Annotated in this window: 156 protein-coding genes, 1 tRNA gene and 2 pseudogenes (2 of these 159 only partly in view); 76 read left to right on the plus strand and 83 right to left on the minus strand. The window is 33.9% G+C overall.

What is annotated here, in order from left to right; genetic code table 11:
- Positions 1-774, minus strand: partial view of a sulfatase gene (locus ACNH59_RS01210; RefSeq protein ID WP_418263636.1) — the 5' portion only. 714 nt of this gene lie to the left of the window's left edge; the window shows 774 of its 1,488 coding nt (coding positions 1-774); the start codon lies at positions 772-774; its stop codon lies off the left edge, out of view.
- Between the two features lie 184 nt (positions 775-958).
- On the opposite strand from ACNH59_RS01210, the gene ACNH59_RS01215 reads away from it, so the two are divergent.
- Both ACNH59_RS01215 and ACNH59_RS01220 read left to right on the plus strand, forming a co-directional pair.
- Entirely contained in the window at positions 959-2,935 is a 1,977-nt protein-coding gene (locus ACNH59_RS01215) for an arylsulfatase (protein WP_418263637.1), read from the plus strand.
- A 280-nt stretch (positions 2,936-3,215) separates the two neighbouring features.
- The gene (locus ACNH59_RS01220; RefSeq protein WP_418263638.1) at positions 3,216-7,574 is read left to right on the plus strand and encodes a G8 domain-containing protein; all 4,359 of its coding nucleotides are present in this window, start codon (positions 3,216-3,218) and stop codon (positions 7,572-7,574) included.
- Between the two features lie 423 nt (positions 7,575-7,997).
- On the opposite strand, the gene ACNH59_RS01225 is transcribed toward ACNH59_RS01220, so the two are convergent.
- Both ACNH59_RS01225 and ACNH59_RS01230 read right to left on the minus strand, forming a co-directional pair.
- The gene (locus ACNH59_RS01225; protein WP_418263639.1) at positions 7,998-9,236 is read right to left on the minus strand and encodes a hypothetical protein; all 1,239 of its coding nucleotides are present in this window, start codon (positions 9,234-9,236) and stop codon (positions 7,998-8,000) included.
- Between the two features lie 372 nt (positions 9,237-9,608).
- Positions 9,609-11,093, minus strand: coding sequence for a sulfatase-like hydrolase/transferase (locus ACNH59_RS01230; RefSeq protein WP_418263640.1), 1,485 nt, complete (start codon positions 11,091-11,093; stop codon positions 9,609-9,611).
- A 392-nt stretch (positions 11,094-11,485) separates the two neighbouring features.
- Between ACNH59_RS01230 and ACNH59_RS01235 the strand changes: the two genes are divergently transcribed.
- The 4 genes from ACNH59_RS01235 to ACNH59_RS01250 all read left to right on the plus strand — a co-directional run bounded on the left by ACNH59_RS01235 (position 11,486) and on the right by ACNH59_RS01250 (position 20,021).
- Positions 11,486-14,758: a glycosyl hydrolase gene (locus tag ACNH59_RS01235; RefSeq protein WP_418263641.1), complete on the plus strand. Its 3,273-nt coding sequence runs from the start codon at positions 11,486-11,488 to the stop codon at positions 14,756-14,758.
- Positions 14,759-14,823: 65 nt separating this feature from the next.
- Complete coding sequence (locus ACNH59_RS01240; protein ID WP_418263642.1) at positions 14,824-16,578, plus strand: hypothetical protein; 1,755 nt, start codon at positions 14,824-14,826, stop codon at positions 16,576-16,578.
- An 89-nt stretch (positions 16,579-16,667) separates the two neighbouring features.
- Positions 16,668-18,485, plus strand: coding sequence for a hypothetical protein (locus ACNH59_RS01245; protein ID WP_418263643.1), 1,818 nt, complete (start codon positions 16,668-16,670; stop codon positions 18,483-18,485).
- 45 nt (positions 18,486-18,530) lie between these two features.
- Complete coding sequence (locus tag ACNH59_RS01250) at positions 18,531-20,021, plus strand: sulfatase (protein WP_418263644.1); 1,491 nt, start codon at positions 18,531-18,533, stop codon at positions 20,019-20,021.
- Positions 20,022-20,685: 664 nt separating this feature from the next.
- Here ACNH59_RS01250 and ACNH59_RS01255 read toward each other — a convergent pair.
- Together ACNH59_RS01255 and ACNH59_RS01260 are read right to left on the minus strand one after the other, a co-directional pair.
- Positions 20,686-22,254, minus strand: coding sequence for a recombinase family protein (locus ACNH59_RS01255; RefSeq protein ID WP_418263645.1), 1,569 nt, complete (start codon positions 22,252-22,254; stop codon positions 20,686-20,688).
- A 65-nt stretch (positions 22,255-22,319) separates the two neighbouring features.
- A complete protein-coding gene (locus ACNH59_RS01260; RefSeq protein ID WP_418263646.1) occupies positions 22,320-22,478 on the minus strand; it encodes a hypothetical protein in 159 nt (52 codons plus the stop codon).
- A 732-nt stretch (positions 22,479-23,210) separates the two neighbouring features.
- On the opposite strand from ACNH59_RS01260, the gene ACNH59_RS01265 reads away from it, so the two are divergent.
- Together ACNH59_RS01265 and ACNH59_RS01270 are read left to right on the plus strand one after the other, a co-directional pair.
- Positions 23,211-23,603: a single-stranded DNA-binding protein gene (locus tag ACNH59_RS01265; protein WP_418263647.1), complete on the plus strand. Its 393-nt coding sequence runs from the start codon at positions 23,211-23,213 to the stop codon at positions 23,601-23,603.
- Positions 23,604-23,647: 44 nt separating this feature from the next.
- Entirely contained in the window at positions 23,648-24,721 is a 1,074-nt protein-coding gene (locus ACNH59_RS01270) for a DUF932 domain-containing protein (RefSeq protein ID WP_418263648.1), read from the plus strand.
- Positions 24,722-25,709: 988 nt separating this feature from the next.
- Here the strand turns inward: ACNH59_RS01270 and ACNH59_RS01275 are convergent.
- The 10 genes from ACNH59_RS01275 to ACNH59_RS01320 form a co-directional block, all read right to left on the minus strand.
- Positions 25,710-25,985: a molybdenum ABC transporter permease gene (locus tag ACNH59_RS01275; RefSeq protein ID WP_418263649.1), complete on the minus strand. Its 276-nt coding sequence runs from the start codon at positions 25,983-25,985 to the stop codon at positions 25,710-25,712.
- A gap of 144 nt (positions 25,986-26,129) precedes the next feature.
- Positions 26,130-27,035, minus strand: a complete 906-nt coding sequence (traN, locus tag ACNH59_RS01280; RefSeq protein ID WP_418263650.1) for a conjugative transposon protein TraN — start codon at positions 27,033-27,035, stop codon at positions 26,130-26,132.
- 25 nt (positions 27,036-27,060) lie between these two features.
- Positions 27,061-28,380: a conjugative transposon protein TraM gene (traM, locus tag ACNH59_RS01285; RefSeq protein ID WP_418263651.1), complete on the minus strand. Its 1,320-nt coding sequence runs from the start codon at positions 28,378-28,380 to the stop codon at positions 27,061-27,063.
- 295 nt (positions 28,381-28,675) lie between these two features.
- Positions 28,676-29,113 carry a hypothetical protein gene (locus ACNH59_RS01290; protein WP_418263652.1) on the minus strand — a complete coding sequence of 146 codons (438 nt, stop codon included), beginning with the start codon at positions 29,111-29,113 and terminating at the stop codon, positions 28,676-28,678.
- An 11-nt stretch (positions 29,114-29,124) separates the two neighbouring features.
- On the minus strand, positions 29,125-29,748 hold the full coding sequence (gene traK / locus ACNH59_RS01295) for a conjugative transposon protein TraK (RefSeq protein WP_418263653.1): 624 nt from the start codon (positions 29,746-29,748) through the stop codon (positions 29,125-29,127).
- A 20-nt stretch (positions 29,749-29,768) separates the two neighbouring features.
- Positions 29,769-30,761 carry a conjugative transposon protein TraJ gene (traJ, locus tag ACNH59_RS01300; protein ID WP_418263654.1) on the minus strand — a complete coding sequence of 331 codons (993 nt, stop codon included), beginning with the start codon at positions 30,759-30,761 and terminating at the stop codon, positions 29,769-29,771.
- A gap of 2 nt (positions 30,762-30,763) precedes the next feature.
- Complete coding sequence (locus tag ACNH59_RS01305) at positions 30,764-31,396, minus strand: DUF4141 domain-containing protein (RefSeq protein ID WP_418263655.1); 633 nt, start codon at positions 31,394-31,396, stop codon at positions 30,764-30,766.
- A 24-nt stretch (positions 31,397-31,420) separates the two neighbouring features.
- Positions 31,421-33,919 carry a TraG family conjugative transposon ATPase gene (locus tag ACNH59_RS01310; RefSeq protein WP_418263656.1) on the minus strand — a complete coding sequence of 833 codons (2,499 nt, stop codon included), beginning with the start codon at positions 33,917-33,919 and terminating at the stop codon, positions 31,421-31,423.
- Positions 33,916-34,248, minus strand: coding sequence for a DUF4133 domain-containing protein (locus tag ACNH59_RS01315; RefSeq protein WP_418263657.1), 333 nt, complete (start codon positions 34,246-34,248; stop codon positions 33,916-33,918). The genes ACNH59_RS01310 and ACNH59_RS01315 overlap by 4 nt, the downstream gene beginning before the upstream one ends.
- 4 nt (positions 34,249-34,252) lie before the next feature.
- The gene (locus ACNH59_RS01320; protein WP_418263658.1) at positions 34,253-34,558 is read right to left on the minus strand and encodes a DUF4134 domain-containing protein; all 306 of its coding nucleotides are present in this window, start codon (positions 34,556-34,558) and stop codon (positions 34,253-34,255) included.
- A gap of 274 nt (positions 34,559-34,832) precedes the next feature.
- Between ACNH59_RS01320 and ACNH59_RS01325 the strand changes: the two genes are divergently transcribed.
- From ACNH59_RS01325 to ACNH59_RS01355, 7 genes are all read left to right on the plus strand, one after another.
- The gene (locus tag ACNH59_RS01325; protein WP_418263659.1) at positions 34,833-35,354 is read left to right on the plus strand and encodes a hypothetical protein; all 522 of its coding nucleotides are present in this window, start codon (positions 34,833-34,835) and stop codon (positions 35,352-35,354) included.
- Positions 35,347-36,036 (plus strand): hypothetical protein, encoded by a 690-nt coding sequence (locus tag ACNH59_RS01330; RefSeq protein WP_418263660.1) that lies wholly within the window; start codon positions 35,347-35,349, stop codon positions 36,034-36,036. The genes ACNH59_RS01325 and ACNH59_RS01330 overlap by 8 nt, the downstream gene beginning before the upstream one ends.
- Positions 36,037-36,192: 156 nt before the next feature.
- Entirely contained in the window at positions 36,193-36,987 is a 795-nt protein-coding gene (locus ACNH59_RS01335) for a thymidylate synthase (protein WP_418263661.1), read from the plus strand.
- Positions 36,984-38,342, plus strand: a complete 1,359-nt coding sequence (locus tag ACNH59_RS01340; RefSeq protein ID WP_418263662.1) for a DNA methyltransferase — start codon at positions 36,984-36,986, stop codon at positions 38,340-38,342. Before ACNH59_RS01335 ends, ACNH59_RS01340 begins: the two co-directional genes overlap by 4 nt.
- Positions 38,343-38,344: 2 nt before the next feature.
- Positions 38,345-39,322, plus strand: coding sequence for a hypothetical protein (locus tag ACNH59_RS01345; RefSeq protein ID WP_418263663.1), 978 nt, complete (start codon positions 38,345-38,347; stop codon positions 39,320-39,322).
- Positions 39,322-41,274, plus strand: coding sequence for a hypothetical protein (locus tag ACNH59_RS01350; RefSeq protein ID WP_418263664.1), 1,953 nt, complete (start codon positions 39,322-39,324; stop codon positions 41,272-41,274). The genes ACNH59_RS01345 and ACNH59_RS01350 overlap by 1 nt, the downstream gene beginning before the upstream one ends.
- Positions 41,267-42,223, plus strand: coding sequence for a hypothetical protein (locus ACNH59_RS01355; protein WP_418263665.1), 957 nt, complete (start codon positions 41,267-41,269; stop codon positions 42,221-42,223). Before ACNH59_RS01350 ends, ACNH59_RS01355 begins: the two co-directional genes overlap by 8 nt.
- Positions 42,224-42,271: 48 nt before the next feature.
- Here ACNH59_RS01355 and ACNH59_RS01360 read toward each other — a convergent pair whose 3' ends face one another.
- From ACNH59_RS01360 to ACNH59_RS01370, 3 genes are read right to left on the minus strand one after another with little or no spacing between them, the layout of a single operon-like run.
- Positions 42,272-42,904, minus strand: a complete 633-nt coding sequence (locus tag ACNH59_RS01360; RefSeq protein ID WP_418263666.1) for a conjugal transfer protein TraD — start codon at positions 42,902-42,904, stop codon at positions 42,272-42,274.
- 3 nt (positions 42,905-42,907) lie between these two features.
- A complete protein-coding gene (locus ACNH59_RS01365) occupies positions 42,908-43,345 on the minus strand; it encodes a DUF3408 domain-containing protein (protein WP_418263667.1) in 438 nt (145 codons plus the stop codon).
- 4 nt (positions 43,346-43,349) lie between these two features.
- Positions 43,350-44,117: a ParA family protein gene (locus tag ACNH59_RS01370; protein WP_418263668.1), complete on the minus strand. Its 768-nt coding sequence runs from the start codon at positions 44,115-44,117 to the stop codon at positions 43,350-43,352.
- A gap of 659 nt (positions 44,118-44,776) precedes the next feature.
- On the opposite strand from ACNH59_RS01370, the gene mobA reads away from it, so the two are divergent.
- From mobA to mobC, 3 genes are all read left to right on the plus strand, one after another.
- Positions 44,777-45,223 (plus strand): conjugal transfer protein MobA, encoded by a 447-nt coding sequence (mobA, locus tag ACNH59_RS01375; protein WP_418263669.1) that lies wholly within the window; start codon positions 44,777-44,779, stop codon positions 45,221-45,223.
- A complete protein-coding gene (mobB, locus tag ACNH59_RS01380) occupies positions 45,220-46,536 on the plus strand; it encodes a conjugal transfer protein MobB (protein WP_418263670.1) in 1,317 nt (438 codons plus the stop codon). Before mobA ends, mobB begins: the two co-directional genes overlap by 4 nt.
- A 130-nt stretch (positions 46,537-46,666) precedes the next feature.
- Positions 46,667-48,667 carry a conjugal transfer protein MobC gene (gene mobC, locus ACNH59_RS01385; protein WP_418263671.1) on the plus strand — a complete coding sequence of 667 codons (2,001 nt, stop codon included), beginning with the start codon at positions 46,667-46,669 and terminating at the stop codon, positions 48,665-48,667.
- A gap of 84 nt (positions 48,668-48,751) precedes the next feature.
- On the opposite strand, the gene ACNH59_RS01390 is transcribed toward mobC, so the two are convergent.
- Complete coding sequence (locus ACNH59_RS01390) at positions 48,752-48,883, minus strand: hypothetical protein (protein WP_418263672.1); 132 nt, start codon at positions 48,881-48,883, stop codon at positions 48,752-48,754.
- A 212-nt stretch (positions 48,884-49,095) separates the two neighbouring features.
- On the opposite strand from ACNH59_RS01390, the gene ACNH59_RS01395 reads away from it, so the two are divergent.
- The gene (locus tag ACNH59_RS01395) at positions 49,096-49,272 is read left to right on the plus strand and encodes a histone H1 (RefSeq protein ID WP_418263673.1); all 177 of its coding nucleotides are present in this window, start codon (positions 49,096-49,098) and stop codon (positions 49,270-49,272) included.
- Positions 49,273-49,388: 116 nt separating this feature from the next.
- On the opposite strand, the gene ACNH59_RS01400 is transcribed toward ACNH59_RS01395, so the two are convergent.
- The 35 genes and pseudogenes from ACNH59_RS01400 to ACNH59_RS01570 all read right to left on the minus strand — a co-directional run bounded on the left by ACNH59_RS01400 (position 49,389) and on the right by ACNH59_RS01570 (position 104,562).
- Positions 49,389-51,464, minus strand: a complete 2,076-nt coding sequence (locus ACNH59_RS01400) for a DNA topoisomerase 3 (RefSeq protein ID WP_418263674.1) — start codon at positions 51,462-51,464, stop codon at positions 49,389-49,391.
- Between the two features lie 20 nt (positions 51,465-51,484).
- On the minus strand, positions 51,485-52,906 hold the full coding sequence (locus ACNH59_RS01405) for a DUF3945 domain-containing protein (protein ID WP_418263675.1): 1,422 nt from the start codon (positions 52,904-52,906) through the stop codon (positions 51,485-51,487).
- An 85-nt stretch (positions 52,907-52,991) separates the two neighbouring features.
- Positions 52,992-53,297 carry a helix-turn-helix domain-containing protein gene (locus ACNH59_RS01410; protein ID WP_418263676.1) on the minus strand — a complete coding sequence of 102 codons (306 nt, stop codon included), beginning with the start codon at positions 53,295-53,297 and terminating at the stop codon, positions 52,992-52,994.
- A gap of 269 nt (positions 53,298-53,566) precedes the next feature.
- On the minus strand, positions 53,567-54,415 hold the full coding sequence (locus ACNH59_RS01415; protein ID WP_418263677.1) for an RteC domain-containing protein: 849 nt from the start codon (positions 54,413-54,415) through the stop codon (positions 53,567-53,569).
- 460 nt (positions 54,416-54,875) lie between these two features.
- Positions 54,876-55,157 carry a helix-turn-helix domain-containing protein gene (locus ACNH59_RS01420; protein WP_418263678.1) on the minus strand — a complete coding sequence of 94 codons (282 nt, stop codon included), beginning with the start codon at positions 55,155-55,157 and terminating at the stop codon, positions 54,876-54,878.
- A gap of 43 nt (positions 55,158-55,200) precedes the next feature.
- On the minus strand, positions 55,201-56,334 hold the full coding sequence (locus ACNH59_RS01425) for a glycoside hydrolase family 88/105 protein (protein ID WP_418263679.1): 1,134 nt from the start codon (positions 56,332-56,334) through the stop codon (positions 55,201-55,203).
- 101 nt (positions 56,335-56,435) lie between these two features.
- The gene (locus ACNH59_RS01430) at positions 56,436-57,905 is read right to left on the minus strand and encodes a hypothetical protein (RefSeq protein WP_418263680.1); all 1,470 of its coding nucleotides are present in this window, start codon (positions 57,903-57,905) and stop codon (positions 56,436-56,438) included.
- A gap of 174 nt (positions 57,906-58,079) precedes the next feature.
- On the minus strand, positions 58,080-58,784 hold the full coding sequence (locus tag ACNH59_RS01435) for a hypothetical protein (protein ID WP_418263681.1): 705 nt from the start codon (positions 58,782-58,784) through the stop codon (positions 58,080-58,082).
- Positions 58,785-58,801: 17 nt separating this feature from the next.
- Entirely contained in the window at positions 58,802-60,427 is a 1,626-nt protein-coding gene (locus ACNH59_RS01440) for a RagB/SusD family nutrient uptake outer membrane protein (RefSeq protein WP_418263682.1), read from the minus strand.
- 20 nt (positions 60,428-60,447) lie between these two features.
- Entirely contained in the window at positions 60,448-63,534 is a 3,087-nt protein-coding gene (locus tag ACNH59_RS01445; protein ID WP_418263683.1) for a SusC/RagA family TonB-linked outer membrane protein, read from the minus strand.
- Positions 63,535-63,597: 63 nt separating this feature from the next.
- Positions 63,598-63,869, minus strand: a pseudogene (locus tag ACNH59_RS01450) (IS982 family transposase); the annotation flags it as partial.
- Between the two features lie 1,565 nt (positions 63,870-65,434).
- A complete protein-coding gene (locus ACNH59_RS01455; RefSeq protein WP_418263684.1) occupies positions 65,435-66,439 on the minus strand; it encodes a GntR family transcriptional regulator in 1,005 nt (334 codons plus the stop codon).
- Between the two features lie 81 nt (positions 66,440-66,520).
- Positions 66,521-67,945, minus strand: coding sequence for a hypothetical protein (locus tag ACNH59_RS01460; RefSeq protein WP_418263685.1), 1,425 nt, complete (start codon positions 67,943-67,945; stop codon positions 66,521-66,523).
- 132 nt (positions 67,946-68,077) lie between these two features.
- Complete coding sequence (locus ACNH59_RS01465) at positions 68,078-69,844, minus strand: sulfatase (protein ID WP_418263686.1); 1,767 nt, start codon at positions 69,842-69,844, stop codon at positions 68,078-68,080.
- 84 nt (positions 69,845-69,928) lie between these two features.
- Positions 69,929-70,696: a hypothetical protein gene (locus ACNH59_RS01470; RefSeq protein WP_418263687.1), complete on the minus strand. Its 768-nt coding sequence runs from the start codon at positions 70,694-70,696 to the stop codon at positions 69,929-69,931.
- A gap of 19 nt (positions 70,697-70,715) precedes the next feature.
- A complete protein-coding gene (locus ACNH59_RS01475) occupies positions 70,716-72,377 on the minus strand; it encodes a glycoside hydrolase family 43 protein (RefSeq protein ID WP_418263688.1) in 1,662 nt (553 codons plus the stop codon).
- Between the two features lie 25 nt (positions 72,378-72,402).
- Positions 72,403-73,602: a Gfo/Idh/MocA family protein gene (locus ACNH59_RS01480; protein ID WP_418263689.1), complete on the minus strand. Its 1,200-nt coding sequence runs from the start codon at positions 73,600-73,602 to the stop codon at positions 72,403-72,405.
- Between the two features lie 2 nt (positions 73,603-73,604).
- The gene (locus ACNH59_RS01485; protein WP_418263690.1) at positions 73,605-74,948 is read right to left on the minus strand and encodes a Gfo/Idh/MocA family protein; all 1,344 of its coding nucleotides are present in this window, start codon (positions 74,946-74,948) and stop codon (positions 73,605-73,607) included.
- Positions 74,949-74,951: 3 nt separating this feature from the next.
- On the minus strand, positions 74,952-76,349 hold the full coding sequence (locus ACNH59_RS01490) for a 3-keto-disaccharide hydrolase (RefSeq protein ID WP_418263691.1): 1,398 nt from the start codon (positions 76,347-76,349) through the stop codon (positions 74,952-74,954).
- Between the two features lie 70 nt (positions 76,350-76,419).
- Positions 76,420-77,616, minus strand: a complete 1,197-nt coding sequence (locus ACNH59_RS01495) for an alginate lyase family protein (protein WP_418263692.1) — start codon at positions 77,614-77,616, stop codon at positions 76,420-76,422.
- A gap of 7 nt (positions 77,617-77,623) precedes the next feature.
- On the minus strand, positions 77,624-80,044 hold the full coding sequence (locus tag ACNH59_RS01500; RefSeq protein ID WP_418263693.1) for a glycoside hydrolase family 2 protein: 2,421 nt from the start codon (positions 80,042-80,044) through the stop codon (positions 77,624-77,626).
- A gap of 144 nt (positions 80,045-80,188) precedes the next feature.
- Entirely contained in the window at positions 80,189-82,015 is a 1,827-nt protein-coding gene (locus ACNH59_RS01505) for a glycoside hydrolase family 2 protein (RefSeq protein ID WP_418263694.1), read from the minus strand.
- 36 nt (positions 82,016-82,051) lie between these two features.
- Positions 82,052-83,536, minus strand: coding sequence for a sulfatase (locus ACNH59_RS01510; protein ID WP_418263695.1), 1,485 nt, complete (start codon positions 83,534-83,536; stop codon positions 82,052-82,054).
- 626 nt (positions 83,537-84,162) lie between these two features.
- Positions 84,163-85,068 (minus strand): polysaccharide lyase, encoded by a 906-nt coding sequence (locus tag ACNH59_RS01515; RefSeq protein WP_418263696.1) that lies wholly within the window; start codon positions 85,066-85,068, stop codon positions 84,163-84,165.
- A 318-nt stretch (positions 85,069-85,386) separates the two neighbouring features.
- The gene (locus ACNH59_RS01520; protein WP_418263697.1) at positions 85,387-86,661 is read right to left on the minus strand and encodes an alginate lyase family protein; all 1,275 of its coding nucleotides are present in this window, start codon (positions 86,659-86,661) and stop codon (positions 85,387-85,389) included.
- 12 nt (positions 86,662-86,673) lie between these two features.
- A complete protein-coding gene (locus tag ACNH59_RS01525) occupies positions 86,674-87,981 on the minus strand; it encodes a family 43 glycosylhydrolase (RefSeq protein ID WP_418263698.1) in 1,308 nt (435 codons plus the stop codon).
- A 32-nt stretch (positions 87,982-88,013) separates the two neighbouring features.
- Positions 88,014-91,079 carry a glycosyl hydrolase gene (locus tag ACNH59_RS01530; protein WP_418264912.1) on the minus strand — a complete coding sequence of 1,022 codons (3,066 nt, stop codon included), beginning with the start codon at positions 91,077-91,079 and terminating at the stop codon, positions 88,014-88,016.
- Entirely contained in the window at positions 91,067-91,354 is a 288-nt protein-coding gene (locus tag ACNH59_RS01535) for a glycosyl hydrolase (protein WP_418263699.1), read from the minus strand. The genes ACNH59_RS01530 and ACNH59_RS01535 overlap by 13 nt, the downstream gene beginning before the upstream one ends.
- Complete coding sequence (locus ACNH59_RS01540; RefSeq protein WP_418263700.1) at positions 91,354-94,674, minus strand: glycosyl hydrolase; 3,321 nt, start codon at positions 94,672-94,674, stop codon at positions 91,354-91,356. Before ACNH59_RS01540 ends, ACNH59_RS01535 begins: the two co-directional genes overlap by 1 nt.
- 162 nt (positions 94,675-94,836) lie before the next feature.
- The gene (locus tag ACNH59_RS01545; RefSeq protein WP_418263701.1) at positions 94,837-96,168 is read right to left on the minus strand and encodes a chondroitinase-B domain-containing protein; all 1,332 of its coding nucleotides are present in this window, start codon (positions 96,166-96,168) and stop codon (positions 94,837-94,839) included.
- Positions 96,169-96,687: 519 nt separating this feature from the next.
- A complete protein-coding gene (locus ACNH59_RS01550; protein ID WP_418263702.1) occupies positions 96,688-97,470 on the minus strand; it encodes a DUF1961 family protein in 783 nt (260 codons plus the stop codon).
- A 6-nt stretch (positions 97,471-97,476) separates the two neighbouring features.
- Entirely contained in the window at positions 97,477-98,664 is a 1,188-nt protein-coding gene (locus ACNH59_RS01555) for a glycoside hydrolase family 88 protein (RefSeq protein WP_418263703.1), read from the minus strand.
- A gap of 221 nt (positions 98,665-98,885) precedes the next feature.
- Positions 98,886-102,128, minus strand: coding sequence for a T9SS type A sorting domain-containing protein (locus ACNH59_RS01560; protein WP_418263704.1), 3,243 nt, complete (start codon positions 102,126-102,128; stop codon positions 98,886-98,888).
- A gap of 158 nt (positions 102,129-102,286) precedes the next feature.
- Positions 102,287-103,492 (minus strand): T9SS type A sorting domain-containing protein, encoded by a 1,206-nt coding sequence (locus ACNH59_RS01565; protein WP_418263705.1) that lies wholly within the window; start codon positions 103,490-103,492, stop codon positions 102,287-102,289.
- Between the two features lie 83 nt (positions 103,493-103,575).
- Positions 103,576-104,562, minus strand: a complete 987-nt coding sequence (locus tag ACNH59_RS01570; RefSeq protein ID WP_418263706.1) for a family 43 glycosylhydrolase — start codon at positions 104,560-104,562, stop codon at positions 103,576-103,578.
- 288 nt (positions 104,563-104,850) lie between these two features.
- On the opposite strand from ACNH59_RS01570, the gene ACNH59_RS01575 reads away from it, so the two are divergent.
- The 6 genes and pseudogenes from ACNH59_RS01575 (at position 104,851) to ACNH59_RS01600 (ending at position 113,774) form a co-directional block, all read left to right on the plus strand.
- On the plus strand, positions 104,851-108,828 hold the full coding sequence (locus ACNH59_RS01575; RefSeq protein WP_418263707.1) for a two-component regulator propeller domain-containing protein: 3,978 nt from the start codon (positions 104,851-104,853) through the stop codon (positions 108,826-108,828).
- 354 nt (positions 108,829-109,182) lie between these two features.
- The gene (locus ACNH59_RS01580) at positions 109,183-109,410 is read left to right on the plus strand and encodes a hypothetical protein (protein WP_418263708.1); all 228 of its coding nucleotides are present in this window, start codon (positions 109,183-109,185) and stop codon (positions 109,408-109,410) included.
- Positions 109,411-109,464: 54 nt separating this feature from the next.
- Positions 109,465-109,650: a hypothetical protein gene (locus ACNH59_RS01585; protein WP_418263709.1), complete on the plus strand. Its 186-nt coding sequence runs from the start codon at positions 109,465-109,467 to the stop codon at positions 109,648-109,650.
- Between the two features lie 545 nt (positions 109,651-110,195).
- A pseudogene (gene nagB, locus ACNH59_RS01590) lies at positions 110,196-112,116 on the plus strand (glucosamine-6-phosphate deaminase).
- Positions 112,117-112,508: 392 nt separating this feature from the next.
- On the plus strand, positions 112,509-112,958 hold the full coding sequence (locus tag ACNH59_RS01595) for a YhcH/YjgK/YiaL family protein (RefSeq protein WP_418263710.1): 450 nt from the start codon (positions 112,509-112,511) through the stop codon (positions 112,956-112,958).
- Between the two features lie 3 nt (positions 112,959-112,961).
- Entirely contained in the window at positions 112,962-113,774 is an 813-nt protein-coding gene (locus tag ACNH59_RS01600) for an SDR family oxidoreductase (protein WP_418263711.1), read from the plus strand.
- 71 nt (positions 113,775-113,845) lie between these two features.
- On the opposite strand, the gene ACNH59_RS01605 is transcribed toward ACNH59_RS01600, so the two are convergent.
- A complete protein-coding gene (locus ACNH59_RS01605; RefSeq protein WP_418263712.1) occupies positions 113,846-114,892 on the minus strand; it encodes a substrate-binding domain-containing protein in 1,047 nt (348 codons plus the stop codon).
- Positions 114,893-115,075: 183 nt separating this feature from the next.
- Between ACNH59_RS01605 and ACNH59_RS01610 the strand changes: the two genes are divergently transcribed.
- The 11 genes from ACNH59_RS01610 (at position 115,076) to ACNH59_RS01660 (ending at position 135,386) form a co-directional block, all read left to right on the plus strand.
- Positions 115,076-115,888: an SDR family oxidoreductase gene (locus tag ACNH59_RS01610; protein ID WP_418263713.1), complete on the plus strand. Its 813-nt coding sequence runs from the start codon at positions 115,076-115,078 to the stop codon at positions 115,886-115,888.
- A gap of 31 nt (positions 115,889-115,919) precedes the next feature.
- The gene (gene uxuA, locus ACNH59_RS01615) at positions 115,920-117,077 is read left to right on the plus strand and encodes a mannonate dehydratase (RefSeq protein ID WP_418263714.1); all 1,158 of its coding nucleotides are present in this window, start codon (positions 115,920-115,922) and stop codon (positions 117,075-117,077) included.
- A 111-nt stretch (positions 117,078-117,188) separates the two neighbouring features.
- On the plus strand, positions 117,189-118,607 hold the full coding sequence (gene uxaC, locus ACNH59_RS01620) for a glucuronate isomerase (RefSeq protein WP_418263715.1): 1,419 nt from the start codon (positions 117,189-117,191) through the stop codon (positions 118,605-118,607).
- A 71-nt stretch (positions 118,608-118,678) separates the two neighbouring features.
- Positions 118,679-120,124: an MFS transporter gene (locus ACNH59_RS01625; protein WP_418263716.1), complete on the plus strand. Its 1,446-nt coding sequence runs from the start codon at positions 118,679-118,681 to the stop codon at positions 120,122-120,124.
- A gap of 233 nt (positions 120,125-120,357) precedes the next feature.
- Positions 120,358-122,016, plus strand: a complete 1,659-nt coding sequence (locus ACNH59_RS01630; RefSeq protein ID WP_418263717.1) for a right-handed parallel beta-helix repeat-containing protein — start codon at positions 120,358-120,360, stop codon at positions 122,014-122,016.
- A gap of 67 nt (positions 122,017-122,083) precedes the next feature.
- On the plus strand, positions 122,084-126,160 hold the full coding sequence (locus ACNH59_RS01635) for a two-component regulator propeller domain-containing protein (RefSeq protein ID WP_418263718.1): 4,077 nt from the start codon (positions 122,084-122,086) through the stop codon (positions 126,158-126,160).
- A gap of 453 nt (positions 126,161-126,613) precedes the next feature.
- The gene (locus ACNH59_RS01640; RefSeq protein ID WP_418263719.1) at positions 126,614-127,051 is read left to right on the plus strand and encodes a hypothetical protein; all 438 of its coding nucleotides are present in this window, start codon (positions 126,614-126,616) and stop codon (positions 127,049-127,051) included.
- 142 nt (positions 127,052-127,193) lie between these two features.
- The gene (locus tag ACNH59_RS01645) at positions 127,194-130,211 is read left to right on the plus strand and encodes a SusC/RagA family TonB-linked outer membrane protein (protein WP_418263720.1); all 3,018 of its coding nucleotides are present in this window, start codon (positions 127,194-127,196) and stop codon (positions 130,209-130,211) included.
- Positions 130,212-130,229: 18 nt separating this feature from the next.
- Entirely contained in the window at positions 130,230-131,750 is a 1,521-nt protein-coding gene (locus ACNH59_RS01650) for a RagB/SusD family nutrient uptake outer membrane protein (RefSeq protein WP_418263721.1), read from the plus strand.
- A 20-nt stretch (positions 131,751-131,770) separates the two neighbouring features.
- Positions 131,771-132,955 carry a glycoside hydrolase family 88 protein gene (locus ACNH59_RS01655; protein WP_418263722.1) on the plus strand — a complete coding sequence of 395 codons (1,185 nt, stop codon included), beginning with the start codon at positions 131,771-131,773 and terminating at the stop codon, positions 132,953-132,955.
- Between the two features lie 4 nt (positions 132,956-132,959).
- Positions 132,960-135,386 (plus strand): glycoside hydrolase family 2 protein, encoded by a 2,427-nt coding sequence (locus ACNH59_RS01660; protein WP_418263723.1) that lies wholly within the window; start codon positions 132,960-132,962, stop codon positions 135,384-135,386.
- Positions 135,387-135,462: 76 nt separating this feature from the next.
- On the opposite strand, the gene xylE is transcribed toward ACNH59_RS01660, so the two are convergent.
- The 9 genes from xylE to ACNH59_RS01705 form a co-directional block, all read right to left on the minus strand.
- The gene (gene xylE, locus ACNH59_RS01665; RefSeq protein ID WP_418263724.1) at positions 135,463-136,941 is read right to left on the minus strand and encodes a D-xylose transporter XylE; all 1,479 of its coding nucleotides are present in this window, start codon (positions 136,939-136,941) and stop codon (positions 135,463-135,465) included.
- A gap of 187 nt (positions 136,942-137,128) precedes the next feature.
- Positions 137,129-138,454: a xylose isomerase gene (gene xylA, locus ACNH59_RS01670; RefSeq protein WP_418263725.1), complete on the minus strand. Its 1,326-nt coding sequence runs from the start codon at positions 138,452-138,454 to the stop codon at positions 137,129-137,131.
- 12 nt (positions 138,455-138,466) lie between these two features.
- Positions 138,467-139,951, minus strand: coding sequence for a xylulokinase (locus tag ACNH59_RS01675; RefSeq protein ID WP_418263726.1), 1,485 nt, complete (start codon positions 139,949-139,951; stop codon positions 138,467-138,469).
- A 2-nt stretch (positions 139,952-139,953) separates the two neighbouring features.
- Positions 139,954-140,940 (minus strand): GntR family transcriptional regulator, encoded by a 987-nt coding sequence (locus ACNH59_RS01680; RefSeq protein WP_418263727.1) that lies wholly within the window; start codon positions 140,938-140,940, stop codon positions 139,954-139,956.
- A 183-nt stretch (positions 140,941-141,123) separates the two neighbouring features.
- Positions 141,124-142,776, minus strand: a complete 1,653-nt coding sequence (locus ACNH59_RS01685; protein WP_418263728.1) for a sodium/sugar symporter — start codon at positions 142,774-142,776, stop codon at positions 141,124-141,126.
- Between the two features lie 291 nt (positions 142,777-143,067).
- Positions 143,068-144,087, minus strand: a complete 1,020-nt coding sequence (galE, locus tag ACNH59_RS01690) for a UDP-glucose 4-epimerase GalE (RefSeq protein WP_418263729.1) — start codon at positions 144,085-144,087, stop codon at positions 143,068-143,070.
- 76 nt (positions 144,088-144,163) lie between these two features.
- Positions 144,164-145,213: a UDP-glucose--hexose-1-phosphate uridylyltransferase gene (locus ACNH59_RS01695; RefSeq protein WP_418263730.1), complete on the minus strand. Its 1,050-nt coding sequence runs from the start codon at positions 145,211-145,213 to the stop codon at positions 144,164-144,166.
- 6 nt (positions 145,214-145,219) lie between these two features.
- The gene (gene galK, locus ACNH59_RS01700) at positions 145,220-146,386 is read right to left on the minus strand and encodes a galactokinase (protein ID WP_418263731.1); all 1,167 of its coding nucleotides are present in this window, start codon (positions 146,384-146,386) and stop codon (positions 145,220-145,222) included.
- A 50-nt stretch (positions 146,387-146,436) separates the two neighbouring features.
- Positions 146,437-147,489 (minus strand): aldose epimerase family protein, encoded by a 1,053-nt coding sequence (locus tag ACNH59_RS01705; RefSeq protein WP_418263732.1) that lies wholly within the window; start codon positions 147,487-147,489, stop codon positions 146,437-146,439.
- A 100-nt stretch (positions 147,490-147,589) separates the two neighbouring features.
- On the opposite strand from ACNH59_RS01705, the gene ACNH59_RS01710 reads away from it, so the two are divergent.
- The 4 genes from ACNH59_RS01710 (at position 147,590) to ACNH59_RS01725 (ending at position 175,454) form a co-directional block, all read left to right on the plus strand.
- Complete coding sequence (locus ACNH59_RS01710; RefSeq protein ID WP_418263733.1) at positions 147,590-148,588, plus strand: GntR family transcriptional regulator; 999 nt, start codon at positions 147,590-147,592, stop codon at positions 148,586-148,588.
- A gap of 615 nt (positions 148,589-149,203) precedes the next feature.
- Entirely contained in the window at positions 149,204-164,356 is a 15,153-nt protein-coding gene (locus ACNH59_RS01715) for an immunoglobulin domain-containing protein (protein WP_418263734.1), read from the plus strand.
- A gap of 650 nt (positions 164,357-165,006) precedes the next feature.
- Complete coding sequence (locus ACNH59_RS01720) at positions 165,007-172,386, plus strand: HYR domain-containing protein (RefSeq protein ID WP_418263735.1); 7,380 nt, start codon at positions 165,007-165,009, stop codon at positions 172,384-172,386.
- A gap of 395 nt (positions 172,387-172,781) precedes the next feature.
- A complete protein-coding gene (locus ACNH59_RS01725; RefSeq protein ID WP_418264913.1) occupies positions 172,782-175,454 on the plus strand; it encodes a LamG-like jellyroll fold domain-containing protein in 2,673 nt (890 codons plus the stop codon).
- A gap of 73 nt (positions 175,455-175,527) precedes the next feature.
- Here ACNH59_RS01725 and ACNH59_RS01730 read toward each other — a convergent pair whose 3' ends face one another.
- Positions 175,528-175,983, minus strand: coding sequence for a DUF4442 domain-containing protein (locus ACNH59_RS01730; protein ID WP_418263736.1), 456 nt, complete (start codon positions 175,981-175,983; stop codon positions 175,528-175,530).
- 177 nt (positions 175,984-176,160) lie between these two features.
- Between ACNH59_RS01730 and ACNH59_RS01735 the strand changes: the two genes are divergently transcribed.
- The 5 genes from ACNH59_RS01735 to ACNH59_RS01755 all read left to right on the plus strand — a co-directional run bounded on the left by ACNH59_RS01735 (position 176,161) and on the right by ACNH59_RS01755 (position 180,036).
- Positions 176,161-176,616 (plus strand): DUF4870 domain-containing protein, encoded by a 456-nt coding sequence (locus ACNH59_RS01735; protein WP_418263737.1) that lies wholly within the window; start codon positions 176,161-176,163, stop codon positions 176,614-176,616.
- A 27-nt stretch (positions 176,617-176,643) separates the two neighbouring features.
- The gene (locus ACNH59_RS01740; protein ID WP_418263738.1) at positions 176,644-176,979 is read left to right on the plus strand and encodes a hypothetical protein; all 336 of its coding nucleotides are present in this window, start codon (positions 176,644-176,646) and stop codon (positions 176,977-176,979) included.
- An 11-nt stretch (positions 176,980-176,990) separates the two neighbouring features.
- Entirely contained in the window at positions 176,991-177,317 is a 327-nt protein-coding gene (locus ACNH59_RS01745; RefSeq protein ID WP_418263739.1) for a PadR family transcriptional regulator, read from the plus strand.
- 7 nt (positions 177,318-177,324) lie between these two features.
- Positions 177,325-179,043: a PspC domain-containing protein gene (locus tag ACNH59_RS01750; protein WP_418263740.1), complete on the plus strand. Its 1,719-nt coding sequence runs from the start codon at positions 177,325-177,327 to the stop codon at positions 179,041-179,043.
- A 159-nt stretch (positions 179,044-179,202) separates the two neighbouring features.
- Entirely contained in the window at positions 179,203-180,036 is an 834-nt protein-coding gene (locus ACNH59_RS01755) for a GIN domain-containing protein (protein ID WP_418263741.1), read from the plus strand.
- 79 nt (positions 180,037-180,115) lie between these two features.
- On the opposite strand, the gene trxB is transcribed toward ACNH59_RS01755, so the two are convergent.
- The 8 genes from trxB to ACNH59_RS01795 all read right to left on the minus strand — a co-directional run bounded on the left by trxB (position 180,116) and on the right by ACNH59_RS01795 (position 186,937).
- The gene (gene trxB, locus ACNH59_RS01760; RefSeq protein WP_418263742.1) at positions 180,116-181,063 is read right to left on the minus strand and encodes a thioredoxin-disulfide reductase; all 948 of its coding nucleotides are present in this window, start codon (positions 181,061-181,063) and stop codon (positions 180,116-180,118) included.
- A gap of 398 nt (positions 181,064-181,461) precedes the next feature.
- Positions 181,462-181,797, minus strand: coding sequence for a hypothetical protein (locus ACNH59_RS01765; RefSeq protein ID WP_418263743.1), 336 nt, complete (start codon positions 181,795-181,797; stop codon positions 181,462-181,464).
- A gap of 28 nt (positions 181,798-181,825) precedes the next feature.
- Complete coding sequence (locus ACNH59_RS01770; protein ID WP_418263744.1) at positions 181,826-182,623, minus strand: fibronectin type III; 798 nt, start codon at positions 182,621-182,623, stop codon at positions 181,826-181,828.
- A gap of 511 nt (positions 182,624-183,134) precedes the next feature.
- A complete protein-coding gene (locus tag ACNH59_RS01775; protein ID WP_418263745.1) occupies positions 183,135-183,410 on the minus strand; it encodes an FGGY family carbohydrate kinase in 276 nt (91 codons plus the stop codon).
- 39 nt (positions 183,411-183,449) lie between these two features.
- Positions 183,450-185,027, minus strand: a complete 1,578-nt coding sequence (locus tag ACNH59_RS01780; protein WP_418263746.1) for a glycerol-3-phosphate dehydrogenase/oxidase — start codon at positions 185,025-185,027, stop codon at positions 183,450-183,452.
- Between the two features lie 720 nt (positions 185,028-185,747).
- Positions 185,748-186,026, minus strand: a complete 279-nt coding sequence (locus ACNH59_RS01785; RefSeq protein WP_418264914.1) for a GIY-YIG nuclease family protein — start codon at positions 186,024-186,026, stop codon at positions 185,748-185,750.
- Positions 185,986-186,060: transfer RNA gene (locus ACNH59_RS01790), tRNA-Pro, on the minus strand. Before ACNH59_RS01790 ends, ACNH59_RS01785 begins: the two co-directional genes overlap by 41 nt.
- A 115-nt stretch (positions 186,061-186,175) precedes the next feature.
- Entirely contained in the window at positions 186,176-186,937 is a 762-nt protein-coding gene (locus ACNH59_RS01795; RefSeq protein ID WP_418263747.1) for a LuxR C-terminal-related transcriptional regulator, read from the minus strand.
- 297 nt (positions 186,938-187,234) lie between these two features.
- Between ACNH59_RS01795 and ACNH59_RS01800 the strand changes: the two genes are divergently transcribed.
- The 8 genes from ACNH59_RS01800 to ACNH59_RS01835 all read left to right on the plus strand — a co-directional run bounded on the left by ACNH59_RS01800 (position 187,235) and on the right by ACNH59_RS01835 (position 194,534).
- The gene (locus tag ACNH59_RS01800; RefSeq protein WP_418263748.1) at positions 187,235-188,002 is read left to right on the plus strand and encodes a ParA family protein; all 768 of its coding nucleotides are present in this window, start codon (positions 187,235-187,237) and stop codon (positions 188,000-188,002) included.
- 4 nt (positions 188,003-188,006) lie between these two features.
- Positions 188,007-188,906, plus strand: coding sequence for a ParB/RepB/Spo0J family partition protein (locus ACNH59_RS01805; RefSeq protein ID WP_418263749.1), 900 nt, complete (start codon positions 188,007-188,009; stop codon positions 188,904-188,906).
- Positions 188,906-189,472, plus strand: coding sequence for a DUF5683 domain-containing protein (locus ACNH59_RS01810; RefSeq protein ID WP_418263750.1), 567 nt, complete (start codon positions 188,906-188,908; stop codon positions 189,470-189,472). Before ACNH59_RS01805 ends, ACNH59_RS01810 begins: the two co-directional genes overlap by 1 nt.
- 54 nt (positions 189,473-189,526) lie before the next feature.
- Positions 189,527-190,228 carry a 4-hydroxy-tetrahydrodipicolinate reductase gene (dapB, locus tag ACNH59_RS01815; protein ID WP_418263751.1) on the plus strand — a complete coding sequence of 234 codons (702 nt, stop codon included), beginning with the start codon at positions 189,527-189,529 and terminating at the stop codon, positions 190,226-190,228.
- 35 nt (positions 190,229-190,263) lie between these two features.
- Positions 190,264-191,841 (plus strand): signal peptidase I, encoded by a 1,578-nt coding sequence (gene lepB / locus ACNH59_RS01820; RefSeq protein WP_418263752.1) that lies wholly within the window; start codon positions 190,264-190,266, stop codon positions 191,839-191,841.
- A gap of 64 nt (positions 191,842-191,905) precedes the next feature.
- Complete coding sequence (locus ACNH59_RS01825) at positions 191,906-192,055, plus strand: hypothetical protein (RefSeq protein ID WP_418264915.1); 150 nt, start codon at positions 191,906-191,908, stop codon at positions 192,053-192,055.
- A gap of 67 nt (positions 192,056-192,122) precedes the next feature.
- Complete coding sequence (gene lepB / locus ACNH59_RS01830) at positions 192,123-193,832, plus strand: signal peptidase I (protein ID WP_418263753.1); 1,710 nt, start codon at positions 192,123-192,125, stop codon at positions 193,830-193,832.
- Positions 193,833-193,907: 75 nt separating this feature from the next.
- Positions 193,908-194,534 carry a WbqC family protein gene (locus ACNH59_RS01835; RefSeq protein WP_418263754.1) on the plus strand — a complete coding sequence of 209 codons (627 nt, stop codon included), beginning with the start codon at positions 193,908-193,910 and terminating at the stop codon, positions 194,532-194,534.
- Position 194,535: 1 nt separating this feature from the next.
- On the opposite strand, the gene ACNH59_RS01840 is transcribed toward ACNH59_RS01835, so the two are convergent.
- The 6 genes from ACNH59_RS01840 to ACNH59_RS01865 all read right to left on the minus strand — a co-directional run bounded on the left by ACNH59_RS01840 (position 194,536) and on the right by ACNH59_RS01865 (position 200,699).
- Positions 194,536-195,582, minus strand: coding sequence for an endonuclease/exonuclease/phosphatase family protein (locus ACNH59_RS01840; protein ID WP_418263755.1), 1,047 nt, complete (start codon positions 195,580-195,582; stop codon positions 194,536-194,538).
- 63 nt (positions 195,583-195,645) lie between these two features.
- On the minus strand, positions 195,646-196,509 hold the full coding sequence (locus ACNH59_RS01845; protein WP_418263756.1) for a rhomboid family intramembrane serine protease: 864 nt from the start codon (positions 196,507-196,509) through the stop codon (positions 195,646-195,648).
- A 25-nt stretch (positions 196,510-196,534) separates the two neighbouring features.
- Positions 196,535-197,290, minus strand: coding sequence for a rhomboid family intramembrane serine protease (locus ACNH59_RS01850; protein WP_418263757.1), 756 nt, complete (start codon positions 197,288-197,290; stop codon positions 196,535-196,537).
- Positions 197,287-199,149, minus strand: a complete 1,863-nt coding sequence (gene mutL, locus ACNH59_RS01855; RefSeq protein ID WP_418263758.1) for a DNA mismatch repair endonuclease MutL — start codon at positions 199,147-199,149, stop codon at positions 197,287-197,289. Before mutL ends, ACNH59_RS01850 begins: the two co-directional genes overlap by 4 nt.
- Before the next feature lie 166 nt (positions 199,150-199,315).
- Positions 199,316-199,888 carry a 6,7-dimethyl-8-ribityllumazine synthase gene (gene ribH / locus ACNH59_RS01860; RefSeq protein WP_418263759.1) on the minus strand — a complete coding sequence of 191 codons (573 nt, stop codon included), beginning with the start codon at positions 199,886-199,888 and terminating at the stop codon, positions 199,316-199,318.
- A gap of 37 nt (positions 199,889-199,925) precedes the next feature.
- Positions 199,926-200,699 carry a tetratricopeptide repeat protein gene (locus tag ACNH59_RS01865; RefSeq protein WP_418263760.1) on the minus strand — a complete coding sequence of 258 codons (774 nt, stop codon included), beginning with the start codon at positions 200,697-200,699 and terminating at the stop codon, positions 199,926-199,928.
- 248 nt (positions 200,700-200,947) lie between these two features.
- On the opposite strand from ACNH59_RS01865, the gene recF reads away from it, so the two are divergent.
- The 10 genes from recF to gap all read left to right on the plus strand — a co-directional run bounded on the left by recF (position 200,948) and on the right by gap (position 210,227).
- Positions 200,948-202,027 carry a DNA replication/repair protein RecF gene (gene recF / locus ACNH59_RS01870; protein ID WP_418263761.1) on the plus strand — a complete coding sequence of 360 codons (1,080 nt, stop codon included), beginning with the start codon at positions 200,948-200,950 and terminating at the stop codon, positions 202,025-202,027.
- Positions 202,028-202,090: 63 nt separating this feature from the next.
- Positions 202,091-202,486 (plus strand): rhodanese-like domain-containing protein, encoded by a 396-nt coding sequence (locus ACNH59_RS01875; protein ID WP_418263762.1) that lies wholly within the window; start codon positions 202,091-202,093, stop codon positions 202,484-202,486.
- A gap of 14 nt (positions 202,487-202,500) precedes the next feature.
- Positions 202,501-203,175 carry a DUF2461 domain-containing protein gene (locus ACNH59_RS01880; RefSeq protein WP_418263763.1) on the plus strand — a complete coding sequence of 225 codons (675 nt, stop codon included), beginning with the start codon at positions 202,501-202,503 and terminating at the stop codon, positions 203,173-203,175.
- An 11-nt stretch (positions 203,176-203,186) separates the two neighbouring features.
- The gene (locus ACNH59_RS01885) at positions 203,187-204,248 is read left to right on the plus strand and encodes a glycosyltransferase (RefSeq protein ID WP_418263764.1); all 1,062 of its coding nucleotides are present in this window, start codon (positions 203,187-203,189) and stop codon (positions 204,246-204,248) included.
- A 94-nt stretch (positions 204,249-204,342) separates the two neighbouring features.
- A complete protein-coding gene (gene murB, locus ACNH59_RS01890) occupies positions 204,343-205,356 on the plus strand; it encodes a UDP-N-acetylmuramate dehydrogenase (RefSeq protein ID WP_418263765.1) in 1,014 nt (337 codons plus the stop codon).
- A 110-nt stretch (positions 205,357-205,466) separates the two neighbouring features.
- The gene (locus ACNH59_RS01895; RefSeq protein WP_418263766.1) at positions 205,467-206,573 is read left to right on the plus strand and encodes a glycosyltransferase; all 1,107 of its coding nucleotides are present in this window, start codon (positions 205,467-205,469) and stop codon (positions 206,571-206,573) included.
- Positions 206,564-207,115, plus strand: a complete 552-nt coding sequence (locus tag ACNH59_RS01900; protein WP_418263767.1) for an RNA polymerase sigma factor — start codon at positions 206,564-206,566, stop codon at positions 207,113-207,115. The genes ACNH59_RS01895 and ACNH59_RS01900 overlap by 10 nt, the downstream gene beginning before the upstream one ends.
- 170 nt (positions 207,116-207,285) lie before the next feature.
- Entirely contained in the window at positions 207,286-208,137 is an 852-nt protein-coding gene (locus tag ACNH59_RS01905; protein WP_418263768.1) for an energy transducer TonB, read from the plus strand.
- A gap of 125 nt (positions 208,138-208,262) precedes the next feature.
- Positions 208,263-209,162, plus strand: a complete 900-nt coding sequence (gene lipA, locus ACNH59_RS01910; RefSeq protein WP_418263769.1) for a lipoyl synthase — start codon at positions 208,263-208,265, stop codon at positions 209,160-209,162.
- Between the two features lie 69 nt (positions 209,163-209,231).
- Positions 209,232-210,227: a type I glyceraldehyde-3-phosphate dehydrogenase gene (gene gap / locus ACNH59_RS01915; protein WP_418263770.1), complete on the plus strand. Its 996-nt coding sequence runs from the start codon at positions 209,232-209,234 to the stop codon at positions 210,225-210,227.
- 82 nt (positions 210,228-210,309) lie between these two features.
- Here gap and ACNH59_RS01920 read toward each other — a convergent pair whose 3' ends face one another.
- Positions 210,310-212,346, minus strand: coding sequence for a dipeptidyl-peptidase 3 family protein (locus ACNH59_RS01920; protein WP_418263771.1), 2,037 nt, complete (start codon positions 212,344-212,346; stop codon positions 210,310-210,312).
- 237 nt (positions 212,347-212,583) lie between these two features.
- On the opposite strand from ACNH59_RS01920, the gene ACNH59_RS01925 reads away from it, so the two are divergent.
- From ACNH59_RS01925 to ACNH59_RS01955, 7 genes are all read left to right on the plus strand, one after another.
- A complete protein-coding gene (locus ACNH59_RS01925; protein WP_418263772.1) occupies positions 212,584-213,795 on the plus strand; it encodes a transcriptional regulator in 1,212 nt (403 codons plus the stop codon).
- A 64-nt stretch (positions 213,796-213,859) separates the two neighbouring features.
- On the plus strand, positions 213,860-214,402 hold the full coding sequence (locus ACNH59_RS01930; protein ID WP_418263773.1) for an RNA polymerase sigma factor: 543 nt from the start codon (positions 213,860-213,862) through the stop codon (positions 214,400-214,402).
- A 33-nt stretch (positions 214,403-214,435) separates the two neighbouring features.
- Positions 214,436-214,792, plus strand: coding sequence for a hypothetical protein (locus tag ACNH59_RS01935; protein ID WP_418263774.1), 357 nt, complete (start codon positions 214,436-214,438; stop codon positions 214,790-214,792).
- A gap of 41 nt (positions 214,793-214,833) precedes the next feature.
- On the plus strand, positions 214,834-215,286 hold the full coding sequence (locus ACNH59_RS01940) for a sensor of ECF-type sigma factor (RefSeq protein WP_418263775.1): 453 nt from the start codon (positions 214,834-214,836) through the stop codon (positions 215,284-215,286).
- A 291-nt stretch (positions 215,287-215,577) separates the two neighbouring features.
- Positions 215,578-216,819, plus strand: a complete 1,242-nt coding sequence (locus ACNH59_RS01945; RefSeq protein WP_418263776.1) for a hypothetical protein — start codon at positions 215,578-215,580, stop codon at positions 216,817-216,819.
- Between the two features lie 121 nt (positions 216,820-216,940).
- A complete protein-coding gene (locus ACNH59_RS01950) occupies positions 216,941-218,902 on the plus strand; it encodes a KUP/HAK/KT family potassium transporter (protein ID WP_418263777.1) in 1,962 nt (653 codons plus the stop codon).
- A gap of 138 nt (positions 218,903-219,040) precedes the next feature.
- Positions 219,041-220,255 carry an RsmB/NOP family class I SAM-dependent RNA methyltransferase gene (locus tag ACNH59_RS01955; RefSeq protein WP_418263778.1) on the plus strand — a complete coding sequence of 405 codons (1,215 nt, stop codon included), beginning with the start codon at positions 219,041-219,043 and terminating at the stop codon, positions 220,253-220,255.
- A gap of 147 nt (positions 220,256-220,402) precedes the next feature.
- Here ACNH59_RS01955 and rho read toward each other — a convergent pair whose 3' ends face one another.
- Positions 220,403-222,133 carry a transcription termination factor Rho gene (gene rho / locus ACNH59_RS01960; protein WP_418263779.1) on the minus strand — a complete coding sequence of 577 codons (1,731 nt, stop codon included), beginning with the start codon at positions 222,131-222,133 and terminating at the stop codon, positions 220,403-220,405.
- Positions 222,134-222,314: 181 nt separating this feature from the next.
- On the opposite strand from rho, the gene ACNH59_RS01965 reads away from it, so the two are divergent.
- From ACNH59_RS01965 to ACNH59_RS01975, 3 genes are all read left to right on the plus strand, one after another.
- Positions 222,315-222,728: a DUF4293 domain-containing protein gene (locus ACNH59_RS01965; RefSeq protein ID WP_418263780.1), complete on the plus strand. Its 414-nt coding sequence runs from the start codon at positions 222,315-222,317 to the stop codon at positions 222,726-222,728.
- Positions 222,729-222,920: 192 nt separating this feature from the next.
- Positions 222,921-223,583: a response regulator gene (locus ACNH59_RS01970; protein ID WP_418263781.1), complete on the plus strand. Its 663-nt coding sequence runs from the start codon at positions 222,921-222,923 to the stop codon at positions 223,581-223,583.
- A 19-nt stretch (positions 223,584-223,602) separates the two neighbouring features.
- The gene (locus ACNH59_RS01975; RefSeq protein WP_418263782.1) at positions 223,603-225,300 is read left to right on the plus strand and encodes a tetratricopeptide repeat-containing sensor histidine kinase; all 1,698 of its coding nucleotides are present in this window, start codon (positions 223,603-223,605) and stop codon (positions 225,298-225,300) included.
- Here ACNH59_RS01975 and ACNH59_RS01980 read toward each other — a convergent pair.
- The gene (locus ACNH59_RS01980; protein WP_418263783.1) at positions 225,297-225,794 is read right to left on the minus strand and encodes a metallophosphoesterase family protein; all 498 of its coding nucleotides are present in this window, start codon (positions 225,792-225,794) and stop codon (positions 225,297-225,299) included. The genes ACNH59_RS01975 and ACNH59_RS01980 overlap by 4 nt on opposite strands.
- Before the next feature lie 264 nt (positions 225,795-226,058).
- On the opposite strand from ACNH59_RS01980, the gene truA reads away from it, so the two are divergent.
- The 3 genes from truA to lpdA all read left to right on the plus strand — a co-directional run bounded on the left by truA (position 226,059) and on the right by lpdA (position 230,377).
- On the plus strand, positions 226,059-226,796 hold the full coding sequence (gene truA, locus ACNH59_RS01985; RefSeq protein WP_418263784.1) for a tRNA pseudouridine(38-40) synthase TruA: 738 nt from the start codon (positions 226,059-226,061) through the stop codon (positions 226,794-226,796).
- Positions 226,797-226,987: 191 nt separating this feature from the next.
- Complete coding sequence (locus tag ACNH59_RS01990) at positions 226,988-228,751, plus strand: ABC transporter ATP-binding protein (protein ID WP_418263785.1); 1,764 nt, start codon at positions 226,988-226,990, stop codon at positions 228,749-228,751.
- A 237-nt stretch (positions 228,752-228,988) separates the two neighbouring features.
- The gene (lpdA, locus tag ACNH59_RS01995; RefSeq protein WP_418263786.1) at positions 228,989-230,377 is read left to right on the plus strand and encodes a dihydrolipoyl dehydrogenase; all 1,389 of its coding nucleotides are present in this window, start codon (positions 228,989-228,991) and stop codon (positions 230,375-230,377) included.
- Between the two features lie 185 nt (positions 230,378-230,562).
- On the opposite strand, the gene ACNH59_RS02000 is transcribed toward lpdA, so the two are convergent.
- Positions 230,563-230,686: the 3' portion of a hypothetical protein gene (locus tag ACNH59_RS02000; protein WP_418263787.1), read on the minus strand. Its footprint extends 107 nt past the window's final position; the window shows 124 of its 231 coding nt (coding positions 108-231); its start codon lies beyond the right edge, outside the window; its stop codon occupies positions 230,563-230,565.

Genomic DNA, 230,686 nt, shown 5'->3' on the forward strand with positions numbered 1-230,686 from the left:
AATAATAGCTCCTGCACAAGCATCTGCCAATTGTATACAGCCAAAATATTTACTCAAATCTTTTCGCATTAATGGTGTATCTGGCAAATAATCTGGAACCGTTATAGCGTTTGGATCAGCCATAAACTCAGGAAATTCATTCATATTTGCATCAAAATTTCTATGTGGAGGCGAAATATTAGCTTGAAAAAAGAAAGGTTGATCTCCCGATTTATCAATAAATTCAGCAATTACTTTTTTATATTCTTTAGGATTATTATGTACAGGGTTTCTGTCTGAGTATGGAAATTTCCATGGTGGACTCATATGAAATTTTTGAGTGATTGCAGTAAAAAATCCGTTTTCTTTTAAAATCTCGGGAAGTGTTTTTATATATTCGTGAACCCCAACCGCATCTACTGTTTTAGATTCTGTCCCGAAAAACACATCAGGATCACTTAACTTAGGTGTAATAGTGTTTCTCCAATGTCCATTGGCATGTGGAAACATACCTGTATTGATAGAACTTCTACTTGGAGAACAAGAAGGAACTGAAGCATACGAATTTGTAAAACGCATACCACTTTTCGAAAACGCATCAAAAACTGGAGTATTGATTCCTTTTGTTCCATCAACAGAAGTATCATAACCTTGATCATCTAGCAAGATGAGTACTACATTTAATTGCTTTTCATTTTTTACATGTTTTGTAAATTTCTCTTGACTGTTACAAGATAGTGATGCAAAATAAATTATTACTAAAGTGTTTAAAGATCGAATTTTAATAATAGACATACAATTAATTTTAGTTTAGTTTCAAAAATACTACAAAGCCACCTAATAAAGCATCCTGCTTTAACAGGGCTAAAAACTGTTGTCCCTCACAGGTTTCAACAGGATACAATTCTCAAATAAAATTCTTCTTTTTGTTTTTCTTGGTATATTAAATATAACATCAATCCATCTTATTCAAAAAATTATGCATTCAAAAATTCATTATTTATACATACTTTTTTTCATCAATTGCTATTCACAAAACATCAATTGTCAAAATAAAAAACCAAACATCGTTTTAATTGTTGCAGATGATTTAGGATACAGCGATATCAGTTGTTTTGGAGGAGAAATACCTACTCCTAAAATTGATCAATTAGCAGAAAATGGTGTGCGTTTCAACAAATTTTATGTGTCACCAATGTGTGTCACCAGTAGAGTTGCACTGCTCTCTGGAATGGAATTTATAGCTGCGGGGAAGAATAATTTCCCAAATGGAATTAGCATCGCTAAATTATTAAGAGAACAAGGGTATGCAACGAGTATCGTTGGTAAAAATCATGGAATGCCAGGGCTCAAAATTGGAAATCCTAACACCGATTTTGGTTTTGATCATTTCTATGGATTTATTGGTGGACAAATAAATAGTTTTACAGGACAAGGTGATGCCCAATGGCAAAATGATGGTAAAACTTTCCCTAATACTGAGCTTCCAAAAGACTTTTATGCCACTAAAGACTTTACAAATTACGCTATTAAATACATGAAAGAAGCCATTAATTCCGACAAACCTTTTTTTAGTTTTGTAGCCTATAATGCCCCTCACAGCCCATTAGATGCTCCTGAAAAAAATGTTAGAAAATTTTATGACCCAAAAAACGGGGTTAACATATATAAAGAAGGTTGGGATAAATTAAGAAATGACCGACTGGAACGGATGAAAAAAATGGGGATCATCGATAAAGAGGTAAATCTCTCTGAACAAGGAGTTGAAATTCCAGAATGGGATTTACTTCCTGAAAATTCTAACAATTCTTGGGATTTACAAAAAGATTTTGAAGCCTTATCAAGAAGTGCTTATGCGGGCATGGTCGATAATCTTGATGAAAATATAGGTAGAATTATTTCGTTTATTGAAGATCCCAATCAAGATGGCAATAAAACTGATAGCCAACTGGACAACACCATCATTATCTTTATTTCTGACAATGGAGGATGCTACGCAGGTTTACACACCAATAGAACTGCTTTACCATGGAGTCAAGAAAATAGAGGTACTGGATTTACCACAAATTACGGATGGGCAACGTTAAGCAACACCCCTTTTCGTTATTATAAACACGCCAGCCACGAAGGTGGCATTCGTTCTCCAATGGTAATGCATTGGCCTAATGGGTTAAAGTTGAAGAAGAATAGCATTAATTCTGAAATGCTTAGATTATGGGATTTATACCCCACTTTTCTAGAGTTAGCTGGCGCAAAATATCCAGATGACAAAAAAGCATTAATGGGCAAGAGTTTTATTTCTCTACTAAAAAACGAAAAATTTGAGCCAGAAGAATTTTTCGTATCTACTTTTTATCGTTCAAAAGGCATTATTAAAGATCATTGGAAATTAGTTAGCTATTATGATAGCCCCTTTGAACTTTATAATCTAAAGGAAGATCCTACTGAACTAAATAACCTAGCTGGAAGTAATTCAATAAAACTCAGCGAACTTGTTAATACATGGAATACCTATACAAAAAAACATGGTTTTGAAAATGACAAGGAGTGGAATATGGCCACTGGCAAAATAAAAAGAGATTGGGGGTACGACAAAATATGTGACGGTTTAACCAAAACAGTTCCTAAATACATGAGTGCTAATGTAGCAATTAACCAAAAACTAACACTTGTATTTAAAGATAAAATCTCTTTTTCTAACACTCAAGGAAAATCAATTCGTTTACAAAAATATGGCGACCCTAAAATTATTTGGTCGAAAGATTTAGACCAAAATAGCGAATTCGAAGGCAAAAAAGAAATTGTATTCCAAGATTTCCCCATATTAGAACCCAATTCTCATTACTACATAACTTGGGATGTTGGTTGGGTAAAATATTTTGAAAACGGAAAATGGAAACCTCTAAACCCTGTTAGAGAAAGCGCCTATGCGTATCGATTTAAAACTGAAAAATAATGCCATTTATTTTCTATCAACAACTTTTCACACAAAACAATTAAACACAAGAAAAAACACCTATAAATCACATTAAACTATACAGAAACAACAGGATGCACTTTTGATATTTTATAATCAATTTTGAAAAAACTAACCACTTTTTCAATACAAACCAAAATAAATAAAGTTTATGAAAAAAATCCTTTTTTGTAGTGTTCTCTTATGCGTTACTTTCATAATTGTTTCATTCAAAGCAAATCCTAAAAAAAAGGAGCTTATAAGCTCTAAATATAATTGTATGCCTATTGCTTTAACATCAATAACTGCAATTTCAAATGGTGATTGGAACAATACTGCTACTTGGAGTACAAATCAAATCCCTACTTCGTTAGATGATGTTACAATTCCAGCGGGAATTAGAGTAACCTTATCAGGAAACATGACAGCAAGAAGTGTTATGATAGATGGAATTTTAAGCCCATTGAGTCTGACAACAAATTTTGAATTGACTACTAAAGGCATTATGATTCATGATGGTGGTCTATTACAAATAGGCAGTGTTGCTTCTCGATATTTAGGGAAAGGGCTAATAACGCTTACAGGCACAGACCCTTCTGAGATATTGATGGTTAGTAGTCCAGTAATGGGATCAAAATTAATTGGTGTTATGGCTAACGGAAGATTAGAACTTCATGGTAAAGACAAAAAGAGTTGGACCCAATTAAATGTTACAGCTCAAGCAGGAGCAACCAGTATAACTTTAAAAGAAACTATCGATTGGGAAGTTGGCGATGAAATAGTAATTGCATCAACAGATTTTAATCCACATCAAGCCGAAAAAAGAAAGATAATAGCAGTAAACGGTTTGGTTTTAACACTAGATGCTCCTTTAGTATACATGCATTTTGGTGTTGAACAAATTTACAATAACGGAACAAAAGATCTTATTTTAGATGAAAGATCCGAAGTTGGTTTATTAACACATAATTTAAAAATTCAAGGTGATGCTTCGAGTGATTCAAATGGTTATGGCGGTCACATCATGTCTATGAGTGGTTCAACTTCTAAAGCCAATAACATTGAGTTGTACAGAATGGGACAAAAATCTCAAGTTGGTAAATATCCGTGGCATTGGCACAAACTAGGAAATGGAAATGGACAATACATAAAAAATGCTGGGATACATACCTCTTACAATAGAGTTATTACCGTTCACGGGACTAATAATACCGTAGTAGAAGGCAATGTAGGTTTTGATTTTATTGGTCATGGCTTTTTTTTAGAAGACGGTAATGAAACGGGGAATCTATTCAAAAACAATTTAGGTATTTTGTGCAAAAGACCTAAGGTAGGAGAAGAAACTACACCTCATGATTTAGGAATTGGTGCAGACAGAGGGGCCAGTCCTGAAGCATTTCCTGCAACTTTTTGGATAACTAACCCTAATAATGATTTTATTGGAAACGTTTCTGCAGGCTCAGATGGTTCTGGTTTTTGGCACCTAATATTAAGTGAAGTTTTAGACAATGTAGTTACTAGTTATAAACCTGGAATTCAACCTATGGGTATTTTTGACGATAATAAATCTCATTCAAGTCTTTTTAGCTGGGGAATTGACGGTGGAATTGACAAAACCACTGAAGAAATTGTTACGGGGCATTATAGACCACAAAACCCAGATGGAAGCCAATTTATTCCAAATATCAATCGATTTGTAGGGTATAAATCTGTGGACAGGAATGTATGGATTAGAGCCAATAAAATGAATTTCTATGATTGTGCTTTTGGAGACAATGGACGTGCGGATTTCTTTTCATATAATCAAACATTATTTAATTCATTGATTGTAGGTAAATCAGCTAATATTGGCACTCCAACATCTGCAAGCGAAATTGAAGCTGGAAGAACACTACCCTTTCCAGACAGACCTTTAACCCAATTTGCTAATGCCTTTAGAGGACATAGTATCTACGATGGTCCTTCTGGAATTGTAAATACTCATCTTGATGGTTTTGATTTAAACGGTGCTAAAGCATATTGTTTTCAAACCAATGGGGCATCACGAAAATCTACCAATCACTTTGCTAGGGGGGTTACTTTTGGACCTGGTGTACAAGAAGAAGCTAAATTTGAATTTGGTAATAATTCATGGCTTAGTTATATGTTTTTAAGTGGTATTATAGACGAAGATGGAAGTTTAACTGGCTACCCTGGTGCAAGAATTACACCTATCATTTCGGCTAACCCTAATGGTAAAAATCTTTATGAAAAAGGTGTTAATACGCAAATGACTGATGTTATTCAAAAACCCGAATGGGGAGCTTGGATTACGCAAACAAAAACATACAATTATTTTAAAGATATAGATTTCACAGACAAAGAAACTAATGCCTTTACCCCTAGATATTCTATAACTGAATATCCAGATAAGTCAACTCATGCAGTATTTGATGTTCAAACACAACAGCAGTATTTTGATACTCCAGTAATTACAAATGATTTAGGATATAATTATTATTTTCAATATCATAAATTACCTAACTTCATGGTGGCCTCAATTGATGGAGCAACTAACAATTCAGAAAGTGCAATTGTAGCATATTTAAATTTACCTTCTACCGCTTATGCTGGAAATGCTGTTAGAGTAAATACTATGTCCGAATTAAAATTATCAACAAGTCAAGCCTACTTTATTAAAGACAATACATTTTATTTTAAACATATAACAAACCAAACCAATACTGAATTTTTTCAAAGGCAATTTGGACGTGAATACAAATACCAAAGTAATGGAACGTTTATATGTGTATCGGGAAATTGCCCTGAAGCTTCATGGGGACAAATCGTTAATAAAGTTACCTTAATTGATTATGGGGCGGGAAATGACTCTAGAGATAATGCCGTTTCAACAGACAATCTAACAGTACCTACCTTTTCTTATTCAAATTCTAAAATAGATTTTACCGTAGGAAATAATGGAAACGGAATAAATGGGTATACTGATTATGAAATTGTACTACCTGTAAGGCAAGTTTGGGAATACTTTAATACCATGAGTATTGATTATACTGGTCCAAAAGTAGAAGTTATTATTGTGAATGAAAATGGAAATTCATTTAGCGTTGGAACTTATACCTCTAGCGATATACAAAATATTAGAATAGGACAAGATAATCAGTTTGATATATTTACTAAAGTTAAAAAATTAATTTTACGCTTTCATGAATCTAACATAGGAAATATTAATACTGCTTCTTCAGCAAATGTCCAAATTAATTCAATAAAACTAGGTTCTGATTTCACTACATCTTATAGTGCATCCTCTACCTTAGTTGTTCAAGATTCTGATGGTGATGGTATTTTAGATGGAACTGAAATTGATCAATGCAGAGATGCAAATTCAGCCTCTGATTTTGCTCTAGAATTTAACAGTGATAGTCCTATTTTTGACGGAAGTACTCAAGTTAATATTACTAACTTTGAAGAAATTGGCGGTGTTATAAAAGGAAGAACTTCAACTGGAGATTCACAAATTATAAAGAAAAATTTTATAAATATGTCGGGGTCTCAAATTAATACAATAACCCTTAGAATTAAATTAAATACTACAACCTCTAATAGAGTACAACTGTTTTGGGAAAATGAAGATGGTACTTTTGGTGCAACTAGAACAGTATTTAAAGATTATACTGCAAATGGTACTTGGCAAGAAATAATTTTAGACTTGTCTACTAATCCTGAATGGCAAGGAAAAACTATTGCTAGTTTACGCATTGACCCTACAAATAAATCCGGAATCAATTTTGAAATAGACTGGATTCGTGCTAATAACGCCATTGACCCAACTCATAACTGTATTCCTGCAATAGACGATGACGGAGATGGACTATACAATAAAGAGGAAGAAAAATTATGTAGAAATGCTAATTCTGCAGCAGATTTCGCATTGGAATTTAATAGTGATAATGATATATTTGACGAAAACACCCAACTTAACATCACCAATTTTCAAGAAGTTGGAGGTGTTCTAAAAGGGACATCCTCAACTGCAGACTCACAAATTATAAAGAAAAATTTTCTAAATATGTCGGGGTCTCAAATTAGTGCTATTACTATTCGAATTAAAGCTACTATTGCTATTACTAGAGTACAGCTTTTTTGGGAAAATGAAAATGGTAGTATATCGACAGCCAGAACCGTATTTCAAGATTACACAGGTAATGGTGCTTGGCAAGAACTTTCATTCGATATGACTAGCATCGCTGAATGGCAAGGCAAAACAATTAAAGGATTCAGAATAGATCCAACAAACAACACAAATGTTTCCTTTGAAATCGATTGGATTAGAGCTCAAGGTGCTATTGACCCATCGCTTCCATGTGATATTTTATCTACTAATGATTTTGATTTAGAACATCCAAATAGAATTTCTATATTTCCTAATCCCATAAAAAATGGAGAAATAGTTTATTTTAAAGGAATAGAATTAGATAAGAAAGTACAAATTGTTGTTTATGACATAAATGGTAAATTAATTAATAACCATAGAGAAGGAAATACCCTAAAAATCCTAAATACTAGTTCAGGCATCTATTTTGTAAAATTCTTTTTTGTTGATGAAAATTATGTCATTACTAAGAAGTTAATTATAAAATAAAAATAGTTGCTTAGTATTAGTAGAGAAATCCTTAAACATCTTATCTCCTAATAATATAAGATTATCAATGGAATGCCACAGCAACAAATACTTTTATAAGATAAAAAGAATCCTTAAATAATCCATTAAAGAGGCTGCCTGAATGTACTACTCCAAAAGTTTTAACTCTATTTGGGTGGAATACAGAATAGACAGCCTCATATGTTATGAAATTATTTACCACTTAGTATTGTAAAAAAACAATTAATATTATTTAGGCACATTCAGAAGTAAGCATATTTTTTCCAAGAAATAAAAAAAATGACCAAATTTTGAGTTTCAAAATTGGTCATTTTTATTTTTCACGAACTCTGATGTGTCAAAAAAGTCTTTTTTAGGTATTGACTAGATACACGTTCTCCACGGAGGTGTTTTTTGTTTTTTTTAGGCTGCTAACATTTGTTGCTGCTTGAGAATTCTTTTCCCTATTTCTAGAGCATTTCCTGTATGGATTCCGAAGAAAATCCAAAGCATTTCACTTTTTTGGGTTTTGGCTTTTATCTTTTTTAGATTGTAATGCTCTTTCTCTTTTCCAAAGCTTCCTTCTAGTCGAGTGGCCCGTTCTTTTTTGATTTCTTTAGCTAAGATTTTACGCTGTTCTTCATTTTTGCCAGCTTTCCCTTTTCGTACAAAATCGGTTTGGATGTTGTTTGAAGTGGCGAATGTTCGATTTTTATTGGTGGCATAAATTGCATTAGCACCAAGCATTCTTACTTTTGTTTTGGTTAAGTTTTGAGCGCAAAAAACTGTGCTTTGAAGACGTGTACCTTCATTGAAAGCTCTGTATTGAATATGTTCAATAAAATTAATGCCATCAATTTGGATTTTGTTGACTTTCGCTCCAAATTCTACTTGCTTTACTTCCTTACCTCTTACAATAGGTCGGATGTAGCTTTTACTAATGCTTATTATTCTATCTGGAACACTTTTGCCAGTTTTAAAAATTTGAGACTGTTGTTGGTACACCTTAGCGATTAGAGAACGTTGGTTTTTGTATTTTTTAGTAGCTTCAAAATAATTTTGATTCTCAATTTTATTGAGTTCAGCGTTAAGTTTGTACAATAATTTCAGCAGTCCTCTGGTTACTTTTGTACGGTGTTTCGATTGCTTTTTTCTTTTTTTAGAATATTCATTATAGCGTCTACACCAATCCAAAAACTTGGTTCTTGGTAACTTGATTTTTAACTTACCACATAAGGCTTCCATTTGTTTGTAATTCCATTGTATGCATTCCCATAGTAGTTTTTGATTAGTTGGAAAGCGTACCTCGCTTTCGTAACAAGTGGCATCGGTAAAAATTTTATCCAAATCACTCATAAATGGAATCCAGTTTTTAGGCAATATTTCTTGACTCTTTCGAATATTTAAGCCTTTGGAGAGTTCCATTCTGATTTGGCTCACGATTTTAAAATTAGTCAGGGGCTTGTCTATAGGAATTAGAATGTCGCAAAAAAACTGCATGAAAATATTACCGTTTAAAAGCTCAATAAGTTTTTTATCCGAGCAACCGTAGTAATTTTTTAACATCATCAGGGCAATCTTACCCTTGGGACTAAAATAACAATGAGTCCCTTTGTTAGAATCTTTCAATTTGAAGGCTTGACTAAGCTCTGAAAAAGGCATTGAAAGGTATATTTTACCCAAATCCGTTTTTGAAAATTGGGCGTAAAAACTATCAAAATTTTCATTGATAGTAAAAATTGAAAAATTGTATTGACCCGAGTCTTTAGCCGAATAGACGAAGTAAATTCGCTTAAACGTACTATTTTTGCCATCACACTTTAAAAGAAAACCCCGTTTTTGACTCGTTTTGAGCAATTTCGGGGTTTGTTTCTTTTAAAATAACACCTATTTTACTGAAAAACAACTTTTTGTGTTATTATGAATGTACCTATTTAGCCATGATGGTGGCAACTTCATATGGCGGATGTGATTTATATAACCATAAATTAATATCTAAGAAAAACAGACTTAACTAAAAACATAAAATATGAATTATTTTTCACTTTCTTTTTGAAAAAGTTCATAAGGACTTTGTGTGTAATTATTCATCCAAGTTTCTTTAGGTTGAATTCTCAAAAAATCATCAACGCCATAAAACTTATCGTTATATAAACCCATCCAGCTATAGGTTAACTTTTCTAGTTTTTTTCTAATTTCCTTATATTTTGGATTGTGATACAAATTATTTAATTGATAAGGATCTTTTTTACGGTCAAATAGCACGTTGGTTAATGCAATGGAATCAACCCCTTTTCCCATTGAAAAAGTATAGTCTTTGGTTACAACACCACGCCAATTATTATTATTTGCAACTCCACGTTTATATAACCAAAGAGGTACATAGTCTTGAGCTATTACCTTATTAGTTAGCAATGCATTTGATAGATTTTTACCATCATACTTTTGATTACTTTCAATATCCAAAAATCCCAATAGTGTAGGCATAATATCCAATGCCCCAAACATAACGTCCGAAGTCATTCCCTTCTTTATCTTCTTTGGGTATTTAATAATTAATGGAATTCTATTTGAATAATCATGAGGATATTGTTTGGGTAAAATAGCATTATGAGATTCTAACATATCACCATGATCTGCAGAGAACATTGTCAAGGTATTTTGTTCTACCCCTATTTCTTTTAATTTATCCATCAACATTCCGAAAGCTTTATCGACACCACTAACCATTGCCATATATCCATGATACATTCGCTTTCTATCTGGTGTGGATTCTAATCCTGGTCTTAACTTAATAGCATCTCTATCGTAGAGATCCATAAGTTCATCTATTGTATCGTATCTATAATGCATTTTGCCGTCTTCTCCCATAAATTTGCCCCAATCATGTGGTGGATGTAAGGAAACAATTAATGCAAAAGGCTTCGATTTATCAATGTTATCTAAATAATCTAAAGCTTGTTTAGTTTGACCATAAACTTCCCATTCTTTAAAAAACTCCTTCTCATTTTTATCATTCCAAAAGAAAGCTTGCCCTGGTCTAAAATCCACATGACAGTTATCCGTAAGAAGATAATCAAAACCATAGCGAAGATCTCCTTTTGGAATTGGCCGATCTCTTTCTCCACCTAATAAGTGCCATTTTCCAATATAAGCAGTTTGATACCCTTTCTCTTTTAAAATTTGACCTAATAACTTGGACTTATTAGGTAATAACGGTGCATCATTAATAAAAGCTCCATTTTTTAATGGCTGCATACCACTCATTAACATCCCTCTAAAGGGAGTACAAACAGGTTGATTCGAAAATGAATTTTTCAACAATAAACCTTCATTGGCTAATTGATCCAAGTTGGGTGTTAGTATTTGTTTATTTCCATAAGCCCCAACCATATCATAGGAATGTTGATCAGAAAGGACAATCAACAAATTTGGTTTTTTCGGCAATTCTTCTGGTTTCGTTTTACAAGAAGTTATAGAAAAACTTGCTAAAACGATAATCAAAACATACTTCATCATAACTATTAAAATTAAAAAACGCTAAAAAAAATGATTATTTAGATCTCAATAAAACCATTAGCTACCCATGCTATGTCTCATTAGTTTTCATCAATATTAACTATATAGCAAGACAAAAGCATCCTGTTGAATCTGTTTAAAAAGTAACGTACAACATCCTAAGTACTATAGCGCAGATTCTACAGGATGAAAAAGATATTTGTTTTTTTTTACTTAGCCTTTGGGAAAACTAATATAATTAATGAACCAAAAATCTTTATAAAATAAAAAAACATCTCTTCCATTAGTTCTAGTAATCAATAGAAGTTGGTGAAAAAATTTAAATTCATAAAAATCAAAAACAATACAATTACCCTTAGAATACTAAAAGAAAAAACAGAAATTCTATCAAAATGAAAAAAAATATATCAATAACAATTCAATTACTAATTAGCCTACTATTTTTTAATTGTAACACTTCAATCAACGCTCAGGTAACCAACTTTGAAAAAATAAAAAGTGGTTTTACAACCCCTGCAGACAATAACACTTTATGGTGCTATTGGTATTGGATAGGTGATGATATTTCTAAAGAAGGAATAACAAAAGATCTAGAAGCTATGAAAGAGGCTGGTATTGGAGGTGCCTTAATAGGAAATATAAATCCAGAAGAAAAAGATGGAAAAGTCCCCATGCTAAGTGAACTTTGGTGGGAACATATGGTGCATGCGGTAAATGAAGGCAAACGAATTGGAGTCGATATCGGTGCTTTTAATTGTCCTGGATGGAGTCAATCAGGTGGTCCTTGGATTAAACCAGAAATGGCAATGCGCTATATGACCTATTCAGAAACAAAAACAAAAGGAGGAAAAAAAATCAAGCTTAAATTGATAAAACCTGTTGAACAATTTCAAGATGTTTATGTTTTAGCGTTCCCAACCCTTAGCTCAGAACAAAAAACAATTTCATTAAAAAATTCAAAAATTAAAGTAACTCCAGCTATCAAAAACGAAAATAGCTTGATCGATAATGACACTACAACTGTAGCCTTATTTTCTAAAGCAGTAGAAAACTATCAAATAGCTTTTACTTCAAAAAAAGCAATAACTGCTCGAAGTTTAGAAATTATCCCTTCAAATACGACTATTGAAGGACAATGTGAAGTACAGGCAAAAATTAATGGCGTTTACACCAAAATAAAGACCTTTAACATCAATAGAATTAAATTAGACCAAAGTGTTGGTCCTAATAAATATGCCCCTATTCTTGTTTCTTTACCAGAAACAAAATCAAATGACTTTAGAGTACTTTTTAAAACGCCTAACAGAATCATTAAACAAATGACAGCGCCAAATGCTAAAGTAGAGTTTATGGGTATCGCTGAAATTTTGATTTCTGAAGCGGCTGGATTAGAAGATTATGCAGAGAAAAACTTAGGAAAAATGCATCCTACTCCTTTTCCTGCATGGGATAGCTACTTATGGAAATCTCAAGGAAAAATAGACGATGATGCCCTTAAAATTAATTCAAATGATGTTATTGACATCAGTGATGAAATGGATTCAAATGGCAATCTTTCATGGGATGCCCCAAAAGGAAACTGGACGATTCAACGTTACGGAATGACTCCTACGGGAACAAAAAACTCTCCTTCAGCACCACAAGGAAAAGGATTTGAAGTAGACAAAGCCAACAAAGAATTAGTAAAATTTCACTATGATAATTATATTGGTGAATTGCTTAAACGCATTCCAGAGGAAAGCAAAAGTGCTTTTAAATATGTGATTGCAGATAGTTACGAAATGGGATCTCAAAACTGGACTGAAAACTATGCGATTAAGTTTGAAGCTAAATTTGGATACAATCCTAAAAAATACCTTCCTGTATTCTCTGGTAGAATTGTGGGAAGCGTCGAAGAATCAAACCGATTTTTATGGGATTTGCGTAGATCCGTGGCTGATGCTGTAGCTTATGAATATACTGGTGGTTTAAGAGAAGCGAGCAATAATGGCAATCTCAAACTTTGGCTCGAAAATTATGGCCATTGGGGATTTCCTTCAGAGTTTTTAATGTATGGTGGACAATCTGATTTAGTGAGTGGTGAATTTTGGAACGAAGGGACATTAGGAGATATCGAATGTAAATCAGCTTCATCAGCAGCACACATTTATGGCAAACCCATGGTTTCTGCAGAAGCATTTACCGCAGCAAACAGAAGTTATGTAAGACATCCCGCCATGTTGAAAAAAAGAGGCGATTGGTCATTTACAGAAGGAATTAACCATTTTGTATTGCATTTATACATTCATCAACCAGATGACAAACGTGTTCCAGGAGTCAATGCTTGGTTTAGTACCGAGTTTAACCGTCACAACACTTGGTTTAAAAAGTCTAAAGAATACTTTAACTACCTAAGAAGATCACAGCACCTTTTGCAACAAGGAACTTATGCTGCAGATGTCTGCTATTTTATTGGTGAAAACACACCTATTATGACTGGTGTTCGCAAACCAGAATTGCCAAAAGGCTATTCTTATGATTACATCAATGCCGAAGTAATTTTGAATCGATTATCAGTTAAAAATGGGAAATTTGTATTGCCTGATGGAATGTCATACAGCCTAATGGTTTTACCTCCATTTGATACTATGCGACCTGAATTGCTAACTAAAATCGAATCTTTAGTAAGCCAAGGTGGTAAAATTTACGGACAAGCACCTGAAAAATCGCCAAGTTTACAAAACTACCCACAAAGTGATGCACAAGTGAAAATGCTAGCCAATAAAATGTGGGGAAGTTCTAGCGACAAACTTAAAAAATACAACAAAGGATACATCGCAGACGGATTAGAATTACAAGATGCGCTAAGTCAACTTGGAATATCGAAAGATGTCGATTTGCAAACAGAAGTTCCTGTTTTATGGACACACCGTTCCACATCTGAAATGGAAATTTACTTTTTGACGAATCAAAGTGAACAAGAAATTAATTTTGCACCATCATTTAGAGTAAATGGTTTGAAACCACAATTATGGGACTCCATGACTGGAGAGGTTAGAACTTTAAATGATTTTACTGAAAAAGACGGACGTACCATTGTCCCTCTTAAAATGAAAGCACTTCAAAGTTGGTTTGTAGTTTTTTCTAACATTGCACAAAAAGAAATTGATGATAAATATCCAGTAAATTTCCCAAACTCAACTATTACACAAACTTTGGAAAACCCTTGGAAAGTAGATTTTAAAAACAAAGAAATTGGTCCAAAAGAAAGTATTGAATTTCCAAAACTGACAGATTGGATAACTAGTCAGAATGATAAAATTAAATACTATTCAGGTACCGCCGTTTACAGCTCTAGTTTTAACTATAAAAAAGACAAAGAGACTAAAGATGTATTTATCGATTTAGGTAATGTAGGTGTAATGGCTTCCGTAAAAATCAATGGACAATCCATTGGAACCGTTTGGATTTCTCCATTTAAATTAAACGCCAGCTCAGCCCTTAAAGATGGAATAAACACTATAGAAGTTGAAGTTGTGAATGTCTGGCGAAACCGACTAACTGGTGATAAGACACTTCCCAAGGAAAAACATACCACTTGGTTGAACGTGGATAGTGTTACGCCAAAAGAAGAACTAATTTCTTCAGGATTATTAGGCCCCGTAACAATTCAAATTATAAAATAATTTCAGGTTACCATAATTTAGTTATTTAAAAACATATTTAAACAGACCATTAGAACCATATAGACATGAAAAACATTTTTAAAACCTTAACTTTAGTACTACTCACACAATCCGTTTTTGCTCAATTACCCCCTATTTTTGGCACAAAATATCAAAGTACTAGTAGTACCTCTGATATGGTGAAAACCTACCTTATTCCACAAAAAATAATTTGGCAATCAGACAACAGTGGGAAAAATATTCAAAACCCATCTGCACTATTAAAGATGGGAAACAGACAAGTTGCTGTAAACGACAAAGACTTATTTAGATTTATTAGTACAGCGGAAAACAAACCCGCTATTGTCCTAGATTACGGTAAAGAAATACACGGAGGAATAAAGATTTCAATGGGTATTAGACCTAGTAAAGAACCTTTAAAACTACGTTTACGCTTCGGTGAATCTGTTGGTGAAGCTATGTCTGATATTGGAGGAACTCAAAATGCTACAAATGAACATTCTCTTAGAGATTTCATAGTTGAAGTTCCTTGGTTAGGAAGTGTTGAAGTGGGTGAAACAGGTTTTCGTTTTCTAAGAATTGATGTTGTAGAAGGAAATGAAAATGCACCAATAAAGTCAATTGAAGCGGCTTTTATTTATAGAGACTTACCTTACTTAGGTTCCTTTGAATGTAGTGATGAACGTTTAAATGAAATTTGGGCTACAGGTGCTTATACAGTTCATTTGAATATGCAAAACTATCTTTGGGATGGTATCAAAAGAGACCGTTTGGTATGGGTTGGAGATATGCATCCAGAAGTTATGACTATCAATACAGTTTTTGGTGCTAATGAAATTGTTCCTAAAAGTTTAGATTTAGCAAGAGACCAACATCCTCTTCCAGAATGGATGAACGGAATTAGCTCTTATTCAATGTGGTGGATTCTTATTCATAAAAGCTGGTACGATTACCAAGGTAATTTGGCTTACCTTAATGAACAAGAAAAGTATATGACCACATTACTAGACCAGTTAAGCACATTTATTGATAAAGACAATAAAGAAATTTTAAATGGTGGTCGCTTTTTAGATTGGCCTACAAGTACAGATCCTAAAGCGGTTCATGCAGGACTTCAATCCATGATGATTATGACTTTTGAAGCTGGTAGTGATATCATGCAAACTCTTGGCAATAAAAAATTGCATGATAAATACAATCTTATTGCTCAAAACTTAAAAAAACACAAACCTGAAGGGAATACATCAAAGCAAGCTGCAGCACTTATGTCGATTGCAAATATTGCTGATTCCAAAAATACAAACACTACAATATTGAAAAAAAATGGGGTTGAAAATATGTCTACTTTTTATGGCTATTACATTTTAGAAGCCATGGCAAAAGCAGGTGATTATGATGGAGCATTAAAAGTAATAAGAGAATATTGGGGCGGAATGCTCGATTTAGGAGCTACAACCTTTTGGGAAGACTTTGATGTTCTGGATGTTGCAAATAGTGGTCGAATCGATGAAGTTACACCTACCAATAAAAAAGATATTCACGGAGATTTTGGAGAATTTTGCTATGTTGGATTTAGACATAGTCTTTGTCATGGTTGGGCAAGTGGGCCAACACCTTGGTTAACTCAATATGTACTAGGAATACAATCTCTTGATGGTGGAAACACCATTAAAATCGAACCTCATTTAGGAGATTTAAAATATGCAAAAGGAACTTTTCCAACCAAAAAAGGGATTCTTAAAGTAAGTCATATTAGAGAAGCTAATGGAAAAATAAAAACAACTATTAATGCTCCTAAGGGAATCAAAATTATCCAATAGCATTTTCTAAAAAAATATAAAAAACGGAACCAGTTAGGTGTAATTTTCAAATGAGAATTACACCTAACTGGTTATCTAAAAATAAATTTATGTTTAAAACTCAAATAATATGTTGCATTTTTTTGTTTCTAAGTTTTGAGAGTATTTCACAAGAAGCAAAACAGCTGATTTCAAATCAGTATGCTGATACTTGGTCTGGAAGGGATAATCTAGGCAGAGAATTAGCACTTCACAAAGAAACTGGAGATTTAAAAAAGGATAAATTTGTTGGTATTTTTTATTTCATTTGGTTAGGAGCACATGGTTATGACAAACACGCTAAACCCCTTGCTGATGAAGGTGTTCATCCCAAAACAACTTCGGATACCATTAGTCCTTATGATATTAGTAAAATACTAAAAGAGAATCCTAATAATCCTAAATTTGGACCAGACTTAGCTTTTCATCATTGGGGAGAACCTTATTTTGGATATTATCTTTCAAATGATGAATGGGTTATTGCTAAACACGCACAACTTCTTTCAGATGCTGGCATTGATGTCATTGTATTTGATGTAACCAATGGTTTGGCCTATATACCACAAGTACTTACTATTTGTAAAGTATTTAACTCCCTTAAAACAAAAGGTTGGAATGTTCCTCAAATTGCATTTTTAACCAATTCGAATCATATAAAAACAACTGAAAAGATCTATAATGATTTTTACAGAAAAAATAGTTTTCCTGAATTATGGTTCAACTGGAAAGGAAAACCTTTGATGATGGGGAATCCTGAAGGGCTTTCTACTGAAATCAAAAACTTCTTTAATTTTAGAAGATCTTGGGCATGGACAAAAGGACAAGAATGGTTTGCAGACGGAAAAGATAAATGGCCTTGGCTTGATCATTATCCACAAAACTTTGGATGGCACGAGTCTAAAGACTTACCTGAACAAATTTCTGTCGCTACGGCGCAACACCCAATTAGTAATATTGGAAGAAGTTTTCATAATGGTGTACAGCCAGCTCCTGAAAGTATTCAATCCGGTAAAGGATTGTTTTTTAAAGAACAATGGGATAGGGCTTTGAAAGTAGACCCTGAATTTGTTTTTATAACAGGTTGGAATGAATGGGTAGCCATGCGGTTTAGTGATGGGAAATCAAAAAAAATGATGGGAAAGACAATTAAAAAAGGAGATGTTTTTTTTGTTGATCAATATAACGAAGAATTTAGTAGGGATATCGAACCTATGAAAGGAGGATTTAAGGATAACTATTATTATCAAATGGTAGATAATATACGAAAATTTAAAGGGACAAGGACATTGGAGTTTGACCCTAATTACCATAACATAAAAATTGATGGAGATTTCAAAGATTGGGAATCTGTAAAAAATAGCTATTTTGATCATAAAGGAGATATTGAAAACAGGAATCATCCAGGATGGGGACGAATAGCCTCTTATACTAACTATTCAGGAAGAAACGATTTTACAATCTCTAAAATTTCTGAAAACACAGATGACATATTTTTTTATGTTGAAATCGAAAATGCTTTTGTTAATAACAAATGGCCAGAGGATTTATCCCTATTGATTACTACAAATCAAAAGAATATCCCTTCATGGGAAGGATATAATTATAGAATTACGAACCAACGTGAAACACAAAACATCGTATTACAAAAAAACACAACGGGATGGAATTGGGAAACTATTGAAAATTTACAATGGTATATAAAGGAAAATAAATTAGAATTAGCCATTCCAAAAAGACTGTTGTTTTTAAACGAAATTAAAGAAATAGAATTTAAGTGGTTGGACAATGTGAAAATGGATGGTAACATTATGAATTTTTATGATCACGGGGATGTCGCACCAAATGCACGTTTTAAATACAGATACCAATTAATTTCAACAAAACGATAAAATCAAGTCAAGCAAGAAATAAAAGGAACAATAATAAATAAAATCATGATTTCAACAAAACCCAAACTATTACTAGCTATACTAACATTTATATTTTTAGGGTGTAAGGTCGAAAATAAGAAAACTATAACAGAAATAAAAAAAAGACCTAATATCATTTTTATAATGGATGACCAACATCGTTGGGATGCCTTAGGTATGGTAAACGATCAAGTAATTACCCCCACACTAGATAAATTAGCGAAAGAAGGAGTGTTTTTCAATCAGGCAGTTTGCCAAGCACCAATGTGTGTGCCAAGTCGGAACTCGATCATGTTTGGTTTATATCCTAATCAAACTGGTGTATATAGAAATAGTGATGGTGTTCCAGATACTAAACTTCCAGGAAAAACACTAGCACAATATTTTAAAGATGCGGGGTACGAAACTGCTGGTTTTGGAAAAACACATTGGGGGAAATACAAAACAGATACTCGTGGATTTGAAACTAGATATGTTGCAGAAATAAAAGAAGATGGAGCGCACAGTATGGCAGAACTCAATCCAGAAGCAAAAGCAAGATATGACAAGGAAATTGAAAACATGGGGCCTGGAGAAGAAAACAACATTGGCTATTTAGGTTTTACAAGTAAACTAGCAGAAGAAGACCATCGCGATGGATGGATTACAAAACAGACATTAAATTATATTGAAAATCGAAAGGATGACAGACCCTTATTCCTTTACCTATCCTATATGAAACCACATGCAGGTCATAATGTACCAAAAGGTTATGAAGATTTATATGATTTAAATAAAATAAAATATGCACAACAACCACCTTGGAACAAAGATTATTCTCCACATGCAGCAGGAGTAAATAGAAGAGATGTGTATGAAAACTACTGGAAAAATGCTTCTGAACAAGATTGGAAATTAATGACTATGCGTTATTATGCAAATGTTACTTGGATTGATGATATGATGGGGAGAGCATTAAAAGCTTTAGAAAAAAAAGGATTATTAGAGAATACCATTATCATTTACACCTCTGATCATGGAGAAATGTTAGGAGAACATTACTATCGATTTAACAAATATAATTTATACGATCAAAGTGTTCGTGTACCTATGATAATCGCTGGAAGTGCACTTCCTAAATCTATAAAACGAAACTCCATAAATTCAAGACCAACAGAAAATATTGATATTATGCCTACACTATTAGATTTAGCAGGTATAAAACCAGAAAGAGAATTACCTGGAGAAAATATTTTATCAAATACTAGAACTGGAAGCTTTTCTGCACTTCATGAAAGAGAAGGCGAAGCAGCATTTATGTGGCGTACTAATAAACACAAACTTATTTTAGTCTTGATGAGAAAAAATAACGCAAACAATTATAACAGTTCTGATATCATCACAGGCGAATTTTACGATTTAGAAAAAGATGCCCACGAATGGAATGATCTTTATAATTCAAAAGCGAATATAAAACTTCAAAATAAATACACTGAAATGATATTGGAGCATCTTAAAAAGATGAAAATAAAATAAAGTATAGGAGCTATCATTATAGTCTACATAAGGAGTTTCACTTGTACATCAAGCTCTTACATCGAAGTCAAAATAAAGTACCAATGAGAAAACATGTGATACAAAAAAAATAAAACCTAACACTGGAATAAATCTGGAATTAGTTTTTGTTTTATTTATGTTATTTACAACCTTCACATATATTTTTCTGGTTTAGGACTATCATTAATATTTTCTGACTGTCAAAAAGAATTTTATTATGGCTTACATCCAAGGGGTTTCCTGAGAATGTTTCAGATGGGATATTTCCACATTAAGAGAGTTGAGGAGGAATGGTATTATAAACAGGAATATTTTCCGCTAGAGCACTTATAAGCTGATTTCTATTTTCTAAATTTCGAGCTAGTAAAAATTGACGCTTAATTATTTTATAAAATTCTTAAGACTAAAGTTGTAAAGGCAATAATAGAAAAAATCTATTTTAGTTTTATGAAAATCTAGATTTTCAAACTTTCATTTACAGAAACAAAACTTCATTAATTATACCAAACGAAATTAAAATCAACGGACTGAGGAAAACACCTGATAAAAACTAAAGAAAATGGTAAAAACCGATTTTCACAAAAAAACACAAACAACTAATAGCCAAGGTTTTATAAGTATTTCAATTCTTAAACCTTACATTTCATAACCCTGAGGTCACGGGTTCAACTCCCGTCTTCGCTACTAGACAGGAGAAATGATTTTTATAATCGTTTCTCCTTTTTTTATTACCACATAACTCATTGTTTATCTGAAAGATACGATAAGCAACAACATTCATTCGAGTGGTTCGATACGTCTTTCCATCAAATTCTAATTTCTCAGGGAATATCGAACCAATTATATCTCTTTTTGTCTTTATTCCTCCTTCATTGTACAGTTTACTTAGGTTTGTGATACTTTCAATACCTTTTTCAATTAATCCATTTATATTTTGAGTTTTTCTCTCAAAATCATTTTTACTTAATTGATCTTCTAGTTTTTCAATCTTTTCTTTTAAATCTTTTTTTATTTCAATATAGTCTTCATCATCTATAATTTCAGCTAATAATTTATTTCTTGCTATCGATAACTTGGAATTCAGCTGATCAATTTCATCTGAAATATCCTTTTTCTCATTGATTGGAGTTTTTACAAAAGTCTTATAATTATCCAGGAAGATTTTTTTTAAGTACTTTTTCATTGACTCATTCAGTTCTAAACGCTGTAATTCTTCTTCAAAAATAGAATTAGCTACTTCAGCTTTTTGACGAAAACCACAAGAGGGAAGACAATGATAATAGTAGTAACGATTATTTCGTCCTTTTGAAGCACTTCCTGTCAAATTACGTTGGCACTTTGGACAAATCAAAAAACCTCTCAAAGGAAGTTTGGTGTCAGTAAGAAATTTTGTGTTTGGACGCTCTTGTCTTATGTTTCCATCTAATATCGTTTGAACTTTATAAAACAATTCACTGCTTATAATCGGCTCATGTTGACCTTGCACAAAATAAGCTTCTTCGTCTTTATATTTTTCTATAAATACTTTGCCACAATATATTGGATTCCGAATTGCGACGTGAAAAGCACTTCTACTCAACTTTCTTGAACTTAGTGTATTTAATTTTAAACGGATCTCATTTGCGGAAAAAAATCCCTTTGCTATTTCATCAAAAGCCCATCTCAAATTTGTAGCTTCAGGTTCTTTTAACGCAATATATTTTTTCCCATCTTCTTTACTTCTGTTGATATAACCAAATGGAGCCATTCCCATTACCCTCCCCTCTTTTTTTGCCCTACGCATTCCATAAAATGTATTGAGTGCTCTACGATCATTTTCCACTTCGGGAGCAGCCAAATAAATTGCTAACATCATTTTATTTTCGGGAATAGACAAATCTAAAGGTTGTTCTACAGCTTGCGGTTCTACTCCCAGTTTAGTTAGAATACTAATCATTTGATAAGCATCACCTGCATTGCGGCTGAAACGATCCCATTTGGTAAAAAGGATAAGATTCGTTTTAGAGCTTTTCTTTTTTAAATTACTTAATAATTGAGTCCACTGTGGACGATTAAATGTTTTAGCTGAGTGATCTTCATAAATTACCTGTCCAATTGTAATTTTATTACTTGTGCAAAATCGTCTTAAGCGTTCCTCCTGATCTCTTTGTGAATATCCTTTATCTGCTTGTTCATCAGTTGACACACGTATATATAAATCTGCTTTTTTCATAGCTAATCTCTTTTGAATAATAATTACTGAGTAATGAATAGGGATTAGCTAAGATACGAAATAAACTACTCAACGTCAAAGCATTCCCTAATAACAATCATCGTGAGATTATTCAAAAATTCCATAACAAGTTCTGCTTCTTCTCTATCCATCTCCATTCCTTCTTTTCTAAAAAACTCCATAGCCTCTTCGATTGGAATTTTCTTTAATTCTTTTTTCTCCATCGTATTGCCAATTTATCTCTTAAGTTTTTCCAAAGTAGAATGTTTAAATAGCGTAATAATGGTAGTGTCTTTAAAAAGACTTATTTGTCTGAATATGGCAACCTTATACTCTCAACCAAATGCTTTTTTTGATTATTAAAAAATTAGAACAGAATTTCGAAATCCTGTATTTTACATCTGAAATAAATCCTCAAAGCACATTTATTCATGCGCTTCGCTCCTTCATAAAAGAGCTTTATCGGATATTTTAAAAAGCATTCTGAAAAAAGCCATTCTTCACCAATACTTTTTTTTTCAGAATCCTTTTTTGTGGCTTCTGTAGCCACAAAATTTAAAACCCAAACCTAATCAATACAACTTTTTTAATTTCATTCAACATCATTTCATCACTTCCACGTCTTTTTTAATCAAGAACCTGCATGCTTTATTTCATTTCAAGAGCAAAGGTATTACAGTGTTCTTAACGCAGGAACAAGGTCGTGCCCTACGGGTTTGCCAAAAAATCTCCACCCATTCGGGTTGTATTTATTTGACAAAACCTTGCTCCTGCTAAACACTAACCTTTTATGCTCCTGAAACGAAACAAAGCATACTCCGGCTCTTTAGACGAATAAAAAAAATGTCATTAATGAAAAACAATAGTATTAAAAATGGTAAAAGAGTGAAACGAAACAGCTCCTCCTCTCATTACCGAATAAATCAAACAAAATTTAACTCTAAAAAGTAAAGATTATGAACATCATCGGAAGACTGACAAGGGATGCAGAAGTACGCACAACGTCAAAAGACAAACAAGTAGTAAACTTTTCAGTAGCTACTAATGACAGCTATCGCAACAAACAAGGCGAACGCATAGAACAAACATCTTATTTTGATTGTTCATACTGGATAAGCCCAAATGTAGCGAAGATACTAACTAAAGGCACTTTGGTAGAACTTACAGGTAGAGTCAGCACAAGACCTTGGACAGCCAATAATGGAGAATTAAGGGCAAGTTTGAATTTCCATACCTCAACTATCAAATTGCATGGAGGCGGTAAGAAAATAGAAAACTCTCAGACAAGCACCAACGAACAGAAAACTAAAACTCCAAATCAGGAAGATGGAGACGATTTACCATTCTAACACAATTCATTTACTCATTTTTTAAATTTTAAAATCTCAATATCATGGCACACAATTTAAATTTCAACGAAAGAACTGGGCGTTATTCATTTTTTAGCGTTCACGAAAAAGCATGGCACGGTTTAGGACAAATTGTACAAGATTATCCCACAAGTGCTGAAGCAATTCAACACGCAGGACTGGATTATGAAGTAATCAAAAGTCCGCTATACACAAAAGGCACCAATATTATTGAAAATACAAACAGCATAGAAATTAGAGACAACGAACTCAACGTACCTAATTATTTTTCTACTATGCGCACTGACAATAACACCGTTTTGGGAGTAGTAGGCAAAGACTACCATATTGTACAGAATCGGGAGGCTTTTAGTTTCTTTGATGCTATTGTAGGTGGGACTGATGGAATCTTATACGAGACCGCAGGAGCATTAGGAAATGGAGAGCGTATTTTCATTACTGCAAAACTGCCTGATTATATTCGTGTTGGCAATGGCGATGATGTAACAGAAAAATATATTTTCCTCACCACATCGCACGATGGTAGCGGAAGTATTACCGCAGCTTTTACCCCTGTTAGAATTGTTTGCCAAAATACACTAAATGCTTCCCTACGTAATATGAGTAATGTGGTACGTATTCGCCATACTTCGGGAGCTAAACAACGTTTGGAAAATGCCCATAAAGTAATGGGCTTAGCAAACGAATTTAGTAACCAATTAGAAGGCATTTTCAACGACTGGGTAAAAGTAAAAATTAATGACAATGAAATTAAAAAACTGATACAGTTAGCACTTTGTCCTAATAAAGAAACTTTAGAGCATATTAAAAAAGGTAATGAAAACGAATTATCCACCGTTTTTAAAAATACAGTTGAAGATGCTTTTGCTTATGCAATGACCAGCGATACACAACAAATGGAAACTACAAAAGGAACTTTGTTTGGCGCTTACAACGCTGTGACAGGCTACTACCAAAATGTACGCAATTACAAAGATGATGAGGCCAAACTGCAATCCATTGTATTAGGTGGCACCGCACAAACCAAATCTCAGAAAGCATTTGAATTGTGTGACTCGTTTTCAAAAATTGGAACCAATAGTCTCTATTTTAATTAAAAAATAAATTCCTATAGGCGATTACAAATAAAAGTAGTCGCCTATTTATTATAGAAACAAACCATCAAAACATTTTAATAATTTTTCAACCTTAAATTCCGGCTGCAAAAAGACACTCCCTTCCGATGGTCGGGAAAGTCTTTTTGCAGAAAAATGGAACAACCCTTTTGGTAAAAAAGGAATACTCCGGTTTTACCAAAAAGGTCGCGGTTTTTGGTGAGGATATCCACTATCCTCAATATTTATTTGATTCGACTTCTTTTCTTTCCACATAAGCGACCAAAGAAAAGAAGCAAAAGAACGCCGCTTGTTTATTTCTAAATTTAGCAAAGGAAAAAAACACTCCCTCCTATCGTCAGGAAAGTTATTTTGCTGTAAAAATGAACAACCCCTTTGAAAAATAGGAATCCTCCCATTTTACTAAAAAGGTTGCAGTTTTTGGTGAGGATATCCACTATCCTCAATATTTATTTGATTCGACTTCTTTTCTTTCCACATAAGCGACCAAAGAAAAGAAGCAAAAGAACGCCGCTTCATTATTTCTATTTATAGCAAAGCAAAAAGACACTCCCTCCTATCGTCAGGAAAGTCTTTTTGCAGAAAAATGGAACAACCCTTTTAGTAAAAAAGGAATCCTCCCATTTTACCAAAAAGGTTGCAGTTTTTGGTGAGGATATCCACTATCCTCAATATTTATTTGATTCGACTTCTTTTCTTTCCACATAAGCGACCAAAGAAAAGAAGCAAAAGAACGCCGCTTCATTATTTCTATTTATAGCAAAGCAAAAAGACACTCCCTCCTATCGTCGGGAAAGTCTTTTTGCAGAAAAATGGAACAACCCTTTTAGTAAAAAAGGAATCCTCTTATTTTACCAAAAAGGTTGCAGTTTTTGGTGAGGATATCCACTATCCTTAATATTTATTTGATTCGACTTCTTTTCTTTCCACATAAGCGACCAAAGAAAAGAAGCAAAAGAACGTCGCTTGATTATTTTAGATTTCTTGTTTCAATTAGAACCCCTTCTTTATTTTCTTTCTTTTGTCTTGAATAACTCCAGAATAACAAAAGTCCAAAAACAATCATAATAAAAGCAATCCATTTTCCAGTACGCTCCAGAAATAAAATCAAAACTGATTTTTCATAACTCGAAAAACCCTCTGCTCCCATGGGACTTCTTCTATAAAATTTCCTTCTGTTAATCCAGTAACGAAGACCAAAGCCACATAGTAGTGAGACAATACTTAAAACCAATGTTGGATTCATAACTTGTACTTTTTGTATTTAAAAAACGTCTTTTAATTCCAACTTATTGTTTAACAAAGGTTAACAAATCAATATCTCTATCAAATAGCAAGAGGCTGTCTCACAAAAATCATGAAACAGCCTCTTGCTAAATTTTAAGAAAGATTAATGAATCTTCAATTTCATGTTTTTAATCAATTTTGTTTTAACCAAATCAGAATTTTTTATTTGCAATACTTGATGCCTGCCACCATTTTTTTCATAAATACCTATTAATAATAACTTATCATCCGCTATAATAAACTGATCTAACAGAAATATATTTCGTTCTACAGTATTGCCTACGATTTCGTCTAAGGGCTTGTAAATTCGTAAAGGTGTCAATGTTCTTTCCTGTATTACAGTTCGTTTGGCAACTTTTTTATCAATTATCTTGAAAGTAACAAAATCAATTGGAAACGGTACATTACTAAAATTACTGACTTGTGTATGGAAAAAGAACTTATTGTCATGAATATAGATTCCTTTCAGTAAAAATTCGACACCAAAACTTTTAGTCCTTAAACGTTTGATATCCTTTTTATCTTTTTTATAAATTGTTTCCATCAATTCCCCTACTAATGACGGCGGATTCTTCCCTAGTTCTTCAAATAGAACATTAGTAACATTTCCTCTATTTATTTCCTTTTGCATCTCTAAAAGGGAATAATTCATTGTGATTGGACAAGGATTATAAATCACATTAAAATTATAAAAACGTCCATCTTCGGTAATGACCGAAAAATTGGTTTCCTCTTCAAAATCACAAACTGCTGCCTTTACTCTCAATACATTTTCAGCATCTTCCGCCTTGTCAGCAACCAAATATTCACTCCCTAAATCCACGTAACGGATAGCAGCAGGAAATATCAAATGAGAAGTCTTATTGTAGGTAACTGCTATTTGGTAGGATTCAATTTCTCCCAAATCCAACTTTGTAGTATTGCGAACATTATTTTGTGCCTGAAATGGCGTAGCATAACTCAACACTAAGACCAATACCATTTGTATGTTTTTCATTATTGTTTTCATAATTCTATTTTTAAAAATTTGACAATTATTTTTTTGACACAAGAAATACTTGATGTCCAGCTTTGAGTGTTACTTTTGGAGTTCTCATTTTTTTAGAAAAATATCCCGAAACACCCTGTACTAGTCCACGACTCAAATCGCCTGCTATCTGCTGTCCAGCTGAATTAGTCATCATAATACTGCTTCCCGAAGTCTGTCCCATATTAGCAGCCATTTCTTTAAAAGCACTCATTTCGGGAGAATAAGGAACTGATAAACCTTCTTGCCCATCCAGTCCATAGACTATAATAGTAACTGGGATAATATTTCCATCCTGTTCTATTGAAGTAATTTTCATTTGGACACGTCCTTGTTGCAATTTTGCATTGGCCGTCAATACTGTTCCCTTCGGAAGGATAAAATTTGCTGTTTTTGCAGCTTGTAGTAAACGCAAATGCACACTAGTTTCTCCTACTACTACTTGCGTTTCTTGAATCACCGCACGAATACTATTTTTAATTTGGTTTTGTCTTTCCGTTTTTCCCACAGTATAAAATCCTCGGTTCGAATTTTCTCTCCAATTGGTTATAAATGTGCTATCCATAGGTTCTCTTGACAAAGTTGAAACCACATTTTTATGATTAGGAGTAAATCCAACAAAAGATTCTTTTTGTGTTGATGAACTCAAAAACGGTACTTTTTGTTCTTTTGACTGTTCGCCTGAAACTGCATTTGTCGGAAGGTATTTTGCAGCCATCTGATACGATTTTTCCATTAGTTCCAGTTGACTTTCCACAGGATCAACTGGTTTCTCATTCTTTTTGGCCAGCTGTTCTTTTAATTCATCAACTTGTTTACGCAATTGTAAGGTCTCTGAATTATCATTCTGATAAAAAGTTCCTAAAGTATGTTGTGCATTCCGATAACTACTCAAAGAAGGATTCGGATTTCTTGCTGTATTATTAAAAACTTCATTATCCTCCTCAGAAGCAACTTGCATGGTGTCACTTAAACTGTCTTCTTTCCAGTAATCAGCTAATGACAATAATGCATTTCGTTTTTCCTGGTTCTTTTGTTCTAACAATTCGTCTTCATAGGCTTTCTGCTTATCCGATTGTAAATCCGTATCCGTTGCTTGTGGAACTGAATCATTAAGTCCGATAAGTTCCATTTCACTTTTCTTTTCAACGGGTTTAAATATTATAAACATACAACCCAAAAAAACTGCTCCCATCAACATAAAGATGATTGCCTTTTTAAGTTTATCCTTTTTTGAATCTACATCTTCTTGTGATACGGCTGAAGTGGTATTTGAATTACCATCCGTAATAAGAACAGTATTCATTTTGTTATTACTTACTTTCATGTCTCTTGTTTTTTTTTAATTGTTGATTAATGAATCTTTCAATTTTGAGTTGGATTCTTTCTTTCTGACGACTGGCTTCTCAATATGTTTTATAACTAAATTCTGATTCGAAGTTTTAAAATCATACCATACTTTAATTACAACAGCTATTGTAAGCAGGAGGTAAATCAGGAAACAACATATCAAATACCTGTATTGTAGCTGCAAAGGGAGCGCCCGCCAACGGGTATCGAGAGTATTTAACCATTTATCTATTTTTGTTCGTAGCTTTTTCATACTTTAATTTTTTCAGATTTTATATTTTAAACCGCTTGCTTTGAGAAGACAACTGTTGTTTCGGTTTGTCGGAAACTTGTGCTATTGCCTCTTTTAAAGTTGGAAAAGAACTTGCTGTGAGTTTACTCAGTTTAGATTGCTTTTGTAATTGACCAAAACGGTCTAAACTTTTTATAGACAATTCTGTTTCCTGCAAATCGAATTTTCCGTTCACATATCGTACATACATATCACACTCAATCTTTGGTTTGTCTTCGCCATTCCAATTGAGGTAAGTCGATAAATGCAGATAATTAGCAATTAAAGGTGCTTCTTTACCATTACGCCAAGCTTCCAAAAATTCACCGATACTATCTTTTAATTTGCCTGCACAACAACCCTCTGTATGAAAATAACCGTCATATCCTTTCTCTGTAAGAATTTTTGAGAATCTGTCTAAATCAAATTGATGTTCCATATTTTTTATCTTTAACGTTCGATAATTTCAATATCATTATTCGCCATTACATGAAACTTTTCAATATTGAAACCTTGCGGATTGTTATCCGAACGAACAGAATTTACTAGAAAACATGATGTAATCAAATTGCGTTTCGTTACATTACTCGATCGAATAATGAATTGTTTAGCATAAGTCCTGACAGCGTATGGATAATGTTCGAAATTGCAAACCACACTGTCTATCTCAATCCGTTGTTGTACATTTCCTGAAATAATACGATTGTAATATCCTTTTTCAGATAAGTCTTTGTAATAATCAAAAGCACTTTTGTCTGCCAGGTTGAATGCTCTTTTCATATTATTTTCTATAGCATTCTTATCGGGTGCTAGTGTAAAGAAAAGTTCATGAAAACGGCGAATGTGTTCACGGGCTTCTACAGGACGATTAATAGCAGCATCCTGTGCAAGAGCCAACATTAACGATTTGCCATTGTCTAACACATAGATTTTTTGGCGTTGTTTCTCTGCGAAATGATAGGATTGCCAAACCGCATATCCTGTTATTCCAATACATAACAATGCAAATACAATGGCATACAGTCTGATTTGCTTGAAACTATTTTCGATATTTCTTAAAGTTTTAAATTCCATTTTGTTGTTTATTAATTGTATTATTTCAATAACCTTCCTCCTATATTACCTGCTACTGCTCCCGTACCAGCCCCAGCAATATTTCCTGTTTTTGTTACGGTCTGGTTTACATTCCGTACAAAATTTCCTGCTCCACCAGCCTGAATAATCCAACCCGTTACTGTTGGAATAGTGAAATATCCAATGATGCCTATAATCATAAAGATGATGTAAACAGTGTTGGACGAATCAGGTATAAAATTGGGATCTGATAAATTTTCGATATCCTTTTGTAGTATAAGAGATTGTATTTTGGATAACATCGCACTAAAAAGGTCAGAAACGGGTAACCAGAGATATACACTAATGTATCGGGTTAACCATTGCGTCAGTGTGGACTGAAAACCATCCCACACTGAAATAGCAAAAGCTATCGGTCCTAATATGGATAAGACAATCAGGAAGAAAGTCCGTAGCGTATCAATGACCAGCGCAGCCGCCTGAAACAGCACTTCCAAAAACTCCCTAAAGCCATCACGAATTTCCTTTTTAACACCGTACATTTCTCTTTCCATATACATACCAGACATAGTAACCAAATCTGCAGGTGACCACCCCAGCTCATCCAATTTATTATCGAATTCTTCATCTGAAACCAGATAGGCCGTTTCAGGATTCCGAAGCATTCCTTCCCTCTCTAGCTGGTCTTTCTGTTGCTGTAACGCATTTAGATCCAAAACTTGATTTTCTAAAATGCTATGCGTTCCTTTTACGACTGGACTCAATACTGCATTGAGCGTACCCAAAACCATCGTTGGGAAAAACATAATACCGAGTCCCAAAGCAAAAGGTCTAAGAAGCGGAAAAACATCTATAGGTTCTGCACTGCTAAGTGCTTGCCATACTTTTAAAGCCACATAAAACAAAGCACCCAACCCCGCCAGACTTTTAGCCACTGCTGCCATATCAGCTGATAGTGGCATCATCTCATCATAGAGGGAGCGTAATACTTCATGTAGATTGCTAAATTCCATGATTACCAATATTTTTGGTCAGCAGTTCCATAAAGTTCCAATACCCTTTGACTGTTATTGGCTTTTTTAGCTCTTAGGTAACTGACAGAAATGTTTTTATTGGTGAAGTAACGAACTAGATTGTGATACTCTTTCACCTCTTTATAGACTCCGTCAATTACATCCATTCGTTCTTTATCATTTAAGGACAAAGTGGAAGCATTTACAATTTGCCTGAGTTCTTTCAGTAGTTCCGTACTTTCATTAAGCACAATGGAATAGCCGTTAGCAATTGCTGAAAGTTCCTGTGCATTGAAATTAGGATCGTTCATCATTTTGCCAAAATTCTTCACATAGATTTCAGAAACATCACCAACAAGCAGTACGGTCTGTTGTACTTTTCGGGCATCTTTCACCAGATTGTTTACTGCCTTTAGCTTGTCATAATATTCTTTTCCTTGATTATACACTTTTTGTACTTCTTTAAAATTGTTAATCATATTGGTCGCTGTGGTTGAAGTCTGTACAATCTGTCTGGCTGTATTGACAATCCCTTGTGCCAAATTGGAAGGATCTGTTACTACCCATTGGGCGCTGACTGTTGGTGTGACAGCAAATAGCATTACTGTACACACCAGAAACATTAATTTTTTCATTGTTATCATTTTTTAAAAGGATTACTAATTATTTTTTTTTCTCTCAAGTGCTATCCGTTTAATAGCCTTTTCTACATTTCCACCTAGCTCCTCAGTAAGGCGCATCACTTCCAACTTTTCGGTTTCTTCTGTGGTGTATGCCAAATATTCTTCAAGACTCACTTCTGTGGCATACACTGCCGAATGAGTACCGCCTAAACCAATCCAAACTTCTTTATAAAGTCGTTTGGGATCATTGTTCATATTGATGGAAAGTACCTGTGCCTTTTCTTTGTCTGTTAGTCCTAGCATAGCTTGTATATCATCAAATTTGTTCATGTACTTACGCTGATCCAACAGTATTTTACAATCTGAATTATTGATGATGCTTTCCTTTACAATAGGTGATTGAATGATGTCATCTACTTCTTGGGTCACGACGATGGCTTCTCCAAAAAACTTTCTTACTGTTTTGAAGAGGTATTTAATGTATTCCGCCATTCCTTCTTTTGCAATTGCTTTCCAAGCTTCCTCAATTAAGATTAGTTTTCGAACTCCTTTCAGGCGACGCATTTTATTGATAAAAACCTCCATTATGATGATAGTCACAATTGGAAAAAGGATTTTGTGATCCTTGATGGCATCAATTTCAAACACAATAAATCGTTTGGAAAGCAAGTCCAGTTGCTTGTCGGAATTCAACAGATAATCGTATTCACCTCCTTTATAATAAGGTTCTAATACATTGAGAAAGTTGGCAAGGTCAAAGTCCTTCTCTCTAACTCGTTTTTCTTCCAATAACTTACTATAATCAACCTTCACGTATTCATAAAATCCATTAAAAGATGGAGATTCATCATTTTGTTTGATACGTTCGATGTAACCACTCACAGCATTGGATAATGCTACTTCTTCTGAACGAGTTGGTGGTTCATCATCTCGTTTCCATAAGGTTAATATCAAAGTTTTGATACTTTCTCTTTTCTCAATATCGAACACACCATCATCGGTATAGAAAGGGTTAAAGGCTATAGGATTGTCTTCGGTGTAGGTAAAATAAACGCCGTCCTCCCCTTTTGTTTTTCCTTTGATGAGTTCGCACAATCCTTGATAGGAATTTCCCGTATCCACCAATAAAACATGCGCACCTTGCTCATAATATTGTCTGACCATGTGATTGGTAAAGAATGACTTTCCCGAACCTGAAGGTCCAAGAATAAACTTGTTTCTATTGGTGATAATACCTCGCTTCATTGGTAAATCAGAAATATCCAAATGAATGGGTTTTCCTGTCAATCGGTCAGCCATTTTAATTCCAAAAGGGGATGGTGAACTCTGATAATTGGTTTCTTCAGTAAAGAAGCACAAAGCAGGTTCAATAAACGTATAAAAGCTTTCTTCACTCGGAAAATCTCCTGCATTCCCTGGCATTCCTGCCCAGTAGAGCGTGGCTACATCCGTAGTATTGTGCCTCGGTTTGCATTCCATTAGTGCCAAAGCACTACCCGTATCATTCTTTAATTGTTTTAATTCTACTGGATTGTCAGACCAAGCCATCACATTAAAATGAGCCCGAATAGATGAAAGCCCAAAAGAATGTGCTTCGTTCAAATAGCGTTCTATCCATTCCTTATTGATTTGGTTCGCTCTACTGTAACGCGCCAACGAGTGCATGTTTCTTGCTGATTTCTCAAATTTTCGCAGATTGTCTTCGCTGTTATCCAGAAACAAATACTGATTGTAGATGTGATTACAACTTAACAACAATCCTACTGGTGCCGCAAAAGACAAGAGACAATCACTTCTATCTGTGGACAGTTTTTCATAACGAGTATCTGCCGAAACTGTACTGGGTAAATCATCTGTATCTGACAAAGTATGCAGGCAAAGTCTTTTGTTTCCAATACGCACTTCCTCTGCTCCCAGAGCAATGTCTTGCATGGGAGTTCCTGATTCCCTTGAAAGTGTCAAGTATTGTTCTAATAATCCTTGCTTATCCTCTGTTCCGATGATGTCCTCTTCACTCAATCGCTCTAGTTTTACAAAACCGCTGTCATTTATGATTCGTTCAAACTGTGCTACCGATTCCATAAAACGATGGATGGTTTCTTTATCTCTAATTTCTTTTGGAATAAGTACCCCTTTGCAAAGCGAAGAGAAATTGCTCTGCATTCGCATACGCTCTTTTGTCGTTTTGGTTAGAAATAAATAACAATAATGATTCAGAAACGGACGTTCATTGAAATGTTGCTGGTAAGATTTTGCTAAAAAACTCAAATCTTCTTGAGTATTATCTGGAGTAAAATTTTCTTTGATGTACCAATCCTGTTTGTGTACTATGGTAAAATCAGGCAAAGTTTTAATAGCCTTATGCCAAGCCGAATGAATGGCTTCGTATTCAGCAGAAGCCACAGTAAAAAGCTCTGGAAGTTCCACCCGAAAGCAAGCGGTGATATCAGCATCCTTCGAGACAATACAATTATTTTCTACCGCTAACAATGGAAACTTACTTTCCAGCGTAGTTGTTTTTGATTTATTTCTCATAGTTCCTTGGATTTAGTTTTGAACTTGAAATAACGGTGGATAGCCTTTCGGCAAATGATGTAATGCGGATGTCGTTTATGGGCACTTATTTTCATTAACCCGTGTTCTCCATACTTTTTGTTCAAGGAGAAAGTCTGCCATACAATGAGAGAACTTCCTCCAATTCCGATAAACAAACAGATATAAGAATTGATTCCTGTCATGTACAATATCATGATTAGAATAAGAATCCCGAGTAATCCACCAGCGAAGAGGAACAAGTATTGTGCTTTCAATCCTTTAAACTCTACCGTTTTTCCAATGCCCTTGTTGATGTTGTACTTATTCATCAGACTAAAGGAAGAAGGAACGCAAAATAGTGGCGGATACAATCAAGAAGATACAGGCACCAAACCAGCTTGCTGCGGTCTTGCTCGTATCAGGATCACCGCTACTGAACTTGTTATAAACCTTAACACCTCCTATTAAACCAACTACCGCTCCAATGGCATAGATTAATTGTGTAGCGGGATCAAAATAAGAGGTCACCATTTGAGTGGCCTCATTGATTCCTGCCGCACCGTTTCCTTGTGCATTCGCTCCAAAGACTAACAACATTGACATCGCTGTTAGCCAGACTTTTTTTCTTTGTTTTTCCATGATTTAATGAATTTATCTGTTAGATATTCCTGCTCGATGCAGGATTTCAGGACAAATATGTCAAGGAAACAGGAACGTATTAATGAGTTGTCTTTAGGTGGAGTTATTTGGCAGAAGAAGACGTTACATTTTATTTTACGATAGTATAAATCACTAAAATTTAGCAACTAAATGTTTCTATATCGTAAATCGCAATATGCGATATGTGTTTAAAAAAAATTGCTTATTATCAAATTTATAGGTAATATTGCATATCGCAATATGCAATATTACCATGGCACAAGCAAAAAACAATCTCAAACCTCAGGACATAGTGATTTTATTAAAAATCATTGCATTAGGTGAAAAGCCCTGGTTTCATCATACTATTGCTGAGGAATTAGGCATGAGTCAATCTGAAGTGAGCCAGTCTTTAAACCGTTCCAAATATGCGGGACTAATTGATGATGCCCGAAAAAAAGTGAACAAAATTGCGTTCAACGAGTTTTTAATACATGGTGTAGGCTATGCTTTTCCGCAACAACCAGGAGCATTAGTTAGGGGAATGTTAACCGCTCATTCAGCAGAACCTTTAAATAAAATCTTTCAAGCATCTGACAAATATGTTTGGCCTTATGCCAAAGGACTAGACCGTGGCCAAGCAATAGAACCTTTATACCCTACTCTCGTAGCAGCTTCGTTAAAAGACAATGATTTATACGAATTATTAACTTTAGTGGATGCTATTAGAGTGGGAAGAGTAAGAGAAAAAGAAATGGCAAAACGAGAATTAGAAAAAAGAATACTTCATGTATAACAAAGTAATCAATCTGGCATTAGTAGCTCAAGTGGCGAAAGGTTTAAAGGAATTAAATGAAAAAATGGTCTTCATTGGAGGAGCAGTAATTAGCTTATATACTGATGACCCGGCTGCAGAAGAAATCCGTCCCACTTCGGATATAGACATGACCATTAATTTAGCTAATTATTATGAATGGACACAAATGCAAGAACGATTAGCAGAACTTTATTTCTACCCAGATCCTCAAGGACAATCCATATGTTCGTATCAGTTTGAAAATATTGCAATAGACATTATGCCTGCTGATGACAGCAGTATTGGAATATCCAATAAATGGTACAAGCCCGGATTCAAATACCTGCAACAAATGGAATTGCCAGAAGGAATTAAAATCAACGTATTACCATCCCCTTATTTTCTGGCTACCAAATTAGAAGCATTTAAAGACCGGGGACAAAATGACTTTTACGGCAGCCACGACTACGAAGATATCATTTATTTGATTGACAATAGAACAACTATAGTCGAAGAAATACTAGCGAGTGAAGACGATTTGAAACAATACATCAAGCAAGAACTTACAGCTATTAAAAACCATCCGCAAGCAAACGAAATTTTAGCCATGCACATCCATCCGTTGATTAGAGAAGAAAGGTTTCAAATGTTAATGGAGAAAATAGAACAAATAACAACGTAAAAGAACAGTCGGAAAACTCTTCACTATTACTTTAAAGTAAAAAACTTATTTTAGTCAATTACCAAAATTTATATTTTTAAAATTAAAACTAGTTATATAATCTTTTTTTTATAAAAAAGAAATAGATTTGTAAAAAGCCAAATTATACTCTAAGTTATGAATCAATATGAGACTTTATTGAAATATGTAAACGAGAATGGAGTACAGAAAACAGATCGAACGGGAACTGGTACCAAAAGTATTTTTGGTTATCAGATGCGATTTGATTTAAATGAGGGTTTTCCATTAATAACAACAAAAAAATTACATTTAAAATCAATAATTCATGAACTTTTATGGTTTTTGAAAGGAGATAGTAATATTAAATATTTAAAGGATAATGGAGTTAAAATTTGGGATGAGTGGGCAGATGAAAATGGAAATTTAGGTCCAGTCTATGGTTCACAGTGGAGAAGTTGGCCAACTGTAGATGGAAAACATATTGACCAGATAACTCAAATTATAAATACCCTAAAAAATAGTCCTGATTCTAGAAGAATTATAGTGAGTGCTTGGAATGTTGCAGAAATTGAAAACATGAAACTTCCACCATGTCATTGTTTGTTTCAATTTTATGTGGCAGATAATAAATTGTCATGTCAAATGTATCAAAGAAGTGCAGATTTGTTCTTAGGAGTTCCTTTTAATATTGCCTCATATGCACTTTTAACGATGATGGTAGCTCAAGTTTGTAATCTTGAATTAGGTGAATTTATACATACTTTAGGAGATACTCATATTTATTTAAACCATCAAGAACAAGTAAATTTACAGTTAACTAGAGAACCTAAACCATATCCAAAAATGGAAATTAATCCAGAAGTAAAAGATATTTTTTCGTTTAGATTTGAAGATTTTAATTTAGAAGGATACGATCCATATCCTAGTATAAAAGCCCCTATTGCAGTATGATAGAAAATAATATAATTGATAGAAATAATAATTTAATAAAATCATATCAAAAGCAATATAAATCTAAGAATGTACCTATTGAAGTAAAATTCAGAGAGATTATTCCAGAATTAAAAAGTGCTGATCGATATACACATCTAATCCATTCTTATCCAGCGAAATTACTTGTACATATTCCATATTTTTTCTTAAACAATTCCGTTTTATCTAAATTAGGAGATAATGTTCTTGATCCTTTTAATGGAACTGGAACCGTATATTTAGAAAGTTTACTCGCTGGGCGAAATGCTTTTGGTGCAGACTCTAATCCATTAGCAAGACTCATTTCAAAAGTTAAATCTACAAAATACGACACAAAGATTCTTAGTGAAACTTTAGATGAAGTAATAAATAAAGCTATAATCAGTAAAGAAAAACATTTACCCGATGTTGTAAATTGTGATTTATGGTTTTCAAAGAGAAATAAAGTTGATTTATCTAAAATTCTATTTCAAATAAATAAAATTGAAAATGAAAATATTAGAAATTTCATGCTCGTATCATTTTCAAATTGTGTAAAAAAAGTAAGTTATGCCGATCCTAGAATTTCTGTTCCAGTAAGATTAAATGCAGAAAAATACCATGATAAACCTGAATTAAAAGAAAAGACAATAAAAAGAATTAACGAAATAAATACGGTTAATATTTTCGAAAAATTTAAAACAATAGCTAATGATAATATTAAACGTTTTAAAAAATTAGAAAACACACTAATTCAAAATTACCAATCGAATTATATTTCAAGAGATGCAAGAAATTTATTTAATTGCAATGAAGAAGTAACTCCATTACCAAATGACTCTATACAACTCATTATAACTTCTCCCCCATATGCTGGTGCCCAAAAATATATAAGGTCTTCTAGTTTAAATTTAGGATGGACAGGATTAGCTAAAGTTTCTGAATTAAGTATGTTAGATAAAAAAAATATTGGAAGAGATATATATACTAAAAATGAAATCAATATAGTAAAAACTGGAATTCAAACTGCTGATTTACTAATTGAAAAAATTGCTTTAATAAATATTTCTAGAGCTAATATCGCTTGTAAATATTTAATTGAGATGAAAGTCGCTATTGATGAGATGATAAGAGTCCTAAAAAAAGAAGGTAATTTAGTCTTAGTTATTGGAAATAATAAAATTTGTGGATTCGAATTCAATACTCAAGCTTACCTAACTGAATATATTACAAACAAAGGTCTAAATCTTCAATTTAAACTTATTGATGATATCGCTTCATACGGTTTGATGACAAAAAGAAATAAAACAGCAGACATTATTTCAAGAGAATATATTTTGGTTTTTAAAAAGTAAAGATGATAAATAAAGGTGAATTTGAAGAAAATTTAAACGAAAGAATTTTAACATTAAATAAAACCGTTTGGGAAAATAAAATATCCGGAATAAAGATTACAAATTGGTTGAACAATTTTAAAAATGGAGATGAAAAAATTATGGCTCTCTATTTGTTATCTGAATTTATGTATTTTGGTGAAACTCAAATGAAAGTTTTATTAAAAACACTTTATAGGGATTTATTTAGGTATCCTCTAATAAAAAAAATAAGAGAAAGCAAAGGACATATTTTAGATTCCAAAATTATAGAAAATGAATATGCTAAAAAATTAAGAGAAACCCGATTTTTAGGAATAGGGAATCCATCAGAAAGTGGTGGACATTTACTTTATTTTTTTAGGCAAGAAAACAATTTGTCTAAAAGAAATTTCATAAATTCTTTTGAAATAGCAAAAGAAGATAATAAAGGTGTTACAAAAATTGTTTTTTTGGATGATTTTTGCGGTTCAGGAAGTCAAGCAACTGACAAGAAATATATCGAATTTATTGATGAAATAAAATCCTTAAAAAAGGGCATTGAAATTGATTACTTAATGTTAGTAGCTACCTCAAACGGTATGCAAAAGGTTATTGATTCTAATATTTTTAATGATGTTAATGCAGTAATTAAATTAGATAATTCATTCAAATGTTTTGAGTCTGACTCTAGATATTTGAAAAATATGAATCTCCCTTTTACTTCCACAGACATTAAAGATTTTGCAAGATCACATGGGGTGAAATTGATGTTAGACTTCTGGTTTAATTATGGTATTAAAGATTATGAAGAGTTACAAAAAAAATCTTTTAATGATTCGTTAGGCTTCGGTGATTGTCAATTACTTTTAGGCTTTAACCATAATACCCCTGATAATACATTACCTATTTTTTGGTATGATGAACAAGATTTTGAGTGGACTCCAATATTTAAAAGATATAATAAAAAATATAGTTTCTAATGAATAATCCCTTTAATATAACAAAAGCTAACGATTATAGCGATAACGAAATCCAAAATTATTGGGTTGATTTTTTTGGAGATAGAGAAAAAATAAAACCAACTTCACCAATGCCAATATTAATAAAAGGCAGCAAAGGTTGTGGCAAAACTCATTTGTTAAAATATTTTTCATATGAACTTCAAAAAATTAGAGGTAATGGTGATAAATCAAAAATTTTAGAGGATAAATATATTGGAATTTTTATGAGATGTAGTGGACTAGATTCATTTAGATTTCAAGGAAAAGGATTGTTAGATGAACAATGGAATTTAATATTTTCTAACTATTTAGAACTCTGGTTTGCTCAAAAAATAATTACCATCTTATCAGATTTTGAAATAGATGTTAAGATTCAAAGTGAAGTTGTTAAAGATATTTTATCTTTATTTGACAAATATGATAATTTAGAGGCTAACAATTTTAATGATTTATTTAGTGTTATTGTTGGTCTTCAAAAAAAATTAGATTATGAGACAAAAAACATTGGTTTTAAAAGAACTGAAAAACCTGACTTTGATTTATTATTAAATCCTGGGGCTTTGATATATGGAATACCAAGAATTATTTCTAAAAAAATACTTGAATTTAAAGATATTTTCTTTTTATATATCATAGATGAATTTGAAAATATAACACCAAATCAACAAAAAATCTTTAACTCGTTATACAGAGAGAGAGACTTCCCAGGTTCCTTTAGAATTGGCGGAAGGCTACATGCATTTACTAATTTTAATACATTAGGTAGTAATGAAGAAAATAGAAAAGGTTCTGAATATGATTTAATAATATTAGATGAAGATAGAAGAGAAGATGAGAAGAAATATTCTGATTTTGTATTAGATATTTGTATTAAAAAACTTGAAAATAATAATTATAAAGATATTGACAAAAATGATTTTATTAACTCCTTCGAAAAATTTGATGAAACTGCATTTTTAAATAAAATTAGTTCTAGAAAAGAAAGGATTAAGGATATCCATACCAAAGATTTAATATCTAAATTAAAACAAATTGGTAAAAATGATGAAGAAATCAAACTAATTTTAAGTAATATATCTTTTGAAGAAAATAAGTTAATTGAAAAATCAAAATATTTATTATTTTTTAGAGAATGGAAAAAAGGTGGAGATTTAATAAGTATATCAAATCAAATTAAAATAATTGCCGAAGAATATAAAAATAACATCAATTTTGAAGATAATAAAATAAATAAAATATTAAAATACTATAAAACAGATTTATTAGACCAATTAGCAAGAGAATCTTCTATGGATATACAGACCTACGTAAATCTGGATAACTTTATAAAGATGTCTTCAGGAACACCCAGAAATTTTATTAATATTATAAAAGAATCTTATGATAATGAATTTTTCAGAGAACATAAAATTCCCTTTAGCGATGGTAATAAAATATCTATAGAATCCCAACTAAAAGCTATTAAAAAAGTAAATGATTGGTTCTTTGAAGTTAATAGAATACCTTATGTTAGTAAAGAAAATATTTATCCTGTTGACTTTTTAATAAATCTTGGAAATTACCTAAGGGAATTAAGGTTCTCCAACATCCCTCCAGAGTGTTCAATAAATTTATTTACACTTTCTAAAAATTTTATATCTAAAAATAGTGAACTAATTAGTAATCTTTTGAATCATTCATATCTAATTTTATCTGACGAAAGAAGAGAAAAAAATATTAATGATAAAAATTCAGCCTTCTTTATTAACGGAACAGTAGTACCAAAATTTGAATTATCAATTAATAAAAGAGGTGTAATAAATTTGAATGATGAAATTGCGGATGCCATATTGAAAAAAGCAGATTCAATTTTAAAAAAGAAAATGAATGATTATAATGCTCCTTTTAAAGAAAATAATATAAACCTTTTTGATCTTTTTGAAAATGAGTGATATTGATTACACATATTTCTATAAGAATAAGCTCGATTCCATAAGTGAATTAAGTACTAATTATGATTTTTTTCTATCATTTTATAGTGATACAGAAAGAGTAAAGACTATTTTTGAAAATATTGTATCCAAAACAAAAGTTTGGATATCAAAAGAACTAAATTTGGTTATTAGTCCTGAAAAGCATTTTATCACCCAAGATGAACTTAGTGAAAATGACAATGTCTACAATTTACTGAATGATTTAAAAATTTCTTCTACTGATAAATTATGTATTGACATAACAAGTTTTCCAATTCCTTTTCTTTTTTTACTATTAAAAAACTTACAATTTAGTAATATATTATATTTTGATATTATATATACAGAACCTGTAACCTATAATCAAAAGGAACATACTATTTTTTCTGAAGAGTTTATGAGCGTAAAACAAATTGAAGGTTATGAAGGAACTCATAATACTTCTGATGATTCAAATGACTTTTTAATAATAGCTTCAGGTTATGACCATTCAAGGGTTATTGATGTTTGTAAAAATAAAAGTCATACTAGAAAGATTCAGGTTTTTGGGCTTCCATCTTTACAACCAGATTTTTATCAGGAAAATATAATTAAAACAGAGAAGGCATCTGAAGAGTTAGCACATCCAAATTTTAATGATTTTGACTTAAACATTTTTGCTCCAGCAAATGATCCATTTGTAACGGCTCAAGAGTTAAAATTATTCATTCAAAGACAAAACAATAGAAAAGTAATTACTAATTTATACTTGAGTCCACTATCTACAAAAGCCCAAGCTTTAGGTTTTGCACTTTATTATCTTTGGGAATGCGAGAACATGCCAGTAAGCATAATATACCCATTTTGCAATGGTGATATTCATAATACCTCAAATGGTATTTCAAATATATCTGTTTATAATATAGAATTACCAGAAGCTTTAATATAAGTTAAAATAAAACAATTATTAAGATTCTTTAAAAAGATATTGGGGAATTCACACAAACTCCCCAATATCAAAATCCTCGAAATCATTTTTCCGCAAAATGGAAGAACTGTTTACTGTTTCAGAAGAAAGACTATTGTCTAATAGGACAGCTATTTTTCGGGAAGCACCTTCAATAGAATTCTCCAGTAGGTCGAACAATTCGGTACCTTGTATTTTCTGTACAATAGCAGCCGCTGTTTCCTTTTGGTCTGGCTCCCATTGGCCTTTCTGAAGCATCTCCCCCACAGAACTTAGTTCCTCAAAAGTTACACCTTGGGCTAAACCATTATTCCCATTGGATAATCCATAACTATTCCATTCTTCTTCCTCTTCCTCAAAATCAGGCCTGCTTCCAAAAACTTCGTCCAGCTCTTCCTGCGGAATTGAAACATCGAGATCTTGACTCTCAATTTCAACATCAAAATTATCCGTTTTATCTCCCTGCTTTTCTTTTTGACTTTCATTGGGATTGGTTGGCACTGAAAGACTTCTTTGAATTTTGGGTTGCCCCATAATATCGGAAAAATTTAAATCGGTTTCATCCTTCTTTGGCTTTGGCTTCGCCCCTACTTTGATAATGATCTTATCCTGCAACAGCAATACAATTATTATCAACAGGCAAATTATAATTACTATTTCCATAGCTTATAAAATCGGTTTGTATTTATCATTAAAACTCTTGATGATTTGCTCGCCAAATTCCTGAAAATGATACTCCAACACATTATCTAAATACCCATAAATACTTAGCTTATCTTCTCCTATCACTTGAACAATACGGCTTAGTTTTTCATGAAAATCGGGTCGGATATAGACTGTTTTTCCATCACGGGCATTGGTATCGGTTCTTTTGAAAAAAATACTTTCATATGCTAATTCCTCTTGCTTCTTGACTTTAGTTTTATGTTTAATGAGTTGTTTTTCAGTTGGCACTATTTTAGGCTTATTATCTTTCTTCTGTGGTTCTTCAGTCGGTTCTGGTGGAAGCTGCAACCCCTCTTTTTTAATACCATCCACCATCAGATTCATCATCAACTCCTCATTAATTTCGGGAGCAACTTTTCTTTTATTATCTTTCTCCATAACCCTATAATTGAATGATTTCTAGAAATTCATTGACAAACTGGTCTAACTGACAGGCTTTCATCAAACGTTCATCGGGAGGCATAACAGTAGAGCGAAATACGGTTTTACTTTTCGCTTCACTTTCTTTACGGAAACGAGTACTATTCTTGATTTTGCTTTCCATCAGGCTTAAACCTAATTGTTCTATAAGCTGGTTATAAACGGCGTATAAAGGGGTACTTTCCCTGCCATCCACTTGATTCCAAAACAAATTAATGGTTTCTATGGAAGTCGTCCCTTTTTTCATAATCACATCCTGCAAAAGCTGTGTAAATACAAGCGTACTCTCCATCACCAAACGATCTGCCGTAATAGGCGTAAAAATGTGGTGCATTCCTGCCAATGCTTTGAGTATACCGGGAGTATTCACCGTTCCAGGAAGATCAAAAAATATAACATCAATAGGTACTGAAGAACTATTTAAAAATTCGTGAGCTGCTTCCAATACACTTTCTGCCTTGTGTTGCATAATGGGATAGGCTTTTTTGTTAATGGTGGTAAATTGTTTGTACGCCAACTTTTTCAAATGCTCATTTTCCATTACCATAGCCAGATCACGGGATTTCATTTTCATCAAACTGTGCTGTGGAAAATCGGCATCAAACACAGCAACATTGTAGCCTAATCGATAGTGCATTGTACTGGCAATAAGTGTTGTGAATGTACTTTTTCCGACACCTCCTTTTTGAGAAGAAAAGGCAATAAATATTGTGTTGTGTTTTGTATTCATAATTTCTAAGTATTTAATTATTTATATCTTTATTTATCTATGTGCATATTTCCAGAACCACGTACTCCATTCTGTATGTATGTTTGACACTCTATACAATCTTATATTGTTAGTTATGGACTTACCTAACTTTTTATCTAGCTAAATAGGTCTTCATTAATGTATGTAGCTAAACAAATAATTATCACTTTACTTAAACATGCATGGTTGTACTTTTCTATGTTACTACCTATGTAATGATGTTGTTACGTTTGTACTTACTTAAGTCCTTATGTGCCTTTACAAGCACAAAGAAACAGAGATACCTAAGTCCTTATATTCTCGTGGTAGTAATTGGCCTTTACTGGCAATTCTTGGCGAGGCTACACACTATAATTATCTTGTTGTCAATCACTTCCTTTGTAAGACAGGAATCAAAAACAACTATGGAAAGAATAAATCAATATTTGAGTCATAACGGCAACGGCCTCAAGCCGTTCTTCCCTGCTATATACAATCCAGTTCCGCCGACAGGCGGACGGATTATCTGTTCGCCAGAACAGAGCAAGTTGTGTTTTGAGGCACCGGAAATGAATTCCGTGCCTCAAAACAACTTGCCCTTGCAGGAAGCTTGAAAAACCCTCCGAAGTCGGTGTTTTATAAAATTTATAAATGGATTGATGATGAAAGGACAAGAAAACAATAAACAACACAAAGGTGGCAGGAATCCGAAAAAGAATCCCAGCACTCATCGTTATGTTTTTCGGCTAACAGATGAGGAAAACGCCAAGTTTCTTTCGCTTTTTGAAGCTTCTGGAGCAGATACTAAAGCGCATTTTATTACTTCCATCCTATTCGAAAAACAAATCAAAACGGTAAAAATTGATATAGCAACAATGGATTACTACATGCGATTAACCACTTTATATGGTCAGTTTCGTGCCGTTGGCGTGAATTACAATCAGATTGTGAAGATATTGTACCGTAATTTTTCCGAAAAAAAAGCAGCTGCATATCTCTTCAAATTGGAAAAACAAACAATCGAATTAGCTAAACTATGTCAAGAAATTATACAGTTGACCGAAGAATTTGAAGCCAAACATTTGAATACAACTGAGAAAAAATGATAGCAAAGATTGGACGTGGAGCTAATATCATCGGTGCACTTTCCTATAACCAACTTAAAGTGGATAAGGAAAACGGAGAAATATTGGCTACCCATAGAATAAGAGAAACAGTTAACGGAAGTTATACCGTTGCTCAATTGTATCATTCGTTTGAACCCTATCTCATTGCAAACAAAAGAACAGAAAAACCCGTGTTGCATATTTCTCTCAACCCTGACCCGAGAGACCAAGTGAGCGATGAAAACTTTAAGCAAATTGCAAATGATTATATGAAATTGATGGGCTATCAAGACCAACCGTATGTAGTTTTTAAACATACCGATATTGAACGAACGCACATTCACATTGTATCCACTTGTGTGGATCGAAACGGCAAAAAAATATCAGACACTTATGAAAAATTCCGTTCCATGGATGCCTGTCGTGAACTAGAACAGAAATTCAAACTAATTCCAGCGACTGCAAAAGAACACAATCCTAAAAAAGAACTCTTCAGGCCTGTTGATTACAGAGCTGGAAATATAAAAAGCCAGCTTGCATCGGTAGTAAGGCAATTGCCAAAGTATTATCAGTTTCAAAGTTTAGGAACTTACAACGCCTTGCTTTCGCTTTTCAATATTACGGCAGAAGAAGTAAAAGGAGAATTACACGGAAAGCCTAAACAAGGATTGGTTTATTTTGTATTGAATGAGCAGGGAGAAAAAGTAAGTAATCCATTTAAATCCTCACTTTTTGGAAAACATGCGGGCTTGGAAAACTTACAGAAACAGTTCGAAAAATCTAAAGAGAAGATGAATCCATCTTCTAGTAAAACAATACTAAAAAATACGATTGAAATTGCCATGCATACCGCTACTAATGAAACTGAATTTAAGAAACAGTTACTAGAACAAGGAATTAATTTTGTTGCGCGTCGAAACACCGAAGGACGTATTTATGGGATGACCTTTATAGACCACGAATCACGTACTGTTTGGAACGGATCACAATTAGGAAAAAATCTTTCTGCCAATGTTTTTAACGAATGGTGGAAAAGTGAAGATATTGTAAAACGTCAAACTTCTATCCCAAATAAATTGCACCATTTATCATCTAAAGAAAAAGACAATCCAACAGCTGAGACTGAACAACCTCATCATCTTTTTGATTTTATGAATAAGGGAGAAGTTGCAAATACCAATTCTAATTTTGGTTTAATCGAAGCATTTGGAGGGATTTTACCCGAAGTTCAAGGAGAGGATTACGAAGAACAAGCGTTTGCCAATCAAATGAAGAAAAATAAGAAACGCAGAAAACAAGGCGGTAAAAAATAAATCATACTTACCTATTTACATTCAGCGTTTAAAGCGCCAAATGATTCCAATAAGAGCCATCTAGTTCCATATTACAAAAAAGGTTTTGCTCCCCTATTAAATTAACCAAAACATTTAATTTATTGAAAACATGCAAGGAGAAGACGATTTAAGAGGACTCGCCAAGATTATGGCTTTTATGCGTGCAGTAAGCATTCTGCTACTATTGATGCACTTTTACTGGTTTTGTTATGGTTTCTTTTTAGAACGAGGTTGGACTTTACCAATCATTAATAAGATACTAGGCAATTTCCAACGGACAGCCAATTTATTTTCTTATACCTTATATTCCAAGCTCTTTGCTGTAGTCTTACTTGCGTTAAGCTGTTTGGGCACTAAAGGAGTAAAAAACGAAAAGATTACTTGGACCAAAATCTATACCGCCTTAATTATCGGTTTTATCCTTTTCTTTCTCAATAGCCCGTTGCTAAGATTATCTATTGAAATAGCAACAACTTTATATATTCTCACAACATCATTGGGATATATCGCTTTAATGGTAGCTGGAGTTTGGATCAGTCGTTTGCTTCACACCAATCTGATGGATGATGTATTCAATAACGAGAACGAAAGTTTTATGCAAGAAACTAAATTGATAAAAAACGAATACTCTATCAATCTTCCCACTAAGTTTTATTATAAAGGCAAATGGAACGAAGGATGGATAAATGTTGTAAATCCGTTCAGAGCCTCAATAGTGTTGGGTACTCCAGGATCAGGGAAGAGTTATGCCATTATAAATAATTACATCAAGCAACATATTGAAAAAGGATTTTCGATGTACATCTATGATTTCAAATTCGATGATCTTTCTACTATTGCTTACAACCATTTGTTGAAGCATACCGATAAGTACACCGTAAAACCAAAATTCTATATTATCAATTTTGATGACCCTAGAAGAAGCCATCGTTGTAATCCCATTAATCCAGATTTTATGACTGATATATCAGATGCCTATGAATCTGCTTATACGATAATGCTAAACCTCAACAGAAGCTGGATTCAAAAGCAGGGAGACTTCTTTGTTGAATCTCCGATAATACTGTTAGCCGCTATCATCTGGTTTTTAAAAATTTTTGAGAATGGTAAATATTGCACCTTTCCTCATGCCATTGAGTTACTCAACAAGAAATACGTCGATGTATTTACGATACTTACTTCCTACCCTGATCTCGAAAACTATCTGTCCCCTTTTATGGATGCTTGGCAAGGAGGCGCACAGGATCAGTTACAAGGACAAATAGCTTCGGCTAAAATTCCTTTGTCTAGAATGATATCCCCTCAACTTTATTGGGTAATGACTGGCGATGATTTTTCATTGGACATCAATAATCCAAAAGAACCTAAAATACTTTGTGTGGGAAATAATCCAGATAGACAAAATATCTATTCCGCTGCATTAGGCTTATACAATTCGAGAATTATTAAACTAATCAATAAGAAAGGACAATTAAAAAGTTCCGTTATTATTGATGAGTTACCCACCATTTACTTCAGAGGATTAGATAATCTCATTGCTACAGCTCGAAGTAATAAAGTAGCCGTTTGTTTAGGCTTTCAAGATTATTCACAATTGACCCGTGATTATGGTGACAAAGAAAGTAAGGTTATCCAAAATACCGTGGGTAATATTTTTAGCGGACAAGTGGTTGGAGAAACTGCCAAAAGCTTATCAGAACGGTTTGGTAAAGTACTTCAGAAACGACAAAGTATGACCATTAATAGAAATGATAAATCTACCTCTATCTCAACTCAACTAGATAGTCTTATACCAGCTTCAAAAATCTCCACATTGACGCAAGGAATGTTTGTGGGAGCTGTTTCAGACAACTTTGACGAACGTATTGAACAGAAAATTTTTCATGCAGAAATTGTGGTGGATAATAACAAAGTCGCTAACGAAACCAAAGCGTATAAAAAAATACCTGAGGTTCTATCTTTCGTTGATGAAAATGGTACCGATAAAATGAAAACCGAAATAGAGGCTAATTATAGGCAAGTAAAACGTGATATAGTTCTAATAATCGAAAGTGAATTGGAACGCATCAAAAATGATCCTGATTTGCAGCATTTGGTGCAGGAAGAATAAAAGCCATTTCTTTTATGAAATGGCAGTATTCCTCGTAAACAGGTATAAACTTCTCAATTTACATTTTTAGAATAGTGAACAAAATCACTTTTTCCCTGAACTTTTAGATGGTTTTAGTGAAGGCGTATTCCCTGGTGTACTTTTGTTGTCACGCTGACGTCGATCTGGTTTTCCTGTGGAATCTGCTATTCTTTTCGGTCCTGGTTTAAGTGCCATAATTTATAGGTTTTATTGATTAAACAATCCAAATATAGTCAATTTTAAAATAAGAAAAAACACATAATTTCGTTTACCTAATTTTAAATTTAATTAGTTACCACTTTTAGTTTACAAATTCACTGATTGTATCAAAAAGAAAAAAAATCATTATCCACATAAGATTTCATTTGATATTATTATTTTTACTCCTTATTCAAAAGAAAAAAAACATGAAAGAACTAATCGAAAAAATTGCTACAGAGTTTGAAACATTCAAATCGGATGCTGACTTACAAACTGAAAAAGGAAATAAAGCCGCTGGAACTAGAGCCCGTAAATCTTCTCTAGAATTAGAAAAGCTTTTAAAAGAATTCCGAAAATCATCGTTGAACGAGTCGAAAAAATAGTAAAAAAGGCTATTTCACATGGTAAGTGAAATAGCCTTTTCTTGTTTTCATTTCTGATTCAAACTCTCAAATACAAGGCAATAAAAAATTGGTTTAAACCGAGAGCAGCTTCGTTATTACTTCTTTTTCTTTTGAGGAAAAGAAAAAGTGGTCTCCCCTTTTTCATCCATTACAATGAATGCATCAAATTTTTTCCCAGATTTGCTTGTCATTCCTTTTAAAATTCCCGTTTTACCTTTATTGATTAACATTTCCAAATTCTCTAGACTTAACTGAACACCACATATATTTCGAAACTGAACCCAGTTACAACTTTCCTTGGGGCATTTGATTAATTTATCGCGTATTATTATTTTTTGATTTTTGCATTTCGGACAAATTAAATCTGGCTGTTTTTCGTTCTCAACTGATAACTCAAGTAATTCTTTTGTAATTGTCTTAGTAAAGTCTTCCATTCGCCTTTGAAAGTGTACTGCATCTGCTTCATTATTTTCAATCTTTTGCAATTCTAGTTCCCATTCGGCTGTCATCGCTACATCAGCAATTTTATTATCCTTTACCCATTCGTAAACCTTTAATCCTTTTTCTGTTGGCAATAGAGATTTTTTTTCTCTTTTGATATACTCCCTTTTGAAAAGTGTTTCAATAATACTGGCTCGTGTTGCTGGTGTTCCAATCCCTATTTCTTGAAGTATTTTACGCTCTTTTTCGTCGTCAATCTGTTTTCCAGCATTTTCCATTGCTGCCAGCAAACTTGCTTCGGTGTAAAGAACGGGAGGTTTGGTTTTCTTTTCCAAAACTTTTGCCTGCTTAATTTTTACCTCATCGCCTATTTTAAATTCAGGTAAATCTTGAACAGAATCGTTATCATCAAGGAAACTTCCCTTGACCAACCTCCAACCAGGTTCAATAATTTTGCTTCCTTTCAACTTAAATTCAGAATTAACTACTTCTAAAGTAATATCAGTTAGCTCTTTTGTACAAATTGAAGACACGGCCTCAATTAAGCGGTAGGCAACCATTTCATAAATAGCTTTCTCTTTGATTGACAATGCAGATGGAATTTTATCAGTAATCAATAAACCATGATGATCAGTAACTTTTAAATCATTAACAATACGCTTATTCAAACGTCCTATTTTCATTTGACGAATAATATCCTTAAATTTTTCCAACTCACTTATTACTTGTATCAATTTAGGTATTTCTATCCATAAATCTTCAGGTATAAACTTACTTCCCGTACGTGGATAACTAATAAATTTCTTCTCGTAAAGACTTTGGGCAATCGAAAGAGTTTCTTCAGCAGATAAATTCAATTTTATATTAGCTTCCTTCTGTAATGCAGTAAGGTCAAATAGTAAAGGTGGTTGTTCATGTACCGTTTTTGTTTCTAGTGATACCACTGTAGCCACTCCCTGTCTCTGTATAAATTTCAAAGAATCATTCGCCTGTTTACTCTGATCCCATTTGATAGCGGAAAGACTTTTGAAATCAATAAAATCTTTACGATGTTCTAACTCTATTTGCCAATATTTTGTAACGACAAACATTTTGTTTTCCAAAAATCGTTTACAAATAAGCACTAATGTTGGTGTCTGTACTCTTCCAAGAGAATAAATCCCCCCTCCTGAGACAATCGTTAAAGCTTGCGAAGCATTAATACCTACTAACCAATCAGCTTGGCTTCTAGCTGCTGCTGCAAAATATAAACCATCAAAATCTTTTCCTGCTTTTAAATTTTCAAATCCTTTGAGAATGGCTTTTTCTGTTAAAGAACTAATCCATAAACGTTCAAATGGTTTACGACATTTTAAATAATCATAAATATAACGGAAGATTAGTTCGCCTTCACGACCAGCATCCGTAGCGACAATGATACTTTCGCAATTTTTTAAAAGCTTTTCAATTGTTTTTAATTGTTTCAGTACACCTGCATCTGGTTTATAATGATTATTTTCTCTTTTCTTACGCACTGTTAGTAAGAAAGGCTCAGGCAATATGGGTAAAGTTTCTCTTTGAAATCCTAAAACACCATATTCTTCAGGCATAGCCAAAGTAACTAGATGCCCGAATGCCCAAGTGACACAATAGCCATTGCCTGTTAGGTAACCATCTTTCTTTTCGATGGCTCCTAACAGGCTAGCTATTTCCCTTGCAACACTTGGTTTTTCAGCAATTACTACTTTCATCTACTTAACTTTTCGAGTGATTAAAGTTTTCGTGCTTTTGATTTAGCAGCTACTTTCGGTTTTTCCTGTTGCTCTTGTTGCTTCTTAGAATCAGGATTAATCTGTTCTTTTTTCAAAGGTTCTTTACTATTTTTAGTAGCTTCATTGGTTTTGCCTTCGGAATTAACCGCAACTTGAGTTTTGCTTTCTTCTTTTGGTTGTGCTTTTTCCTTTAATTTGTTAGGGTTATCAAAAGAGAAAACTGTTTTTGCAGTTTCTTTGTCAAATGTGATATATCCTTGATATTCTTTCCCTTTTTTGTCAACCAAACCACTTACATAAACAGTTTGCCCCTCCTTGAACTTTTGATATTGTTGTTCGTCAAGTTCTTTTCCTCTAAAATTTCGTGGTGCCTCTTCTTGCTGGTTTTGAGATTGCTTACTATTTGTTCTATCGAAAAGAAATTCTACATAACGCTTGTCTGCATTGAATTGCACAGTTGCATTGAAAGGATCACCCTTTTTTGAAATCATACCTTCAATGTACAACGGTTTACCTTCCATTAAAACTTGCTTTTGTTGTTCATCCAACTTTACTCCCTTTATTTCCTCAGGTATTTTGATAAGATTGGAACGTAGTGCAATGAGTTCGTTAGTTAATCTATCAACACTAATAATGGAAGGAATAGTTTCACCAGTTTTGGGATTGGTTAAATCAACCACTCGTCCTATGTTTCCTGTTTTAAGTAAGTTTTCCTTATCTTCTTTTGTAAATTCATGACCGAAGAATGGAAAATTCAATTGCGGTTCTTTGCGAATGCCATGTATGGCAACTACGACCTGTCCGTCATCATTGGTTTGCAAAGAAAGTCTTGCATCCATACGAGTAATTGCAGTTCCCAAATTAAGACTTATGGGTACTAGTTCATTGGTTTTATAGCCTTTTAATAATGGATCAATTAAGTTCATTTTTTCGAGACGTTCTTTACTTAATCCCAGATCAGACAAAGCTTTCCAATCTATTTGTTCTAATTTAAAACGGTTTTCAGTTTCTGTTGTTGATTGTGTTGTTTCCATAGTATTCCTATTTTTTGATTTATAATCTATTTTTATTTCATGTTTTACAAATAGTTTTTCTCCATCTTTGGTAGGGTTTTCAATGGCATTTTGCATTTTATTAGCTACATCAACTGCTCTCAGTGCTGGTACTCTAAAAAAGTGGAAATGTGTAGGATTCTTGAATTGCTGATGAAAATTGCTAAAAAAATTAGTAAACAGATCCCCGTGTTTGTCTACTCGCATAAACTGGCTGTCATTCTTTTCTTCAGGTGAAACAGTTTGCCGTTCCTGATTTTTTCCAATACCCTTGACTACCTCAATCTTCTTTTTTTGGTTATCGAGAACTAACAAAACATCCGAAAATTGTTCTTGAAATTTTGGTTCTTCTATAGTATGTTTGTCCATTACTGCCACATTTATAATTTGCTATCCCGAAAATAATTAGATAAAAAAAACTTATTTCAAAATTGACTTCTAGTGGCATTAGTTTTCACTTTTTGTCCTGTTTTTTAAAGGGGTTATTAAAACTATCTCGAATAAACTGGTGCACATCTGATAGTTTATAATAAAGCTTTCCACTGATTGTATAATACGGTAGTTTACCTGATGAACGGTAACGCTGAAGTGAACGTCCACTTATTTTAAGCATCTGTAGAAGATCTTGATTATCCAGCAATTCTTCTCCGTCAATTGTATTTCGTAGCTTTTGAACATCAATTATATGCTCATTTAAAATATCAAAGCGATCCATGATACGCTCCATCCATGCTAAAAATTCCATTCTGTTAATATTCATACTGCTATCCTTTTATTTGTATTCATTTACAATTACTTATTATAAGCGGTACAAATTTGACAAGCAGCATGATAATTATCCGCCAAGTTGTACCAATTGGAAATGACGATTTTTAAAATTTTATAATGAGTATGTTTACCCTGAAACTGTTATTATTGTAGCTTAAAAAAAGGGGGAATTAATCCCAAAATCCTTTTTTACCCATTGGCACTCATGGCCATAAAAAAACAGCGTATTGAAAACGCTGTAAGTAAACAAGAAGGATGAGATTATGCTAAATCTTTATCCATGTACTCTTCCATGGCTAGTTTCAGTTGGTCTAAAAATGTGGTTCTTGAACCCGCTCTATCCTTCATTCGATGAAAAGCATGATGAATATCTCCTAAGGGAATTCTAAATAAAATGTGGAAAGCTAAACTAATTTTTCGAATGCCAATTTTACCATGTGAAATAACTCCTGAAGCATGTAAGGCATAAATTAATTCAATTAGAGCATTTTTAGAACCGGTCCAAAAAATTTCTTTGGTGGATTCAGGACTTTGTAGCATGAATTCTGTTTTATGATCTGTGTGGGTTTTAGCTAATAAATAAGCATACAGCAATTCATTAGCAATAATTCTGGCAATCTTATAATCATAATAAGTTGAAAAACTAGTGTCTATTTCAAAAACAAAACTGTTTAATCCATTGTGATAGTTGATTTTGCCTAGTTTAAAATATTCTGTATCCCTATCAGTTCTTCTGGCTCGATAGTACCTATAAAAATCAGAATTGCAAATGTGGTCATTATACTCTTGTTTTAAATCTTCTAATTCATTAGAAAAAAAAGTATGGTACATTTTTCCATTATTCACAGGACAGGATGTCTCTATCCTAAACACTTTGTTATAATAAATTAACTTCCCTAATATTTGAGGTTTTATATTTTTAAAAAAATTAATCTCTTCAGTGTCATCCTTAAAACCTTCAACTACAATTTTCTGTTTAACGCTATTTAACAATTCCCTCAAATAAGTAGTAATTCTATACGATTCTTCTATTATATTATCTGTTTCTCCTGAAACTTTCTTTTCATATTCTTTTACTTCAATAAGTAAATTATCTAAAGACCTTTCCATTTTATGTTCATTTTAATTTCTTAAAAAAACATAGCCTGTACAAATAAAATAAGCTTTCCCAATAAGTTTTATATTATATAAATGAATCAAAAATGAGAAACTAAACGCTATGTCTTAAAAAGATTTGCATTAATATTTAATATTACAGAGTGATATCTTCAATACAACTTTATTTTTTACTTCTAAATAAGAGTTGTAAATTCTGACATATTAATCTTAACATAATTTAATGAATTTTATTGCACATTCGAAGTAAAAAAAATATTACAACAAAGTTAACTTATCTATTAAATTTTAAAGTTCTTTATATCCACAATCTTAGTAATAAGACTAAAATGCTCAGCAAAAAAAATCCTAATTCAATAATATTGGTCATACTTTAATTTTATGATCTAAAATACACCTCTAATTGTGAGACTTTTTTCGCATAACAAATTATCAATGATTAATAAAGAAAGTACTAAAAATCGGAAAAAGTTTTAATATATTCTATGGCTTTGATTCCGAATTTTTTAGTGAAGCATCTACTAAAGTTTTTTTGAGTTTTAAAACCTAATTTATAACTTATCTCTGAAATATTTATTTTGCCTTGTTCTAAAAGTTGTACTCCTTTTTTTAGACGAATGTGTTGAATAAATTCATTTGGAGTCAAATCAGATGTAAAATAGTTTTTTCCATCATAATTGGATAATGTTAAAAATAAAAAAAAGTTATTCCGATTTTTTTCAGAATAACTTTTCAACTTACACAGTTAGTGAAACACTACCTTTTAATATATGATAAACTCACTTTTTCAATTTTAGGACTTCACTACCTGCCAACAAGTAAGCACCAGTTCCAAAATTTTGCCAGCTATCCACAGTAGCTGGTTCTGGAAAAGCCCCAATATTTTGTACCCAACCTATCATTCCATTCTTATGTTGGCACTTGGTTAATGCATTCCACGCTTTCTTTACAGCTGGCAAGTATTTTTTTTTATCCAACAAACCATTGTTAATTCCCCAAGCCAACGCATAAGTATGAAAACCACTGCCACTCGCTTCTCCATGATTGTAGCTATCAGGTGACAATAAACTAGTGTACCATAAGCCATCTTTAGATTGTAATTCAAGTATTCTCTCAGACATTTCTAAATAAAGCTTTTCATAAAATTGACGGTGTTTATAAGTACCTGGCATATCAGTTAAAATCAATGCTAAACCCGAAATTACCCAACCATTACCTCTTGACCAAAAAACTTTTTTTCCGTTTGGTTCTTTTTTATCTGTATTACTACCAGTCCATATAAAACGAGCATCTCTTGCGAATAAACGCTCTTGCTTATCATACAGTTTATTATAGGTTTCCATATAATACTTATGCATTTCATCAAGATAAGTCTCATCTTTAGCGTGCTTTGCATACAAGTTTAATACTGGGGGAGTCATAAATAAGGCATCACACCACCACCATAAAATATTTTTTTCAGGAGCTTTATCCGTACCTTCTTTCCATGAATTAGGTTTATACAAATGGGCTTTCAAAAAATTTTCTGTTGGTTTCAAATCAACAAGATTTTTTCTCCCAGATTCCATATCTAAATAAATATAACTATATGAAATAGCGACATCATCAGCATGATATACTCGTTTATATGTTTCCCAATTATTACGATAGCCCTGATTTTTTAGAGCTGCTTCAAAAATTTGATTTTTTGTTACTGCATGTGCTCTTGCCACACCCACATAATAAGCACCTACTGTCCAATCTGTTGGAGCATCTGCAAAAATAGGATGTGCTTCCTGCCATTCTAAAGCTTGAATCATTGAATTCTCAATTTTAGATTTATCAAAGACATCTTGTGCTATTGTGTAACCACAAAATGAGAAATTAATAACTATCGCTAAAAATATTGATTTGAATTTTGTCTTACTTACCATTTTTTATTATTTTTTTTAAAGGTTATCATATTTTATCACTAAGAATAAAACTTACCTTAATGACATTATTCTTAATACTAAGCCTAATTTTAATATTATTATTAATTTTCTTTTAAAAAAAACTCTTTAGCACTTATCAAACTAAACTTATCTACATCATAAAACACTAAATAATCCACACTAAAACGCTGAGACCTACCAGCTAAAGTTAAAGTGTATTTTGATCCTTTTTTGAATCCGTAAATTAGATTATAAAATTGATGCGTTCCTTTTTCTGCTCTTTGTCCCCAATGCCATTCTAACTCAGGTGTTTTTGTACTTCCTTCTTGAAAATATTTTAAATAATGCTCCAAATCATCTTTAGGTAAATTAGTGGCTGATGTGAAATCACCTTCCATTTTCACAAAGACATCATTACACAAATCACCTCGACTCCCTTCTAACCGTTTGCTAGTCATCATCAGTAATCTGAAATTTCCGTCTTTTGGAGCTACAAAGGTGTATTCCAAAGGGGAATTAGGTTCTCCAGTATTAGGCTCATTTCCTGTAAATTCAATAAATGTTCCACCAGAGGCATTTTTTACGTAATTTTCATCACCCATTTTCACAAGATTCCATTCTTTTAAATTAGAAACAGTATTTTCAGCTTCCATAAAGATATAATCGTTTGCTTCCAGTTTTATTTCAGGTGTTGGATTACTATTTTCAATGGATTTATTTTCAAAAAGTGCTTTCACTTCTTTCCAACCAGCTTTATCATTTCCACCATTGGGACCACCTGTAATCAACCAATAAGTCATTCCAGCATCTGAAATATCAAAATGTTTTTCGGTATTAGATTTCCAACGTTCCAACTTATCTACTTGATAGGTATCATCCATCGAATATAGCCATTGCCAGTCTTTATTAAGGCTATTTTTCAACCATTGCCAATTAACTATATGAGACTGAAAATCGTCTTCTCCATTTGATTTGTTTTGGTCTATAATATCATAGTAAGTAACCGTTGGAAAATCATTCTTCATATCTAGCCATGTTTTTTCAGTTTCTCCATGACTGTGTTCATTATTCCATTTACTATGAGAGATAGCATGAATAAATTGCCTTTTATCTTCTGGAGTTGCAGCTATCATTGTATAAGCCATTTGCATTGGTCCAGCACAGATAAACCAGAGTGGATTTTTTACACTGCTCTTTTTAGCTTCTTTTACAAAATTGGCTATTGCAGCCTCTTTTTCAGTTTGGTCATTAAACACTTTTGTCACATCAAGTCCAAAACGTTTTGCACCACCTTTGGCTACATCATCCATGATTTTTTCCCAACCCTCTCTAGAGTTACCTAAATGATTGTTGTAGTCATAGTGGACAAATTTCTCTTTTAAACCAGCATAATGCAAAAAGGCTAATGAAAAAGCAGTAGCCCCCCAATCATCAGAATCATGTAAATTCCCATCAGAGCTAAATGCAATACGACCTTTGGGCATATTAATTTTTGATTTTTGAGCATCACAGACAATAGTTGAAAGAAGCGAGGCTATCAGGAAACAATATTTTATTTTATTTATATTCATCAAGGAACAAGGTTTTATTTGTTTAACTTTTATTAGGATGGTTTTTCACTTCTTTTTTTAGAACAAAACCTCTTTAGTAAACAACAATTTACTAAAGAGGTAAAAAAAAAACTAAACACAAACTAAATTTTACACTTTACAAAAAGCAACTTAATTGGCTTTATATGTAAAATATTAATATGGTTTGTTTCTAACAGGATCACGTAACATATGTCCAATACCATTTTTAAAAACATAATTGTGATTATAAACCGTTTCCCATTCTGCTAAAGCTGTAGCAGGCAATGGTGCTGGGTCTCTATTAATGGTTATTGTCCATCTTACGTCACGCGAAAAGGCAATCAAACCGTCAACACCAGGAATTAAGGTTTGAAATAAATACCATACATCATAATTATACAAAGTAGGGACTTGTGCGATATAAGTAGTAACTATATGGTACCGCAATACTTTTTTAAGTTTTTCTAATTTTTCAGGAGTATTCACTTTAGCCATTGTTTGCTCAGCGGTTTCACCTGTTGGAACACTAGATGACCCTGTTACAATTTGAATAACATTTCCAGAGCCCGTAAAAGCAGTATTATTCAACAACAAATAGGTTCTATCCTTGGTTGTAACTTGATTAAACTCCTCAACCATATCTGCTTTTTTAATAGCTTCAACCAAATAATTAAAATCATCATTAATATACTTGCCAGTTGAAAGTAAAGCCGGATTTCTCGTTTGTATATATTCCCAGGCGGTCATATTCGCAAAAGGATCAGTAGTATCCACTTCTGGATTAAAATCATATTGGTCTTGTAGAGGTAAATTATCACAGGCTGTTAGCCCTAACAACAACGTCAGGATGCTAACATATTTTAAAATTTTTATTTTCATAATCTTTTTCAATTAAATTAGTTAGTATATCCTAGGTTTTGGGGCAACAATTTTGGATTTTCAATCAAATGCTCAAAATATACGGGAAATAATATTCTATCATTAGTCAAAGGAACTGTTCCAGGTATTGAAGCATTTTTTGCATTTATAATATCAATGGCTATGTTTGTTCTAACCAAATCCCACCATCTTTTACCTTCGCCAAATAATTCTAATTGTCTTTCATCCAAAATAAAATTTTCCCTAGCTTCTTTGGTTGCACCAAATTCAGTTGGCGTTACCAATGGTAATTTTCTAGCAGTTCTAATTTGATTAACTAAAGTCAACGCCTTGTTAGTGGTAGGAACCACACCAGGAGTATTATTTAATTGATTTTCGGCCTCAGCCAACAATAATAACATACCCGCATAACGATAAATTACGATATCAGTTTCATCAAATTGAACATTAAAATTGGTTTTTTGCCATTTTGCAATACGAGCTTGACCCACTGGGAAACTTCCAAAACTGGCAAAACCACCTTCTCTACATAAAAAATAACGCCAATCTCCATATACTGGTTCAGTCGTATTTACTATAACACCACCAACAGTAGTTGATACTTCTCTAGTGAGTACTGGTGCTACTCCTGGATATTTAGCTTCCCAACCTGCTTTATCAATTGGAAATTTTTCTTGCCATTTAGCCTCTACTGTAGGAGACATATAAAATGATGGAAGACCCGCAAAAAACAAATTCGCAACACCTGATCTATTAGCATTTCTACTTCCCGGATTATCTTGTTCTTCAGCTAGATTATAATTAATGGAAAACATTAGTTCTGGACCTGTTTGTATCTTACCTCTAAGACCTGAGATATTAACACTCGGAGGATTGTTATAAAACAAATCTTCCCATGCTTGAACAGAAGTTACTAGGCTATGTCCACCAATAGCAATCATTTTATCTAATGCTTCCTTTGCTTTTGGGTAATCTTTAAGCCACATATACACTTCGGCCTGTAAACAAAGTACACTTACTTTTGAAAATCTAAACTTATCATTTGTTCTAGTCATTAATTCCTCTGCTTTTAGCATATCAGGAATAATAACTGTGTTCATTACAGTTGTAGCATCAGTTCTCGATTTTTCAATATTATCAATACCTAGAGTAGGCTCCGTATATAAAGGAACTGCGCCCCAAACTCTTATAGCATCAAAATACGCAAATGCTCTAACTGCATAGGCTTCTGCTAAGAAATTTTTATCATGAGCTGGAATCGCTGGTATGTTTTTGATAGCAAGATTACATCTATTAATCATATTGTAAAACACATCCCATTTTAAAGAAGATGCATTTGCATTTGTAATATTTTGATTCGATAACTCGATATTAAAGGCCGATGCTGACGCATTAAATATCCATTCATTATCAGAACGACATTCACCCCATAAAAAATATTTTTCTCTATAAGCTGCCTGCATACCATCGTAAATTCCGATGACACCTGATTCAGCATCCTTATTGGTCTTCCAAAAATTATCCTGACCTATTTCACTAATAGGTTGTAAATCTAATATATCATTACAAGATGTACTCAAAGCCACGACAGTTAGTAGCAGAGCAAAAATCTTGATTCTTGAAGTGTCAATATATTTTTTCATTATTATCATATTTTTTGTTATTATTTTAATTGCACTTTTAAGCCTACGATAAACTCACGGTTATTAGGATACCTCAAATTGTCGAGTCCAGGTTGCAAAGCATTTCCTCGATTCCCTAATTCAGGATTATATCCTACGTAGTTTGTCCAAGTCAAAACATTATTAACAGCAAAATTTAAAGAGAAAGAACTAATACCTTTTATGTTTTTCAGGAAGGTTTTAGGAAAATCATAATTAAACTTTACATAGCGTAATTTGATATAATCTCCTGGAGTAACAAAAAAACTATTCGGTGCATTTCTATTTTGAGCCACTCTTGTTAACCTTGGATAAACAGTAATATCACCAGGATTTCTCCATGAACCTTCAATATAATCAGGTCCTGGGGTTTCATTATTACTACTCAAATCATTAGTAGCTTCATTCCATCTTCTATAAATATCTTGTCCTAAACTATAATCAAAAAGGAAACTTAACTTAAGATTTTTGTATTTAAATTCATTCGAAAAACCACCATAATATTTAGGAATTCCATTTCCTAAAACCTTTCTGTCATCAGCAGTAATAACATTATCATTATTAAGATCTTCCCAGATAATATCTCCACCTTCTAGAACTGCTCCGCCTAGAGTATTCTTTTTAACTACTCCTGTATATGCTGCACCATTCAAAGTATAATTTTGAAAAACACCCGCGTCATTAAAATTAGGAGTTAACCTAGTCCCATCAGGTGCATATGCATTAGACTCATTATATTGATAAATACCTAAATTAGTGTAACCAAAAATATTACCTATAGGCTGTCCTTCTTCTACTTTATAAGCCCCTGTTTCAAATGACACTCCTTTGTCTAACTTAGTCACTTTATTTTCTTGATACGCAATATTAAAACTACTATTCCAAGAAAAATTCTTAGTTTTAAAAATGGTAGCGCTAACTGCTATATCAATACCTTTATTATCCACATTACCTACATTTTTACGGATACTTGTATAACCTGATTCTTCTGCCAATGGTACATCATATAATAAATCCGAAGTAACTTTTTTCCACAAATCAACATTCAATGACAGTCTGTCCTTAAACAACCCTAAATCAAAACCTAAGTTAGCAGAAGCCGTTTGTTCCCATTTCAAATCAGGATTCCCTAATACTGAAGGTGCAATACCTCCTAAAAGCCCATAATTATAACCCGCAGCATAAGTTCCTGTAAAATCAAAGTCATCTATGCGTTCGTTCCCCACAATACCATAACTTCCTCTTACTAATAAGTTGCTAACTGTATTACTGTCTTTTAAGAAATTTTCTTTACTTAATTTCCATCCTAAACTGGCCGATGGAAAATTTCCAAATTTATTATTCGTTCCAAACCTTGACGAACCATCACGGCGCATGGTAGCTGAGATCAAATATTTGCCATCATAATCATAGTTGAATCCTGCAAATAAGGAATAGAGAGAGTGGGTACTATTTCTCGTTCTTGTTGAAATACCAATCGTTGCTGGATCAGCATTACCAAATGTTTGTATGTATTCATTAATAAATTTAGAACCTATATCAAAAACTTCAGAGCCATACTTTTGGATTTGCATTCCTGCAAATGCACCCGTAGTATGTTTTTTCCATGATTTTCTATAATTTATAAAATTTTCTTGTTGTATGTCATAAGTAAGAGAATATCTTTCCTGACCTTCTGGAGGATTAGGTTGAGTCTCTGTAATCAGTGGACTAAAATAGTTGTATTTATTAGATCTGTAATTTATTCCTAAAGTTGATTTAAATGTAAGTTTAGGTGCAATTTCATACTGAGCATAGTTAAAAACTTGTGCTCTGTAATCTCTATTCCTATTAGTCAATAAGGTTTGTGCCAATGGATTTCTTCTACCTGCGATTTCAGGTGAATAACTACCATCAGGTTCAAATACTGGAAAATAAGGAATTCGTTCCACTATCTGCTGCAATACACTACTCTCATTTATACCATTAGTATCTTCATAACTTAAATTAATCTTACTTCCTAAAGTGAATTTTTTTGATAAATTAACATCCACTTTAAATATCGTACTCATCCTTTTGTAGCCGCTATTTAAGATAATTCCTTTCTGATCAATAAAACCTGTATCCCAATACACTCTCGTCTTATCGCTACCAGATGTAAGTGCAACATTGGTCTGCTGTCTAATAGCTACTCTCGTAATTAATTTTTGTAAGTCCCATGAGTTTCTACGAAGTAAACCCAAAGAATCTCTTTCAAAACCTGTTATATTAGCGGGGTTATTCTGTCTTAGTTTCTCATAAAGAATTCTTTGACGTGTATTTGAAACCCTTAAATCTCCTACTAAACTATTGTAGCCTGTATTACTTGTAATATCTACTTTTATTTCTCCCTTTTTACCTGATTTTGTAGTAATCAACACAACACCATTAGCTGCTTTAGAACCATAAATCGCGGCTGTGGCGCCATCTTTTAAAACTTCAAGAGACTCAATACTATTAGGATCTAAATTATCAATATCATCTAATTGCTGACCATCAACTACATACAAAGGATTTGTACCTGAACCAAAAGTTGACACCCCACGAACACGTATATCAAAACCGCCTCCAGGACCTCCATTTGTTAAAATCTGTACCCCAGAAAGTTTACCTTGAACTCCCTCAAGAGCACTAACCGGTGTAGCCTGCTCAATAGATTCGGCCTTTACACCAGATATTGAACCTAATACTTTCTTTCTTTCAACCGCAGCATAACCAATGATAACGACCTCATTTAATGATTCCGTAGATTCCTTAAGTGTAACATTGATTACTTTGTTACCACCAATTGCAACTTCTTTAGTTGAAAAACCCACATAATTGAATACTAAAGTCTTCGCTCCTTTAGTTACTGAAATGGTATAACGCCCTTCAAAATCTGTCACTACACCTTTTTTAGTCTCTTTTTGAATTACATTTACACCAGGTAACGGAAAGCCGCTCTCATCCTTTACCACACCTGCAATTCTATCTTGGGCATTCGAACTAATTGACGTCATGGTTAAAAACACCACAATCAATAATAATCCGAAACCCGAAAAAGTACTTTCTTTTTTTCTTTTTTGTTTCATAATTAGTTTTGGTTTTAACATTTATTTATTTTGGTTTTAAATTAGATTAATTAATTCAAGTTGCTAGTTAATAGTTTTATTTAATTGTAATCCAAAGTCAAATAGAGTTAGTTTTATAAAAAATCCTTCCAATGTAACTGCATGGATTGTTTTAGAGAACACTTTACTTTATACCGCCTATTGTTGTCTCTACTCTTTTTTCTCATTTTGATTTTTTTACTTTTTTATTGTTCTAGCGCATCAATCTTTTCCCGTTTTTCTTGTGCAAAATGAAAGGCTATTGGAATTAGATCTTTTGTGGTTAGTACTGGTACTTTAACATCATAAAAACAATTTTACTTAACCTCCTACTATATTTTTTTTTACTATCTCAAGTAGTAACTTGAATTAATAAACAATTAATTGGTTAATTTCATAGAATAGCAAACTTAGATATTTGAGAGGTTGATTTCCTTGCACTATTGTGCTATTTTTTTCAATATTTGTTCGTTTTCACAATGCTTTACAGGTATTGACAGAATAATTAATTCAAGTCGTGGACATGCTAACTTAGCCGTCATAGAAAGTTAACAAATAATCATAATTTTACCCTATGAAACAAGTCCGCAAAATTTATGACAAAGCTCTTAAAGAGAAAGTAGTCTAATTGAGTTACGATAGAACCAACATATAAGAGTTTGCCAGAGAGTTAGGAATAACAGCACCACAGTTATATTAGTAGGAGCAAAGAGTTCGAAGAGTTTGGAGAAGGAAGCTTTCCTGGAAAAGGAAAAATAAAACTAACTCCAGAGCATGAAAAAATTCATAAACTATAGAACAGACTCAAAGATGCCGAGTTAAAACGTGATATATTAAAAAAAGCAATCGGCATTTTTTCCAAGAGCGGTCGATGATTTATAGTTTCATAAAAAAAAATGAAAAAGTATTACCGATGGTAAAAACAAATAATCACCGCAAGACAGAAACGAAAAATTCCCATAAAAGAACGGATTACATTGATTTATTTTGAATCCAAGCAATGATATGGAAGTCCTTGAATAACGTTAGAACTTCAGCGTTTTGCTTACAAAGTTTCAAGACCCGAGCCTAGCAAACAGGTGAAGCAATAACCATGGAAAAATACATGAAACAGTTAGGCTTGCGAAGTAAATAAAGCAAAAAATTCAAATTAACAACCAACTCAAATCATAATTATTTAATTGTCGAAAACATATTGAACAGAGAGTTTATTGTTAAAATGACTTCAAAAGTCTGAGTTTCGGATATCAACTATATTCAAACAAAAGAGAGATTTATATACCTAACCACCATTTGGATTTATATCACAGGAAAATTATAAGTTGGAGTTTGAGTGACGGTATGAATACTGATGGAACTACTCTTCTAGCATTGAAAATGGCAATTAAAAACCGTAGTATTGAGAAGGGTTTGATTTTTCATTGCTTCGCCTGTTCGAGCAGAGCTCTCGGGTCTGAAAGAAGTGCTCAATATACAAGGATAAAGTTTGTAAATGTTCTTGATTCCTTTAAAAAATTACCCGCAGTATGAGTCAAAAAGGAAATTCCTTCGAAAGTTTGCTAAAGCTTGTGTTTTGGGATAATGCAGTTGCGGAAAACTTTTTAAAATCCTTGAAAACCGAATTTACCCACAGTAACACACTGACTACCAAAGAACAAACAAAAATAAAATCTTTGACCCGAGCGAAGCGAACTGGCGAAGCAATATATTGAGATTTGGTACAACAGAAAACGGAGATATTCTGCTTCAATTAAGCAACTATCGAAGAATTTAACAATCAAATTAATTACAAAAATATAGCTTAGCTTAAAGTGCAGTTTTTATTTGCATATCCAAATGCTCACAATGATAAAAAACATTATTTTGCCATTATTAAAAAAAATTAAAAAGAGTTTCTATCATTAAGGTAAAAAGGTACTTTGACTCTACCACCTTGATTCTTTATGATCATTTCAGCAGCGGTTTCTCCCATTTTTTTATAATCTGTAGTCATTGTTGCAATATTCAATAGGTCTTTAAGGGGACAATCATTATACGAAATAATACCTAAATCCTCCCCTAGTACTAAACCATTGTCTCTAATTTGGTGAATTAAATTAACTAAATCATACTCTTCAATGATTATAAATAAATCTCCGGTATTGAGTACTATATCATTACAAATTTTATCTAGAATCTCAAATTTCATTTCAAATTCAAAACAAAATTTCTTAAACCCCTCGACAATTCTTCTTGGATAAGGATAAACAAATCGTTCTGGGTAAACCAAGACAATTTTTTTATATTTGACTATTTTATCCTTTCCTTCTTTCATTGCCTCATATATATCATTTTCAAAATTCTGATAAACAGCGGCAATGTTATTATCTTCTATTAATGGTGGTACTATATTATCTAAAAACAACAACTTATTTTTAGGTATTTTATAAATTGCTTTCAATACTGTTTCAGTATAACTAGTATGTTTTTGTTCATCCGTTTTGAAATGTGGCATCACAACATAATAATCATAAACTAAATTAGCTTGATTTAAAGTCTCCAAAAAAAGTAATTCATCACAATGATATACTACCAAATTAACATCAGAATTAACACCTATTTTATTAACAAAACAATCATAAATATTAATTTTATAAGGACTCATCTTACTTATCAAAAAAAGGATATTTAATTTATGCTTTGTTTCTATTTTTGCTGTATAGGTTCCTTTTTTAGGTATAGAAATAATAATGTTGCGATCTTTCAATATATTATAAGCTTTTTCCACAGTATCTCTCGATAAATTAAGATTCTCACTAACTGTATTTATAGAAGGGAGTTTCTGATTTAATTTAATATTACCATTAGAAATATTATTGGTAATAGCGCCTACTATTTGCTTATACATGGGTACTCGCGAATTTTTTATAATGTTGATGTATTTTATAATATCCATAAATCTCAAGTTTTTTTATCAAATAAACACCTACTAATTAGTCTTTAGACGATTACTAAGTTGTTGCTCAAATAAACTTTGAGGTACTACATTCTTGCCTTTTGACTCAATATATCCAAATGGTTGATTGGATGTACAACATCCCTTATCAATATGTTTTCCTATACATCCTATAGCCCAATTAGTATGATCTCCAGGAGGATCTTGAATAACAATATCAGTAGCACTACAATTCCAAAACATACAAGTTGCTCCTGCCCATCCATGACCACTTCCTGAAATCCCCCTATTTTCTACACCAATTTTATTCTCCCCAATATCAATAGAATCAAATAGCAAACCAGTTGCCCATCTATGATGAGGTCCAGTAATACTTTGGGCATTTATAGATTTACATTTAAAAAAAACATTAGGTCCTGCCACTGTTGCCCCAGTCACATAATCATGCCTTCCTTTCTCGCTAATACAATTTTTAACCAAATTTTGCTCTCCCAATACATTAAAAGAGTACATTCTACCTCCCGTGACTATCCCTCTTGCATTTCGCATTTCACATGAATCAACGGTGATTTTCATACTTGTCTTTTCAATATTAATACATGAATAAGTAAAATAATTTGCATAAACATTAGTTGCCCAACCATTTTCTACTTTCATAAAAGTCACCGCATTCCAAGCATGATTTTCATCAGTTTCAGAAGCATAGTAAGAATCTAATTGGATGTTCTCAATTCCTACTTCTTCCATTTTTCCGTTCCAAGTATATTTATATAGATATCCTTCTGCATACGTTGAATCAATTAAATCAACAATTGGAGCATCAAAAATGATTTTATTTCCAAGAACCTCAACTATTTTTCTTCTGTAAGTAACCGTAAATTTCTCTGGTGTCCAATCTTTAGCCTTTGGATCTGTTTGACTTAAAATATCCATACCCAACATTTTAATCCAATCTTGATTGGGTTTTCTTTCAATCATAATATCATCTCCTTTTTTAAACGCACGGTCGTTTTCAATACTAACCGATTGAGCACCTACTGGTACATACGAATCTATTATTTTATTTTTGCTTGATTTTATTTTTTCAGCTGCGGAGAGACCTTCAAAAACAATAAAATTAGATTGCTCTTTTTGAGTAGCTATAAGAACAGTGGTTTTTCCTTCACCTCTCAATACAAGCCCGCTTTTTTTAACCTTTAAAACACCGTTAACTTCATATTTTCCGGCTTTTAAAAGTAATGCTCCTCTAAATCCATTAGAATCGGGCTCTAAAGATTCCACCTCATCAATTGCTTTTTGGATATTACTTAAGTTATCTCCTTGTATTGCATTAATTACCTTTCTTACTGGAACAAATGGAATTATCTTTTCACCATGATGATACCCTACATAGCTATAATCAGGGATTTTATTTCCTTTTTCATCTTCAACATAAGTTAATTTGCCTTTACTATCCAAACCTAGAAGTTTTGATGTTTGGGCATTTACACAAAATGAGATTAGGCACGCTAAAAAAAATATTTTATCTTTCATTATATATTTTGACTTTTTATGAAAATTCTATTTTAAAAACATTTGTACTGTGTAAATCTAAAACTCTCTTGTAATAATATTACTTGGTTTATATCCTATACGATGTGCTTGAGTCATTAATCGGCTGCCTTTACGTAAGTTTACAATAGGTATGCTATACACTGACCATTCTTTTGGTTCTTCATTCCCCTTTGTTATAATTTTATAACCTATAGAAGCCCCTTTTGTTTCTGAACTAATTGTGATTTTTTTATCTGAGACAACTATTGTGGGATTAATCGTTACTGGCTGCTTATTTTTACCTTCCCATAAATTATTTATTAAATCTCGTTCAAGTAAATTAGGATTATCTCCAACTGCTGTCAACCAACGATCCATTTCCAATCTTAATGTGACCAGTTTATCTTTATATTTCAGATCATTTGCTAAATTATTAAGCTCATACGGATCGACCATACAATCAAACAATTCTTCTGTTGGCTTGTTTTTTCTAAACCATTGTTTTTGAAAATCATTTAGTTTTTCTTCTTTATTCAATCGTAATAATTCTTGCATGGTTGGAATATTTTGTACGTAACCAAGCGGTAAATAATATCCTTGTTCGGGTCTGTAATTTCTGAGATACTTAAATTGATTGTCTCTCACTGCTCTAATTACATCTGAATATTCATCAAAACGATCTGCTGCAGCATGTATGTATTTTCGCTTATTTTTTGCTTTATACTTACCTAGAAAAGCTTGACCTTGCATATATTCTTTCGGTTTTTCTTCAATTAACGACAACAATGTTGGAGCAAAATCGACAAAACTTATTAATTGATCATCTTTGGTTCCTGCACTCCATTTTTTAGGAAACCTTATTATCATTGGTGTATTTAAACCAGAATCATAGGTTAATCTTTTTTCTCTTGGTAAAGGCCCTCCATGATCGCCATAAAAAAATATGATGGTGTTTTCCAGCAAACCATCGTCTTCTAATTGTTTAATAACCGCGCCAATCTGTTTATCCATTTCGGCAATATTGTTATAAACCTTCCACATGTCTCGTTTTACTACATCGTTATCAGGTAAATAAGGTGGTATTTTAAAATCTATATCTCTTGGCACGTGGATGGTTGACTCAGATTCTTTCATCCGTTTTTGACCGTTACCTCTTATTTTGAAATTTCTATCTCCGGCTGCGTAAAGTCTTTCTTCATGATAGCGTAAACCATATGGCTCGAACAAGCCCGATTCGTGTGTTTCATGAAAATTGAAAACAGCAAAGAATGGTTGATTGTTTCCTCTGTTGCGCCAATGTGCATAAGGGCTACTTTCGTTCCAGGCTGTTACAGGTGGGTTAAACTGATAGTCTTCTTTATAATTATTCGTGCAGTAATAGCCACTTAATCTCATCCACTCACTTATCATTTTTAAGTCTGTTGGTGGTACTGCCTCGTATATTGGCAGTCCTGTTACTTCGATAAAGGAATTTACCCTCATATTATTTGCTCCAATGCTGGTAGGATACATACCCGTAGCAATGGTGGCTCTACTTGGTGCACAAACGCCAGATGTTGAATATAAATTTGGATAAATTACACCTTCATTGGCTAATCTGCTAAGATTTGGTGTTTTTATTGTATTATCTCCAAATGGCGGAATGTATGCGCCTAAATCTTCTGTAACAAGCCATAAGATATTAGGGCGTTGTGGCAGTTTTATTGTTTTATCTTCAGCTTTAGTTATTGATTTTTGTTGCGAGCAACCTGTTAACATTATTAAGCCTACAAATATTCCAATTAAAATTGGGTTTGAAATAATTTGATTTTTTATTTTAAACATTGAATGCTGATTTTAAATTACGGCAAGGTTTAACAACTACGCTCAACGCCTTATGTTTTTTATTTCTTTTCTTTTTTCAGAATATTATTTACATGAAATTTCACTTAAAGTAGCACTCTGTGCAGCAGATAAACTTTTATCCGTTTTAAATAATACAAATTGATCTATGGCATGAAATTTAGAGCGTCCTGAAATTTCTACGTCATAAACCCCAACAGTATCGAATTTTGCAAAAATATCATGTGGATCATTATCACTAGTTGAAGATCTCCAAAACCATTCACCTACTTTATTCATATAAACTTTAAACCACCCGTTTGATCCAGCTCCTTCTGGCACAGGCGTTTTTCCTGAACCTTTTGGATAGACTCTTTCTCCTCCAGCTTTTTCCCCATAAAAATCATTCCCATTAATTTTCAACCAGCTATCATTAAAATCGGTATTACTGGTTCCTTCCGCTATTCTAGACCTCCAAACAAATTGGTATGTTCCTGGGCTATTTATTTTGATAGAGAATTTAATTGTTCCAATTCCTGGTGTATTAAAATTATCATTTGCCGTCCAAACAAGATAACCTGTTCCTTCATAACCAGAAAACGTACTTGCAGTAGCCCAACCATTAGCTATTGTGCTTGGGTTTTCAAGATCTACACGAACGATGCCATCTTTTTCATTAAATAATTTACCTGAAGTACAACCTGTAGGAACTTCTTCTTCTTCAACCATTTCTGTTTTATCTTCTGTATCACTTGAACAGCTCGTAATAATTAGAGACATACCTAAAATTAGCAATGGTATTAATACTTTAAAAAAACTAGGAATTTCTGTAGACTGACTTTTTGTTTTAAACATTATATTATGATTTTTAAGTTTATTTGTTTGCAAAAGCTTTTAATTCAAAATGATCATAGGTAGCACTACTTTTTGATAGCTTACCTCTTGATGATGTATATAGTCCTACCATAGAACCTGTAAAACGTCCTGCGGGTGGAAATCCTAATTTACTAGCATCTGTTTTTGCGATTAATATCCAAGAAGATTTTGATTCTTTAACATAAAATGAAATTTTAAAATGATCTAAATGAATTTTTAATTCAATCGTTTTATTTGTTGTTAATTCTTGCCGACCTAAAAGCGTTTTCCCATCATAATACGCACTTACTACCATTTTACCTTTGTAAAGTTCCTTTACTAAGGTCCATTCTTCGTCGTGTCCTCTTTCAAATGCCAAACCGGCGCATTCGTTTTCTTTTTTTGGTGTAAAATTTAAAGACGTTATGGCATCTATTTTCATTTCTGGAACCCGAATTCCTAAAAATGAAGGTTGCTGAAAGTTTTCGATTTGATCTGGTCTCAATTTTAATTCTAATTTACCAGATTTAACAGCCCACCAAACTTCTCTAGGAGTTCGAATCATAGTCCAGTCAAATTTTAGCTTCTTATCATCAAAGTTGTCAACAAAATCAAAATTACGTTGCTCTCCTTTGAACATTTTAGGTGCTTTGTGAGTCATCGCAGTTGCTCCAATCTTTCCCTCTGAATTGTATATTGGCCAAATACCAGACCAATCTAAAGGTGCTAAGAATGTTTCTCTTCCCATAACATTCTTATTTTCATCTTTGCTTCTTACCGCTAAAAATACCGACCACCAATCACCTTCTTTTGTTTGAAAAATGTCTGCATGACCAGTAGCATTAATACCTAAAATTAGATCTCCACGATGTGTTAAGATTGGATTTTTTGGGTTTTCTTCCCAAGGTCCTAATGGAGAATTAGACTTCCAAATTGAGACTGCATGTGACATACCGGTACCACCATGAGCTAAAACTAAATAATAAAGCCCTTCTTTTTTGTATAAATGTGGTGCTTCAAAAGCATACGGAGACCCAATAGTACGAGCTACGAAGTAAGGTTTTGAATCTAGTATTCCTCTTTCCCCTTTTAATTGAAACGTCTTTAAATCTATTTCCTGAACCCAAATATTTCGATGACTTTTATGCAAAAGCTCCTCCTTTACTGGCGTATAATTCCCACAGTAATACACTTTTCCATCATCATCAAAAAAAAGTGATGGATCAATTCCTGGCGCATCATTTATCCAATGAGGCATAGACCAAGGCCCCTCTGGGTTTGTTGCAGTAACAATAAAATTACCCTTAGGCTTGTTATCTTTACTATCAGTAACTAAAGTTGTTATCATGTAAAACATCCCCTGATGATAGCGTAATGTTGGTGCATAAATGCCTGCTGTAGAAGCCACACTATCTAAATCTAGCTGTTCAGGACGATGCAAAGCATGACCAATCATTTTCCAATTGACCAAATCTTTGCTATGATAAACAGGAACACCTGGAAAATATTCAAAAGTACTGGTTACCAAATAATAATCATCCCCAACTCTACAAACTGATGGATCTGGATTAAAACCAGCGATTATGGGATTATTATAAGTTATGTATTGTCCAAAACTACTTAGTGAACCTAAATAAAAAAGCCAAACAATAATTATATTTCCTATTTTATTTAAAATCATCAGTCTTAAGACTTGTTTTTTTATACTATATTTCAAGTTTAATAGAATTAGGATTCCATTTAATAATTCTATTCTCACACAAAGCGTCTAACCCCATTTGAACACAGATTGCTGTTTTTACACCTGTAATTAAACCTGAAACTGGTTGGTTGTTTGTTTGTATTGCGGTTCTAAAATCTAACAACGCTTGTTTTGTTGGGTCTAAGTGTTCTACATTAATTACATATCCTTTTTGTTCATCCCACATAGTAGTTGCGCCACTAACACCATCTACTTCTCCTAAAACTTTATTATTTTGCCCTTCTGGATAAAACCAAGCATGTTTTGTATCTATAATTATTGTCCCTTTATCCCCTAAAACTTTGATTTGATAACTATCTTTGGCATTACTTGTTAGGCAAGTAAATTTGGCGGTAACACCACTAGAATATCTATATGTCAAATGAACATTATCAAAAGTTTCTCTTCCATCTTTCCAATAATCGATACCTCCTACCCCCATAACTTGACTCGGTGTTTCATCAAGAACCCAATTCACAAAATCTATTTGATGTGAACATAATTCAGCCGTAAGTCCACCTGAAAATTCGCGATACATTCGCCAATTTATAGCTCGTTCAAATTTAGGTTCAGGTACAGGTCTTCTCCAATTACCATTTCTATTCCACTGGCATTCAAAAGTGAGTATTTCACCCACCTTACCTTCTTTGATTAGGTCAACCACATGAGTATAAAGTCTTGAACTATGATATTGATGTCCAGTTTGAAAAATCATTTTAGACCCACTTGCTACATTCGCTAAACTTTCAATACCGGCATATCCTTTTGCTAAAGTTTTTTCGCAATAGACATGCTTTCCAGCATTAAGTGCATCTGTTGCTATTTTAGAATGTGTACTAAAAGGTGTTGCTATAATTACTGCATCAATATCTTTATTATCTAAAAGTTTATGGTAATCTGAATATCCAATAGATTTTGTTTTCGATTTTGACAAACCTTGATTTAAACGAAACGGTAATAGATCGCAAACGCCAGCCACATTTACATTGTCTATTGAATTTAAAATTGATATAAGACCAGTACCCCTATCACCAGTACCAATAACACCAATCTTTAAGTTATCATTAGTACTAACTTTAGTAAAAATGTTAGAATAAAATAATGAAGGAGTAGCAACTGCTGCAGAAGCAACTCCCGCTTTCTTTATAAATACACGTCTTTCCATTTTTATATTTGAGGTTCCCAACCTGGTTCATAAGTTCTAGACCATAATTTCATGGCATCTTTATCAAATATTTTTCCTGATAATTGATCTACATCAAAATCTTTATTAATTCGATAAGCAATATTGGCATAATGTGTAAGCATTTGTGACATAGCTCCAACATCAATCGGTGAAGTTAATTTTGCTTTACCTCTGATTCCATCAAAAAAGTTTACCGTATGTCGCGTTGATAAATCACCACCACCCCCTAGTCCTACACTACCTTCTTTATTTGAAGATTTTATTTTGTGTTTTAAATCTCCTTTTCGATCATAAAGTTCGTAGCCATCACGGTCTATCATCACAGAACCTTCTGTTCCCATAATTAAAGTACCACGACCCTTACCATATTTATTATAACCATTTCGACAAACGCCATCCCACTGAATTATTTTATTTTCTTCAAATTTAAAAGTAGCCAACATCTCATCATACATAACCCAACCATCATCTTTAAAATGATTCTTATCCGCTAAAACAGTTACATGATTAGGATAATTTACGTCTAAAGCCCAACGCGCTATATCTAGTTCATGAGTGGCATTATTCCCCATTTCTGCCGTACCATAATCCCATCCATACCAATGCCAATTATAATCCCATGTGTCGTGCGTGTATTCTTTTCTGGGTGCTGGTCCTTGAAACAAATCCCAATTTAACCCTTGAGGAGGAGCCACTTTAACAGGATGAGGCGTTTTAGGCCTGTTATTAGCATAAAAAGCGATTGCCTTGTAAGCATGACCAATGATACCATTATGAATTTCGTTAACGATTTTTATACTTTCTAAAGACGAACGTTGCTGGTTACCCATCTGAATCACTTTATTGTATTTCTGTTGCGCTGCAACTATAAGTTGGTTTTCCCAAGGGTTATGACTACATGGTTTTTCTAAATACACGTGCTTACCAGCTTGCATAGCCATTATTGCACCTGGTGTATGCCAATGATCTGGCGTTGCCATAAAAATCGCATCAACATATTTATCATCAAGGATTTTTTTAATATTTTCCTCAAGTTTTGGTTTATAGTTTATTTTTTCACCAACTTTAGCAGCTGCTTTATCCATTTGACTTTGCATAACATCACATAGATATAGCAAACGCACATTGTTTTCTTTTGCTGTAATTCCTTCTATAAAAGCACCATATCTTCGTCCTAAACCTTGAATAGCAACATTAATTCTATCATTAGCACCTATAATATTATTATAGCTTTTTGCAGACATTGCATTTATACTACTACTTAAACTAATACCTGCAGTAGCTAAAGTTGCTTTTTTCAAAAAATCCCTTCTATTGTTATCCATGATTTAGTCTTTTTTATTTTTAGGAACACGAATTTTTATGTTTTTAAATGACACTTTATTGCCATGGTCTTGAAGTAAAATTTGGCCTTTTTCTAATAATCCAAAGTTTAGCCATTTAGCATATTTACTTTCCGAAACTAATTTCAAAAATGCTCTACTTCCTCTTTCGTATTCTAATACTTTTACATCATTTATCCAATGCTCTACATGATTATTAATAGAAACAATACGAGCCGAGTTCCATTCTCCAACAGGATTAACCGGTTTATTTGCGTCTGCTTTTATCAAGTCATAAAGAGAACACATAGTTCTACTTCCTTCTTTAGAACCCAATTTAGCGTCTTCATGATGTTCATCATCTAAAATTTGATACTCTAACCCTATTGACGAACCTTCACCCTTATTGATATCAGTATTTACGTAATACTTAATTCCACTATTGGCCCCCGAAGTTATTTTGAAATTAACCTGTAATTCAAAATTGCTATAGTCTTTTGTGGTAACAATATCGCCACCAGCCACTGATTCTCGCCCTCCAGTATCTGCTACTGACAGAACTCCATTCTCAATATTCCAGCCACTTTTGGGAAAATGTTCCAATTTGGCGCCTCTCCAGCCATTCGTAGTTTTACCATCCCAAAGCATTTCCCAACCATCCTTTTTTTCTTGAACAGTCAAGTTATTATGAGTTACTACAGGTTCTAAAGGAGATTCTAATAAATATTTTGATAGGTTTTGTGTTAGAATTTTAGCATCTTTCCACATCACCTTTTTACCTAATTTTTCCATTTTATCACCAATAGAATGGACTTGTAAACCGATAAAACCACTAGCTGTTTTATCATCAATTAAATAGGAAGCGGGCACCCCATTTATCCAAGTTTTGATGGTACTACCTATGGCTTCTACCCGATAGTGATTCCATTGATTTTGTTTAAATGCTTTTTGAGCTTCGGAATTATTTTCTAGAGTGGTTAACCATTTTCTTCTACCTTCATCATAAATTCCACCACTCCATGCCCTTTTTGATGGATCAATTTCAACTTGATATCCATGAACTCTACCGTTTTGGTAAAAAGGCAAACTATTACTTCTAATTTGAATACCTGAATTCATCGTAGAATCTACTTTGAAATCAATTTCAAATATAAAATCATTATAAAGCTTCTTAGTAACTAAGAAAGTATTGGGAGTATTTGCCACTGTTGTACCTGTTACCACTCCTTTTTCTACTTTATAAGTTGCCTCACCTCCTAAGATAGTCCAACCTTCGGTGTTATTTTTATTTATTAAATACACCCATGGCGTATTGTCTTTTTGTTTGGATGATTGGGAAGCACATGAACTACCAAAAGCAACCATTACTCCTAACATTAATTTACTTAAAACTTTTAATTTCATTTTTTATACTATTTATAGTTTGATCTACTTCTTTCAGTGCTAAATCAGTGTTAAATTTTTTATTTTACTGCTAAGTTCTATATACCCATAATAAAGGATAGCGAACAGGCATATTTCTTAAAATTTCAGCTTTATCGGGTATTTCGGAAAGTTGTTTCCAAGTTTTTATATATTTTTTGTTTTTTAATTTTAACCCTCCAAATAATAGAAAAGGATGCTTAGTTGGCCAATCATTCCAATACATGACATCTTCTGGGTATGGCCAAAGTGATTTGTTTCTCACAAATTTGTAAAGAAACTCAATACCAATTTTTAAATTTTTTCCATCACTTGTGGTAAATTGAAATAAATTTTCATCCCCATCAGATAGCATTTGAGCTAAAGCCGCCATAGCATCTAAATTAAATAGCGAATATCCGTATGGTTTAGTTCTTGCCAACTCTTTTGGAAAACTACCATCTTGAGCCATTTGATTTGGTAACAAATCAGTTTTAAACATATTTTTACAAAATTGTATCTGCTCTTGATTATTAACTAATCGTGCAAAAGCAGCCACTTGCATTGCCCAACAGGTACTATGATTATTTCCGTTATCACGTTCTTGTTTCCCATACGGATGTGATGTTAACCAATTTAAATATTGTGAAAACCATACTTTTATTTTATTCAAATCTTCGATATTCATTAGCTTCGAATCTTCTACAACTTCTATTGCTAATGCTACCTCAATCAAATGAACAGTATCAATAATTCCAATACCTCTTCCTGTTTCTATTCCCTTAATGGCCTGCCCGTAAAGCAAATGTGGATTCATTTTTGTTGAAGCATCTATAAACCATGCATTCAAATGTGGAAATAATTTTAAAATATATTTATCGTCCTTTGTTACTAGGTAGGCAGATGTTAATGCACCAGAAATCTGGCTTAGTCTGATCATTAATTCTCTATGTGCAACAAAATTATCAGGGTTTGTTAATCCATCCTTTCTAACATAAGGTCCCTCTGGATTTTTATCATCAGGCCACCAGTAATCGCCTTCCGAATAAAAATCATTCTTAGTCCCTGCACTTCTATTACATCCTTGAGAAGTAATAGTAAGAGGTTTTAAATCAAAATATTTTTTAACATCATTTATAATTCGTAATTCTTCAAGCGTTTTTACTTTATTAAAATTGGTTAATTCTTGTGAATAACTATCCAAAGTAAATACAGTCAGTGTTAAAAACAACACTGATAGGCACTTAAAAAAAAAATTGCTATTTTTCATTTTCAAATCAATCTATTTGAAGATAAGTTCCTTTAAAACTTTGATTAAGAACTGTAACTTGTAAAGGCTTTTTGTCTGAATTTCTTTTTATTTTAATCGATGCTTGCCCGTTTGCCATTTCGATGACTTCACTACCTGTTGGTGTACCTTGACTCACTATAGCTTCGCCACCATTTAGACATTGAAAATATACGCGTTCCTCATAATCTAAACAACGTAATCCTTTTTTATCAATAGCCGTTGCTGTCACTAGATAATAATTATCTTCTAACACTTTATATTCTAATTTTAAATCGATAGCTTCCGTATTTTTAGTAAATCTGTAATTTAATTTTAATACATCCGTAACTTTTTTACCGTCTTTAGTTTTACCAATGGCTTCCAAGTTATTTTCACCTTCTTCAAAATTTAAAGTCCAACTTAAACCTGCTGCAGGAAAACTTAATGTGTTTCGTTTTTTAATCCCTAGACTTTTACCGTTAAGAAATAACTCTACTTCAGGGCAATTACTATATACACTTACCTCTTTTGGTGTCTCTTTTGGACCTTGACGCTCTGTCCATGTATGAGATTCTATATAAGTAAATGGTTTATCACTCCAATAACTTTTAAAAACATAAAAAGCATCTTTGGGTTTTCCTTCTCTATCCACAAGACCTTTTTGATTCATATATGGAATAGGATTATCAGGACGCAAAGGAGTACCAAAATCTTTAAAAGCCCATTGTACATTCCCTACAAATGTGGGGTCATTCTCAGAAATTCGAAGATGCCAGTCGAATAAATCCACGATATAGTTTTCGCTCCAATCACCAATTTGAGCAATATTAGCAACATCGGTTTGTACAATTGCTTCTTCCCATCCATCTGATTGTATCTTACCTTCACCCGTAATAGGATTTTCTGTATGCCTACCTACGTGGCTGGAACCACCATATTCAGCATGTAAAAAATGAGGATATTCAGCTTTGTATTGATCAATAGCTTTTTGATAGCTTTTATAACTTCCGGAATACCATCCCGACCAAATAGAAGGCGAAAACACATCTACGATAGTAGAGCCTTCGTAATATTTTCTAATCGCTGTTTTTCTGGAAGGGTCTAATTGATGCGCCATATCATTTAGCTCTTTTAAAAACGTATTAATCATCTTAGTATCACCTCCTTTTTCAAAATCTGGCAACCAATAAATTTCATTTCCTAAAGACCATAATATGATGCTAGGGTGATTATAATTTTGATCAACAATCTCCTTCAACATCTTTTTTGTGTTTGTTTTCCATATCTCATTACCAACTCCGCCTCTACACCAAGGCAACTCATCCCATACTAAAATACCTAATTCATCACAGGCTTTATACACCTCAGGATCTTGTGGATAATGTGCTAATCGCACAAAATTTGCCCCCATATCTTTGATTAGTTCCATATCGGCTCTATGCTGTTTGTTACTCATTGCAGCACCTACTCCCGCATGTTCTTCGTGTCTGTGAGTACCTCTCAGTAACAATCGTTCTCCATTTAAATAAAAAGCACCATGATCTTTAAATTCAAACCATCTAAATCCCACTTTCTCTGAAACTTCGTCTTTTAATATCTTACCTTCAATTAATTCCACTTTTAGCGTATAAAGATTAGGAGCATTTGTATGCCAAAGCTTTGGATTTTTAATAGAATTGAAAACTATTTTAGAAGAATGATTTGTAATATTGAATTGATTAGATAAAATAGTTTTTCCCTTATTATCTAACAAAGAAGCCTTTACTTTCAAATTAGCATTATCACCTGGGTTAATTGAAACAGTAGCCTCTAATGAAGCCTTTGTTTTAGAAACAGTAGGGGTTGAAATTTTTAAATCTGATAAAAAATTTGTGGGCAACACTTCTAGCCATACATCTCTTGTAATACCTCCAAAAATAAAAAAGTCTGCTTTTTGAGAAGGAATTACTTCTGGATTAAAACTATTATCTACTCTTACTAAAACTTTATTAGTACCAGGTTTAATCACTTTTGAAATATCAACTGTAAATCCAATATAACCACCTGTATGTCCTCCTACTAATTTACCGTTTACATACACCTCACTAACGATATTTACTCCTTCAAAATATAATTGATAGGTTTGATGGGGAAGAATACTCCCAATTTGAATATCCTTTTTGTACCAACTAGCATTTCGTCTGTATCCCGGTCTAATGTCAGTCGCGTCTATGGCATTCCAGCTATGAGGCAGATTTATATTTTGCCAATTATTTTGCTTTAATGCTTCACCAATTTTTTTAGTTGGATTTTCTAAATACTGCCAGTTGGAATTGATATTTACTTTAGCTCTTCCTCTTAGATTTTCGGACTGCGCTATAAGATTTACAGATGTCATAAACAACAGTAGAACGCCAAAAAATTTTATTGAAGTGTTTTTTAAATTCATTAGTATAACTTTATTTCTGTGATATTAATTTAAATCAAATGTTTCTATTATTCGTTTAATTATCGTTTTTAGCCTTATAATTTTATATTTTAACTAGCTAACGAAAATTACCAAAAGTTTTATTTATAAAATCTCAATTAATTATTACTTTTTCAAGTTTTTATAAAATTTTTGCAAAGTATAAAAGGCCATTTTCTTATTACCCGTTTCAGAAATTAAACCTTTTCTATTATAACCATTTTGATATACATCATGCATACGACGTGGAGACCTGAAATCAGTTAAGATCCACGGTGTAATACCACTAAGCTGAGGAATTTTGGTCAAAGCGGGTAAAGTTTCACTATACAAATACGCTTGATTTTCTTCGGTCCACATAGTTGTTTTATCTCCGTGATTCCCTTGTAGTGCAGCGGCACCAAATTCTGATATAATCACTGGTTTGTTAATATCAATTTCCCAACGGATGTTTTTAAGATCTTCTATTTTACCACCATACCAACCGTAATATTGATTGAAACTCACAATATCTACTACATCTGAGAATTTATCCTCAATTACCATAATGTTTTTGTCTTTCTTACTTGGGTGATCTTCTAAAGCTGCAGTGATAAGACGTGTATTGTCTAATTTTCGAGTTGCTTTGGCTAGATTGGTTAAAAAATTAAGGCGCTCTTCTGATTGAGGAGTTTCATTAGCCATAGACCATATAATGACTGAAGCTCTATTTTTATCACGACTAACGGCCTCTTGTAATTGTGTTTCAGCTTTTTTATAGGTGTCTTTATTTTTCCAATCTATTGTCCAATACACGGGTATTTCTTCCCAAACTAACAATCCCATTTCGTCAGCCAAACGCACCATGTTTTCGTTGTGTGGATAATGTGCCAATCTTACAAAATTGCATCCCAATTCTTTTGCCCATCCTAACAATACTCTAGCATCTTCAATAGAGTGAGCTCTTCCACCACGCATTACATTCTCTTCATGTATAGAGATGCCTTTTAAGAATACTTTTTCTCCATTCAATAAAATATCAGCTCCCCTTGTTTTAATTTGTCTAAGACCTATTTTATCTGATATTGTATCTTCATTGGTTGAGATGGTAACATCATAAAGTTTGGGATTGGTATCACTCCATTTAGTAAACTTCCTTACAGGAATTTCAAAGGCAACATAGCCGTTAGAATCAGTGGTATAGCTTTTATTTAGTTTTAATTCCTTGATATTTACTGTTATCTTAGTATTGGCCTTGCCTTGACCATTTAACAGTATAAAACCTTTTAAAAGTTTATCATTTTCTTTATCTAATTGCACACTATAATCTTCAACAAATGTTTCACTTACCTTATATATGGTTACATCCCTTGTGATTCCGCCATAATTCCACCAATCGGTACTAACAGTAGGAACTTCATCAGCAAAACGCTTATTATCTACTCTTACAATAACATAATTACCCTTAGATTTAAGCACCTTTGACATTTCAAAATTAAAAGGTGTAAAACCACCTCTATGTGCTCCAATTTTTTTTCCATTTACATATACATCAGCAAAATAGTTTACAGCTCCAAAATGCATAAAATATCTTTTTGATGGATTATAATCTGGGATATCAAAAGATTTTTTATACCAAAGAGTGCCTTCGTAATAAAATAAATTTTCTTTTTGAGAATTCCAATCACCAGGAACTAACAAAGTGGGAGCTGCATCAAAATCATACTCAACCCTATCTGTTTTATCTTTAGGTTTTGCGTTTAAGTAAAAAGCTCCTGCACCTGGATTTTCAGATTCGTCATGAGGTTCTCTTCTGTAATTATAAAATCCAGATTCATATACATCCACAATATAATTCCATCGACCATTCAGTGTTATTCCCTCTCTCATGTAACAATTCTGTAACAGATTATCTTGTGCAAACAACACTGTACTTGAAATTATCATTAAAAGAATTAAACCTATTTTTTTCATTATTTATTTTTTTTTTTGAAACTTAAATTGTCAACGTTAATTACTCTTTACATTTTTAAAATTATGATGGTGATCTGTTGCTTCTTTTTTCAGCTTCACTTTTCCTGCCAGTTCACTAATCACATTTCTATATTGCCCATCAGCAATAACATTCTTTGTTTCTTTTGGGTCTTTTTTATGATCATACAATTCACGTTCTACAACTTCACCTGTTTTAAGTTGTACCCACTCTACATAATTATACTGATCATCTGTAACCGAATACCCCATAACTGTCTTCTCATAATTCCAACGTTCATCAGGCCAAACCGAATAGGCATAGGCTTTTGTTTTAGGCTCTTTTTTAGGGTTTTTAAGAATTGAAACTAAACTTTTACCTTCTATATGAGTCGGTTGTTTTAATTGGCATAATTGAGCTAATGTGGGATAAATATCAAGTGCTTCAACAGGGTGTGTATAGGTTTCGCCTTTTACTCCATTAGGCACATTGAATATAAAAGGAATATTAGTATCTATATTCATATTCGACCATTTACACCAACTCCCATAATCTCCGAGTTTATAACCATGATCTCCCCATAGTACAACGATGGTATTCTCTCTCAATCCTAATTCTTCTAACTTATTTAATAAATTCCCTACTTGAGCATCAATGTATGAAACAGATGCATAATAGCCTCGTCGTAAATTTATAGCTGTTGAATCAGGTATTTCTTTAAAAGACCCTGGCATCCCAGGGTAATTAGTTAATTCACCCTTAACTCTTAGGGTATATTTACTTGAATTTTCTGGACGTTCTGTCAACTCTGATAATTTAATCGAAGATTCAGGATACATATCCCAATATTTTTTGGGAGCATTAAAAGGCAAATGAGGTTTCAAAAGTCCAACAGCCATGAAAAATGGTTTATTCTCTTTTTTAAGAACTTCGAGCTTTCTCATGGCGTTTAAGGTATTGATACCATCAGGATAAATCGTATCATGTACATCAGCAGCTTCATAAGCTGGTCCTTCCTTAAACTTTTTAAAAATTTCAAGACTTTCTTTTGTTACATACCCCTTTCCTTTCCAAGTAGCAGTTGGATTAATGTAAGTATTTCCAAATTGTTCCTTAGTGTCTTCGGGATAATGATATATTTTTCCCGACGAAGCGATGTTATACCCGTTTTGCTCAAAAAACTTATTAATAGTGAGTACGTTCGGTAAAACATCTGTTACAGATTCACCTGTATAGATACCACGCTTTTCAGGCCTGATTCCAGACATGATAGATGCACGTGAAGCCATACAAATCGCTTGTTGTACATGGGCATTAGTAAACTTCACGCCATTGTTTGCTAATCGGTCTATATTTGGCGACTTTATATGTGTTGCTCCATAACAATTAAGTTCTGTCCTTAAATCATCTACAGCAATAAATAATACATTATACGGTTGATTCTGCTTTACTTGACAAAATGAAATTTGTGGATAAATCAATAGTAAGAGAAAAATGTTTTTGATGAAATTTGGAATACTCATATTTATATTTAATTATTAAACTTTTGTTTATTTTATTGATAGCCTTAGCTCATTTGGTTTTAGTATTTCTTCTTTTTTTATCCAAATAAAAAATTAATGATTAACAATTTTCATTTCTTTATTTGGAAAAAAATAGTCTATAGTACAGCTAAACGAAGTTTATTTTAGAAGACATCTTATCTATATTCTATTACTATTTGCTTATACAAGAATTTTAAAAAAATTGACATTTACTATTATGGCATAGTTATATATATATATATAATTCAATGGTAGGGATTGATGATTTTGTCAAAATTCATTAGGTTTTTATAGGTTGCTATTTGAATACCAAACATAAGAATTCAACATTATTTCGTATTTGTACCATTGTATCATTATTTTCACTATTTGTGCATCATTGAATTTATTTCTCAATATTGACACAATAGTAAAAACAACACCTCCTACTATGTCTTCCAAATCTCGAACTAAAACGTAACAAATAATTCTGCGCCATAGTTTATGCTTGAAGAAAAAAGACCTTGACACTATATCCAAGGCCTAATTTCAATTTCTACTAAATTGTGAAAATAATTATTGAGCTCTATATTCAAAATACACCTCTAATCTAATTAGATTTAGAATTACAGTCTTTCCCAACTAAGGGTATCAAAGTATATAGATTGTGTACCATTATTGCCATCCCATGTACTATTTCCTCCTCCTCTAAAAACATGGAAATTAATTTTCTTAACTTTTAAATTAGGTTCTGTTCCTCCAGACCACCACATATCATTTTTCTCCCAAACCGTAGTATAATTTTCTCCAAAATCTGAACTCACTTCCATTTTTGCATAGCCATCTTTTTGTTCAGGCAGCGTGTTAACATGTACTGTTAAACGAATTCGATACCATTTATTTTTTAAAAGATTATTGTATCTATAGGTGTCAAAATCATCTCCATACTGCCCCGACATTCCTTTATAATATACATATGGAATAAAATAAGGATTGCCTGTAGTGTCTTTTCGCCACATCACTCTAAAACTCCCACCCTTATTTTGCTCTGTAGCCTCTAAATTATTTCCTCCAGTAACTCCATCACCAATAAAAAAGCCAAATCCTACCTTTCCTCCTCTAGACCAATCAAATCCTTCATCAAACTTTAAATTAAATGTTAATTGATATTTTGCACCATCAGCTACATCAATTAAACTTGTCATAGCTCCAGAAGTACCATAGCTAGCTTGTAAATCAATTTTTAATTTATTGTCTGAAATATTGGCGATATTATTATTCCACTGAGATATTTCATTATTAAAAATTGCTTCAGCTATAGATAAAGAATTGATCTGTTGATCTGTCGTATTAAAAGTAACGGTATTGGAACTACTAATTCTATTAAACATAGTAGGACTAGTATTAACAAAAGTATCATTCTCTTCCACAATACTATTGTTACCCGATTCCTTAATTTCTGAATCACTAGAACAATTAGCAAACACTAATAAGAACGAAACCATTGTGATGATTTTTAATTTCTTTTTCATAATTTTTAATTCAATTTTGGTTAATAATTTTTTGGTTTATTTTTTTAATTAAAAGTATTATTTCAGTTTACAGATATTTATTAGAACTATAAAACACTGAACACCAATACAATAACTTCAAAACCAAACTTAACCTAAACATCAGGATATAACTATGAACTCATGTTCTATTATTAGCATTATTGTCCCAAATTACGTTAACTTTAAATTATTCTATATCAAACAATTAAAATCATGACTTAAATAAAAAACCCAATCTACAAAAAAGTAAATTGGGTATATGGCTGCTAAAAATAAATTTAATCAAAATAGAAATTACTAAGGGTAGGTTAAGACAGTTATATTACTATTTCTTTTTAAATTATATTCTACATTGTTATAATTTGAGTTGTTAAACATACTAGTGGCCATTAAAAATAATTCTTTTAAACTTTTAATTTCTTCATTTAAATTTGAAATCTCTTTAAATGTCCATTTTTTTTCTCCCTTTGCATAAGGATACAAGAAATTATATGCATCTTTAATGCCTCCTGCATTAGTTGGCTGAAAGTTCCACAAATCAACATTTAATTTTTGTCCAAAATGAGCCAAATAAGTAAATGCCTGTAAGTTATAAATGCTGTAGTGCAAAGATCTTGTCCTCTTTAATTCTAATGGTTGTTTTCCATCTTTTTCAATTTGAATAGCTATTCTTTCATTTTTTACTTGCTCTAAAACTTCTTTGGCTTCTTCTATCCTATCAAGAAACAATAGTATTGCTACCTCTTGAACATCATACCAAGTCCCGTGATTGTTTATAGCCCTACTTTCATCTATACCGTTATCACTATGCTGTAACCAATGCAGATACTCTTTTAACCAAACTCTTAATCCTTGACTTGTTACTATATCCATCGAATTATTTGCTTCCAACAATTCGATAGTTGTTATTATATCTGTAATTCCAATAAATTCAATAATACCAATACCTCTTCCATCGGCTTTTCCGGGAACCCCTTGTGCATAATTCAAATTAGGATTCATTCTTGTCTCAGGATTTAAAAACCATACCTTAAGCAATTCGTTTGCTTTTTCAGCATATTTTTTATCTCCTGAAAAGAAATGAGCTAATCCTAAATAATACGTATTCCGGATCATATTACTTTTTCTTTCTAAATCTAAATTATCTCCCGAAGTTATAGGATTTACTTGTCCATCCTTTTGTATCCAGGGTAAGCCGTCAAGTTTGCTGGGATCAGGCCACCAATAAATCCCTATACTTATATAATCATGCTTATCTCCACTTGGTGGAGTTTGGGTTTTATTGACAACACTAAACGGCCCTTCATTTAAAGCTTCATTGGCTTCCTTTAGTAAGAAATTATAAGATGTAAAATATACATCAGAACCTTTTTCAATTTCTTTTTCAACTTTTTTTAACTTGTCTATATCAAGTATGGTAAAGATTTCATTTTTGTTTTTGGGGCTTAAAGAAGAATTGTCTGGTAGTGTCGTAATACTATTTTTACTTGCATGGCAAGAAAATAGAGTTATACTCAGACTAAAAGTAAGCAGTAGTACTACATTATATCGGCAGTTAAATTGGTTTCTCATGATTGTTTTTTTTTATTTAAATTGAAGCCAATCTATTTGTAAAGCACTCTCCTTATTACCTTTAAATACAATATAGATATCTCTCTTACCCGTTACATTATCAATTTTACAGCTAATATCTTGAAAGTTTACAGATTCGTCCTTTGTAGGTATTCTAACTTTACCAATGCAGTTACCTTTTGGACTATCAGTTCTCACTTCTAGAGATCCTTTTTTCCCATTAAGAGCTAAACGAGCTATAAATTTTGCATAAATACTATCAAAAGTAACATTGGCAAATTTAATATAATCCCCATCCTTAATATTTGAAAGTACGAACCCTTTTGTTTTTGTTCCTTGTTTACTAATCCCTTCAGAAATTTCATAGAACCATTCGGCTTCAATTTTGTCCCAAGATGCGTTATACTGCCCCACACCATTGTTAAAATGTTTGTCCAAAAAATCTACATCGGTTACAATTTTTCCATCATCGTCTATATGACAATAACTAATGATAGATTCACGGTATTTATAACCATTTTTTATATAACGACACCAAATATGGTAAAACTGCCCTTTCCAATTAAAAAAACTACCGTGAGAATATTTACCCAGTTCATAGCCTTCTCCCACAGAACCTACACTTTCATAAGGACCATAAACATTTTTTGAAATACTATAATCGCCACCCCAACTCAAATAATAAATGCCATTATGCTTAAAAATATAATTTTTATCCATCCATTCAGGAGCATTTTCCCAAGCTTCTCCCTTGATTTGAATAGGTTTTGGAGTTTCAGCTAAAGACATCATGTTATCATTCATTTTTGCTATATGGAATCCTCCTCCCGCTTTGTCTCCATATACCAAATAAGGCGTTTTATTAGCATCATCATCTATAAATGCGGTTGGATCGTGCATAGGTGCCACGAGTGGTTTGCCCAATGAATCAATAAATGGTCCAGTTGGCGTTTTTGAAGTCATCACACCAACGCCGTGTTTTTGATCAGAAAAATAAAAATAATACTTTCCGTTTCTAGTCGCTGCGTCACTTGCCCAACAATCAGTACTATTGTCCTTCATATAATTTTGTTTGGGACTAATTACGTCTCTCAACTTCCAATTTAACAAATCGATGGATGAAAAAATACGCCAGTCTTTCATAACCCAGGTTTTATCATCAGGACTGGAATCATGACCAGAATATAAGTAAATGGTATCCTTAAAAACTCTGACATGAGGATCTGATACACCCATATCTTTTAAAATTGGGTTTTGAGAAAACCCAATACTAGAAACTAACACTGATATAAAAGCTAGGGAAATTTTTAAATGCTGCATAATTATTTTTTAAATAACTCTTTCTTTAAATTTTATTTTTTTAAAACTGATGCTTTGATAATTACTGGCCCAACCATACCCGCAGGTATTAATGAATCTCCTTTTTTAAAGAAATTGTATGTTGTAAAAGTCGAACGTTGTCCTAATGGAGCTGGCTCATTGTTTTTATACCAGTCAGGCATCGTTTTTGATTCGTAATAGCCCGAAAGATCTGGATAATTTTCGTCACCAATTAATCTGTTACTCCATTGATTAGTCACCTCAATTTTCAACATATTTTCTCCAGCTTTGGCAGCATTTGTAATATCTATTTGGTAAGGTGCTTTCCAGATCACGCCTAAATCCTTTCCGTTTAAAATAACTTTTGCAGCAATATCTACTTTTCCTAAATCAAGCACTAATTTTACCTCTTTAGCAATCGACTCCTTATCTAAATTAAATGATCTTTCATAAATGGCAGTACCTGAAAAATGCTTTATTTCTTCATTATTATGTGTAGTCCAGTCTATTAATTCCGAAAAATGGAATGTTTTTGTTTCTGATTTTATAACAGGGAAAGTCACCTTCCACCCTTTAGAAATAGCCATAGGTGCTGGAATATTTTTCACAAAATGACGCTGTATGGTTCCGTTATTTAATTTCACATCATAAGTTCCCTTATTAGAAATATCAAATTCAAGTTTGTTTTCATCTGACAAGGTTACTTCAACCGATGGATTATTTAAGGCAAAACTAGTTTGGATACTCGTTACATCTTTTGACGATTCTCTAAACACCACAAATACAGAGCCTTCAGATGGTAATTTAATTATTGCGGTAGTGGTTCCGTTTGAGTTATGATTAAAGGCTGCTATTTTGGTGATTTTTCCAGTCATTTGATTCCATAATTCAGGAATTTTATTCGGCACATTAAAGGTACACTCAAATGTTTTTTCGCTTTTATGGGGATTATAAAAGAAGTAAATATCTTCCTCATCTGTTTTACGGTGCGTATAATTTATATCTTTTCCATCTTTAATAACCAAATCTTTCGGTATATTGTAAGAACTATAAATTTCTTCCCATGGGATGTTTTTTAAAGTATTAGGTGCGCTCCAAATTAATTTTACTAATTTTTCAAATTCCTGCTTATCTGTTACTGAACTGTTATAACCCGCTAATTTTTCAGGTTTATCACCCGTAATTATAATACCTTTTTCAGCTAATTCAGCTATTTTTCTTAACGTAGAAAGTTTTACTTCTTTCATGTTTTTTAAATTGAGCATATAATAGGAAATACCATTTGGCAATACCATTTTATTACCTTTGACTGTAATTCGATTAACCAAAGCATCCGCATTAATATTGTCAAAATTTACATAATCTGGTAATTTTGGACTAATTGAATTTGCTTTATAAGAAGAACTAGGAGTTCCATCACCCACAAAAACTAGTAAGTCTGAAACAGGATTTCCTTTTCTCAACATATACTGTCCTCTAGCTAGATATTTAAACCATGATTTCCCTGCATTGTCCCACCAGGTTTGTGTTCTATCAATATGAGAACCCCATCCAGCCATCGTCATTCCTGGTACTACATTTGTGTTGGCCTGATGTGCAAAACGATGAAACATAAATTCGTTGATGCCATGAGTCCAAGCAATATCACCAGATATTTTCATTAGACCGGGATGACTTTTCCAATTCACTTCTGGCAAAGCTGTAAAGGCCTCAGCAGATACAACATTTTTACCATAAATTCTAGCCCCAGACACGGCAGTTTCTGTTTGATAATTTTGATGCATCCAAAATTCTCCCATTGGGATATCTACGCTTCTAGTAGCATCCAATTCGTTGAACGCTGCGTTAAAACTATAAGGCTCGACATAACTTATTAAGCCATTATCATGACATAACTCTGTAAAATAATCAAAGTAATTTTCGACCATCAATTTGCTATTAAAATCTCTAACATCCCATAGAATACGCTCTGTAGCATCGGTATTATCAATATAACGCCCTGCATATAAGGGTAAAAATTGCATAATATCATAACCAAAATACTTTTTAAAATCGGCATCGTAGTCTTGAGTCCAGTTTTGCCCCCCCACTTCATAACTGTCAATCTCAATGTATTGCAAAGCATTAGGAGCTACCTTCTTTGAAGCATCAATAACATTTTTTACATAACCATCAAAAAATGTCTTAAAAGAAGCTTTACTCATTTTATCGACTTCCCAACCCCTACCTGAGTCGGATGCTGGACTATTAACAGCACCTGTTATGGTATAACCAAAACGCATAATGGTCCAATTTCCTTTTGGTAATTTTGTTTTAAGTAGCCCATTTTCGTCCACAAACTGTGTAAGATTGATGATTTGATCTTTCTTTATAATCATATTCTCAGGAGCTTGGTCTAAAGCTGGAAGTTTATGATTTTCTTGCATATATAAACTTGTACGTGCCAACATATCATTAAAACGATATACGCCGCTAAGGTTTATTTCTGAAATTTCAAAATCCATATCGGTTACAAAACGGAAATAACGAGCTGTAATAGCCTCAAAGTGTTTATCAATGGCATATTCTTTTTTACCTTGTCGCAACACTTTGAAATCGACTACATCTTTAAAATTAATCCCATCATCAGACATTTGAAGTTTAGTAATCCCATCTTCTTTTTTCTTTTCACAATTCAAATAAAATGACCTAACTGTATGCGGTTTTTTAAAATCCCATTGAATCCATGACATTCCATTTTTTGGTGCTTTTAACAAAACTCGGTCATCTATTTTACCGTCGATAATTTTTTCTGTATTAAAATCCGAACTTGAGCTGGTTACTTCTGGTTTCACTTCAAATTCTACAATTTCGGATTCTAAAGCTGGATAGGCAATAACGGCCACATCTTTGTAATAATCACCACGTTTAGTAGGTTCTGGCAATTTCAAGTTTATTTTTCCTCCTTTTACTACCATTTCGCGATGTACAATTTGTTTCATTGAATGCTCGGCAGTAACCCATGGTCCGCCACTTGAGGTCCAACCATCACAATTGTGGACACCAAAACTTAAACCTAATCGTTCACATTCAGCAGCAGCATGTCCTATTTTATCGATATGCTCAGGGGAATTAAATTTTTCCCCCCATCTTTAATAAAAGCAGACACATTGAAAAGGATAATTCCTCCAATACCTGCATCAGCCATTCCCTCCAAATCTTTGGTTAATCCAATTTTACTCATGTTGCCGCTCATAGCATGCATCCATGTTTTGGGTCTGTTTTCTGGAGCCGGATTCGCAAATTCTTTATCGGATATTTTTTTTTGTAAAACTTGAGCATTTATAAAATTACATGCAATTATAGCTAGAATCGAGTAAATTACTTTTTTCATTATTTAATAATTTTTTCTTGTTTAAATGATATAATAACTGGTCCCAAAAGGCCAGCTGAAATAAGTTCGTCTCCTTTTTTATAAAACTGACCCGCATCAAAGGTGGTCCTTGGTCCTTTAGGCAGGGGTTGGTTATTTATATACCAATCTGGCATTTTACTATCATCATTAGGTATGTAACTTGATAAATTATAACCACCATCTTGTTTAGGGTAGCGTTCATCTCCAATTAATTTATTGGTCCATTGGTTGAATACTTTTACTTCTATGGTGTTTATACCTTTTACCACGTACTTACTAATATCCAATGTGAAGGGGGGCATCCAAACTACACCAGCATTTTTACCATTTATAACTACTTGGGCAGCAATTTGAACATTTCCTAAATCCAATATTGTTTTGTCTGAATGTGATAGTTTTTTAGCAATGGTAAAATCTTTTCGATAAATAGCTTCACCAGAATAATACTTGATATTTTCATTAGAATGGTCTTTCCAATCTATCAGTTTATCAAATTTGACATTCGCTTTATAATCGTTTGCCTCCAAAAATTCTACATCCCAAGAAGTACTTAAATCAATAGGCTTTAAATTCATTTTTGTTTTAAAATTAACTGATTTCCCATTGCTTAACTTCAGATTATAACTTCCTGAATTATTGGCAAGACAACTAATTTTGTTCTCATTATTCAATTGATATTCATAGGTATCATTGGCTTCAACAATAGAAATGACATTATTGGCATTTTCTCTAAAAACAATAAAAGCAGATTCTAATGGTTTTAAATTTAGCCATACAATTGTTTCTTTATCAGTTGTTTTAAAACGTGCTAATTTTGTAATTTCACCTGTATTTGCATTCCATAATTCTGGGATTTTATTACCAACTCTAAACGTACATTCGTAATTAACAGGTTCCTCTTTTTCATTATAAAAAAAGTAAATATCAGCATCCTTAGATTTACGGTGTTCAAATTCTATATCTTCATCTTTTATTGTAAAATCTGCTTGCACTTTATTAAAATCAAAATTAGTGGTACAATTAGGCTTGCTCCATATATAAGCAACCAATTCTTCAAACATTTTTATATTACTTTCAGAATTTTTATACCCCGTTAACTTTTTTGGTTTATTTCCAACAATTGGAATACCTGCATCAACAATTGCTTTTAATCTTTTTAAAGTTGGTAGCGCCATTAAATCAACATCTTGAAGAACTAAATGACTATAAGCATTTCCTTCTGGTAGCACCAGTGTTTTATTTTGTATGACAGTACGATTGATTAGTACATCGGTATTTGTACAATCATAATTTAAGCCATTAGGTATTTTAGTTTTTAATTCTTTACGTTTAAAACCATCTTTATGTGGTAGATCGCCAACAAATACTAATACATCTGCCACAGGATACCCTTGTCGCAATAAGTAACTACCGCGTGTTATGTATTGAAACCAAGCAGAACCTGCATTCATCCACCAAGGTTGCGTTCTGTCTATATGCGAACCCCAAGTTCCCATCGTCAATCCTGGCTTTACATTGGTATTGGGTTGGTGTACATAGCGATGAAACATAAATTCGTTTACACCCTTAACCCAAGCCATATCACCCCAAATTTTGGCCATTGCTGGATACATTTTCCAATTGACATCTGGAGTCGCTGTAAAGGCTTCTGCCGAGATAATATTTTTCCCATAAATATGGGCGCCATCTATGGTTCCAGTTAGTCTTTTTTGATTTTCTCTACCCATCCAAAACTCTGTCATTGGTAAATCAATGTATTGAGAAATATCAAGAGGACTCAAAGGACCTTCTCCATAAGGTTCTATGTAACTTTTTATTCCATTTTCATTGCATAACTCCGTAAAATATTTAAAATAATTATTGGTTGCTAAATTGCAGTAGACTTCATTAAGATCATAAGAAATGGCACTAGTACTTTCGGGATTTTCAACATAACGACCTGCAAAAATGGGCAAGCTCGATATAATATCATAACCTTTTTCTTTTTTGAAAATGGATTCAAAATTATCGGTCCAATTTTGCCCTCCCATTTCATAACTGTCAATTTCAAGATATTGCAAAGCATTAGGCGCTACCTTTTTTGTATTATCAATCACTTTTTTTGAAAAAGCATCAAAATGAATTTTAAAAGCTTCTCTACTAAATTTATCACATTCTAAACCAATACCCGATTTGGAAGCAGGCCAATTGGTTGCTCCTGTGGAGGTGTAGCCAAAACGCATCACCATCCATTTCCCTTTAGGAAGTTTGGTTTGTAATATACCATCTTTTGAAAGTGAACCCGTTAAATTTAAGATGGATAACAAGGGGATAACATTTGCATTTTTGGAATTTTTAACTATATCCAAATAATTTTCAGGCGAACCTAACCCGCTAAACTTTAAATAATCTTTATAGGGGCGTGTTTGTGTTAAATTAATTTCTCTAATATTAATTGCTTTTTCAAAAGAAATTCGAAAATATCTTGCACTAATAGGATCAAATTGCTCACTTATCACTCGTTTTTTCTTACCAATGCGTGTAGGTTTTTTAAAGGTTTTAACTTTGGTATAATTAATTCCATCATCGGATATTTCAAGAAAAGAAACTATATCTTCCCAAAAATAAGACACATATACCGAACTTATTTTATGTGCTCGCCCATAATCAAAGGTAATCCACGGATCAAAATCACCTGTTTTTTTTAATTCTGAAGATTTTTCACTCCAAGTATCAGTAGCAATGCCAATATTAAATGCTTTATCTGAAGCAGTAATTATAGGTTTAGCATTTGCATCTATAATTTCCGATTCAAAAGCCGGATATGCAATTACGGCAATATCCTTATAAAAGCCTTCAATAGTAGTAGGTTGTAAAAGTTGCTTATTTATAGTTCCTCCGTCTATAATATTCTCACTCCAAACTACCATTTTCATACTTTGTTCAGGTTTAATCCACGAGCCACCACTAGAAGTCCATCCATCGCAGTTGTGCACACCAAAACTTAAGTTTAAACGTTCACATTCTTTAGCGGTATGCGTAAGTATGTCGTGATGTTCAGTAGAATTATAATCGACATTTCCATAAGGAATTTTATTAGCAATATTAAAAAGTAATATACCTCCTTGTCCCGCAGCGGCAATAGCCTCCAAATCTTTGGTCATACCCACTTTACTCATATTGCCACTCATGGCATGCATCCAAGTTTTTGGTTTTACTGAATTGGGTGGGTTTTTAAAGTTTTTATCTAAATTTTGGCTAAAAAACTTAAAACTTATCAATAGAAGTGAAAATGATAGAATTCGTAATATAACTTTCATTAGTTAAAATTTTATTTAATCGGTAAACAACTTTTTGGATTGGTAAGTATTTTGTTGAACTATTGATTTTGTAATAGCCTTTCTCAAATAACTACCGTTTAGGTTACTAGAATGAATATCGAATTTATTATTTGGTATTACCCCTATAAAAAAATAGAAACCTCATCCATTTGGCCCCACTTGATTTACAGTTAATACATCAACTGACATATTCCCTTTCCCTAACTCATCAGCGCCTATATCTTTCTTTCCCGAGCGAGTTTGTCCATCCATATCGTCAAGAACAAACTCATAGTTTCCTTTTGAATGATCAATTGCAGGACTGTTGGACTTAATACTTGGAATACCTTTACTATCAAATTCAAACATTGGATCTTTATTAATTAATCCATCATTTGGATGATCACCTTTATCCCCTCTCCAAACAATATTTGCATCGAATTGAACACCATCCATTTTGGCTCCTGCTTCTTCTACGGCATTAGAACATTCGTAAAAGATATTATTCACAATTTTTAAATTTTGTGAACCACCATCACCATTGCTTATAAATGCTTTACTATTTTTTATAAAAGAATTAAACCCAATGAAGCAATTAACAGGACGAATATGTGAGTATCCTGTTGGTTTTGATGCTTCTAATCTGCTAAAAAGGATTATCCCAGCATTATCTCCAATAAATACATTGTTATACAACTTGTGATTACTGTCTGAAAAACGAAGTTTAGAATTATAGAAATAATTTCCATACACTTTATGTTCCTGTCCATTGCGCAGACAAGTATGCAGGCAGTTTTTTACGGTATTGTATCTGAACGTAACATCCCAGCATTTGGCAGATAATACTCCTTCGGCATCTGCAGATAAATTTTCAAACAAATTATGTTCAATAATCATATTCGCTCTACTATTACCAAACTTACCATAACCCGGCTGCACGGCAGTGTTGTCATTATCAGCGTCGCTGGTTGTAAAATCTTTGAAGTGATTATGATGTACCCAGTTATTTGGTGCAATTTTACCGTTTGAACCTTGTAATGAAAGCATTGGCCCTCTAAAATTCTTATTCTGAAATGTATTATAACTCACTTCATTATTGCTACCTGAAATTGCTAAATAAGTTGAACTTAAATCACCTGCCTCCGAATCTTTAATGCATTCATATACATTTCTGGTAAAAGTACAATGGGATGCAGAATTAAAAAGACTATGGTATGCCTCGTGCTTAAATACAAATCCTTTTATTATCACGTATTGTGTACTACCTTGTAAAACAAATCCATCTTTTCCATTGATGGTTACACCTCCAATTGTTTCTGAACGAATAATAATTGGTTCACTTTCTATTCCTATAACATCTTTAACAGATATTTGGCTGTTTGTGGTGTAGATTCCGTTTTTAACAATTATTTCAGTACCAGCGGTTGCCTTATTTATCTCAATTTGTAACTGAGAAATAGATGTAACTGTAACATTAGTAGCGAAAATATTCATCGTCGTTGCTATGAAACAGTAAAATAAATAGTTAATCTTCATTAGAGTTGAATTGATGTTTTATAAATAGCTTTTTTCATTTTTATTACTTATTCTATTCAAATTCTATACTTAATTTTTCTAATTGCTATTTGAATAAGCAGCTAAAAAATCAATTTAAAACATAACCTGCCTTACATTAATTTTTTTATTTCCAATTAAGCTTAATTAACATTTAAAATTGCAATTTCTTCATTAGTAAAAAACAAAAACATTTACAATAGTGAAAAAAACACCTAAACTATACAAGTAATTCTTTACGCTTTTATTCATTAATCTATTATAGATACTTAAATTAAAAATCAAATATAATCGCTTACTTATGTGTGGTTTATGCACTATTGTATCATTAATATCACTATAGTTGCTATTTATATTAAATTTTCAAAAAGACTTCGATTTGTATAAATTTACTATCATTAAAGGCTTTACTTCAACACACACTATGGTAGCAGTTTAAAATTGCCAATCATTGTAAATTTAATTGGTATATACTTTGAAATTCTTATAAATAGCAGTGCGAGTAGCCATGTGTCGCAAGCCTATTCTACCTTCTTTAAGAGAGGGCAAAGTTGAAATATCCCAGTAAAATAGTTTTACACCATCAATACTTTCCATTTTAAAAAAAAGGCTTTTATCGGTTTTGATAGTGGTGATATGATATTTTTGATTTGACTTCATATAACCATCCATATCGTATGAAGGTTTAATACGCATATCTTCAAATTTTACGTTTTTTTGGGTTGGGTATCTTCTTGCTCGTACATAAAATGAGCCATCTCCACTATTGTTAAATGCAGCAAAACTAATATGTAATAGATTCATATTATTAAAATAAGTTCGCATAGATGGAATGGTACGTAAAGATTTCCATTTTGAAATATCTTTATCGTACACTCCTTCTTCATCCCCAGTAGCTTGAATATAAAGAATGTTTACGAATCTCTTTTCAGTGTCCGTTCGAGTATAATCAAACTCAATTTTAACATTTCCTGTAAATGATTCTTTTGTCCATAAAACAGCATGATGAGCATCATCGAAGCTATCAGTGCCTGCTTTAAAATGCATTCCTTTTTTGGAATTTTCAACAGTAGCGATGAGTCCGTCTAAAGTCCAATTATGATTCCAATTTGTTTTACAATTATCATTAAAATCTAAATTCCAACGTTTATTTTTATTGAGTTCTTTAAACACTTTTTTAACGTCTTGAGCACAAGCAATTGTGATTACCAAGTAAAATAAAAAACTCATTTTATATGCCATATTCTTCTATTTTGAATCTTTTACTTCTTTACTTCTCACCAAAGCTTCTAAAAAATAATAATCTCCATATACTATAGGTTCGTCCAATTCATCCTCTTTGGGTTTATTCCCGGTACTATAATCCAAAATAAAAGGTGCCTTAATAGCCGAGTCTAAAACATATTTATCAGACATTAAAGACTTTAATATTAGATTTGCTTTATCCAGAAAATAGTCCTTTTTAGTAAAACCATGAATTTCATATAAAGCGGAACAGACTACAGCAGAGGCCGAAACATCTATATGTGTATTAGGTATTTTTGGATCATCAAAATCCCAAAATGCAATCCCATCCTTAGGCAGTTTTTTATGATCTAAATAATAATGAGCCGTTGCTATTGCTTGATCTAAATACTTTTGGTCTTTGGTATATCTATAACACATTGTATAGCCATAAATAGCCCATGCCTGACCTCGTGCCCAAGCCGAATAATCATTTAATCCTTGATGTGTATTTTTCAATCGAACCACACCGTTTGAAGGATTATAATCAATTACGTGATAAACGCTATTATCTGGTCTAAAATGATTTTTCAATGTTTTATTGGCATGATTGACTGCAATATCATGATATCGACTATCCCCTGTAAGTAAAGACGCTTCGAACAGCAATTCTAGGTTAATCATATTATCAATAATCACAGGATAGTCCCATTTTTTTTTGTTAAAATCCCAAGATCTAATTGCCCCAACCTTCCCACTGTATCGAGTACTCAAGGTTTTAGCACTTTGAATAATCACCTCTTTATAATCCTCTTGACCCGTAATTTTATACCCTGTTCCAAAACATGAATACACTTTAAAACCAATATCATGGTCTTCGTTATTAAACTTCTCTTTTTCAACAAATGAAGTCCAAATCTTTGCTTTATCTAAAAACTCTTTTTTCCCTGTAATTTTATACAACTGCCATAGATTCCCTGGAAAAAAACCACTCGTCCAATCTTTAGAGACTACTCCTCTTACTTTATTCGTTACTTTGGTATAACTTCTTGGAATTCGTGTAGAATCAACAGGATACTTTAAGAGTTCCTGATACCTACTTTCTAAACGCACACTTGTTTTATTAAGCACTGGATATTTTTTATTTTTCTTAACTTGACAAGACATCACTAGAACTAATATTCCAGCTAGTAAAAAAACTTTGCTACTCACTTTTTTTTATTTAAATTTTTATAAAATTTGATTCATAATCGTCCATTGTATTACTTATCACTATCATCAAATTCATTTTACTAAATGATGATACAAATTCGATAGATTAAGTAAAAATGTCAGTTCGAGTGTTTTTTATTCTAAACAGAATAAAAAACACTCGAACTGATTAAAAGATATCATCAAAAACTAACCACTCTCAAAACATTATATGATACTAATTACTTGACAACCATTTTTTCGGTATAACTTTTACCCGTTAGATCAGACACTTTTACTAAATAAACTCCTGAAGGAAATAGCCCTTTTGTAGCAATTTTAATAAGTTCTTTATTTGCTTTGGTTTTATAAACTAATTGCCCATTCATATTGTAAATGCTTATTGTAGTGTTTAGAAAATCCTGTAAGGAAACAAAAAACTCATCATCAACTGGATTTGGATATATCTTAACACCCATTATCGTATTGTCATTCACACTTAAAATATTTTCACTTTCCTCGAATTTTAATACAGTAATACCATTTTTAGAAGAACCTATTCCTACTTTTCCAAAAGTAATATTAGCTACATTATTTGCGCGTGCGATTTCGATATTGTCTTTGATGAAAATTATATCATTACCATCGATTGCGACAGCCAAATTGATATAGTCATTTGTGGCTAGTGTGGCTGTTGATCCTATCAACTTAGTAACACTATTATTACTTACTCTATATAATCCAGAATTGTTAGCATTTGTACTAAGCCTTGCAAATAGGTAGTTTTTATCATCACTAAAGGAGGTCACTATGGCTATGTCTGATTCCGTTCTTGTTGCTAAATCATTTATTAGTTTCACCCTTGCTTTTACTTCATATCTAGCCCTTTGCGGAATATTGATAACAGAATATTCAGATAATTTACCGTTGGAAACAGGCGGAAGATTGTTAACCAAAAGAGAATATCTATTATTCCCATTAATATCTCGAACTTTCCATCGGGAACCATCTCTTTCTTTCCAATCACCTCGGTTTCCATAAGCATTATCATTAAAAACCAATTCTGGACTTACTTCTGCACGGTATTTTTGCTGTAATGTATATAAATCCTTTTCAGCTAAATTGGGAACATTCTCATACCATTCTCTATCATCCGTAAACTTCTCACTGGTGCTTAAACCAGACACAATAGTACCTTGATAAATCCCCCAATTGTCTTTCCAATCCGATTCGGTATCCCAAAACATCGCTGTTGAAACTCCAACTAAGCCCCAATAAACATTACGAGCTCCTGCATGTGGTCCTGCACCTGAATTTCCTGAACTTTTGAAAGACCATGGCGATTTCACATTAGTCCATAAATTTGAAAATGGAGCGTTTCTATGAAAATCTAAACTTATCGTATTGTTATTTACCGTGTTATCGGCAGTTACATTTCTAACCACATTTCCATTGGCTTTATGAATTATAGTAATAGAGTGAATATTAGCTGCAGCATTATTAAAATGAATACCGTTTAGGACATTATTAGCACTATAGGCTATTTTAAAACCATGATGTCCTTCTCTACCTAACATACTTATATTTTCAATCTCTCCATAAGCTGATCTTGTTAAGAGAATCCCATTATCACTATTAACAATGCTAATATTTTTACTCCAAAAATTATAGCAACTATTAAATTGAAGTGCATTATAACCCACTTCGTCTAAATGAGCTAATTTTGGCACTTCAATAAATTCTAATCTAAGATTCTCAATACCTACATTGGTTAATGCACCAGTTCTTTTTTGCACAAGCATGTTCCATGAAGGCTTAATATTGAGTCGTAGTGGTTCACGAAGCGTCACTAAATTTCCCTCTATTTTTTCTATGGTATGGTACATGCTACCTCCATCGGCATTTAACCATGATTGGTGTGGCAATGGCCAATCTTGGGTTTGATTATTAAAAAATTCATACCATAATTCCCCATTTACTAAATTTCCACCACTAGCATTTATTTCAATAATATCTCCCACCTTTAAATTACTTGCAGAAGCAACAACAATGACCTTATCTGTTCTAAGGGCTTCTTCAGTAATAGTTGTAATCGTAGATTGAGATCCACCTGCAAATTCTATCATATGACCTTTGTCCCCCTCTGCATAACCATTCGTATTACTACTATTTATATCTGTAGCTGATTTGGGCATATAAAATACCGTACCATTAACACCTTCACCTGCTCCCCTGATAATAATATTGCTTCTTGCTATCTTAAGCCAATTATCAATCACATATCTACCGGCTGGAAAATAAATGACACTATTATTAGGTGCCGATTTAATTAATGCGTCTATAGCGGCAACATCACTAAGACCATCGTTAGGAATTACTCCATGGTCAAGTACATTAATAATGTTACTAAAAACTGGTTTTACGGCATATCCTCCTCCATATCCTGCATACGAAAAATCAGGAATTCTACCACGGGAATCCCATAACTCACCGTTTTCTCCCCACAACAATGAGGTGGTTTTACTATTATTTGAAGAAGCTGCTGTTGACACCTTTAAATTATCTAGATTCATCGTATTATTATTCGCCTGATTAAAATACATCATCATATTAGTATTAGAAATACCCGTATGTGTTGCATCAACTATTGAAACAGGAACTGAATTTGTATATGCAATTGCTGTTGCTGCTTCAGGATCTAACAACAAAGAATTAGTTCCATCTTTTCTTACTTTCAAACTCCAGGTATTTGTATTTGGAGTATAAGTAACTATAATTGAAACTGCTGCACCAGCAACAATATCATCAACTTTAAGCAAAGGTGTAAAAGTACTCTCTGTTGGACTAGTTGTTGTCAAGGTTCTTAATCCAGAAGTAAAGCGACCAAAACTAACTGCGTTATTTGAGCCATCACCATGAATTAAAACCACATAGCCACTTGATGTAGCTGTTGGGTCAGCAATAGATCTATTATTCTCAGCATTAGTAGCTAAAATGACCCCACCACAATGACCTGCACCAGAATTTAGTGCTCCTGGTAATAAAGAAAATGGTGTTGATTTAGTCAGACGCATAGCAAATGACCATGTAATTTCGGCTGTGTTATTTTTTAATATGGGATTAAACCCTGCAGCAAAACTGCTTAGGGATACAGAAGTAGTCAATGTACCTCTTAAATTAGTGGGCGTTGATTGCCCAGCAAAACTTAAAGTTGTATTAAATGTATTACCACTATAAATACAACTCCTACCGCTAGCACTAGCGCCTGCAGTGTTCCAACCTCCTGAAGCACTTGTAAAACCTGTATATGTATATCCCGAGGCTAAATCAGAAAGTGTACCAGGATTAGAAGTAAAATTTACGTTTTCTGTAGTATTATTTGGAAATACAACAGGGTTAAAATTATCAAAGAAAAGTGTCGTTTGTCCGAATGAAAAGGACGTAATAGTAACTAATGCTACTAATAAAAAGAACTTTGTTTTCATAAATATTTAATTTATATTTTTTCACTGGAGAGGTAAATTGCCGTAAACGTTTGTATGAACTAACTCCAAGGTTCATTCATTAGACATTTAAACTATAACATGCAAAGGCGGAAGAACTTCTTCTTACCGCCTTTGTATAATTATTAAAACTATAGTATTTATTTTATGGCGATTTTTACCGTACTTGTTTTACCAGCTTCTGTAATTTTAAGGATATAAACACCTTTAGCTATATTAGACACATCTACCACATCCGAACTTACTTCTTGATTCAATACTTCCTTCCCTAAAACATTGTAAATAGCTACTTTTTTAGTGGTTGTAGTATTCGAACTTATTGACAATTTTCCGTTAGTAACTGGGTTAGGATATACTTTTAATCCCTCAATTTCATTTTTAGCAACTTTTAAAGTAGTCGCTTTTGAAACTTTTAGATTATCAATATTCATTGTATTATTATTTGCTTGGTTAAAATACATCATCATGTTAGTCATTGTGATACCAGTATGTGTTGCATCTGCAATAGAAGTAGGAACTGAATTAGTATATTCAGTTGCTGTTGTAGCTTCTGGGTCAAGCAATACTGAGTTCACACCATCTTTTCTCACCTTTAAAGTCCATGTTTCAGTACTTGGAACATAAGTAACAATAATTGAAACTGCAGCCGAATTTACAACATTATCTACCTTAAGTAAGGGGGTAAAAGTACTCTCGGTTGGAGTCGTCGTTGTTAAAGTCCTTACCCCATTGGTAAAACGTCCAAAAGTAATCGCATTATTTGAAGCATCCCCATGAATTAAAACCATATAACCACTAGAAATAGATGCTGGATCTGCAATAGACACATTATTAGCCGCATTAGTAGCTAAAATAACACCTCCGCAGTGACCTGCTCCTACATTAAGCGCTCCTGGGAGCATAGAAAATGATGTTGATTTTGTAAGTCGCATAGCAAATGACCAGGTGATTGCGGCTGTATTGTCTTTTAAAATGGGGTTAAACCCCGATGCAAAGCTACTCAATGATACTGAAGTCGTTGATGCTCCTCTTAGGTTTGTAGGAGTAGATTGTCCTGCAACACTCAATGTTGTGTTGTAAGTTGAACCATTCCAAACAACGCTCCTACCGCTAGCACTAGCACCAGCAGTGTTCCAACCGCCTGTAGCACTTGTATATCCAGTATAGGTATAACCTGAAGCTAAATCTGAAAGTGTACCTGGATTTGAGGAAAAATTCACAAAATCTGACGCTGCTGGATTTGGGAATATTGCTGGATCAAAGTTGTCAAAAAAAAGTGTAGTTTGCCCGATTGAGCTTGACACAATAGCAATAAATGCAAAAAAAGAAAGTAATTTTGTTTTCATAAAATAGTATTTAAAATTAATAGTTAAGGTTTATAACTGAATCAGCTCTAATTGATCTAAGATTAAATCATAATAGCCTGTTATTATTGTTTAGTTGGTTTTGTATTTAATTTATTTGTATTATTTAAATGACTAAGATCATCTCTCATTTCTCCATTTTTGCCATATAGTACAGGAGCGATATAACAATCTCTTATACGGTCTTTTGAACGATCTTTGTATTTACACCATACGTGATACCAATTGCCTTTCCATATAAAAAAATCACCATGTCCATATGGAGTATCTAGCTCCCATCCCTCTCCTACAACTCCTTGAGTTTCATACGGGCCATATAAGTTTTTAGATGTAGCATAATAACCCGAGCAGCTTAAATAGTATATCCCATTGCGCTTGTGCAACGAGTTTTTATCCATTTCTGGAAAATATTTTGATTTATTAATAACAATTGTTTTTGGTGATTCATCGAGTTCAATCATCGACTCTTTAAGGCGTGCAATTTTATAATTAGTTCTACCATAAATAATGTAGGGTGTATTATCATCATCTACGAAAATAGTTGGGTCAAAAGAATCCACTAGTGGTTTGCCTAAAGCATCTTTATAAGGACCTTCTGGTTTGTCGGCAACCATAACTCCTGCGTTATCATGGTGATTTGAAAAATACCAATAATACTTTCCATTTCTTTCTACAATATCTCCTGCCCAGCAAGAGGTATTCCCCTTCCCCATGTAATTATCCTCAGGACGTATAGTCCCTACGTGCTCCCATGTCTTTAAATCTTTTGATTTATAAATACGCCAATCGGGCATAACCCAATCTCCGATACCAAATCCTATATCATGACCTGTAAAAACATAACATACATCATTAACTACTAACATATGTGGGTCTGACATACCCGCTTCAGGAATCAAAGGATTAGTTAATTGTATCCATTTATCACGTTTTTTATAAATTTCTTTCTTCTCTACTGGATTTTCTTGAACATCTTTACCTGACATACCTATCGAACCACCTACTATAGTAGCCATGATTATAAATGAACTAATAATATGTGCTTTCTTCATTTCGATTATATATTATAATAGCTTAGTATTGAACAAACTTAAATACTAATTCAATCCTGATAAATGCACTATTGTCCTATTATTGTCAATATTTTTACGTAATTTCACTATTGTCTCATAATTACATCAATAGTGAAAAAATGCTGCTGTTAACAATTACTATTTTTACAAAAACAAATATCCCTATTCAAGACAATGAATAAATTCTTAACATTTTTGAACCTATTAATATCTATCTGTATCCAAAACTCGGGATACAGTCAACCTCATAATATTATTTTCAGGGAGATGTCTCCACCCGGAGGTTTTGCCCGCTATGCTATCCAATCAATCCTTCAGGATGATTTAGGCTATTTATGGATGGGAACCCAACAAGGACTTATCAGATATGATTCAAAAAAAACAGACTGGTTCATGCCTTATACGAATGACGCTTTCAGTTTACCCAGTGACGAAATAAAACAGGTATATTCCGATAATCAAAATCAAATATGGATTTCAACCATCAAAGGATTATGTATATTTAAAAGAGATTCACAAAATTTTGAACCCGTCAAATATGTTTACGAAGATGGATCTATGGCTCAAGAAAGAGTTTTATCAGTATTACAATTACTTGACGGCAGGTATTTAGTAATTGATAGTAATAGTTTTGGAATATTGGATTATGGAAATAAAAAACTAAATCGAATAGCAAAAAACCAACTCAAATCACCTGAAGTACTATATCAAGATGGCTCTAATAGAATATGGATTAGTACTCAAAAGGGAGATGTCTATCTTTTCAATCCTCTCAATAATAAATTAAAAAAAATAATTTCAAGTGGGGTGAAAATAATCAGTATGTATTCTGAAAAAGACCAAATATGGATAGGTACTGAGGAAAATGGGGCAAAAATTTATAATTTAAAAGGGAAATTTATAAAACAAGTTCCTTTCAAAAACACATCAGAAGTTTCAAAAACAGAAAGAGTAAGAGCTATTAAAAGAGACTCTTATGGCAGGCTGTGGTTTGGTACTGATGATGGTTTATACATGGAATACCATGGAAGTCTTACTTGGCTAAATCCTGATGATTACCCTGGCATCCCCCACAATTCTATTTTTCAAATTTATGAGAATAAAAAGGGAGAGCTGTGGTTTGGCACTTGGTCAGGGGGATTAGCGTTATTACATCATTCTGATAATAACTTTAAAACATACCGACATAGCGCCTCACATAATTCTATAAGTAGCAATGTCGTAAGTTCCTTTCTCCAAACCAGTGCCAATGAATTACTTATTGGAACTGAAGTTGGTGGATTAAATTCATTTAACCTAATTACTAAAAAATTTGATGTTATTCCATTAGATAATAAACAAAAAATCAAAAATATAAAAGCGCTATGTAAAGACAAATATGGAGGAATATGGGCAGGTACTTTTAGAAAAGGACTTTGGTACAAACCAGCAGGTGCCACTAAATTTCAATCTTTTGATTATGGAATAAATGATGGAAAACATATTTCTTCTAACAGCGTTTATTCTTTACATGCAGTAGATTCAGGAGTATGGATTGGAACATTCCACGGAGGAATCAATTTCTATGATTTTAAAACAAAGACCATTAGCCATTGTTTTATAAATAACAAAAATAGAATCCCTATGCATTCTATTGATGTTCAATCATTTGTTACTGATAAAAAATCCAATTTGTGGGTGGGAACTTATGAAGGTTTTTTATATCGAATTCATTTACCAACGGGTAAAATTACAAAGATTTCGGATGCTAAATCCACTACCAAAAATGCAGTAAATACAATTTACTGTTTATGGCAACATGATTCAGGTGAAATTTGGATAGGAACAAAAAATAATGGTGTCCTAATTTACAATCCCAATTCTGATAAATTTAAAAATTTTGATGCAGGAGGTTTTCTTGATAAAAAAAATGTTTATAGCATTCTTGAAGATTCAAACAAAAATATATGGATTACCTCTAATAATGGATTACTCTTATATAACACAAAAGACAAAAGCAAACGTCATTTTGTTTATTCTGATGGTATTCAAGGAGATATTTTTAGTCCACAAGCTGTAATTAAAGACAATGATGGCCTGTTGTATTTTGGAGGCACGAATGGTTTTACCAGAATTAATCCCAATAATATAAAAGTAAATTCAAAAAAAACCGCTACCATCATTAGCACAGTAGATTTAAAAAACAATAAATCTATATATCCTGCCTATTCTAATAATTTTGAAATTAACCCCATTCATCTAAATCCTGATGAAACAACTTTCAGAATTAATTTCTTTGCGGACAATTATTTGATGCCTAAAAAAAATAAATACCAATATCGTCTTATAAACTATTACAACGATTGGATTACAGTTGAAAACGAAGGATCGGTATTGTTTACTAGTCTGGAACCTGGTAAATATATTTTTGAGGTAAAAGCGGCTAATAATGATGGTATCTGGAATGAATCACCCACCAAAATGATAATTGTAATAGAGCAATATTGGTACAAAACACCTTTTGCCTACTTACTATATCTACTAATTTTTATGACTTTTTTATATTATACAGGTCGTTTTTACTTTGAACGTATAAAACTAAAACGAGCTATTTTACTTGAAAAAAGCCAACGCGAAAATGAAGAACAAATTCATGAAATGAAACTGAAATTTTTTACCAATGTTTCACACGAATTCAGAACGCCGTTGACATTAATTTCTTGGCCAATAAAACAGCTAATGAAATCAAAAAACATTTCAGAGGAAGACCGTATCAATTTAGATATTGCAAAACGTAATACGAATCGATTACTTGAATTAATTAACCAAATTATTGACTTACGAAAATTAGAAAAAGGCGATAATAAATTAAAGATCTCTAAAATCGACGTGATTGAATTAATAAAAGAGATGCAACAAGATTTTTTAGGCGAAATTAAATCGAAACAAATTGATTTTGTATTGGATTACGATTTATCAAGTATAGAAATTGAAGCCGACCAACAAAAATTTGATATCATTATTTATAATCTCCTTTCCAATGCTTTCAAATACGCTAATTTAAATGGCCAAATAAAAGTCTCTATAAACACAGAAAAAGATACGCTACCAAACTCCTATAGCAATCAATTAAGCTATGGTCAAATCCATACCGATGATTACATTCAAATCACCATTGAGGATAATGGTCCTGGCATTGATAATGAAGATTTGTTCAAAATTTTTAATCGATTTGAACAAGGAAAACCAAAAGAAAATATAAATTTCCAAAAACTGGAAGGTAGTGGAATAGGTTTATCAGTATGCAAAGATTTCACCTTACTCCATCATGGAGAAATTATGGTGCAAAGTACTTTAGGTAAAGGCTCACGTTTCATAATTTTGTTGCCTAGGAAACAAAAAGCGCAAAAATTTCTTTTTGAAAGTCATCAAAAAGTAAAAAACCTTAGCGACAACGAATTACCTGTTATCCAATCCAAAAATGAAATAAAATCTGAAAATCCATATCAAATTCTTGTTGTGGAAGACAATCCTGATTTTAGAACTTTAATCTGTTCCTATTTGAGTGATTTTTATCAAGTAAAATATGCTAAAAATGGTATTGAAGGACTGGATATATTAAAGGAGCACAACATCGATATTATTGTCTCTGATATTATGATGCCTGAGATGGATGGTTTTGAGTTTTGTAACATTGTCAAATCCCAAATTGAAACCAGCCATATTCCTGTTATTCTATTGACAGCTTTATCATCCTCAGAGAATATACTCGTAGGATTAGACAAAGGAGCCGATGCTTATGTTACAAAACCTTTTGATGAAAATATTTTATTAAAACAAATTGAAAATCTGCTAGAACAACGCAAACGCATCCATGAAAACTTTTCAAAACAATTTATTTCTAAAAAAACAATTGAAGTTGGAGGACTTGATAATTTCTTTCTCAATCGAGTACGAACAGTAGTAGAGAAAAACATAGCCGATGAGAACTTTAACTTGGATAAATTGACAGAAGAATTAATGATTAGCAGAAGTAACCTTCATCGGAAAATAAAATCACTTTCAGGACTTACTACTACTGATTTTGTAAACTTAATACGTATCAAATATGCTGTAAAGCTAATAATTGAAGAAAATTGTCGCTTCAGTGAAGTTACCTACAAAGTAGGTTTTAGTTCGCAATCTTATTTTACAAGATGTTTTAAAAAAGTATATAACGTTTCTCCAAAAGAATACTTTGAAAATCTGAAAAACAATGAAAAGTAAACGTTAACCTTTCTAAATATCGATTTAGACACCAAATAAACTGAAGTATTGAACACTTGAAAACTAGCTACACAAATTAAAAAATAGTTTCGAATATATCAAACTAAAATACCTTCTCAAACTTAGCCAAACACTCTAAATCCTCTATAAAGTGGTTCGACATTTGTTCGGTTAGGGCTACTAGACAGGAGAAATGATTTTACAATCGTTTCTCCTTTTTTATCACCACCTAACCCATTGTTTATCTGAAAGATAGTGGTCAAATTCAAAAATTGAGGATTAGACAAAAAGAGAATCAAGAACATTTACAAACTTTTTGATTGCATATTACAAAGTGCTAAAAGATGCCAGGTTTTGAATAAAAATGGTGGATACCAAATAATTCCATTTTATGTATTATGGATTCTATTTAGTGAAGGATATTCCTATTCAAATACATACGGTGAAAACCCAAAAGAAAAATTCAAAAAACCAGCATCTCCTCCTCAAAATGACATTAAAATAGTTAAAAATACAGCCACTGAACAATTAACTCAGCTTGGGGTAAAGTGTTATTGTCCAATGATTAAAAAAACAGCATAAAGTTCGGATAGGAAAAAAAAGGTAGAATTACCTTTTTTTAACCATTATATTTTTGTGCAATTAGCTGAAAAAGATAGAAATATGGTTTTCTTATCGCCAAGTGTCGTACGCTATTTATTGGGGTTAGGAAAACATGCAATAGTAAAAGACAAAGAAATTGAAACTATCAAAGAATGGCTAAATATTGGGGATACTGCAACAAAATTTCAGTTATGCAATTCCAAGTTGGACAAAAAATAAAATTACATTTTATACAACCCTATCTTCCTCATCTTGCAATTGAAATTCTTAGATTAAAAAAAACAAAACTACAGCAACTATATAGTTAGCAGTTCTCATGCTATTTTCAAAAAACCATGAGCTCACGGACTATTTTAAAATGAGAAATACCTCTCTGTTTTGATTTTTAAAACAGAAGTAAGCACTTGTTTTTAAAGAAGAATTCAAATGCAGTAGATTTCTAATGCAGAATTTGGGCTAAGCTAAAGCTTTCGTAATTAGAAGTTTTTTTTCTAAATTCTTTCAAAAAATAGCTACTAATAAAACAAAATTTGGTAATTTTATTGAAATACAATTCGTCTCAAACTCAATTATCACCATTACTTTTCCAGTCTTAGAAAATGCAAAAACACATCTGTTTTATTTTTAAATTTCAATCAAACTTAATTCCTTTAATCAAATTACAACAATATAATTTTAATAAAGCTCCTTAAGCTTAGTAAAATCAGAATAGCTTTTAAAAACCAAATTAGTAAAAATATCAATTAAGAAATAAACTAAGTAGCATGTTAAATAGTTTCATAGATAAAGCAACAAGCTTTGAGAAAAGGTTTGAGAATATTGGGACGATTGTTTTTGAAAACTCTACACTAGCATCAAAAGCAGTGGCCCAAGAAATTGCAGATTTGATAAAGGTTAAACAAGCTCAAAAACAGCCCTGTATTATAGGCTTGGCCACTGGCTCTTCTCCTAAAGGATTGTATGCTGAATTGGTTCGCTTACATAAAGAGGAAGGATTGAGTTTTAGCAATGTGGTTTCTTTTAATCTGGATGAATATTATCCAATGGAGCCTGATTCCATTAATAGTTATGTCCGCTTTATGAAAGAACGATTATTCAATCATATTGACATTCTTCCAGAAAATTATCATATTCCTGATGGAACTTTATCCAAAGAAGCTATTTCTGATTACTGCAGTCAATATGAAGCCAAAATTGAAGCTTTGGGCGGCTTGGACTTACAAATTTTAGGAATTGGAGGCAATGGTCATATTGGGTTTAACGAATCTGGCTCGCTACAAAACTCCAAAACTCGCTTGGTAGCCTTAGACCATATCACAAGAGTAGCAGCAAGTTTTGATTTTTCGGGCTTGAATAATACGCCTCGAACAGCCATTACACTAGGAGTAAAAAAAATAATGGAGGCCAAAAGAGTTATCCTTCTTGCTTGGGGGGAAGGAAAATCAAACATTATCAAAGCTTCTGTTGAAGATTCGGTCACTAATCTAGTACCCGCCTCCTACTTGCAACTGCACAACAACGCTACCTTTGTTCTAGATAGAGCCGCTGCTTCAAAACTCACTCGAATCAATAAACCTTGGTTGGTAGAGAAAATTGTCTGGACTGATAAGCTAATTCGAAAAGCTGTTTTATCCTTAGCCTTAGTTTTAAAAAAGCCCATTTTAATGCTTACTGATGCCGATTATATCGAAAACGGAATGAGTGACCTATTGGCTGATTCTGGCCCAGCCTACGACATCAATATTAAAATATTCAATAAATTACAAAACACCATTACAGGCTGGCCAGGTGGAAAACCTAATGCAGATGATACTAATCGGCCAGAACGTGCAGAACCCGCAAAAAAAAGGGTGCTCATCTTTAGTCCACATCCCGATGATGACATCATAAGTATGGGAGGCACTTTTAAGCGTCTGCATGAGCAAGGCCACGAAGTTCATATAGGCTACCAAACTTCTGGAAATATCGCAGTAGCAGATGATGAAGCTTTACGATTTGCTAGTTTTGTATGTGATTACAATGATAAGTTTGGCATCGAAAATTCTGAAGCTATAGCTATTTACAAGAAAGCACAAAGCTTTCTAAAAAACAAGTGAAATAGATATTGCTGAAGTAAGACATATAAAAGGATTAATCCGAAAAGGGGAAGCACAATCTACCTGCTACTTTATAGGTATTCCTGATACTCAAATTCATTTTATGAACCTACCTTTCTACGAGACTGGAACAATTATAAAGAAACCCATTGATGAAGAAGACGTTCGATTAACAATGAATTTAATCGAAAAAATTAAACCTCATCAAATTTATGCCGCTGGAGATCTAGCAGACCCTCACGGAACTCACAAAGTATGTTTGGATGCCATCTTTGAGGCTGTAAAGCGATTAAAACCTCAAAAATTCATGAAGGATTGTTGGGTTTGGTTATATAGAGGCGCTTGGCAAGAATGGGCTATTGACGAAATTGAAATGGCTATTCCAATGGGACCTGATCAAGTATTAGAAAAAAGAAAAGGAATTTTTAAACATCAATCTCAAAAAGACGGAGTTGTCTTTCAAGGTGCAGATAGCAGAGAATTTTGGCAACGTGCCGAAGATCGAAACAAAGAAACTGCTGATTTATATATTCAATTAGGTTTATCGCATTATGCTGCGATGGAGGCATTTGTAAGATGGCATTATTAGCTCCTATTTTTTTTAAGATAAAATAGTCAACATTAGCCTTGTTTCTTCATTTTATGTTGACTATACAGTAATATTACATTTAAAAAAATTGTAACAACTAAGAATTAACGCTACTTTACAGCATTTACATTTTCTTGTGCCAGTTGCCCACGATTATAATTAACATGTACAACAGTCCCCCAAGAAACATTGGCTAACCTCTTAATTTTAGTAAATGTAATGAATAAAACTCTTTCCGCTCATTATCTAAAAACACTATTACAAACCGAGTTTTTATCTCTATTTTAGCTACTACTGGTTCGTCGATATATAAAATTTATTTTTTTTATAACAAATACAAAACTACCTTAGCATACCCCTATCAACTTTTATTAAATCAAATAAAACAAATTATGATTATAGACAGTTTAAAAAATGCGGCTAAATACTACAGCCTTCACCCTAATTTCAAAGCAGCTTTTGACTTTATAGCTCAAAATGACATTGAAAGTCTCCCTGATGGAATGACTACTTTATCAGAAGGATTGCGTGTAATTGTAAACACTGGAAATGGAAATAATAAAGAGGATGCTTTGAAATTTTTTGAATGCCACGATGAACATATCGACATACAACTCTGCGTTAGAGGCTTAGAGATTTATGCTTGGAAACCAAGAGAAAAATGCCATCAGCCCAATGGAGAATACAATACTGAAAAAGATGTCCGTTTTTGGCATGATACTCCTGACACTTATTTTAAACTAACCAACAATCAATTTGCGATCCTTTACCCAGAAGATTGTCACGCCTCGATGATGGGAGAAGGTGAAATCAAAAAGCTAATCTTTAAATTAAAAATCTAAAAAATGAACAAACCATTTAATCTAGAAGGCAAAGTTGCACTCATCACTGGTGGTGGTGGCGTATTAGGGAGTGTTATGGCACAAAATTTAGCCCAAAACGGTGTAATTGTTGGTGTTCTAGGAAGAACTATTGAAAAACTTAATGCTGTTGTCGAAAAAATAAAAAATGAAGGTGGACAAGCTTTTGCCATACAATCAGATGTATTAAATCAAAAGGATTTAGAAAAAGTAAAGCATTTTATTCTTGAAAAATACAATCGATTGGATATTTTGATTAATGCTGCAGGAGGAAATATGCCCGGTGCAATAATTACTCCCGAACAAGATTTTTTTAATGTAAATCCTGCTGACTTACAAAAAGTGATGGATTTAAATATTATGGGAACAATAATGCCTTCCAAGGTTTTTTCAGAAATATTTGCCAAACAAAAAAATGGAATCATTATTAATATTTCATCCCCTACAGCTGAACGTCCCTTAACAAGAGTTGTAGGCTATTCAGCAGCAAAGGCAGCGATAGACAATTTCACGAGATGGATGGCAGTCGAAATGGCAACAAAGTATGGTGAAGGAATTCGTGTCAATGCCATATCCCCTGGTTTTTTTATAGGAGAACAAAACCGTGCCTTATTGCTTACACCAACTGGAAATTTGACTCCTAGAGGTGAATCTATCATAGCAAATACTCCGATGGGGCGCTTTGGAACTCCCGACGATATCATTGGAACTTTGGTTTGGTTGTGCACAGATGCTTCAAAATTCGTAACCGGTGTTGTCGTTCACATTGATGGAGGGTTTGGAGCTAAAAGCATTTAGAAAATTGCTTTGATTAGATTCTAAGTAACTAAGTAGCTTAGTAACTTAGAATCTTTTATATATTTTAAGTATTAATTATAATTTTCTTTAACGATAATTTCGAGTGGCATATAATAGGTTTCTTCAACTGATTCTTGTAAAACCAATTTTTTATACAAATGATTGATCCCCATATAACCCTGCTCTTCAGGCTTTTGATTGATTAAAAAATCAATTACGCCTTTCTTAAGGAATTCTATGTTCTTATTCAGTAAATCATAACCAATAATCCGAATCCCATCAATTTGATTATCCTCTAAAAATTGTGCTACGATATAAGCACGGGAATTAGGCACAAACACACTGTTGACGCCTTCAAACATGGTACTATCCAATTGATTTAAGTCCGAATCTTTAATGGTGATTTCATGAAAAGTAAAATTACTAAGCTCTTTATTATCTTTAAAAAAAGAATAAAATCCATCTATTCTTTGTAAATAGACTGAAGTCGCTTCAATTTCACGAGTGATTTTAATAATCAAAACTTGCCTTTCATCTTTAACGGCAAAACTTGTAAGTCTTCCTGCTAGGTAACCACTTTTAAAAGCATCCTGCCCCACATAAGCGTGTTTTTTACTCTCAGAAAAATCAGAATCAATCATGACCAATGGAATTTCTTTCTTTTGAAATTCTCTTAAGAAAAGCACTGATTCATCATAAAAAATAGGAGCATAAAGCAAGCCATCAAAATCGGACTCTAATACTTTTTGAGCTATTTTATTAAAAGATAAAGGATCAAAATCATATAAATAATAGTCTAAACTAACTCCATATTGTTTAAACTCCTTCTCTGCCCTCTCTATCCCTTTCATTTGTATTTCCCAATACTCAATATCATTAAATTGGGGCAACAATACCGCAAACTTAAATTTTTTATTAAAAGCTAGATTACTTGCAAAAATATTTCTCTTGTAACCATATTCATCAATAATAGCATTTACTTTATCTATATTCTCTTGTGCTACTTGCCCTCGATTATGAATAATTCGATCCACTGTTCCAGTCGAAACATTGGCTAAACGGGCTATTTCTTTGATCGTTATGATAGTATTTGACTTTAAGTTAGTACTGGGTTTCAAAAAGGTAAATTTAATTTTTTTTCTTAAAAAAGTTGCTCAAGTTGATTTTTTATATACATTTGTAATACCCCGTGTGCGAACACGCAAGTTAATAAAATATCATTAATGCACTAATTAATCATACATATTTAATTTTAAGCATTAAATAAAGAGAAAATAATAATCAACTATAAAATTAAAAAAATGGATTCAATCTTTAATTTAAAAGGAAAAGTAGCTCTTATTACAGGAGGTGCAGGTGTTTTAGGAAGTAATATGGCTACGGTTTTAGCAAAACAAGGAGTGATTGTTGGTATAGTTGGATTTACATTGGAAGAAGCAGAAAGAACTGTTGAAGCTATTGAAAAGATTGGAGGACAAGCTTATGCTGTCCAAGGAAATGTATTAGACAAAGAAAACTTAGAAAAAATTAGAGATTTCGTTATTGAAAAATACGGAAAACTTGACATATTGATTAATGCTGCTGGAGGAAATATGCCTGGAGCAACGATTGGACCTGATCAGGCAATCTACGATTTAAAAACAGAAGACTTACGTAAAGTTTTAGACTTAAACATTGTTGGAACTGTATTGCCATCACAGGTTTTCTCTGAAGTTTTTGCTAAGCAAAAATCAGGAAACATAATCAATATTTCTTCGGCTTCAGCCAAAAGACCATTGACGAGAGTTGTTGGATATTCTGCTTCAAAAGCAGCTATTGACAACTTTACACAATGGATGTCTGTTGAATTAGCATCTAAATATGGTGAAGGAATCCGTGTAAATGCTATTGCACCAGGATTTTTTATTGGCGAACAAAACCGTGCCTTGTTATTAACTCCAGAAGGGGAATTAACTCCTCGTGGATTAAAAATCATCGAACACACCCCAATGGGAAGATTTGGAGTACCTGAAGATCTTGATGGAGCCTTGTTATTCTTGTGTAGCGATTTATCAAAATTTGTTACTGGAACTGTGGTAAATGTTGACGGTGGATTTGCAGCATCAAGTATTTAACATTAACTATTACTTTTAAAAAATATATAAAATGGAACAAACGTGGAGATGGTACGGACCAAATGACCCAGTAAAATTATCAGATGCTAGACAAGCAGGTGCAACTGGAATTGTTACTGCCTTACATCATATCAAAAACGGTCAGGTGTGGGAAGTAGATGAAATTATGAAACGAAAAAATGAAGTGGAAGCTGCTGGATTGACTTTGTCAGTGGTAGAAAGTATTCCTGTTCATGAGGACATCAAAAAACAATCAGGTGATTATTTAAAATACATCGAAAACTACAAGCAAAGTATCAAAAACTTGGCTGCTTGTGGTATCAACATAGTATGTTATAATTTTATGCCCGTTTTAGACTGGTCAAGAACAGACTTATCCTATGAAGTAGAAGATGGTTCAAAAGCATTACGCTTTGATGTAAATGAATTTGCCGCTTTTGAATTGTTTATCTTAAAAAGACCAGGTGCAGAAGATACCTATACTGAAGCACAAAAAATCAAAGCTAAAGCTACTTTTGAAAAATTAAGCGATGCCGATAAAATCAAATTACAACAAAACATTATAGCAGGATTGCCAGGAGCTGAAGAATCATATACTGTTGAAGATTTCTTGAAAGTTTTGCAAGGATATGATGGAATTGATGCGGCTAAATTAAAAGAAAACCTATATTATTTCCTTCGTGAAATCATCCCTGTTGCTGAGAGTGCAGGTGTAAAAATGGCCATTCATCCAGATGATCCTCCATACCCAATCCTAGGTTTGCCTAGAGTTGTAAGTACGGAAGCTGATTTGAAACAATTGCTAGACGCTATTGATTCTCCTTCAAACGGATTTTGTATGTGTACGGGTTCTTATGGGGTAATTGCTGAGAATGATTTACCAGGAATTGTAGATCGTCATGGTGAAAAAATGAATTTTATCCATTTGAGAAGTACACAAAGAGATGCTGAAGGGAATTTCTATGAAGCCAATCATTTAGAAGGCGATGTAGACATGTATGAAGTGGTAAAATCAATTGTTAAAAAAGAAAAAGAAACTGGTCGAATTATTCCAATGCGTCCTGACCACGGTCATCAAATGTTAGATGATTTGAATAAAAAAACAAATCCTGGTTACTCAGGAATAGGTCGTTTAAGAGGTTTGGCTGAATTAAGAGGTCTTGAATTAGGCATCAAAAGAAGTCTTTAATTCTACAAAGCGCTTATAAAAAATAAGAATAATGCATTCTATATTTACCGTAAAGGAAGTAATTCCTTTACGGTAAATAGTTATCCACTGTAATCTATTGCAACAAAAAAAATGACTAAAACCGCTTTTATCACTCCTGATTTCATGCTACATAATGAAGTAGCACGCACCCTTTATCATGAGTATGCTAAATCACAACCCATATTTGATTACCACAATCATCTGTCGCCAAAAGACATCGCTGAAGACCGTCAATTTGAAAACATCACACAATTGTGGATTGAAGGAGATCATTACAAATGGCGTGCAATGCGTGCTAACGGAATTGACGAAAAATACATTAGTGGCGATGCTTCCGACTATGAGAAATTCATAAAGTATGCTGAAACGATTCCTTATACGCTAAGAAATCCGTTGTACCATTGGACACATTTTGAATTGAAAAATTATTTTGGAATTGAAGAATTACTTAATGCAGAAACAGCCGATGCTATTTACCATCAATGTAATGCCTTATTGAAAAAACCGGAGTTTAGTGTTCGAAATTTGTTGCGAAAAATGAACGTCAAAATGGTGGGAACAACAGATGACCCAACCGATGACTTACAGTACCATATACAACTTAGAGAAGAAGATTTTGATATTGCAGTATTGCCTTCTTTCCGTCCAGATAAAGCGACTGAGATTGAAAAAGGAAGTTTGTTTGCTGACTGGATTCAAAAACTTGAGAAAACTGTAGGTTTTGAAATCAAAACATTTGCAAAATTGATTCAAGCTTTACAACTGCGACACGATTATTTTCATGAAAATGGATGCCGCATTTCAGATCACGGACATGCTACTTTTTATGCTGAAAACTATACAGAGGAAGAAATTGACAGCATACTTGAAAAAGGAATAAAGACTGTAGCCTTAACCGAATTAGAAATTAACAAATACAAGTCGGCTGTTTTGTTTGAAGTTGCCAAAATGAATCACAAACGCAGCTGGGTCCAACAATTTCACATAGGTGCTATCCGCAACAACAACTCTAAAATGATGACGCTCTTGGGACCAGACCAAGGTTTTGATTCTCTTGGAGATTTGAGTGCAGCAAATGCAATGAGTGCGTTTTTCGGAAAATTGAGTACAAATGATTCCTTAACCAAAACCATTGTCTATAACCTAAACCCAAAAGACAGCGAAATGTTTGCTGCTATGGTGGCCAACTTTAACGATGGCTCTACTCCAGGAAAAATGCAATATGGCGCTGCATGGTGGTTTTTAGATCAAAAAGATGGTATGGAAAAACAATTGAATGTTTTATCAAATTTTGGTTTACTAAGTCGTTTTGTAGGTATGTTAACCGATTCCAGAAGCTTTTTGTCTTTTCCTCGTCATGAGTATTTCCGACGTATTCTATGTAATACTTTGGGAGAAGAAGTTGAAAAAGGAGAACTTCCTAATGACATGAAACTCATTGGAAATCTTGTAAAAGCCATTTGTTATGAAAATGCAAAAGGCTATTTTAATATTCCTATAAAAGAATAACATATATTTACGTTGGAGAAAACCACCTCCACCCTATTTTAATTTTAATAAAAATAAAACTATTAACTATTATGAATAACAAAAAAGAAACGATTGGAAAATACCGCTGGACAATTTGCGGATTGTTGTTTTTTGCAACTACCATAAATTATCTTGACAGACAAGTACTATCCTTAACATGGAGTGATTTTATTGCTCCTGAGTTTCATTGGACCAACAATGATTATGGAAATATTACCGCTCTATTTTCTATTTTTTATGCTGTCTCTTTATTGTTTGCAGGAAGATTTGTGGATTGGTTAGATACAAAAAAAGGGTTTCTTTGGGCAATTGGGATTTGGTCAGTAGGTGCTTGTTTACATGCCTTTTGTGGAATTGCCACTTCTGGAATTATCACTGGTAATTGGTTTGTAGGTTTTGAAGGAGCAAAAGACATTATTGAAAACATCAACGATACCGGAATGGTTATCAACGTAAGTGTTACCCTGTTTATCTTTGCACGTTTTGTTTTAGCCTTAGGTGAAGCAGGAAATTTTCCAGCTGCAATCAAAACAACTGCTGAATATTTTCCAAAAAAAGACAGAGCCTTCTCTACTAGTATTTTTAACGCTGGAGCAACAGTAGGTGCTTTAGCAGCACCAATTACAATTCCGTTTATTGCAAAAGCTTTTGGTTGGGAAATGGCTTTTATCATTATTGGAGCCTTAGGATTTGTTTGGATGGGATTTTGGATTTTTATGTATGACAAACCAGAAAAACACCCAAAAGTGAGTGCTGCCGAATTAGAATATATCCAACAAGATGATATTGCAGATAGTAAACTAGTCGGTTATGTACCTGAAACAACTGCCAAAGTTTCTTTGAAACAGTGTTTAACCTACAGACAAACATGGGCTTTCGCTTTTGGTAAATTTATGACTGATGGTGTATGGTGGTTCTTTTTGTTCTGGACGCCAGCTTATTTGAGTTCTGTTTACGGAATGGATTCTACACAAGCAGCTTTCCCTTTATTTGTATTGTATATGATTACACTACTTTCTATCATTGGTGGATGGTTGCCTACTTATTTTGTTGAGAAAAAAGGTATGGATCCTTATGCTGGTAGAATGAGATCCATGTTAATTTTTGCCTTTTTTCCATTACTAGCTTTAGTAGCACAACCTTTAGGACACATTAGCTATTGGTTGCCTGTAATCATAATTGGAATTGCTGGAGCTGCACATCAAGCCTGGTCTGCTAATATATTTACCACTGTTGGAGATATGTTTCCTAAAAAAGCCATTGCAACAATCACTGGAATTGGTGGTTTAGCTGGAGGTATTGGTTCTACAGTAATTAATAAAAGTTCAGGATTGTTATTTGATTTCAGTCAAGAAACTAACATGAATTTTATGGGCTTTCAAGGTATAGAAGCTGGTTATTTTATCATTTTTTCTGTTTGTGCTGTTTGTTATTTAATAGGTTGGACAGTAATGAAAATATTGGTTCCAAAATACAGTCCAATTACAGATTTGTAAAATAGGATATCTGGATTTCTATTCAAATTAATCAGAGGTCAACATGAATTCCACTAATTTACACAAATTAGAAAAGTAGAAAATGAAATTTCACAAATGCTATCCGTTTAAGGCAAATTCGTGAAAAATCAAACAGTTCAATTTCGTGTAAATTAGTGGAATTCGTGTAAACTTACCTAGCTATTTTGGTGTTGAAATTCAAAAATAGCATTTCTTTAAAAAAATAGTACGTTATGAATATACCTAATAACATTGTTAAGATTCTGGTTTTATTTGTATCCTTAGCACCAAGTCTCCTTTGGTCACAAACCAAAGAAGATATTCAAAAAATACTTCTAAAAAACAATGAAACCTATATTCCTGATTTTAGTTATGCTGGTTATCATAACGGTGAAAAACCATTACCTACTCCTAAAAGCACAATAGTATATGCTACGGATTTTGGTGTAATTGCAAATGACCCAATTGATGATTCAAAAGCACTTTTGAAAGCCTTAGAAAAAGCCAAAACCATTCCCGGAAATGTGGTATTAGAATTACCTGCAGGAAGAATCATTTTGAGTTCAATACTCTATATCGAGCGCAGTAATTTTATCTTGCGTGGTGCTGGTTCTGACGAAAAAGGCACAGAGATTTTTTGTCCTCGCCCCATGATGTATTTGAAAGATCCAGAATCATTGACTGAATTACGCGAATATTTAGTCACATTTGACAAACGTCAAAGGGAAAAAGAAAACAATATTGATCTTCCATTTTCACAGTATGCATGGTCTGGTGGCATGATCTGGACACAAGTTCCTGGTGAGCGTGTAAAATCCTATTTAGAAAAATACGACCCTGAAATTAACGTATTGACAAAAGTAATATCTGGAAAAAGAGGAGAAACTACAATTACGGTAACAGATACTAAAAACCTAAAAGTAGGCGATGTAGTTGAGTTAGAATTATTCAACAAAGAAGGACAAAATGGAGAAATTATTACAGCTTTATACAACAACTCTGACTTAAAACCAGGTTCACATCACTGGCAATTTCCAACATTACCATTAGTCCGTCAACAAGCCGAAATCGTAAAATTCACAAAAAATATTGTTACCATCAAAGACCCATTGATGATCGATATCAAACCCGTGTATGAAGCACAACTTGTAGAATGGAAACACCTTGCCGAAGTTGGTATTGAAAACTTAAAAATTACTTTCCCTGATGCTCCACGAGTGGCACATCACGTAGAACCTGGTTATAATGCAATATTTCTGACCCGAATATTTAACAGCTGGGTAAACAATGTAGTTATTCACAATGCTGACAGTGGTATTCTTACGGAAGAAATTGCTAACACCACTGTGCAAAATATCACTACAACTGGTAATAATTTAGCACATTACACCGTAGCTTTAGGTGGTGTTCACAATGTTTTGATTAAAAATTTAAAAGTGTACAATGATGCAGTACATCCGATGAGTTTTAATACTTTTTCAACTAAAAATGTGTATCAATATTGTACCGTATTTAAAAATCCTATTCTAGACCAACATTCAGGACTGAATCATCAAAATTTATTTGATGCAACAACGGTTTATATCAAACCTAAAGCCGATAATAGTTATCCTATTTTTGGAGGCGGTGGAGCAGATTATTGGAAACCCTCACATGCGGCTTTCAGTACTTTTTGGAACTTGAATGTCCAAGTCGAAAATGCTTCAAAATCTCTATCTATTCTATTAAACGGACTTAAAGACGGTCCTTTCGCCACCGTGGTTGGAGTTCACGGAAACGCAACATTTGAGGTATCTTATGAACCCAATTCATACAAACAATTAATCAATCAAAAACCTGCAACTATCCCTTCCCTTTACGACTATCAGTTGAAGAAAAGGTTAAAATTATAGTAATTAGTAACTATCTTTATTTACTATAGAATTTTTTTTGAGTGTTTTCTTATTGAATATTAATAATATGAAAAAAACGATATTAGTTTATTTATTACTAATTGCTTGTACGCTTTCCTCGCAAAACGCAAACTATCGTTTTAAAAATATTTCTACAAATGATGGACTCTCACAAAGTTCAGTCATTGCTATTCATCAAGACAAATTAGGCCAAATGTGGTTTGGAACTCGTGATGGTTTGAACAAATACGATGGAAGTAAATTCACTGTTTACAGAACTGACGAAACCAATCCAGCTTCCATAAGTAACAACGATATTTTATCTATCATAGAAGATCAATTTGGAAAATTATGGATAGGAACTTATAATGGCTTAAACTGCTACAACCCTGTAAACAACACCTTTAAACGCTATTCACATTCAAACTTGAACAATTCACTGAGCAATAATGCTATTTGGTGCATCAAAGAAATTGGTGATGAAATTTGGATAGGAACCTCCGAAGGGATAACCATTTACAATCAGAGTACAAAAAAAATAATCACTTTATTTCATGCTAGCAACAACAAAAACAGCCTTCCTAGCAACTATGTTTTAAGTATCATAAACAGCAAAAAAAATGGCATTTGGATAGGGACTTCTAAAGGCTTTTGTAAACTAAATTCACGTAAAAACAATCAGTTTGAATTTGTAAGATTTGGTCCTGAAAATTTATTTGTTCAGTGCATGATGGAAGATGCCGCTAATACAATATGGATTGGAACAAAAAACAAAGGGCTGGTACAATTGCACCCGAATACAAAAGTGATTACATTTTTGTCTAGCAAACCCAACTTCAATAAATTAAATTCTGATATTCGAGCTCTGAGTATTGACAATCGAGGTTCCCTTTGGATTGGCGCTTATGATGGTATTTATGTTTTGGAAAACAACACAAACTTACAACAGATTAAAACCTATAGCAGCAATCAGCCTAATATTGATAAAATCAAATCAATATATACCGACAACAAAGGTTCAGTTTGGATAGGTTCTTATTACAATGGCATTAATTTATGGGATGTTTCCAATACTAATTTTACTAATTTCAACCAAAACTCCATCCATAAAAAATTAAGTTTCAATGTAGTTAGTTCCATAGTTGCTGACAAAAACAAGAATATCTATTTAGGAACTGAAGGTTCTGGAATAACTGTTTTTGATGCTCAATCTCAAAACTCCCGTTTTTTAAACACTCCTAACAACTCACAAAACGACATAAAATCACTTCATATTTCGCCTAATGGAACTTTATGGATTGGGACTTTTACCAAAGGATTTACTGCCTACAATACAAAATCAAAAAGATTTACACCTGAAATCATTTCGCAAAAACTTTCTCAATTTGTAGAGCAAACAGGAATTTATTCCATTATTCATGATGATAGTACTCATTTATGGTTGGGGAGTTTTGGAAAAGGATTGATTCAATACAATACTACTAACGGGAATTTTCATGTTATTGATAATTCTAAAAAAAACAATTTCTTGACTAATAATCGGATTAGAACCTTATTAGTTGATTCTAAAAAAACCTTGTGGGTAGGCACACAAAACGGATTGAATCGAATCTTTTTTAAGAACAAAGAAAAAACCTCCTATGTTATCAAACATTATTTTTTTGATAACAACCTGCTTTCGGGAGATGATATTCTTACCGTTTTCCAAGATCGTAAAAATCAAATTTGGATAGGAACCAAAGCCAAAGGATTGTACTTTTTTGATGGAAAAAAATTCATCAAAACCAAACTGCTTAATCTTGAAAACACCCTTATCACCTCTATTCACACGATAAATGAAGATGCTAACCATAACTTATGGATGAGTAGCAATGAGGGCATTATTAAATACAATCCTAACTCCAAAAAAATAGTAGTCTACAACCAAAAAGATGGTCTGGTTGGGAACGAATTTAACGACAATTCCTGTTTGCAAATTAATGACAGTCAGTTTTACTTTGGAGGCCCATTAGGCGTAAGTTTTCTAGATACCAAAACCCTATCACATAACAACTATATTCCTCAGGTTTTAATTACCAATTTAAAAATTAAAAACGAATCCATCAATGCCAATGATGCTAATGGAATTTTAGAAAAAAGTATAGGTTATACCAAATCAGTAACCTTGGCTTATGACAAGGCTAATTTCTCCATCAATTATGCAATTCCAAATTTTATACGTCCAAAAAACAACCAATATAAATACCGTTTAAAAGGACTAGAAAACAACTGGACCATCACCAAAAATACAGAAGCCACCTATATCATTCAAAATCCAGGCACCTATACTTTTGAAGTATATGGAGCTAATAATGATGGTATTTGGAACAAGGAGCCTACAACTTTAACATTCATTATTAAACCCGCCCCTTGGAGAAGTATTTGGGCAATGTTAATTTATCTTTTAATCATTGGATTTGCCGTTTATAAGCTAAATTGGATTTTAAAATCCAAAGCCAATCTAAAACAAAAATTAGAGTTAGAATACATTGAAGCCGAGAGAATTAAAGAAACCAATCAAGCCAAATTAGAATTCTTTACCAATATCTCGCATGAGTTTAGAACACCATTGACCTTAATATTAGGTCCTTTACAACAAATTCTCCTTAAATATAACGGGACGAATGACATGTACAAAAAATTACTCGTTATTGAAAGTAGCGCCAATCATCTTTTGAGTTTAATCAATCGGTTAATGGATTTTAGAAAATTAGAAACCAAACAATATACATTGGAAGCCGCTGAAGGTAATGTTGTTAAATTCACCAAAGAAATCTATTTATCATTTATCGAATATGCCAAAGATGGTGATTACACCTACACTTTTGAATCTTCAAATGACGAAATCCTGCTCTATTATGACCGTCCAAAATTAGAACGCGTTTTTTATAATTTAATTTCGAATGCTTTTCGCTATACACCAAAGGGTGGAATAATTGCTGTAAAAATCACAACCGACGATAAAAATATTAGTATTGAAGTAGAAGATTCAGGAGTAGGTATTGCAGAACAACATATCGAAAAGATATTTGATTTGTTTTTTGAAATTCCTTTGCACAATAAAGTTCAAGAAAATTACAATAAGGGAACGGGTATAGGACTTTCTATTGTCAAAAATATTGTCCAATTACACAAAGGCACCATTACGGTCCAAAACAAAGAAACCGAAGGGGTTATCTTTAAAGTCAGCTTACCATTAGGAAAAGAACATCTTATGGAGGATGAAATCCTAACTGATTTTAAAATTAGCGATGACATTAGTCAATATACCGCTCAACTAGAAGAGGAATTGATCGTTGAGAATAATGATATCAGCGAACTCATTCCTTCTGAAGATAAAAAAACGATTCTGATTGTGGAAGACCATTCTGTTTTGAGAAACTTCATGAAAAATTTATTAAAAGACGAATACAACATCATCCAAGCTGATAACGGTAAAAAAGGGTTGAAAAAAGCTATAAATGACAATCCTGATTTAATTATTAGTGATGTTATCATGCCTGAAATGGTCGGAACCGAACTCTGTGCCAAAATCAAAGAAGACATCAGGACCAGCCACATTCCAGTCATTTTATTAACTTCTCGTTCCGCATTAGTCTATAAATTTGAAGGTTTAGAAAGCGGTGCTGATGATTATATCAGTAAACCGTTTAACCTCATCGAGTTCAAACTTCGTATTAAGAATATTTTAGAATCAACTGAAAGATTGAAAGCCAAATTTGCGAATGAAACTTCTTTTAGCCCAAGTGAAATCACGGTTTCATCACTAGACGAGGAACTACTCAAAAAAGCATTCCAAATTGTAGAAGATAACATTTCAAACGAACACTTTGATATCCCTTTTTTCTGTTCAGAATTAGGAGTAGGCCGATCGATGTTATTCTCAAAAATCAAAGCCTGGACTAATTTTACCCCAAACGAATTCATACACGAAATCCGACTGAAACGTGCTGCTCAATTACTCGAACAACACAAAATCAATATTTCACAAGTGAGCTACAAAGTAGGCTTTAACAATCCGAAGTACTTTAGCAAATGTTTCCAAAAGAAATTTGGAGAAACTCCAAGTCAATATGCGGATAAATTTTCTAAGGAAGATGCTTAGGTAAAATATCTATTGATAGCACTATGGTGCAAAATTCTATATGTTTTAAAATTTATCACACTCTATTAAATCTGCTTAAAATATAAACATGCAGGTTTTGTAAACAAACTATTTAGGTCGCAATAATTACACCTCCATAAAACCCAAAAACAAAAATGGTAACCCTGATAGATCCAAAGTATCGGAAGACACCCTTTTGTATTTGTCCTGAAACTTCGGCAGCAGGAACTTTACTTCCTTAAACACGAATCATTCTGTTCCTAAAAATAATCCAAAATTAAAAAACCTTGATTTTAAAGGGATAAAAAGTGGTTTTTGGACAATTACACCCCTATTTTCGGATTTATATATGGTTTTGTATACCTAGTTTTGGGATATCAAAATAAGTAAAAAATAGTACTATTAACCCAGATGATGATTGTGTGAGTTTGATTTTAAAACCAAAAGAAACTTATGGAAACGAATAAAAACAAAACTAATTTAGGAAACCAAAACGGTACTTTGATCGCCCCATGTACTAGAGTTTCGGTTACAGATTTACGAATTGGAAATCTTTTAGAATATTATACTGAGGGAGAAGATTTAGAATGGCAATATTTTTTTATTGATTGGTACGACATTAAGCTTTGTGAGGAGGAAAATGAAAGTTTTAATAACGATAGTCGACCAATACCAATCACAGAAGAGTTACTTCTAAAAATTGGAGCTATAAAATTAGACTATAAAGACTTTCCAAGTTATAATTTATTTGGCACTCAAATTAACTCCGTAAATGGATTGTGGTTTGACTTTACAACTAAAATTGAGCTAAAAGGACTTCATCATTTGCAAAATATTTTCTTCTTTAGAAATAGTGAGGAATTACAAATTAGTGCTTTAACAGAATACTAAGAGCCTAATTATAGGCTTTATAAATACCTATTATGAATAAGACAAAAATAATACTGATTCAAACCTGCCTCATTGTAGTGATGATTGGGATGTGTTTTTGGCTTATTTATTTACTATTAAAATTAACTTAAAACCAAAATGAATGTTTACAAAAACCAAAACAAAAAAGACTTCGTGGTATGTGTTAGGAATATTTATCCTAATAGGAACCATTGTAAATGCACAACAACGAAAAGTTACTGGTAAAATCAGCTCGAGTGATGACTCAATGGGCTTACCAGGTGCAAATGTTCTTATTAAAGGAACCTCTACAGGTATCTCAACTGATATGGATGGCTCCTACTCTATTATGGTATCGGATAAAAAGACGGTATTAGTTTTCAATTATGTGGGCTACAAAACTAAGGAAGTGATTGTTGGCGATAAAAACACAATTAATGTAACACTTGATCCAGATGTTAGTTCGCTGGAAGAGGTGGTCGTCGTAGGATATGGTACTCGTAAAAAAAGTGATATGACAGGTTCCGTTTCTTCTGTTAAAGCATCTGAGTTAACAGCTTATCCAGTACTTAGTGCTGAACAAGCCTTACAAGGACGTGCGGCAGGTGTTGCTGTTCAATCTAATAATGGTGGTGAGCCAGGTGCCCCAATCAAAATTAGAATTCGTGGTGGAACGTCTATTAACGCTAGTAGTGATGCCCTTATTGTGGTGGATGGATTTGTAGGTGCATCGATGCCTGCACCAGAAGATGTTGCTTCGATGGAAGTTTTAAAAGATGCTTCGGCAACAGCAATATATGGTTCTAGAGGTTCTAATGGTGTTATCTTAGTAACAACTAAAAAAGGAAAAACTGGAAAGACGAATATTGAGTTCAATCAATCGTATTCTTCGCAAAAAGTAAACAATACCATTGATGTTCTTAATGCGGACCAATTTGCTGCGTATCGTTCTAGTTTTGCAACGAATTATGTGAAAGGACCTGCTAATACAAACTGGCAAGACGAAATCTACAAATCAGGAAATATTTCAAACACACAATTGTCTTTTTCTGGAGGAACAGATAAAGTGAAATACTATTTATCCGGCAATTATTACAATCAAGAAGGTGTGGTTCTTAACTCTGATTTAGAGCGTTACACGATCTTAAGTAACGTTGACTTAGAAGTTACTGATAAATTAAAAGTAGGATTAAATGTTTTTGGCAGCAAAAGCCAAAGAAACGGAATTTTAACTCAAACACAATCTGGTGGTACAGGAACAGCCGATGTAGTTTCAGCAGCCTATCGTTTTGACCCTAGTCTAGGAATTTATAATGCAAATGGTGTGTATACAACAAACCCTATTGGTGATGAAATCGACAATCCATTTGCAACAGCAACAGAAAACATCAACGAAACCATTGCAACTACCTATAGAACAAACTTCTATGCTAACTATGAATTTTTAAAAGGTTTAGAGTTTAGAACCACTCTTGGATTAAATTCGGCTAATAGTCAAGTGGGTACTTTTGTTCCAAACACATTATTATCAGGAAAAGGAGTTAAAGGAAGAGCAACTATTAATGACTCTAAAACAACAAATATTCTATCTGAAAATTACTTGACCTATAAAAAGGAATTAGGAAAAGGATTGCTAACGTTAATGAGTGGTTATTCGTATCAAAAAGAAAAAGTATCTACTTTTTCAGCGGGGGCTACTGGATTTGTAACCAACTCGGTTTCTTACCACAATTTAGGTGGTGGTGCCATTTATCTACAGCCTAATTCTTCCTTAACTGAAACTGAAATTGTATCTCTTTTTGGAAGGGTAAATTATGATTTAGATGACAAATACCTAGTTACTTTTACCGCTAGACGTGATGGTTCATCCAACTTTAGTGCCAACAATAAATATGCTCTTTTCCCATCAGGAGCAGTGGGTTGGAATATGGGGAATGAAAATTTCTTAAAAGACAACAAAGTGATTTCAAGCTTCAAATGGAGAGCAAGTTATGGAGCAACAGGAAACCCATCCATTGCTCCTTATGGAACATTGGCACGTTTTTCTGAAACCTATTCTGTTATTGGAGACCAAATTGTAAATGCTGTTGCCGTGACTGTTTTGGCAAACGACAATTTGAAATGGGAAACATCCTATCAATCTGATTTTGGAGTAGATGTTGGTTTATTCAATAATAAAATTAACATTACAGCAGATTATTATTCTATCAAAACCAAAGATTTACTTTTTGCGCGTCCGTTACCGGAGTATGTAGGTTTGGCAAATCCTTTTCAAATTCAAAACATAGGAGAATTAAGTAACAAAGGTTTTGAATTAGGGATTAATACTAAAAACATCACAACAGATAACTTTAGATGGACTACTGATTTTAATATCTCAACAAATAAAAACAAAATTGTAGCCTTACCAGACAATGCAGATATTTTAATCAACTCAGCTCCAGGTCACTTCTTACAACCTGATTCACAAATATTACGAGTTGGAGAAGCAGTAGGCTCGTTCTTTGGGTACATTTATGATGGTGTTATTCAGGCTGGACAAACTATCCCTACCGGTTATGAAAATACTCCAGGAGGAGAACTTTTAAGAGATATCAGTGGGCCAAATGGTGTTCCTGATGGTAAAATTACCTCTGATGACAAAACGATTATTGGGAATCCAAACCCTGATTTTAACGCTGGTATGAATAATGATTTTAAATACAAAAACTTTGACTTGAATGTGTTTTTTCAAGCATCTGTAGGTGGCGATATTTTAAACTACAGCTTACTTGAAATGGCTTCTGGAGACGCTAATCCTACTACCGAAGCTCTGAATTCTTGGACTCCTACTAATACAAATACAAATGTGCCAGTGGCAGCAGTACGTACCAAAAGAATCACCTCTCGATTTGTGTATGACGGAAGTTACATCCGATTGAAAAACCTTTCACTTGGGTATACACTGCCTTCTGATTTGGTTAAAAAAGTGGGTTTCGAGAAAGTGCGATTCTACATCAGTGGACAGAACTTATTGACTTTTACAAAATATCCAGGTGCTGACCCAGAAGTAAATTACAGAAACAACAACAATGAAAGAAGTAATACCAACCTAGGTTTGGATTACGGAAGCTACCCAAACACTAAAACGTTTACAATGGGAGTGAATTTAAAATTTTAATTATCTAACTGAAAAACCATGAAAAAATATATCATATTAATCGCGACAGCAATCTTTGCAACGGCTTGCTCCGATTTAGAAGAAAATCCAGTGGGATTATTGGCTCCCGAATCATTTTTCAAAACCCCAGCCGACCTTCAGGCATCAGCAAACGGTAGTTTTGCCTATATGGCATCCGAAAAATATTGGGGAAGACAATTGTCCATGTCCCTACTATTAAGAGGAGATATGGCTCAAATAGGTGATTTGACTACAACACCAGCAAGAGTTGAAGTGGATCAATTTAGGATGAATGATGGTAGTGAAATTGTCAGTGCTTTTTGGCCTCAATCCTACGCAATTATTGGAGCTGCTAACCAAACCATTGCTGGTGCAGCAAAAGTCAGTGGAGATGCAAATACCATTAATGCCATTGCAGCACAAGCTTATTTTTCTAGAGCCTTTGCCTATTATCATTTAGTACGCCTTTTTGGAGCCATTCCATATATTGACTTTGCAGTAAAGGATATCGCTACCGTTAATAGCATTAGCAAAACTTCAGAAGCAGATGTATATACTAAAATTATCGCCGATTTAAAATATGCAAAAGAATGGTTACCTAATAAACAACCCGTACGATCGTTACCATCTAAAGCAACTGCTGCTGCCTACTTGGCTTCCGTTTATCTGACATTGGGAGACAATCAAAAAGCGTATAATGAAGCGAAATATGTAATTGATAACGAGGGTTTGTTTGGCTTAGATTTAGATGCTAATTATCAAGATTTATTCGATTCTAGCAAAGCTTTAACCCTAAAAGAGCCTTTATTCACAATCGACTTCATCGGCCAATCTAGAGTAAATGACTTAGGGCAAGATTATCTAGCTTCTATCACAGGAATCAGAGGAGATCAAACTTTCTCTTTTGGAGAAGGATGGTCAGTGGCCGTTCCGTCCTTAAAAGTTTTCAATGACTGGAACCAACGTGATTACAGACGAGCAGTAAGTTTTGATACTATTGGTAAAAAAGGAACTACTACTTATGATTATACCAAATTCACCACGATGTCATCAAGAGCGGTAAACCGACCGCATATTGCTAAATATTTCCGAAAAATTGGATTAGCGGGACTAAATGGTAGAGAATCTAGTAGCAACTATATCATGATGCGCTATGCTGAAGTTTTGCTAATTGCTGCCGAAGCGTTAAACGAAATTAATCCTGTAACGGGTAATATTGAAGCAACTTCATATGTTAACAGAATAAGAGCGAGAGCAAGAAACAGAGCGGGGGTCCCTTCAAACTATCCAGCTAATGAAATTGTAGGTTTGTCACAAACAGATTTTAGAAAAATGGTTCTAAGAGAACGCAGATTAGAGTTAGCTTTTGAATTTGGAAGATGGTACGATATTAAAAGATTAAAAATTGGTGTTGAAGCTTTTGGAGCTAATGGTTTAGAACAACAAGTATTTGACCCTCTTAAAGATTACTATTTCCCATTACCGGGTAGGGAATTAGAAAAAAACCCTAACTTAAAGCCCAATAACACTGGCTACTAAATATTTTAGTTTTAATTATTATGAATAGAATTTATTATTTACCTTTTATTCTTGGGTTTACACTGCTGGTAACAGCGTGTAAACTCAAAAATAATGTTGCGAAAGAACCTAACAACAAAGAGAACACAATCCTTCTATCTTCAAGATACAATGCCTTGTTAGACTATCCTGTCGACTCGTTGAGTTTCCCTAGAAGTATGTCTGTTGCTACTGGAAAAATCCGAAAAGTTCCGTCAAAAGATTGGTGTAGTGGTTTTTTTGCGGGTAATCTTTGGCAATTGTACGAACTAACAGGGGATACTAAATTCAAAGAAAAAGCGAAACAATGGACAGCTTTTATTGAAAAAGAAAAATTCAATAATAAAACACATGATATGGGGTTTAAAGTCTTTTGCAGTTTTGGAAATGGACTTAAACACGAAAATAATCAGCACTATAAAGACGTTATTGTAAAAAGTGCACAAACACTTAGCACCCGTTTCAATAAAAAAGTAGGTGCCATACGTTCTTGGGATTTCAATAAAGAAGTTTGGGATTTTCCTGTGATTATCGACAATATGCTGAATCTTGAATTGTTATTCGAAGCTTCAAAAATATCCGGTGATAACAAATACCGTGACATTGCCATTCAACATGCCAATACCACACTAAAAAATCATTTTAGACCTGACAATAGCTGTTATCATGTGGTTTCCTATGATACCATTACAGGAAAACCAAAATTAAAAATGACCCATCAAGGATACAATGATGAATCTTCTTGGGCAAGAGGTCAAGGATGGGCTATTTATGGCTATACCATGTGTTACCGTTACACAAAAGATAAAGCTTATTTAAAACAAGCTGAAGCAACAGCAAACTATTTTATCAATAATAAAAACATGCCTCAAGATGGGATTGTATATTGGGACTTTAAAGACCCCGCAATTCCTAATGCCCCAAGGGATGCTTCGGCAGCGGCATTAGTCGCTTCAGGACTTTATGAATTGTACGACTATACTAAAAACGACCTCTATCTGAATTATGCGAATAAAGTAATGACTAGTTTAAGTACTAAAAAATACATATTAGACAAAACTGTAAAAGGTCCTTTTATTTTAGACCATAGTACAGGCCATAAGCCTAAAAACGATGAAGTAGATGAACCAATTGTATACGGTGATTATTACTACTTAGAAGCATTATTAAGACAAAAAAAGAAATGATTTTATGAAAAAGCAGCATTTTAAACCCTTGAATTCTTCACTATTATACTCGATTGCAGTAGCCTGTTTATTATTCTCGTTGCATGACATTCATGCGCAAAGAACTAAAACAAATATCAATGAAAACTGGAGTTATTTAGAAAACGATACTAACAAACTTACCACAGCCAATCAAGCCAAAAACTGGACAGTTCTCCATTTGCCTCATACTTGGAATAGTGAAGATGCTACTGATAACACCCCAGGCTACAGACGTGCTGCAAGCTGGTATAAAAAACAACTTGTCATCCCTAAAATTGCTGCCAATACCGTATACCAATTGTATTTTGAGGGTTCCAATATTACAACCAAAGTCTATGTTAATGGAAAAGAAGCGGGAGATCATATAGGTGGTTATATTGGTTTTACGATTGATATCACGAACTTGATTAAACAAGGAAATAACGAAGTTGCTGTTCGTGTGGACAATAGCTATAATCCTGAAATCATTCCGTCTCAAAAAAGTGATTTTACCATTTATGGCGGAATTACAAGAGATGTTTGGTTATTGGCTTTGCCAAAAAATCATATTGACAACCTTAAAATCACCACTCCAAAGGTTTCGAATCAATCTGCTTCATTAAATGTTGTAGCAACAATTAACAATTTAGAAGCGAATAAAGATGTAAAATTAGAAGTCTCATTAAAAAATCCAAAAGGAAAAATAGTCGCTACAAAAAAAGTAGTCCCAAATAGCGTAAAAACCACAATCACATTCGATAATATCAAAAACCCTGAATTATGGGATACTCAAAAACCAAATCTTTATACGGTAACTGTTTCTTTATTAGATAAGAATAAAGAAAAAGACCTACTAACTGAAAAAGTGGGTTTCCGTTGGTTCGAATTTAAAGATCATGGGCCTTTTTACCTAAACGGAAAGCGACTGTTAATTCGTGGCACGCATAGACACGAAGAGCATGCGGGTGTAGGTGCTGCAATGACGAATAAACAGCACCGTGCGGATATGGAAGCCATTAAAGAAATGGGGGCGAATTTTGTACGTTTAGCACATTATCCTCAAGATCCAGAAATTTACAAAGCTTGTGATGAACTAGGTTTATTAGTTTGGGACGAATTACCATGGTGTCGTGGTGGCCTTGGAAATGAGGTGTGGCAAACGAATAGCAAAAACATGCTTACCGAAATGATTGCTCAAAACTACAATCACCCGAGTATTATACTTTGGTCATTAGGAAACGAAATGAACTGGTTGCCTGATTTCCCAGGTGGTGATGATCCAGAAAAAACGACCGCCTTTTTGAGTGAATTGAATGACTTAGCACACAAACTTGATCCTACTCGTAAAACAGCGATTCGAAAATATTATGAAGGTTCCCATGTTGTAGATGTCTTCTCCCCTTCTATCTGGTCAGGTTGGTATTCTGGAAGTTACAAAAGCTATCAAAAAGCATTGGATACTTATAAAAAAGAATACAAACATTTTATCCATGCGGAATATGGCGGAGACAGCCATGTAGGTCGCCATACCGAAAAACCTGTTACGGGCGAAGGATTGATCAAATCCGAAGGTTGGGAAGAAGCCATTGTTCAAACTCAAGTGGCTAATATTGCACAAATAGGCGATTGGAGCGAAAATTATATTGTTGATTTATTTGATTGGCATTTACATGTAGCTGAAAATGACCCTAATTTTGTGGGGAATATACAGTGGGCTTTCAAAGATTTTGCAACACCGTTACGTCCAGAAGATGATATCCCTTATATGAACCAAAAAGGGTTGACAGACAGAAACGGAAATCCAAAAGACGCATACTATGTATTCAAAAGTTACTGGAGTGAAAAACCGTTTACGTATATTGAATCCCATACTTGGACAGAAAGACAAGGGCCAAAAGGCATTGCTCGCAACATTAGCGTGTACAGTAATTGCAACCAAGTAACACTTTACCATAATGGAAAATCATTAGGTAAAAAGCAACGGGACAGCAAAGCTTTTCCTGCTTGTGGATTGAACTGGGATTTGAACTTTGAAGAAGGAAAAAACACTTTAATAGCTGTTGGTGAAACCAAAGATGGTAAAACCGTCTCAGATACAATTAATGTAAACTACCGATTTAAGAAAAACGATACGGCTCTAGGATTAACATTATCCTCCGAAAAATTAAAAAATGGTAATTACTTGGTAACTGCACTTGCGGTAGATAAAAACAATTTACGTTGTTTGGATTATGAAGAAAGAGTGTATTTCCAATGTCTAAAAGGTGGTACAACAATGAAAAACCAAGGAACACCTACAGGCAGTGAATCTATAAAAATGGCCAACGGAAAAGCATCCATTGAAGTAATCCCTGATGCCGATGGAACTCCAATAGTTATGACCGTTTTAAATCAGAATTTCAAAGGAGAGTTTTTAATAATAAAGCAATAAAAAATGAAGCCTTCCCATAATCAGGAAGGCTTCATTATATCTGTTTTGAAAATAAATTAATCTTACTTCAAATAAATTATTTCTCCAGTGGATTGGACAATCCTTCAGTTACATCCAAAGATGTTTTCATCGTATGATCCTCACTATTCCATAAATTATTCATGTCTTCTAAGGTTTTCCCTTTGGTTTCTGGAATATATTTCCAAATAAATAGCATTGCTAATAATCCCATCAATCCATATATCCAATACGCAAACCCATGATTAAATTGTTCTAATAAGTAACTATTTTTATCCATCATTGGGAAAGTCCACGACACTACATAATTAGAAATCCATTGTGCAGCTACAGCAACAGCTAATGCTTTCCCTCTAACGTCATTAGGGAACATTTCAGATAATAAAACCCATGCCACTGGCCCCCAACTCATAGCAAATGCAGCTACATATACCAACATACAGATTAAAGCAAACATGCCTAAGGAATTTGTAAAAAATGCAGTTCCTAGAGCAAACATGGCTACTGCCATACCTAAAGCTCCAATCATCATTAAAGGTTTTCTACCCACACTATCCACAGTTTGAATGGCAATAACTGTAAACAATAAATTTACTCCCCCTACAATGATGGTTTGTAACAAAGCAGTATCTGTTCCTGAACCCATACTTTTGAAAATTTCGGGTGCGTAATATAAAACTACATTTATACCCACAAATTGTTGGAAGACTGAAATCAAGACTCCAAAAACAATCACTGGAATCCCATAAGAAAATAATTTACCTGAACTTTGGACAACGGTATTTTTAATTTCATCTAAAATTTTGTGAGCCTCTTCTTTTCCATTCACTTTTATTAAAACATCCAGTGCTTTTTCTGGTTGTGATTGCAACATCAAAGACCTTGGTGTATCAGGAACAAAGAATAAAAAGAAAAGGAATAAAGAAGCTGGAATAATTTCTGAAGCAAACATCCATCTCCACCCAATACTATCCAGCCAAGTAGAATCTCCTTGTTGTGCGATATAATAATTGACAAAATAAACCACCAACATACCAAAAATAATAGCAAATTGATTCATTGAAACTAGTTTTCCTCTGCTTTTTGCTGGAGCGACTTCGGCAATATACAAAGGCGACAACATAGAAGCCAATCCTACACCAACACCTCCTATAATTCTGTAAATCACAAAGATGTAAATAAAAGTATGGTCTCCCTGCCCTAAAGGCTTGATAAACATTTCAGGTATGGCAGAACCAATAGCCGAAATTAAAAACAATACAGCTGCCAAAATAAGTCCGTTTTTACGTCCAAACTTTTTGCTGATCAAACCTCCAAAGACACCTCCAATAATACAGCCTATCAAAGCACTCGACACTAAAAACCCTAAACGTGCATTAGCTTCCAATTCGCCTAAACCAAAAGGGAGTACAAAAAACTTATCTAACGAACTTACTGTTCCTGAGATAACTGCCGTATCATAACCAAACAAAAGTCCACCCAGAGTAGCGACTAATGTTAACTTCCATAAATAACTGGAACTTGCTGTTGTATTCATAATTTAAAATTAGTGGGTTGGTTAATTTTTTTTTCTTAATTCTTATTGTTATCTAATTCATTAAATGTATTGTTTTTTGTTTCTTTTTAAAAAAAAAGTACCGAGATGTCATTTCACCATAAAACAAAACATACTCGATACTTTTCAACTTAAACAACTAACTAAAACAATTTTTTATCAATGTATATTAAATGTATTGATTGATGATATTTTCGAACAATTCTTGTTTGCCGCTTTTTAATTCTAGTTCTCCATTTTCATGAGCAATTTTGTATAAATCTTGCAAACCTAATTTTCCGTTTTCAAAATCTTTCCCTTTTCCAGAATCGAATGAACTGTATCTTTCCGTTCTTAATCTGTCATAAGCAGATGATGTGATGATTTTATCAGCAGTAATTAAGGCTCTTGCAAAAGTATCAGCACCACCAATATGTGCTAAGAACACATCTTCCATATCCGTAGAGTTTCTTCTAATTTTAGCATCAAAATTCACTCCTCCACCTTGTAATCCACCAGCTTTTAGGAAAACTAACATCGCTTCGGTAGTTTCTTGAATGTTGTTTGGGAATTGGTCTGTATCCCATCCGTTTTGGTAATCTCCACGGTTAGCATCGATACTTCCTAACATACCTGCATTTGCCGCTACTTCAATTTCGTGTTGGAAAGTATGTTGAGCTAAAGTTGCGTGGTTTACTTCGATGTTAATTTTAAAATCTTTATCCAAGCCATGCTGACGTAAGAATCCGATAGCGGTAGCCGAATCAAAATCATATTGGTGTTTCATTGGCTCCATTGGCTTAGGCTCAATAAAGAAAGTTCCTTTAAATCCTTGGGCTCTTGCATAATCTCTAGCTTGAGTAAGGAATTGTGCCATATGATCCAATTCACGTCCCATATCAGTGTTTAACAAAGACATATAACCTTCACGACCTCCCCAGAACACATAATTCTCACCACCTAAGGCAATAGTTGCATCCAAAGCCACTTTTACTTGACCTCCAGCTCTCGCCAATACATTGAAATCAGGGTTTGTAGAAGCACCGTTCATGTAACGTGGATTAGAGAAACAGTTAGAGGTTCCCCAAAGCAATTTCACTCCAGAAGCCGCTTGCTTTTCTTTTAAATATTCTGTGATAGAAAGGATTCTTTTTTCTGATTCCCCAAATGTTGGTCCTTCATTAATCAAATCGAAATCATGAAAACAGTAGTAATCAAATCCCATTTTTGTTACAAACTCAAAAGCTGCATCTGCTTTATCTTTTGCTGCTTGTAAAACATCAGAAGACTGATCCCAAGGAAAAGATTGTGTTCCTGGTCCGAAAGGATCTGAACCTTGTCCACAGAAAGTATGCCAGTAAGCAATGGCAAATTTAAAATGATCACGCATCGTTTTTCCAGCTACGATTTGATCTGGATTGTAATATTTGAATGCTAACGGATTGTCAGATTCCTTCCCTTCAAATTTAATTTCTCCAATTCCTTTGAAGTACTCTTTATTGCCTATTAATGCCATTTTTATAAAATTTTATTTGTTGATTATTAATTCTAATTCTTTTTTCCAGTTTTGATATGCTTTTTTATAAGACTCTTGATTTGGCAATGGCTTATAGCTCATCACGTAATCATTTTCGGTAATGTTTTTTCCAAATTTTTCAAAATCACCTTCGTGCAAACCTGAAGCTCTCGCCGCTCCAATGGCACCTGTAGTGTTGTAAATTTGAATTTCGCAATTCATTACAATCGCAATGGTATTGGCAAAAATCGGAGAACGAAATAAATTGTCGTTACCTGCTCGCATCACCTTAATTTCGATTCCATCAGACTGCATTATTTCCATTCCGTAAATGAATGAAAAAGCAATTCCTTCTAGAGCCGCTCGGCATAAATGGGCTTTATTGTGATTATTCAAATTGACATTGACCAATCTGGTTCCTACTTCTTGGTTGTTGAGCATGCGTTCCGCTCCATTCCCAAAAGGTATTAATACCACACCATCAGAACCCACTTCAACTGATTCTGCTAATGCATTCATCTCGTTATAGGATTCAACGGCTAGGTTATTCAGCAACCAGCGGTATTGAATTCCTGCTCCATTGATACACAATAATTTCCCTATTCTTGGAGTAGCTCCTTTAGTATAATTGACATGTGCAAAATTGTTGACTCTAGCACTTTCTTTGACTGATAAACTGTCCGTTACTGCATAAACCACACCCGAAGTTCCTCCTGTTGCCGCAACTTCACCTGGATTAAACACATTTAGTGAAAGTGCATTGTTGGGTTGGTCTCCCGCTCTGTAAAAAATAGGTGTGCCTTCTGCAAGTCCGCTTTCTTGGGCACCTTTGGCATCCACTTGAGATTGCAAACCAAACGTAGGGACAATATCAGGAATGAGATTCGATTCAATTCCGTAGTGCTGTAACAAAATATCAGCAACATCATCTTTCTTGAAATCCCAAAAAATCCCTTCAGACAATCCTGAAATAGTAGTGTTTATAGTATTCGAAAAACGAAATGCCAAGTAATCCCCTGGCAATATAAACTTATGGATTTGGCTGTAAATTTCAGGTTCGTTTTCTTTGACCCATTTCAATTTAGATGCTGTAAAATTACTTGGTGAATTCAACAAATGCGCATTGCATGTTGCTTCGCCAATTGTTTCAAAAGCTTCGTTTCCAATAGCTACTGCTCTACTATCACACCAAATAATAGAAGGACGTAAAGACTGTCCTTTTTTATCAACCAAAACCAATCCGTGCATTTGATAAGAGATTCCAATTCCTTTGATTTGGGCACTAGATACACCGTAGTTTTTCTTCAATTTAGCAATAGCATTACAAGAATGCTCCCACCAATCTTCTGGTTTTTGTTCCGCCCAACCGTTTTTTACGGCTAGCATGCTCATTTCTGTTTCGGGTTCTTGAACCACTCCAATACTTTTTCCTGTAGCTATTTCGACTAAAGCTACTTTAATGGAGGAACTCCCGATATCAAATCCGATGTAATACATAATTATAATGATTCTCTAATAGTTAATTGCGTTGGTACATATTGCTGCATCGGCTCGTTACCGGTTACAAACTGAGCCCCTAATGTTCCAAGAGTTTTAAAATCCGTAGAAATTACAGAGATTCCTTTGTAGATAAATTTTTTCATAGGAGTTTCGTTATAAGACAAAATCCCTACGTCTTTTCCCGGCTCAAGATTCAACTCTTGACTTTGCTCTAAAAACTGCCCTAAAAATCGGTCACTCACACTGATATATGCAGTGTTTGTATTGATAGTCCAATTTTTAGTATCTGTTATTATTTTGAAATCCATCTTAAAATCAGAAGCAAATTTTTCAAAAAACCTTACTGTCTCTATAGGGTGATGCGTATATTTTGGGTATACAAAATGAATGGATTCGTATTTCAGTAAGTTTTCTTTGGCTTCTACTAAAGCATTGTAAAATGATTGACCAAAGTCTTGAAAAATATAATTATTTTCTGGTTGTGAGTGCACATTCCAATCAATCCATAACAATTTATCAACAGGAAGAACACTTAAAACCTCTGGTACTTCGGCATTGTCGAAAGACATGACTACATATTTATAGTATTTCCCAACACTATTTTGAATAATGGTTTTAAAATTATCTACATTATAGTGGTGAAATTGCACATCAGTAATAAAATTATCTGGCAAATTATTGATAAACGAATGATACAAAACTTCTTTATAGGCTTTGAATGTGTCGAGAACTAATAAAATTTTTCGAGTTTCACCCGTTACATAATACCCTTTACTAGGTACTGAATCAATCACACCTTGTTCTTTCAGAATCAAATAGGATTTAAAAACAGTATCTCTGGACAATTGACAGGACTTACTAACACTTGTAACCGAAGGAAGTTCAGCGCCAACAATCAATTCTTTTTGAGCTATAGCATTTTTAATTCCGTCAACCAATTGTTGATACTTTGGAACATCACTATTTTGCTCTATTTTAAAAATCATTTGTTTCCGTTTAAATTTGCCATCACACCCGTACCGTACCGTACCGTACTGGTGTATTGCAAATATATAGATAATGTTGAAATAAAAACAACATCCTAATATTAATTTTTAAAAAAAGACATAAAAAAAATCCCTTCTTAGAAAGACATCTAAGAAGGGATTACAATTTATAAACAGTTTCTATTATTTCCAGAAAAAGGCGTAAGCCACTGCTAACAATATCAAAATCACAAATGATCCAATATTAAACAATTGACTCGTTTTGAAAAACTCTTTGTTCAAAGGAATTCCTTTAGGATCATTTTCTCCTTTGTTTTGCGTCAAACTAAGAACTGCAATCACTACCATTGTTAACAATGTAGTATATCCCATTTGATCCATCCAAGGTAAAGTTGGGAACAAATCACTTTCTATCCATCCTTTTGGTCCGATTTTAAAGAACAACGCAATTGGAATAGAAGTTATAGCTCCCCAAATTGCGGCTTTGTTGGTTGTTTTCTTCCAAAACAAACCTAGTAAAAACACTCCTAAGATACCTGGACTCACAATTCCTGTGTACTCTTGGATAAATTGAAATGCTTGGTCAATACCCCCCAATAATGGAGCCATCACTGCTGCAATAATTAAAGCAACAGCACCAGAAATACGACCTACATTTACAGTTGTTTTATCACTAGCATTTGTATTGATATACTGTTTGTAGATGTCCATTGTGAAAATTGTTGATGTAGAATTCAACATAGAAGCCAAAGAAGATACAATTGCAGCAGCAAGAGCAGCAAAAGCCAATCCTTTCAAACCAGCAGGTAAGAAATGTAGCAACCAAGGGTATGCTCTATCAGCAGTACCTACTCCAGGTAAATTCTCCATTGCCGAAGCACCCAATCTCGCCATGATTTCAGGATCATTAACCATTACATAAGCCGCGATTCCAGGAATTACAACAATAAACGGAATTAATAACTTCAGGAAAGCCGCTAACAAAATCCCTTTTTGAGCCTCAGGCAACGATTTTGCAGCCAAAGTTCTTTGAATAATGTACTGATTGAAACCCCAGTAGTAGATATTGGCAACCCAAAGACCTCCAACTAAAACTCCAATACCCGGTAAATTCATATACTCTGGATTAGATTCGTCCAAGATCATCACAAAACGATCAGGAGCTGCATTATAAATCGTTTTCATACCTTCCCACATACCAGCACCATCAGAAACCGTATTTAATGCTAAATAAGTAGTCACCAATCCTCCTAATACAAGGAAAACTACTTGAATAACATCTGTCCAAGCTACGGCAGATAAACCTCCATATAAGGAATAAGCCGCTGAGAATAATGCTAATCCAATAATAGCATACATCATATCAACACCTAAAATAGTCTCGATTGCCAATCCTCCTAGGTATAATACAGTAGTAAGATTCACAAATACATATAAGGCAATCCAGAAAACTGCCAAAATCGTTTTAAGGTTCGTTGAAAATCGTTTTTCTACAAACTCTGGAATCGTATAAATTCCTTTTTCAATAAAAATAGGCAAGAAGTATTTTCCAACAATAATCAAAGTAAAGGCCGCCATCCATTCATAAGAAGCAATAGCCAAACCTAGTGCAAAACCAGAACCTGACATACCGATAAATTGTTCTGCAGAGATATTTGCTGCAATTAACGAGGATCCAATTGCCCACCAAGGCAATGATTTACTTGCCAAGAAATAATCTTCAGCATTTTTTTGTTCCCCCTCTTTATCTCGAGAAACCCACAGACCTACACCCAAGATCAAAACAGCATAAGCTGCAAAGACTATGTAATCAATAATTCCAAATCCTGTCTCCATAATTTTAGTTCAATTTTTAGTTTTTAGTTCAATTTATATTTAGTTCAATTTTAGTTCCTTACTTAACATTTCAACCTCCTCCTTCACAATACTGTATCTCCCAGGTTACAAAACAAGAGATTAACAATTACACACTTATTTAGGTATAAAAATATACATATCAAAAAAAAATAGCATTATCGCGTGCAATAATACAAAAAACTTTTGGCACTATTAAGAAACCCTATTCTTTTTAGTTGAATGGACTCAAAATAACGAGGCTAACTTTCAAAATCCTTGTTTTAGACAGATTTATTCTTTACTTCTAATTTTAGTTTCCCATTTCCAAGCACTATCCATAGCCTCATCTAATGTAGATTGTGTTCTCCAACCCAACACATTATTTGCTTTATCTGTACTAGCATAAGCTGCTGTCACATCTCCTTCACGTCTGTCTACTATTTTATACGGAAATGGTTTTCCGCTAACTTTTTCAAAACTCTTGATTACTTCTAACACAGAACTTCCTACTCCAGTTCCAAGATTAAAAGTTTCTACTTTCTCCAAATTCTTTTTCTCTAACAAACGTTGCAAAGCCACAACATGCGCTTTAGCTAAATCTACCACATGGATATAATCACGAACACAAGTTCCGTCAGCTGTTGGATAATCATCTCCATACACCATTAATTCTTTACGTAATCCAATTCCTGTTTGCGTAATAAATGGCACTAAATTTTGAGGAACACCAATTGGCAATTCACCAATAGCAGCAGAAGGATGCGCTCCGATAGGATTAAAATAACGCAATAAAATAGCATTGATACCACTTACTTTAGATACATCTGTAATTACTTCCTCACCTATTTGCTTAGTATTTCCATAAGGAGACATCGCAGGTTTAATAGGTGCATTCTCATCAATTGGTAAAACATCTGCTTGACCATAAACCGTACAAGAAGAGCTAAAAATAAAATTAGCTTCGTCTTTTTTCTCTAATTCTTGAAGTATGTAAACTAATGCCGTAATATTGTTTTCATAATACAACAATGGGTTTTGAACACTCTCCCCTACTGCTTTGGAAGCAGCAAAGTGAATCACTCCAGCTATATCTGTATATTTTGCAAAAAAACTTTGAACAGATGCTTTCTCTCTCAAGTCTAATTTTTCGAAAATAGGTGTCTTTCCTGTTATTGAAACTATTCCTTTCAATACATCCTCAGACGAATTTGAAAGGTTATCAATAATAACTACTTCATAACCTTCATTTTGCAATTCAACTACAGTATGAGACCCAATAAATCCTAAACCTCCTGTTACTAAAATTTTCATATTTATACTTTATTTAAAACATATTAATTGGTCGGTATTGGCCCTAAAAACCAACATTGACAAACTTACTATATATTTATTTTGTTTTGTAATGAACTTCAGATAAATCTCTTAACATTTGAGCACTTTTTTCAGCAGTAATATCTCGTTGTGACTCTCCCATCATTTCGTAACCTACCATAAACTTCTTAACTGAAGCCGATCGCAACAATGGCGGGTAAAAATGCATATGAAATTGCCACTCTGGATGCTCGTTACCATCAGTAGGAGCTTGATGAATTCCCGATGAATATGGAAAAGAAGTTTCAAAAAGATTGTCATACTTCGCAGTCAATTTTTTCAATATTTCTGCAAAAGCAGCCACTTCCTCAGTGGTAAAATCAGTGATTTTAGTGATATGACGCTTGCTAATAATCATCGTTTCAAAAGGCCAAACAGCCCAAAACGGAACCAAAGCCACAAAGCGCTCATTTTCAACAACAATACGTTCTTTTTCAACCAATTCTTGTTCTAAATAATCTACTAAAAGATTCTTTCCATTCTTATCGTAATACGCTTTTAGATTGTTTTGTGTTTTTTCAACCTGCGTAGGTAATGAGGATTGCGCCCAAATTTGGCCATGTGGATGCGGATTACTACATCCCATTACGCTTCCTTTATTTTCAAAAATCTGAACATGATTGATATAATCAATTGCCCCTAGTTCTGTATATTCTTTTTGCCAAGTACGTACTACATCTTCAATGGTGTCTAATTCCATCTCAGGCAAAGTTAAATTATGCTTTGGCGAAAAGCAAACTACTTTTGAGATCCCTCTTTCAGGTTTTGCTTTAAAGAAAGTATCGCTAACATTATCTTCAAAATTGATTTCATCTTGCTTCAAAGCGGCAAAGTCATTTTCAAAAACAAATGAACTTGTATATTCTGGGTTTACTTCTCCATTAACACGTACATTACCAGGACATAAATAACATTCCGGATCATAAGCAGGCCTATCGTCTGTTGCAACAGATTCTTTTTGTCCCTGCCATGGTCTTTTTGCTCTGTGTGGCGAAACCAGTACCCATTCGTTAATTAAAGGATTATATCTTCTATGTGGATCTTCGTTGATATCAAAATTTCTCATTTTCATTTAGTTTTTATATAGTGAAGTACCGTTAGATACTTTTACGTCATGTATTTTTAATTCAATTCCAAATTTGCTAAAATAGAGCTTAGAAAATTTTTCTTTTACTAATTCTTCGCTCCCTTTTTTCACAAGAGTAATTGTGCAACCTCCAAAGCCTCCACCCATTAATCTTGAACCTATTACAGTTTCTTCAGATTTTGCCAGTTCCACTAAATAATCTAATTCTGCACAGCTCACTTCATAATCAGCAGACAACCCTTCATGTGTTTCAAACATTAATTTCCCTAAGTTTAATATATCTCCTTTATCCAAAGAAACACAAGCTTCAATCACTCTTTTTATTTCTTTAACAACATACAAACTTCTTCTATAGACATTATCAGTCATTTTTGATTGTAAATTAGTAACATGATATACCTCACAATCTCTAAAACTGTTAATTTCTGGATAATTGGCTTTGATAATTTCTAACCCCTCACCACATTCAATTCGACGTGTATTGTATTCTGAAGTAAACAAGGAATGCTTCACATTACTATCAAAAAGAATCAATGAATAATCAACAAAATTAGCCTCATGATAAGTATAATCTAATGTTTTACAATCTATTTTTACCACTTTATTTTCTAATCCCATTACACTAGAAAATTGATCCATTATCCCGCAATTGATTCCTACCCAATGCTCTGCACTTTGCCCCATCAAAGCAATATCAATTGGTTTGATTTCTAAGTTAAATAGCTCATTTATTCCGTACAAGAAACCACATTCTAAAGCTGCTGACGATGACAATCCAGAACCGGTTGGAATATTACTACTAAAGACACAATTGAAACCTTCAATCTCATATCCTTTTAATTGCAATTGATTTAGAACGCCACGTAGGTAATTCGTCCATACGCTGTCACTCAATTCTTGTTTTGCAGTTACATCAATTTCAAATTTTTCATCTAAATCAACAGCATGAATCTTTGCTGTTTTTGTATTGTTTTTTTCGAATGCAAAACAGATTATTTTGTCAATTGCTGCTGGTAAAACGTATCCATCATTATAATCGATATGCTCTCCGATGATATTAATCCTTCCAGGCGAAAGAATTACTTTACTCGCAGGTTTACTAAATGTTTTTTGATAAAATGCTGTTGTATCTTTAATTAAAATCTCATTCATCATCATGCTATTTAAAATTAGTTAGTTGTTTGTTTATAAAATCAATAAAACTAAAGTTCCTGAAATTTATAAATTGTTTTTTGTTTATAGGTATCTAATGGCTTTAATATTGCGTTAGGAAACAATGGTTGATTGGGCGCATCAGGAAAATTTTGAGTCTCAAAACAAATCCCGCTTTGCGAATGGTACGCCACTCCCTCTTTATTTTTTAATTCAGCAGCTGTTTTCCCTCCTACATAAATATGTACGCTAGGCTGATCAGTAATCACGTCCATTTTAAGATTATTGGCACTACTCATCAACGAGGCAGCAACTGCATCATTATTTTCAATAACAAAACTATTATCAATTGAAGCTGGACATGGTCTTGAAGTTCTATAGTCAAAATCCGTATTTTGTACCGCAATTATATTTCCAGTAGGAACTCCTTCATTAGTAATTTCAACTGTTTTTTGAGAAGGAATCTGTAGCTCTTGGTTGCAAACATTGCCCTCATGTCCATCTAAGTTAAAATAAGTATGATGTGTCAAATTAACCACCGTTTCTTCGGTTGTTGTTGCAGCATACTCTAAAACCAATTCGTTTTCTTCGGTTAAAGTATAGCGCAATTCCACATTCAAATCACCTGGATAATTCTCTTCGCCAGAAGGACTACAATAAGTCAGTATTACCGACGGATTTTCACCTGCAGTTACATTTTTGATGGTCCAGATTTTTCGACTAAAATTATCTATTCCACCATGTAAAGAATGATTGAAGTTATTGGTACTCAATTGAATTTTCTTTCCATTTAATTCAAAAACACTATCCTTAATCCTCCCAGCATATCGACCTACTGTTGAACCAAAATAAGGACAACCATCTAATACAAATGATTTTATGTAAGATTCCAAATTGTCAAACCCCAAAACAACATCTACTAATTTTCCGTTTTTTAGTGGTATTTGCAACGAAGTTAATGTGGCACCAAAAGTAATCACCTTAACCTTAGCACCTTTTTTATTTGTCAACTCACAAGAATCAACAACTTGGTCATCAGTCGTCAAACCAACTGATTTGATTACAAAATTGGGAGTAAAATGAGATATCTGTTTTATTTCCATGAATTTTTTATTAAATACTAAAAACAAAAATAAGATAATAATTCACTTTTACACACCAGTACCTACCAGTTTATTTTTTAACTTGCAAAAAAGTATTGATATGAAATTAATAGCCATTGAGAATAATTCTGGAATTCCTAAATACAAACAAATCATAACCTCTATAGAAAAAACAATAGAAACCGGAAAGCTCAAAAAAGACGACAAACTACCCTCTATCAACAAAGTACGCCTAGAATTTTCCCTTTCAAGAGATACTGTTTTACAAGCTTATGAAGAACTCAAAAAACGTGGAATTATCTATGCCATACTAGGCAAAGGCTATTATGTTAAGAGTACCCATGTTACTATCCAACAGAAGATTTTTCTATTATTTGATGAGCTAAATATTTTTAAAGAAGATTTATACAATTCGATTTTACATAACCTTGGAAAAAATGTACAAGTGGACATATTTTTCCATCACTTTAATATTAAAGTTTTTGAAAAATTAATTAATGATGCCAATGGAAATTACACCAAATACATTATCATGCCTACCAGTTTAACCAATGCAGACGATTATATAAAAACCCTACCAGTTAATGAGGTTTATATTTTAGACCAAACGAATGAAACATTAAAATCATACCCTGCTGTCTATCAAAATTTCACCCAAAATATTTATGACGGACTTACCAAAGCAAAAACGAGACTTAAAAAATACAACAAACTCATTATGATATTTCCTGGCTTTAGAGAACCTGTGGGAATGAAAATGGGTTTCGAAAAATTCTGCACTGACCAGCATTTTAATTTTAAAGTCATTACCGAATTTAAAAAACAAGAGTTGAAAAAAGGCGAAGTTTACGTTATACCCAATGACCGCGATTTAGTGAGTGTCATCGAAAAATCCAAAACACAAGGTTTTCAAATAGGGATAGACTTTGGCGTTATATCATATAATGAAACCCCGCTAAAAAAGATAGTAGAAAACGGAATCACAACCATTTCAACCAACTTTGAAGCCATGGGTAAAATTCTAGCACAAATGATTTTGAATGGAAAAAAAGAACAAATTGAAAACAGCTCTTCTATCATATTTAGAAACTCATTGTAGCTGTATTTCACTTATAAAATATCTCATGGATACACTTTACCGTACCCCTTTGTAATAAAGCCCAAGTAAAGTAATAAACAAAAATGATTTCCCTTTACAACCCTCTAATTTGCGATCATTAAAACCTAAAAATTAATCCTTAAATAAATTAACCCTTTTAGCTTATTAGGAGAAATTCTTATTGTGTTGAAATAATTTTATTTTATTTCAGTAAAACGACATATTTATTTAATTATTTTAACAGCGCTTTTACTATAAAAAAGAGCGCTATTTTTTTTTAGTGATATCAAAACATACTTAAAAACCAGATTTGTTTATTATGAATCGAAAAAAAGGTAGTTCATCGAAATATCCATCACTTTAATCGAAAAGTACTGAAAATCAACCAATAAAAGCTAAAAAAGCAGTAAATTTAAGAATCAAAAACAACTGAAAAGCAATTAATTACATTTTTTTACCTGAAATTATTTATGCAATACAACAGTTGTATCCGTTTTTTTTATTAGATAAAATACCACTAAAATAAACGATTTAAGCCAAAAAACCCATACGTATTATTTTGATAATTGTACAAAATAATATTAGGTATTCTGTTTGATTTTTAAATGTAGGTATATGGACAAAAAATACTTCGAAACTTCTTTAAAAACAGATAAACCATTATTTGGAATAAAAACATTATTCATGTTCTTATTCTTTATGATTAGCTCTTTTAGTGGAATTACTTTATATTCTCAAACCATTACCAATTTCAATCCTACAAATGCTTGTTACAACTCAGGAACATCGGTAATAATTACAGGTAACACATTCACTGGAATTACATCCGTAGCTTTCAACGGAACTAATGTTTCTTCTTTTACCGTTGATAATGACAATCAAATTACTGCTGTGCTACCTACAGGTGCTACTACTGGAAACATTACCATTTCTGACGGATTTACTACTTGGAACAGCGCCACACAATTTATTGTGAATTCGACAATAACCCCTAGTATTTCAATTAGTTCCAATTCAGGGAACTCCATTTGCGCTGGAACAAATGTAACATTTACAGCTTCGCCTACTAACGGTGGCACTACCCCATCTTATAAATGGTTTATTGGAGCAACTCAAGTAGGAACCGACAGTCCTACATTTTCAACCAATACATTAGCAAACGGAAATCAAGTTAAAGTTGAAATGACTTCCAATGCTACCTGCGCATCACCAGCAACTGTTATAAGTAACATTCTTACGATGACTGTGAATCCTGTTCTAACGCCTAGTGTGACAATAGAAGCTACACAAACCGTTTTTTGCGTTGGAACATCAGTAACTTTTAGTATCAATACCATAAATAATGGAGGTATTGCCCCATCCTATCAATGGAAAGTAAACGGAAGTAATGTTGGTTCAAACACAGACACTTACACTACAAGTTCTCTTAGCAATAACGACATTGTCACTCTAGAAGTTACATCATCAGAGTTTTGTGCATCTCCACAAACGTTTACTAGTAACGGCATCCAAGTTACTGCCAATCCAAACTTGCCTGTAAGTGTAAGTATTGGAGCAACTACTACAAATTTCTGTGCAGGAACTAATGTTACTTTTACAGCAACACCTACAAATGGAGGAACAACACCTTTGTATCAATGGAAACTTAACGGTGTTAATGTTGGCACAAATAGTACCACCTATTCAAATTCTGCATTGAGTAATGGAGATGTCATTTCAGTTGAATTGACATCAAATGAAACTTGTACAACAGGAAACCCCGCAAATGATGGTATTTCTGTTACAGTGAATCCTATTCCAACAATTACTGGAACAACTCCTAACAGTCGTTGCGGTATTGGTACTGTTTCCCTTGTTGCCACAGCATCTTCGGGGACGATTAACTGGTATGCGTCTGCCAGTGGAGGACCAAGTTTAGGCACAGGATCAAGTTTTGACACTCCTAGCATTTCTGCCAATACAACTTATTATGTAGATGCCACTGCTCTTGGATGTACAACAGGAAGCAGAACAGCCGTATTAGCGACTGTAAATCCTATTCCAACAATTACTGGAACAACCCCTAACAGTCGATGCGGAACAGGAACTGTTACTCTTGGCGCCTCAGCATCAGCAGGTACTATTAACTGGTATGCTGCATCTAGCGGAAGTCCAATTTTAGGTTCAGGAACAAGTTTTATCACTCCTAGCATTGCTACAAATACCACTTATTATGTAGATGCTACCGATATTGGTTGTACAACAGGCAGTAGAACTGCCGTTTTAGCCACTGTAAATAGTATCCCAACAATTACGGGAACAACTCCTAACAGTCGATGCGGAACGGGAACAGTTACTCTTGGGGCTACAGCATCAGCGGGAACAATTAACTGGTATGCAGCAGCGAGTGGAGGTTCTAGTTTAGGTACAGGAACAAGTTTTGTCACTCCTAGCATTACTACAAATACCACTTATTATGTAGATGCTACAGATATTACTGGGTGTACAACAGCAAGCAGAACTGCCGTTTTAGCCACTGTAAATACTATTCCAATAATTACAGGAACAACCCCTAACAGTCGATGTGGAACGGGAACAGTTACCCTCGGTGCTACAGCATCAGCAGGTACTATTAACTGGTATGCTGCATCTAGCGGAGGGCCAATTTTAGGTTCAGGAACAAGTTTTATCACTCCTAGCATTGCTACAAACACCACTTATTATGTAGATGCTACCGATATTGGTTGTACAACAGGCAGTAGAACTGCCGTTTTAGCCACTGTAAATACTATCCCAACAATTACGGGAACAACTCCTAACAGTCGATGCGGAACGGGAACAGTTACTCTTGGGGCTACAGCATCAGCGGGAACAATTAACTGGTATGCAGCAGCGAGTGGAGGTTCTAGTTTAGGTACAGGAACAAGTTTTGTCACTCCTAGCATTACAACAAATACCACTTATTATGTAGATGCTACCGATATTGGTTGTACAACAGGCAGTAGAACTGCCGTTTTAGCCACTGTAAATACTATCCCAACAATTACGGGAACAACCCCTAACAGTCGATGTGGAACGGGAACAGTTACCCTCGGTGCTACAGCATCAGCAGGTACTATTAACTGGTATGCAGCGGCCAGTGGAGGATCAAGTTTAGGTACAGGAACAAGTTTTGTCACTCCTAGCATTACAACAAATACCACTTATTATGTAGATGCTACAGATATTAATGGATGTACAACAGCAAGCAGAACTGCCGTTTTAGCTACAGTAAATACTATTCCAACAATTACAGGAACAACTCCTAACAGTCGATGCGGAACGGGAACAGTTACTCTTGGCGCTTCAGCATCAGCGGGAACAATTAACTGGTATGCAGCCTCCAGTGGAGGACCAAGTCTAGGAACGGGAACAAGTTTTGTCACTCCTAGCATTACTACAAGTACTACTTATTATGTAGATGCTACCGATATTGGTTGTACAACAGGCAGTAGAACTGCCGTTTTAGCCACTGTAAATCCTATTCCAACAATTACTGGAACAACTCCAAACAGTCGATGCGGAACGGGTACAGTTACTCTTGGAGCTACAGCATCAGCGGGTACTATTAACTGGTATGCGGCAGCAAGTGGAGGATCGAGTTTAGGAACAGGAACAAGTTTTATCACTCCTAGCATTGCTACCAATACAACATATTATGTAGATGCCACTGCTATTGGATGTACAACAGGAACCAGAACTGCCGTTCTAGCGACTGTAAATCCTATTCCAACAATTACGGGAACAACTCCAAACAGTCGATGCGGAACGGGAACAGTTACTCTTGGCGCTTCAGCATCAGCGGGTACCATCAATTGGTATGCAGCGGCCAGTGGAGGATCGAGTTTAGGCACAGGAAACAGTTTTATCACTCCAAGTATTGCTACAAACACTACTTATTATGCAGATGCCACTGCTCTTGGATGTACAACAGGAACTAGAACTGCCGTTTTAGCTACTGTAAATCCTATTCTTACCACATCCGTATCAATAAGTTCAAGTGATGCTGACAACACCATTTGTAGTGGAAATAGTGTAACTTTTACAGCAACAGCTGTTAATGGAGGAACCACACCAAATTACCAATGGAAAATAAACGGAGTCAATCAAGGAGGATTAACTACTTCTAATACTTTTACTAGAACAAACTTAACAAACGGTCAAGTAGTAACCGTAGATATGACTTCAAATGCAACCTGTCCTTCTGCAGCAACAGTAACTAGTAATGCTATTGCAACGACGGTATATACTGGTGATCCATCAAATTGGACAGGAGGAAATCCTATATCAGCACCTTCCTCAGTTTGTCCACCAGGTACTATTGATATTTCTGCCACAGCAGTTGCCAATGCTCAATATTACACTTGGACTTTACCTGCTGGATTTACAATAATTTCTGGTGCTGGGACAAATAACATAACGGTATCCGTAAGTACGGGAGCAACGGTTGGAAACAATCAAAATATAACCGTTCAAGCTTTTAATCCATGTGGAAGTAATGGAAGCAAAACAACTAGAATTAATGTTAATACGTTTAATGGAGTAACTGTCAATCAAAGCACACAAAGTGTTTGTTCTAATGGCTCAATTTCTGTCGTTGGAACCTTAACTGGAAATGCTGCAACTGGAACATGGTCAGCTCCTTCAGGAACGTTTTCAAATATTGTTACATCTGGAACAAATCCTATTACAGTTAGTGCAACTTACACTCCCACTATAACCACTGGCTCTGTTACATTAACTATAACCACCAATGCACCATCAGGTGGAGGTTGTCCCAATATTCCTGGAACAGCCACAGTAAATGTTACCGTCAATGAGATTGTAACAATCACATCACAACCAACTAATAATCAAACAATTTGTTCAGGAACAAGTGCTAGTTTCAGTGTAGCAGCAACAGGAACAGGATTGACGTATCAATGGAGAAAAGGGACTACCAACCTAACAAACACAGGAAATATAACAGGAGCAACGACTGCGACATTAAATTTATCCAATGTATCCACATCTGATGCAGGTAGTTACAACGTCATTGTAAATGGTGCTAGCCCTTGTTCTTCGGTAACATCAAATAATGCTACATTAGTTGTAAACCAAGCGATAGCTATAACCACTCAGCCTGTCAGTACTCAAACCGTTTGTTCAGGAAATTCAGTAAACTTTAGCACAACTGCGACTGGTGACGGTTTAACCTATCAATGGAGAAAAGGAACTACCAATCTTACGAATGGAGGTTCGATTACTGGAGCAAACACCAACACACTTACTATTAACTCTGTGACTTCTGTTGATGCAGCTACAGATTATAATGTGGTTGTCTCTGGAATTGCTCCTTGTAATCTTTTAACCTCTAATAATGCCGCTTTAATAGTTAATGATGCCGTTGCTATAACCTCCCAACCTATAGCATCTCAAACTGCTTGTTCAGGTAATACTGTAAACTTTAGTGTTACTGCCACAGGAACAGGTCTTACCTATCAATGGAGAAAAGGTCTAACCAACCTTTCTAATGGTGGAAACATCTCTGGCGCTAATACCAATACATTAACTTTAAACAACCTTGCCACTACTGATGCTGGCAGTTACAATGTAATTATTTCAGGTTCTAGTCCGTGTTCTCCTGTAACTTCTTCTAATAGTACATTAGTTGTCAATCAAATTGTAGCCATCAATACGCAACCTACTGCGTCTCAAACCAAATGTACAGGTAATTCAGCTACTATATCGGTAACTGCAACTGGAACTGGTTTAACCTATCAATGGAGAAAAGGAACAACTCCACTTTCTAACGGTGGGACTATTTCGGGTGCAACAACCAATACACTTACTATTAATCCTGTAACATCAAGTGATGCGGCTGCTGATTATAATGTGGTCATTACTGGAACTGCTCCTTGTAGCGCTTTGACTTCTAATAACGCTGCCTTAATAGTCAATGATGCTGTAGTTATAACCTCCCAACCTATAGCCTCTCAAACAGCTTGTTCAACTGATTCTGCCAACTTTAGTGTAACAGCAACGGGAACAGGTCTTACTTACCAATGGAGAAAAGGTGCTACTAATTTAGCTGATGGTGGAAATATTTCGGGTGCAACAACCAATACTTTAACTTTAAACAACCTTGCCACATCTGATGCGGGAAGTTACAATGTAATCGTTACTGGTTCTAGTCCGTGTTCCCCTGTAACTTCTTCTAATAGTACATTAGTTGTCAATCAAATTGTAGCTATCAATACGCAACCTACTGCGTCTCAAACCAAATGTACAGAAAATTCAGCTACTATATCGGTAACTGCAACTGGAACTGGACTAACCTATCAATGGAGAAAAGGAACAACTAATTTATCAAATGGCGGGGCTATTTCGGGTGCAACAACTAATACACTTACTATTAATCCTGTAACATCAAGTGATGCGGCTGCTGATTATAATGTGGTCATTACTGGAACTGCTCCTTGTAGCGCTTTGACTTCTAATAACGCTGCCTTAATAGTCAATGATGCTGTAGTTATAACTTCCCAACCTATAGCCTCTCAAACAGCTTGTTCAACTGACACTGCCAACTTTAGTATAACAGCAACGGGAACTGGTCTTACCTACCAATGGAGAAAAGGCACTACTAATTTATCTGATGGTGGAAATATTTCGGGTGCAACAACCAATACTTTAACTTTAAACAACCTTGCCACATCTGATGCGGGAAGTTACAATGTAATCGTTACTGGTTCTAGTCCGTGTTCTCCTGTAACTTCTTCTAGTAGCATATTAGTTGTCAATCAAATTGTTGCTATCAGCACACAACCTACTGTATCTCAAACCAAATGTACAGGAAATTCAGCTACTATATCGGTAACTGCAACTGGAACTGGTTTAACCTATCAATGGAGAAAAGGAACAACTAATTTATCAAATGGCGGGGCTATTTCGGGTGCAACAACCAATACACTTACTATTAATCCTGTAACATCAAGTGATGCGGCTGCTGATTATAATGTGGTCATTACTGGAACTGCTCCTTGTAGCGCTTTGACTTCTAATAACGCTGCCTTAATAGTCAATGATGCTGTAGTTATAACCTCCCAACCTATTGCTTCTCAAACTGCTTGTTCAACTGACACTGCCAACTTTAGTATAACAGCAACGGGAACTGGTCTTACCTACCAATGGAGAAAAGGTACTACTAATTTATCTGATGGTGGAAATATTTCGGGTGCAACTACCAATACTTTAACTTTAAACAACCTTGCCACATCTGATGCGGGAAGTTACAATGTAATCGTTACTGGTTCTAGTCCGTGTTCTCCTGTAACTTCTTCTAGTAGCATATTAGTTGTCAATCAAATTGTTGCTATCAGCACACAACCTACTGTATCTCAAACCAAATGTACAGGAAATTCAGCTACTATATCGGTAACTGCAACTGGAACTGGTTTAACCTATCAATGGAGAAAAGGAACAACTAATTTATCAAATGGCGGGACTATTTCGGGTGCAACAACCAATACACTTACTATTAATCCTTTGGTTTCTACTGATGCAGCTGCTGATTACAATGTGGTCATTACTGGAACTGCTCCTTGTAGCGCTTTGACTTCTAATAACGCTGCCTTAATAGTCAATGATGCTGTAGTTATAACCTCCCAACCTATAGCCTCTCAAACAGCTTGTTCAACTGATACTGCCAACTTTAGTGTAACAGCAACGGGAACTGGTCTTACCTACCAATGGAGAAAAGGTACTACTAATTTAGCTGATAGTGGAAATATTTCTGGGGCGAATACTAATACTTTAACATTAACCAACCTTTCAATTGCCGATGCTGGAAGTTATAATGTTATAGTTACGGGAACTAGTCCGTGTTCTCCCGTAACTTCAAATTCATCTGTTTTAAGTATTAATAAAAAAGTAGCAATTGGCACACAACCTTCAAATGTTGGTATTTGTGCAAGTAGCCCAGCACAATTTGGTGTAGTTGCTAGTGGTGATGGACTTAGTTATCAATGGTATAAAGGAACTTTCCCTGGCACAGCGGTTACAAATAATGCTTTTATAACGGGTGCCCAATCAAATATTTTAAAATTTAGTCAAGCATTCTTAACTGATGAAGGCATTTACTATGTAATTGTGAGTGGTGCTTCACCTTGTTCTTCAGTTACATCAAATGAAGTAACATTAAATGTAGACCAATCAATTGTGATCACAACGCAACCCTCTTCAAAATCACTTTGTATTGATTCGAATGTAACATTTACCATTGAAGCAGATGCTAATGGTGATCCTTTAACTTTTCAATGGAGAAAAAATGGCACTAACATTGGTGGATTAATAACTTCAACGGCCACAACGTCAACTTTAACCTTAAATAATATATCCTCTGGAGATGCTGGGAACTACGATGTTGTTATTTCTGGGCCTATTGGTTATACCTGTTCCTCAGTAACATCTACTAGTAGCGTATTGACTGTTAATCCGTACCCTACAATTAGTGGCAATCTTAGTATTTGCGGTGGGTTCACCACCCAACTAGCTGGATCTGCTTCACCAGCAGCTGCTAACCCTTGGATATCGTCTAATACATCTGTAGCCACAATTAGTAATACTGGTTTAGTTTCAGGTCTTACATCAGGTACCAGTACGATAACTTACACAAATAGCAATGGTTGTATGACAACTGCAACTGTAACAGTTACTGAAACCGCGCAGGTTAACCAACCTACAAGTCAGGTAGTCTGTAACGGTAATAGTACCTCAAACATCAATTTTTCAACAACAAACACAAGCGGAACGACTACTTATTCTTGGACCAATGACACAGCTTCAATTGGATTGGCTTCGTCTGGAACGGGAAATATTCTTGCGTTCACAGCAAGTAATTTAGGCACATCTCCTGTTACAGCAACAATTATTGTTACACCTATATACACAAATGGAGGTGCTAATTGTAACGGACCTACAAAAACATTTACTATAACTGTAAATCCAAGCACTCAGGTTAATGAGCCAACAAGTCAGGTAGTTTGTAATGGTAGTTTAACAACTTTAGTTTCTTTTGCAACCAATAATACGGGAGGTACAACAACCTATTCTTGGACTAATGACAACACTTCAATTGGTTTAGCCGCTTCGGGAAGCACTAATATTTCAGCATTTACGTCTGTAAATTCAGGAACAACTCCTATTATAGCAACTATTACGGTTACGCCAACATTTAATAACGGAAGTGTAAATTGTACAGGGGCTGCAAAAACATTTACTATAACTGTAAATCCAACCGCTCAGGTTAATCAACCAGTAAATCAAGTGGTTTGTAACAGTGGTTCAACAAATTTAGTGTCTTTTGGAACCAATAATACAGGAGGTACAACAACCTATTCCTGGACTAATGACAACACCTCAATCGGACTTGCGGCATCTGGAAATTCTGATATTTCAGCATTTACGGCTGTAAATTCAGGAACAACTCCTGTTATAGCAACTATTACGGTTACGCCAACTTTTAATAACGGAAGTCTTAATTGTTCAGGACCCACAAAAACATTTACTATAACTGTAAATCCAAGCGCTCAGGTTAATCAACCAGCAAATCAGGTGGTTTGCAACAGTGGTTCAACAAGCTTAGTGACTTTTGGAACCAATAATACAGGAGGTACAACAACCTATTCTTGGACTAATAGCAACACCTCAATTGGACTTGCAGCTTCAGGAAGTGCTGATATTTCATCTTTTACAGCGACTAATTCGGGGACAACTCCTGTTACTGCAATTATTGTTGTTACACCTACTTTCAATAACGGAAGTGTTACTTGTACTGGACCTACAAAAACTTTTACCATAACCGTAAATCCAACTGCTCAGGTTAATCAACTTACAAATCAGGTGGTTTGTAATGGAAGTTCATCAACTTTAGTTTCTTTTGCAACCAATAATACGGGTGGCACAACTACCTATTCTTGGACTAACGACAACACTTCAATTGGTTTAGCCGCATCCGGAACAGGAAACATTGCTGCTTTTTCTGCAACTAATTCAGGGACATCCCCTATCATAGCAACAATTACTGTTACACCAACTTTCAATAATGGAAGTATAAATTGTACTGGACCTACAAAAACATTTACTATAACCGTAAATCCAACCGCCCAAGTTAATCAACCAACAAGTCAGGTGGTTTGTAATGGCAGTTCAACAAGTTTAGTCGCATTTGGAACCAATAATACAGGTGGTACAACTACCTATTCTTGGACTAATAGCAACACCTCAATTGGACTTGCAGCATCTGGAACAGGAAATATTGCTGCTTTTTCAGCAATTAATTCGGGTACAACCCCTGTCGTTGCAACTATTGTTGTTACACCAACTTTCAATAACGGAAGTGTAAATTGTACTGGACCTACAAAAACATTTACTATAACCGTAAATCCAACTGCCCAGGTTAATCAACCAACAAGCCAGGTGGTTTGTAATGGCAGTTCAACAACCTTAGTGTCTTTTGGAACCAATAATACGGGTGGCACAACTACCTATTCTTGGACTAATGACAACTCTTCAATTGGACTTGCCGCATCCGGAACAGGAAATATTGCTGCTTTTTCTGCAACTAATTCAGGGACATCCCCTATCATAGCAACTATTACGGTTACACCAACTTTCAATAATGGAAGTGTAAATTGTACTGGACCTACAAAAACATTTACTATAACCGTAAATCCAACCGCCCAAGTTAATCAACCAACAAGTCAGGTGGTTTGTAATGGCAGTTCAACAAGTTTAGTCGCATTTGGAACCAATAATACAGGTGGTACAACTACCTATTCTTGGACTAATAGCAACACCTCAATTGGACTTGCAGCATCTGGAACAGGAAATATTGCTGCTTTTTCAGCAATTAATTCGGGTACAACCCCTGTCGTTGCAACTATTGTTGTTACACCAACTTTCAATAACGGAAGTGTAAATTGTACGGGGGCTACAAAAACATTTACCATCACTGTAAATCCAACGGCTCAAGTTAATCAACCAACCAATCAAGTAGTTTGCAATGGAAACTTAACAACTTTAGTGACTTTTGGAACAACTAATACTGGTGGTACAACTACTTATGCTTGGACTAATAACAATACTTCAATTGGACTTGGTGCTTCAGGAAGTTCTGATATTTCAGCATTTACGGCTACTAATTCAGGTACTTCTCCTATTATAGCAACAATTACAGTTACACCAACTTTCAACAACGGGAGTGTTACTTGTACGGGCACCACAAAAACATTTACCATAACTGTAAACCCAACAGCTCAAGTCAATCAACCTACTAATCAAGTCGTTTGTAGCGGCACTTCAACTTTAGTATCTTTTGGCACCAATAATACTGGCGGTACAACAACTTATTCTTGGACTAATAGCAACACCTCAATTGGTTTAGCAGCTTCTGGAACTGGAAATATTGCTTCTTTTATAGCAACTAATACAGGAACATCTCCTGTTATAGCAACTATTGTTGTTACTCCAAATTTTAATAATGGTAGTGTAAATTGTACTGGACCTACCAAAACATTCACTATTACGGTTGACCCTGTTTCAGTTGGTGGAAATTTAACTGGTTATGCAACCGACCAATCTGGAAATCCATACAACAACCCAATTGTATACAGCAAAAACCTTATTGCTTGTGAATCCACAGATGGTTTAATCGTATTAAACGGTCAAGTTGGAACTATTATTCGTTGGGAATACTCTACAAATGGTGGTGCAAATTGGACAACTATCAGTAACACCACTAATAGCCATGCCTATTCAAGCATTCCGCAAACAAGAATATACCGAGCTGTAATACAAAGTGGAATCTGTAGTGTTGCTTATTCTAATATTGTAACAGTAAGTGTGGTACCACAAGATATTAAGCCTACTCCAGTTACTGTTTCAAAAACAACTATGTGCTTAGGTGATACGACCGTATTTACAGCAACAAGTGGTTTTGCAACAGGACAAAACATACAAGGTGGAGATTTTAACACAGGGCAATTCCCAGATAAGACCAACCCTGACAAATGGCGTTTGGATGGTGTTGCTGTTGGTAACGCCTGGACTGCCTCTGCTGATAATACAAAACCAAACAATTGGGCGGGTACAAACGGACACCCTTTTGGAACATACCCTATATTTTATGACTCCCTTGATAAAAAATTCGCAATAGCCAATGGAGATTTATTAAACACTTATTATGGTGGAACTAGAGACAATACCACATTAGAAACACCAAGATTTAACACCTATGGACTTACAACTTCTGTATTTGAAGTTGATATGGCATGGAATTTAGAAGTAAATGATTACGGTAAAATAGAACTATCCCTTGACGGAGGAGTGACATACAACATTGTTCTTTTTAGTAAAATAGGAAAAACAGCTTCTGCCATATTTAATCCCCTTCAAAAATTTTCTTTTGATTTATCTGATTATGTAGGCCAACAAGATTTAAGAGTAAAATTCACTTTCAAAGGAACAACAGTAAATAGTGCCTGGGCGTTAGACAATATAAAATTACCTACACCTCCTGTTGGACCAGATATTGTATGGACCGATGAAAACCAAAATATTATAAGTACAGCAACTACCTATTCAGAAACACCTACCACACCAGGGATCCATAACTTTGCAGTAACTTCATTTGTTAATGGTTGTGTGTATGATATCACCCCACAGAACACCGTATATATTACTGTGAATGTCAATTACTCCTATGCTGGAAAAGATCAAACTATCTTAGTTGGTGAATGTGGTAACAATAGTGTCAGTCTAAACTCTTATGACAATACAAAAACTGCGAATGAAAACATAGCAAAAGGTGCTTTCGACAATAATTACCAACCTGGAAACCATCTTGGCACAGGTGCTACTGGAAAATGGACTATTAAATCAACAACAAGTACTTGCGGAACGGGTACTTTTTCAAATGATACCGATCCAAATGCAACCTTTACTGGAGAAGCTGGGGTATACGTTTTAACATGGACTACGGGAGGCTGTACTGATGATGTACAAATCACCTTTACAAATTGCGATGTAATTGATTTCGACGGAGTTAACGACAATGTTACCTTTAAAGACAATTATAATTTAACCAATAAATTTTCGATTGAAGCTTGGGTGAAACCAAATTCTGTTTCAGGAACACAAACTATATTTTCTAAACGAAATGCTAACAATCTAGCAACTGGGTATGATTTAAAATTAACAGGGAATATCGTTTCATTTAATTGGAATAATGCTGGTTCCATAACTTCAAATTATCCTATATCCACTAACAGATGGTACCATATTGCTGTAACATTTGATGGCGGTATTTATAGATTATTTATTGATGGTATCGAAGTAAGCAATCCTTCTGGTGTGGCTGGTGTCAAACCCACTATAAATACTATGGATTGTATTCTTGGAGCAATGGATCAAACGGGTACCCCTCCAAACAAACCTGTGAATTATTTCCATGGTTGGATTGATGAACTCCGAATTTGGAATACGGATTTAAATTTAGATCAGCTCCATCAAATGATGAATCAAGAAATAATTTCCAGTCCTACCGTTGCTGGTAATGTACAAGGAGCAATTATTCCTATAGATGTATATGGACTTTTATGGACTACCAATTTACTAGGATATTACCAAATGAACAACATCAGTTGTGGTTATTTAAATCCAAATAAAGGAACAACTAAAGGGAAATTACGAAACATTACTACTGCCGAAGACCAAACGGCTCCTATTCCTTATACCACCATCAGAAATGGTAATTGGAAAAATCGAACTGCAGGAGTTACGCCATGGTTACATGGTAGTACCGTTTGGGATTATCCAAACAGCACTGGAGTGAATGGCGACCCAATTGATTGGAATATTGTAGTTAATTCGAACAACTTAAACAATGATGACAACGACATTACCTTATTAGGTTTCGTAATGCATACTGGGACTCAACTTGATGTACATGCACCTGGGACTTTAAACGAAACAAATTCAGGCCATATGTTATGGATTACCCATTATTTAAAATTAAATGGCTTCATCGATTTAATAGGTGAATCACAATTGCTACAAAAGAGATATTATAGTTTCCCGACCCAATTCAGCGAAAGTATATTTGAAGAAGCTAGTACTGGATATATTGAACGTGACCAACAAGGTAAAAAAAATAGTTTTAATTATAACTATTGGACTTCCCCTGTAAGCATTAGAGGAAATGCGAATAACTCACCATATACCTTAAATGGTGTTTTAAGAGATGGTACAACATCCTCAAATCCAAAAGTAATCCAGTTTGACGGCAATGCTTTTTATGCTGACGGACCTGTAGAAAGTCCTATTAAAATAAGCACCCGATGGGTATGGTCCTACAATTCTAAAACATTAGCCTCTAATTCAGAATTGGATAATTACTACTTATGGAATCACATCTATAATTATGGTTCCTTAAATACAGGAGAAGGTTTTACTATGAAAGGAACTGGAGGAACTGCTCCACTTACAAGTACACAAAATTATGTATTTACAGGAAAACCAAATTCAGGAACCATCACTTTAGGTTTGCCTTATGAACAAACCTATTTAGTAGGGAACCCATATCCCTCTGCACTGGACGCAGATGAATTTATTAAAGACAATTTAAAAGACTGTTCGGGTTGTAGAGCAACAGTCAATACTTTCAATGGCGCACTGTATTTCTGGGATCATTTGGGAATTACAGGAAATCATAATTTAGCTGAATATGAGGGCGGATATGCTACTTATACCCTAATTGGTGGAACAATTGCCACTGTAGATGGAGACTTAAATTCCCAAAGTGGAAATACTGGAACAAAAACACCTGCCAGATACATTCCTGTTGCTCAAGGTTTCTTTGTAGATGCTTATCTAGAACCTTCTATCATTGGCACAACTAATACTGTTCAGGGAGGACCATTAGTATTTAAAAATAGCCAACGAGCATTTATGCGAGAAGGAAATCCAAATTCGGTTTTTATGAAACCAACTGCCTCTGGTAAAACTACAATAAAAGCTAATACAGATACAAGAGCAAAAATTCGACTTGGTTACCTTTCTACTTCTGGAAAATACAGACAATTATTAATTGGTAGCGACAACAACACGACTTCGAATTTTGATTTAGGTTACGATGCTCCAATGTTTGATTTGAACATTGATGATTTGTATTGGATTATTAACGATAGTCCATTTGTAATTCAAGGGATTCCTGATTTTGACAAAAACTCAATAGTTCCACTCGGAATGACCGTTACAAATGAAGGGGAATCAAAAATCAAAATTGATAATTTGGAAAACATCTCTAATGAAATTGCTATATACATTCATGATAATGTAACCAACCTTTATCATGATTTAAGAGCAAATGACTTCACAATATCACTTCCTGCTGGAAAATATACCGATCGATTTAGTTTGCGTTTCGAAAATAAAACTATTGTAAATACTGAGGATAAGGAAATAAAAGAAGGTATTACAGTTTATTTTTCTGAAGAGTCATACAGCATCAATATTAATAATTATATATATAATGATATCGTAAAAAAAGTAACATTATTTAACTCATTAGGCCAAATTATAAAAAGTTGGGGGATTGAAAAAACGAATCAAGAAACTATTGTGCTACCTTTGAAAAAGGTAAGCTCAGGGGTATATATAGTGAAAACAAAAACTTCACATAGTAGCCTTGACACGAAGGTCATTATCAAGTAGTTTGTAAAGAAACTTGAAATCTTATTATATAAAATTCTTTTCAATTTAGTTAAAAACGTATTCTTCATAGGATACGTTTTTTTATGCATCAAATTTAAAACCGTTAATCTTTTTTTTACGTATAATTAATTACTGGTATAGATTAGAATATAAAATAGTAGAAAAAAATAACACACTTACAATCAAACTTTTACCAAATTAAAAAAAAATGAACAAATCAAGCAAATAAACACATCTTATTTGTAAGTTTAGAGCTTCTTTTTTACGTAATAATGCATTTTATCGGTATTTTATGCAGTTTTATCGATAAAATTAAATAAAATATTTATTTTTACAATCTAAATTATTATTAACATAATTTAAAAAAAAGATTACGAAAACAAATAAGTTTTTAATCGTTTTATTAAAGTCTTTAATCGATAAAAGGTTAAAAAAATCTAAAAAGAGATTTGAATTTGTTATTTTTGGCTTGATTAAACCAAACCACTATTAACAAAACCTTTAAAATTAAGATAAGAAACTTATATATGAATTAAGTAATCTATTGAATTATACAAATAATACCACTATAATAAACATTTTCACACAACTGTAAACTTAAAAAAACAAAAGACTTACAGTGCATTTTGAATATTTTACAAGTGAATATTATGAAAAAAAAATACTTAAATTTTATATTCTTACTCTTAATCTCATTTTCTGTTTTTTCACAGAATCTTGGCGATTATAAATCTGTTTCAAATGGAGATTGGAGTTCTGCATCATCATGGCAGGTATGGAATGGCTCTGTTTGGTCAATAGCAACAAACTATCCAGGTCAAAACCCTGGTACATATGCTGTAAACGTTGCTTCAACACATACTATTACAATAGCAACAAATTTATCAACTTCCTCCATAGGGGCAGTTATTGTAAATGGAACCTTAAAATTAAGTCCAAGTCCAAATCCTAATACAATAACTTTAACGACACCATCAATAAACATTGATGGTGGTATATTAAATTTTGACACCAACAAGATTCGTCTAAATCTACCCTCATATGCAGTTATTACCCTAGAGAATTCTGGAATGATTAATGGTAAATGCACTAATAACGATGAGATATACATTGGATCAAATAAATATGCAGCTTGTGTAGGTGGGGGCGCAGGTGTATATACTTTTGGAGAAGTTGTTGCTGCAGGCGGTAATGTAAATGCAACTATTTCTAATCCAATAACAAACCCTACAAATATTAATACTTGTTCATTAATAAATCTAACAGGAGGATACACTGGAACAGAAACAGGTGTTACTTATAAATGGATATTGAGATTACCCGATGAAACTTTTTCTATAATAGCCTCAGGAACTTTAGCAACTAGTGCTAATACTACTTCAACATCTTTTACCCCAAGTAAATCTGGAGAATATTTAGTAACACTTGAAATCACAACAAAAGCTTCAGCAACAAATATAGAAACGAGAACATTTAATGTTACTGATACTACTAACCCAACAATCACTCCCCCTGCTACTGTTAACACAACTACAAATACTAATTGTACTGCTACAGGTGTGAGTCTTGGAACTCCCCTAACGGCAGATAATTGTGGAGTCGCATCAGTAACCAATGATGCACCTTTAGCTTTCCCAATAGGTAATACTACGGTAACTTGGACTGTCACTGATACTACTGGAAATACGGCTACAGCAAATCAAACAGTTACGGTTACTGATAATATTGCCCCTACTATTTCTTGTTCTGGTAATTTAACTCCAAATGTAGGCGCGGGAACTTGTACAGCTTCTGTAACTACTAGCAATCCTACTACGGCTGATAACTGTGCCGTTACCAAATTGACTTGGAACTTAACTGGTGCTACTACGGGGGCTTCTGCTGCAACAGGAATTAACAATTTAGGAACTCAACTGTTTAATCTTGGTACGACTACTGTAAATTACAGAGTTGAAGATGCAGCTGGTAATTTTGCTACTTGCTCATATACGGTTACGGTTACTGATAATATTGCCCCTGTTTTAACAGCAGAAGCCAATCAAAATGTAACACTTGATAGTGGTTGTATGGTGACTATTCCGAATCTCGTAGATGGGTCTTCAGCGACTGATAATTGTGCAGGAACTGTTATTTCCCAAAGCCCTACTGCTGGAACTACTCAAGCTGCTGTAAACAACGGAACTATTAATGTAACTGTGACTGCTACAGATTTGGCTGGTAATATCGATTCTAAAATTGTAGTGATTACCGCTAAAGATACTACGGCTCCTGTTTTAACAGCAGAAGCCAATCAAAATGTAACCCTTGATAGTGGTTGTATGGTGACTATTCCGAATCTTGTAGATGGGTCTTCAGCGACTGATAATTGTGCAGGAACTGTTATTTCTCAAAGTCCTACTGCTGGAACTACTCAAGCTGCTGTACACAACGGAACTATTAATGTAACTGTGACTGCTACAGATTTGGCTGGTAATATCGATTCTAAAATTGTAGTGATTACCGCTAAAGACACTACGGCTCCTGTTTTAACAGCAGAAGCCAATCAAAATGTAACACTTGATAGTGGTTGTATGGTGACTATTCCGAATCTTGTAGATGGGTCTTCAGCGACTGATAATTGTGCAGGAACTGTTATTTCCCAAAGCCCTACTGCTGGAACTACTCAAGCTGCTGTAAACAACGGAACTATTAATGTAACTGTGACAGCTACAGATTTGGCTGGTAATATCGATTCTAAAATTGTAGTGATTACCGCTAAAGATACTACGGCTCCTGTTTTAACAGCAGAAGCCAATCAAAATGTAACGCTTGATAGTGGTTGTATGGTGACTATTCCGAATCTTGTAGATGGATCTTCAGCGACTGATAATTGTGCAGGAACTGTTATTTCTCAAAGTCCTACTGCTGGAACTACTCAAGCTGCTGTAAACAACGGAACTATTAATGTAACTGTGACAGCTACAGATTTGGCTGGTAATATCGATTCTAAAATTGTAGTGATTACCGCTAAAGATACTACGGCTCCTGTTTTAACAGCAGAAGCCAATCAAAATGTAACCCTTGATAGTGGTTGTATGGTGACTATTCCGAATCTTGTAGATGGGTCTTCAGCGACTGATAATTGTGCAGGAACTGTTATTTCTCAAAGTCCTGCTGCTGGAACTACTCAAACTGCTGTAAACAACGGAACTATTAATGTAACTGTGACTGCTACAGATTTGGCTGGTAATATCGATTCTAAAATTGTAGTGATTACCGCTAAAGATACTACGGCTCCTGTTTTAACAGCAGAAGCCAATCAAAATATAACCCTTGATAGTGGTTGTATGGTGACTATTCCGAATCTTGTAGATGGGTCTTCAGCGACTGATAATTGTGCAGGAACTGTTATTTCCCAAAGCCCTACTGCTGGAACTACTCAAGCTGCGGTAAACAACGGAACTATTAATGTAACTGTGACTGCTACAGATTTGGCTGGTAATATCGATTCTAAAATTGTAGTGATTACCGCTAAAGATACTACGGCTCCTGTTTTAACAGCAGAAGCCAATCAAAATGTAACCCTTGATAGTGGTTGTATGGTGACTATTCCGAATCTTGTAGATGGATCTTCAGCGACTGATAATTGTGCAGGAACTGTTATTTCTCAAAGTCCTACTGCTGGAACTACTCAAGCTGCTGTAAACAACGGAACTATTAATGTAACTGTGACAGCTACAGATTTGGCTGGTAATATCGATTCTAAAATTGTAGTGATTACCGCTAAAGACACTACGGCTCCTGTTTTAACAGCAGAAGCCAATCAAAATGTAACCCTTGATAGTGGTTGTATGGTGACTATTCCGAATCTTGTAGATGGGTCTTCAGCGACTGATAATTGTGCAGGAACTGTTATTTCTCAAAGCCCTACTGCTGGAACTACTCAAGCTGCTGTAAACAACGGAACTATTAATGTAACTGTGACTGCTACAGATTTGGCTGGTAATATCGATTCTAAAATTGTAGTGATTACCGCTAAAGACACTACGGCTCCTGTTTTAACAGCAGAAGCCAATCAAAATGTAACCCTTGATAGTGGTTGTATGGTGACTATTCCGAATCTTGTAGATGGATCTTCAGCGACTGATAATTGTGCAGGAACTGTTATTTCTCAAAGTCCTACTGCTGGAACTACTCAAGTTGCTGTACACAACGGAACTATTAATGTAACTGTGACAGCTACAGATTTGGCTGGTAATATCGATTCTAAAATTGTAGTGATTACCGCTAAAGACACTACGGCTCCTGTTTTAACAGCAGAAGCCAATCAAAATGTAACCCTTGATAGTGGTTGTATGGTGACTATTCCGAATCTTGTAGATGGGTCTTCAGCGACTGATAATTGTGCAGGAACTGTTATTTCTCAAAGTCCTACTGCTGGAACTACTCAAGCTGCTGTAAACAACGGAACTATTAATGTAACTGTGACAGCTACAGATTTAGCTGGTAATATCGATTCTAAAATTGTAGTGATTACCGCTAAAGACACTACGGCTCCTGTTTTAACAGCAGAAGCCAATCAAAATGTAACCCTTGATAATGGTTGTATGGTGACTATTCCGAATCTTGTAGATGGGTCTTCAGCGACTGATAATTGTGCAGGAACTGTTATTTCTCAAAGTCCTACTGCTGGAACTACTCAAGCTGCTGTACACAACGGAACTATTAATGTAACTGTGACAGCTACAGATTTGGCTGGTAATATCGATTCTAAAATTGTAGTGATTACCGCTAAAGACACTACGGCTCCTGTTTTAACAGCAGAAGCCAATCAAAATGTAACGCTTGATAGTGGTTGTATGGTGACTATTCCGAATCTTGTAGATGGATCTTCAGCGACTGATAATTGTGCAGGAACTGTTATTTCTCAAAGTCCTACTGCTGGAACTACTCAAGCTGCTGTAAACAACGGAACTATTAATGTAACTGTGACTGCTACAGATTTAGCTGGTAATATCGATTCTAAAATTGTAGTGATTACCGCTAAAGACACTACGACTCCTGTTTTAACAGCAGAAGCCAATCAAAATGTAACCCTTGATAGTGGTTGTATGGTGACTATTCCGAATCTTGTAGATGGATCTTCAGCGACTGATAATTGTGCAGGAACTGTTATTTCTCAAAGTCCTACTGCTGGAACTACTCAAGCTGCGGTAAACAACGGAACTATTAATGTAACTGTGACTGCTACAGATTTAGCTGGTAATATCGATTCTAAAATTGTAGTGATTACCGCTAAAGATACTACGGCTCCTGTTTTAACAGCAGGATCCAATCAAACGGCAAATACCGATACTGGTGTTTGTACTGCAGCGGTTGCAGTTACAAATGTGAGCTTCTCTGATAATTGTTCTGGAGCAACTATCTCTTATACTTTAACGGGTGCTACTACAAAAGCATTAACTTCTGGTCAAGTAGGAACATACACTTTTAACAAAGGAGTAACAACAATAAATTATACAGCTACTGATGCATCAGGAAACACGACAACTGATTCTAAAACAATAACTATAAGTGATATCACTCCTCCATCTATATCAACAGGTCCTAATCAAACTGCAAATACCGATACTGGAATTTGTACTGCATCAGTACTTGTGATGGATGCCTCATATTCAGATAACTGTGCTGGTTCAACAATCAAATATACCCTAACAGGTGCAACTACAAAAACATTAACTTCTGGACAGGTTGGAACCTATACTTTCAACAAAGGGGTTACTACTATAAATTATACCGTAACAGATGCAGCTGGAAACACAACAACTGGTTCTAAAACTATTACCATTAATGATGTAACTCCTCCAAGCTTAACTGCTGGAACTAACCGAACGGCAAATACCGATACTGGTGTTTGTACTGCAGCGGTTGCAGTTACAAATGCGAGCTTCTCTGATAATTGTTCTGGAGCAACTATCTCTTATACTTTAACGGGTGCTACTACAAAAGCATTAACTTCTGGTCAAGTAGGAACATACACTTTTAATAAAGGTGTTACAACAATCAATTACACAGCGACTGATGCATCAGGAAATACGACAACTGATTCTAAAACAATAACTATAAGTGATATCACTCCTCCAACTATATCAACAGGTTCTAATCAAACTGCAAATACCGATACTGGAATTTGTACTGCATCAGTAACTGTTACTGATGCTTCATTTACGGATAATTGTACAGGATCTACAATAGCCCATACTTTAACTGGTGCAACTTCAAAAGCTTTAACTTCAGGACAAGTAGGAACATATACATTTAATAAAGGCGTAACAATTATTAACTATACGGTAACTGATGCTTCTGGAAACTCAATTTCAAGTTCTAAAACGATTACAGTAATAGATAATCAAGCACCAACAATATCGTCTTTACCAGCTCTTTCAGGAAGTTGTTCAGTAACAATATCAAGTGCACCTACATCTCCTGATAATTGTGGGACTATAACTGGAACAACAAGTGACATTACAATACCTTATACATATTCTACACCAGGATTCTATGTAATTAGTTGGAATTTTACAGATGCAGCGGGAAACAGTAAAAATATTTCGCAATCTGTTACTGTTATAGACAACGTTGCTCCAGTTCCAAGCGTTGCAAGTTTACCAAATATAAATTATACAGGTTGTGAGATTTTGAGTTCCCAAATCACATATCCTACAGCTGTTGATGCGTGTAATGGAACTATTACTGGGGTTCCAAGTATTCAATTTCCATATAGCGTATTGGGTAACACTGTAATCACTTGGAGCTTTACTGATGCAACAGGAAATGTTTCTACACAAAATCAAAATTTAACGATGACGTCCGAAACAATTAACGGAGGAACAATGAAAGGATATTTAACTTCTGCAGGAGCTGGAACAGCAAGTACTGAAGTAAATATTACCTCTTGTTCAAGTGGTGGAAATGAAATTAAAATGAATTTGACTGGACAAACTGGTACAATTGTACAATGGGAAAAATATGAAGTGGGAGATGGTGTTTGGGTATCTATAGCAAACACAGCTAATAATTATACTGTTACATTTTATCCTGCAACTACTGAATCCACCTATTTTAGAGCCTTGATTAAAGTTGGAACTTGTTATAAATATTCATCTAGTTTTTATGTTAGAGCTTTACCAGCGGATCAACCACCCGTATTAGATCAAAGTGTGTTTAACATTTGCTTGAATGAAAGCGTAAATTTAGTAGCTAGAAGAGGATATACCATTCAAGAAGATGCAATTGCTGGAAAAGGCGGGGAATTTGGAACTGGACAGTTCCCGGACAAATTCAATGATGATTCTTGGAGAATTGATGGAAAAGCTTCTGCAACCTACTGGACGGCAAATGGAAACGCTACAAAAGACACAAACTGGGCTGGAACAAATCCTCATCCTTTTGGAACAATTACCTATGATTCTGGAGATCCAAAATTTGGGATCGCACAAGGAGATTATTCTTCGGATTGGATCAAAAAAAATAATCCACAAATTTATAATGGCGAAACTAAATTGGAAACTCCAATATTTAGTCTAAAAAACATGAGCGCAGCCTCTCTTGATTTCGATCAAGCATATAATTTAGTTTCAGGTGACTATATGAAACTAGAACTATCTCTTGATGGAGGTATTACCTATCCAATTACACTTCAATCTTTTACAGGTCCAAAAACATGGGATTGGGCTAGTCCACGAAATGCAGGAACAGGATCAAGTGCAACAAAATATAATTTTAAAAACGATAATTCTTCTTTTGACTTAACCCCTTATGTAGGTCAAACCAAAGTAAGAGCAAGATGGACTTTTCATGGAACTTCTGACAAAAGTGTATGGGCAATTGATGGTATTACCATTCCTGTAGAACCAGTACTTGATGCAATTGAATGGACTGATGGAATTGGTAACCCAGGTACTCCTTCCATCGCAAACGGATATTTAGAAACTTCATTTACACTAACTCCAGAAGCTCCTGAAAACATCAATATGGTGCAACTGTATTAGTTGACGGTTGTAGATCTTATGATGCTTCAGGTACAGCATTAGCAGATGTAAATGTAAGTTACTCCTATGCAGGTAACAATATTACATTAGGTCCAGATGTATGTGGTTCAAATACTGTACAATTAAACGCTTATGACAACTCTAAAACTGCTAATCAAAATGTAGCTAAAGGTTCATATATTGCTCCATCGGGCTGTATAACCTGTGACGATCCAGGTACAGGAAATTCAGGTACTTGGTCAATATCAGGAAGTAGTACATGTGGTACGGGAACTTTTTCTAACATTAACGATCCTGATGCAACATTTACGGGAGAAGTAGGGAGTTATGTATTAGGTTGGACAGTTGGAACTTGTACTAGTACAGTAAATGTAACCATATCAAATTGTGCAACTATTGACTTTGATGGAACGAATGATTATGTTGACTTTAAAAAAACAAACTATGATTTAAATAGTGATTTTAGTATTGAAGTATGGGCAAAAACGACTCAATCTAATGCTAATATTCAAACCATATTATCTAAAAGAAATGGAAGTACTTTAGGAAATGGTTATGATTTAAGAGTTCAAAATGATTTTGTAACCTTTAGATGGAACGCTACAGGAAGTATGACCTCACCATACAAAATTTCATCTAATAGATGGTTTCACATCGCTGTAACTTATTCTAATAATGTCTATAAATTATATATTGATGGGATTTTAATGGTTACTAAATCTGGAGGGAGTTTACCAATTGTAAACAATTACAGAACCTTATTAGGAGCAATGGACCAAGACAGTACTACTCCAATTAATTATTTCAAGGGTTGGATAGACGAATTAAAAATCTGGAACGTTGCCTTAAATGAAGAACAAATTCATCAAATGATGAATCAAGAAATAAAGGAACAAACAACAGGAAATAATGTTGTTTATGGAGAAATTATTCCATTGCCTATTTATGGTTTGAATTGGACCAATCTAAAAGGGTATTATCGAATGGACCAATTTGGCTGCGGTTATTTGAATGGAAATTTTGGTGTTGGTGCTGATGGAAAATTAAAAAACATTACTACATCTGAACCACAAACTGCACCACTTCCCTATTATACGGTAAGAAATGGAGATTGGACAAATACATCTGCCGCTACCCCTTGGGCTTACGGAAATTCCGTTTGGGATTACCCAAATAGCACAGGTATTAACGGACAACCCATAGACTGGAATATTGTTAGAAGTTTGCATGATCTTAATTCAACTGCCAAAGACATTACATTGTTAGGTTTAAAATCTGAATCTGGTAAAATTATAATGGCTAATCCGGTACAAACTTTAAATGAGAACAATAACGGTCAAGGTTTGTGGATAACCCACTATTTAAAATTAGATGGTTTTATTGATTTAGTAGGCGAATCACAATTAGTACAAAAACGCTATAATACTGTACAAGTTAGTGAAAGTGTTTTTGACGAAGCAAGCAGTGGCTACATTAAACGTGATCAACAAGGACAAAAAAACAGTTTCAATTACAACTATTGGTCTTCACCTGTGACAATAAGAGGTGCCGCCAATAATTCTCCTTATAATTTAAATGGAGTTTTACGAGATGGAACCGATTCACAAAACCCAAAACTAATCAATTTTGGCTCCACTGCTTTTTTTGCAGATGGCCCGCTAGAAAGCCCAATTAAAATCACCACACGCTGGATATGGTCGTATAATTCCAAAACCTTAGCGTCTAATTCGGAATTGCAAAATTATTACCTATGGAATCACATTAAAAACACTGGTTTACTTAATGTGGGTGAAGGGTTCACTATGAAAGGTTCTGGCGGAACAGCTTCTTTGCTAAGTACACAAAATTATTCCTTCATAGGGAAACCAAACTCTGGAACAATCAATTTAGGATTGCCTTATGAACAAACTTACTTGGTAGGAAACCCTTATCCTTGTGCTTTAGATGCAGATGAATTCATCAAAGACAACATTAAAGATTGTGCTGATTGTAGAGCTAGCACAAATGTATTTAATGGTGCACTTTATTATTGGGATCATTTAGGAATTACCAACAATCATACTTTAGCGGAGTATGAAGGTGGTTATGCTACGTACACCCTGATGGGAGGTACTTTGGCAACAGTAAATGGTGATTTAAATTCTCAATCTGGAAACAAAGGAAATCGAGTTCCTGGACGTTATATACCTGTAGCACAATCTTTCTTTATTGATGCTGCACTAGAAACGTCTATAACAGGAAGTACGACAACTGTTCAAGGGGGAGCTTTAATTTTCAAGAACAGCCAAAGACAGTTTTATAAAGAAGGAAATACCAACTCTATTTTTATGAAACCAGGCACCACAACAAAATCAACAACTGTAAATAAAGTGGTGGATAGCAGACCAAAAATTAGAATTGGATACAAAACTACAGCAGGTAAACATCGTCAATTATTGTTAGGAAGTGATAAAAACACGACCAATAAATTTGACCTAGGTTACGATGCACCTATGTTTGATTTAAATGGTGACGACCTGTATTTCAACCTAAACAATAATCCGTTTGTAATTCAAGCTGTGCCAAATTTTAATAATGACCAAATCATCCCATTAGGTATTGTAATCGCTAAAACAGGTAAATCAACAATTAAAATTGATGAATTGGAAAATATTTCTAATGAAAAACCAATTTACGTTCATGACAATATCACTAATGAATATTTTGATTTAAATCTAGGTGATTTTTCAATTACACTTCCTGCAGGAAAATATAACAATAGGTTCACATTACGATTTGCTAAAGAAAATGAAATTTTAGCAGTAGCGGAAAATAAATTAAAAAAAGATATTTATGTTTATTTTGCAGAAAATAATTATTCTCTAAATATTAATAATAATTCCGATGACACTATTATCAAAAAAATGTATTTATATAATTCAATTGGACAAGATATAGAAAATTGGGATGTTGAAAATAATGAGCAAACAAATATAAAAATACCTTTGAAAAAAGTAAGTTCAGGTGTCTATATAGTGAAAACAATAACAAATAAAGGTGATTTTAGTACCTCAATAATTATCAAATAGCCAATATAAATGGATCAATCAAAAAAAACGTCTCCAAATTTGGAGACGTTTTTTTTGATAGCTAAATATGTTTTTATTGTTTTAATCGAATACTCCATTCAAAATCCATTTCAGAAACTTGAGCACCATTTTCGTCAGTACCTATAGACTTCATCCAAAAGGTCTGCCCTTCTCCACTACTTATTGTTTTTTCTAAAGCCTGTTTAATCAATGCACCATCCAGACATTCAAATGTAATTCTACCAGTAGCTTTCTTTGTAAATACAGCTTTGTTTTGAATCACCAACATTGAAACTTTTCTTTGACTCAATTGAATATGATTCATTACTAACGCACCTGTAGATAATTCTGCTGCCATGGCTTGAACAGCAAAATACATGGATTGAAAAGGGTTTTGATTAATCCATCGATGTTTCACGCTTACTACACATTTGCTCCTATCAATTTCCTTTACCCGTACTCCACAAATAAAAGCCGAGGGCAATTTGAAAAACAAAAAAGAATTGAGTTTATTGGTCGTTAGTTTCATAATTAGCTGATTTTATGCTAAAATACAAAAAAAATACTATGCATACATACTATTTAATATTGTTAACTAAAAGTTAAATTACAGTACTATGTAATACAAGATACTATCTATTAGACGTATATTTGTATAAGATATTACTAGGCCTAATCATTTTTTTTAAACTTTAAAAACTAACCTATGGAAAATACTTCTGAAAATAATACCGCAGCACTGGTACATTTAAGTACACTAACCCAATATTGTATTCCTTTGGGAAATTATATTTTCCCAATGATAATTTGGAACGCAAAAAAAGAAAAATCAGAAACTATCGATTTTCATGGGAAACAAGTTTTGAACTTTCAATTAAGTTGGCTTTTATACAGCTTGTTATTAATTATTATAGCGATTCCCATTTTTATATCAATATTATTAAATCAGCTGACTTGGAATGCGATAATTAATAATCATGAAATAGCATTAAAAAGTTTGACAATCGACAATAATATAATCTTGATAACGACTGGAATAATGGCTATAATCACATTTGGTGTATTAAAAATTACGGAATTCTTCCTGATCATCTATGCTACTATTAAAGCATCAGAAGGAGAACGATACCAATACCCTTTAACGATTTCTTTTATAAAATAAACTGATTATTTATAAAATCGAATAAAAATGAAAAAACTACTTTTAATCATAGTACTTTTAGTTGTCGTAACAACTAAATTAATGGCTCAAGAAGTTATTAAAATCAATAGAAATGCAGAAAATCAATTTAAAATTGAAGCCAAAGAAAAAATGGACATCAATCTAAATTTTAGATTAGATCAAAAAGACGAATATAAAGTTCTTGTTTTGGACAATCAAAAAAATACAGTTCTTTCAAAAAAACGTTTAAAAGAAGGGCTGAATAAAATTTCATTTACTATGGACGAAGGCGAACAATATCTAGTAAAATTTATTAGCATCACACCTATAAAATTAGTGGTTACAGCCTTTAATGAAAATTAAATCAAAAAAACATGAATATTGAAAACACAAAAGCACAGATGCGTAAAGGTGTTCTCGAGTTTTGCATTTTATCTGTCTTAAAAGAAAAAGATGCCTATACTTCCGAAATATTAGACACACTGAAAAACGCCAAATTACTGGTCGTAGAGGGCACTATTTATCCTTTACTGACTCGGTTGAAAAATGATGGATTACTTCACTATCGCTGGGAAGAATCGACTTCTGGCCCTCCTAGAAAATACTATGGACTTACAGAAGAAGGCCAATATTTTCTAAATGAACTCAATGGTACTTGGACCGAACTCTCCAATGCTGTAAATCTAATCACCAACAAATAACAACGTCATGAACAAAACTGTAAACATAAACTTAGGAGGTATGGTTTTTCACATTGATGAAGATGCATACCTAAAATTAACTCGCTATTTTGATGCTATAAAACGTTCCTTGAATACCAGTTCAGGACAAGACGAAATCATCAAGGATATTGAAATGCGCGTTGCCGAACTTTTCTCCGAAAATCAAACTTCAACCAAACAAGTTGTTAGTTTAATAGATGTTGACCAAATGATCGCTGTGATGGGACAGCCAGAAGACTACATCATAGAAGATGATTCTCAACCCAATTACAACAACAGTCAAAACAACCAAACTGCTTCCAAAAAACTATATCGAGATTCAGATAACAACATGATTGGTGGTGTCGCCTCAGGTCTAGGGCACTATTTAGGAATTGACGTAGTTTGGATTCGAGTAATTTTAGTTTTACTTGTAATAGGTGGTTTTGGAACAGGTATTATTGCCTATATTATTCTTTGGGTCGTTACTCCTGAAGCGCAAACCACCTCAGAAAAATTAGAAATGAAAGGAGAGCCAGTAAACATTTCTAATATAGAAAAAAAAGTTAGGGAAGAATTTGAGAATGTCTCTAACAAAATAAAAAATGTAGATTACGATAAATTTGGAAACCAAATAAAAAAAACTTCCGGAAAAGTCGGAACCAATCTAACTAACATAATTCACTCCATTTTTCAAATTTTTGCCAAACTATTGGGCATCATGCTTATCATTATTGGAATTAGTACTTTAATTACCCTCCTCATTGGTGTGTTTACCCTTGGAAGCAATTTATTTATTGACCTGCCTTGGGAAAGCTTTATCGAAGCTGGAAATTTTACCGACTACCCTATTTGGTCATTTGGACTATTAATGCTCTTTGCAATCGGAATTCCATTTTTTTTCTTAACAGTTTTAGGATTCAGGCTCCTTTCTCCCAAAATGAAATCTATGGGTAATATCGTCAAATACACCCTTGTAGCTTTGTGGATTATCGCTTTATCTCTAGTGATTTTTATAGGACTAAAGCAAGCTTCGGCATTTTCTAACGAAGGTAGAATGATACAGCATGAAAAACTCGACCTAAAACCTAATGACACGCTATTGATTAAATTCAAATACAATCCGTTTTTTGCAAATAACCCTGATGATTATAGCAATTTCCGAATTACACAAGACAGTGCCAATTCGAAAGTAATCTATTCTAATGCCATCCAGTTCGAAATTAAACAAACTGACGAAAAAAAAGCGTACATCCAAATCACCCGAGAAGCCAAAGGCAAAACGACTTCTGAAGCAAGAAAAAGAGCCGAAGCGATACGCTATAACTTTAGTTACATAAACAATGAACTCCTACTGGACAACTATTTTATTACGGATTATGAGAATAAATTTAGAGATCAAGAAATAGAAATAACCCTCTATTTGCCAACAGGAAGTATTTTTAAAGTAGATGATAGTGTTCAGAACTTTGACCAATCTGACAACCATTTTTTCAATTTGCATTTTAGCTCAGACAAATACCATTATAAAATGACCGATTCCAAAGTTAAATGTTTGGATTGTCCATTAGATGAAAATGAATACGATGATCTTGCATCTGGAAGCAGCTCGCTAACCATTGACAAAGATGGAATTTCAATTATAAAAGATTCTACCAATCCATCCAATAAAGAATTGGAAGTATTAAAAATAAACAAAAATGGTATTATCATAAAAACGAAATAACACAATTGGGACTTACGAAAAGCTCTTTTAGCAGAAACCACTATTAAAACAATTTGGTAAAAAACATAAATTGAAGTTAATTCCCTAAGATTTTAGTGTAAATCATCCACCCACAGTGGATGATTTTTTATATTTGTACAAATACTTATACATTCCCAAATGAAAAACAGCCTCATTATATTACTTTTTTTATTTTGCAGCAGCTTATCTTTTGCTCAAAATAAAGTCCGCATCAAAGGTTCAAAAAAAGTAATCACAGCCCTCAAAGACCTTAATAGTTTCAAAAAAATTGAAGTAGGAAGCAATCTTGAAATTTTTCTTGAAAAAGGAGAAAAACCAGCTCTAAAAGTAGATGCTGATGAAAATCTTCATCCTATAATTACTATCATCATAAAAGACAGTACCTTATATCTGAATACAACCAAAGATCCTTATCGTTACAAGAAACTTGCGCTTTATGTCACCTATACAAATGATTTGAATCTAATTATTGCCAAAGATCAGTCTATCATAAATGCCATTCAGGAAATTCAAAAAACAAGCATTACACTAAAAGCTTACAACGACTCTCAATTATTTATTAATGCCAATACCTCTGATTTTGTTTTGGAAGCCAATGACAAAACAAAAACCGAATTGAACTTAAAATCTGAAAAAGGGAAAGTCATATTAAGCCAAAATGCCTCATTAAAAACACTCGTTCGAACTGAAGATTTTGCATGTGATATGTATCAAAAAACAGAAGCCAGAATTGAAGGAAACAGCACCAAATCTAGCATTAGACTGGACAATAATGCACGATTGACTGGGAGTAAATTCACGATAAAAGATCTTGAACTAATCGCTGAGAGCAATTCTAATTGCAGTATAAATGTAGAAAGTTCGATTACTATTAGTGCCAACGGAAAATCTGAAATTCAACTTTTAGGAAAACCCAAAATCGAAATCAACAATTTCTCTGATGAAGCCAAATTGCTAAAGAAAACAAAGTAAAAAAAATCCTTTTGGTGGATAAAAAAGAGAGTCCCAAATCAGTTGATTTGGGACTCTCTTTTTATAGCTTATTAAATAATTAATCTTTAGCAGCCAAATAACGCTCTGCATCAAGAGCAGCCATACATCCAGTACCTGCAGCAGTAATTGCTTGACGATACACATGATCAGCAGCATCACCTGAAACAAATACTCCTGGAACATTCGTTTTAGACGTACCTGGTGTATTAACAATGTACCCTGTTTCGTCTAACGTAATAAAATCTTTAAAAATATCTGTGTTTGGTTTGTGACCAATAGCTACAAAAAAACCAGTTGCTTCTATATCAAAAACTTCATCAGTTGTTTTGTTTCTAGCCTTAACCCCAGTAACCACCTGCTCATCACCTAATACCTCAACCGTATCGTGATTCATTAAAATAGTGATATTTTCGGTTTTACGCACACGCTCTTCCATGATTTTAGAAGCTCTAAATTGGTCGCTACGCACTAGCATCGTTACTTTTTTACAAAGCTTAGACAAATAATGTGCTTCTTCACAAGCAGAATCTCCTGCTCCCACTATAACAACTTCTTGATTTCGGTAAAAGAACCCGTCACAAACCGCACAAGCAGAAACGCCACCACCCATTTTTAAGTAATGTTGTTCCGACGGCAATCCTAAATATTTAGCCGAAGCTCCTGTAGAAATAATTACTGTTTCACAGTGTAATTCAATCGTATCATTAATCCATACTTTATGAATATCTCCTGAAAAATCTACCTTAGTAGCCCATCCATCGCGGATATCAGCCCCAAAACGCTCTGCTTGCTTTTGCAACTGAATCATCATTTCAGGCCCAGTAACACCATCCACATACCCTGGGAAATTTTCCACTTCGTTAGTCGTAGTCAACTGACCACCAGGTTGCATACCTTGGTACAAAACTGGATTCATGTTTGCTCTAGCCGCATAAATTGCTGCTGTATAGCCCGCTGGACCAGAACCTATAATAAGACATTTTATTTTTTCGATTGTATCTGACATAATTATTGTGATTTGTTTTTAAAACGGTACAAAAATAAGTTATAATTAATAGATTAAAGAAGCATAACAATTAGTTTTTATTATACAACAATAAAAAATTCCATTCTATTCCTAAACAATCAAAAATACAACTGGTTTCCAGCCGTTTAACTACACAGTTAAATATCCAAAACTAAAAATGTGTTATTTTATTCTAAAACATATTGCTACTATACTGTTTTAGATTAGTTTATTATTAATGTAAAGTTGGTACAAACTCAGCTATATTATGTAAAATCTTTCCCCCTATAAGTTGTAATACTCACATTTTGTTACGGCATTTTTAAAACTAGAAAACAAAACCCACAATCAAAAAAATTGTGGGTTTCATATATATAATAAAAATTATCTAAATATAACTATTCTTTTTGTTCTTGAAGATATGTCTTCCATTTAGTCAACCCCTCTTTTCCAATAATCGCTTGCAGTTTATTATTTGCATCAGAATAAATAGGTTTTTTAGCCGCTTTTAAACCTTCTTCATCATTCTCATACTTTTTTAAAGCTTCATTTAATTTTATTGTTTTTTCTAATTGAATTTCATAAACTTTTTTAGCGTCTCCTTCGTTTAATGTCAAAAGTGTTGTCATTTTATCTGAAGCCCATTTTGCTGATTTTTCAGGGTTATTAGACTGAGCCATTGTTGAAAACGAAACCATCATAGTTATTGCTAATGTTGTCAATATTTTTTTCATAATTTAATTTTTTATTATTTAATAATTATTATTTTTTTGTTTCCTCTATAACAAAATCTGCAAAAAGCACAGACTCGTCTCTTAAATCAGAGCTATTATTTAGACTTCTATAAATACCCCATTTAGGTCTTATAAATTCATTATCAGCCCTTATTGTCATTAATTTATCAGTACTATAAGACAACAGTTCTACTCCATCATTGAGTCTTGAAATTTTCATTGAATAATAGCCATTACTCCCTACTTCAATTATTTCCTTAACCTCAACCCATGTATCTATAAAATCATTTAATGGTGCGCTTTGAAGGATTGTAACATTATCATGAACTAAATTAAGCTTGTTAATTTTTCCTTTTTTTGCTGATAGGGTAAAAAGAGGCAATCCATCTGATCCTCCAACTGCTTTAATTTGATGCAAATGTGTAAAGGATGTCGAAGGTTGAAATCCACTAGGAATTTTAAACTTCCAACTGTAATTAACTATTTCCCCTTCCTTTCCTTTTAAGTTTTCAGGCGAAGGACCGTAGGTTTTAATTTCTACTCTTTGACGATCAAATTTTTCACAACGATCGTTATCTACTGCTGTATGGACTGTAAACTCAAAAACATACCTCTTTAAGTCTGTATCATAAACTTGGTTAATGTGTTTTCCAAACGCAGCATGAGCACAATCTGGAACCTCAACGGCATCATGACCAGGCGACAAAACTTTATTAATTAATTCATAAGTATCACCTGAACCAGTAGCAATTAATTTAGTTTGTGAATGAATTAGCGAGCAAAAACAAAAAATAAGGGAACAAAAAATTAATTTAGTTGATTTCATCTTTTTAATATTTATAGATACAAAATTAGTAAGCCAAACAGAAGAATAGTCCAAAAATGGGGCACTAATAATCCAAAACAACTAAACACCAACCCAATAAACAACAACAGATTGTGAGTAGCATTAGTATTTACTTTTAAACTTTAGAATATATTATGGTTATGGATTTTATAAAATCATAAAATATAGAAATTAGTCCCAAAAGAAATAGATGCAATAAAAGGAATTATTGCTTTTTTTTAATACTTAAAGTTGATGAATTGAGATTATAGTTCTACATGAGCCAGGTGTCAATAGTTCCTAAAGTCAATTCTCCTGACTCCGCTTTTTTTCTTGATCTTTCAACATGGTCTAAAATCAATTTTACTTTGGTTCCTGAAAAATAAATGCCCATTACTAATTCCGTTTTTTTTCTAATTAGATCACTTTACCTAATTTTTTTGAGTTTATCACAATAATCAGCAGTTCGTTTTTCTTCTCAATCAAAAGCATTGTAAACGGATCTTCCTGTTTATCTATACCACACCACAACCGTTTCCTGTTGATTGGTAATTCTAATAGCGGCTATATTTGCAACATTCAATCCTTTTTTGGCTATAGCTTTCGTGGTTACACCTGCTTGTGTTGACTCAATTTCATTGGGGTCATGTTCTACCCAACTTGGTTTTGAAAAATATAGCTTAAATTCTTTTTGAGCTACAGTTACAATGTTTCCTTTTTTTTTATCAAAGACAAACGCTCGAAAACTTGTAGTTCCCTGGTCTAGAGCAGGTATATATTTTCCCATAGCGTATCAATTAAATTTAAACGGTATTTTTATTGGTATTTACAAAACATATTGATTTGCAATTTTAGTAAAGTCGCTAATTTGCTGTTGTTCCCATGCCGCATCTTTTTCTAATTCAGCAGCCAACATTTTAGCAACCATCGGAATTATTTCTAATGTTGCACGAGCATCTAAAAACAAGGCACGAACACGTCTAGCCAAAACATCTTCAACAGTTCTAGCCATTTCGTATCGAATCGCCCAAATAACTTCTGCTTTGGTATAAGGCAATCTGAAATGCAAGGTTTCTCCTAATTCAGGTTTATTGGCAATTAAATTTTGTATTCTCTCTTGGTCACTTCCGTAAATATACAAATGTTGTGATTTATCATTAGATGCTATCGCCCCATGGATTATTACGTTTTTTGTCTTACAGGCTACATTTTTCAATTTCCCTATTGCAATTGTTTTGTTTATAGTATCCTGAGCCATTCTTCTGTAGGTTGTCCATTTACCTCCAGTAATGGTTATTAGTTCTGATTTGGAAACAATAATTTTATGGCTTCTCGAAATTTCTTTTGTTTTTTCAGACTTATCTTTTGGTGCTGCCAGCGGTCTTAAGCCTGCAAAAATGCTTAATACATCCGCTTTTGTTACTTTTTTAGTTAAGTAATTGTTTACCGTAGCAATAATAAAATCTACTTCTTTATCTAAAGCTTTAGGCTCTAAACTGTGACTATCCAGCAACGTATCAGTAGTTCCTACCACCACCTTATTATGCCAAGGCACTAAAAACAAAACCCTGCCATCATTGGTTTTGGGTATCATGACAGCATCGTTTCCAGGTAAAAAAGATTGGTCCAAAACCAAATGAATCCCTTGACTCGGACGCACAATATTTTTTGCTTCCGAATTATCCATTTTCAATATTTCATCTGTAAAAACACCTGTGGCGTTTATGATGACCTTGGCGTTTAAAGTATAAGTTAGGTTAGTTTCAGTATCTTCAGCTACAACTCCACTTACAACTCCATCGTTACTCTTCAACAACTGATTTACTTTAAAATGATTTAAAACAGTAGCTCCATATTCTATAGCGGTTTGAGCAATATTTACAGCTAACCTTGCATCGTCAAATTGTCCATCATAATAAACTACTCCTCCTTTAAGTTTTCCATTTTTAATCGTGCTTAATCTGGAAAGGGTATCTTGTTTGCTGATTCGGATTGATTTTCCAAAACTTAATTTACCTGCTAGAAAATCATAAACTTTAAGTCCTATAGTATATTTAAGTACATCCCACCAAGTATAATTCGGAATTATAAACGATTGATTACTGACTAAATGAGAGGCGTTTTTCAACAACAAACCTCTTTCGTGTAAGGCCTCCTTAACTAAATCAATATTTCCTTGTGCTAAATAACGTACCCCGCCATGAAGTAGCTTAGTGCTTCGGCTTGAAGTTCCTTTTGCAAAATCTACTTGTTCTAATAAAAGAGTATTAAAACCACGTGTAACACTATCCAAAGCAACACCCAAGCCAGTGGCGCCCCCACCAATGACGATAACATCCCAATTAGAATTTTCTTCTACTTGCTTTACTAATGTTGCCCTTTTAAAAATATCGTCCTCTTTCAATGGTTTGATTTTGATGTAAATTTATTCTTTATAATTACCCAATTTTGATTTACTCCATTACAATCAGTTGGAGTAAATCTCTGTATAGTAGTCAATTCCTGTGCAATCAAACTATTGGTTAGGAATAATAAAAGAAGAGAATATAGAGATCTGCAAAAATTGCTTTTCATAAAAAAATATACTAAGTTCATACAAGCATTAGACCATGACAATTTAAGAAGTTTTTATGAAGATATAATAGTATATTGTTAGACAAGAAGTATTTTTAAAAATATTTGGGGTCAATCCCAAAAGCACTAACAACTTATTAGCCAATTTAAATTTAAAACCTCTATAACGAAAAATCCTCTCTGAATGAACAGAAAGGATTCTTAGTCGGGCTGGCAGCGTTTATTCCGAATTCGGAAATTCGAACCTGCGGACTTCTCGATTTCCAGTCGAGACGCGACTACCACTGATTTTAACGCTACTTTTCCAATTCTTAATCTCTCGCTCTCTCAAAATTGCTTTTGCTTTATCATCATAGGATTCAAACCAAACCACTATGGACTTAAAGTCCCTAGATTTTGTTGGCAAACTTAAAGTCTGCAAGGATGAATTACTAAAAAAAAAGAAAATTAACAACTGATTAAATTGATTTGCTTTGCCTGTTCGCGATCACTCGAGCCCACAGAATAAATCATTCCAATCGAATTATCTGTGGCAAAAAGTTTTTAGAACCTAAAGCGAAATGCACAAAACGACATAGTTTAAACTACAATTTGAAACCAATAAACTACCTCCCAATCTTTCGCTCTTTCTGTAAAAACCTTTGTGAGAAGTTAAATGACGACGCAATCTTTCACCCAATTCCATAGATGTAAAACCAAAATAATATTTGTTGATTATTTTTGAATATATAATATAAACATACTTTCTAGAAATAAAAAACCTTCTTGGGTTACAAGAAGGTTTTTTGTCGGGGTGGCAGGATTCGAACCTGCGGCCTCCTGCTCCCAAAGCAGGCGCGATAACCGGGCTACGCTACACCCCGTAACGCGGGTGCAAATATACAACTATTTTTTGTTTGCACAACTAATTTATAAAAAGAATAAAACAACATCGGTTATTCGAAAAATAAATCTTATTTATACACTAAATACTATCTCCTAAATCAACCCTTGAGAAATGCATTTATTGATTAATTCCGAGGCATTCTTACAATCGGATTTTTTATTGATGTTTTTGCGGTGGGTTTTAACCGTATGTTCACTGATATTGAATATTTCAGCAATTTGCGTAGTGGTGAGTCCTTCAGAAATTAACTTGATAATTTCAATTTCTCTCTTGGAAAAAGAAGTAAATTCATCCGATTCAAAAGCAACATTGATATCTGTAAAGGAAGGATTGTCTTTCAAACCTATTAACGAAAAGGTATGACTGTTTTTCTTAGTGAGATGATCAATATTAGTATGAATGTTTAATGATTTACCGAAACCACCATTTTCATCGGCAGTCAAAACAATAGCTTGATGATTCAGCATTCCATATTCTCCGTTTTTAAATCTACTTCTAAAAGAATAACTGGCTTTATAATTCACTATATTTTCAGCACCAATTATATTATACAAGAATCTTAAATTTGCCCGCTCTGCACTAGCTACAAAATCCATGTCATCAGGATGAATGGTTTTCAAAATATCATCAAAAGTGACAGTTTCAGGATCAAAACCATGAATATCTTTTATAGAAGGGCTAACATGAGACAGTGACATATCAAAAAAATCAATCACATAAAAATAGAATGGCCCTAAACTGACCAAAGAACTCACCAATTCATTGAAATTAATTTCAGGAATTTCAGTGAGTCGACATGCCGTTTTATTTTCAGCCTCCCAAACATTTTTTAATTTATTGTCCTCTTTTTTCATGATAAGACTTATAAGGTAACCCAAAACAATATTAAATGTCTACTAATATAATAATTTTTCACCTAAATTACTGAATCACAACATTGATTTCATAATATTAATTCAACTAAAAGTCTTCTATTAAATAATCACAACCCTACACCATTTCACAACAATTAGATCAAAAATTGACAATGAGTTACGCTTGGAACAAACCACCAAACCACAACATATCAACCATTAACAAATGTTAACAAATTAGATTTTCAGAAACCATAATAAATTGTATTTTTACCGTTCAAAATTTAGACAAAATAAATGGGCAAAATCATTGCGATTGCTAATCAAAAAGGAGGCGTTGGAAAAACAACAACGTCAGTAAATCTGGCAGCTTCCTTAGGCGTTTTAGAAAAAAAAGTTTTACTTATTGATGCTGATCCTCAAGCCAATGCCAGTTCAGGGGTTGGGATTGATGTGGAAAGTGTAGAAATTGGTACCTACCAAATATTGGAACACAGTCACACACCATCTGAAGCAGTTTTAAAATGTACTGCTCCAAATGTGGATGTTATACCTGCTCACATTGACCTTGTAGCTATCGAAATAGAATTGGTAGACAAGGAAAACAGAGAGTATATGCTAAAAAAAGCATTGGAAAGCGTAAAAGACAACTATGACTACATCATCATAGACTGTGCTCCTTCTCTTGGACTACTTACTTTGAACGCTCTAACCGCTGCCGACTCAGTAATCATTCCTATTCAATGTGAATATTTTGCACTAGAAGGTTTAGGAAAACTATTAAATACGATTAAGAGTATTCAAAAAATACACAATCCTGATTTAGACATCGAAGGTTTGTTATTGACCATGTACGATTCGAGATTGCGTTTGTCTAACCAAGTGGTTGAAGAGGTTCAAAAACACTTTAACGACATGGTTTTTGAAACCATCATACAGAGAAATGTGAAATTGAGTGAAGCTCCAAGTTTTGGAGAAAGCATTATCAACTATGACGCTACCAGCAAAGGGGCTACCAATTATTTGCACTTAGCGGAAGAAGTAATAAAGAAAAACAGCAACTAATTTTATGGCAAAAGCAATAAAAAAACAAGCCTTAGGAAGAGGTTTATCTGCCTTGTTAAAGGATCCAGAAAACGACATCAAATCAGCAAACGACAAAAATGCTGACAAGGTGGTGGGGAATATTATTGAGCTTGAAATTGATGCCATCGAAATCAATCCGTTTCAACCTAGAAGTAATTTTAACGAAGAAGCTTTAAAAGAATTAGCGGTATCGATTAAGGAATTAGGAGTAATACAACCTATTACAGTTCGAAAATTAGACTTTAACAAATACCAATTAATCTCAGGAGAAAGACGTCTTAGAGCATCTACTCTTGTGGGATTAAGCACCATTCCTGCTTACATCCGAATTGCTGATGACAATGAATCATTAGTAATGGCATTGGTAGAAAATATTCAACGTCACGATCTTGACCCTATTGAAATTGCACTTTCATACCAACGTTTGATTGACGAGATTCAATTGACACAAGAACAAATGAGTGACCGAGTAGGAAAAAAACGTTCTACAATTGCCAATTACTTGCGTTTACTAAAACTAGATCCAATTATCCAAACCGGAATTAGAGATGGTTTTATCAGTATGGGACATGGTCGCGCTATTATCAACATTGAAGACTTAGATGTTCAAACGGATATTTATCAAAAAATTGTAAGTCAAAATCTTTCAGTAAGAGATACTGAAGCATTGGTGAAAAATTATCACGAAGGTCTTAAACCGAAACCTGCTTCAAAACCAAAAGCTTCTTCGTTTGAAATCAATGAAGAACAAAAAAATGCTTTTAACAAGTATTTTGGAAACTTGGTAGACATTAAAGTGGCTGGAAACGGAAAAGGAAAAATTACAATTCCGTTTCAATCAGAGAAAGATTTTAATCGAATTATTGAACTAATCAAGGGATAGTGCGTAAAATTCTTTCCATAAGCTTACTCTTTTTTATATTGGCAACTACTTTCGCTCATGCGCAAGCTGGCGAAAAAAACGACAGCTTCGTAAGTTCCAAAAACAGTATTAAATCTAATGATATTGACCCTTTAACTCCAGCAAAAGCCGCATTTTATTCTGCCGTTTTACCTGGACTAGGGCAAGCTTATAATAAAAAGTATTGGAAAATCCCTTTGGTTTATGGCGCAATTGGAACTAGTTTGTATTTTTATTTGGATAGCCAAAAAAAGTACAATTCGTTTCGAGATGCTTACAAAAGAAGACTAGAAGGTTTTACCGATGACAATTATAGCTATTTGGACAACAGCCGTCTGATTGCTGCTCAAAAATTCTACCAACGCAACCGAGATTTATCTTCTTTGTTTGTGGTTGGTTTTTACATTTTGAATATCATTGACGCGAATGTAGATGCAGCCTTAATACAATTTAACGTTGATGAGAACCTCTCTGTTAAGCCTAGTTTGTATCAAAATGAATTAAATGCCAAAACCAACTTAGGATTAACACTGAATTACAGATTTTAAACAAAACATAAAATACAACATTGAGTTATATTTTTAATTTATAAAACATAAAAAATGAAAATTGCACTTTTAGGATACGGAAAAATGGGTCAAGTAATCGAAAGAATTGCTTTAGAAAGAGGTCATGAAATTGTATTAAAAAAAGACGAATTCAATACTTATGATGGTCTTTCAACTGCTGATGTAGCGATCGATTTTAGCGTGCCAATGGCCGCTGTTGACAACATTTCTGCTTGTTTCAACAACAATGTACCTGTGGTGTCTGGAACAACAGGCTGGCTTGATCGTTACGATGAAATGATTGCCCTTTGCAAAGAAAAAAATGGAGGTTTCATTTCAAGCTCCAACTTTAGCTTAGGTGTTAATTTATTCTTTGGCCTCAACGAATACTTAGCTAAAATGATGGCTAAAATTGAAGGCTACAAGGTTACCATGGAAGAAATCCACCATATTCATAAATTGGATGCTCCAAGTGGAACTGCAATTTCGCTAGCGCAAGGAGTTATTGAAAACAGCAATTACAACAACTGGACTCTCGAGCAAGCAACTGAAAAAGAAATCCATATTGAAGCGGTGCGTACAGGAGAAGTTCCTGGAACGCATACTGTTACTTACGACTCAGGGATTGACAGTATTGAAATCAAACATACGGCACACAACCGCGAAGGATTTGCACTTGGAGCTGTAATTGCAGCTGAATGGTTAGCAGGTAAACAAGGTGTCTTTAGCATGAGAGATGTATTGAACATCCAATAATTTTTAACAACTAACCTAATTAACACCAAGAAATTATGACACTACTTCAATGGTTTGTATTTTTTCTTTTTATTCAACTTGTGCATTTTGTAGCAACTTGGAAAATGTATGAAGCTGCAGGAAGAAACAAATGGGAAGCAGCCGTACCTATCTACAATGCTATCGTATTGATGAAAATCATTGGTCGCCCCACTTGGTGGACGATTTTGCTTTTTATCCCGATCATCAATTTGATTATGTTTCCAGTTATCTGGGTTGAAACATTGAGAAGCTTTGGCAAACGCAGTACCATTGACACTTTTCTAGCCATTTTAACTTTTGGTTTGTATGTGGGTTATATCAATTATACTGAAAAATTGGTACATGTTTCAGACCGCAATTTAAACCCTGAAAACAAAACGGCTGATACTATTAGTTCACTACTTTTTGCTATTGTAGTAGCCACAATCGTTCACACGTATTTTATTCAGCCTTATACGATTCCAACTTCATCGTTAGAAAAATCTTTACTAATTGGTGATTTCCTTTTTGTAAGTAAGGTCAATTATGGCGCTAGAGTTCCTATGACTTCGGTAGCTTTACCAATGGTTCATGACTCTATCCCAAAAACTAAAAGCAAATCATACTTAAACTGTCCACAGCTTCCATATTTGAGATTGCCTGCCTTTGAAAAAGTAAATCGAACGGACATCGTAGTTTTTAACTGGCCTGTAGACACAGTACATTACTTTTTTGAACCCAAAGGAAGACCCGGTGTAATTAAACCTATAGACAAAAGGTCTAACTATGTAAAAAGATGTGTTGGAGTTCCTGGGGATTCGCTTTCTATTAAAGATGGTCTAGTTTACATTGATGGTAAGCTATTACAACTACCAGAAAGAGCAAAACCACAGTTTTCATACTCTGTTGCTATTGACGGAAAAACACCTATTGATTTTGAATATTTAATCAAAGAATTAGACATTACGGATCCTGCTGGTTTTAAAGACCAAAACTCACGAGATACCATTTATTTTGCCGCTTTGACTGCCGCAAGCGCCGAAAGATTAAAAAACACTCCCGGAATTACTGCAGTTAAAAGAGAAATTTCAAAAGATCCTGAAAACGGCATCTTCCCCCATATCGGCAAATGGAATAGAGATAACTATGGACCTATTTACATTCCCGAAGCAGGAAAAACGGTTGCTTTAAACTTAGAGACACTTCCTTTTTATGAGCGAATTATCAAATCGTACGAAAAGGATGAAAACGGAAATGACAATGACCTTAAAGTAATAGGAAACGAAATCAGACTTAATGGTCAAATCGTTACTTCGTACACCTTCAAACAAGACTATTATTGGATGATGGGTGACAACCGCCACAACTCTGAAGACAGTCGCTACTGGGGGTTTGTACCTGCAGATCACATTGTAGGAAAACCCATTTTTATTTGGATGAGTTGGGATAGCAATGGCAAAGGAATCAACAAAGTGCGTTGGGATCGCGTTTTCACAACTGTTAGTGGTGACGGACAGCCGCAATCCTACTTCAAATATTTCTTAATCTTCCTCGCAGTATATTTTGTTGGAGAACATTTTTACAAAAAAAGAAAAAAGAACGACGATATTTAGAAAAAAGTAAAGTGTTTAAAGTTTAGTATTTCCTAACTGTATTAAACTTTAAACAATAAAACAAATGAAGACTTTACTTCACCCTACTTACTTCCCTTCCATCAGCCATTTTGCGGCCTTGATTCAAGCAGATAAAATTGTATTTGAAGTAGAAGAGGATGATTTCCAAAAACAAACTAACTTAAACAAGACTTATAGCAACTCAATAGCTTAGCAAAAACAAGATATTAAAGGATAAAACGTACTTAACATCAAATACTAATCATATAATTTAAAGGGTAATGATACTATATCAATGGGTTGTACTTTTCCTTATTATTCAAATAGTTCATTTTTTAGGAACATGGAAACTATATGAAGCAACAGGAAGAAAAAAATGGGAAGCAGCAATACCAGTTTACAACGCCATTATTTTAATGAAAATTATTGGTCGTCCTACTTGGTGGACAATTTTGTTATTTATTCCCATCATTAACCTGATTATGTTTCCTGTAATATGGGTCGAAACGATAAGAAGTTTTAGAAGATGCACAACGACGGACACATTATTGGTCATTCTTACTTTTGGTTTATACATATACTACATTAATTATACTCAAAAATTAGAGTATGTTGCAGACAGAAAACTTACTCCAGCAAACAAAACTGCTGATACGGTAAGTTCACTCCTTTTTGCTATTATTGTAGCAACCTTAGTCCATACTTATTTCATTCAACCCTATACTATTCCAACTTCATCTTTAGAAAAATCACTACTAATAGGAGATTTTTTATTTGTGAGCAAATATAATTATGGCGCAAGAACTCCAATAACTACTATTGCTGCTCCAATGGTCCACGACACAATTCCAGTTATAAACATAAAGTCTTATTGTTCTTGGCCTCAATTACCTTACTTTAGATTACCTGGTTTTGAAAAAATTAAAAATAACGACATTGTTGTTTTTAATTGGCCAACGGATACTTTGTTTAATATGTACAAATCTGCAGATAAACGATACGAAAAACCAATTGACAAAAAAACAAATTATGTCAAACGTTGTGTTGCTATTGCTGGAGATTCATTACAAATTAAAAATGGAGATGTGTATATTAATGGTAACAAATTGCAACTACCAGAAAGAGCTAAACCCCAATTTTTTTACAAAATCAAATTAAAAGAAGGATTATCCGATGATATTAAAATTGACTATCAAATTTCCGAATCTTATGATTTATTCGAAATAAGTAATCAAATATGGGATAGACCTGAAGTAAAAAGTGAATTAATCAATGTTTACAAATTTGAAGAAGCAAGTAGAGATAGCTTAAAGTCGGTTGTAACTGGGGCAATTAATCAAAATCTATTCAATAAATTAAATTTAAACTACTCAAAATCATTATTTTACGGAAATCTTTCGAAAGAAAAGTACGAAAAACTAAAAATAGATTCAAGAGTTGCATCAATTGAAAGGAAAATTAGTGTTGAAAATGAAGATGGAATTTTTCCAGACTTTAAGGACGGAAAACCTTCTACTACTAACAGTTGGAATTTAGATAACTTTGGTCCAATTTATATACCTAAAAAAGGAGTAACTGTCATAATTAACAAAAAAACATTACCTTTTTACAAAACAATCATTCAAGAATATGAAAATAATGACTTAAAAATTAATGGTGATCTAATCAAAATTAATGGTCAAATTGCTACATCATATACTTTTAAACAAGATTATTATTGGATGATGGGTGACAATCGTCATAATTCACTAGACGCACGTTATTTTGGATATACTCCAGAAAATCATATCGTTGGAAAACCAATATTCATCTGGATGAGTTGGGACACTAACGGTAAAGGTATTAATAAAGTACGTTGGGACAGAGTATTTACTACTGTGAGTGGAGAAGGTCAGCCTCAATCGTATTTTAGATATTTCCTTATCTTCTTAGCATTGTATTTTGTTGGAGAACATTTTTGGAACAAAAGAAAGGCAAACCAAGAAAATTAAATAAAAAATTAGTTTAAAGTTTAAGATTTAAAATGAATAACAACCTTAAACTTTAAACCTTAAACTAAATAAAATATGAACACTTTACTTCACCCAACTTACTTCCCTTCCATCAGCCATTTTGCGGCCTTGATTCAAGCAGATAAAATTGTATTTGAAGTAGAAGATAACTTTCAAAAACAAACCAATAGAAACCGTACTTACATCTACAGTCCAAATGGTATCCAGTTGCTAAACATACCCATAAAACATTCCAAGCAAAGTCATCAAAAAACGAAAGATATTCAAATTGAACCAGAATTTGACTGGCGAAAACAGCACTTTAAATCATTAGAAGCGGCTTATAGAAGTTCGCCATTTTTCGAATTTTTCGAAGATGATATTGTTCCCATTTTCGAGAAAAAACACAAATTTTTAATGGACTTGAATTTTGAAGTATTCGAATTATTGACCAAGTGTATGCGATTAAAATTAGACTACACTACGACCACCGAGTATTTCCATGAATTAGACTCTAATTCGACCAAAGATTATCGTTTTTTAGCAAATGGCAAAAAGGACAATTCTGTATTTGAGCCCTATCCTCAGGTTTTTGACGAAAAACACGGATTTATTAATAATTTAAGTATTTTGGATTTACTATTCAACGAAGGGAAGTTTACGATAGATTACCTCAAAAACCAAACATTAGTTTCTCTCTAAACTAGTCTAAAGAAAGCTTCGCCATAATCGGATAGTGATCAGAGTTTTCGAAATCTGAAAAGCTCTCGAACTTTTTGACTGTCATTTTATTATCAGCAAATATATAATCAATTCGGGCTGGATAGTACTTAAATTTATAGGTTTGACCAAAGCCTAAACCGGCTTCCTCAAAAGTATCTTTGAGGTTTCCTTTGATATTTCGATAGACATACGAAAAAGCACTGTTATTCATATCACCACAAATAATCAATGGATACTCGCATTTTTTCTTGTGCTCTTTTAAAATTTCAGCTTGCTCTTGCTGCTGTTTAAATGCTTTACTAATTCTAAACAGCATCATTTGCGATTTTCCCTGATTCATAGCATCTATATTTTCAGAAATCTCATTTACATCGGGTGAAATTTTTATGGATTGCAAATGCATATTGTACACCCTTATAATATCTTTTCCTTTTTTTATATCGGCATAAATGACATTATTGTTCGAATTCGGAAAAACGATATTACCTTGATCAATAATTGGGAATTTAGAAAAAATAGCTTGCCCAGTTTTGATCTTATTCCCCGTCATAAAAATATATTTATAGGGATAAACCTTTAAATCAATATTTGCCGAATGAGAATACTCTTGAATACATAATATATTGGGGTTTTTTTCATTAATAAACGCCAATATATCTTGAGGAACATATACTTTATCCATCCACTTAAACAAATTAAGTAAACGAACATTATAACTCATAACCACAAAATCTTTCTCGTCTTCTGGGTATTCTTTGGTTGAAAATTTATAAAATTTATTGATAAAAGTAATTCCCATTAAAAGCACCAAACCCGAGAGCACCATTCTCTTTTTGAACTGAATGGCCCAATATAAAAAGAACAGCGCATTCAAAACAAAAAAAGCAGGCATAAACAAGGTAAGCACAGACAAAATAGGAAACATTTTGGGTGCCAAAAAAGGTAAAATATAAGCAATAAACGTAACTACGGTTAAAACTATATTCAAAAAAAACATGCCTCTATTAAACCACGAAAGTTTCTTCATATTTAACTTATTCGCTGATAACGCTTCTTTGAGTATTTAAAAAACAGAACATCAAAACAGCTCTTACTTCCCTACTTTAAACAAAAACTCTTTTTCTTCTTTAGTCAAACTATCATAGCCTGATTGACTAATTTTATCTAAGATTTCATCTATCTGTTGCTGGGCTTTATTTTTGGTTACAATTTTGGATTCACGTTTCACAACAGGTTTTGTATAATTCTTATGTACCTTCTTAAACGGCGTTTTTCCAGATTTATTAAATAGATTTGCAAAAAAATCAATCACAGCCGAAACCAACTTACTGAGATCAGTGCCATTTTGCAAAAATTTAATAAATACAAAACCAAAAGCTGCACCTGACAAATGGGAAAGATGCCCACCTGTATTACTCAAACGAAATTGCATCAAATCCAAAATCAAAATTACGGCAGTAATGTACCATAATTTGACATTCCCTATAAGCAACAAACGAACATTCATCAAGGGTTGATAAGTGGTCACTGCCATCAAAATAGCCATTATTGCAGCTGAGGCACCAACAATTCCAGAACTGATGTTCATGAAATAATAAGTCCCTACAAAAACAAGACCTGCAAAAATCGCCGCCAGAAAATACAAGCCTAAAAATTGTTTTTGTGTAAAATAAGTTAGAAACAATTGACTAGAAAAATTCAGTACAATCATATTAAACAACAAATGCATGAATCCATCATGAAAAAAAGCATAAGTCAAAAAGGTCCATGGAGCTATCAAGAACCCTGCTGGAGTTGTTTTTAAAGCAAGCCAAAATGGAAAATTAAACACTCCTGCCTGAAATTGGTAGAAAAAGACCAAAGAAATCAGGAAACAACCGACATTCCATAAGATTAATCTAAAAGCTATCCCTCCGAGTTTATATTGTAATTTTAAATCTTCAAATATATTCATCTCTATTGTGAATTAATTTCTAAAACTAGTTCCAACGATTGTCATTAAATTGATTCTTTTTCCAATACCACATAATTAAAAATCCACACAATGCTCCCCCTACGTGAGCAAAATGTGCAATTCCACCACCACCAGAACCACCAAAAATAGAGTTACCAGATACTCCCAAATATAAATCAATTAAAACTAATCCCGGAACAAAATATTTAGCTTTGATAGGAATTGGAATAAACAACAGTGATAACTCAGCATTAGGAAACATAAATGCAAAGGCTACTATGACACCATAAATTGCTCCAGAAGCTCCTACCATAACACCTGTAAAAGCACTCATGAAATTTTGGAATTGTGAAACTGTGAGAACTTCCTGCCATTGGGTATTCATTTTCCCCTGGTTTAAAAGCTGCAATACTTCATTTTCAGCAAAACCACTAGAAGCAAGAACATCTAAAGCTTGATTGAAAGAGTAGTAATTAATCCCTGTATGCAAAAAAGCCGCTCCTAATCCACAGGAAATATAGAAGAAAAGAAACTTTCGACCTCCCCAAAAATGTTCTAGAGCAGAACCAAAGCTAAACAAAGCAAACATATTGAAAAAAATATGCATTAATCCTCCATGCATAAACATATGCGAAATTAGTTGCCAAGCTTGAAAATCTGAGTTTTCAGGAAAAAACATGGCTAATATCTTATAAGCAGGCTCACCAACAAATTGAGTTCCTATAAAAAATAGGATATTTATAATAATTAATTGTTTGACCGTTTCGGTTACATTCATCATAGGGCAAATTTTTTATCGATATCTTCCACACGCATAGTAATGAAAGTAGGTTTTTGAAATGGGGAAACATTGGGCTCTTTACAAGCAAAAAGTCCGTTCACTAAATTTTCTTGTTCTTTGACTGACAAAGCAGTTCCTGTTTTTACAGCTAAACTTCTCGCCATCGATTTGGCAATGGTGTCATTCTGACTGAAACTATTTTCAGGAATACCGTCTTGCAAATCACTTAATAATTGTTCTAATAAGATAGAAACTTCGCTCTCGACTACATTCACCGGAATCCCATTGATTACCACATGTTCTGTATACGAATCATCAAATATAAATCCAGTATTAACTAGAGATAATTTCAAGTCGGCAATCAATTCCATTTCTGTAGTCGAAAAATACAACTCTAAAGGAAAAAGTAATTGTTGGCTAGCCGCTTGATGCACGGTCATATTGGTCAAAAACTGCTCATACAACACTCGTTGATGTGCTCGTTGTTGATCCACAATCACCATTCCAGATTTGATCGTAGAAACGATATATTTCTTATGAATTTGATACGTATTCTGAACCGTTTGCTCTACTTCTTCATCATTGAATAACGAACCGGTTACCATTTCATTTTCAAATTCAATGGCGCTACTGGCTACAAATTCATCTTCTTTTTCAAGTCCTACATACAAACTTTCCCAATTGGCAGTAGCTGTTGGTTTTTTATAATTTCCACTAGAACCTCCTGAATAATGTTTGTTCACTTTATCATCCGAGAAAGGATTAAAAGTGCGATCTACCTGGATAGTTGGCGTTACTCCTTCTAAATCCTTAAAACTATAAGGTGTATCCAAATTAGCATCTCTCTCAAAATCCAATACTGGCGCAATATTAAACTGCCCTAAACTGTGTTTGATAGACGCTCTCAAAATCGCATATAAGGCTTGCTCATCATCAAACTTGATTTCAGTTTTGGTAGGATGAATATTAATATCAATGGTATTAGGCGGAACGTCTAAATATAAAAAATAACTCGGTTGTGCACCGTCTTTCAAAATCCCGTCATAAGCAGCCATGATCGCATGGTGCAAATAACCGCTTTTAATAAAACGGTCGTTCACAAAAAAGAACTGCTCCCCTCTACTTTTTTTGGCAAATTCAGGTTTACTCACAAATCCTTTGATAGATATGATATCGGTTTCTTCTTGAACAGGCACCAATTTCTCATTGGTCTTACCAGCAAAAACATTGACTACACGTTGTCTTAAGGTAGATGCTGGCAAATTGAACATTTCACTTCCATTGTGGTAAAAAGTAAAATGAATGTTCGAATGAGCCAAAGCTACGCGTTGAAATTCATCAATAACATGACGGTATTCAACAGTGTCCGACTTTAAAAAGTTTCGTCGTGCTGGAATATTAAAAAATAAATTTTTGACGGCAAAGGAAGTGCCTTTAGGCAAAACAGCAGCCTCTTGTGAAACAAATTTGCTTCCTTCAATAACGATTTGAGTCCCTAACTCTTCTTGTTCTTGTTTGGTTTTCATTTCCACATGCGCAATAGCAGCGATAGAAGCGAGAGCCTCTCCACGGAAACCCTTAGTTCCTAACGAAAACAAATCTTCGGCTAAACGAATTTTGGAAGTTGCATGACGCTCAAAACACAAACGAGCATCAGTAACACTCATCCCCTTACCATTATCAATGACTTGCACCAAGGCTTTACCCGCATCTTTGATAATCAATTTAATATCCGTAGCTCCAGCATCAACCGCATTTTCTAACAATTCTTTTACAACTGAAGCGGGGCGTTGCACCACTTCTCCAGCGGCAATTTGGTTGGCAACATGATCAGGAAGTAATTGGATGATACTCGACATTTTTTTTTAGTATTCAGTTTTCGGTAATCAGTTATCAGAAAACAACTAACCGAGCAAATTTAATAAATTTCTATCGGCTTTCGGCCTTTCTACAATCATAAATAAAACAAAAAACCTACACTGTTTTTGACAACAGTATAGGTTTATATATGAACAATTTATAATCTTACTCTTCTAATTTCAGAGGAGATGTTTCAATTTGTAAAGCACCTGAAGTCAACAAAGGTGGCTTTTCGTATTCATGAGTTAATGTTGCTTGTTGACGAATATAAGCCATCTTAATAGCTGCAATTGCCGCCTCTGTTCCTTTGTTTCCATGAATCCCTCCACTTCTATCAATAGACTGCTGCATGGTATTATCTGTCAACACACAAAAAATAACAGGAACATCAGTTTGCACATTCAAATCTTTAATTCCTTGAGTTACTCCTTCACATACAAAATCAAAATGCTTGGTTTGTCCTTGAATGACACAACCAATAGCAATGATAGCATCTACCTTTTGTGTTTGAAGCATTTTTTTACAACCGTAAATCAATTCAAAACTTCCTGGCACATTCCAACGAACAATATTCGACTCTGGAACTTCATTGTCTAAAAAAGCTTCTAGCGCTCCTTTGTACAAACCCTCTGTAATCTCTTCGTTCCATTCTGACACCACTACACCAAAACGAAAATCTTTCGCATTAGGAAGCCTACTTTTATCATAAACCGATAGATTTTTATTTTCAGTTGCCATACTAATTATATTTTTGATTGTTATTAAAAAACTCTAATTATTGAGCCAACCCAATCAAAGCATCTACAGAAGCAGCTTCTGGAGTTGTATCGTAATTGTCTTTAATGTCTGTTAAGTATTTTAAAGCCTCTTCTTTTTTACCCAAAGCCAAAGCTGTTTTCCCTGCTTTCAACAAAAATCGTGGCGTAGTAAAATCATTTTTATTAGATTCTGCAGCTTTCACATAGAAAGACAAGGCGTCTTCTTGCTCGTTTTTCTCAGCATGAGCATCACCAATTGCTCCTTTAGCCAATGCACTAAGAATCATATCGTCTGAGCTAAATTTACTTAAATAATCAATAGCTTCTGCATATTTACCTGTATTTAACAAAGCGATACCAGCATAATAATTAGCTAAATTTCCTGCATCAGTTCCTGAATACTCATCAGCAATTTTAAGGAATCCAAATTTACCCTCTGAACCGTTCAAAGCTAATTTATAAAGCGAGTCACTAGCCACTCCATTAGTTGCTTTTTCAAAATTTTGTTGTGCTAAAAACATTTCGTCAGCTGCTTCGTTTTGTTTTGGCTCAGCAATAAACTTTTGATATACTAAATATCCTACCGTAAATAAAGCAACAGCACCTACAATACCAATGATTGCTTTTTGATTTTTAGCAACCCAGTCTTCCGTTTTAGAAGCTGTTTCGTCTAATTTAGAAAAAACCTCAGCTGTAGTACTGTCTTTTTCATCAATTAATACGTCTTCAACAGAGTCTTTAACTTCTTTTTCTTTTGGTGTTTTATATCCTCTTTTATTATAAGTAGCCATTTCAATTAAATTTAGTGAACCGCAAAAATAAAATTTTTATTCAAACTCACACAAAAAATACAGCTTTTTATAATTTAATTAAAAAATAGCATGCAATTCAACACAAACACTTCAAATCAAGACCCTTATTTTTCACAATACTTCAATCTTTAAAGTTCCTTTTTCTCAATAATTTTCAATAATTTGCGACCTCTTTTAGAAAACAAAATAAAAAACGCAATCCCCACACAATCAGCTGTCACCTAAAAATGTATTTAAAAAAAATTTCCTTATTCAATTATAAAAATTTTTCAGAAGCCAATTTTGAGTTTGACGGCAAGATTATATGCTTTGTTGGAAAAAATGGGATTGGTAAAACGAATGTTTTAGACGCGATTTACCATCTTGCTTACGGTAAAAGCTACTTCAATCCCTTGGCAGTTCAAAATATCAAACACGGAGAAGAATTTTTTGTCATTGATGCCGAATTCATCAAAGAAGAACGCTCAGAACAACTGGTTTGCAGTTTAAAAAAAGGACAAAAAAAAATCCTCAAACGAAACGGTAAAGTCTACGATAAATTTTCAGATCATATTGGTTTTATTCCGTTAGTGATTATCTCTCCTGCTGACAGAGACCTTATCATTGAAGGCAGTGAAACACGCAGGAAATTCATGGACAGTGTGATTTCACAATTAAACCCAAAATACCTCCAACAACTGATTCATTACCAAAAAGTCATGAGTCAACGCAATGCATTATTAAAGTATTTTGCCCTTAACCATCTGTTTGACAAAGAAACCCTTTCCATTTACAATGAACAATTGAATCAGTATGGCGTTTACATTCACGAAAAAAGAAAGGAATTTATCACCGAATTCCTTCCCATCTTCAACAAACACCATCAGGCTATAACAGGTTCCGCCGAAAACATTCAGCTAACCTACGAAAGCCATTTATTTGAAAAAGACCTTTTAAAACTATTAGAAGAAAATATCAATAAAGATCGTGCTTTACAATATACAAGTGTGGGCGTTCACAAAGACGATTTACTTTTTGAAATTGACCATCACCCTATAAAAAAATTTGGTTCTCAAGGCCAACAAAAATCTTTTTTGATTGCCTTAAAATTGGCGCAGTTTGATTTTTTAAAAAAGCAAAGTGGTGTAAAACCAATACTGCTTCTAGACGACATTTTTGACAAACTAGACGAAAGTAGGGTGGCTAAAATCATCGAAATGGTCAATAGCGACGCCTTTGGACAACTCTTCATTTCAGACACGCATCCTGATCGCACCGAAGCCATTGTCAAATCAACCCATCAATCGTATCAAATATTCAATTTGTAATTTCCCCGATCAAATCCATTTTTTACTTATCTTAGCAAAACAGCTATTTTTAATAGAAATCTCATGAAACTCAGCAAGCTTATCTTTTTACTTTCTGTATTTATTTTGTCCAGTTGTCAAAAACAACATTCTCAAAGTCAAAATATCGTAAACGCGAGCACTTTTCAACAAAAAATTGAAACAACCGAAAATCCACAAATTTTGGACGTACGAACTCCTGAAGAATTCAACCAAGAACATATTCCTAACGCCCTAAACATCAATTGGAACGGAGATAATTTTGAGGTTGAAGCAGAAAAACTAGACAAATCAAAACCTGTTTTTGTATATTGCAAAAGCGGAGGACGAAGCAAAAAAGCATCAGCAAAACTAACCGAATTAGGATTTGAAAACGTCTGCGAACTAGAAGGCGGCTTTATGCAATGGAGTTCCGAAGGATTAAAAAGCAATAAAAACTAAATACTACCAACGCAATGTTATCAAAGGACAGCCTGCAATTTCTTGATGATTTAAAAGCAAATAACAATAGAGATTGGTTTATTGCCAACAAAAAGAGATATGAGGTTTTCAAAAAAGATTACCATCAATTAGTTTCTGATTTCCTAGACGCCATGAAACCGCTGGACGCGTCCTTAGAAATGCTTGAAATTAAGCACTGTACTTTTAGAATCAATCGCGATATCCGATTTTCAAAAGACAAATCGCCTTACAAATCACATTTAGGAGTTTGGCTATCATCAGGGACAAAAGGCAACAACCGAGCAGGTTATTATGTCCATATCGAAAAAGGAGCTAGTTTTATCGCGGGCGGATTTTATGCCCCCGAAGCCGAAGATTTAAAAAAGGTACGTAAGGAAATAGCCTTCTTTCACGAAGACTTAGAAGCAATCATCAATGACAAAACATTCCAAAAAGAATTTGGAACTTTTGCTAGAACAGAAAAAAGTTGTTTAAAAAACCCTCCCAGAGGTTATGATAAAGAACATCCTGCTATTGAATTACTAAAACTCAAAAGCTTTGAAGTACTTCAAAAATTTGACATTTCTGAGGTTACGCAAATTAATTTTGTATCCAAAATGAGCAAAAAATTAATTTTACTAAAGCCTCTCAATGAATTCATGAATCGCGCACTAACTGCTGACGAATAACACCAAAAGGAATGAAAAAGAGAAAAATACTTTTCCTTGGAGAAACCTATAGAGCAGACGCTATCACATGGATGAATGGTCTTCAAGAATTTGGAGATTTTGAAATTATTAGTTGGGAATTAAAAACACCCTCACACGGAAAATTCCGTAGAGTCATGCGCCTTTTTGAGTACATATTTGCCCCTATTAAGACCAAAAAAATTATTCAGCAGCAACAACCAGATATGGTTATAGCAGAGCGAACCACCAGCTATGGCTTTCTAGCAGCCCTATGTGGCGTTAAATTAACAGCTATTGCACAACAAGGCAAAACCGATTTATGGCCAGAGAAATCGATTTATTATCCCCTAAAAAAGTTTATTCAAAATTATGCTTTCAAAAAAGCCACGCTCATTCACGCTTGGGGCCCCGTAATGGCCAACTCCATGCTAAAAGCCAACGTAAATATGGCTAAAGTTTTGGTTTTACCCAAAGGAATTGACTTGTCTAAATTTGAGAACACAAACACTGCCAATCCTAACAAAATTTGCGCCATTGTCACTCGTTCGCTATTACCTGTTTACTCTCATGATATCATTTTAAAAGCATTTGCCATTCTGCACATAAAAGGAATTGATTTCTCGCTTACGATCATAGGCGATGGCACCCAACTGGAATCATTAAAAAATCTATCTAGAGAATTAAACATCGAAGACAAAGTAACTTTTACAGGCAGAATCCTCAATACCGACTTACCCCAATTGTTACAAAAATCCAATTTCTACATCAGCATGCCACTTACCGAAGGAGTATCGGCCTCTCTATTTGAAGCGATGGCTTCTAATTGTTACCCAATAGTTTCAGATATAGAAGGTAATCAAAGTTGGATTAAACATGGTAAAAACGGTCAACTAATTCCTGTAAAAGATTATGAAGCCCTAGCAAATGCTATCATTTGGGCTTTTGAAAACCCATTACACCGTAACGAAACTGTTGTCCATAATCGTAATTTCATTGAAGAACATGCTAATTACCAAATAAACATGAAAATTATCGCTGATAAATACCATGAACTCATCAACGCTTCTCGGTAATTATTAATTTAAAATCTAATTGATTTTACCATAAACCTCTTATTTATTCCTTACTTTTGAGGCACAAATTCATTTATAAAACTGATTTTCTTTTATGGAAATACTACATAATTTTTCTTTAAAAAACTACAATACTTTTGGCATTGAAGCCAATGCCAAACAATTTATCGCAGTGCATTCTGTGTCCGAATTGAAAAACGTATTAGAACAAAATAGTACCGAAAAAAAATTCATCCTTGGCGGCGGTAGCAACATGCTGCTTACAAAAGATGTTGATGCACTGGTTATTCATATTGATCTGAAAGGAAAAAAAGTAATTCAAGAAAATGAAGATTTTGTTTGGATTGAATGTCAAGCTGGAGAAAACTGGCATGAATTTGTCCTTTGGACCTTAGAACAAAATTTTGGAGGACTTGAAAACATGTCCCTAATACCTGGAAATGTTGGCACAACTCCTGTGCAAAACATTGGTGCTTATGGAGCTGAAATCAAAGATAGTTTTGTGTCTTGCGAGGCTGTTAAAATAGAGAACCAAGAAACCAAAACATTTCTTAAAGAAGATTGTCAATTTGGCTATAGAGAAAGTATTTTCAAAAATCAGGTCAAAGACCAATACATCATCACATCAGTGGTATTTAAGTTAACCAAGCGCAATCACACCATCAACACCTCATATGGTGATATCTTGACCGAATTAAACAAAAACAACATCAGCAATCCTACCATTAAAGATGTTAGCAACGCGGTTATCGCAATACGCAAGAGCAAACTTCCAGACCCTAAAGAACTTGGAAATAGCGGCAGTTTTTTTAAAAACCCTATTGTCAGCAAAACAGAATTTGAAAAAATCCATCAAAAATTCCCTGAAATGAAATTTTATGACATTTCTGAAACCGAGGTAAAAGTTCCCGCAGGCTGGCTCATTGAACAAGCTGGCTTCAAAGGAAAACGCTTTGGAGATGCTGGCATACATAAAAATCAAGCCTTGGTTTTAGTGAATTATGGCAATGCTACTGGGCAAGAAATTCTCGCGGTCTCTAAAGACATCCAACAAACTATTTTAGAGACTTTTGGCATTCCAATTGAAGCAGAAGTGAATGTAATTTAAGAAACCTAAAATCCTCAAAAATTTTATTGTAAAATTCATAATTTATCATTTACAATTCATAATTCTATTCATACCTTTGCACTCGATTTAAAACAACCTTATAAAGTCCGATGCTTATACTATTACTTTACTTTTTTATACTTATTGTTATTGTTCAACTAGTGTATTATCTTGGCATTTTTGGTAAGTTTGCTTTTGCAAAAGCACAAAAAATAACGCCCAAAAGAATTCCTATTTCGGTTATTGTTTGTGCAAAAAATGAAGAGGAAAATGTAGCTAAGTTTATTCCGCTTTTGGCTGAACAAAACTATCCTGATTTTGAAATAGTTTTGATTGACGATGCTTCTAGCGATAGCACCTTGGATATTTTTGAAGATTTTGAAAAACAATACTCAAATATTCGCCTAGTCAAAGTTGAAAACAACGAAGCATTTTGGGGGAATAAAAAATATGCCCTCACGCTAGGAATCAAAGCCGCCAAAAAGGACTACCTTTTATTTACAGATGCTGATTGCTATCCTACCTCAAAAGATTGGATTACCGCGATGAGTTCACAATTTACCCTGCACAAAACTATTGTATTGGGCTATGGTGGTTATGAAAAAATTACCAATTCGTTTTTAAATAAAATCATTCGTTTCGAAACCCTTCTAACAGCTGTACAGTATTTATCTTGGGCAAAAGCAGGGAATCCATATATGGGCGTAGGACGAAATTTAGCCTACAAAAAAGAGGAATTCTTCAATGTAAATGGTTTTATCAATCACATCCAAGTGCGCTCAGGTGATGATGATTTATTTATCAATGAAGCTGCTACATCAAAAAACACAACAATTGCTTACACTCCAGAAAGTTTTACCTATTCGAAGCCTAAGACGACTTACAAAGATTGGATCACCCAAAAAAGACGCCATTTAGCAACCGCCAATCACTATAAATTTTTAGATAAATTGCAATTGGCTACATTTTACAGTTCCCAATTTATATTTTTTACCCTAGCCATTTTATTGTTAGCCTTACAATTTCAATGGATGATTGTACTGGGATTAGTGGTAGCAAGATATATCGGAATTTGGATTGTAATTGGTTTTTCGGCTGGAAAATTAAAAGAAAATGACTTGAAATATTGGTTTCCTATTGTGGAATTATTTTTAATATTGTCACAAATGAATATCTTTATTGCCAACCTATTCTCAAAACCAGTCCATTGGAAATAAACGCCCAAATAGAAAAAGCTAAAAAAGGAGACCAAACAGCCTTTACCTTTCTATTGAATCATTACTGGAATGAAGTCTATGGTTTCATGCTTAAACGCACCGAAAACGAAACCATTGCTGAGGATATTACTATTGAAACTTTCTCCAAAGCTTTTGATAAAATAACCTCATACAACCCTGAATTTCAATTCAACACTTGGCTTATTAGCATTGCTAAAAACGTGCATATCGATTTGTTGCGCAAAAACAAATCCAGTCTTTTTGTGGAATTCACCGAAAAAGAGGACCAAAAAGCATACAATATAGCAGACACTACTCCCTCTGCCGAAGACGAACTTATTACAGAACAAAATCTTTCCCAACTTTTGCGCTTTATAAAAGAACTCAAACCTCATTACCAAGAGGTGATTCAACTGCGCTATTTTCAAGAAATGAGCTATCAAGAAATTGCAAACGCCATTAACGAACCTTTGAGCAATGTCAAAGTAAAACTCCTCCGCGCCAAGAAATTATTAGCCGAAATCATTCGAAATAAAAGATAATCTAAACCATACTTATCAGCCTATCCCCAATCCCGAAGCTTAATATCTTTAAGTTAAGGATAAAAACATCCTATTTGTAGCACAATATTTTTCTTACTATTACGTTACTCTAGTAAACACGCACTGCCTATGACTTGATTGCTACCTAACCATTAAATCCAAAATGAATTATGTCAAAATCAAGCATTTACGAAACCAACTGGATTAATCTAGTTTTCGAGAACAGAAACAAAAATTATGGTGCGTATCAGCTGCGCCAAGAAACAACCAAAACCTCCCTTCTTGCCCTATTAGTGAGTCTATCCTTCTGTGCCGTTTTAATTATTATTCCAAAAGTACTACAGAGCTTTCACCTCATAGAAACAAACACAATTGAAGAAGTCACACCTATTATCAATGACAAAATAACTCCAGTTGACATCACACCCTTTATTAAAAAGGCAAAAACCGAACCGATACTGAAAAGCACTGAAACAAAACCTCAAATAATTACCGAAAAAGTAGAGACTCCAACATTAAAAAATCCTACCATTGTTCAGGCCAATCAAGCAACGCAGGAAATTCCAAAAAACAATACGATTAGCCCAATAACTGTTGATCCAAATGCTATTATTGGCAGCTCACCAACTGTTTATTCGGGGAACAGCACAGTTTCTGGAACAGGAAATGGAAATGGAACAGATACAGATATACATGATAGCAACACCATTGTCAACATAACCAACCTAGACAAACAACCTACTTTTCCTGGTGGCATAGAAAAATTCTACAGCTTCGTAGGGCGGAATTTTGAAACTCCTGAAATTAACGACGAAAAGAGCATTCGTATTATGGTCTATTTTGTAGTTGAAAAAGATGGTAGTATGACGGACATTCAAGTTAAAAACAATCCCGGTTACGGATTAGCTCAAGAAGCCATTCGAGTATTAAAATCCCTAAAAACCAAATGGTCACCAGGAATTATCGAATCAAAACCCGTCCGTACGGCTTACACTTTACCCATTACCATTCAAATGAATTGATTCCAAACAGAAAACAGCATCCTAAAAATGCTGTTTTTTTTTAACATTTCTATAGGAAACCAACAAAAACTTAAACAACCTTTTTAAATCCAGTTTCCTTATCTTTGTAGCCTGAAAAATGATATATGGAAACTGTTTTAGATACTAATGCACCAGTTGCAACCCAAGGCACAGCCGAACTGAGCACAGCTAAACCAAAATGGCTTAAAGTAAAACTCCCAATCGGAAAAAAATATACTGAACTTCGTGGTTTAGTAGACAAATATAGTTTGAACACTATTTGTACTTCTGGAAGTTGTCCTAATATGGGCGAATGCTGGGGTGAAGGAACTGCTACTTTTATGATTTTAGGAAATACATGCACCCGTTCTTGTGGTTTTTGTGGGGTAAAGACAGGACGCCCTGAAACGGTGGATTGGGACGAACCTGAAAAAGTAGCCCGCTCTATCAAAATCATGAATATCAAGCATGCCGTAATCACCAGTGTAGACCGTGATGACTTGAAGGACGGAGGCTCTATTATTTGGATAGAAACCGTAAAAGCCATCCGAAGAATGAACCCTAACACTACACTAGAAACTTTGATTCCTGATTTTCAAGGAATCGAAAGAAATATTGACCGTATAGTAGAAGCAAATCCTGAAGTGGTTTCACATAATATGGAAACCGTACGTCGCCTTACCCGTGAAGTACGTATTCAAGCGAAATACGACCGAAGTCTTGAAGTATTGCGTTATTTGAAAGAGCAAGGCATCAACAGAACCAAATCTGGAATCATGTTGGGTCTTGGAGAACAAGAAGAAGAAGTTTTCCAAACCATGAGAGACCTACGTGACGCAAATGTAGATGTAGTGACAATTGGACAATACTTACAGCCTAGTAAAAAACACTTACCTGTTAAGGAGTTTATCACCCCAGAGCAATTTGCAAAATACGAACAATACGGACTGGAATTAGGTTTCCGACATGTAGAAAGTGGACCGCTAGTTCGTTCTTCCTATAAAGCACAAAAACACATTTTATAATTATAGTTTATTCGGTTAATCGGTTATTCGGTTAATCGATTAAACAATTAACCGAATAAACTCACCAAATTGAAACTACGCATTGCCATTAACGGTTTTGGACGCATCGGTCGAAATCTTTTCCGATTGTTACTCAATCATCCAACCATCGAAGTTATCGCCATCAATGATATTGCAGACACTAAAACGATGGCGCATTTGCTCAAATACGACAGCATTCATGGTGTGTTACCCGCAAAAGTAAGCACTAACGATACCGGATTTTTCGTTGACGAACAACATTTCCTTTTTTTCCATGAAAAAAATATTGCAAACCTTAACTGGAAAAGTCTAAATCTGGATTACGTAATTGAGTCTACGGGTAAATACAAAACATTTGAGGATATAAATGCCCATATTTTAGCTGGAGCCAAAAAAGTCATTCTCTCCGCGCCTGCTGAAGTAGAAAACATCAAAACTGTCGTTTTAGGAGTCAATGAACATATACTGGACGGTACAGAAACAATCATTTCTAATGCTAGCTGTACCACCAATAATGCAGCACCGATGATTAAGGTCATCGAAGAACTTTGCGGAATTGAGCAAGCCTACATCACAACAATTCACTCATACACAACCGACCAAAGTTTACACGATCAACCGCACAGAGATTTGCGTAGAGCTCGTGGTGCCAGTCAATCTATTGTACCAACCACTACAGGAGCAGCAAAAGCATTGACCAAAATTTTTCCAGAATTGGACAACAAACTAGGAGGATGCGGTATTCGTGTTCCTGTTCCTGACGGTTCCTTAACTGACATCACTTTTAATGTCAAACGAACGGTAAGCATTGACGAGATCAATCTAGCTTTCCAAAAAGCGGCACAAACCAATCTTAAAGGAATTTTGGATTATACTGAAGACCCAATTGTTTCTGTTGACATTTTAGGAAATCCTCATTCTTGCCTTTTTGATGCACAATTGACTTCTGTAATTGATAAAATGGTAAAAGTTGTGGGCTGGTATGATAATGAAATTGGCTATTCTTCTAGAATCATCGATCTGATTTTATTTACCTCTAAATAAAATAGTACAACATAAAAATCTCGATTTCAACTAGTAGTAAACTAAGTAAAATCGAGATTTATTTTTTTATTTCCCTAAAAGCTTAATTTTCCAAAGGAAGAAAACTATAATCTTTAGAATAAGACAACATTTGCTCTGCAAAAGTACTCGGTTGCTTTATTTCAATGGACATTATATCTCCTTTACTATTTAATTTTGGCACTAAAACAGGATTAACAAACCCACTGTAAGGCGCGGAAGGAAACTTTTTATTTCTATCCAAAACGGTAGCATGTAATTCAGAATCGACTTTCACACCGTAATTTTCTACCAAAGACTTAGCTGCCTCATAATCCCCTTCTGATTTTATGCGCTGTACCTCCTTTAACAGCTGACCAAACAAATCGTTCAGCTTTTCATAATTGGTAATATTAAAATATATTTTTCCGTTCCGAACTATTTTTTCAATCACATTAGTATCTTTTCCTTTTTCAAAAACCCAAGCGCTTACCCACTGACGGTTTCTCATATGCGCTTCTTCAATACTCTCCCCTAACTTAAGACGGATTAACTGCGTCAACAAACCATTTCGAATATAAGCATCATACGACTCCATACCTACTTTTTTCCAATCTTCCACTAAACCTAATTCTTGTAATTTAGGATGGTATAAAAAATACAAAGCCACTAAATCAGCTCTACCTTCTTCGATAGTTGAAGCATAACTTTTTAATGTTTCTTTAGGAGTACCCACTCCTTCATTAATTTTGCCTGACGCATGTCCTACTACTTCATGTAAAGCCGTATGTAATTTATCACTCAACTCACCGTATTGCTTTGCCAAGGCTAATTCTTCGCTATCATTTACAAATTCATCCAGCCTTCCTTTAGCTGCCGATTTTGAATAGGCATCTACAATATTCCCCAAAGAAACCGACTTAGAGCCGTAACTCGCTCTAATCCAATCGGCATTGGGTAAATTGACTCCGATAGGTGTACTTGGGGAAGCATCTCCTGCTTCTCCTGCAACAATTACTGTTTTATAAGAAACTCCAACTACATTCTCCTTCTTATGTTTTTCCATTAACGGAGAATGATCTTCAAACCACTGTGCATTCTTGGACAAAACTTCCATTTTTTGGGACATATCAAAATCCTTAATTTGGACGATATTCTCATAAGAACCTCTGTAACCCAAAGGATCATTATACACTTCAACAAATCCGTTGATATAATCAATATTCCCTTCTGTAGCCTGTAGCCAAGCGATATTGTAATCATCCCACGTTTTCAAACTTCCCGTTTTGTAATATTCAATCAATAACCCTAATGCATTCGCTTGTTTGATATTCTCTGCAACAGTTTTAGCTTTTTCCAACCAAAAAATAATTTTGTCAATGGCTTGTCCGTACATCCCGCCACTTTTCCACACTTTTTCTTCTAGCTGTCCTTGTTTGTTTTTAACCAATTTAGAATTCAAACCAAAAGAATAAGGCTTAGTGGCATCTGGGCTCTTTTTTTGAGCATAAAAACCCTCCACCTCTTGGTGAGAAATCCCATCACCGTAGAAATTAATAGCAGAACCTTCGACCAAACCTTTTGACTCATCTAAGTTGACCTTTTTAGCATCCTTTTCGTTGAACAAGACATCCACAATAGCGGGCTCCAAAAAAGTTTTGGTAGTTTTTAATAGCCCCAAAAAGTATTGTTTTGAAAAATCTGGTTTGATTTTATCATTGGAATAATGGTGATGTATCCCATTGGAAAACCAAACTCTTTTTAGATAAACTTCAAAATTAGCCCAATCATCCGTTGTTTTGTCTCCTTTAAAATTAAGATAAATTTGCTCTAAAGCTTTTCTAACCTTTAAATTGTGTTTGTAATTTTGATCCCACATGATGTCCCTTCCTGAAGTTCCTGCTTGGGTAAGGTAATAAACCAACTTTTGCTCTTTTAAAGTTAAATTATCCCAACCTGGTATTTGATACCGCAACACCTTGATGTCTGAGAATTGCTCTACAACATAATCAAAGCTGTCTTTTTCTTTATTTTCAACAATCTTATTATTTTGCCCCTGCAACTGGATTACAATTGAAAGCAATAGAGTTAGCGTCAATTGTAAATGATATTGAAATTTCATTTTTTTCTTTTTATGGTTTTAGCAAATATAATCAATAATCAATCGAACTTTCTCCAGCAAAAACCGATAGTTATCCACGCAATAACAAATCTGAAAAACCGTTCTACAAACACAACTCATTCAAAAATATTTTCTTAAAATATATATAAGTAAACCAATCCCTTACATTTTTTACATGAGGACTCTTAGGGTATTAATAAAATATATAACTTTACATCAGAAAACAATCCTACCATTATGCGAATTCTAAAATATCTAATCCTTTTAGTACTACTTAGTTTTGTAGCCTTATCAATTTTCATTGCTACCCAAAAAGGCGAATTCAATATTGAAAGAAGCAAGGTCATTAACAGCTCAAAATCATCGGTATACAATTATGTGAATGACTTAAAAAACTGGGAAGATTTTGGTTCTTGGATCGAAGAAGATCCCCAAATGAGAATTACCTATGCACCGACTACTATCGGTCCTGGAGCTACTTATTCGTGGGAAGGAAAAGATGGAAATGGAAAAATGAAAACTATTTTTGTAAAAGAAAATGATAGTATCGCACAAAAAATGACCTTCAACGACAGTCCATCTGATGTGTCATGGAGTTTTAAAGACACTATTGGAGGTACTAAAGTTACTTGGAAAACTTCAGGTAAAATGAGCTTTTTCTTCAAAATATATGCTGCTTTGAATGGCGGACCAGACCAAGTCATCGGGAAGATATATGAAAAAAGCTTAAACAACTTAGACAAGGCACTTGATTATGAAATCAACACGTACTCCATTAAAGAATATGGCTTAGTAAAAAGACCTAATATTTACTATATTGGACAAACTTTTACTTCAGAAATTGCAAAAGTGTACAAAAACGCTAAAATTGTAATGCCTAATATCAAGGGATTTTGCCAAGAAAACAATATCAATATCACTGGAAAACCTTTTATTATTTATCACAATTATGATCTAGTTAAGAAAATAACCAAGGTTTCTATTTGCCTTCCAATCAAAACAGAAATCTTTATCAGTCCTGGAAGTGATCTTACTTCAGGAAAACTTGAAACTACCGAAGCCGTAAAAACGGTATTGACAGGAGATTATTCGCATATGCCAAAAGCTCTTGATAAAGGCATTAGTTTCTTAAACAAAAACCAACTCAAAGCGGACCCAGCTTTCTCCCATATTGAATGGTTTACAATGGGGCGCAATGAAGTAAAAAATCCATCTAAATGGGTAACCGAGCTGTATATCCCACTTCCGCCAAAAGTAATTCCTCCTGCAATTACAATTCCGAGCCCTCCAGTTACTGAAACTGTAGAAGTTAGAGAACAGGAAGAAGCCCCTGAAGCAACACCGAAACCAGTTAAAGTGCAACCCTTAAAAACTATCAAACCAAATATTCATAAAATCGAGCCTAAAAAACCCGTAATCGAAAAAAGAGAAGAACAATCTGAATTTTAAAACTGATACAACCAACACAAATAAAGTACTATTAATTACCAACCACTAAGACGCTGATACTGTTTTGCTCGACGAAAAAGAATTTATTGAACGATTATTAAACCCAAAAACGCAAAATGAATCGTTTCAAAAACTCTTGTTGGATTATCAAAAGCCTTTGTACAATCACATTCGAAACATTGTACTCAATCATGATGATGCCGACGACGTTTTACAAAATACCTTCATTAAAGTTTTTCAACATCTAAAAAACTTTAAAGGAGAAAGCAAATTATTTTCTTGGATGTACCGAATTGCAACAAATGAAGCACTTACTTTTTTAAATCAAAAAGCTAAAAAACACGGAATAACTTCCGAAACTTTACAAAACAAAGCAATTGACAATTTAAAATCTGACAACTATTTTGACGGTGATGAAATTCAAATCAAACTCCAAAAAGCAATTATTACATTACCTGAAAAACAACAACTCGTCTTTAAGATGAAATATTTTGAGGAATTAAAATACGAAGAGATATCTGAAATTCTAGGAACTTCAGTAGGTGCATTGAAAGCATCTTATCACCATGCCGTAAAAAAAATAGAAGCATTTGTTACCAACAATTAAACCATTAGCTATTTATTTAGTCTAATCTATATCATGAAAGAATTTAAATTAGATACCAATCCAAAAATAAGTACTGGTTTCAAAACACCAGAACATTATTTTGATACTTTATCAGAAAGAATATTACAACAAATACCTGAAAAAGAATCGAAAGTAATTTCTATTTTCAAAAATAAAAAACATATAATACTAATGGTTGCAGCTGTTTTTGTAATTGCATTGTTAATTCCAACATTGTACAATACAAAAGCAACAGAACTTGACGATACTACAATTGAAAATTATTTAAGTTATCAATCTAATGTTACCCAATATGAAATCATTAACTTACTCGACGATGAAGATATAGATGATTTAAAAATGGCTGTAGCCGTAGAGATAAATGAGTAATTCCAAGATTCTTTTTAGAATTCAATCATAAAACAATTAAAATGAAATTCAAATCACTATTCTTTCTTTTTTTAGCCTTTACGGTTAGTTCTTATTCCCAAGAAAGCATCAAAGAAAAAAGGGATCAGATTAGAGCCTTAAAAGTCAGCTTTTTCAATTCAGAGCTTGACTTATCACCTTCTGAATCTGACAGGTTTTGGCCATTATACAATGTTTTTGACGACAAACAGTTTGAAATCAGACATCAGAAAGTTAGAACTTATCGCAACTTGATGAAAGATCACACTTTAAATAAGATGAGCGAAAAGGAAGCTGGTGAATTGCTTGCTCAAATTGAAAGCACTGACGAAGAACTCTATCAACTTAGAAAAAATTTAAATGCTAACTTGAAGAAGTTCTTACCAAAAGTTAAAATCATCAAACTAAAAAAAGCTGAAGAAGACTTTAATAGAAAACTATTACAACAGTATAAAGACAAAAAAGGTAAAAACTAACTACAAAAAAATGCAATTCCCAATCTGGTAAAATACTAGATTGGGAATTTTCTTTTTAAGATTAAATAAATTCTAATTCACGCTACTTTTTTTCACAATGAAAGCAATCTAAATAAAATTACTTTCAAACATTCAAATCCGATATACATTGGGTTTTAATGCTATTTAATAGTTCTAAAACCAAAAAAAAGCAAACTTACCTTCAAGAAATAGTTTTTCTACGAAGCTTGAAAACAGTAATTGGCACAGTAATTGGATATTTAGTTAGTATACAATTTAAAACCAGCCGTCATGAAAACTAAAACACTAATAACAAGCCTAATAGCCTTCCTGTTTGCTTTACAAATGCAAGCACAATACGGAAGGGTAAACGCCATGAATGATGAAATTAGCGATAATTTAGACCTTAGAGCAGTGGCATCACTTTTTGGCGATTCAAGAAACCTACAAGACTTCGAAAGAAGACTTAACGACCCTAAAATTCAAATTTCAAATTTGGATTTGAACTATGACAACCGTGTCGATTATTTACGAGTTATCGAAACGGTAGACCGTAATACGCATCTAATTGTGATACAATCTGTAATAGACCGTGACGTTTATCAAGATGTAGCCACTATCGAGGTGGAACGAGACCGTTACAATAGAGTTCAAGTGCAATTTGTAGGGAACGAATACATTTATGGGCCTAACTATATTTACGAACCTGTATATTACAGCCAACCGTTAATCTACGCATCATTTTGCGTAAGCAATTACCGTCCATATGTTTCTAATTGGTTTTGGAATTATTACCCATCTTATTATTACGCATGGAATCCTTATCCAATTTATAGATATCGTTCAAATATTCAAGTGTCGATTAATTTTCACAATACCTATAACTACGTAAATTACAGACGTAGTAGCTATGCAGCAACGCTATACCGTACAAGATATTCTAATGGATATGAGCGATTATACCCGCATAGAAACTTTACGAATCGTAATGCTTATGCAACTAATAGATATGAACTAGACCATAGAAGAAGCAGTAGAACCTCGACTTCAAGAATTGAAAGTGACAATTACAGAAACGGAGCACCTAGGGTGAGTAGTTCAGACAGAAATTATACTCAAAGAGGATATACCCAGAACCGTTCTAGCACTTCAAGAGAGGTAACACCTCAAAGAAATGAAAGTTCGAAAGATTACACACCAAACAGAACTAATTCTTCAAGAGACTATTCACAAAACAGAAGCAATTCTTCTAGGGAGATAGCACCACAAAAAAGCAACAATTCTAGGGATTACTCTGAAAATAGAAATAATTCAGCTCGAGAAGTAGCTCCGCAGAGAAATGAAAGTTCAAGAGACAATTCTCAAAGTAGATACAGTTCCCCTAGAGAATCAGCTCCACAACCTTCTAAATCTCAAATACAAAGCCGTTCATCTGAAAACAGATCAAACTCAGTACGAGAAAGCAGACCTCAAAATTCTGGAAACAACGGCAGAGGCTCTTCTTCTAATAGCATGAGCAACAGAAGAACATAGTCATAATTTCATTTATCAAAACACGGTTTAACAGACCGTGTTTTTTTTGTTCTTTTTTGAAATAATCCAAACTAAATATATTTAAAAAGAGTAAATTTGAAGCGTTTATTAAAAATACTACATGAGTTTGTCGCATAGAGATTTACACACTAAATTAACATTAGGAGGACTATTAGTAACATTAGGTATTATTTACGGAGATATCGGTACCTCGCCTTTATACGTAATGAAGGCCATCCTAAGCAATCACACTATCAATGCCGACATCGTGCTAGGAGGTATTTCTTGTGTCTTTTGGACATTAACACTTCAAACCACAATCAAATATGTCCTCATTACATTAAGCGCTGACAATCATGGAGAAGGAGGTATTTTTGCACTATACGCCCTAGTCAAAAAAACCAAAATCCAGTGGTTAATAGTCCCCGCCATTATTGGAGGAAGTGCTTTACTCGCTGACGGAATCATCACTCCACCCATCTCCGTTTCTTCGGCAGTTGAGGGAATAAAAACATTTTACCCCGAAATTAATACTGTCCCAATTGTTATAGGAATCTTATTCATACTATTTACCATTCAACAATTTGGAACCAAACTAGTTGGTAAGTTTTTTGCCCCCATGATGTTGATCTGGTTCAGCATGCTGGGCTTTCTTGGACTGATGCAGATTATACAACACCCCGAAGTAGTAAAAGCATTCAACCCTTACTATGCCTATCATTTATTAAACATTCACCCCGAAGGTTTTTTTGTTTTAGGATTAGTATTCTTATGTACAACTGGAGCTGAGGCACTTTATTCGGACATGGGACATTGTGGAAGAAAAAATATCCGAATCAGTTGGATCTTTGTCAAAGCCACTTTACTTCTCAATTATTTCGGACAAGCCGCTTATTTAATTCATCACGAGGGCGAGACACTACAATCTTTAGGTGGGCCAAACGGAAACCCTTTTTATCTTATAATGGCCGATTGGTTCAAACCTTTTGGAATTGTAATCGCCACTTTAGCAGCAGTAATCGCCTCACAAGCCTTGATTAGTGGTTCATTTACATTAATCAATGAAGCCATGAGATTGAATTTTTGGCCTAAAGTAAAAATCAAATACCCTACGGAACTCAAAGGACAATTGTACATCCCGTCCATCAACTGGTTACTATTCTTTGGCTGTGTAGGTATTGTAATCCATTTTGAAGAATCCAGCAATATGGAACACGCTTATGGTCTTGCAATTATTCTTTGCATGATCATGACCACCATTTTACTCAACTTTTATTTAATCATGAAAAGAGTAAAATTATATTTCATGGTTCCTTTAATCACTATTTATTTAATGATTGAATTTAGTTTTCTTGCCGCTAATGTCACCAAATTCACCGAAGGCGGATATGTTACCCTTCTAATAGCTATAGTTTTAATAGGCATTATGACTACCTGGTTCTTAGCGAAGAAAATCAACAAAAGCTACACTAAAATTGTTAAGATTGAAGATTACAAAAAAGTACTCCGAGAGTTATCAATGGACCTTACCATACCGAAATACGCAACGCATTTAGTTTACATGACGAATGCCAATCGATCTGATGAAATAGAAGAAAAAGTAATGTATTCTATTTTACAAAAAAGACCTAAGAGAGCCGATATATATTGGTTTGTACATGTCAATATTTTAACGGAACCCTATAAAACGGAATATCGAGTTACCGAAATTTTAAAAGACGATTTGTACCGAATTGATTTCAACCTAGGTTTTAGAGAACCTACTAAAATCAACTTAATGTTCAAAGAAGTAATTAAGGATATGGTACAAAATGGCGAGGTAGATATTACCAGTCGTTACGAATCATTAAATAAAAACAACATCCTTGGTGACTTCAAATTTGTATTGTCTGAAAAATTCCTTTCTAACGACAGTGATTTAAGATGGTATGAAAAACTAGTCATGAACTCTTATTTCTTAATCAAAAAACTGAGTTTATCAGAAGAAAGAGCTTTTGGTTTAGATAGTAGTTCTGTTAAAATTGAAAAATTCCCGATGGTACTTCATGCTCCCGAAATAGTTGGTTTAACACGTGTGCAGTAGCACTTAATACAACAATCGATCAAAGGCACTGTAAAACACAGTGCTTTTTTTATATTCAAATGCATAAAGCAAATTTTCCTTCATTTAAAATTAAACTATCAAACCAATAATAGTACCTTTGCAAATCAATTATTTAAAATGAGATTACACCGAAATTTAGTTTACACCACGATTGATTCCCTAAACGCTATTTTCAACGAAGGAGAATATGCAGACAAAGTGGTTGCCAGAGCTTTAAAAAAAGACAAACGTTGGGGAAGTTCCGATAGAAAATTTGTTGCCGAAACCATATACGAAATCGTTCGTTGGAAAAGATTATATGCAGAAATTGCAGAGGTTAGAGAACCATTTGACCGCGATAATTTATGGAGAATGTTCTCCGTTTGGGCCGTATTAAGAGGTTACCCAATTCCAGATTGGCGTCAACTAGAAGGAACACCTGAACGCAAAATAAAAGGTCGTTTTGACGAATTATCAAAAACACGTGCTATTAAAGAGTCTATTCCTGACTGGATGGATGAATTGTGCGCTAAAGAATTAGGGGAAAAAGTTTGGGCAAAAGAAATTACCGCTCAAAACCAACCTGCTAAAGTAATCCTTAGAACCAACACACTAAAGACTACTAAGGAAAATCTAAGAGCTATTTTGATGGATTTAGACATCGAAACAGAATACCTAGAAAATCAACCAGAAGCCTTGGTTTTAAAAGAAAGAGCCAATGTCTTTATGACAGACGCTTTCAAACAAGGATTATTTGAGGTGCAAGATGCCAACTCACAATTGGTAGCTGCTTTCCTTGATGTAAAACCCGGAATGAGAGTGGTGGATACTTGTGCAGGTGCAGGAGGAAAAACATTACACATTGCCTCATTAATGGAAAACAAAGGGCAATTAATTGCGATGGATTTATACGAAAGTAAACTCAAGCAATTAAAATTGAGAGCCAAAAGAAATAGCGCTTTTAACATTGAATACCGCATTATTGAAAGCACGAAAGTAATCAAACGTTTGCACGAAAAAGCAGACCGCGTTTTGATTGACGCACCTTGTAGCGGATTAGGCGTTTTAAAAAGAAATCCTGACGCCAAATGGAAACTAAAACCTGAATTCATTGACAACATCCGTAAAGTACAATCAGAAGTACTGGAAAGTTATTCTAAAATTGTAAAACCAGGCGGAAAATTAGTATATGCCACTTGCTCCATTTTACCATCAGAAAACCAAGAACAGGTAGAACGTTTTCTAAAAACAGATATAGGCAAACAATTTACCTTTATCAAAGACCACAAAATCTTAGCATCTGAATCTGGATTTGACGGTTTTTACATGGCTTTGATGGAAAGAAAAGCTTAGACAAAAATCAAAAGTCAATAACAATTTCAAATAACAAAAAAGCTCCAATATCATTGAGAAATCGGAGCTTTTTGCTTTTATTTATTTTAAATTTTCGCCAACAATCAAAATTGATTTATTTTTGCCTTTTGAATTTTGTTTTTTGAACTAGTCATTCATCGAAATCAAAAACTCTTCATTGTTTCTAGTTTGTCTGAAACGGTCATTGATAAAGCTCATCGCTTCTACAGGATTCATATCGGCAAGATACTTACGCATGATCCACATTCTTTGTAGTGTGTTTTCATCCAATAACAAATCGTCACGTCTGGTACTTGATGAAGTCAAATCAATCGCTGGAAAGATACGTTTGTTCGCAATCTTACGATCCAATTGCAATTCCATGTTACCAGTTCCTTTGAATTCTTCAAAAATAACCTCGTCCATTTTCGAACCTGTTTCAGTTAAGGCTGTAGCAATAATACTCAAGGAACCACCATTTTCTACATTACGAGCAGCACCAAAGAAACGTTTCGGCTTTTGTAATGCATTAGCATCTACACCTCCGCTCAAAACCTTTCCAGAAGCAGGTTGAACAGTATTATAAGCTCTCGCTAAACGCGTGATCGAATCCAAAAGAATCACCACATCGTGTCCACATTCTACTAATCTTTTTGATTTTTCAAGAACGATATTTGCAATTTTCACATGCTCTTGTGGCTCTCTGTCAAAAGTTGAGGCAATTACCTCACCACGCACACTACGTTGCATATCGGTTACCTCTTCAGGTCGTTCGTCAATTAATAAAACGATCAAATAAGCCTCTGGATGATTGGCCGCAATTGCATTTGCTATTTCTTTTAGCAACATGGTTTTACCCGTTTTGGGTTGAGCCACAATCATACCACGTTGTCCTTTACCGATCGGTGAAAACAAATCAATAATACGTGTTGAAATCGTACTTTGTCTTTCGGCTAATTTGAATTTTTCAGAAGGAAAAACAGGAGTTAAATGTTCAAATGAAATTCGGTCTCTTACCACTTGCGGGTCGTGCCCATTGATTTTAAGAACGCGAACTAAAGGAAAGAATTTCTCTCCCTCTTTTGGAGGCCTTACCACTCCTTTAACAGTATCACCTGTTTTTAAACCAAATAATCTAATTTGTGAAGTTGACAAATAAATATCATCTGGGGAAGCTAAATAATTATAATCTGAGGAACGTAAAAAACCATAACCGTCAGGCATCATCTCAAGCACTCCTTCGCTTTCAATAATTCCATCAAATTCAAAATCAGCATCTCTGAAATTATTTTTTTTACTTTTAAAGTTAGGGTTTGGATTTTGCTTATTTTGTTGGTTTGGATTTATCTTCTTCGCTGGAGTATTAGATTCTGATGTTCCAGCAACCTCAGTATTTTCAGCCCCTTCTTCTGTTTCTTTTACAGTTTCCTTGGCCTCTTCTTTTTCTTTTTTAAGTGCAATTTTCTTTTCGTAAGCTGACTTACTAAACTTTACAATCTTAGGCGATTTTTTCGAAGAATCATTTCCTTCACTACTAGCTTCAACAGCAGACTTTTCTTCCGCATTTGTAGACACAGTTGCTACATGATCTTCATTTTCTGGTGCTTCTTTATTAGCAACTACCTTAGCTGTTGTTTTGGGTGCTGTTGTTTTTTTGGCAGGGACAATTCGAGTCCTTTTAGGCTTTTCAGCTTCCTCTTTACCGGAATTCTTCTTTTCTTCGGCACCTGAATCAACCTGCACATTTGCCTGATGGTCTAAAATCAGACCAATTAAAGTCTCTTTTTTAACACCATTAAATTTTATTTTTTTAGCCGCTTTAGCTATTTCTTGAAGCTCAGCTAGCTTCATTTCTTTTAATGCAGAAATATCAAACATGAAAGTTCTTTGAATTTAATTAATTTGGAAACACTAAAAAGATAGGTAGTATAATTTTAATATGAATAGACCGCAGTATGAAGTGCTTACGGTATTGTTATGCAATAATACGAATAAAATTTAATGATACAATAGTATTTTAAAAAAAGAAAATATATTTTTGTGGCACAAATAAGCAGTAATGATACAAAGAATTCAAACCATTTATTTATTTCTAGCTTTTGCAGCAACAGGAATTTTACCGTTTCTATTCCCTTTATGGAAGTTGGAAAATGGAGAAAATTTCTTCTTTATGCAAAATTCCTTTTATGTTATTTTGTTTGGACTAAGCACTACTCTTAGTGTATTAAGTATCATCTCGTTTAAAAAAAGAAAAACTCAATTTGTCCTTGGCAGATTGAACATCATATTAAATTTAATTTTATTAGGATTATTTGTTTATCATTCACTAAACTTATCTGGAGGAACTGAATTGGTTTCTGAGAAAGGTATTGGGATGTTTCTTCCTATTGTCACTATCGTATTATTAGTTTTAGCTAATAAGGCCATCAAAAAGGACGAAGATCTTGTAAAATCTGTGGATCGATTGAGATAAACCTATAAACTTAGTTTATTAGTGCGAAGGAAACCCGAATTTTACATTCGGGTTTTTTTGTTAAATACTCTTCAATTCTTAGTAAAAAAAAACGTTTTATTCAATCAAATTTCATTAAATTGATAGAGCAAAGCGACAATAAATTATTATAACGTTTTTTTTAATAAATTTACCCATTCATTTTCAATGGACATGAAAGAAAAAATACGAATACATCTTGCCGACGATCACCATGTCCTTATTGACGGCATGAAGACCTTATTAAATACGGTTTCAAATTTTGAAGTAGTAGGCTTTTCTTTAGATGGAAGCTGTATATATGAAGAAGTAACAACCAATAGTAGTGACGTCTTGATTTTAGACATTAGTATGCCTAAAAAAGATGGACTAGAAGTAATAAAAGAATTTAAAATAAAAGGATTCCCATGTAAGGTAATTATTCTTTCTAGCTATGACGATTTAAAAATCATCAAAGAAGTTATGAAGCTAGGAGCATCAGGCTATTTAACAAAGCAGTGTGCTGGTGAAAATATTGTCGAAGCTGTACAAACTGTGATAAATGGCGAAGAATATTTTTGCGATGTTGTTAGAGAAAAAATATTCAGTACTGCAACACAAAACAATCCTCAGCTAGTTCAAAAAAAAATCACAACTACTCCTCTTTTGACAGAAAGAGAAATAGAGATTATCACACTCATTGCCCTTGAATACAGCGGAAAAGAAATTAGTGAAAAGTTATTCATCAGCACCAACACTGTCGAAACTCATCGGAAAAACATCATCAAAAAACTAAAAGCCAAGAATACTATTAGTATCGTAAAATTTGCCATAAAAAACAATTTAATAAAATCATAATATCAATTACCGCTTTTTTATGACACAAATTCGACTTGTTATATTCCTCCTAACACTTTTCTTAACCAGTCAATCCGCATTTTCACAAGATAAAAATCCGACTGAAAAAGAAACCACTCAACTCGTTCAAGAAGCAACAAAATTAATGCTGGATGAAAAACATGAAGAATCACTCATTAAATCTCGCAAAGCCTTAAAGTACGCTATCGCACTCAACAACAACAACCTGATTGCAAATTGCTACAATACCATAGCGGCAAATTTTGATCAGTTAACCGAATTTGAAAAAGCTTTTTTTTACTATAAAAAGGGGTTAATCTATGCTCAAAAGACTAATAATAACATTTTAAAAAATTGGCTAAACAATAATATTGGCAATATCTATTGTTTTGACAAGAAAGAATATGCAAAAGGGATTTACTATTATAAAAAATCTCTTGAATACAGCACAAAAATCAAAGACACTACCCAAATTGTTTTTACCAAACTGAATATCACTTGGGCCTATTTTGATATCGGACAATACGAGGAAGGATTACCCTACTTAGAATTCATCAACAAACACCATTCTAAATACGGAAAAGAATCAACAACAGTTGCTTTAAACATGTTAAACGGCATGTATCATTCTCACAAAAACAATAACAAAAAGGCAATTACATATTTTGAGAAAGCGATTGAAAAGGGAAATACAGGAGATGAAAAGTCCGATTTATCTTTTACACATTTAGAATATTCTAAATTTTTATTCAAAAACAAACTATTTAAAAAAGCGTATCAAAATCTAAACACTTACAACGCACTTACGACAGAAATAAACGACGATGACAAACTAAAAAAAGCCAATGTTGCTGGTATAAATTTGGAACTTGATGAATACAAAAGAGAGATTGACAACATAGAATCTAAGTTTAAATCGCAAGAACAATTAATGATCGAAAACCAGACCAAAAACAAGCGTATTAGTGTGATTATAATTTCAGCTTTGATTATCATTATTATCCTGTTTTACTTTTACTTTCAAAACGTCCAACTAAAACAAAAAAACAAATTAAAAGACATTCAGAGAAAAATACAAGAAAACATCATTACTGCTTCAATTAACGCTCAAGAATTAGAACGAAAAAAAATTGCCTCATTTTTACATGACAACATCAGCGCATTACTCTCATCCGCAGCTTTACATCTCACTGTCTTTTCAGCAAAAAACAAAAACAATAGCGAAGAAATAACTAAAATAAAATCCATTCTTATACAAACACACTACAAAGTACGAGATTTATCACACCAACTATTACCTTCCTTATTAGCTCGTTTTGGATTGTTTTACGCACTCAATGACCTATGCGAAATAAATTCTAATTCTAACCTGCATTTTGAATTTTGCAACAATGTAACCAATGAAACTCGATATAATGAGGACTATGAAATGAAGATGTATTTCATCATCAGCGAGTTACTAAACAACATTATCAAGCACAGTGACGCCAGTAATGCCAAACTAACACTAAGCGAAAAAGACTCCATGTTGTATATCTCTGTAAAAGATAACGGCGAAGGTTTTGAAATCAAAAATTACCGAACGATTGAGGGCTTTGGACTCAATCAGATTCGGGCGCGTATCAAAAATATGGGGGGCAAAATTAAAATCAAATCTATCATCAATTCTGGAACCAGTATTTCAATAATAGCACCCATTGAATATAAAAACAGTTAGACTCTTTTTTCAATTTCGATAATTTCCAAATCTTTGATCTTACCAGCTTCAATCACAAAACGAAGCATCGTTCGTACTTGATGAAAACCACTTTTACCACAAGCACCCGGATTCATGTGTAATAAATTTAATTTTTCATCAAACTGCACTTTCAAAATATGAGAATGTCCACAAATAAATAATTTAGGTGGATTTGCTGTCAATTCAGCTCTAATATTAGGATTGTATTTCCCTGGATAACCGCCAATATGCGTTATCCAAACATCTACCCCTTCGCACATAAACCTATTGTGTAAAGGAAATTCCAATCTTGCCTGCGAATCATCAATGTTACCATAAACAGCTCGCAATGGTTTGTACTTTTTTAAAGTATCCGTCACGGTCAAATCCCCAATATCACCCGCATGCCATACTTCATCTGCCTGAGCAACGTATTTCAAAATCGTATCATCAATATGACTGTGTGTATCTGAAAGCAGTAGTATTTTTTTCATTTTTTTATTTTAAATGACCAAAGATACTATTTCATCTATAAAATATTTAGGATTTAGGAATTGGGATTTCAGGACGGGACATCCAAAGAAATAAAACCTGTCAAACAGAAAATCACTAAATACAAACTAACAAGATATTAATTTTGAATTCACATTCTGTATTCAAAAATCACGAATCAAAAATCGTTAATCCTTTTTTTTAACCTTTTCCCAACACAAAAACTTTGTACCTTTGAAACTTTAGAAATTTGCGATACAATAGCCTTGAGATATTTTATAAAATTAGCCTATAACGGAACACCTTATCATGGGTGGCAATACCAGCCCAACGCAGCCTCGGTACAAGAGACTCTAAACAAAGCACTATCGATTTTGCTACATTCTGAAATCAATGTCATGGGTGCTGGACGTACTGATACTGGTGTACATGCTCGGGAAATGTACGCTCATTTTGACTACGACAAAACAATTGACAGTCCAAAACTAGTTCACAAACTCAATTCGTTTTTACCCAAGGACATTGCGATTTTCAATATCACTGCCGTCTCTGACGAAGCGCATTGCCGTTTTGATGCCACAAAAAGAACCTACGAATACCATATTAACACGGTTAAAGATGTTTTTTTACCAGAACAAAGTTGGTATCTCAATCAAAAACTAGATGTAGCATTGATGAATGAAGCAGCGAAACTATTATTCAATCACACCAATTTCCAATCTTTCTCCAAAGTAAACACCGACGTAAACACCTTCGATTGTACTATTTTTGAAGCAAAATGGCAAGAAAACGGAACTAAATTAATTTTTACCATTTCTGCCAATCGTTTTTTACGCAACATGGTGCGCGCTATTGTGGGGACTTTGGTAAATGTAGGATTACACAAAATTACTTTATATGATTTTGAAAAAATTATCGAGAGTAGAAACAGGGAAAAAGCAGGTTTCTCAGTACCCGCCCATGGCTTGTACTTGACTAAAATTGTGTATCCTTATTTGGAATAAAAACGCAATTTTGAGAATGAGATTTCCTCACTACCCATGATAGCCCCAAAAAGTCGGGAGAAATCCTTTTTATCGCGATTTTTTTAGTAATCTAAAGATTGAAACATCCCGAAGTGTCGGGAGTAGGTCGAGACGAAAATGAAAAGACATATAATAAATAGCTCCAAAAAAGGAACTAAACAGCATAAGAAATGAAAGCAAAAGCATTCGACATACGATTATTTAAAAGAATTTTAGAATATACTAAGCCCTATCAATGGCGATTTAACGGCGTAGTTGTGTTTGCAATTTCACTATCGATATTCGCAGCCTTGCGCCCGTATTTGCTAAAACACACTGTGGATGGCTACATTCAAACGGAAGACCCACACGGACTTTTATTATACATCAGTTTGATGGGAATCGTCTTGTTGCTGGAGGTTTTTTCACAATTTTATTTTGTGTATTGGGCAAACTGGCTAGGCCAAGACATTGTCAAAGATATTCGTGTAAAACTCTTCAAACACATTTTGAGTTTTAGAATGAAATATTTTGATTTGGTACCCGTAGGCCAATTGGTAACCCGTTCCGTTTCAGACATTGAGGCCATTGCACGTATTTTTAGTCAAGGTCTTTTCATGATTATCAGTGACCTAATGAAAATGGTCGTGGTACTTGGTTTTATGCTGTACATGAACTGGAAACTGACTTGGATTGTAATTGTGGCGATGCCTATTTTAGTGTATTTCACTCGAATTTTCCAACGCAAAATGCAAATCGCTTTTGAAGAAGTACGTGCTGAAATTGCCAACATGAATACTTTTGTCCAAGAACGCGTTACGGGTATGAAAATCGTACAACTCTTTAACCGTGAAACCATTGAATCACAAAAGTTCAAAGAAATCAATCACAAACACAAAACCGCTTGGATAAAGACGATTTTGTACAACTCCATTTTCTTTCCTATTGCCGATATCATTTCGTCCTTAACCTTAGGTTTTGTGGTGCTTTATGGCGGAATTAAGATTTTGAACGGAGATAATTTCACCACCTTTGGAGATTTATTTTCCTACACCATGTTTATTGGTATGTTGTTCAATCCGCTACGCCAAATTGCAGATAAATTCAACGAGATGCAACTGGGTATGATTGCGGCTAATCGTGTGTTTGAAATTTTAGATACCCAAGACCAAATTCAAGATACTGGTAAGAAAGAAGCACCCGTTTTTGACGGAAATATATCGTTCAAGGAAGTACGTTTTGGTTACATTCCAAATGAAGAAGTTATTAAAGGCATTGATTTAGAAGTCAACGCTGGTGATACCATTGCCATTGTAGGATCAACGGGAGCAGGAAAATCAACCATCATAAACTTATTGAACCGTTTTTACGAAATCAACAGCGGTACCATTTGCATCGACGATCATAATATTAAGGAATATACTTTAAGTTCGTTGCGAAAGCAAATTGCCGTAGTACTACAAGATGTATTTTTATTTGCAGACACCATTTACAACAACATTACATTAAACAACCCTGAAATTAGCAGGGAACAAGTATATGAAGCCGCTAAAGAAATTGGCGTACACAACTTCATCATGAGCTTGCCTGACAATTATGATTTTGATGTTAAAGAACGTGGCGTGATGTTATCATCTGGACAACGCCAATTAATTGCATTTTTACGTGCCTATGTAAGCAATCCTAGTATTTTGATTTTAGACGAAGCAACCTCGTCTATAGACACCTATTCAGAAGAACTAATTCAGCGTGCTACCGAAACCATCACTCAAGGTAGAACCTCAATTGTAATTGCACATCGATTAGCTACTATTGTCAATGCGGATAAAATTGTAGTTATGGATCAAGGACTGATTGTAGAACAAGGCACACACCAAGAATTAATTGACAAAACTTCTGGCTATTACAAAAACCTGTATGACTCCCAGTTTTCCTTGTCCAATTCAGGCTCTTAAGTCATGCTATTCTTGACAAATAAGAACAGACATCTATTATCAATACTGTAAGTTATTTTAAAAAAATCATGGTTTTCTGAAATTTTGTTAGTTTAATACTTTATTTCATTGAAACTTTCTCAAAACAGAATAAATCCTTAAATTCGCCCCGTCATTCTGTTTAAAAATTTCATAGAAAATGAAATGAGCTTTTGCAAATTCCATTTTTACAACTTAAAAAAATAAAACATAAAAAAAATGAAATACGATATCATAGTTTTAGGAAGTGGTCCTGGCGGATATGTTACTGCCATTAGAGCGTCACAATTAGGTTTTAAAGTAGCTGTAATAGAGAAAGAAAACCTTGGAGGAATTTGTTTAAACTGGGGCTGTATCCCTACGAAAGCCCTGTTAAAGTCAGCTCAAGTTTTTGATTATTTAAAACACGCCTCTGACTACGGATTGACTGTTTCATCATTTGACAAAGATTTCCCTGCTGTCATCCAACGCAGCCGTAATGTGGCGAGCGGAATGAGCAAAGGAGTTACCTTCTTAATGAAGAAAAACAAAATTGACGTTATCAATGGTTTTGGAAAAGTAAAACCAGGTAAAAAAGTTGACGTAACTGACAAAGACAACAAAGTAACGGAATACAGTGCCGACCATATCATCATTGCTACAGGAGCTCGTTCTCGTGAGTTGCCTAACTTGCCACAAGATGGTGAAAAAGTAATTGGATACCGTCAAGCAATGTCCTTACCAAAACAACCTGAATCGATGATTGTTGTTGGTTCTGGCGCCATTGGAGTAGAATTTGCTCACTTTTACAACTCAATGGGAACTAAAGTGACTATCGTAGAATTTATGCCAAACGTGGTTCCAGTAGAAGACGAAGACATTTCAAAACAATTTGAAAAATCTTTGAAAAAATCTGGAATTGAGGTAATGGTGAACTCTTCTGTAGAGAAAATTGACACTACAGGAAAAGGAGTTAAAGCATTCGTTAAAACGGCTAAAGGAGAAGTAGTATTAGAAGCTGACATCTTATTATCTGCTGTTGGAATCAAAACAAATATCGAAAATATTGGATTAGAAGAAGTAGGAATTGCTACGGATAGAGATAAAATTCTAGTAAACGCTTACAACCAAACAAATATCCCAGGCTACTACGCTATTGGTGACGTAACTCCTGGACAAGCTTTGGCTCACGTTGCTTCTGCTGAAGGAATCAACTGTGTGGAGAAAATTGCAGGAATGCACGTAGACCCAATCGACTACGGAAACGTACCAGGTTGTACTTATGCTACTCCAGAAATTGCTTCTGTTGGCTTGACTGAAAAAGCGGCTAGAGAAAAAGGATACGATTTGAAAATTGGTAAATTCCCATTCTCAGCTTCTGGAAAAGCACAAGCTTCTGGAAACTCTGACGGATTTGTAAAAGTAATCTTTGATGCTAAATACGGAGAATGGTTAGGATGCCACATGATTGGTGCTGGTGTTACGGATATGATTGCTGAAGCAGTTGTAGCTCGTAAACTAGAAACTACAGGACACGAAATTCTTAAAGCGATCCATCCTCACCCAACGATGAGTGAAGCAGTTATGGAAGCAGTTGCTGATGCTTACGGAGAAGTAATTCACTTGTAATCATTGAGAGGAACGAAGCAACCTCTTCATACAAAATATCAAAATCCGATTTGCGAAAGTGAATCGGATTTTTTTTTATGGCGTAACCATCTGCAATCCTCCCGAATCCGATTGGGACACAAGCTAAAATCAAAAAGCACAAACCCATTCAGATTTGTGCTTTATTTTTTTCTAACCCAAAAATATTATTCGTTCTCGTAACGTTCCATTTCACGGTCGTAAAAAGCATTTGCTTGTTCGATCAAACCTTCCATTTCGGCGTTTAGTTCGGCTTCGTCTAAGTCTTCGGCTTCTTCCATGAATTCAACC

This window comes from Flavobacterium faecale (genome assembly GCF_048320115.1).
Lineage (GTDB): Bacteria > Bacteroidota > Bacteroidia > Flavobacteriales > Flavobacteriaceae > Flavobacterium > Flavobacterium faecale_A.

What these genes read in the sequence shown, in the direction of transcription:
- ACNH59_RS01940 (WP_418263775.1), top strand. Translation starts at nt 214,834, where the DNA reads ATGAAATTCAAATCACTATTCTTTCTTTTTTTAGCCTTTACGGTTAGT.
- ACNH59_RS01510 (WP_418263695.1), bottom strand. Translation starts at nt 83,536, where the DNA reads ATGAGTATTCCAAATTTCATCAAAAACATTTTTCTCTTACTATTGATT.
- ACNH59_RS01675 (WP_418263726.1), bottom strand. Translation starts at nt 139,951, where the DNA reads ATGTATTACATCGGATTTGATATCGGGAGTTCCTCCATTAAAGTAGCT.
- lpdA (WP_418263786.1), top strand. Translation starts at nt 228,989, where the DNA reads ATGAAATACGATATCATAGTTTTAGGAAGTGGTCCTGGCGGATATGTT.
- ACNH59_RS01595 (WP_418263710.1), top strand. Translation starts at nt 112,509, where the DNA reads ATGATTATAGACAGTTTAAAAAATGCGGCTAAATACTACAGCCTTCAC.
- ACNH59_RS01440 (WP_418263682.1), bottom strand. Translation starts at nt 60,427, where the DNA reads ATGAAAAAATATATTGACACTTCAAGAATCAAGATTTTTGCTCTGCTA.
- ACNH59_RS01260 (WP_418263646.1), bottom strand. Translation starts at nt 22,478, where the DNA reads ATGGAGAAAAAAGAATTAAAGAAAATTCCAATCGAAGAGGCTATGGAG.
- ACNH59_RS01770 (WP_418263744.1), bottom strand. Translation starts at nt 182,623, where the DNA reads ATGAAATCAACTAAATTAATTTTTTGTTCCCTTATTTTTTGTTTTTGC.
- recF (WP_418263761.1), top strand. Translation starts at nt 200,948, where the DNA reads ATGTATTTAAAAAAAATTTCCTTATTCAATTATAAAAATTTTTCAGAA.
- ACNH59_RS01400 (WP_418263674.1), bottom strand. Translation starts at nt 51,464, where the DNA reads ATGAAAGTAGTAATTGCTGAAAAACCAAGTGTTGCAAGGGAAATAGCT.
- ACNH59_RS01290 (WP_418263652.1), bottom strand. Translation starts at nt 29,113, where the DNA reads ATGGAACATCAATTTGATTTAGACAGATTCTCAAAAATTCTTACAGAG.
- ACNH59_RS01685 (WP_418263728.1), bottom strand. Translation starts at nt 142,776, where the DNA reads ATGGAGACAGGATTTGGAATTATTGATTACATAGTCTTTGCAGCTTAT.
- ACNH59_RS01220 (WP_418263638.1), top strand. Translation starts at nt 3,216, where the DNA reads ATGCCTATTGCTTTAACATCAATAACTGCAATTTCAAATGGTGATTGG.
- traN (WP_418263650.1), bottom strand. Translation starts at nt 27,035, where the DNA reads ATGAAAACAATAATGAAAAACATACAAATGGTATTGGTCTTAGTGTTG.
- ACNH59_RS01660 (WP_418263723.1), top strand. Translation starts at nt 132,960, where the DNA reads ATGAAAAAGCAGCATTTTAAACCCTTGAATTCTTCACTATTATACTCG.
- ACNH59_RS01955 (WP_418263778.1), top strand. Translation starts at nt 219,041, where the DNA reads ATGAGATTACACCGAAATTTAGTTTACACCACGATTGATTCCCTAAAC.
- galE (WP_418263729.1), bottom strand. Translation starts at nt 144,087, where the DNA reads ATGAAAATTTTAGTAACAGGAGGTTTAGGATTTATTGGGTCTCATACT.
- traK (WP_418263653.1), bottom strand. Translation starts at nt 29,748, where the DNA reads ATGGAATTTAAAACTTTAAGAAATATCGAAAATAGTTTCAAGCAAATC.
- ACNH59_RS01430 (WP_418263680.1), bottom strand. Translation starts at nt 57,905, where the DNA reads ATGAATATAAATAAAATAAAATATTGTTTCCTGATAGCCTCGCTTCTT.
- ACNH59_RS01695 (WP_418263730.1), bottom strand. Translation starts at nt 145,213, where the DNA reads ATGAGAAATTTTGATATCAACGAAGATCCACATAGAAGATATAATCCT.
- ACNH59_RS01360 (WP_418263666.1), bottom strand. Translation starts at nt 42,904, where the DNA reads ATGGAAATAGTAATTATAATTTGCCTGTTGATAATAATTGTATTGCTG.
- ACNH59_RS01710 (WP_418263733.1), top strand. Translation starts at nt 147,590, where the DNA reads ATGAAATTAATAGCCATTGAGAATAATTCTGGAATTCCTAAATACAAA.
- lipA (WP_418263769.1), top strand. Translation starts at nt 208,263, where the DNA reads ATGGAAACTGTTTTAGATACTAATGCACCAGTTGCAACCCAAGGCACA.
- ACNH59_RS01920 (WP_418263771.1), bottom strand. Translation starts at nt 212,346, where the DNA reads ATGAAATTTCAATATCATTTACAATTGACGCTAACTCTATTGCTTTCA.
- ACNH59_RS01500 (WP_418263693.1), bottom strand. Translation starts at nt 80,044, where the DNA reads ATGAATTTAAAAAACACTTCAATAAAATTTTTTGGCGTTCTACTGTTG.
- ACNH59_RS01410 (WP_418263676.1), bottom strand. Translation starts at nt 53,297, where the DNA reads ATGAATATTAACAGAATGGAATTTTTAGCATGGATGGAGCGTATCATG.
- ribH (WP_418263759.1), bottom strand. Translation starts at nt 199,888, where the DNA reads ATGGCAACTGAAAATAAAAATCTATCGGTTTATGATAAAAGTAGGCTT.
- ACNH59_RS01755 (WP_418263741.1), top strand. Translation starts at nt 179,203, where the DNA reads ATGAAAAACAGCCTCATTATATTACTTTTTTTATTTTGCAGCAGCTTA.
- uxuA (WP_418263714.1), top strand. Translation starts at nt 115,920, where the DNA reads ATGGAACAAACGTGGAGATGGTACGGACCAAATGACCCAGTAAAATTA.
- mutL (WP_418263758.1), bottom strand. Translation starts at nt 199,149, where the DNA reads ATGTCGAGTATCATCCAATTACTTCCTGATCATGTTGCCAACCAAATT.
- ACNH59_RS01740 (WP_418263738.1), top strand. Translation starts at nt 176,644, where the DNA reads ATGAAAAAACTACTTTTAATCATAGTACTTTTAGTTGTCGTAACAACT.
- ACNH59_RS01390 (WP_418263672.1), bottom strand. Translation starts at nt 48,883, where the DNA reads ATGGCACTTAAACCAGGACCGAAAAGAATAGCAGATTCCACAGGAAAA.
- ACNH59_RS01370 (WP_418263668.1), bottom strand. Translation starts at nt 44,117, where the DNA reads ATGAATACAAAACACAACACAATATTTATTGCCTTTTCTTCTCAAAAA.
- murB (WP_418263765.1), top strand. Translation starts at nt 204,343, where the DNA reads ATGGAAATACTACATAATTTTTCTTTAAAAAACTACAATACTTTTGGC.
- ACNH59_RS01650 (WP_418263721.1), top strand. Translation starts at nt 130,230, where the DNA reads ATGAAAAAATATATCATATTAATCGCGACAGCAATCTTTGCAACGGCT.
- ACNH59_RS01600 (WP_418263711.1), top strand. Translation starts at nt 112,962, where the DNA reads ATGAACAAACCATTTAATCTAGAAGGCAAAGTTGCACTCATCACTGGT.
- lepB (WP_418263752.1), top strand. Translation starts at nt 190,264, where the DNA reads ATGACACTACTTCAATGGTTTGTATTTTTTCTTTTTATTCAACTTGTG.
- ACNH59_RS01845 (WP_418263756.1), bottom strand. Translation starts at nt 196,509, where the DNA reads ATGAATATATTTGAAGATTTAAAATTACAATATAAACTCGGAGGGATA.
- ACNH59_RS01865 (WP_418263760.1), bottom strand. Translation starts at nt 200,699, where the DNA reads ATGGCTACTTATAATAAAAGAGGATATAAAACACCAAAAGAAAAAGAA.
- ACNH59_RS01320 (WP_418263658.1), bottom strand. Translation starts at nt 34,558, where the DNA reads ATGGAAAAACAAAGAAAAAAAGTCTGGCTAACAGCGATGTCAATGTTG.
- ACNH59_RS01765 (WP_418263743.1), bottom strand. Translation starts at nt 181,797, where the DNA reads ATGAAAAAAATATTGACAACATTAGCAATAACTATGATGGTTTCGTTT.
- ACNH59_RS01270 (WP_418263648.1), top strand. Translation starts at nt 23,648, where the DNA reads ATGGCACACAATTTAAATTTCAACGAAAGAACTGGGCGTTATTCATTT.
- ACNH59_RS01775 (WP_418263745.1), bottom strand. Translation starts at nt 183,410, where the DNA reads ATGGGAAAATATATACCTGCTCTAGACCAGGGAACTACAAGTTTTCGA.
- dapB (WP_418263751.1), top strand. Translation starts at nt 189,527, where the DNA reads ATGAAAATTGCACTTTTAGGATACGGAAAAATGGGTCAAGTAATCGAA.
- ACNH59_RS01880 (WP_418263763.1), top strand. Translation starts at nt 202,501, where the DNA reads ATGTTATCAAAGGACAGCCTGCAATTTCTTGATGATTTAAAAGCAAAT.
- mobB (WP_418263670.1), top strand. Translation starts at nt 45,220, where the DNA reads ATGATAGCAAAGATTGGACGTGGAGCTAATATCATCGGTGCACTTTCC.
- mobA (WP_418263669.1), top strand. Translation starts at nt 44,777, where the DNA reads ATGATGAAAGGACAAGAAAACAATAAACAACACAAAGGTGGCAGGAAT.
- ACNH59_RS01705 (WP_418263732.1), bottom strand. Translation starts at nt 147,489, where the DNA reads ATGGAAATAAAACAGATATCTCATTTTACTCCCAATTTTGTAATCAAA.
- ACNH59_RS01355 (WP_418263665.1), top strand. Translation starts at nt 41,267, where the DNA reads ATGAGTGATATTGATTACACATATTTCTATAAGAATAAGCTCGATTCC.
- mobC (WP_418263671.1), top strand. Translation starts at nt 46,667, where the DNA reads ATGCAAGGAGAAGACGATTTAAGAGGACTCGCCAAGATTATGGCTTTT.
- ACNH59_RS01520 (WP_418263697.1), bottom strand. Translation starts at nt 86,661, where the DNA reads ATGAGAAACCAATTTAACTGCCGATATAATGTAGTACTACTGCTTACT.
- ACNH59_RS01425 (WP_418263679.1), bottom strand. Translation starts at nt 56,334, where the DNA reads ATGGTAAGTAAGACAAAATTCAAATCAATATTTTTAGCGATAGTTATT.
- uxaC (WP_418263715.1), top strand. Translation starts at nt 117,189, where the DNA reads ATGACTAAAACCGCTTTTATCACTCCTGATTTCATGCTACATAATGAA.
- ACNH59_RS01340 (WP_418263662.1), top strand. Translation starts at nt 36,984, where the DNA reads ATGATAGAAAATAATATAATTGATAGAAATAATAATTTAATAAAATCA.
- ACNH59_RS01680 (WP_418263727.1), bottom strand. Translation starts at nt 140,940, where the DNA reads ATGATTTTTAAAATAGAGCAAAATAGTGATGTTCCAAAGTATCAACAA.
- traM (WP_418263651.1), bottom strand. Translation starts at nt 28,380, where the DNA reads ATGAAAGTAAGTAATAACAAAATGAATACTGTTCTTATTACGGATGGT.
- ACNH59_RS01345 (WP_418263663.1), top strand. Translation starts at nt 38,345, where the DNA reads ATGATAAATAAAGGTGAATTTGAAGAAAATTTAAACGAAAGAATTTTA.
- ACNH59_RS01715 (WP_418263734.1), top strand. Translation starts at nt 149,204, where the DNA reads ATGGACAAAAAATACTTCGAAACTTCTTTAAAAACAGATAAACCATTA.
- ACNH59_RS01635 (WP_418263718.1), top strand. Translation starts at nt 122,084, where the DNA reads ATGAAAAAAACGATATTAGTTTATTTATTACTAATTGCTTGTACGCTT.
- ACNH59_RS01305 (WP_418263655.1), bottom strand. Translation starts at nt 31,396, where the DNA reads ATGAAAAAATTAATGTTTCTGGTGTGTACAGTAATGCTATTTGCTGTC.
- ACNH59_RS01480 (WP_418263689.1), bottom strand. Translation starts at nt 73,602, where the DNA reads ATGGAAAGACGTGTATTTATAAAGAAAGCGGGAGTTGCTTCTGCAGCA.
- ACNH59_RS01965 (WP_418263780.1), top strand. Translation starts at nt 222,315, where the DNA reads ATGATACAAAGAATTCAAACCATTTATTTATTTCTAGCTTTTGCAGCA.
- ACNH59_RS01565 (WP_418263705.1), bottom strand. Translation starts at nt 103,492, where the DNA reads ATGAAAACAAAATTACTTTCTTTTTTTGCATTTATTGCTATTGTGTCA.
- ACNH59_RS01525 (WP_418263698.1), bottom strand. Translation starts at nt 87,981, where the DNA reads ATGCAGCATTTAAAAATTTCCCTAGCTTTTATATCAGTGTTAGTTTCT.
- ACNH59_RS01495 (WP_418263692.1), bottom strand. Translation starts at nt 77,616, where the DNA reads ATGAAAAATAGCAATTTTTTTTTTAAGTGCCTATCAGTGTTGTTTTTA.
- ACNH59_RS01225 (WP_418263639.1), bottom strand. Translation starts at nt 9,236, where the DNA reads ATGCCTTTTTCAGAGCTTAGTCAAGCCTTCAAATTGAAAGATTCTAAC.
- ACNH59_RS01515 (WP_418263696.1), bottom strand. Translation starts at nt 85,068, where the DNA reads ATGAAAAAGAAATTAAAAATCATCACAATGGTTTCGTTCTTATTAGTG.
- ACNH59_RS01575 (WP_418263707.1), top strand. Translation starts at nt 104,851, where the DNA reads ATGTCTCCACCCGGAGGTTTTGCCCGCTATGCTATCCAATCAATCCTT.
- ACNH59_RS01490 (WP_418263691.1), bottom strand. Translation starts at nt 76,349, where the DNA reads ATGAAATTAAAAGTTTTAAGTAAATTAATGTTAGGAGTAATGGTTGCT.
- ACNH59_RS01455 (WP_418263684.1), bottom strand. Translation starts at nt 66,439, where the DNA reads ATGTATAAGCAAATAGTAGGCGCTATTACCAATAATATTTCTAATGGT.
- ACNH59_RS01545 (WP_418263701.1), bottom strand. Translation starts at nt 96,168, where the DNA reads ATGAATATTTTCGCTACTAATGTTACAGTTACATCTATTTCTCAGTTA.
- ACNH59_RS01625 (WP_418263716.1), top strand. Translation starts at nt 118,679, where the DNA reads ATGAATAACAAAAAAGAAACGATTGGAAAATACCGCTGGACAATTTGC.
- ACNH59_RS01350 (WP_418263664.1), top strand. Translation starts at nt 39,322, where the DNA reads ATGAATAATCCCTTTAATATAACAAAAGCTAACGATTATAGCGATAAC.
- ACNH59_RS01905 (WP_418263768.1), top strand. Translation starts at nt 207,286, where the DNA reads ATGTCAAAATCAAGCATTTACGAAACCAACTGGATTAATCTAGTTTTC.
- rho (WP_418263779.1), bottom strand. Translation starts at nt 222,133, where the DNA reads ATGTTTGATATTTCTGCATTAAAAGAAATGAAGCTAGCTGAGCTTCAA.
- ACNH59_RS01310 (WP_418263656.1), bottom strand. Translation starts at nt 33,919, where the DNA reads ATGAGAAATAAATCAAAAACAACTACGCTGGAAAGTAAGTTTCCATTG.
- ACNH59_RS01475 (WP_418263688.1), bottom strand. Translation starts at nt 72,377, where the DNA reads ATGATTTTAAATAAAATAGGAAATATAATTATTGTTTGGCTTTTTTAT.
- ACNH59_RS01975 (WP_418263782.1), top strand. Translation starts at nt 223,603, where the DNA reads ATGACACAAATTCGACTTGTTATATTCCTCCTAACACTTTTCTTAACC.
- ACNH59_RS01230 (WP_418263640.1), bottom strand. Translation starts at nt 11,093, where the DNA reads ATGATGAAGTATGTTTTGATTATCGTTTTAGCAAGTTTTTCTATAACT.
- traJ (WP_418263654.1), bottom strand. Translation starts at nt 30,761, where the DNA reads ATGGAATTTAGCAATCTACATGAAGTATTACGCTCCCTCTATGATGAG.
- ACNH59_RS01935 (WP_418263774.1), top strand. Translation starts at nt 214,436, where the DNA reads ATGAAAGAATTTAAATTAGATACCAATCCAAAAATAAGTACTGGTTTC.
- lepB (WP_418263753.1), top strand. Translation starts at nt 192,123, where the DNA reads ATGATACTATATCAATGGGTTGTACTTTTCCTTATTATTCAAATAGTT.
- ACNH59_RS01250 (WP_418263644.1), top strand. Translation starts at nt 18,531, where the DNA reads ATGATTTCAACAAAACCCAAACTATTACTAGCTATACTAACATTTATA.
- ACNH59_RS01315 (WP_418263657.1), bottom strand. Translation starts at nt 34,248, where the DNA reads ATGAATAAGTACAACATCAACAAGGGCATTGGAAAAACGGTAGAGTTT.
- xylA (WP_418263725.1), bottom strand. Translation starts at nt 138,454, where the DNA reads ATGGCATTAATAGGCAATAAAGAGTACTTCAAAGGAATTGGAGAAATT.
- ACNH59_RS01980 (WP_418263783.1), bottom strand. Translation starts at nt 225,794, where the DNA reads ATGAAAAAAATACTACTGCTTTCAGATACACACAGTCATATTGATGAT.
- ACNH59_RS01265 (WP_418263647.1), top strand. Translation starts at nt 23,211, where the DNA reads ATGAACATCATCGGAAGACTGACAAGGGATGCAGAAGTACGCACAACG.
- ACNH59_RS01470 (WP_418263687.1), bottom strand. Translation starts at nt 70,696, where the DNA reads ATGTTTAAAACAAAAAGTCAGTCTACAGAAATTCCTAGTTTTTTTAAA.
- ACNH59_RS01895 (WP_418263766.1), top strand. Translation starts at nt 205,467, where the DNA reads ATGCTTATACTATTACTTTACTTTTTTATACTTATTGTTATTGTTCAA.
- ACNH59_RS01630 (WP_418263717.1), top strand. Translation starts at nt 120,358, where the DNA reads ATGAATATACCTAATAACATTGTTAAGATTCTGGTTTTATTTGTATCC.
- ACNH59_RS01275 (WP_418263649.1), bottom strand. Translation starts at nt 25,985, where the DNA reads ATGAATCCAACATTGGTTTTAAGTATTGTCTCACTACTATGTGGCTTT.
- ACNH59_RS01795 (WP_418263747.1), bottom strand. Translation starts at nt 186,937, where the DNA reads ATGAAAAAAGAGGACAATAAATTAAAAAATGTTTGGGAGGCTGAAAAT.
- ACNH59_RS01435 (WP_418263681.1), bottom strand. Translation starts at nt 58,784, where the DNA reads ATGAAAATAAAAATTTTAAAATATGTTAGCATCCTGACGTTGTTGTTA.
- ACNH59_RS01540 (WP_418263700.1), bottom strand. Translation starts at nt 94,674, where the DNA reads ATGAAAGTTATATTACGAATTCTATCATTTTCACTTCTATTGATAAGT.
- ACNH59_RS01240 (WP_418263642.1), top strand. Translation starts at nt 14,824, where the DNA reads ATGAAAAACATTTTTAAAACCTTAACTTTAGTACTACTCACACAATCC.
- ACNH59_RS01485 (WP_418263690.1), bottom strand. Translation starts at nt 74,948, where the DNA reads ATGGATAACAATAGAAGGGATTTTTTGAAAAAAGCAACTTTAGCTACT.
- ACNH59_RS01445 (WP_418263683.1), bottom strand. Translation starts at nt 63,534, where the DNA reads ATGAAACAAAAAAGAAAAAAAGAAAGTACTTTTTCGGGTTTCGGATTA.
- ACNH59_RS01395 (WP_418263673.1), top strand. Translation starts at nt 49,096, where the DNA reads ATGAAAGAACTAATCGAAAAAATTGCTACAGAGTTTGAAACATTCAAA.
- ACNH59_RS01335 (WP_418263661.1), top strand. Translation starts at nt 36,193, where the DNA reads ATGAATCAATATGAGACTTTATTGAAATATGTAAACGAGAATGGAGTA.
- ACNH59_RS01560 (WP_418263704.1), bottom strand. Translation starts at nt 102,128, where the DNA reads ATGAAAACAAAGTTCTTTTTATTAGTAGCATTAGTTACTATTACGTCC.
- ACNH59_RS01330 (WP_418263660.1), top strand. Translation starts at nt 35,347, where the DNA reads ATGTATAACAAAGTAATCAATCTGGCATTAGTAGCTCAAGTGGCGAAA.
- ACNH59_RS01655 (WP_418263722.1), top strand. Translation starts at nt 131,771, where the DNA reads ATGAATAGAATTTATTATTTACCTTTTATTCTTGGGTTTACACTGCTG.
- ACNH59_RS01465 (WP_418263686.1), bottom strand. Translation starts at nt 69,844, where the DNA reads ATGTTTAAAATAAAAAATCAAATTATTTCAAACCCAATTTTAATTGGA.
- ACNH59_RS01875 (WP_418263762.1), top strand. Translation starts at nt 202,091, where the DNA reads ATGAAACTCAGCAAGCTTATCTTTTTACTTTCTGTATTTATTTTGTCC.
- ACNH59_RS01970 (WP_418263781.1), top strand. Translation starts at nt 222,921, where the DNA reads ATGAAAGAAAAAATACGAATACATCTTGCCGACGATCACCATGTCCTT.
- ACNH59_RS01835 (WP_418263754.1), top strand. Translation starts at nt 193,908, where the DNA reads ATGAACACTTTACTTCACCCAACTTACTTCCCTTCCATCAGCCATTTT.
- ACNH59_RS01255 (WP_418263645.1), bottom strand. Translation starts at nt 22,254, where the DNA reads ATGAAAAAAGCAGATTTATATATACGTGTGTCAACTGATGAACAAGCA.
- xylE (WP_418263724.1), bottom strand. Translation starts at nt 136,941, where the DNA reads ATGAATACAACAGCAAGTTCCAGTTATTTATGGAAGTTAACATTAGTC.
- ACNH59_RS01800 (WP_418263748.1), top strand. Translation starts at nt 187,235, where the DNA reads ATGGGCAAAATCATTGCGATTGCTAATCAAAAAGGAGGCGTTGGAAAA.
- ACNH59_RS01640 (WP_418263719.1), top strand. Translation starts at nt 126,614, where the DNA reads ATGGAAACGAATAAAAACAAAACTAATTTAGGAAACCAAAACGGTACT.
- ACNH59_RS01570 (WP_418263706.1), bottom strand. Translation starts at nt 104,562, where the DNA reads ATGAAGAAAGCACATATTATTAGTTCATTTATAATCATGGCTACTATA.
- ACNH59_RS01750 (WP_418263740.1), top strand. Translation starts at nt 177,325, where the DNA reads ATGAACAAAACTGTAAACATAAACTTAGGAGGTATGGTTTTTCACATT.
- ACNH59_RS01405 (WP_418263675.1), bottom strand. Translation starts at nt 52,906, where the DNA reads ATGGACAAACATACTATAGAAGAACCAAAATTTCAAGAACAATTTTCG.
- ACNH59_RS01735 (WP_418263737.1), top strand. Translation starts at nt 176,161, where the DNA reads ATGGAAAATACTTCTGAAAATAATACCGCAGCACTGGTACATTTAAGT.
- ACNH59_RS01840 (WP_418263755.1), bottom strand. Translation starts at nt 195,582, where the DNA reads ATGAAGAAACTTTCGTGGTTTAATAGAGGCATGTTTTTTTTGAATATA.
- ACNH59_RS01365 (WP_418263667.1), bottom strand. Translation starts at nt 43,345, where the DNA reads ATGGAGAAAGATAATAAAAGAAAAGTTGCTCCCGAAATTAATGAGGAG.
- ACNH59_RS01610 (WP_418263713.1), top strand. Translation starts at nt 115,076, where the DNA reads ATGGATTCAATCTTTAATTTAAAAGGAAAAGTAGCTCTTATTACAGGA.
- galK (WP_418263731.1), bottom strand. Translation starts at nt 146,386, where the DNA reads ATGAATGAGATTTTAATTAAAGATACAACAGCATTTTATCAAAAAACA.
- trxB (WP_418263742.1), bottom strand. Translation starts at nt 181,063, where the DNA reads ATGTCAGATACAATCGAAAAAATAAAATGTCTTATTATAGGTTCTGGT.
- ACNH59_RS01325 (WP_418263659.1), top strand. Translation starts at nt 34,833, where the DNA reads ATGGCACAAGCAAAAAACAATCTCAAACCTCAGGACATAGTGATTTTA.
- ACNH59_RS01850 (WP_418263757.1), bottom strand. Translation starts at nt 197,290, where the DNA reads ATGATGAATGTAACCGAAACGGTCAAACAATTAATTATTATAAATATC.
- ACNH59_RS01945 (WP_418263776.1), top strand. Translation starts at nt 215,578, where the DNA reads ATGAAAACTAAAACACTAATAACAAGCCTAATAGCCTTCCTGTTTGCT.
- ACNH59_RS01805 (WP_418263749.1), top strand. Translation starts at nt 188,007, where the DNA reads ATGGCAAAAGCAATAAAAAAACAAGCCTTAGGAAGAGGTTTATCTGCC.
- ACNH59_RS01745 (WP_418263739.1), top strand. Translation starts at nt 176,991, where the DNA reads ATGAATATTGAAAACACAAAAGCACAGATGCGTAAAGGTGTTCTCGAG.
- ACNH59_RS01535 (WP_418263699.1), bottom strand. Translation starts at nt 91,354, where the DNA reads ATGAAAAAAGTAATTTACTCGATTCTAGCTATAATTGCATGTAATTTT.
- ACNH59_RS01505 (WP_418263694.1), bottom strand. Translation starts at nt 82,015, where the DNA reads ATGAAAAAAATAGGTTTAATTCTTTTAATGATAATTTCAAGTACAGTG.
- ACNH59_RS01215 (WP_418263637.1), top strand. Translation starts at nt 959, where the DNA reads ATGCATTCAAAAATTCATTATTTATACATACTTTTTTTCATCAATTGC.
- ACNH59_RS01550 (WP_418263702.1), bottom strand. Translation starts at nt 97,470, where the DNA reads ATGGCATATAAAATGAGTTTTTTATTTTACTTGGTAATCACAATTGCT.
- ACNH59_RS01825 (WP_418264915.1), top strand. Translation starts at nt 191,906, where the DNA reads ATGAAGACTTTACTTCACCCTACTTACTTCCCTTCCATCAGCCATTTT.
- ACNH59_RS01730 (WP_418263736.1), bottom strand. Translation starts at nt 175,983, where the DNA reads ATGAAACTAACGACCAATAAACTCAATTCTTTTTTGTTTTTCAAATTG.
- ACNH59_RS01245 (WP_418263643.1), top strand. Translation starts at nt 16,668, where the DNA reads ATGTTTAAAACTCAAATAATATGTTGCATTTTTTTGTTTCTAAGTTTT.
- ACNH59_RS01950 (WP_418263777.1), top strand. Translation starts at nt 216,941, where the DNA reads ATGAGTTTGTCGCATAGAGATTTACACACTAAATTAACATTAGGAGGA.
- ACNH59_RS01885 (WP_418263764.1), top strand. Translation starts at nt 203,187, where the DNA reads ATGAAAAAGAGAAAAATACTTTTCCTTGGAGAAACCTATAGAGCAGAC.
- ACNH59_RS01645 (WP_418263720.1), top strand. Translation starts at nt 127,194, where the DNA reads ATGTTTACAAAAACCAAAACAAAAAAGACTTCGTGGTATGTGTTAGGA.
- ACNH59_RS01990 (WP_418263785.1), top strand. Translation starts at nt 226,988, where the DNA reads ATGAAAGCAAAAGCATTCGACATACGATTATTTAAAAGAATTTTAGAA.
- ACNH59_RS01235 (WP_418263641.1), top strand. Translation starts at nt 11,486, where the DNA reads ATGAAAAAAAATATATCAATAACAATTCAATTACTAATTAGCCTACTA.
- ACNH59_RS01720 (WP_418263735.1), top strand. Translation starts at nt 165,007, where the DNA reads ATGAAAAAAAAATACTTAAATTTTATATTCTTACTCTTAATCTCATTT.
- ACNH59_RS01415 (WP_418263677.1), bottom strand. Translation starts at nt 54,415, where the DNA reads ATGGAAAGGTCTTTAGATAATTTACTTATTGAAGTAAAAGAATATGAA.
- ACNH59_RS01925 (WP_418263772.1), top strand. Translation starts at nt 212,584, where the DNA reads ATGCGAATTCTAAAATATCTAATCCTTTTAGTACTACTTAGTTTTGTA.